The 226,779-nt window shown below is 63.7% G+C and carries 210 protein-coding genes, 1 other RNA gene and 1 pseudogene (2 of these 212 only partly in view); 102 read left to right on the top strand and 110 right to left on the bottom strand.

Translation table 11 applies throughout. From position 1 onward, the window contains the following. From H7993_RS14225 to H7993_RS14195, 7 genes are all read left to right on the top strand, one after another. Positions 1–480, top strand: partial view of a TldD/PmbA family protein gene (locus H7993_RS14225; RefSeq protein WP_185794754.1) — the 3' portion only. It extends 963 nt beyond the left edge of the window; the window shows 480 of its 1,443 coding nt (coding positions 964–1,443); its start codon lies beyond the left edge, outside the window; the stop codon is at positions 478–480. Further along, a complete protein-coding gene (locus tag H7993_RS14220) occupies positions 477–1,805 on the top strand; it encodes a TldD/PmbA family protein (protein ID WP_185794753.1) in 1,329 nt (442 codons plus the stop codon). The genes H7993_RS14225 and H7993_RS14220 overlap by 4 nt, the downstream gene beginning before the upstream one ends. Before the next feature lie 355 nt (positions 1,806–2,160). Next, on the top strand, positions 2,161–3,588 hold the full coding sequence (gene mdtD, locus H7993_RS14215; RefSeq protein ID WP_185794752.1) for a multidrug transporter subunit MdtD: 1,428 nt from the start codon (positions 2,161–2,163) through the stop codon (positions 3,586–3,588). 115 nt (positions 3,589–3,703) lie between these two features. Continuing rightward, positions 3,704–5,041, top strand: coding sequence for an ATP-dependent RNA helicase DbpA (gene dbpA / locus H7993_RS14210; protein WP_240998843.1), 1,338 nt, complete (start codon positions 3,704–3,706; stop codon positions 5,039–5,041). A 145-nt stretch (positions 5,042–5,186) separates the two neighbouring features. Further along, positions 5,187–6,365, top strand: coding sequence for an aminoacetone oxidase family FAD-binding enzyme (locus tag H7993_RS14205; RefSeq protein WP_185794751.1), 1,179 nt, complete (start codon positions 5,187–5,189; stop codon positions 6,363–6,365). A 198-nt stretch (positions 6,366–6,563) separates the two neighbouring features. Continuing rightward, positions 6,564–8,756, top strand: a complete 2,193-nt coding sequence (gene yccS / locus H7993_RS14200; RefSeq protein ID WP_185794750.1) for a YccS family putative transporter — start codon at positions 6,564–6,566, stop codon at positions 8,754–8,756. Positions 8,757–8,786: 30 nt separating this feature from the next. Beyond that, the gene (locus tag H7993_RS14195) at positions 8,787–9,254 is read left to right on the top strand and encodes a GNAT family N-acetyltransferase (protein WP_122479810.1); all 468 of its coding nucleotides are present in this window, start codon (positions 8,787–8,789) and stop codon (positions 9,252–9,254) included. Here the strand turns inward: H7993_RS14195 and H7993_RS14190 are convergent. The 10 genes from H7993_RS14190 to tkt form a co-directional block, all read right to left on the bottom strand. Then, positions 9,245–9,541 carry a winged helix-turn-helix domain-containing protein gene (locus H7993_RS14190; protein WP_049861413.1) on the bottom strand — a complete coding sequence of 99 codons (297 nt, stop codon included), beginning with the start codon at positions 9,539–9,541 and terminating at the stop codon, positions 9,245–9,247. The two genes, H7993_RS14195 and H7993_RS14190, sit on opposite strands and share 10 nt — an antisense overlap. 11 nt (positions 9,542–9,552) lie before the next feature. Further along, a complete protein-coding gene (locus H7993_RS14185; protein ID WP_185794749.1) occupies positions 9,553–10,053 on the bottom strand; it encodes a M48 metallopeptidase family protein in 501 nt (166 codons plus the stop codon). A 56-nt stretch (positions 10,054–10,109) separates the two neighbouring features. After that, positions 10,110–12,239 carry a putative bifunctional diguanylate cyclase/phosphodiesterase gene (locus H7993_RS14180; RefSeq protein WP_185794748.1) on the bottom strand — a complete coding sequence of 710 codons (2,130 nt, stop codon included), beginning with the start codon at positions 12,237–12,239 and terminating at the stop codon, positions 10,110–10,112. 226 nt (positions 12,240–12,465) lie between these two features. Then, positions 12,466–13,530 (bottom strand): class II fructose-bisphosphate aldolase, encoded by a 1,065-nt coding sequence (fba, locus tag H7993_RS14175; RefSeq protein ID WP_043192347.1) that lies wholly within the window; start codon positions 13,528–13,530, stop codon positions 12,466–12,468. Between the two features lie 106 nt (positions 13,531–13,636). After that, positions 13,637–13,963 (bottom strand): MliC family protein, encoded by a 327-nt coding sequence (locus H7993_RS14170; protein WP_185794747.1) that lies wholly within the window; start codon positions 13,961–13,963, stop codon positions 13,637–13,639. A gap of 22 nt (positions 13,964–13,985) precedes the next feature. Next, positions 13,986–14,198, bottom strand: coding sequence for a hypothetical protein (locus H7993_RS14165; protein ID WP_122479814.1), 213 nt, complete (start codon positions 14,196–14,198; stop codon positions 13,986–13,988). Positions 14,199–14,301: 103 nt separating this feature from the next. Beyond that, entirely contained in the window at positions 14,302–14,523 is a 222-nt protein-coding gene (locus H7993_RS14160; RefSeq protein WP_122479815.1) for a hypothetical protein, read from the bottom strand. A 27-nt stretch (positions 14,524–14,550) separates the two neighbouring features. Continuing rightward, a complete protein-coding gene (locus H7993_RS14155) occupies positions 14,551–15,714 on the bottom strand; it encodes a phosphoglycerate kinase (protein ID WP_122479816.1) in 1,164 nt (387 codons plus the stop codon). Positions 15,715–15,728: 14 nt separating this feature from the next. Next, complete coding sequence (gene epd / locus H7993_RS14150; RefSeq protein ID WP_185794746.1) at positions 15,729–16,784, bottom strand: erythrose-4-phosphate dehydrogenase; 1,056 nt, start codon at positions 16,782–16,784, stop codon at positions 15,729–15,731. A 247-nt stretch (positions 16,785–17,031) separates the two neighbouring features. Next, positions 17,032–19,029, bottom strand: a complete 1,998-nt coding sequence (gene tkt / locus H7993_RS14145; protein WP_185794745.1) for a transketolase — start codon at positions 19,027–19,029, stop codon at positions 17,032–17,034. A gap of 192 nt (positions 19,030–19,221) precedes the next feature. On the opposite strand from tkt, the gene H7993_RS14140 reads away from it, so the two are divergent. The 3 genes from H7993_RS14140 to H7993_RS14130 all read left to right on the top strand — a co-directional run bounded on the left by H7993_RS14140 (position 19,222) and on the right by H7993_RS14130 (position 22,093). After that, entirely contained in the window at positions 19,222–20,223 is a 1,002-nt protein-coding gene (locus tag H7993_RS14140) for a metalloregulator ArsR/SmtB family transcription factor (RefSeq protein ID WP_185794744.1), read from the top strand. Between the two features lie 12 nt (positions 20,224–20,235). Beyond that, the gene (gene metK, locus H7993_RS14135; protein ID WP_122479820.1) at positions 20,236–21,429 is read left to right on the top strand and encodes a methionine adenosyltransferase; all 1,194 of its coding nucleotides are present in this window, start codon (positions 20,236–20,238) and stop codon (positions 21,427–21,429) included. Positions 21,430–21,685: 256 nt separating this feature from the next. Next, entirely contained in the window at positions 21,686–22,093 is a 408-nt protein-coding gene (locus H7993_RS14130) for a DUF1090 domain-containing protein (RefSeq protein WP_185794743.1), read from the top strand. A gap of 55 nt (positions 22,094–22,148) precedes the next feature. On the opposite strand, the gene H7993_RS14125 is transcribed toward H7993_RS14130, so the two are convergent. Then, positions 22,149–22,535: an MAPEG family protein gene (locus tag H7993_RS14125; protein ID WP_185794742.1), complete on the bottom strand. Its 387-nt coding sequence runs from the start codon at positions 22,533–22,535 to the stop codon at positions 22,149–22,151. 270 nt (positions 22,536–22,805) lie between these two features. Here H7993_RS14125 and H7993_RS14120 point away from each other — a divergent pair, with 270 nt between their 5' ends. Both H7993_RS14120 and H7993_RS14115 read left to right on the top strand, forming a co-directional pair. Further along, the gene (locus H7993_RS14120; protein ID WP_185794741.1) at positions 22,806–23,975 is read left to right on the top strand and encodes an MFS transporter; all 1,170 of its coding nucleotides are present in this window, start codon (positions 22,806–22,808) and stop codon (positions 23,973–23,975) included. A gap of 102 nt (positions 23,976–24,077) precedes the next feature. Next, a complete protein-coding gene (locus H7993_RS14115) occupies positions 24,078–25,337 on the top strand; it encodes a cation:proton antiporter (protein ID WP_122479824.1) in 1,260 nt (419 codons plus the stop codon). A 73-nt stretch (positions 25,338–25,410) separates the two neighbouring features. On the opposite strand, the gene H7993_RS14110 is transcribed toward H7993_RS14115, so the two are convergent. The 3 genes from H7993_RS14110 to H7993_RS14100 form a co-directional block, all read right to left on the bottom strand. Further along, positions 25,411–26,700: an OprD family porin gene (locus H7993_RS14110; protein ID WP_185794740.1), complete on the bottom strand. Its 1,290-nt coding sequence runs from the start codon at positions 26,698–26,700 to the stop codon at positions 25,411–25,413. A 270-nt stretch (positions 26,701–26,970) separates the two neighbouring features. After that, positions 26,971–28,077, bottom strand: a complete 1,107-nt coding sequence (gene aguA / locus H7993_RS14105; RefSeq protein ID WP_185794739.1) for an agmatine deiminase — start codon at positions 28,075–28,077, stop codon at positions 26,971–26,973. An 88-nt stretch (positions 28,078–28,165) separates the two neighbouring features. After that, positions 28,166–31,078, bottom strand: a complete 2,913-nt coding sequence (locus H7993_RS14100) for an aminotransferase (RefSeq protein ID WP_185794738.1) — start codon at positions 31,076–31,078, stop codon at positions 28,166–28,168. A 267-nt stretch (positions 31,079–31,345) separates the two neighbouring features. On the opposite strand from H7993_RS14100, the gene rfbB reads away from it, so the two are divergent. From rfbB to H7993_RS14075, 5 genes are all read left to right on the top strand, one after another. Beyond that, positions 31,346–32,428, top strand: a complete 1,083-nt coding sequence (gene rfbB / locus H7993_RS14095) for a dTDP-glucose 4,6-dehydratase (protein ID WP_122479828.1) — start codon at positions 31,346–31,348, stop codon at positions 32,426–32,428. Continuing rightward, the gene (rfbA, locus tag H7993_RS14090; RefSeq protein WP_122479829.1) at positions 32,425–33,300 is read left to right on the top strand and encodes a glucose-1-phosphate thymidylyltransferase RfbA; all 876 of its coding nucleotides are present in this window, start codon (positions 32,425–32,427) and stop codon (positions 33,298–33,300) included. Before rfbB ends, rfbA begins: the two co-directional genes overlap by 4 nt. Continuing rightward, the gene (rfbC, locus tag H7993_RS14085; RefSeq protein WP_122479830.1) at positions 33,297–33,842 is read left to right on the top strand and encodes a dTDP-4-dehydrorhamnose 3,5-epimerase; all 546 of its coding nucleotides are present in this window, start codon (positions 33,297–33,299) and stop codon (positions 33,840–33,842) included. The genes rfbA and rfbC overlap by 4 nt, the downstream gene beginning before the upstream one ends. A 92-nt stretch (positions 33,843–33,934) precedes the next feature. Next, positions 33,935–35,749, top strand: a complete 1,815-nt coding sequence (locus tag H7993_RS14080; RefSeq protein WP_122479831.1) for a sensor histidine kinase — start codon at positions 33,935–33,937, stop codon at positions 35,747–35,749. Next, entirely contained in the window at positions 35,746–37,128 is a 1,383-nt protein-coding gene (locus tag H7993_RS14075; RefSeq protein WP_185794737.1) for a sigma-54-dependent transcriptional regulator, read from the top strand. Before H7993_RS14080 ends, H7993_RS14075 begins: the two co-directional genes overlap by 4 nt. Positions 37,129–37,151: 23 nt before the next feature. On the opposite strand, the gene cysQ is transcribed toward H7993_RS14075, so the two are convergent. Together cysQ and nudE are read right to left on the bottom strand one after the other, a co-directional pair. Further along, a complete protein-coding gene (gene cysQ / locus H7993_RS14070; RefSeq protein ID WP_185794736.1) occupies positions 37,152–37,991 on the bottom strand; it encodes a 3'(2'),5'-bisphosphate nucleotidase CysQ in 840 nt (279 codons plus the stop codon). Then, positions 37,988–38,554: an ADP compounds hydrolase NudE gene (gene nudE, locus H7993_RS14065; RefSeq protein WP_122479834.1), complete on the bottom strand. Its 567-nt coding sequence runs from the start codon at positions 38,552–38,554 to the stop codon at positions 37,988–37,990. The genes cysQ and nudE overlap by 4 nt, the downstream gene beginning before the upstream one ends. Positions 38,555–38,645: 91 nt before the next feature. Between nudE and yrfG the strand changes: the two genes are divergently transcribed. The 5 genes from yrfG to H7993_RS14040 all read left to right on the top strand — a co-directional run bounded on the left by yrfG (position 38,646) and on the right by H7993_RS14040 (position 44,308). After that, positions 38,646–39,308: a GMP/IMP nucleotidase gene (gene yrfG, locus H7993_RS14060; RefSeq protein ID WP_122479835.1), complete on the top strand. Its 663-nt coding sequence runs from the start codon at positions 38,646–38,648 to the stop codon at positions 39,306–39,308. A 72-nt stretch (positions 39,309–39,380) separates the two neighbouring features. Next, complete coding sequence (locus tag H7993_RS14055; RefSeq protein ID WP_122479836.1) at positions 39,381–40,256, top strand: LysR family transcriptional regulator; 876 nt, start codon at positions 39,381–39,383, stop codon at positions 40,254–40,256. A gap of 94 nt (positions 40,257–40,350) precedes the next feature. Continuing rightward, on the top strand, positions 40,351–41,202 hold the full coding sequence (gene fdhD, locus H7993_RS14050) for a formate dehydrogenase accessory sulfurtransferase FdhD (RefSeq protein WP_185794735.1): 852 nt from the start codon (positions 40,351–40,353) through the stop codon (positions 41,200–41,202). Then, positions 41,199–43,535 (top strand): FdhF/YdeP family oxidoreductase, encoded by a 2,337-nt coding sequence (locus tag H7993_RS14045; RefSeq protein ID WP_185794734.1) that lies wholly within the window; start codon positions 41,199–41,201, stop codon positions 43,533–43,535. The genes fdhD and H7993_RS14045 overlap by 4 nt, the downstream gene beginning before the upstream one ends. 299 nt (positions 43,536–43,834) lie before the next feature. Then, the gene (locus H7993_RS14040; protein WP_185794733.1) at positions 43,835–44,308 is read left to right on the top strand and encodes a glycine zipper 2TM domain-containing protein; all 474 of its coding nucleotides are present in this window, start codon (positions 43,835–43,837) and stop codon (positions 44,306–44,308) included. Positions 44,309–44,430: 122 nt separating this feature from the next. Here the strand turns inward: H7993_RS14040 and H7993_RS14035 are convergent, their stop codons facing one another. Next, positions 44,431–45,972, bottom strand: a complete 1,542-nt coding sequence (locus H7993_RS14035) for a phosphoenolpyruvate carboxykinase (RefSeq protein ID WP_185794732.1) — start codon at positions 45,970–45,972, stop codon at positions 44,431–44,433. Positions 45,973–46,151: 179 nt separating this feature from the next. Next, positions 46,152–47,054, bottom strand: coding sequence for an Hsp33 family molecular chaperone HslO (gene hslO, locus H7993_RS14030; RefSeq protein WP_122479841.1), 903 nt, complete (start codon positions 47,052–47,054; stop codon positions 46,152–46,154). A gap of 106 nt (positions 47,055–47,160) precedes the next feature. On the opposite strand from hslO, the gene H7993_RS14025 reads away from it, so the two are divergent. Beyond that, a complete protein-coding gene (locus H7993_RS14025; protein ID WP_185794731.1) occupies positions 47,161–47,958 on the top strand; it encodes a phosphatase PAP2 family protein in 798 nt (265 codons plus the stop codon). Positions 47,959–48,036: 78 nt separating this feature from the next. Here the strand turns inward: H7993_RS14025 and H7993_RS14020 are convergent, their stop codons facing one another. Beyond that, a complete protein-coding gene (locus H7993_RS14020) occupies positions 48,037–48,441 on the bottom strand; it encodes an RNA-binding S4 domain-containing protein (RefSeq protein ID WP_185794730.1) in 405 nt (134 codons plus the stop codon). A 187-nt stretch (positions 48,442–48,628) separates the two neighbouring features. On the opposite strand from H7993_RS14020, the gene rimB reads away from it, so the two are divergent. Together rimB and rimK are read left to right on the top strand one after the other, a co-directional pair. Beyond that, entirely contained in the window at positions 48,629–49,111 is a 483-nt protein-coding gene (gene rimB, locus H7993_RS14015) for a retropepsin-like aspartic endopeptidase RimB (RefSeq protein WP_043192313.1), read from the top strand. Further along, on the top strand, positions 49,108–50,013 hold the full coding sequence (gene rimK, locus H7993_RS14010) for a 30S ribosomal protein S6--L-glutamate ligase (RefSeq protein WP_122479844.1): 906 nt from the start codon (positions 49,108–49,110) through the stop codon (positions 50,011–50,013). Before rimB ends, rimK begins: the two co-directional genes overlap by 4 nt. Positions 50,014–50,070: 57 nt before the next feature. Here the strand turns inward: rimK and H7993_RS14005 are convergent, their stop codons facing one another. Both H7993_RS14005 and ompR read right to left on the bottom strand, forming a co-directional pair. Further along, on the bottom strand, positions 50,071–51,384 hold the full coding sequence (locus H7993_RS14005; protein ID WP_122480125.1) for an ATP-binding protein: 1,314 nt from the start codon (positions 51,382–51,384) through the stop codon (positions 50,071–50,073). 114 nt (positions 51,385–51,498) lie between these two features. Next, positions 51,499–52,239 carry an osmolarity response regulator transcription factor OmpR gene (gene ompR / locus H7993_RS14000; RefSeq protein ID WP_122479845.1) on the bottom strand — a complete coding sequence of 247 codons (741 nt, stop codon included), beginning with the start codon at positions 52,237–52,239 and terminating at the stop codon, positions 51,499–51,501. Positions 52,240–52,456: 217 nt separating this feature from the next. Between ompR and H7993_RS13995 the strand changes: the two genes are divergently transcribed. From H7993_RS13995 to gshA, 3 genes are all read left to right on the top strand, one after another. Next, entirely contained in the window at positions 52,457–54,778 is a 2,322-nt protein-coding gene (locus H7993_RS13995; RefSeq protein ID WP_185794729.1) for a Tex family protein, read from the top strand. Then, a complete protein-coding gene (locus H7993_RS13990) occupies positions 54,778–55,161 on the top strand; it encodes a PaaI family thioesterase (RefSeq protein ID WP_122479847.1) in 384 nt (127 codons plus the stop codon). Before H7993_RS13995 ends, H7993_RS13990 begins: the two co-directional genes overlap by 1 nt. A gap of 177 nt (positions 55,162–55,338) precedes the next feature. Continuing rightward, positions 55,339–56,922, top strand: a complete 1,584-nt coding sequence (gshA, locus tag H7993_RS13985; RefSeq protein WP_185794728.1) for a glutamate--cysteine ligase — start codon at positions 55,339–55,341, stop codon at positions 56,920–56,922. Positions 56,923–57,158: 236 nt separating this feature from the next. Here gshA and argA read toward each other — a convergent pair whose 3' ends face one another. Further along, the gene (argA, locus tag H7993_RS13980) at positions 57,159–58,457 is read right to left on the bottom strand and encodes an amino-acid N-acetyltransferase (protein WP_122715941.1); all 1,299 of its coding nucleotides are present in this window, start codon (positions 58,455–58,457) and stop codon (positions 57,159–57,161) included. A 134-nt stretch (positions 58,458–58,591) separates the two neighbouring features. Next, entirely contained in the window at positions 58,592–59,746 is a 1,155-nt protein-coding gene (gene argE / locus H7993_RS13975) for an acetylornithine deacetylase (RefSeq protein ID WP_185794727.1), read from the bottom strand. 139 nt (positions 59,747–59,885) lie between these two features. On the opposite strand from argE, the gene H7993_RS13970 reads away from it, so the two are divergent. Next, positions 59,886–61,253, top strand: a complete 1,368-nt coding sequence (locus tag H7993_RS13970) for a CYTH domain-containing protein (protein ID WP_185794726.1) — start codon at positions 59,886–59,888, stop codon at positions 61,251–61,253. 87 nt (positions 61,254–61,340) lie between these two features. On the opposite strand, the gene H7993_RS13965 is transcribed toward H7993_RS13970, so the two are convergent. Then, a complete protein-coding gene (locus tag H7993_RS13965; RefSeq protein WP_185794725.1) occupies positions 61,341–61,811 on the bottom strand; it encodes an Lrp/AsnC family transcriptional regulator in 471 nt (156 codons plus the stop codon). Between the two features lie 127 nt (positions 61,812–61,938). Here H7993_RS13965 and H7993_RS13960 point away from each other — a divergent pair, with 127 nt between their 5' ends. The 3 genes from H7993_RS13960 to H7993_RS13950 all read left to right on the top strand — a co-directional run bounded on the left by H7993_RS13960 (position 61,939) and on the right by H7993_RS13950 (position 64,597). Then, entirely contained in the window at positions 61,939–62,265 is a 327-nt protein-coding gene (locus tag H7993_RS13960; RefSeq protein ID WP_244657671.1) for a hypothetical protein, read from the top strand. A 101-nt stretch (positions 62,266–62,366) separates the two neighbouring features. Continuing rightward, positions 62,367–64,157, top strand: a complete 1,791-nt coding sequence (tfpB, locus tag H7993_RS13955) for a type IV pilus assembly ATPase TfpB (RefSeq protein ID WP_185794724.1) — start codon at positions 62,367–62,369, stop codon at positions 64,155–64,157. Between the two features lie 122 nt (positions 64,158–64,279). Then, positions 64,280–64,597: a DUF2388 domain-containing protein gene (locus H7993_RS13950; protein ID WP_122479854.1), complete on the top strand. Its 318-nt coding sequence runs from the start codon at positions 64,280–64,282 to the stop codon at positions 64,595–64,597. Between the two features lie 103 nt (positions 64,598–64,700). Here H7993_RS13950 and betT read toward each other — a convergent pair whose 3' ends face one another. Both betT and epsC read right to left on the bottom strand, forming a co-directional pair. Then, a complete protein-coding gene (gene betT, locus H7993_RS13945) occupies positions 64,701–66,662 on the bottom strand; it encodes a choline transporter BetT (RefSeq protein WP_185794803.1) in 1,962 nt (653 codons plus the stop codon). Positions 66,663–66,896: 234 nt separating this feature from the next. After that, the gene (gene epsC, locus H7993_RS13940) at positions 66,897–67,835 is read right to left on the bottom strand and encodes a serine O-acetyltransferase EpsC (RefSeq protein ID WP_185794723.1); all 939 of its coding nucleotides are present in this window, start codon (positions 67,833–67,835) and stop codon (positions 66,897–66,899) included. A gap of 274 nt (positions 67,836–68,109) precedes the next feature. Between epsC and tcyJ the strand changes: the two genes are divergently transcribed. Genes tcyJ through tcyN form a run of 3 tightly spaced genes read left to right on the top strand, consistent with a single transcriptional unit; the run spans position 68,110 to position 70,320 of the window. Further along, on the top strand, positions 68,110–68,901 hold the full coding sequence (gene tcyJ / locus H7993_RS13935; RefSeq protein WP_122479857.1) for a cystine ABC transporter substrate-binding protein: 792 nt from the start codon (positions 68,110–68,112) through the stop codon (positions 68,899–68,901). Further along, the gene (gene tcyL / locus H7993_RS13930; protein ID WP_122480127.1) at positions 68,901–69,566 is read left to right on the top strand and encodes a cystine ABC transporter permease; all 666 of its coding nucleotides are present in this window, start codon (positions 68,901–68,903) and stop codon (positions 69,564–69,566) included. The genes tcyJ and tcyL overlap by 1 nt, the downstream gene beginning before the upstream one ends. 4 nt (positions 69,567–69,570) lie before the next feature. After that, positions 69,571–70,320: an L-cystine ABC transporter ATP-binding protein TcyN gene (gene tcyN, locus H7993_RS13925; protein ID WP_185794722.1), complete on the top strand. Its 750-nt coding sequence runs from the start codon at positions 69,571–69,573 to the stop codon at positions 70,318–70,320. A gap of 6 nt (positions 70,321–70,326) precedes the next feature. Here the strand turns inward: tcyN and H7993_RS13920 are convergent, their stop codons facing one another. From H7993_RS13920 to H7993_RS13905, 4 genes are all read right to left on the bottom strand, one after another. Continuing rightward, positions 70,327–71,235 carry an SdiA-regulated domain-containing protein gene (locus H7993_RS13920; protein ID WP_122479859.1) on the bottom strand — a complete coding sequence of 303 codons (909 nt, stop codon included), beginning with the start codon at positions 71,233–71,235 and terminating at the stop codon, positions 70,327–70,329. A gap of 128 nt (positions 71,236–71,363) precedes the next feature. Next, positions 71,364–72,275: an SdiA-regulated domain-containing protein gene (locus tag H7993_RS13915; protein WP_185794721.1), complete on the bottom strand. Its 912-nt coding sequence runs from the start codon at positions 72,273–72,275 to the stop codon at positions 71,364–71,366. A 110-nt stretch (positions 72,276–72,385) separates the two neighbouring features. Then, entirely contained in the window at positions 72,386–73,051 is a 666-nt protein-coding gene (locus H7993_RS13910) for a fumarylacetoacetate hydrolase family protein (protein WP_122796203.1), read from the bottom strand. Between the two features lie 28 nt (positions 73,052–73,079). Next, positions 73,080–74,474, bottom strand: a complete 1,395-nt coding sequence (locus H7993_RS13905; protein WP_122479862.1) for an FAD-binding oxidoreductase — start codon at positions 74,472–74,474, stop codon at positions 73,080–73,082. Between the two features lie 214 nt (positions 74,475–74,688). Between H7993_RS13905 and serA the strand changes: the two genes are divergently transcribed. Further along, positions 74,689–75,918 carry a phosphoglycerate dehydrogenase gene (gene serA / locus H7993_RS13900; protein WP_185794720.1) on the top strand — a complete coding sequence of 410 codons (1,230 nt, stop codon included), beginning with the start codon at positions 74,689–74,691 and terminating at the stop codon, positions 75,916–75,918. Between the two features lie 126 nt (positions 75,919–76,044). On the opposite strand, the gene H7993_RS13895 is transcribed toward serA, so the two are convergent. Beyond that, the gene (locus tag H7993_RS13895) at positions 76,045–76,680 is read right to left on the bottom strand and encodes a 2OG-Fe(II) oxygenase (RefSeq protein WP_185794719.1); all 636 of its coding nucleotides are present in this window, start codon (positions 76,678–76,680) and stop codon (positions 76,045–76,047) included. Between the two features lie 141 nt (positions 76,681–76,821). Between H7993_RS13895 and H7993_RS13890 the strand changes: the two genes are divergently transcribed. Beyond that, a complete protein-coding gene (locus tag H7993_RS13890; protein WP_185794718.1) occupies positions 76,822–77,574 on the top strand; it encodes a DUF2059 domain-containing protein in 753 nt (250 codons plus the stop codon). Between the two features lie 86 nt (positions 77,575–77,660). On the opposite strand, the gene bipL is transcribed toward H7993_RS13890, so the two are convergent. From bipL to H7993_RS13850, 8 genes are all read right to left on the bottom strand, one after another. Next, positions 77,661–78,584, bottom strand: coding sequence for a phospholipase BipL (gene bipL / locus H7993_RS13885; RefSeq protein ID WP_185794717.1), 924 nt, complete (start codon positions 78,582–78,584; stop codon positions 77,661–77,663). 65 nt (positions 78,585–78,649) lie between these two features. Further along, on the bottom strand, positions 78,650–79,534 hold the full coding sequence (locus H7993_RS13880; RefSeq protein WP_122479867.1) for an ABC transporter permease subunit: 885 nt from the start codon (positions 79,532–79,534) through the stop codon (positions 78,650–78,652). Next, entirely contained in the window at positions 79,531–80,412 is an 882-nt protein-coding gene (locus tag H7993_RS13875) for an ABC transporter permease subunit (protein ID WP_185794802.1), read from the bottom strand. Before H7993_RS13875 ends, H7993_RS13880 begins: the two co-directional genes overlap by 4 nt. 35 nt (positions 80,413–80,447) lie before the next feature. Beyond that, positions 80,448–81,590, bottom strand: coding sequence for a polyamine ABC transporter ATP-binding protein (potA, locus tag H7993_RS13870; RefSeq protein ID WP_185794716.1), 1,143 nt, complete (start codon positions 81,588–81,590; stop codon positions 80,448–80,450). Positions 81,591–81,646: 56 nt separating this feature from the next. Continuing rightward, on the bottom strand, positions 81,647–82,741 hold the full coding sequence (locus H7993_RS13865) for a polyamine ABC transporter substrate-binding protein (protein WP_122479870.1): 1,095 nt from the start codon (positions 82,739–82,741) through the stop codon (positions 81,647–81,649). A 193-nt stretch (positions 82,742–82,934) separates the two neighbouring features. Continuing rightward, positions 82,935–84,032 (bottom strand): polyamine ABC transporter substrate-binding protein, encoded by a 1,098-nt coding sequence (locus H7993_RS13860; protein ID WP_122479871.1) that lies wholly within the window; start codon positions 84,030–84,032, stop codon positions 82,935–82,937. Positions 84,033–84,244: 212 nt separating this feature from the next. Further along, positions 84,245–85,609 (bottom strand): aspartate aminotransferase family protein, encoded by a 1,365-nt coding sequence (locus tag H7993_RS13855; RefSeq protein WP_185794715.1) that lies wholly within the window; start codon positions 85,607–85,609, stop codon positions 84,245–84,247. Between the two features lie 16 nt (positions 85,610–85,625). Continuing rightward, positions 85,626–86,984, bottom strand: coding sequence for a glutamine synthetase family protein (locus H7993_RS13850; RefSeq protein ID WP_122479873.1), 1,359 nt, complete (start codon positions 86,982–86,984; stop codon positions 85,626–85,628). Positions 86,985–87,539: 555 nt separating this feature from the next. On the opposite strand from H7993_RS13850, the gene H7993_RS13845 reads away from it, so the two are divergent. Beyond that, positions 87,540–88,916 carry a glutamine synthetase family protein gene (locus tag H7993_RS13845; protein WP_122479874.1) on the top strand — a complete coding sequence of 459 codons (1,377 nt, stop codon included), beginning with the start codon at positions 87,540–87,542 and terminating at the stop codon, positions 88,914–88,916. A gap of 315 nt (positions 88,917–89,231) precedes the next feature. Here H7993_RS13845 and ssuB read toward each other — a convergent pair whose 3' ends face one another. The 7 genes from ssuB to H7993_RS13810 form a co-directional block, all read right to left on the bottom strand. Next, positions 89,232–90,044 carry an aliphatic sulfonates ABC transporter ATP-binding protein gene (gene ssuB, locus H7993_RS13840; RefSeq protein ID WP_122479875.1) on the bottom strand — a complete coding sequence of 271 codons (813 nt, stop codon included), beginning with the start codon at positions 90,042–90,044 and terminating at the stop codon, positions 89,232–89,234. After that, the gene (gene ssuC, locus H7993_RS13835) at positions 90,041–90,829 is read right to left on the bottom strand and encodes an aliphatic sulfonate ABC transporter permease SsuC (RefSeq protein ID WP_185794714.1); all 789 of its coding nucleotides are present in this window, start codon (positions 90,827–90,829) and stop codon (positions 90,041–90,043) included. Before ssuC ends, ssuB begins: the two co-directional genes overlap by 4 nt. Before the next feature lie 9 nt (positions 90,830–90,838). After that, positions 90,839–91,984 carry an FMNH2-dependent alkanesulfonate monooxygenase gene (ssuD, locus tag H7993_RS13830; protein WP_185794713.1) on the bottom strand — a complete coding sequence of 382 codons (1,146 nt, stop codon included), beginning with the start codon at positions 91,982–91,984 and terminating at the stop codon, positions 90,839–90,841. Positions 91,985–92,066: 82 nt separating this feature from the next. Further along, complete coding sequence (locus H7993_RS13825) at positions 92,067–93,032, bottom strand: sulfonate ABC transporter substrate-binding protein (RefSeq protein WP_185794712.1); 966 nt, start codon at positions 93,030–93,032, stop codon at positions 92,067–92,069. 106 nt (positions 93,033–93,138) lie between these two features. Further along, positions 93,139–93,732: an NADPH-dependent FMN reductase gene (ssuE, locus tag H7993_RS13820; RefSeq protein WP_122479879.1), complete on the bottom strand. Its 594-nt coding sequence runs from the start codon at positions 93,730–93,732 to the stop codon at positions 93,139–93,141. Positions 93,733–94,026: 294 nt separating this feature from the next. Continuing rightward, the gene (locus H7993_RS13815; protein ID WP_185794711.1) at positions 94,027–94,665 is read right to left on the bottom strand and encodes a peroxiredoxin; all 639 of its coding nucleotides are present in this window, start codon (positions 94,663–94,665) and stop codon (positions 94,027–94,029) included. Positions 94,666–94,817: 152 nt separating this feature from the next. Further along, entirely contained in the window at positions 94,818–96,158 is a 1,341-nt protein-coding gene (locus H7993_RS13810; protein ID WP_122479881.1) for an OprD family porin, read from the bottom strand. Positions 96,159–96,574: 416 nt separating this feature from the next. On the opposite strand from H7993_RS13810, the gene tauA reads away from it, so the two are divergent. The 4 genes and pseudogenes from tauA to tauD all read left to right on the top strand — a co-directional run bounded on the left by tauA (position 96,575) and on the right by tauD (position 100,082). Continuing rightward, a complete protein-coding gene (gene tauA / locus H7993_RS13805) occupies positions 96,575–97,555 on the top strand; it encodes a taurine ABC transporter substrate-binding protein (RefSeq protein WP_122796192.1) in 981 nt (326 codons plus the stop codon). Positions 97,556–97,583: 28 nt separating this feature from the next. Then, positions 97,584–98,390: a taurine ABC transporter ATP-binding subunit gene (gene tauB / locus H7993_RS13800; RefSeq protein ID WP_185794710.1), complete on the top strand. Its 807-nt coding sequence runs from the start codon at positions 97,584–97,586 to the stop codon at positions 98,388–98,390. Positions 98,391–98,449: 59 nt separating this feature from the next. Further along, positions 98,450–99,217: pseudogene (gene tauC / locus H7993_RS13795) on the top strand (taurine ABC transporter permease TauC); the annotation flags it as partial. Positions 99,218–99,248: 31 nt separating this feature from the next. Then, the gene (tauD, locus tag H7993_RS13790) at positions 99,249–100,082 is read left to right on the top strand and encodes a taurine dioxygenase (protein WP_185794708.1); all 834 of its coding nucleotides are present in this window, start codon (positions 99,249–99,251) and stop codon (positions 100,080–100,082) included. A 37-nt stretch (positions 100,083–100,119) separates the two neighbouring features. Here the strand turns inward: tauD and gcvH are convergent, their stop codons facing one another. The 8 genes from gcvH to H7993_RS13750 all read right to left on the bottom strand — a co-directional run bounded on the left by gcvH (position 100,120) and on the right by H7993_RS13750 (position 109,077). Further along, positions 100,120–100,503, bottom strand: coding sequence for a glycine cleavage system protein GcvH (gene gcvH / locus H7993_RS13785; protein ID WP_185794707.1), 384 nt, complete (start codon positions 100,501–100,503; stop codon positions 100,120–100,122). Positions 100,504–100,547: 44 nt separating this feature from the next. Beyond that, complete coding sequence (gene gcvT / locus H7993_RS13780; protein WP_185794706.1) at positions 100,548–101,630, bottom strand: glycine cleavage system aminomethyltransferase GcvT; 1,083 nt, start codon at positions 101,628–101,630, stop codon at positions 100,548–100,550. Between the two features lie 154 nt (positions 101,631–101,784). Then, positions 101,785–103,410, bottom strand: coding sequence for an ABC transporter permease (locus H7993_RS13775; RefSeq protein ID WP_185794705.1), 1,626 nt, complete (start codon positions 103,408–103,410; stop codon positions 101,785–101,787). Between the two features lie 204 nt (positions 103,411–103,614). Further along, positions 103,615–104,616, bottom strand: a complete 1,002-nt coding sequence (locus H7993_RS13770; protein ID WP_185794704.1) for an extracellular solute-binding protein — start codon at positions 104,614–104,616, stop codon at positions 103,615–103,617. A 118-nt stretch (positions 104,617–104,734) separates the two neighbouring features. Continuing rightward, on the bottom strand, positions 104,735–105,952 hold the full coding sequence (locus H7993_RS13765) for a 2-octaprenyl-3-methyl-6-methoxy-1,4-benzoquinol hydroxylase (protein WP_185794801.1): 1,218 nt from the start codon (positions 105,950–105,952) through the stop codon (positions 104,735–104,737). Positions 105,953–105,975: 23 nt separating this feature from the next. After that, a complete protein-coding gene (gene ubiH / locus H7993_RS13760; protein ID WP_185794703.1) occupies positions 105,976–107,172 on the bottom strand; it encodes a 2-octaprenyl-6-methoxyphenyl hydroxylase in 1,197 nt (398 codons plus the stop codon). After that, positions 107,169–108,500: a Xaa-Pro aminopeptidase gene (gene pepP, locus H7993_RS13755; RefSeq protein WP_185794702.1), complete on the bottom strand. Its 1,332-nt coding sequence runs from the start codon at positions 108,498–108,500 to the stop codon at positions 107,169–107,171. Before pepP ends, ubiH begins: the two co-directional genes overlap by 4 nt. 19 nt (positions 108,501–108,519) lie before the next feature. Continuing rightward, on the bottom strand, positions 108,520–109,077 hold the full coding sequence (locus H7993_RS13750; RefSeq protein WP_185794701.1) for a YecA/YgfB family protein: 558 nt from the start codon (positions 109,075–109,077) through the stop codon (positions 108,520–108,522). A gap of 163 nt (positions 109,078–109,240) precedes the next feature. Between H7993_RS13750 and H7993_RS13745 the strand changes: the two genes are divergently transcribed. The 4 genes from H7993_RS13745 (at position 109,241) to H7993_RS13730 (ending at position 110,691) form a co-directional block, all read left to right on the top strand. Continuing rightward, on the top strand, positions 109,241–109,450 hold the full coding sequence (locus tag H7993_RS13745; protein ID WP_122479894.1) for a TIGR02449 family protein: 210 nt from the start codon (positions 109,241–109,243) through the stop codon (positions 109,448–109,450). Further along, complete coding sequence (locus H7993_RS13740; protein WP_185794700.1) at positions 109,447–109,764, top strand: cell division protein ZapA; 318 nt, start codon at positions 109,447–109,449, stop codon at positions 109,762–109,764. Before H7993_RS13745 ends, H7993_RS13740 begins: the two co-directional genes overlap by 4 nt. Before the next feature lie 30 nt (positions 109,765–109,794). Then, a non-coding RNA gene (ssrS, locus tag H7993_RS13735) (6S RNA) lies at positions 109,795–109,972 on the top strand. Between the two features lie 101 nt (positions 109,973–110,073). After that, the gene (locus H7993_RS13730) at positions 110,074–110,691 is read left to right on the top strand and encodes a 5-formyltetrahydrofolate cyclo-ligase (protein WP_185794699.1); all 618 of its coding nucleotides are present in this window, start codon (positions 110,074–110,076) and stop codon (positions 110,689–110,691) included. Between the two features lie 59 nt (positions 110,692–110,750). Here H7993_RS13730 and H7993_RS13725 read toward each other — a convergent pair whose 3' ends face one another. Beyond that, entirely contained in the window at positions 110,751–111,089 is a 339-nt protein-coding gene (locus H7993_RS13725) for a hypothetical protein (RefSeq protein ID WP_185794804.1), read from the bottom strand. Positions 111,090–111,114: 25 nt separating this feature from the next. On the opposite strand from H7993_RS13725, the gene H7993_RS13720 reads away from it, so the two are divergent. Then, positions 111,115–111,564 carry an EVE domain-containing protein gene (locus tag H7993_RS13720; RefSeq protein WP_185794698.1) on the top strand — a complete coding sequence of 150 codons (450 nt, stop codon included), beginning with the start codon at positions 111,115–111,117 and terminating at the stop codon, positions 111,562–111,564. Positions 111,565–111,681: 117 nt separating this feature from the next. Here H7993_RS13720 and H7993_RS13715 read toward each other — a convergent pair whose 3' ends face one another. Together H7993_RS13715 and H7993_RS13710 are read right to left on the bottom strand one after the other, a co-directional pair. Beyond that, positions 111,682–113,022, bottom strand: coding sequence for a Fic family protein (locus H7993_RS13715; protein ID WP_185794697.1), 1,341 nt, complete (start codon positions 113,020–113,022; stop codon positions 111,682–111,684). Positions 113,023–113,102: 80 nt separating this feature from the next. After that, positions 113,103–113,519 (bottom strand): flagellar basal body-associated protein FliL, encoded by a 417-nt coding sequence (locus H7993_RS13710; protein WP_185794696.1) that lies wholly within the window; start codon positions 113,517–113,519, stop codon positions 113,103–113,105. Positions 113,520–113,767: 248 nt separating this feature from the next. On the opposite strand from H7993_RS13710, the gene glpT reads away from it, so the two are divergent. Next, positions 113,768–115,114 carry a glycerol-3-phosphate transporter gene (glpT, locus tag H7993_RS13705; RefSeq protein ID WP_122479901.1) on the top strand — a complete coding sequence of 449 codons (1,347 nt, stop codon included), beginning with the start codon at positions 113,768–113,770 and terminating at the stop codon, positions 115,112–115,114. A gap of 19 nt (positions 115,115–115,133) precedes the next feature. Here glpT and H7993_RS13700 read toward each other — a convergent pair whose 3' ends face one another. The 6 genes from H7993_RS13700 to trxA all read right to left on the bottom strand — a co-directional run bounded on the left by H7993_RS13700 (position 115,134) and on the right by trxA (position 122,464). Further along, positions 115,134–115,808, bottom strand: coding sequence for a gamma-glutamylcyclotransferase (locus H7993_RS13700; protein ID WP_122479902.1), 675 nt, complete (start codon positions 115,806–115,808; stop codon positions 115,134–115,136). 260 nt (positions 115,809–116,068) lie between these two features. Continuing rightward, positions 116,069–117,040: a CDP-6-deoxy-delta-3,4-glucoseen reductase gene (locus tag H7993_RS13695; protein ID WP_185794695.1), complete on the bottom strand. Its 972-nt coding sequence runs from the start codon at positions 117,038–117,040 to the stop codon at positions 116,069–116,071. After that, positions 117,040–118,506, bottom strand: coding sequence for a 4-hydroxy-3-polyprenylbenzoate decarboxylase (ubiD, locus tag H7993_RS13690; RefSeq protein ID WP_122479904.1), 1,467 nt, complete (start codon positions 118,504–118,506; stop codon positions 117,040–117,042). Before ubiD ends, H7993_RS13695 begins: the two co-directional genes overlap by 1 nt. Before the next feature lie 72 nt (positions 118,507–118,578). After that, positions 118,579–120,543, bottom strand: a complete 1,965-nt coding sequence (locus H7993_RS13685; RefSeq protein WP_185794694.1) for an acyltransferase family protein — start codon at positions 120,541–120,543, stop codon at positions 118,579–118,581. 99 nt (positions 120,544–120,642) lie between these two features. Then, entirely contained in the window at positions 120,643–121,902 is a 1,260-nt protein-coding gene (rho, locus tag H7993_RS13680; protein ID WP_043192255.1) for a transcription termination factor Rho, read from the bottom strand. A gap of 232 nt (positions 121,903–122,134) precedes the next feature. Further along, on the bottom strand, positions 122,135–122,464 hold the full coding sequence (gene trxA, locus H7993_RS13675; protein WP_043192254.1) for a thioredoxin TrxA: 330 nt from the start codon (positions 122,462–122,464) through the stop codon (positions 122,135–122,137). 318 nt (positions 122,465–122,782) lie between these two features. Between trxA and H7993_RS13670 the strand changes: the two genes are divergently transcribed. From H7993_RS13670 to ppx, 5 genes are all read left to right on the top strand, one after another. Continuing rightward, positions 122,783–123,565, top strand: coding sequence for a transporter substrate-binding domain-containing protein (locus H7993_RS13670; RefSeq protein WP_122479906.1), 783 nt, complete (start codon positions 122,783–122,785; stop codon positions 123,563–123,565). 16 nt (positions 123,566–123,581) lie between these two features. Continuing rightward, a complete protein-coding gene (locus H7993_RS13665; protein ID WP_056844749.1) occupies positions 123,582–124,247 on the top strand; it encodes an amino acid ABC transporter permease in 666 nt (221 codons plus the stop codon). Further along, a complete protein-coding gene (locus H7993_RS13660; RefSeq protein WP_185794800.1) occupies positions 124,244–124,894 on the top strand; it encodes an amino acid ABC transporter permease in 651 nt (216 codons plus the stop codon). Before H7993_RS13665 ends, H7993_RS13660 begins: the two co-directional genes overlap by 4 nt. Next, the gene (locus tag H7993_RS13655) at positions 124,881–125,612 is read left to right on the top strand and encodes an amino acid ABC transporter ATP-binding protein (RefSeq protein ID WP_043192250.1); all 732 of its coding nucleotides are present in this window, start codon (positions 124,881–124,883) and stop codon (positions 125,610–125,612) included. Before H7993_RS13660 ends, H7993_RS13655 begins: the two co-directional genes overlap by 14 nt. Before the next feature lie 114 nt (positions 125,613–125,726). Beyond that, a complete protein-coding gene (ppx, locus tag H7993_RS13650) occupies positions 125,727–127,229 on the top strand; it encodes an exopolyphosphatase (protein ID WP_122480128.1) in 1,503 nt (500 codons plus the stop codon). Positions 127,230–127,464: 235 nt separating this feature from the next. Here the strand turns inward: ppx and ppk1 are convergent, their stop codons facing one another. Continuing rightward, the gene (ppk1, locus tag H7993_RS13645; RefSeq protein WP_122479909.1) at positions 127,465–129,690 is read right to left on the bottom strand and encodes a polyphosphate kinase 1; all 2,226 of its coding nucleotides are present in this window, start codon (positions 129,688–129,690) and stop codon (positions 127,465–127,467) included. Between the two features lie 270 nt (positions 129,691–129,960). On the opposite strand from ppk1, the gene H7993_RS13640 reads away from it, so the two are divergent. Together H7993_RS13640 and elbB are read left to right on the top strand one after the other, a co-directional pair. Continuing rightward, on the top strand, positions 129,961–130,575 hold the full coding sequence (locus tag H7993_RS13640; RefSeq protein WP_122479910.1) for a DedA family protein: 615 nt from the start codon (positions 129,961–129,963) through the stop codon (positions 130,573–130,575). A gap of 90 nt (positions 130,576–130,665) precedes the next feature. After that, entirely contained in the window at positions 130,666–131,325 is a 660-nt protein-coding gene (elbB, locus tag H7993_RS13635) for an isoprenoid biosynthesis glyoxalase ElbB (protein WP_122480129.1), read from the top strand. 9 nt (positions 131,326–131,334) lie between these two features. Here elbB and H7993_RS13630 read toward each other — a convergent pair whose 3' ends face one another. Both H7993_RS13630 and H7993_RS13625 read right to left on the bottom strand, forming a co-directional pair. Then, positions 131,335–131,967, bottom strand: a complete 633-nt coding sequence (locus H7993_RS13630) for a LysE family transporter (RefSeq protein WP_185794693.1) — start codon at positions 131,965–131,967, stop codon at positions 131,335–131,337. A 97-nt stretch (positions 131,968–132,064) separates the two neighbouring features. Then, positions 132,065–133,975, bottom strand: coding sequence for an ATP-binding cassette domain-containing protein (locus H7993_RS13625; protein WP_185794692.1), 1,911 nt, complete (start codon positions 133,973–133,975; stop codon positions 132,065–132,067). A gap of 50 nt (positions 133,976–134,025) precedes the next feature. Between H7993_RS13625 and H7993_RS13620 the strand changes: the two genes are divergently transcribed. Then, positions 134,026–134,526, top strand: a complete 501-nt coding sequence (locus tag H7993_RS13620; protein WP_185794691.1) for a TIGR02444 family protein — start codon at positions 134,026–134,028, stop codon at positions 134,524–134,526. Here the strand turns inward: H7993_RS13620 and H7993_RS13615 are convergent. Next, entirely contained in the window at positions 134,487–135,281 is a 795-nt protein-coding gene (locus tag H7993_RS13615; RefSeq protein ID WP_192103135.1) for an AlgP family protein, read from the bottom strand. The genes H7993_RS13620 and H7993_RS13615 overlap by 40 nt on opposite strands. Positions 135,282–135,429: 148 nt before the next feature. Between H7993_RS13615 and H7993_RS13610 the strand changes: the two genes are divergently transcribed. Continuing rightward, on the top strand, positions 135,430–136,119 hold the full coding sequence (locus H7993_RS13610) for an FKBP-type peptidyl-prolyl cis-trans isomerase (protein ID WP_185794690.1): 690 nt from the start codon (positions 135,430–135,432) through the stop codon (positions 136,117–136,119). Between the two features lie 18 nt (positions 136,120–136,137). On the opposite strand, the gene rsd is transcribed toward H7993_RS13610, so the two are convergent. The 7 genes from rsd to H7993_RS13575 form a co-directional block, all read right to left on the bottom strand. Continuing rightward, a complete protein-coding gene (gene rsd / locus H7993_RS13605) occupies positions 136,138–136,611 on the bottom strand; it encodes a sigma D regulator (protein ID WP_122479915.1) in 474 nt (157 codons plus the stop codon). Positions 136,612–136,896: 285 nt separating this feature from the next. Continuing rightward, entirely contained in the window at positions 136,897–138,153 is a 1,257-nt protein-coding gene (locus H7993_RS13600) for a heme biosynthesis HemY N-terminal domain-containing protein (RefSeq protein WP_185794689.1), read from the bottom strand. Then, the gene (locus H7993_RS13595; RefSeq protein WP_185794688.1) at positions 138,150–139,286 is read right to left on the bottom strand and encodes a uroporphyrinogen-III C-methyltransferase; all 1,137 of its coding nucleotides are present in this window, start codon (positions 139,284–139,286) and stop codon (positions 138,150–138,152) included. The genes H7993_RS13600 and H7993_RS13595 overlap by 4 nt, the downstream gene beginning before the upstream one ends. 49 nt (positions 139,287–139,335) lie before the next feature. Continuing rightward, complete coding sequence (locus tag H7993_RS13590) at positions 139,336–140,094, bottom strand: uroporphyrinogen-III synthase (protein WP_185794687.1); 759 nt, start codon at positions 140,092–140,094, stop codon at positions 139,336–139,338. Beyond that, positions 140,091–141,032, bottom strand: a complete 942-nt coding sequence (hemC, locus tag H7993_RS13585) for a hydroxymethylbilane synthase (protein WP_185794686.1) — start codon at positions 141,030–141,032, stop codon at positions 140,091–140,093. The genes H7993_RS13590 and hemC overlap by 4 nt, the downstream gene beginning before the upstream one ends. A gap of 90 nt (positions 141,033–141,122) precedes the next feature. Then, positions 141,123–141,869, bottom strand: coding sequence for a LytR/AlgR family response regulator transcription factor (locus H7993_RS13580; protein ID WP_122479920.1), 747 nt, complete (start codon positions 141,867–141,869; stop codon positions 141,123–141,125). Then, positions 141,866–142,933: a sensor histidine kinase gene (locus H7993_RS13575; RefSeq protein ID WP_185794685.1), complete on the bottom strand. Its 1,068-nt coding sequence runs from the start codon at positions 142,931–142,933 to the stop codon at positions 141,866–141,868. Before H7993_RS13575 ends, H7993_RS13580 begins: the two co-directional genes overlap by 4 nt. Before the next feature lie 166 nt (positions 142,934–143,099). Between H7993_RS13575 and argH the strand changes: the two genes are divergently transcribed. The 3 genes from argH to H7993_RS13560 all read left to right on the top strand — a co-directional run bounded on the left by argH (position 143,100) and on the right by H7993_RS13560 (position 145,276). Then, positions 143,100–144,494, top strand: a complete 1,395-nt coding sequence (argH, locus tag H7993_RS13570) for an argininosuccinate lyase (RefSeq protein WP_122479922.1) — start codon at positions 143,100–143,102, stop codon at positions 144,492–144,494. A gap of 129 nt (positions 144,495–144,623) precedes the next feature. Then, complete coding sequence (locus H7993_RS13565; RefSeq protein ID WP_122479923.1) at positions 144,624–144,902, top strand: hypothetical protein; 279 nt, start codon at positions 144,624–144,626, stop codon at positions 144,900–144,902. A gap of 125 nt (positions 144,903–145,027) precedes the next feature. Then, positions 145,028–145,276 carry a TIGR02647 family protein gene (locus H7993_RS13560; RefSeq protein WP_122479924.1) on the top strand — a complete coding sequence of 83 codons (249 nt, stop codon included), beginning with the start codon at positions 145,028–145,030 and terminating at the stop codon, positions 145,274–145,276. 29 nt (positions 145,277–145,305) lie between these two features. On the opposite strand, the gene H7993_RS13555 is transcribed toward H7993_RS13560, so the two are convergent. Then, positions 145,306–145,542: a DUF1289 domain-containing protein gene (locus H7993_RS13555; RefSeq protein ID WP_122479925.1), complete on the bottom strand. Its 237-nt coding sequence runs from the start codon at positions 145,540–145,542 to the stop codon at positions 145,306–145,308. Beyond that, positions 145,542–145,868, bottom strand: a complete 327-nt coding sequence (gene cyaY, locus H7993_RS13550) for an iron donor protein CyaY (protein ID WP_122479926.1) — start codon at positions 145,866–145,868, stop codon at positions 145,542–145,544. Before cyaY ends, H7993_RS13555 begins: the two co-directional genes overlap by 1 nt. 184 nt (positions 145,869–146,052) lie before the next feature. On the opposite strand from cyaY, the gene lptM reads away from it, so the two are divergent. From lptM to H7993_RS13520, 6 genes are read left to right on the top strand one after another with little or no spacing between them, the layout of a single operon-like run. Next, entirely contained in the window at positions 146,053–146,202 is a 150-nt protein-coding gene (gene lptM, locus H7993_RS13545) for an LPS translocon maturation chaperone LptM (RefSeq protein WP_043192229.1), read from the top strand. A 9-nt stretch (positions 146,203–146,211) separates the two neighbouring features. Continuing rightward, positions 146,212–147,459 (top strand): diaminopimelate decarboxylase, encoded by a 1,248-nt coding sequence (lysA, locus tag H7993_RS13540; protein WP_185794684.1) that lies wholly within the window; start codon positions 146,212–146,214, stop codon positions 147,457–147,459. A 4-nt stretch (positions 147,460–147,463) separates the two neighbouring features. Next, positions 147,464–148,294 carry a diaminopimelate epimerase gene (gene dapF / locus H7993_RS13535; protein ID WP_122479928.1) on the top strand — a complete coding sequence of 277 codons (831 nt, stop codon included), beginning with the start codon at positions 147,464–147,466 and terminating at the stop codon, positions 148,292–148,294. Positions 148,295–148,307: 13 nt separating this feature from the next. Continuing rightward, complete coding sequence (locus H7993_RS13530; RefSeq protein WP_185794683.1) at positions 148,308–149,015, top strand: DUF484 family protein; 708 nt, start codon at positions 148,308–148,310, stop codon at positions 149,013–149,015. Position 149,016: 1 nt separating this feature from the next. After that, positions 149,017–149,913, top strand: coding sequence for a tyrosine recombinase XerC (gene xerC / locus H7993_RS13525; RefSeq protein WP_185794682.1), 897 nt, complete (start codon positions 149,017–149,019; stop codon positions 149,911–149,913). Beyond that, positions 149,910–150,605 (top strand): HAD family hydrolase, encoded by a 696-nt coding sequence (locus H7993_RS13520; protein ID WP_185794681.1) that lies wholly within the window; start codon positions 149,910–149,912, stop codon positions 150,603–150,605. Before xerC ends, H7993_RS13520 begins: the two co-directional genes overlap by 4 nt. Positions 150,606–150,728: 123 nt before the next feature. Here the strand turns inward: H7993_RS13520 and sutA are convergent, their stop codons facing one another. The 4 genes from sutA to glnK form a co-directional block, all read right to left on the bottom strand. Then, positions 150,729–151,052 (bottom strand): transcriptional regulator SutA, encoded by a 324-nt coding sequence (gene sutA / locus H7993_RS13515; RefSeq protein ID WP_122479932.1) that lies wholly within the window; start codon positions 151,050–151,052, stop codon positions 150,729–150,731. A 99-nt stretch (positions 151,053–151,151) separates the two neighbouring features. After that, a complete protein-coding gene (locus tag H7993_RS13510) occupies positions 151,152–151,577 on the bottom strand; it encodes a secondary thiamine-phosphate synthase enzyme YjbQ (protein ID WP_122479933.1) in 426 nt (141 codons plus the stop codon). Positions 151,578–151,778: 201 nt separating this feature from the next. After that, entirely contained in the window at positions 151,779–153,113 is a 1,335-nt protein-coding gene (locus H7993_RS13505; protein ID WP_122479934.1) for an ammonium transporter, read from the bottom strand. A 40-nt stretch (positions 153,114–153,153) separates the two neighbouring features. Further along, positions 153,154–153,492: a P-II family nitrogen regulator gene (gene glnK, locus H7993_RS13500; protein WP_002555808.1), complete on the bottom strand. Its 339-nt coding sequence runs from the start codon at positions 153,490–153,492 to the stop codon at positions 153,154–153,156. Positions 153,493–153,905: 413 nt separating this feature from the next. Here glnK and H7993_RS13495 point away from each other — a divergent pair, with 413 nt between their 5' ends. From H7993_RS13495 to H7993_RS13485, 3 genes are all read left to right on the top strand, one after another. Then, positions 153,906–154,166: an accessory factor UbiK family protein gene (locus H7993_RS13495; RefSeq protein ID WP_122479935.1), complete on the top strand. Its 261-nt coding sequence runs from the start codon at positions 153,906–153,908 to the stop codon at positions 154,164–154,166. Between the two features lie 86 nt (positions 154,167–154,252). Next, positions 154,253–155,170, top strand: a complete 918-nt coding sequence (locus H7993_RS13490) for a LysR family transcriptional regulator (RefSeq protein WP_185794680.1) — start codon at positions 154,253–154,255, stop codon at positions 155,168–155,170. Positions 155,171–155,374: 204 nt separating this feature from the next. Continuing rightward, on the top strand, positions 155,375–156,868 hold the full coding sequence (locus tag H7993_RS13485; protein ID WP_185794679.1) for a YifB family Mg chelatase-like AAA ATPase: 1,494 nt from the start codon (positions 155,375–155,377) through the stop codon (positions 156,866–156,868). Positions 156,869–157,436: 568 nt separating this feature from the next. Here H7993_RS13485 and amaA read toward each other — a convergent pair. Both amaA and amaB read right to left on the bottom strand, forming a co-directional pair. Beyond that, entirely contained in the window at positions 157,437–158,723 is a 1,287-nt protein-coding gene (gene amaA / locus H7993_RS13480; protein ID WP_185794678.1) for an L-pipecolate oxidase, read from the bottom strand. A gap of 176 nt (positions 158,724–158,899) precedes the next feature. Continuing rightward, on the bottom strand, positions 158,900–160,390 hold the full coding sequence (gene amaB / locus H7993_RS13475) for an L-piperidine-6-carboxylate dehydrogenase (protein ID WP_185794677.1): 1,491 nt from the start codon (positions 160,388–160,390) through the stop codon (positions 158,900–158,902). Positions 160,391–160,521: 131 nt separating this feature from the next. Between amaB and H7993_RS13470 the strand changes: the two genes are divergently transcribed. Beyond that, complete coding sequence (locus H7993_RS13470; RefSeq protein WP_122479940.1) at positions 160,522–161,409, top strand: LysR substrate-binding domain-containing protein; 888 nt, start codon at positions 160,522–160,524, stop codon at positions 161,407–161,409. A 121-nt stretch (positions 161,410–161,530) separates the two neighbouring features. Next, on the top strand, positions 161,531–162,904 hold the full coding sequence (gene hglS, locus H7993_RS13465; RefSeq protein ID WP_185794676.1) for a 2-oxoadipate dioxygenase/decarboxylase HglS: 1,374 nt from the start codon (positions 161,531–161,533) through the stop codon (positions 162,902–162,904). A 24-nt stretch (positions 162,905–162,928) separates the two neighbouring features. On the opposite strand, the gene H7993_RS13460 is transcribed toward hglS, so the two are convergent. Beyond that, the gene (locus H7993_RS13460; RefSeq protein ID WP_185794675.1) at positions 162,929–164,920 is read right to left on the bottom strand and encodes a methyl-accepting chemotaxis protein; all 1,992 of its coding nucleotides are present in this window, start codon (positions 164,918–164,920) and stop codon (positions 162,929–162,931) included. 224 nt (positions 164,921–165,144) lie between these two features. Between H7993_RS13460 and H7993_RS13455 the strand changes: the two genes are divergently transcribed. After that, positions 165,145–166,524 (top strand): NorM family multidrug efflux MATE transporter, encoded by a 1,380-nt coding sequence (locus H7993_RS13455; protein WP_185794674.1) that lies wholly within the window; start codon positions 165,145–165,147, stop codon positions 166,522–166,524. Here H7993_RS13455 and H7993_RS13450 read toward each other — a convergent pair. Continuing rightward, entirely contained in the window at positions 166,505–168,175 is a 1,671-nt protein-coding gene (locus H7993_RS13450) for a putative bifunctional diguanylate cyclase/phosphodiesterase (protein WP_122479944.1), read from the bottom strand. The genes H7993_RS13455 and H7993_RS13450 overlap by 20 nt on opposite strands. Positions 168,176–168,389: 214 nt before the next feature. Here H7993_RS13450 and rep point away from each other — a divergent pair, with 214 nt between their 5' ends. Further along, positions 168,390–170,399, top strand: coding sequence for a DNA helicase Rep (rep, locus tag H7993_RS13445; protein ID WP_122479945.1), 2,010 nt, complete (start codon positions 168,390–168,392; stop codon positions 170,397–170,399). A 58-nt stretch (positions 170,400–170,457) separates the two neighbouring features. After that, positions 170,458–171,030: a xanthine phosphoribosyltransferase gene (locus H7993_RS13440; protein WP_122716026.1), complete on the top strand. Its 573-nt coding sequence runs from the start codon at positions 170,458–170,460 to the stop codon at positions 171,028–171,030. A gap of 242 nt (positions 171,031–171,272) precedes the next feature. Here the strand turns inward: H7993_RS13440 and H7993_RS13435 are convergent, their stop codons facing one another. The 4 genes from H7993_RS13435 to dadA form a co-directional block, all read right to left on the bottom strand. Continuing rightward, complete coding sequence (locus H7993_RS13435) at positions 171,273–173,204, bottom strand: acetyl-CoA hydrolase/transferase family protein (RefSeq protein ID WP_185794673.1); 1,932 nt, start codon at positions 173,202–173,204, stop codon at positions 171,273–171,275. 11 nt (positions 173,205–173,215) lie between these two features. Then, a complete protein-coding gene (locus tag H7993_RS13430) occupies positions 173,216–173,764 on the bottom strand; it encodes a cupin domain-containing protein (protein WP_122479948.1) in 549 nt (182 codons plus the stop codon). A gap of 138 nt (positions 173,765–173,902) precedes the next feature. Further along, positions 173,903–174,970: an alanine racemase gene (alr, locus tag H7993_RS13425; protein WP_185794672.1), complete on the bottom strand. Its 1,068-nt coding sequence runs from the start codon at positions 174,968–174,970 to the stop codon at positions 173,903–173,905. Positions 174,971–175,044: 74 nt separating this feature from the next. Continuing rightward, positions 175,045–176,346: a D-amino acid dehydrogenase gene (dadA, locus tag H7993_RS13420; RefSeq protein ID WP_185794671.1), complete on the bottom strand. Its 1,302-nt coding sequence runs from the start codon at positions 176,344–176,346 to the stop codon at positions 175,045–175,047. A gap of 156 nt (positions 176,347–176,502) precedes the next feature. Here dadA and H7993_RS13415 point away from each other — a divergent pair, with 156 nt between their 5' ends. Beyond that, positions 176,503–176,991, top strand: coding sequence for an Lrp/AsnC ligand binding domain-containing protein (locus H7993_RS13415; RefSeq protein ID WP_043192202.1), 489 nt, complete (start codon positions 176,503–176,505; stop codon positions 176,989–176,991). A gap of 12 nt (positions 176,992–177,003) precedes the next feature. Here the strand turns inward: H7993_RS13415 and H7993_RS13410 are convergent, their stop codons facing one another. Further along, positions 177,004–177,357, bottom strand: coding sequence for a YkgJ family cysteine cluster protein (locus tag H7993_RS13410; RefSeq protein WP_122479951.1), 354 nt, complete (start codon positions 177,355–177,357; stop codon positions 177,004–177,006). 110 nt (positions 177,358–177,467) lie between these two features. Here H7993_RS13410 and H7993_RS13405 point away from each other — a divergent pair, with 110 nt between their 5' ends. Next, on the top strand, positions 177,468–178,760 hold the full coding sequence (locus H7993_RS13405; RefSeq protein ID WP_185794670.1) for an NAD(P)/FAD-dependent oxidoreductase: 1,293 nt from the start codon (positions 177,468–177,470) through the stop codon (positions 178,758–178,760). Positions 178,761–178,796: 36 nt separating this feature from the next. On the opposite strand, the gene H7993_RS13400 is transcribed toward H7993_RS13405, so the two are convergent. Further along, the gene (locus H7993_RS13400; protein WP_122479953.1) at positions 178,797–179,033 is read right to left on the bottom strand and encodes a DUF1127 domain-containing protein; all 237 of its coding nucleotides are present in this window, start codon (positions 179,031–179,033) and stop codon (positions 178,797–178,799) included. A 165-nt stretch (positions 179,034–179,198) separates the two neighbouring features. On the opposite strand from H7993_RS13400, the gene H7993_RS13395 reads away from it, so the two are divergent. Together H7993_RS13395 and H7993_RS13390 are read left to right on the top strand one after the other, a co-directional pair. Continuing rightward, positions 179,199–180,638 (top strand): aminotransferase-like domain-containing protein, encoded by a 1,440-nt coding sequence (locus H7993_RS13395; RefSeq protein ID WP_185794669.1) that lies wholly within the window; start codon positions 179,199–179,201, stop codon positions 180,636–180,638. 43 nt (positions 180,639–180,681) lie between these two features. Then, on the top strand, positions 180,682–182,244 hold the full coding sequence (locus tag H7993_RS13390; RefSeq protein WP_185794668.1) for a phospholipase D family protein: 1,563 nt from the start codon (positions 180,682–180,684) through the stop codon (positions 182,242–182,244). Between the two features lie 24 nt (positions 182,245–182,268). Here the strand turns inward: H7993_RS13390 and H7993_RS13385 are convergent, their stop codons facing one another. Continuing rightward, the gene (locus H7993_RS13385; protein WP_122479956.1) at positions 182,269–183,762 is read right to left on the bottom strand and encodes an aldehyde dehydrogenase; all 1,494 of its coding nucleotides are present in this window, start codon (positions 183,760–183,762) and stop codon (positions 182,269–182,271) included. Between the two features lie 163 nt (positions 183,763–183,925). On the opposite strand from H7993_RS13385, the gene H7993_RS13380 reads away from it, so the two are divergent. Then, positions 183,926–184,288, top strand: coding sequence for a cupin domain-containing protein (locus tag H7993_RS13380; protein ID WP_122479957.1), 363 nt, complete (start codon positions 183,926–183,928; stop codon positions 184,286–184,288). A gap of 144 nt (positions 184,289–184,432) precedes the next feature. On the opposite strand, the gene rpmG is transcribed toward H7993_RS13380, so the two are convergent. After that, positions 184,433–184,588, bottom strand: a complete 156-nt coding sequence (gene rpmG / locus H7993_RS13375; RefSeq protein ID WP_022960960.1) for a 50S ribosomal protein L33 — start codon at positions 184,586–184,588, stop codon at positions 184,433–184,435. Between the two features lie 12 nt (positions 184,589–184,600). After that, positions 184,601–184,837, bottom strand: coding sequence for a 50S ribosomal protein L28 (rpmB, locus tag H7993_RS13370; RefSeq protein ID WP_122479958.1), 237 nt, complete (start codon positions 184,835–184,837; stop codon positions 184,601–184,603). 372 nt (positions 184,838–185,209) lie between these two features. On the opposite strand from rpmB, the gene H7993_RS13365 reads away from it, so the two are divergent. Beyond that, complete coding sequence (locus H7993_RS13365; protein WP_185794667.1) at positions 185,210–186,799, top strand: ABC transporter substrate-binding protein; 1,590 nt, start codon at positions 185,210–185,212, stop codon at positions 186,797–186,799. Between the two features lie 16 nt (positions 186,800–186,815). On the opposite strand, the gene radC is transcribed toward H7993_RS13365, so the two are convergent. Then, positions 186,816–187,490 (bottom strand): RadC family protein, encoded by a 675-nt coding sequence (gene radC, locus H7993_RS13360; RefSeq protein ID WP_122479960.1) that lies wholly within the window; start codon positions 187,488–187,490, stop codon positions 186,816–186,818. A gap of 134 nt (positions 187,491–187,624) precedes the next feature. On the opposite strand from radC, the gene coaBC reads away from it, so the two are divergent. From coaBC to argB, 4 genes are all read left to right on the top strand, one after another. Next, positions 187,625–188,833, top strand: a complete 1,209-nt coding sequence (coaBC, locus tag H7993_RS13355) for a bifunctional phosphopantothenoylcysteine decarboxylase/phosphopantothenate--cysteine ligase CoaBC (RefSeq protein WP_122479961.1) — start codon at positions 187,625–187,627, stop codon at positions 188,831–188,833. An 8-nt stretch (positions 188,834–188,841) separates the two neighbouring features. Further along, on the top strand, positions 188,842–189,297 hold the full coding sequence (gene dut / locus H7993_RS13350; protein WP_122479962.1) for a dUTP diphosphatase: 456 nt from the start codon (positions 188,842–188,844) through the stop codon (positions 189,295–189,297). 1,158 nt (positions 189,298–190,455) lie between these two features. Beyond that, positions 190,456–191,880 (top strand): phosphomannomutase/phosphoglucomutase, encoded by a 1,425-nt coding sequence (locus H7993_RS20760; protein WP_244647059.1) that lies wholly within the window; start codon positions 190,456–190,458, stop codon positions 191,878–191,880. 24 nt (positions 191,881–191,904) lie between these two features. Beyond that, positions 191,905–192,810 carry an acetylglutamate kinase gene (argB, locus tag H7993_RS13340; protein WP_043192190.1) on the top strand — a complete coding sequence of 302 codons (906 nt, stop codon included), beginning with the start codon at positions 191,905–191,907 and terminating at the stop codon, positions 192,808–192,810. A gap of 487 nt (positions 192,811–193,297) precedes the next feature. Here the strand turns inward: argB and H7993_RS13335 are convergent, their stop codons facing one another. Beyond that, positions 193,298–193,822 (bottom strand): DUF4124 domain-containing protein, encoded by a 525-nt coding sequence (locus H7993_RS13335; RefSeq protein ID WP_425312017.1) that lies wholly within the window; start codon positions 193,820–193,822, stop codon positions 193,298–193,300. Between the two features lie 79 nt (positions 193,823–193,901). After that, positions 193,902–194,543: an orotate phosphoribosyltransferase gene (pyrE, locus tag H7993_RS13330; RefSeq protein WP_122479964.1), complete on the bottom strand. Its 642-nt coding sequence runs from the start codon at positions 194,541–194,543 to the stop codon at positions 193,902–193,904. An 82-nt stretch (positions 194,544–194,625) separates the two neighbouring features. Between pyrE and H7993_RS13325 the strand changes: the two genes are divergently transcribed. Further along, a complete protein-coding gene (locus H7993_RS13325; RefSeq protein ID WP_043192186.1) occupies positions 194,626–195,405 on the top strand; it encodes an exodeoxyribonuclease III in 780 nt (259 codons plus the stop codon). A 155-nt stretch (positions 195,406–195,560) separates the two neighbouring features. On the opposite strand, the gene rph is transcribed toward H7993_RS13325, so the two are convergent. Then, the gene (rph, locus tag H7993_RS13320; protein WP_122479965.1) at positions 195,561–196,283 is read right to left on the bottom strand and encodes a ribonuclease PH; all 723 of its coding nucleotides are present in this window, start codon (positions 196,281–196,283) and stop codon (positions 195,561–195,563) included. Between the two features lie 249 nt (positions 196,284–196,532). Between rph and H7993_RS13315 the strand changes: the two genes are divergently transcribed. The 6 genes from H7993_RS13315 to H7993_RS13290 all read left to right on the top strand — a co-directional run bounded on the left by H7993_RS13315 (position 196,533) and on the right by H7993_RS13290 (position 201,771). After that, positions 196,533–197,396: a YicC/YloC family endoribonuclease gene (locus H7993_RS13315; protein WP_122479966.1), complete on the top strand. Its 864-nt coding sequence runs from the start codon at positions 196,533–196,535 to the stop codon at positions 197,394–197,396. A 12-nt stretch (positions 197,397–197,408) separates the two neighbouring features. Then, complete coding sequence (gene gmk, locus H7993_RS13310; RefSeq protein WP_122479967.1) at positions 197,409–198,029, top strand: guanylate kinase; 621 nt, start codon at positions 197,409–197,411, stop codon at positions 198,027–198,029. A gap of 97 nt (positions 198,030–198,126) precedes the next feature. After that, on the top strand, positions 198,127–198,390 hold the full coding sequence (gene rpoZ, locus H7993_RS13305) for a DNA-directed RNA polymerase subunit omega (protein WP_043192179.1): 264 nt from the start codon (positions 198,127–198,129) through the stop codon (positions 198,388–198,390). Positions 198,391–198,453: 63 nt separating this feature from the next. Further along, a complete protein-coding gene (spoT, locus tag H7993_RS13300) occupies positions 198,454–200,565 on the top strand; it encodes a bifunctional GTP diphosphokinase/guanosine-3',5'-bis pyrophosphate 3'-pyrophosphohydrolase (RefSeq protein ID WP_122479968.1) in 2,112 nt (703 codons plus the stop codon). A 31-nt stretch (positions 200,566–200,596) separates the two neighbouring features. Then, complete coding sequence (locus tag H7993_RS13295) at positions 200,597–200,977, top strand: RidA family protein (protein ID WP_122716145.1); 381 nt, start codon at positions 200,597–200,599, stop codon at positions 200,975–200,977. Positions 200,978–201,036: 59 nt separating this feature from the next. After that, positions 201,037–201,771, top strand: coding sequence for a hypothetical protein (locus tag H7993_RS13290; protein ID WP_185794665.1), 735 nt, complete (start codon positions 201,037–201,039; stop codon positions 201,769–201,771). Positions 201,772–201,789: 18 nt separating this feature from the next. On the opposite strand, the gene H7993_RS13285 is transcribed toward H7993_RS13290, so the two are convergent. Next, complete coding sequence (locus H7993_RS13285; protein ID WP_185794664.1) at positions 201,790–202,641, bottom strand: SDR family oxidoreductase; 852 nt, start codon at positions 202,639–202,641, stop codon at positions 201,790–201,792. Between the two features lie 195 nt (positions 202,642–202,836). On the opposite strand from H7993_RS13285, the gene exbB reads away from it, so the two are divergent. The 6 genes from exbB to H7993_RS13255 all read left to right on the top strand — a co-directional run bounded on the left by exbB (position 202,837) and on the right by H7993_RS13255 (position 209,564). After that, complete coding sequence (gene exbB / locus H7993_RS13280; RefSeq protein ID WP_185794663.1) at positions 202,837–203,817, top strand: tonB-system energizer ExbB; 981 nt, start codon at positions 202,837–202,839, stop codon at positions 203,815–203,817. A gap of 3 nt (positions 203,818–203,820) precedes the next feature. Continuing rightward, entirely contained in the window at positions 203,821–204,246 is a 426-nt protein-coding gene (gene exbD / locus H7993_RS13275; RefSeq protein WP_122479972.1) for a TonB system transport protein ExbD, read from the top strand. Then, the gene (locus H7993_RS13270; protein ID WP_122479973.1) at positions 204,243–204,986 is read left to right on the top strand and encodes an energy transducer TonB; all 744 of its coding nucleotides are present in this window, start codon (positions 204,243–204,245) and stop codon (positions 204,984–204,986) included. The genes exbD and H7993_RS13270 overlap by 4 nt, the downstream gene beginning before the upstream one ends. Before the next feature lie 93 nt (positions 204,987–205,079). Further along, positions 205,080–206,006, top strand: coding sequence for a hydrogen peroxide-inducible genes activator (locus H7993_RS13265; RefSeq protein ID WP_122479974.1), 927 nt, complete (start codon positions 205,080–205,082; stop codon positions 206,004–206,006). Then, positions 206,003–208,078, top strand: coding sequence for an ATP-dependent DNA helicase RecG (gene recG, locus H7993_RS13260; protein ID WP_185794662.1), 2,076 nt, complete (start codon positions 206,003–206,005; stop codon positions 208,076–208,078). Before H7993_RS13265 ends, recG begins: the two co-directional genes overlap by 4 nt. A gap of 88 nt (positions 208,079–208,166) precedes the next feature. Next, on the top strand, positions 208,167–209,564 hold the full coding sequence (locus tag H7993_RS13255; protein WP_185794661.1) for an aminoacyl-tRNA deacylase and HDOD domain-containing protein: 1,398 nt from the start codon (positions 208,167–208,169) through the stop codon (positions 209,562–209,564). A 16-nt stretch (positions 209,565–209,580) separates the two neighbouring features. On the opposite strand, the gene H7993_RS13250 is transcribed toward H7993_RS13255, so the two are convergent. The 3 genes from H7993_RS13250 to H7993_RS13240 form a co-directional block, all read right to left on the bottom strand. Beyond that, entirely contained in the window at positions 209,581–209,952 is a 372-nt protein-coding gene (locus tag H7993_RS13250) for a helicase (protein WP_185794660.1), read from the bottom strand. Between the two features lie 183 nt (positions 209,953–210,135). Then, the gene (locus tag H7993_RS13245; RefSeq protein ID WP_122479976.1) at positions 210,136–210,417 is read right to left on the bottom strand and encodes an HU family DNA-binding protein; all 282 of its coding nucleotides are present in this window, start codon (positions 210,415–210,417) and stop codon (positions 210,136–210,138) included. Between the two features lie 218 nt (positions 210,418–210,635). Continuing rightward, positions 210,636–210,803 carry a rubredoxin gene (locus tag H7993_RS13240; protein WP_122479977.1) on the bottom strand — a complete coding sequence of 56 codons (168 nt, stop codon included), beginning with the start codon at positions 210,801–210,803 and terminating at the stop codon, positions 210,636–210,638. Positions 210,804–210,983: 180 nt separating this feature from the next. On the opposite strand from H7993_RS13240, the gene H7993_RS13235 reads away from it, so the two are divergent. Continuing rightward, on the top strand, positions 210,984–211,529 hold the full coding sequence (locus H7993_RS13235; RefSeq protein ID WP_425312015.1) for a chorismate--pyruvate lyase family protein: 546 nt from the start codon (positions 210,984–210,986) through the stop codon (positions 211,527–211,529). After that, positions 211,529–212,419: a 4-hydroxybenzoate octaprenyltransferase gene (ubiA, locus tag H7993_RS13230; protein ID WP_185794658.1), complete on the top strand. Its 891-nt coding sequence runs from the start codon at positions 211,529–211,531 to the stop codon at positions 212,417–212,419. The genes H7993_RS13235 and ubiA overlap by 1 nt, the downstream gene beginning before the upstream one ends. 54 nt (positions 212,420–212,473) lie before the next feature. On the opposite strand, the gene H7993_RS13225 is transcribed toward ubiA, so the two are convergent. Then, a complete protein-coding gene (locus tag H7993_RS13225) occupies positions 212,474–212,869 on the bottom strand; it encodes a COG4315 family predicted lipoprotein (protein ID WP_122479980.1) in 396 nt (131 codons plus the stop codon). A 144-nt stretch (positions 212,870–213,013) separates the two neighbouring features. Here H7993_RS13225 and phoB point away from each other — a divergent pair, with 144 nt between their 5' ends. From phoB to H7993_RS13210, 3 genes are all read left to right on the top strand, one after another. Further along, a complete protein-coding gene (phoB, locus tag H7993_RS13220; protein ID WP_122479981.1) occupies positions 213,014–213,703 on the top strand; it encodes a phosphate regulon transcriptional regulator PhoB in 690 nt (229 codons plus the stop codon). A 71-nt stretch (positions 213,704–213,774) separates the two neighbouring features. Beyond that, positions 213,775–215,040: a phosphate regulon sensor histidine kinase PhoR gene (gene phoR, locus H7993_RS13215; RefSeq protein WP_197975906.1), complete on the top strand. Its 1,266-nt coding sequence runs from the start codon at positions 213,775–213,777 to the stop codon at positions 215,038–215,040. Positions 215,041–215,448: 408 nt separating this feature from the next. Beyond that, positions 215,449–216,789 carry a hemolysin family protein gene (locus H7993_RS13210; protein ID WP_043192150.1) on the top strand — a complete coding sequence of 447 codons (1,341 nt, stop codon included), beginning with the start codon at positions 215,449–215,451 and terminating at the stop codon, positions 216,787–216,789. Between the two features lie 141 nt (positions 216,790–216,930). Here H7993_RS13210 and H7993_RS13205 read toward each other — a convergent pair whose 3' ends face one another. From H7993_RS13205 to H7993_RS13170, 8 genes are all read right to left on the bottom strand, one after another. Next, positions 216,931–217,827 carry a peptidoglycan DD-metalloendopeptidase family protein gene (locus H7993_RS13205; protein ID WP_185794657.1) on the bottom strand — a complete coding sequence of 299 codons (897 nt, stop codon included), beginning with the start codon at positions 217,825–217,827 and terminating at the stop codon, positions 216,931–216,933. 70 nt (positions 217,828–217,897) lie between these two features. Next, positions 217,898–218,803, bottom strand: coding sequence for a response regulator (locus H7993_RS13200; RefSeq protein ID WP_122479984.1), 906 nt, complete (start codon positions 218,801–218,803; stop codon positions 217,898–217,900). A gap of 140 nt (positions 218,804–218,943) precedes the next feature. Further along, positions 218,944–219,702 carry a phosphate signaling complex protein PhoU gene (gene phoU / locus H7993_RS13195; protein WP_043192144.1) on the bottom strand — a complete coding sequence of 253 codons (759 nt, stop codon included), beginning with the start codon at positions 219,700–219,702 and terminating at the stop codon, positions 218,944–218,946. A 55-nt stretch (positions 219,703–219,757) separates the two neighbouring features. Continuing rightward, on the bottom strand, positions 219,758–220,591 hold the full coding sequence (gene pstB / locus H7993_RS13190; protein ID WP_122479985.1) for a phosphate ABC transporter ATP-binding protein PstB: 834 nt from the start codon (positions 220,589–220,591) through the stop codon (positions 219,758–219,760). A gap of 117 nt (positions 220,592–220,708) precedes the next feature. After that, entirely contained in the window at positions 220,709–222,379 is a 1,671-nt protein-coding gene (pstA, locus tag H7993_RS13185) for a phosphate ABC transporter permease PstA (RefSeq protein ID WP_185794656.1), read from the bottom strand. 16 nt (positions 222,380–222,395) lie between these two features. Further along, positions 222,396–224,681, bottom strand: a complete 2,286-nt coding sequence (locus H7993_RS13180) for an ABC transporter permease subunit (protein WP_185794655.1) — start codon at positions 224,679–224,681, stop codon at positions 222,396–222,398. A gap of 205 nt (positions 224,682–224,886) precedes the next feature. After that, on the bottom strand, positions 224,887–225,885 hold the full coding sequence (locus H7993_RS13175) for a phosphate ABC transporter substrate-binding protein PstS (RefSeq protein ID WP_185794654.1): 999 nt from the start codon (positions 225,883–225,885) through the stop codon (positions 224,887–224,889). Positions 225,886–226,046: 161 nt separating this feature from the next. Beyond that, positions 226,047–226,779, bottom strand: partial view of an MFS transporter gene (locus H7993_RS13170; protein WP_122479989.1) — the 3' portion only. The gene runs 557 nt beyond the window's last position; the window shows 733 of its 1,290 coding nt (coding positions 558–1,290); its start codon lies off the right edge, out of view; its stop codon occupies positions 226,047–226,049.

Raw genomic sequence — 226,779 nt, 5'->3', positions numbered from 1 at the left:
GGCGTACTGGTCCGGCCACTGGGCGGCGCGCTGTCGCAATACCGCAGCGGCATGGCCGGAGTGGCCAACAGCCGCGCCAGTAGCTGGAACCGGGCGCCGATCGACCGCATGGCCAACCTCAACATCGAACCAGGCGAGCACAGCCAGGCGCAACTGATCGCCGGCATCGAGCACGGCATCCTGATGTCCACCAACCGTTCCTGGTCGATCGACGATGCGCGCAACAAATTCCAGTTCGGCTGCGAATGGGGCCAGTTGATCGAGAACGGCGAACTCAAGGGCGTGGTCAAGAACCCCAACTATCGCGGTATTTCCGCCAGCTTCTGGAAAAAACTCAGCGCCGTGGGCGAAGCCAGCACGCTGCAGGTGCTGGGCACGCCCAACTGCGGCAAGGGCGAGCCCAACCAGGTCATCCGTGTGGGGCACGCTTCGCCCAGTTGCGTGTTCAGCCAGATCGACGTTTTCGGAGGTGACGCATGAGCCATCACGCCGAGCATTTCCAGGCACTGGTGCAGTGGCTGCGCCAGACTGTGGCCCCGACCCAGCGCTTCACCCTGAGCTACAACGCCGAGGCCTCGGATTTCATCCGTTTCAACCACGCCCGGGTACGCCAGGCGGGGCAAGTGGCCCAGGCCACGGTGTCGCTGAAGCTGATCGAAGACGGTCGTCAGGCCGAGCTGCAACTGACCTTGGCCGAGGACCTGGAGGTGGACCGGCAGCGTCTGACCCAGGCCCTGCACCAGTTGAGCCAGACGCTGCCGCTGCTGCAACCGGACCCCTACCTGCAACTCGACACCTCGCCGTGGCAGACCCGTCATGTCGACGACACGCCCTTGCCCGATGCGGGTCAGGTGGTCGAACAGATAGGTTCGGCGGCCAGCGGCCTGGACCTGGTCGGCATCTATGCCGCGGGCACGATCTGCCGCGGTTTCGCCAACAGCGACGGGGCCTGCGGTTGGCATCAGGCCAACAGTTTCAATTTCGATTTCAGCCTCTTCCATGCCAACGGCGAGGCAGTCAAGGCGAACTATGCCGGCCAGCAGTGGCAGGCACACGCCTTCGCCGAACGCCTGGCCCAGGCCCGCGAGCAGCTGGATTACCTGAGCCGACCGCCCAAGGTGCTGTTGCCGGGCGCGTATCGCGCCTACCTGGCGCCGGCGGCCCTGGATGAAATCATCGGCATGCTCGGCTGGGGCGGTTTCTCTGCACAAGCCATCGCCAGCAAGAACAGCCCCCTGCAACGGCTGTACGCCGGCGAGGCACGCTTGAGTGCGCAGGTGAGCTTCGAGGAGCGCATCAGCGGTTCGTTGACCCCGGCGTTTTCCCAGGAAGGCTATCCGCGCAAGGACCTCTCGCTGGTCAGCCACGGCTTGGCCGTCGAACGCCTGGTGGACTCGCGCAGCGCGGCCGAATACGGCCTGCAAGGCAACGGCGCGGACAACTCGGAAATGCCCGGCGCGCTGCAGATGGCCGCCGGTGACCTGCCTTTGGCCCAGGTGCTGCAACGCCTCGGCACCGGGCTGTACATCAGTAACCTGTGGTACCTGAACTACTCCGACATGCCAGCGGCGCGCATGACCGGGCTGACTCGGTTCGCCACTTTCTGGGTGGAGGACGGTCAGATCGTTGCACCGGTCCAGACCATGCGTTTCGACGACAGCGTCTACAGTGTCCTGGGTGACCAGCTGGAAGCGCTGACGGCCGAGCGCGAGCTGATCCTCTCGACCAGCACCTACGGTGAGCGCCAGACCAGCTCCAGTTTGCTGCCCGGCGCGTTGGTGAAGCGGTTGCTGTTGACGCTGTAGGAGCGGTCCGTGGCCGCGAAAAGGGCACCGCCATCGGCCTGACACACCGCGGCGACCCCTTCGCGGCCGATGACCGCTCCTACAATAGGTCGCGGCGCTGCGGTCACTGTAGGAGCGGCCCGTGGCCGCGAAAAGGGCGCCGCAGAGCGTCAGGTACACCGCGGCAACCCTTCGCGGCCGGTGACCGCTCCTACGACAGGTCGCGGCGACGCGGTAACCGTAGGAGCGGTCCGTGGCCGCGAAAGGTACACCGTAGAGTGTCAGGTACACCGCGGCGCATTTGTCGCGGCCGGTGACCGCTGCTACGGGGTTTGCCATGAACATTCGTCATTCACCTCAAACAACAAGAGGCCCCATGTCCACGCGCCCAACACTGGATCCCGCTACCGCTCGCTGGCTGCCCTGGGTCATCGCCATTGCCTTCTTCATGCAGGCCCTGGACGGCACCATCCTCAACACCGCGCTGCCGGCCATGGCCAGCGACCTGGCGGAAAACCCGTTGCGCATGCAATCGGTGATCATCGCCTACATGCTGACGGTCGCGCTGCTGATCCCCGCCTCAGGCTGGATTTCCGACCGCTTCGGCACGCGCAAGGTGTTCTTCAGCGCCATCATGCTGTTCAGCATCGGCTCGCTGCTGTGTGCACTGTCCCAGAGCCTGGCGATGCTGGTCGCGGCTCGGGTCATTCAAGGCCTGGGCGGTGCCCTGATGCTGCCGGTGGGCCGGCTGGTGGTGCTGCGCGCCTACCCGCGCTCGGAACTGGTGCGCATCCTCAGCTTCATCACCGTGCCTGCCTTGCTCGGCCCGCTGCTGGGGCCGACCCTGGGTGGCTGGATGGTCGAATGGCTGAGCTGGCACTGGATCTTTCTCATCAACCTGCCGGTGGGCGCACTGGGCTGCTGGGCGGTGTGGCACTTCGTGCCCGACCTGCGCGGCGCCGAACGCACGCGCTTCGATGGCATCGGCTTCGTGCTGTTCGGGGCGGCGATGGTACTCATCACCATCGCCATGGAGGGCCTGGGCGAGCTGCACTTGCCGCACCTGCGAGTGATGCTGCTGCTGTTCGTCGGCATGGCCTGCCTGGCCGCCTACTGGCTGCGGGCGGGGCAGATCGACAACCCGCTGTTCTCGCCGAACCTGTTTCGCACGCGCACCTTTGCCATCGGCATTCTCGGCAATCTGTTCGCCCGCCTGGGCAGCGGCGCCCTGCCGTTCATGGTGCCGTTGCTGCTGCAAGTGGCCCTGGGGCATTCGCCTTCGGAAGCCGGCATGAGCATGATTCCACTGGCGGCAGCCGCCATGGTTTCCAAGTCGTTTTCCCGGCCGATCATCGAACGCTTCGGCTATCGCATCGTGCTCACCGGCAACACCTTGCTGCTGGGCGTGTTGCTGGCCAGCCTCGGCCTGGTCTCGGAAACCACCCCCTACTGGTTGCTGTTGACCCAGCTGGGCTTGCTCGGCGCAGTCAACTCGCTGCAGTTCGCGGCGATGAACACCGTGACCCTGATCGATCTGGACGACGAAAGCGCCAGCAGTGGCAACGGTCTGCTCTCGGTGGTGGCGCAGCTCTCCCTCGGCCTGGGCGTGGCCTGCGCCGGTGCACTGCTGGGCGGATTCACCGCGTCCCTGGGCAACGAGGGTGTGGACACGGTGCTGGGTGCGTTCCAGGCCACGTTCCTGACCATCGGGTTGATGGCGATGCTGGCTGCCGGGATCTTCGTGCAACTGTCCGACAGCGATGGACGGCGCGCACCTCGTCAGGAACCTCCGGTGGAGCACTAAGCAGGCTTAGGGCGAAAGGCCACGGGGCTGATACACTGCGCGACATTTTGTTTTGCAGGCCCGTCCCGTGACCACCATTGCCACTGCTTTCAACACGCTGCCCCTGTCCGCCGCCATGCTGGCCAACCTGGAATCCCTCGGGTATGCCCAGATGACGCCGATCCAGGCGCAGAGCCTGCCGGTGATTCTCAAGGGCATGGACCTGATCGCCCAGGCCAAGACCGGCAGCGGCAAGACGGCCGCGTTCGGCATCGGCCTGCTGAACCCGATCAACCCGCGCTATTTCGGCTGCCAGGCGCTGATCATGTGCCCCACGCGCGAGCTGGCCGACCAGGTGGCCAAGGAAATCCGTCGCCTGGCCCGCGCCGAAGACAACATCAAGGTGCTGACCCTGTGCGGCGGCGTGTCGTTCGGCCCGCAGATCGCCTCGCTGGAACACGGCGCGCACATCATCGTCGGCACGCCGGGACGCATCCAGCAACACCTGCGCAAAGGTTCGCTGGTGCTCGACGGGCTCAACACGCTGGTGCTCGACGAAGCCGACCGCATGCTCGACATGGGCTTCTACGACTCTATCGCCGACATCATCGAGCAGACCCCGGAACGCCGGCAGACCTTGCTGTTCTCGGCCACCTACCCGGTCGGCATCAAGCAGCTGTCGTCCAAGTTCATGCGCGACCCCCAGCAGGTCAAGGCCGAGGCACTGCATGCCGACAGCCAGATCGAACAGCGTTTCTACGAAATCTCGCCGGATGACCGCATGGCCGCCGTGGTGCGCGCCCTGGGCCACTTCCGCCCACAGTCGTGCGTTGCCTTCTGCTACACCAAGCAGCAATGCCAGGAAGTGGTCGATCACCTGACCAGCAAGGGGATCAGCGCCGTGGCGCTGCATGGCGACCTGGAACAGCGCGACCGCGACCAGGTTCTGGCAATGTTCGCCAACCGCAGTACGTCCGTGCTGGTGGCCACCGACGTGGCCGCCCGTGGCCTGGACATCGATGCCCTGGACATGGTGATCAACGTCGAGCTGGCGCGTGACTCGGAAATTCATATCCACCGCGTGGGCCGTACCGGTCGCGCCGGCGAGAAAGGCCTGGCCATCAGCTTCGTCGCTCCCGCCGAGGCGCACCGCGCCCAGGCCATCGAGCAACTGCAGAAGTCGCCGCTGGCCTGGGCCGAACTCGACAGCCTGACTTCCAAGGGCGGCGAGCCGCTGCTGCCGCCAATGAGCACCCTGTGCATCGGCGCCGGGCGCAAGGACAAGGTACGGCCGGGCGATATCCTCGGCGCGCTGACTGGCGATGCGGGCATTCCCGGGACCCAGGTCGGCAAGATCGCTATTTTCGATTTCCAGGCGTTCGTGGCCGTGGAGCGCGGAATCGCCAAGCAGGCGCTGCAGCGTCTGAACAGCGGCAAGATCAAAGGCCGTTCGCTGCGCGTACGGATTCTCTGACCGCAGGCCAGGCCTCTTCGCGGGCAGAGGGCTCGCCGCCCGCCCCGCTCCCACAGGGCGATGTCCGAACGCCTAACCTTGTGGGAGCGGAGCTCTGCCCGCGAAGAGGCCTCCCCTGACACCCCCGATTCGAGAGGACCCAGCAGTGCGCTCTACCCCCGTCATCATCATCGGCGCCGGTGCCGCCGGCCTCATGTGCGCCTTGAGCGCTGCACAGCGAGGCCGCGAGGTACTGCTGATCGACCACGCCAACAAGCCGGGCAAGAAGATCCTCATGTCCGGCGGCGGTCGCTGCAACTTCACCAACATGTACACCGAACCGGCCAACTTCCTCTCGCAGAACCCGCACTTCTGCAAGTCGGCCCTGGCGCGCTATACCCAGTGGGATTTCATCGCCCTGGTGGCCAAGCACGGCGTGCCCTACCACGAGAAGAAACTCGGCCAGCTGTTCTGCGACAACAAGTCCAGTGACATCCTCGGCCTGCTGCTGGCCGATTGCGAAAGCGCCGGCGTCGAGTTGCGCATGGACACCTCGGTGCAGTCCATCGAGAAAACCGCCGACGGCTATCGTTTGCAGACTTCACTGGGCCTGCTGGCGTGCCAGTCGTTGGTGGTGGCCACTGGCGGGCTGTCGATTCCGACCCTGGGCGCGACCGGCTTCGGCTACCAGATCGCCCGCCAGTTCGGTCACAGTGTGCTGCCCACGCGCGCAGGGCTGGTGCCGTTCACCATCACCGACCAGCTCAAGGACATCTGCACCGAGTTGTCCGGCACCTCGGTGGATTGTGTGGCCAGCTGCAACGACCAGGCGTTTCGCGAGAACCTGCTGTTCACCCATCGCGGCCTGAGCGGGCCGGCGATCCTGCAGATTTCCTCGTTCTGGCAGCCCGGCGACACCGTCGAGATCAACCTGCTGCCCGATCACGATGCGTTGGCGTGGCTGCAGCAACAGCAGGCCGAGCGGCCCAATTCGGAGCTCAAGACCCTGCTGGGTGAAGTCTTCACCAAGAAAATGGCCAACCTGTTGGCCGAGCACTGGTTCGTGTCCAAGCCGATGAAGCAGTACACCCCGGCCGAGCTGCAGACGGTAGCGAACGCACTGGGCGCCTGGCAGTTGGTGCCGGCCGGCACCGAAGGCTATCGCACCGCCGAGGTGACCCTAGGCGGCGTCGATACCCGCGAGGTGTCGTCCAAGACCCTGGAATCGCTGAAGAGCCCAGGGTTGTATTTCATCGGCGAGGTGCTCGATGTCAGCGGGCATCTGGGCGGCTTCAATTTCCAGTGGGCGTGGGCCTCCGGATACGCAGCCGCGCAGTACGTGTAGCACGCCGGGGATCTGCGACGCTGCCGGACGCGGCTCGCGCCGCTGCTACAGAGTCCCCACACTCTCTCGATCCGCCACCGCCCCTGTAGCAGCGGCGCAAGCCGCGTCAGAGGCCGCCGCGCAGTATCGGGCGTGCGCCGACAATGGTAGATTGACGCCGTTCATCAGTTCCCTCGCCTACAGGTCGACTCCTTCTTCATGGCATCCAGGTCGTTCCGCCAATCGATGCGCCGCTTGTGGGCGCTGGACAAATTCAGCTACAGCGTACGGGTGTTCATCGCGCTGTCCGGCAGCATGGCGCTGTGCTGGTATGAAAACGAGATGCGTCTGCTGGTGCCACTGTTCCTGGGCATCATCGCCTGCGCCCTGGCCGAAACCGACGACAACTGGCAAGGCCGCATCCGCGCCCTGGCAGCCACCCTGTCGTGCTTCACCGTCGCCGCTTTCGCCGTTGAACTGTTGTTCCCCTACCCCTACATCTTCGTCACGGCCCTGGCCGTGGCCAGCTTCGCCCTGACCATGCTCGGCGCGCTCGGCGAGCGCTACGGTGCCATCGCCTACGCCACCCTGATCCTCTCGGTCTACACCATGATCGGCGTCGACCAGCGTGGCGGCGAAGTCAGCAACCTGTGGCGCGAGCCGGTGCTGCTGGTGGCCGGCGCCGCCTGGTATGGCCTGCTGTCGGTGCTGTGGCAGGTGCTGTTTTCCAACCAGCCGGTGCAACAGGCCCTGGCGCGGCTGTTCAGCGAGCTGGGGCAGTACCTCAAGCTCAAGTCGAGCCTGTTCGAACCGATCCGCCAGCTGGACGTGGAAGCCCGCCGCCTGGAGCTCGCCAAGCAGAACGGTCGGGTCGTGGCCGCGCTCAACGCGGCCAAGGAAATCATCCTGCACCGAGTCGGCAACGGCCGTCCCGGCTCCAAGGTCAGCCGCTACCTGAAGCTGTACTTCCTGGCCCAGGACATCCACGAGCGCGCCAGTTCCTCGCACTACCCCTACAACGCATTGGCCGACGCCTTCTTCCACAGTGACGTGCTGTTTCGCTGTCAGCGTCTGCTGCGCCAGCAGGGCGTGGCCTGCCAGCGGCTGGGCGAGTCGATCCAGTTGCGCCAGCCGTTCATCTACGACGACAGCTTCGCCGAGGCCTTGAGCGACCTGCACGCTTCGCTCGAACACCTGCGGATCCAGAGCAACCCGGCCTGGCGCGGCCTGTTGCGGTCGCTGCGCGCGCTGGCGGCCAACCTCGGCACCCTCGACCGCCTGCTCAGCGATGCCGGCAATCCCGACCGCCTGGCCGATGCCCGCGACAGCAGCCTGCTGGACCGCTCGCCGCACACTCTGAAAGACTTCTGGGGCCGCATCCGGCAGAACCTCACACCCACCTCGCTGCTGTTTCGCCATGCCCTGCGCTTGCCCCTGGCACTGGTGATCTGCTACGCCATGGTGCACCTGATCCACCCCAGCCAGGGCTACTGGATCATGCTGACGACCTTGTTCGTGTGCCAGCCCAGCTACGGCGCTACCCGGCGCAAGCTGGGCCAGCGGATCATCGGCACCGCCATCGGCCTGACCGTGGGCTGGGCGCTGTTCGACCTGTTCCCCAGCCCCATCGTGCAGTCGCTGTTCGCCATCGGCGCCGGCCTGGTGTTCTTCGTCAACCGCACCACGCGCTACACCCTGGCAACCGCCGCCATCACCTTGATGGTGCTGTTCTGCTTCAACCAGACGGGCGACGGCTACGGGCTGTTCCTGCCACGGCTGTTCGACACCCTGCTCGGCAGCCTGATCGCCGGCCTGGCGGTGTTCCTGTTCCTGCCCGACTGGCAGGGTCGCAAGCTGAACAAGGTGCTGGCCAACACCTTGACCTGCAACAGCATCTATCTGCGCCAGATCATGCAGCAATACGCCAACGGCAAGAGCGACGACCTCGCCTATCGCCTGGCACGGCGCAACGCCCACAATGCCGACGCTGCGCTTTCCACCACCTTGGCCAACATGCTCATGGAGCCCGGCCACTTCCGCAAGGAAGCCGACGTCGGCTTCCGCTTCCTGGTGCTGTCGCACACCCTGCTCAGCTACCTGTCCGGGCTGGGTGCCCACCGTGGCACCGAGTTGCCGGCCGAAGCGCGCGAACAATTGATCGGGGGGGCCGGCGAAAGCCTGGCGCGCAGCATCGACGAAATTGCCACGGGCCTCGCCACGCGTGTGCCGGTGCAGGTGCAGAGCGACAGCGAGGAAGCGCTGGCCGACGAACTGGAACAGATGCCCGAGGAGATCGACGAAGGCCAGCGTCTGATGCAGACCCAACTGGCGCTGATCTGTCGGCAGCTGGGGCCACTGCGCACCCTGGCCGCGCACTTGATCAAAGGCCCGACCGCAGCTGCCGCCAGCTAGCGGGCAACCGAAACCTTGAACGAGGTAACCATGGCCATCGAATGGATGTGCATGCACCACAGCGAGCTGGATGTGCACCAGCTGTACGAAATCCTGCGTCTGCGCAGCGAAGTCTTCGTGGTCGAGCAGCAATGCCCCTATCAGGACGTTGATGGGCAGGACCTGCAGGCGGACACCTGTCACCTGCTGGCTTGGAGCGAGGGCCGCCTGGTGGCCTACCTGCGCCTGCTCGACCCTTCCACACAGAGCGGTGACGTGGTGATTGGCCGAGTGATCACTGCCCCATCTGCGCGCGGTACCGGCCTGGGCCACGCGCTGCTGGCCAACGCTCTGGAGCACGCCGCGCGGCGCTGGCCGCAAATGCCGATAAAGCTATCGGCCCAGGCTCATCTGCAAGGCTATTACGGCCGCTACGGCTTCATTGCCCACGGCCAGGAATACCTGGAGGACAACATTGCGCACATCGCCATGTACCGGCGTGTCGAGGCTCAGGGGTAACCGAGTACCTGACGGATCTGCCCCAGGTTCTGGCCGATCCATTCACGGTCGATCGCCCCCCACTGCCTGATCACGTAGCGACCGATGTGGTTGCGCTCGCCATCCTGCTGCTCGAATTCGCAGGCGATGTCCAGGTCGGCCAGCGCCGCAATGGTGTCCTGGGCCGTGCGCCGGGGCATCCCGGTAGCCTCGATGAGGGCCGGCACAGTGGCCGCCTGGCCACTGTCGATCAGCCAGGCCACGTAGAGCCGGCGATAGAAACTGCTGCGGGTCTTGCTGACTTGCATGGGAATATCCTTCACGGCGGCGGGGGCAGATCACGGTAGGTCAGGTAGACACGCAGGTCGAATTCCAACTGTTGATAACCGGGCAGCATGTGTTCGCACAGCTGGTAGAACGCCTTGTTGTGGTCGCTCTCGCGGAAATGCGCCAGCTCATGCACCACGATCATCTGCAGAAACTGCGGCGCCGCGTCCTTGAACAGCGAAGCGATGCGGATTTCCTTCTTGGCCTTGAGCTTGCCGCCCTGAACCCGCGAAACCGCGGTGTGCAGGCCCAGTGCGCGATGCGTCAGGTCCAGGCGGTTGTCGAACAGCACCTTGTCGATGGCCGGCGCGTTGCGCAGGTACTCCTGCTTCAGGGCCATGGCATAGTTGTACAGCGCCTTGTCGCTCTGCACGGCGTGGCGATCCGGATAGCGCTGGCTCAGGTAGTCCGCCAGCTGTCCGCGCGCGATCAGTTGCCGGACCTGCTCCTGCAGTGCGGGTGGGTAGGCTTGCAGGTACTTCAGCGCGGTCATGGTGCCTGTTTCGACTTGAGAAAGGTGTCCAGTGTAACGCCTGCGCGGCGCTGGCGTCACACCGCTGCCGGCTGCACGCCCGCGCTGACCAGCGGAAAGTCGCTGGCGGCCTGCGCCGTCAATGGCCGGGCGATCACGAAGCCCTGGATCCACTCGCAACCGGCGGCGCGCAGCCACTGACATTGCTCGGCGGTTTCCACCCCCTCGGCGATCACCGTGATGTCGAACGCGTTGCAGGCCTGGATAACACTGCGCGCGAACACGCCATCGGGCTTGGAGTCGGGCAGTCGAGCGATCAGGTGACGGTCCAGCTTGAGCGTGTCGATGGGCAAGTCGCGCAGCAGTTTCAGCGAGCACGGGCCGGTACCGAAATCATCCAGGGCGATACGCACACCGAGGTTGCGCAGCTGCTGCAACTGCGCTGTTGCCTGGGGCAGGTTGTGCATCAGCGAGCACTCCACTACCTCCACCTCGAGCTGACGCGGGCGCAACCCATGCAAGGCAATCGCGCGTTGCAGTTCGGCCACCAGGTTGGGCATGGCGAACTGGGCATTGCTCAGGCTGATGCTGAGCACCAGTTCGGCGGGAAAACGGCTGGACCAGGCGCGGCGCTGGGCGGCGCCTTCGGTGTAGATCCAGCTCGCCAGGCGACTGATCAGTCGCGCCTGTTCGAGCAAGGGAATGAACAGCCCCGGCTGTACGTCGCCGACGCTGGGATGACACCAGCGCAACAGCGCCTCGAAACCGCGCAGACGCCCATCGAGCAGGGACACCTGGGGCTGGTAGACCAAACTGAAATCACGGTTCTCGATGGCTTCACCGACACTGGTTTCCAGCAGCAGACGCGAGCGCGCGCGACCGTTCAAATCCTGATCGTAATAGCGGTATTGCTGGCGACCGGCCTGCTTGGCGGCATACATGGCGATATCGGCAGCGCGCAGCAGGCTGTCCAGATTGGTGCCACATTCGGGGTAGGTGGCAATGCCGATGCTGACGCCCAGGCTGATGTCCACGCCATCCACGGTCTGCTCGATGGCGATGCGTTCCATGAGCTTTTCGGCCACCTTGGCGGCCTGCTCGGGGTAGTCGAGGTTGTCCAGCAGCGCAGTGAATTCGTCGCCACCCATGCGCGCCACCACGTCGAAGGGCCGCAGCACCGCTTTGAGCTGTTCGGCCACCCAGCGCAGGGCCCTGTCCCCAGCGTCGTGACCATGGCTGTCGTTGATACGCTTGAAGCCGTCCAGATCCAGATACAGCAGCGCCTGAGCCTTTTCCGCACGCTCGTTGCGCACCAGCGCGCTCTCCACGGCCTGATAGAAACCGCGGCGGTTGAGCAGCCCGGTCAGCGGGTCGGTCACCGCCTGGTATTCCAACTGCTGGTGCAGGCTGCGCACCACCGACATGTCGAGGATCGTCACCACCATGGCGCGCTGCTCGCCGGGCAACGGCGCGCACGACAGAGCCACCGGCAACTGCTGGCCGTTGGCCGTGCGCAGCAGCGCATCATGCACCCGGTAGGTATTGCGCGTGCTGTAGGCGCGGTAGAAGTCGGACTCGGACCATTCGGGAATCTGCGGCTTGTGCAGGTAATCCGCCAGCACGCCGCGCTGCAGTTGCTCGATCGTGGCGCCCAGCAGGCGCGAGATGGCCGGATTGGCGAAGGTGATCAGACCGTGCTCGTTGACCACCAGAATGCCCTCACCGGCATTTTCCAGCACCGAGGCATTGAAGGCGCGGGCCGCTTCCAGGTCACGGCTCAAACGCTGCAGGTCACGCCGGTTGCGCTGCTGTTCGAGCAGCGCCTGGACCTTGGGCCGCAGGATCTGCGGATCGAACGGTTTGAACAGATAGTCCACCGCCCCTGTGGCGTAGCCCTTGAGCACGGAAGCCTGCGACTGCTCGTTGGCAGTCAGGAAGATGATCGGGGTCAAGCGCGTGCGCTGGCTGCCGCGCATCAGACGAGCCACTTCGAAACCGTCCATACCCGGCATCTGCACGTCGAGCAGCACCAGATCGACCTCATGCTCGAGCAGTTTGCCCAGCGCTTCGACACCGGAAGCTGCGGTCACCACCTGCCAGTCCTGGCGCTCGAGCAGGGCTCTCATGCTCAGCAGGTTTTCCGGATAATCGTCGACCACCAACAACGTGGAACCACCGTCAACGGACGGATCAGGGGCGCATTCCATGCTAATACTCGTTCAGACGTGCTGAATCCGGATTCGCCCGGAAACTTCTTGCGTTACTTTAGACGGGCTCGGCACAAAGCTGTAGGACAATTTCCCACGGTTTGCGTCACGAATGAGCACTCGCCGATGGACGGCGCGCCCTGCTCAAAAGGCAGTACCCTGCCCAGAACACCCCGCCAGAACGAAAAAACCCGCCAACAGGCGGGTTTTTCGACAGCGGTAAGGCTTAGTTGACCTTGGCGTTCAACTCGCCGCTGGCGTAGCGCTGGAACATGCCTTCCAGGGAGATCGGCTTGATCTTCGAGGCGTTGCCGGCGGTGCCGAACGCTTCGTAGCGGGCGATGCACACGTCACGCATGGCTTTCACGGTTTCGGCGAAATACTTGCGCGGGTCGAACTCGGCCGGGTTCTGCGCCATGAAGCGGCGGATCGCACCGGTGGAGGCCAGGCGCAGGTCAGTGTCGATGTTGACCTTGCGCACGCCGTACTTGATACCTTCGACGATTTCCTCGACCGGCACGCCGTAGGTTTCCTTGATAGCGCCGCCGTACTCGTTGATGATCGCCAGCCACTCCTGCGGCACCGACGAGGAGCCGTGCATCACCAGGTGAGTATTGGGAATGCGCGCATGGATCGCCTTGATGCGGTCGATCGCCAGGATGTCGCCGGTAGGCGGCTTGGTGAACTTGTAGGCGCCGTGGCTGGTGCCGATGGCGATGGCCAGGGCGTCGACCTGGGTCTTGGCGACGAAATCGGCCGCCTCTTCCGGGTCGGTGAGCATCTGGCTGTGATCCAGGATGCCTTCGGCGCCCACGCCGTCTTCTTCACCGGCCTGACCGGTTTCCAGCGAACCCAGGCAGCCCAGCTCGCCCTCTACCGACACACCGCAGGCGTGGGCGAAGGAAACGGTCTGCGAAGTCACGCGCACGTTGTAGTCGTAGTCGGTAGGGGTCTTGCCGTCGACGCCCAGCGAGCCGTCCATCATCACCGAGCTGAAGCCCAGCTGGATCGAACGCTGGCAGATGTCGGGGCTGGTGCCGTGGTCCTGGTGCATGCACACCGGGATGTGCGGGAATTCTTCGATCGCCGCCAGGATCAAGTGGCGCAGGAACGGCGCACCGGCGTATTTGCGGGCGCCGGCCGAAGCCTGGACGATGACCGGGGAGTCGGTCTTGTCGGCCGCTTCCATGATGGCGCGCATCTGCTCGAGGTTGTTGACGTTGAAAGCTGGAACGCCGTAGCCGAATTCGGCGGCGTGGTCCAGCATCTGACGCATGCTGATAAGTGCCATTGTTTTGTGTCTCCCGGTTCAGGGTCGTTGATCGTTGCAGCTCGCCGCATCGGCGGCCGCTCTTGAAGTAATGCCTATCATCGGGCTGGCGCAATGGGCCCAGCCGTCACGGAGCCTTGCAGCCCCGGCCAATCAAATCGTCGGTGGCGACCCAGTACACCAGGCCTTCGTCACCTTTCTTGTGGAACGCCAGCACACCATCGCTGAACAGCTCGCCCTCGGCCCCGGCCTGGGGCGTCAAGTCGTACTGCTTGTCGCTGCCGGCCAGGCGCACCTGCATCGCGCTCTTGTCGGCGACACTGTACCGCCATTGCACCTCGACCTGGCTGTCGCACTGCCAACGTGTCCAGTCGGGGGACACCGGCATCGGCCTATCCAGGTAGGCGCAGCCAGAAAGCAGCGCCATTGCCATTATCGCCAAACCGCCTTTCATTCATATACCTCTGAGCACTGGCTCACGCGCCGCAATCCTGTGCCGTGTTCCGGGCACCGGCCGGCGCACCAGTGGCGTTGGTCTGCACCCGTTGATCGTCCTGAGTCGTGGGCGTCACCACAGACACCGGGCTGAACACTTCACAGGCGCTGCCGGCGCCTGAACTCATGCAACCGCTGGACAGCGCCGCTGCCAGCAGGGTGGCCAAACCGAATGTCGCGGAACCGATCTTCATGGTGAACTCCTTGTGCCGGAGGCACAGATAATCTTGGTGCCAAAGGCAGTGATAATCGTGAGACTCACCACAGAAGACCCCTGGCAAGCGCCATTGGTTGCCCTCACGGACAACCCGGTGCCTGCGCCTGCTGTTCCGGCTCGTAGCGCTCCAGAGCCTCAGGCCCCATGCGCTTGCCGACCACCGGGATGCTTTCGGCCTGCCACTGCGACTGCGAACAGCCGCCACGGATCGCCGCCGGACCGTCGTCGACCGATGTTGCCGGCGCACCGGAACAGCCGGCCAGCAGGCCGATCAGCAACGCCAGGGTGGGTGCCTTGAGCATCCGTTTCTCCTCGAGCCTCAAAGGACGTCAGGCCTTGGCCCGCTGTTCCAGCATTTCCACGGCCGGCAGCACCTTGCCCTCGACGAACTCGAGGAACGCACCGCCGCCAGTCGAGATGTAGGAGATGTCGCCAGCGACGCCGTACTTGTCGATGGCCGCCAGGGTATCGCCGCCACCGGCGATGGAAAAGGCCGGGCTCTGCGCGATCGCTTTGGCCAATACCTGGGTGCCGTTGCTGAACTGATCGAACTCGAACACACCGACCGGGCCGTTCCACAGAATGGTCTTGGACGACTTGAGCAGCTCGGCGAAGTGCTCGGCGGTCTGTGGACCGATGTCGAGGATCATGTCGTCATCGGCTACGTCGGCAATGAGCTTGACCGTGGCTTCGGCGCTTTCGGCGAACTCCTTGGCCACCACCACGTCGACCGGCAACGGCACGCTGACTTTGGCCGCGATGGCGCGCGCCGTGTCGAGCAGGTCAGGCTCGTACAGCGACTTGCCAACCTTGTGCCCGGCTGCGGCCAGGAAGGTGTTGGCAATGCCACCGCCCACGATCAGCTGGTCGCAGATGCCGCTGAGGCTATTGAGCACGTCCAGCTTGGTCGAGACCTTGGAGCCGGCAACGATGGCGGCCATCGGCTTGGCCGGGGCGCCCAGCGCCTTGCCCAGCGCTTCAAGCTCCGCGGACAGCAGCGGGCCGGCAGCGGCCACCTTGGCGAACTTGGCCACGCCGTGGGTGGAGCCTTCGGCGCGGTGCGCAGTGCCGAATGCGTCCATCACGAACACGTCGCACAGTGCCGCGTAGCGTTGTGCCAGCTCGTCGGCGTTCTTTTTCTCGCCCTTGTTGAAGCGCACGTTCTCGAACAGCACCACATCACCCGCCTCGACCTGGACGCCGTCCAGGTAGTCGGCGACCAGCGGCACGTCGCGGCCCAAGGCCTTGCTCAGGTACTCGGCCACCGGCTTGAGGCTGTTCTCGGCAGAGAATTCGCCTTCGGTGGGCCGGCCCAGGTGCGAGCAGACCATCACCGCCGCGCCCTTCTCCAGGGCCAGCTTGATGGTGGGCAACGAGGCGAGGATGCGCGCGTCGCTGGTTACCTTGCCATCCTTGACGGGTACGTTGAGGTCTTCGCGAATCAGTACGCGCTTACCTTGCAGGTCGAGGTCGGTCATCTTCAACACGGTCATTGCGTTCAGTCCTTTCAAGCTCGTTTGGAATTGTTCATGACGCGCAGGTAATGCCCCGCAACGTCGAGCATTCGATTGGCAAAACCCCATTCGTTGTCGAACCAGGCCAGCAGGTTCACCAGGCGCGGGCCGGAAACGCGGGTCTGGCTGGCATCGACGATGGCCGAATGAGGGTCGTGGTTGAAATCACAACTGGCGTGCGGCAACTCAGTGTAGGCCAGCAGCCCCTGCAACGGGCCACTGCGCGCTGCTTCGTAGAGGATCCGGTTGACCTCCACGGCACAGGTGTCGCGCGCCATCTGCAGGGTAATGTCCAGGCATGACACGTTGACGGTCGGCACGCGCACTGCTTTGGCCTGGATTCGACCGGCAAGTTCCGGCAGCAGCCGTTCGATGCCACGGGCCAGGCCGGTGGAAACCGGAATGACCGACTGGAATGCCGAGCGCGTACGGCGCAGGTCTTCGTGGTGGTAGGCGTCGATCACCGGCTGGTCGTTCATGGCCGAGTGAATGGTGGTGATGGACACGTATTCCAGGCCGATGGCCTGATCCAGCAGGCGCAACAGTGGCACGCCGCAATTGGTGGTGCAGGACGCGTTGGAAACCAGCCGTTCGCGTCCGCTGAGGCAATCCTGATTGATACCGAACACGATGGTGGCATCGACGTCGGCTTCGCTGGCCATGGGCTGGGAAAACAGCACGGCCGGTGCGCCGGCGGCCAGGAAACGCTGGCCGTCGCCGCGGGTGTTGTAGGCCCCGGAGCATTCGAGCACCAGGTCGATGTCGAGCGCGGCCCAGTCGATCGCTTCGGGCGTGGCACTGCGGGTGACGCGTATGCGTTGACCGTTGATCAACAGGTGGTCGGCATCCACCGTGACTTCACCGGGAAAGCGGCCGTGGGTCGAATCGAAGCGCGTGAGGTACTCGATGCTGGCCATGTCGGCCAGGTCGTTGATCGCCACCACCTCGAACTCGGCCTGCGCACCGCGCTCGCACAACGCACGCAGCACGCAGCGACCGATGCGGCCGTAACCGTTGAGAGCGACTCTGTAGGGGCGTGGAGAAGACATGAGCAAGTACGCCTGGAATTATTATGAGCATCCGAGGACCACCCGTAGGAGCGGTCCGTGGCCGCGAAAGCCTCGCCGCGGTACACCTGACACACCGCAGCACGCCCTTCGCGGCCCATGACCGCTCCTACAGGAGGTCCGCAATCCCCGTAGGAGCGGTCCGTGGCCGCGAAAGCCTCGCCGCGGTACACCTGACACACCGCAGCACGCCCTTCGCGGCCGATGACCGCTCCTACGCGGGTGTGGATCAGTCTTCGAGCAATTCTTCGGCGGTGGCCAGGATATTCTCCAGGGTGAAACCGAACTCTTCGAACAAGGCCGGCGCCGGTGCCGACTCGCCAAAGCTGGTCATGCCGATCACGCGGCCTTCCAGGCCCACGTACTTGTACCAGTAGTCGGCATGCGCCGCCTCGATGGCGATGCGCGCGCTGACCTGCAGCGGCAACACCGACTGCTTGTAACCCGCGTCCTGCGCGTCGAACACGCTGGTGCACGGCATCGACACGACGCGCACGTTGCGGCCCTGCTCGGTCAGTTTGTCGAATGCCTTCACCGCCAGACCGACTTCGGAACCGGTGGCAATCAGGATCAACTCAGGCTCGCCAGCACAATCCTTGAGCACATAGCCGCCACGGGTGATATCGGCCAGTTGGGCCTGGTCGCGAGTCTGGCGATCGAGGTTCTGACGCGAGAAGATCAGCGCCGATGGACCATCGTTGCGCTCCAGGGCGAATTTCCATGCTACCGCCGACTCGACCGCATCGGCAGGACGCCAGGTGTCGAGGTTCGGGGTGCAGCGCAGGCTGGCCAGCTGTTCGATCGGCTGGTGGGTCGGGCCATCTTCACCCAGACCGATGGAGTCGTGGGTGAATACGTAGATCACGCGCTTCTTCATCAGCGCCGACATGCGTACCGCGTTGCGTGCGTATTCCATGAAGATCAGGAAGGTCGCGCCGTACGGCACGAAGCCGCCATGCAGGGCGATGCCGTTCATGATCGCGCTCATGCCGAATTCGCGTACGCCATAATAGATGTAGTTGCCGGCGGCGTCATCTGCTTCGACACCCTTGCAGCCTTTCCACAGGGTCAGGTTGGAACCGGCCAGGTCGGCCGAGCCACCGAGAATTTCCGGCAGCAATGGGCCAAAGGCGTTCAAGGCGTTCTGGCTGGCCTTGCGGCTGGCGATGGTCTCGCCCTTGGCGGCCACTTCGGCGATGTAGGCGCTGGCCTTTTCGGAGAAATCGGCTGGCAGCTCACCGCTCATGCGCCGCACGAATTCATTGGCCAGTTCGGGGTAGGCGGCGGAATAGGCAGCGAAGCGCTGGTTCCACTCGGCTTCCACGGCAACGCCGGCTTCCTTGGCGTCCCACTCCTTGTAGATGTCGGCCGGGATTTCGAACGGGCCGTGGTTCCACTTCAGCGCAGCGCGGGTCAGAGCGATCTCTTCGGCACCCAGTGGCGCGCCGTGGCAGTCTTCCTTGCCCTGCTTGTTCGGCGAGCCAAAGCCGATGGTGGTCTTGCAGCAGATCAGGGTGGGCTGCTCGCTCTTGCGCGCGGTCTCGATGGCGGTCTTGATTTCGTCCGCATCGTGGCCGTCGACGTTGCGAATCACTTGCCAGCCGTAGGCTTCGAAGCGTTTCGGCGTGTCGTCGGTGAACCAGCCCTCGACTTCGCCGTCGATGGAGATGCCGTTGTCATCGTAGAAAGCGATCAGCTTGCCCAGGCCCAGGGTGCCGGCCAGCGCGCTCACTTCGTGGGAGATGCCTTCCATCATGCAGCCGTCGCCGAGGAACACATAGGTGTTGTGATCGACGATCTTGTGGCTGTCGCGGTTGAACTGCGCCGCCAGCACTTTTTCTGCAATGGCGAAACCGACGGCGTTGGCCAGGCCCTGACCCAGTGGGCCGGTGGTGGTTTCCACGCCTGGGGTGTAGCCGTACTCGGGGTGGCCCGGGGTGCGGCTGTGCAGCTGGCGGAAATTCTTCAGGTCCTCGATGCCCAGGTCGTAGCCGGTGAGGTGCAGCAGCGAATAGACCAGCATCGAGCCGTGGCCGTTGGACATGACGAAACGGTCGCGGTTGGCGAACGCCGGGTTGGCCGGGTTGTGCTTGAGGAAGTCACGCCACAGCACTTCGGCGATATCCGCCATGCCCATGGGGGCACCCGGGTGGCCGCTGTTGGCTTTTTGCACGGCATCCATGCTCAGTGCACGAATGGCATTGGCGCGCTCACGACGGCTGGGCATCGCATGTCTCCTGGGGTCTGTGTAGGCAGGGATACAACAAAGAACGACATTTTCCCCCACCGGCAGGGGGTTGGGCAATCGGACATTTGCCCCAGCGGGCAAATGCACGGCCGCACCAGCTGCGAACCAATATCAAAACTTTTTGATATTGGTCTTGCGAGGCTGCGCATCGCTCACTAGACTGCCGAACCTATGAACCTGCGCGCCCCTGCTTTCGACCATCAGGCAAGTGACGATCTGGCGGCCCTGTGCAAGGCCGGCGGCGATCCACTGCGCCTCAACGTGCTGCGCGCGCTGGCCAGCGATTCGTTCGGCGTGCTGGAGCTGGCGCAGATCTTCGCAGTGGGCCAGTCGGGCATGAGCCATCACCTCAAGGTGCTCGCCCAGGCCGACCTGGTGGCTACCCGCCGCGAGGGCAACGCGATTTTCTACCGCCGCGCCCTGCCCAACGCTCGCGCGCTGGGCGGGCGCCTGCACAGCGCCTTGCTCGAAGAGGTCGACGCGTTGAGCCTGCCGGCCGAGGCCCAGGTGCGCATGGCCGTGGTGCAGCGCCAGCGCGCGGCGGCCAGCGAAGATTTCTTCTCGCGCATGGAAGAAAAATTCCGCGCCCAGCAGGACCTCATCGCCGGCTTGCCGCAGTACCGCGAAAGCCTGCTGGCCCTGCTCGACAAACTCAGCTTCGCCAGCCAGGCCAGCGCCTTGGAAGTGGGCCCTGGCGACGGCGGCTTCTTGCCCGAGCTGGCGCGGCGCTTTGCTCAGGTCACGGCGCAGGACAACAGCCCGGCCATGCTCGAACTGGCGCGTCAGGTCTGCCTGCGCGAGCGGTTGGGCAACGTGCGCCTGGAGCTGGTCGATGCCTTGGCACCCACCAGCCTGCGCGCCGACTGCGTGGTGCTGAACATGGTCCTGCACCACTTCAGCGACCCGCAGCAGGCCCTCGGTCATCTGGCCCAGCGCGTGCAACCGGGTGGCAGTCTTTTGGTCACAGAATTGTGCAGCCACAACCAGAGTTGGGCCAAGGAGGCCTGCGGTGATCTCTGGTTGGGTTTCGAACAGGAAGATCTGGCCCGTTGGGCCACCGCTGCGGGGCTTGTACCCGGAGAGAGCCTCTACGTGGGCTTACGTAATGGTTTCCAGATTCAGGTCCGACATTTCTCGCGGCCGGCTGGCGACACTCACCATCGGTCAATTTAGGAAACCGTCGAGATGAGCGAATACTCCCTTTTCACCTCCGAGTCCGTCTCTGAAGGACACCCGGACAAGATCGCCGACCAGATTTCCGACGCGGTGCTGGACGCCATCATCACCCAGGACAAGTTCGCCCGCGTGGCTTGCGAAACCCTGGTCAAGACCGGCGTGGCGATCATCGCCGGCGAAGTCAGCACGTCGGCCTGGGTCGACCTGGAAGACATCGTGCGCAAGGTCATCGTCGACATCGGCTACAACAGCTCCGATGTCGGCTTCGACGGCGCCACCTGTGCGGTCATGAACATCATCGGCAAGCAGTCGGTGGACATCGCCCAGGGCGTGGACCGCAGCAGGCCGGAAGATCAGGGCGCAGGCGACCAGGGCCTGATGTTCGGCTACGCCAGCAACGAAACCGACGTGTTGATGCCCGCGCCGATCTGCTTCTCGCATCGCCTGGTCGAGCGCCAGGCCGAAGCGCGCAAGTCCGGCCTGCTGCCGTGGCTGCGCCCCGATGCCAAGTCGCAGGTCACCTGCCAGTACGAAGGCGGCAAGGTCGTGGGCATCGATGCAGTGGTGCTGTCGACCCAGCACAACCCGGACGTGTCCTACAAGGACCTGCGCGAAGGCGTGATGGAGTTGATCGTCAAGCACGTGTTGCCGGCCGAACTGCTGCACAAGGACACCCAGTTTCACATCAACCCGACCGGCAACTTCATCATCGGTGGCCCGGTGGGTGACTGTGGCCTGACCGGACGCAAGATCATCGTCGACAGCTACGGCGGCATGGCCCGCCACGGTGGCGGTGCGTTCTCCGGCAAGGATCCGTCCAAGGTCGACCGCTCTGCGGCCTACGCCGGTCGCTACGTGGCCAAGAATATCGTCGCCGCCGGCCTGGCCGAGCGCTGCGAGATCCAGGTGTCCTACGCCATCGGCGTGGCCCAGCCCACGTCGATCTCGATCAACACCTTCGGCACCGGCAAGATCAGCGACGACCAGATCGTCAAGCTGGTGCGTGCGCACTTCGACCTGCGTCCGTATGCCATCACCACCATGCTCGACCTGCTGCACCCGATGTACCAGGCCACCGCGGCCTACGGCCACTTCGGCCGGGCGCCGGTGGAAATGACCGTAGGCGACGACACCTTCACCGCGTTCACCTGGGAGCGCACCGACCGTGCCGCGGCCCTGCGCGACGCCGCCGGCCTCAAGTAAGCCAGGCGCCTGACAGCAGTACACGAAAAGCCCCGGCCGGGTGACTGGCCGGGGCTTTTTTGTGTCGTCGCAAACGGCGCAGGCCTGCTTCGAGGCGAGACGGCTTTGACCTGGCCGGCAAAAGGTCCTTCAATGGAAGGATCATGTCGTGGGCCACTGCAGCAACTCGATACGTGGTGCCACGAATAGGACGCGTCCTACAGAAATTTACTTCAATTCATCGTCAACTATTCAGAATCATATTCACGGAGTCACCATGAACAAGCTTTCCTCCCTGTGCGCTTTGCTGGTCACCGGTGTGCTCGTCGCCCCGGCGATGGCTGCCCCTCCTGCCCCCGCCGTGGCGGCAGTGGCCACCGGTTGCGCCGCCAAGCAGCAGAACGTGCAGGCACAGATCGCCGTTGCCAAGGCCAACGGCAACCAGAATCAGGTCGATGGCCTGAACACCGCACTGCGCGAGATCCAGACCAACTGCACCGACAATTCGCTGCGCAAGGAACGTGAAGGCAAAGTGCTCGATGCCAAGCGCGAAGTCAGCAAGCGTCAAAGCGACCTGGACAAAGCCATGAAGAAAGGCGATTCGGAGAAGATCAACAAGCGCAAGGACAAGCTCGCCGAGTCACGCAAGGAATTGCAAGAAGCAATGGATGAGCTGGACAAGTAACGAGCATTGCGCGGCGAGTCATCTCGATGATCCGCCGCCTGTACGCAAAGTGCCGCTACATCGAGACGAAGAAGTAACTGACGATGATCGCGAACCCGGTGAACCATACCAACGACCGCAAGGCAGCCCAGTCGGCCAGGTAACAGATGATGTACAGCAGGCGTGTAGTGATGAACACCACTGCCAGCACGTCGAGCGTCACCTGTTGCGCATTGCCGACGATATCGGAAATGACCACTGCGGCGATGAAGCCGGGAAGAATTTCGAAACTGTTCAACTGCGCGGCGTGGGCCCGCTTGGGCAAGCCCTCCAGCGCGTCGAGGTAGGCTCGCGGATCATGGTTGTGGCGCAAGCCGAAGTTGCCGCCCGTGAACTTGGCGATATAGGCGCATGCGTAGGGCAATACCAAAGCGATCAAGACACACCAGAAGGCGACGGTCATACAGAGTTCCTTGTTCGAGTCTTCCATACCGATGTGCCCATGCACGCTCGATAGACATTAAGAGGACACACGCCGCGAAAGGTTCGCCCGCGCAGAGTTCCATTGCAATTATCAATTTGGCCGCCTTTGCGGCACTCCCTATAATACGCGCCGCTGTATTGCTGCATCCTTTTGCGCTCCTATTCCAATAAATCGTGTTCTCTGCAGTTCATGCGGAGGCTGGCGCATGCCTTTGTCGGGCAACTCACCCTCCTACTCGAGAACATCCGCATGCCACTTGCATTGTTTGCATTGGCCGTCGCCGCATTCGGCATCGGCACCACCGAATTCGTCATCATGGGCCTGCTCACCGATGTGGCGCAGGACCTGTCCGTCAGCATCCCGGATGCGGGCTTGCTGATCACCGGCTACGCCCTGGGCGTGGTCTTCGGCGCGCCGGTGCTGGCGGTGCTCACCGCCAACCTGCCGCGCAAGGCTACCTTGCTGGGCATGACCTTGATGTTCATCCTCGGCAACGTGCTGTGCGCGCTGGCGCCCAATTACGCCACGCTGATGGGCGCCCGAATCATCACGGCCCTGTGCCATGGAGCGTTCTTCGGAATCGGCTCGGTAGTGGCCGCAGGCCTGGTGGCGCCGAACAAGCGCGCCCAGGCCATCGCCCTGATGTTCACCGGACTGACCCTGGCCAACGTGCTGGGGGTACCGCTGGGCACGGCGTTGGGCCAGTTCGCCGGCTGGCGCTCCACGTTCTGGGCCGTCTCGGTGATCGGCATCATTGCCCTGCTGGCGCAGATCGTCTGGCTGCCCAAGGCCATTCCCATGGAACGCGGCAACCTGGCCCGCGAGTTCCGCGTGCTGCGCAAGCCCAACGTGTTGCTGCCCCTGGCCATGAGCGCGATGGCCTCCTGCAGCCTGTTCAGTGTGTTCACCTACATTGCACCGATCCTGCAGGACGTTACCGGCGTCAGCGCCCACGGCATCACCGTGATGCTGCTGCTGTTCGGCGTCGGCCTGACCATCGGCAGCATGCTCGGTGGCCGTCTGGCCGACTCGCGCCTGCTGCCCTCGCTGGTGGGCATGGCCATTGCGGTGGTGTTGATCCTGGCCCTGTTCACCCAGACCAGCGGCTCATTGATCCCGGCCGCGCTGACATTGCTGGCGTGGGGCGTGTTCGCCTTCGCGCTGTGCCCGATCCTGCAATTGCTGATCATCGACCAGGCACACGAGGCGCCGAACCTGGGCTCGACCCTCAACCAGAGCGCCTTCAACCTGGGCAACGCCGCCGGCGCCTGGGTCGGCGGCCTGGTTGTCGCCAGTGGTGCACCATTGGTGGATTTGCCATGGACCGGCGCCATAACCGGCATCGGCACCCTGATACTCGCCGTGGTGTTCATCTATTGGCAGCGCAGGCCAACCGCGGCACTCAACGCGGCGGGATGAACGGGTGTGCCGTTCGGGCGCACGGCAACATCAAACAACACTGCAGCGTTTGATAGGCCTCATCTATCGATAAATCTTCATCATTTGACCAAAGGAGCCCGGATGCTCGAGCTAGTTGCCACATTCATCTGCCTCACCACACTGCTGACCTATGTGAATTTCCGCTTCATCGGCCTGCCCCCTACCATCGGCGTGATGGTGACCGCTCTGCTGTTCTCGCTGATCCTGCAAGGCTTGAGTTTCATCGGCTACCCGGGCCTGGAAGAACGCGTCGAAGCATTGATGAACCAGATCGACTTCGGCGATCTGCTGATGAACTGGATGCTGTCCTTCCTGCTGTTCGCCGGCGCCCTGCACGTGAACCTCGCCGACTTGCGCAACTACCGCTGGCCGATCGGTCTGCTGGCCACTTTCGGCGTGCTGATCGCCACCTTCGTCATCGGCGCCCTGGCCTTCTGGATATTCGGCCTGTTCGGCTGGCACGTCAGCTTCCTGTACTGCTTGCTGTTCGGCGCCCTGATTTCACCTACCGATCCGATCGCGGTGCTGGGCGTGCTGCGCACGGCCAACGCCTCCAAGCCGTTGAAAACCACCATTGTCGGCGAATCGCTGTTCAACGATGGCACGGCGGTGGTGGTGTTCACCGTGCTGCTAGGTATCGCTCAACTGGGCGAAACACCGACGGCGGGCGCAACGGCCATGCTGTTCCTGCATGAAGCCGTGGGGGGCGCACTGTTCGGCGGCCTGATCGGCTACATCGTCTACCGCATGATCAAGAGCATCGAGCAGTACCAGGTCGAGGTCATGCTGACCCTGGCGCTGGTGATCGGTGGCTCGGCCATGGCCTACGAGCTGCATGTGTCGGCGCCGATCGCAATGGTGGTGGCCGGGCTGATCATCGGCAACCTGGGGCGCAACCTGGCAATGAACGACATGACCCGGCGCTATATGGACGGCTTCTGGGAGTTGCTCGACGACATCCTCAATGCGCTGCTGTTCGCCTTGATCGGCCTGGAGCTGTTGCTGCTGCCGTTCTCCTGGCTGCACCTGTTCGCAGCCTCCCTGCTGGCCGTGGCGATCCTGCTCTCGCGGTTGCTCACGGTGGCCCCGGCGATTCTGCTGCTGCGACGCTTTCGCAGCGTCCCGCGTGGCACCATTCGCGTGCTTACCTGGGGTGGCCTGCGCGGCGGCGTCTCGGTCGCCCTGGCCCTGGCCCTGCCGATCGGACCGGAACGCGACCTGCTGTTGAGCATCACCTACATCGTCGTGCTGTCCTCGATCCTGTTGCAGGGCCTGAGCATCGGCAAACTGGTCAAGGCCGTGACCCGCGAGCCGGATACGCAGGCCGTGCGCGAGCATTGATCGGCACCGTTCGCATACGAAAAACCCCGCTCTCGCGGGGTTTTTCATTTACACCATCACAACCGGGTCGCCATCAGAAGATGTTGATCGGGTACTCGACGAAAGCGCGTACTTCGTTGCCGTCGTCGTTATAGCCCGAAGCACGGACGTTGTCCGAGGTGCGCAACCACGAGCCGCGCAGACGCAGGGTCAGGTCCTTGGCCGGGCCATTCTGCACCACGTACTGGACCTGGTTGAATATCTCGCGTTCCTGGCCATCGCCCGTCGGGGTGCGGATGTTGTCACCACGCACGTAGGCCACCTTGTAGGTCAGGCCGGGCACGCCGAACGTGCGGAAGTCGATGCCGTAGCCCAACTGCCAGGAGACTTCGTCTTCGGCGTTGAAGTCCGACCAGTACGAGTTGGCCAGGAAAATGGTCGAGCCACCGTCGCCCACACCACCGGCGTTCTGATAGAAACCGTAGTTGTAGCCGGTATCGCCCGTGCTGCGCTGGTGTGCCAGGGTCAGCGAGTGCGGACCGAAGGCCCAGGTCGCGGCCAGGCTCCAGATCTTGTTGTCCTGGCCAGTGCCCAGCGTGCTGGCGTAGTCCTTGTCCAGGTGCGAGCGGTAGCCGTTGAAATCAAACGTCAGCGACTGTTCGCTCGGCAGGGCCAGCACGTAGTTGAGGTTGACGTACTGCTTCTTCAGCCGGTCTTCGACATCCGAGGCATACAAGGCGCCGGTCAGGCTGTCGCTGAACTGATAGCTGCCGCCGTACACGTCGATTTTCTTCAGGCCACCGCTGTCGCGGGCTTCGGCGCTCTTGCGCGCTTCCTGGGTGAAGCGGCCGGCGTTGAGCACCAGGCCATCGATTTCCTTGGAGGTGATCAGGGTGCCGGTGAAGCTTTCCGGCAACAGGCGCGAATCGTCGAAATTGAGCACCGGCAGCGCCGGCATCTGGTCGCCGTACTTGATCACAGTATTGGAGATGCGCACTTTCACCGCTGCGCCGGCGCGGGCCAGATCGTGGGGCGCACTGCTCGGATCGTCCGAAGTACCGCCACGCTTGAAAAAGTCGATACCGCCGGCACCGGCGCGACCGGTGCCGCCGTCCAGGCGCAGCGCATACAGGCCGAATGCATCGACGCCGACGCCGACCGTGCCCTGGGTGAAACCGGAATTGAACTTGGCGATCACACCCTGGCCCCACTCGGCCTTGTCCTGCCCGCCATGCTTGTAGTCACGACTGATGTAGGCATTGCGCAGCAGTACGTCGAGGTGGCTGTCTTCGACGAAGCCCTTGCTATCGGCCTGTTCGCTGGCCATGGCCTGGGTCGCCGCCATCACGCCCAGCGCGAGGGCAGCCAGTTTCTTGTTCAACATCTTGTTTTCCCTAATCACCAGTGAGGACGCGACACGGCCACCCGCTCGTTTCCCGCCGTCCGCATTGCCAGCGCAACGCTCTGCAACAGGCATTCGGAGGGGCGGGGCAGGGTCTATGCGGGCCAGTGCGCGGGGTCGGATCCTAGCGATGGGAGGATGCGAAAGTCAAAATTTCGTGAAACTTTATCGCTATAAGCGGGTCGCTTTGCGGCATAACGCCCACAAAAAAGCCCGACATCAGGTCGGGCTTCAAAGGCTGGTCAGCCCGCCTCAGCCGCGCACGGGCGCCGGCTGCTGCTGGGTCAGGCAATGGATGTTGCCGCCACCGAGCAGCAACTCACGGCCCGGCACCATCACCACTTCGTGCTCCGGAAACAGCTGCTGCAACAGGACCTGCGCCTGGCTGTCGAGCGGGTCGTCGAAGCTGGGCGCGATGATGCCGCCGTTGACGATCAGGAAGTTAACGTAGGATCCGGCCAGGCGCACGGACGGGTGACGCTCCTGGCTGCCGGCAACCAGATCGACGCCATCGCACTCCTGCTGGGTGGCATACAGGGGCCCCGGGATCGGCATCTTGTGTACCACCAGCGCCCGGCCCTTGGCATCGACGCTGCTTTCCAGCACCTGCAGGGCAGCCTGGCAGCGGGCATAGTTCGGGTCACTGGCGTCGTCGGTCCAGGCCAGGAGCACTTCACCTGGACGCACGTAGCAGCAGAAGTTGTCGACGTGTCCGTCGGTCTCGTCGTTGAACAGGCCGTCGGGCAGCCAGATGACCTTGTCCACTGCCAGATGATCGGACAGGATTCGCTCGATCTGCTCGCGGTTCAGGTGCGGGTTGCGATTGCGGTTGAGCAGGCATTCCTCGGTGGTGATCAGCGTGCCTTCGCCGTCCACGTGAATCGAGCCGCCTTCGAGCACGAAACCTTGCGTGTGGTAACCCTGGCAGCGCTCCATGCCCAGCACCTTGCTTGCCACCTGCTCGTCGCGGTTCCAGGGGGCATAGAGGCCACCGTCAAAGCCGCCCCACGCATTGAACGCCCAGTCCACACCGCGCACCTGGCCGCTTTCGTCGATCACGAAGGTCGGCCCGGTATCACGCATCCAGGCATCGTCGCTGCTCATTTCGACCACGCGAATGTTCGGCACGTCCAGGCGCGCGCGCGCGTTGTCGTACTGCCCGGCAGACACCCCGACCGTGACCGGCTCGAAACGCGCGATGGCCTTGGCCAGGGCGACATGCGCCGCCTGCACCGGCTTGCCGCCCAGGCGCCAGTTGTCCGGGCGCTCGGGCCACAGCATCCAGGTCTGGGTATGGGGCGCCCATTCGGCCGGCATGTGGAAACCGTCGGCGCGAGGGGTACTGTCGAGCGTGGTCATGGGTCAGGGCTCCGGTGGTCCATGAAAAAGGTATGGGCGCACTCTACAGGTTGTCGAGCGGATCGTGAAACGCGCCCAGGCCTGTCTTTCAGCCCTGGATTTCGTCAAGCACCTGCACCACGCAATCGACGAAGAAATCCACGCTCTGTCGGGTGGTCACCATCGGCGGCTTGATCTTGAGGATGTTCAGGTGGTCACCGGTAGGCTGCATGAAGATGCCCAGCTCGCGCAGCCGCTCGCACAGCAGCGCCGTCTCCTGCGTCGCCGGCGCCAGGCTATGGCGATCGCGCACCAGTTCCAGGCCCAGATAGAACCCGGACCCGTGCACGGCGCCCACCAGCGGATGCTGGTCGAGCAACCCTTGCAAGCGTGCCTTGAAATGCCTGCCAACCACCTTCGCGTTCTCCCACAGCCCCTCTTCGGCCATCACATCGAGCACCGCCAGGCCAATGCGGCAACTGACCGGGCTGCCACCGGACGATGAGAAGAAATACCCCTCGGCTTCCAGTGCCTCGGCTACCTCGCGGCGGGTAATCACCGCGCCCAGCGGGTGACCATTGCCCATGCCCTTGGCCATGGTGATGATGTCCGGCACCACGCCTTGCTGTTCGAACCCCCAGAAATACTCGCCCAGGCGCCCATAGCCAACTTGCACTTCGTCGGCGATGCACAGCCCGCCCCGCGCGCGAACGCGGTCATAGACCTGCTGCAGATAGCCCTCGGGCAAGGCTATGCCGCCGGCGTTGCCGTACACCGGCTCGCAGATGAAACCGGCCAGCTGGCGGCCCTGCTCATCCAGCTGACGCAAGGTGTCGTCGACACTGCGGACGTAGCCTGCGGTGCAGTCGGGACCACGGAAAGTGCCACGGTAGCTGTTGGCCGCCATGACCGGATGGACCCAGTCCGGTCGCGTGCTCAACGCCTGCGGGTTGTCGGCGATGGAGGTGGAAATGGCATCGGTGGCCACCGACCAGCCATGGTAGGCCTCGAGCATGCTGAGCATGTCGCGCCCGCCGCTGGCTGCCCAGGCCAGGCGGATCGCCAGATCGTTGGCCTCGGTGCCGCTGTTGACCAGAAACACCCGATCGAAACCTGGCGGCGCGAGTGCCAGCAGGCGCTCGGAAAACTCGGCGATCGCTGCATAGTGAAAGCGTGAGTTGGTATTGAGCAGTGACCATTGCCGCGCCGCCACCTGGGCCATGCGCGGGTGTCCATGGCCGAGCACCGCGACGTTGTTGAGCATGTCCAGGTACGACTGGCCGTGCATGTCGATCAGATGGTTGCGCCAGCCGCGCTCGATCTGCGGCGGCGCCTGGTAATAATGCTTCTGCGAGCGAGCGAAACTGGCGTCGCGCCGCTGCAGCAGCAGACCTGCGTCGGGCGGTAGCGGCGCGTCGCAATCCATGCCGAGCACCCTTGCCGGCGACGGGCACAGGGACTGCCAGGCCGCCGCCCGCGCCGGCGTGCAGAACAGTGGCGGGCTCACATCAGGGCTGCGGCACAACTGCACCAGCAGCGAACCGTCGACCTTGCCCAACGGTGCGCCCGCAGCCAGCACGGTCCCCGCCGGGCTTGGGCAGTCGAGCCCCCACAGGTGCAGGCTCAAGGAAGCACCTTCGAGCACCACGCTGGCATCGGCCAACCGCTTCAGCGTGCCAGCCCAGGGCGCCTGCAGATCGGTGCCCGGCGGCGCCTGAACCTGCACGTGCAGCGCGCAGGTCGCCGACGCCGCGCAGGTATCGATGCGAGTACGCGAGAGGCGATACTCACCATAACCCGTACAGGCCCAGCCGCTGCCCGCTGCGGCACCGCTCAGCAGCCGTTCGTCGATATTCGCTTGCTCCCAGTTGCCGTCCGCGAAATGCTCGCTGAGTACGCTCAAGTCCACTCGACAAACTGTCGAATGCGTCACGTGAGCAAACAAAGGCAATATGCCATCTCCGGCTGATTCAGGTATGCTCTGCCCCACACTGCTGAAAATTGCCGCTTCCATCAATTCGAATGGTTCTGCGGTAGCTATGTCGAAGATTTCCCACTCATGCTCGACATTGGCCCGGATATAGTCGTTGTCCGGCGCCACGCTCAGCTGCCGGGCGCTGCTCGACACCAGCACCGCTGCCCGCAGCACCACCAATGGCCATAAGGCACGCAGCTCCGCTTGCTCGAGCGGATTGACCCGATGATAGGCTGCCACTGTCGGCAACACCGCGAACGGATCGCCATGGCCATGATGCAGCAGCGCAGCGCAGGTCGCCGCCAGGTCCGCCACCCGCCAGGTGTGCACCAGATCACCGAAGTCGATCAGGCCCGTGAGCTGCCAGCGCAGGTCGGCATCGCGCTGCCAGACACTGTTGTCATCGGTGATGTCCAGATGCACCGCCTGCAGCGGCAGATCGGCACTGACCGCACCCAGTCGACGCTGCGCCTGGAACGCCATTTCGACCACACGGCCGCGCTGCCCGGGATCGTCGAGCGCCGGCAACAGATGATCAAGCAACTTATGCGCATGTCGCGGGTCCCATTGCAGCGTGCGCGCAAGGCCAGGGTGTTGAAAGTCGAGCAAGGCACGGTCTACCTCGCCGCACAACTGACCAATGCGCGCGATGGCAACCGGCCCCAGATGCTTGAGGCGAGTCAGCGGCTGACCGTCCAGATAGCTCAACACGCGCATCTGCAGGCGCTGCTGGCCCAGGTGTACGGCAAGGGTATCGCGACCGTCGAGGGCAGCCAGTGCCTGTGGTACTGCAAGGCCGTGGCCAGCCAGATGCCGCATCGCCTCATGCTGGGCCGCGAGCGCCTGAGGGGCCGCGTCGTCGTGACAGAACTTCAGCACCCAGCGATGCTGGGCGCTTTCCACGCGAAAGTTGAGGTCTTGCTGGCTGCCCAGGCTGTGCAGTTGACCTTGCAGGCCGTAATGCTCGAACAACAATGCCTGCGCCTGTTCGATACTCACCACGGGGTTGGGACGACTGGCGCGATGCACGAGCGTGTCGAGCGGCATGAATGAAACCTCGATGGGCTGATTTGCAAGTACTGTAGCGGTTCGCCGCGCAGGATTTCCACCGTCGGCAACGCTACCGCTCGCGACACGATCGCGCAGCCAGGCTGCCGTTGAACCACGTCGCGCCAGGCCTGTATCGTCCATGAACAGGCCTGGCGCGGAACACCGTTGCACATTCGTTTGACAAACCGGGCTTGCACCGCCGCGCCCATCCACACAAGCTAGGCTGCAACGAATCATTGTCAGCTCAGGAAGAAGGCTTTCGACATGCGCATTCTCATCACCGGCGGCGCCGGTTTCATTGGCTCGGCACTGGTGCGTCACCTGATCGCCAACACCGAGCACGAAGTACTCAACCTCGACAAGCTGACCTACGCCGGCAACCTCGAATCACTGGCTGAAATCGCCAGCGACAGCCGTTACGAATTCGTCCAGGCCGACATTGCCGACCAGGCCGCGGTCAGCGCCGTGCTGGCGCGCTTCCAGCCCCACGCGATCATGCACCTGGCGGCCGAATCCCACGTCGACCGCTCCATCGACGGGCCGGGCGAGTTCATCCAGACCAACGTGGTCGGTACCTACGCCTTGCTCGAAGCCACCCGTGGCTACTGGCAGCACCTGCCGGCGGCCGAACGCGAAGCCTTCCGCTTCCACCATATTTCCACCGACGAGGTCTACGGCGACCTGCACGGCGTGGACGACCTGTTCACCGAAACCACACCGTACGCGCCAAGCTCGCCGTACTCGGCCAGCAAGGCAGCCTCCGACCACCTGGTGCGTGCCTGGCAGCGTACCTACGGGCTGCCGGTGCTGATCACCAACTGCTCGAACAACTACGGCCCGTATCACTTCCCGGAAAAACTCATTCCGCTGGTGATTCTCAATGCCCTGGCCGGCAAGCCACTGCCCGTGTACGGCAATGGCATGCAAGTTCGTGACTGGCTGTACGTCGAAGACCATGCCCGCGCCCTGTTCAAGGTCGTCACCGAAGGCGTGGTCGGCGAGACCTACAACATCGGCGGCCACAACGAGCAGAAGAACATCGACGTGGTGCGCAGCATCTGCGGCCTGCTCGACGAACTGGCGCCACAGCGTCCGGACGGCGTGGCGCACTATGCCGACCTGATCACCTTCGTCAAGGACCGCCCGGGCCACGATGTGCGCTATGCCATCGACGCCAGCAAGATCGAGCGCGAACTGGGCTGGGTGCCGCAGGAAACCTTCCAGACCGGCTTGCGCAAGACCGTGCAGTGGTATCTGGACAATCTTCAATGGTGCCGTCGCGTACAGGACGGCAGTTATCAAGGTGAACGCCTGGGCTTCACCGAACCTAAGGATTTGATCGCATGATGAAAGGTATCGTTCTGGCCGGGGGCTCCGGCACCCGCCTGCACCCCATTACCCTGGGTGTTTCCAAGCAACTGCTGCCCATCTACGACAAGCCGATGATCTACTACCCGATCTCGGTACTGATGCTGGCCGGCATCCGCGAGATCCTGCTGATCTCCACCCCTCAGGACCTGCCGCAATACCGCCAGTTGCTCGGCGACGGCAGCCAGTTCGGGATCAACATCCAGTTCGCCGAACAGCCAGCACCGGACGGCCTGGCCCAGGCGTTCCTGATCGGTGAGGAATTCATCGGCGAAGACCCGGTGTGCCTGATCCTGGGCGACAACATCTTCCACGGCCAGCACTTCAGCGACCAGCTCAAGCGTGCCTCGGCGCACCCGACCGGCGCCACCGTGTTCGGTTACTGGGTCAAGGATCCGGAGCGTTTCGGCGTGGTCGAGTTCGACCAGGACGGGCGTGCACTGTCCATCGAAGAGAAGCCGACCGAGCCCAAGTCCAGCTATGCGGTCACCGGCCTGTATTTCTACGACAACGACGTGGTGCGCATTGCCAAGGATGTCCAGCCTTCGCCCCGTGGCGAGCTGGAAATCACCGACGTCAACAATGCCTACCTGGAACGCGGCGACCTGCGCGTGGAACGCTTCGGCCGCGGCTTTGCCTGGCTCGACACCGGTACCCACGACAGCCTGCTCGATGCCTCGCAATACGTGCAGACCATCGAACACCGTCAGGGCCTGAAAGTGGCTTGCCTGGAAGAGATCGCCTACCAGAACCACTGGATCGACCGCGAACAGCTGCTGGTACGCGCCAAGTACTTCGGCAAGACCGGCTATGGTCAGTACCTGTACTCGCTGGCCGGAGAAACCCGATGAAAGTGATCGCTACCGACCTGCCCGATGTGTTGATCATCGAGCCGAAGGTTTTCGGTGACGAGCGCGGCTTCTTCTACGAAAGCTTCAATGCCAAGGCCTTCCAGGAGGCCACCGGCGTGACGCTGCCGTTCGTCCAGGACAACCATTCACGCTCCGCCCGCGGCGTGCTGCGCGGGCTGCACTATCAGGTGCAGCATGCCCAGGGCAAGCTGGTTCGCGTGGTCACCGGGCAAGTGCTCGACGTGGCGGTGGACATCCGCCGCAGCTCGCCGAACTTCGGCAAGTGGGTGGCGGTCGAGCTGTCCGCGCAGAACAGCCGTCAGTTGTGGATTCCGCCGGGCTTCGCCCACGGTTTCGTGGTGCAGAGCGAGTACGCCGAGTTCCTCTACAAGACCACCGATTACTACGACCCGTCGTCCGAGCGCAGCATTGCCTGGGATGACGAGCAGTTGGCAATCGACTGGCAGCTGGACGCAGCCCCGTCGCTGTCGGCCAAGGACCTGGCCGGCAAGCGCCTGGAAGAGGCCGACGTGTTCCCGTGATCGGCCTGCGGTAACGTCGCGATGCATGTCGACCGTGCTTCGCGGCGTTTACGTGGCGCATAATACGCCGGTCAATTCCGGCGTGTTGTCCTATGACCTCCAGACCTTTCATCACTCGCAGACCCCGCTGGCGCAGCCTGGCAATCCTGGCCCTGTGCCTGGCGCCACTGTTGTGGCCACTGGAGCATCTGGCCGAGCGCTATTACAAAAGCGAGCTGGTCAGCCAGAATCGGCAGACGCTGGACCTCTACGTCGCCAACCTGCTGGGCACCCTGCACCGCTACGAAACCCTGCCGCAGATCCTCGGTGACCTGCCGGCGCTGCGCGCCTTGCTGGCCGCTCCCCGCGATGCCCAGGCGATCCTCGACGCCAACCACCTGCTCAAGGACATCCGCGAACAGACCGGCGCCGAAGTCATGTACCTGCTGGACGCCGACGGCAATACCCTGGCCGCCTCCAACTGGGAACAGCGCGACAGTTTCGTCGGCCGCAATTTCGCCTTCCGCCCCTATTACAGCGATGCCGTGGCCGGGCGCCTGGGGCGCTTCTTCGGGCTCGGCACGACCTCGGCCAAGCGCGGCTACTTCTTTGCCGCCGCCGTGCATGACCAGGACAAGGTCATTGGCGTTCTGGTGGTGAAGGTCGACCTCGACCACACCGAAACCCTGTGGGGCAAGACGCCTGAACAGCTGCTGCTCACCGACCACAACGGCGTGGTCATCCTGACCTCGCGCCCTGAATGGCGCTTCCGTGCCACGCGCCCGCTCAGCGACAGCGAGCGCCAGGCCATCGTCTCGATCCTGCCCTACCCCACCCGCGATCCACAGCCGCTGAACCTGGACCCCGACGCCTGGCTCACGCAAACGCGCACCATCGCCGAAACCGGCTGGAACGTCAGCATCCTCGCCCCCAAAACCTTGCTCGATCGACCGGTGCGCACCGTCGTCGCCGTGGGCGGAGCCTTGCTCCTGGCATTGATGCTGCTGCTCGGCCTGATGATGCAGCGCCGCCGCCACTACCTCGAGCGCATCGAGTTCGAAGGGCGTACCCGGCACGAACTGGAAACCCGGGTGGTGGAACGCACCAGTGCGCTCGAAGGGCTCAACAGCAAGCTGCGCCAGGAAGTGCTCGAACGCGAGCAGGCCCAGCAGGAACTGGTGCGTGCCCAGGACGAACTGGTGCAGGCGGGCAAGCTGTCGGCGCTGGGCACCATGTCGGCCAGCATCAGCCACGAGCTCAATCAGCCCCTGGCGGCCATTCGCAGCTACGCCGAGAACACCGAAGTGCTGCTCGACCACGAGCGCATCGAGGATGCACGAGGCAACCTCAAGCTGATCAGCGAACTGACCGGGCGCATGGCCTCGATCATCGCCCACCTGCGCGCCTTCGCCCGACGCGACCGTCACGCCCTGGAAAGTGTCGCCCTGCAACCAGCCCTCGACGATGCCCTGGCCCTGCTCGCCAAACGCCGCCGCGCCATGGCCGTCGAGCTTATCCGCGACCTGCCCGATGCGCCGCTCTGGGTGCAGGCCGGTGAAACCCGACTGCGCCAGGTGCTGGGCAACCTGCTGGCCAATGCCCTGGATGCCTTGACCGAAAAGGCCAACCCGCGGTGCCTGTGGCTGAGCGCCGAACAAACGGCCGACGGCGTCGAACTGCGCATCCGCGACAACGGCCCAGGCTTCACCAGCGAGGCCATGGCCCGCGCCCGCGAACCCTTTTTCACCACCAAGACACGCACGCAGGGACTTGGCCTGGGCCTGGCGATCTGCGATACGCTGATGCGCGCGCTGGGCGGCGAACTGCTGCTGTCCAATCATCCCCAAGGCGGTGCCCTGCTGATCCTGCGCTTGCGCGCCGGAGAGCCCGGGGTCAGCCTGCAAGCTCCAGAGGACCCATCGGCATGACCAGCGACAGCGCCATCGACAGCAAGATCCAGGTCGTGCTGATCGACGACGATCCCCACCTGCGCCAGGCCTTGAGCCAGACCCTGGACCTGGCCGGGCTGAAAGTGCTGGCCCTGGCCGACGCCCAGGGCCTGTCCGCGCGCATCGAGCGCGACTGGCCGGGTGTCGTGGTCAGCGACATCCGCATGCCGGGCATCGACGGCCTGCAGTTGCTCGAACAACTGCATGCGCGGGACACCGAACTGCCGGTTCTGCTGATCACCGGGCACGGCGACGTCCCATTGGCCGTGCAGGCCATGCGCGCCGGTGCCTACGATTTCCTCGAAAAACCATTCGCCAGCGATGCGCTGCTCGACAGCGTGCGTCGCGGCCTGGCCGTGCGCCGGCTGGTACTGGACAACCGCAGCCTGCGCATGGCCCTGAGCGATCGCCAGCAGCTGAGCACACGCCTGGTGGGCCAGTCGGCGCCGATGGCGCGTTTGCGCGAACAGATCGGCGCCCTGGCCGGAACCAAGGCCGACGTGCTGATTCTGGGCGAAACCGGCGCCGGCAAGGAAGTGGTGGCGCGCGCTCTGCACGACCTGTCCAGCCGTCGCGGCGGTCCCTTCGTGGCGATCAACGCCGGTGCCCTCGCCGAATCGGTGGTGGAAAGCGAGCTGTTCGGCCATGAACCCGGTGCCTTCACCGGCGCGCAGAAACGCCGCATCGGCAAGTTCGAGTTCGCCAACGGCGGCACCTTGTTTCTCGACGAAATCGAAAGCATGAGCCTGGACGTACAGGTCAAGCTGCTGCGCCTGCTGCAGGAGCGCGTGGTCGAGCGCCTGGGTGGCAACCAGCAGATCCGCCTGGACATCCGGGTGATTGCCGCCACCAAGGAAGACCTGCGTCAGGCCGCCGACCAGGGACGCTTCCGCGCCGACCTGTATTACCGCCTCAATGTCGCCTCGCTACGCATTCCGCCGTTGCGCGAGCGTGGCGAAGACGTGCTGTCGTTGTTCCAGTACTACGCCGACGCTGCCGCCGAGCGCCACGGGGTACTGGCCAACGAGCTGTCGGCGGCCCAGCGTGCATTGTTGTTGCGGCACAGCTGGCCGGGCAATGTGCGCGAGCTGCAGAACGCTGCCGAGCGCTTCGCCCTGGGCCTCGAACTGGCCCTGGACAACGGCGAGCCCGGCCCCGTGGACATGGCGCGGACGGTCGCCGGCGGGCTCAGCGAACAGGTCGAGCATTTCGAACGCGCCTTGATCGCGGCCGAGATGAGCCGCTCGCACACCTCCGTGCGCAGCCTGGCCGAGGCCTTGGGCATTCCACGCAAGACCTTGCACGACAAGCTGCGCAAGCATGGCCTGAGCTTTGGCGGGGGCGACGAACACGAGTGAATCCAAGGCTCTGCAGCGACTGCCTAGTGCTCGCTCGCGGCCTGCGCCAGCGTCACCAGTGACTGACGCCATGGCACATCCCTGGGCAGCGCCAGGAACGACGGGTTGAGCAACGACTGGCGGGCAGGATAGACGAACGGCTGCCCGTCGATCTGCAGCACTTCGCCGCCAGCACCTTCGAGCACACCCTGGGCGGCAGCGGTGTCCCATTGCGAGGTTGGCGCCAGGCGCGGATAGCAATCGGCGGCGCCTTCGGCCAACAGGCAGAACTTCAGCGAGCTGCCGACACTGACCAGATCCAGGGGGCCCACCACGGCGCTCAACCCGGCGAGCAGGTGCTCCTGCCCGGGGCTGGAATGGCGGCGGCTGGCAACCACCTTGAACGCGCTGCCTGGCGCAGGCGTGCGGCGCACGCTGATCGGTTGCGCCGGCTGCTGGCCCACGGCGTGCCAGGCGCCGAGCCCCGCCCCGCCATAGTAGGCGCTGCCCGTGGTTGGTACGGTGACCACACCAAACAGCACCTGACCCTGCTCGATCAAGGCGATGTTGACGGTGAATTCCTCGCTGCCGTTGATGAACTCCTTGGTGCCGTCCAGTGGATCGACCAGCCACCAGCGGGTCCATCGTTCGCGCACGTGCAGCGCGATGTCCGCATCTTCTTCGGACAGGATCGGGATATCCGGTGCCAACGCCTTCAATCCATCGACGATGACATGATGCGCGGCGAGGTCGGCTGCAGTGACCGGCGACTGGTCGGCCTTGGCCATGACCTGCACATCGGCCCGCCAGAACGGCAGGATCGCCGCGCCAGCCCGATGGGCCAGCGCCACCACTTCTGGCAACAGACGTTCGAGATCGCTCACAGGCTGAACACTCCACGCTGGATCAGCAGGTCGCGCGCCAGGTACAGGGCGGCCAGTGCGCGGCCTTCGGAGAACTGCGGGTGCTGGGCCAGGCTGGCCAGCTCGCGCAGGTTCACCCGCTCGACCCGCATCGGCTCCGGCTCGTCGCCCTCGAGCTGCTCCTCGTACAGCCCTTGCGCCAGAACCACCTGGATTTTCTGGCTCATGTAGCCGGGCGACAACGACAGCTCGGTCAGGTGCTCGAGCTGCCGGGCGCCGAATCCGGCTTCTTCCTTGAGCTCGCGATCGGCTGCAGCCAGCACGTCTTCGCCCGGCTCGATCAAACCCTTGGGCAGCGACAGCTCATAGGCGTCGGTGCCCCCGCAATACTCTTCGACCAGCAGCGCATGCTCGGCATCGGCCATCGCCACGATCATCACCGCGCCATAGCCATTGCCGCGCCCCACCAGACGCTCGTAGGTACGCTCGACACCATTGGAGAAGCGCAATTGCACTTCTTCGACACGGAACAGGCGACTACTGGCGACGATTTCGCGGGCAAGGACTTCGGGTTTCTGGCGCATCGGGCAGCTCCTGGACGTGAACGGGTTACTATACCGTGGCTTGGCCTGCGGCAGGCCACCCTTGATCCACCACTGCCCGAGAATCTTCGCTATGCCACGCCTCGCCTGGAGCACCATCGATACCGTCTTGCTGGACATGGATGGCACCTTGCTCGACCTGCATTACGACAACCATTTCTGGCTCGAACATCTGCCGCAGCGCTATGCCCAACTGCACGGGGTGAGCCTGGCCATGGCACAGCTGGAGCTGCAACCGCTGTTCACCGACAACGCCGGCAAGCTGAACTGGTACTGCCTGGATTTCTGGACCCGCGAACTGAACATCCCGGTACGCGAGCTGAAACTGGAGACGGCCGATCTGATCGCCCTGCGCCCCGACGCCGACACGTTTCTGGCAGCGATTCAGCGCGCCGGCAAGCGGGTGATCATGATCACCAACGCCCACCGCGACTCGCTGTCGCTGAAGCTGGAGCGCATCGAGCTGGCGCCGTATTTCGAACGGCTGATCAGTTCCCACGACTACGGCTACCCCAAGGAAAACGCGCAGTTCTGGGACGCCCTGCAGGCCGACATCGGCTTCGACCCGGCGCGCAGCCTGTTCATCGACGATACCCTGCCGGTGCTGCGCAGCGCCCAGGCCTACGGGGTCAAGCATCTGCTCGCGGTGTGCGAGCCGGACAGCCGCAAGGGCGCCAAGGACACCGAAGAATTCGAGGCGGTGGGTGATTACCGCGAGCTCATCGCAGGTCTGTGACCCACCCTGCTGCCCACCGCCCCACCGCCAGCGCGTGCCGCTATACTGCGCATCGCCTACCCAGGAGCGAGCATGGACATCAAGCAACTCAAATTCCTTATCGCGTTGGATGAAACCCGTCATTTCGGCCAGGCCGCAGCGCGTTGCCACATCACCCAGCCGACCCTGTCGATGCGCCTGCGCAACCTTGAAGAAGAGCTCGAGTTGCCCCTGGTGAAGCGCGGCCAGCGCTTCGAAGGCTTCACTGCCCCAGGCGAGCGCGTGCTGGCCTGGGCGCGTACCGTGCTGGCCGCCTACGACGGCCTGCAGGCGGAAGCCGCGGCCTGTCGCGGGCATCTGGTAGGCACTTTGCGCTTGGGGGTGGTGCCGCTGTCCAGCTTCGACCCAGTGCCACTGCTGCACACCCTGCACGGTGAGCATCCCAACCTTCGCTTCGAGCTCAGCTCGCTGAGTTCCGAACAGATCCTCGAGCAACTGGCAAGTAACCGCATCGACCTGGGGGTATCGTTTCTGGAGCGGCTCGATCAGGAGCGCTTCGAATCGAGGGCGCTGGGAGAAACCCGCATGGGCCTGTTGTTCGATCAACGCCACTATGATTTCGGCGAGCAGGCCCTGAGTTGGGAGGCGCTCATCGAGTTGCCGCTGGGCATGCTCACCACCGGCATGCATTTTCGTCAATCCATCGACCACAATTTCCACTCCCGCGGGCTGGCGCCGCAGCCCTTGCTGCAGACCGACGCGGTTCACCAGTTGATCCAGGCCGTACATGGCGGCCTGTGCTGCGCCATCATGCCCCTGGCCGGCGGGCTGGAAGGGCTGACCGAGCACTTGCGCCTGCAACCCATCGCCGACGCCCACACGCTGGCGCCGCTGGGGCTGATCATGCGCCGCGCGGCGCCGCGTTCGGCACTGGCCGAAGCCTGCTTTAAGCTGTATGACGCGCCATGATCAATGCGGTCTATCGTCGCATCGGCAATAGCAATTAGACGCTGGCTCGTCCTGCGCCTAGGCTAAAGGCTGAATTCACTGCCGGTCCATTCCCATGAACGCCAAGCACCCGGCCAGCGCGGTGCCCGTTTCTTCCTCGGTTGCACCCCTCGCCAACCCCATCGCCAGCCAGACCTACAGTTATTGCAGCTTGAGCCTGGACGAGCCCGGCAGTACGCCGCTGGCCGAAGAAGTGGCGCTGGCGATCGCCTACAACGGCATCAGCCAGGCGGTGATGCTGGTCACGCCCACCGATCTCGAAGACTTCGTCACCGGCTTCAGCATCGGCAGCGGCATCGTGGCCGATGCCAATGAAATCTACGACATCAAGCTCAGCGGCACTGGGTCGGCACGCCACGCCGAGGTACAGATCGCCAACCGCGCCTTCTGGAACCTCAAGACCCAGCGCCGGCAACTGGCCGGCAGCAGTGGCTGCGGATTGTGCGGCGTCGAAGCCGTAGAGCAGGCGCTGCCCGAACTGGCCGTGCTGGCCGGCGCCGACTTGCCGCCGGTGCAGTGGCTCGAGGGCCTGCGCCAGCGCATCGGCGCCTTCCAGCCCCTGGGGCAACGCAGCGGCGCGGTGCATGCGGCGCTGTTCATGGACGCCCAAGGCACCCTGCTGCTGGGCCGTGAAGACATAGGCCGGCACAACGCGCTCGACAAAGTGATCGGCGCCCTGGTGCGGCAGAACATCGACAGCACCGGCGGCCTGGCCATCGTCACCAGCCGGTGCAGCCTCGAACTCATCCAGAAAGTACTGCGCGCCGGCATCCAGACCCTGGTCAGCCTGTCGTCGCCCACCGGCCTGGCCCTGCAATGGGCACGCCGGCACAACCTGAACCTCATTCACCTGCCGCAGCACAGCGCGCCGCGGGTCTATAGCCCTGCGTTGGAGAATCAAACGTGAGTATTCACAATCAAGCCGACAAGACCCCCGTTCCCCGCTACAAGCCCTACAAAGGTGCAGCGGGTGGCTGGGGCGCACTGATCAGCGTGACGCAGTTCTGGCTGAGCAGCGACAACGCGCTGAAGAACATCCGCACCCTGCTCAAGACCAACCAGAATGGCGGCTTCGACTGCCCCGGTTGTGCCTGGGGCGATTCGCCGGAAAGCGGCATGGTGAAGTTCTGCGAAAACGGCGCCAAGGCGGTGAACTGGGAGGCGACCAAGCGGCGTGTCGACCCGGCCTTCTTCGCCAAGCACAGCGTCACTTCCCTGCTCGAGCAGAGTGACTACTGGCTCGAGTACCAGGGCCGTCTCACCGAGCCGATGGTCTACGACCCTGCCAGCGACCGCTACGTGCCGATTGCCTGGGACGATGCGTACGCGCTGGTCGCCAAGCATCTGCTCAACCTCGAAAGCCCCGACCAGGCCGAGTTCTACACCTCGGGCCGGGCCAGCAACGAAGCGGCCTACCTGTATCAGCTGTTCGTGCGGGCGTTCGGCACCAACAACTTCCCCGATTGCTCGAACATGTGCCACGAAGCCAGCGGCGTTGCATTGTCGCAGAGCATCGGGGTGGGCAAGGGCACAGTGACGTTCGACGACTTCGAACACGCCGATGCCATCTTCGTCTGGGGGCAGAACCCTGGCACCAACCATCCGCGCATGCTCGAACCCCTGCGCGAAGCGGTCCAGCGTGGCGCCCAGGTGGTCTGCATCAACCCGCTCAAGGAGCGCGGCCTGGAGCGCTTCCAGCACCCCCAGCATCCGATCGAGATGCTTACCAACGGTGACCGTCCGACCAACACCGCCTACTTCCGTCCGGCACTGGGCGGCGACATGGCGATGATGCGCGGCATGGCCAAGTTCCTGCTGCAATGGGAACGCGAGGCCCAGGCCAACAATGCGCCGTCGGTGTTCGACCACGACTTCCTCAACGAACACACCGCCACCGTGCTGGAATACCTGGCCGCGATCGATGACACGCCATGGGCGCACATCGTCGAGCAATCCGGCCTGCCGCTGGAGGACATCGAACTTGCCGCGCGCATGTACCTCAAGGGCAAGAACGTGATCATGTGCTGGGCCATGGGCATCACCCAGCATCGCCACTCGGTACCGACCATTCAGGAAATCTCCAACCTGATGCTGCTGCGCGGCAACATCGGTCGTCCCGGTGCCGGCCTGTGTCCGGTGCGGGGTCACAGCAACGTGCAGGGCGACCGCACCATGGGCATCAACGAGCGCCCACCGGCGTTCCTTCTCGACGCCCTGGAAAAACGCTTCGGCTTCAATGTGCCGCGCACCAACGGCCATAACGTGGTGGAAGCCATCCATGCGATGGCCGAAGGCAGGGCCAAGGTCTTCATCGCCCTGGGCGGCAACTTCGCCCAGGCCACGCCGGACAGCCCGCGCACGGCGCAGGCGCTGCGCAACTGCGAGCTCACGGTGCAGATCAGCACCAAGCTCAACCGCAGCCACCTGATGCACGGCAAGCAGGCACTGATTCTGCCCTGCCTGGGTCGCACCGACATCGATCAACAAAGCGAGGGCCCACAAGCGGTCACTGTGGAAGATTCGTTCAGCATGGTGCACGCCTCCAATGGCCAACTGCAGCCGCTGTCGAAGCACATGCGCTCGGAGCCGGCCATCGTCGCCGGCATCGCCGCCGCCACGCTCGGTACGCAGCCGGTGGACTGGAACTGGCTGATCGGCGATTACGATCGCATTCGTGACCTGATCGCCGATACCCTGCCCGGCTTCAAGGACTTCAACCAACGGCTGAAGCATCCGGGCGGCTTCTACCTGGGCAACAGCGCCGGTGCACGCCGCTGGAACACCCCCAGCGGACGGGCCAATTTCAAGCCCAACCGCCTGCCGCTGGACCTGATCGATGAACGCGTACGCGCCACCGGCCAGATACCGGACCTGATCATGCAGTCGATGCGTTCCCACGACCAGTACAACACCACCATCTACGGCCTGGACGACCGCTATCGCGGCGTGCGTGGCCAGCGTGACGTCCTGTTCGCCAATGAAGCCGACATCATTCGCCTGGGCTTCCGTCCAGGGCAGAAAGCCGATCTGGTGTCGATCTGGGAGGACGGCCGCGAACGGCGCGTGAAGGGCTTCACACTGCTGGCGTTCGACATTCCGGCCGGTCAGGCCGCAGCGTACTACCCGGAGGTCAATCCGCTGGTGCCGCTGGAAAGCGTGGGCGAAGGCAGCAGCACGCCTACTTCGAAGTTCGTTGCCATCCGCCTGGAGCAGCCCGCCCCGAGCGCCCGCATCGCCTGATGTCGAGCGCAGCCCCGTGTCGCGGCGCATGGGCCGCCAACGCGGCTGGCGCCGCTGCTACAGGTAGATCGTACGCCCTGTAGCAGCGTCGCCAGCCGCGTCGCTTTTGATCGTGATCTCAATCTCGACAAAAAGACGCCACTCCGGAAGTACGTGCGACCACCCTCCCTGCTCAAAGTTTCCCCATGAAACTTCCGAATCTCGGAACTGCGTACCCATCGTGCTTTCCATCACATCGTGCTTGTCGGCTGACCCATCGCATTGCAAAGTCGCGCCGTCATCCCTCTGAGATCTGATCGATGAAATTTCCCTCGATACTTTTGTTGACCCTTGGCCTGGTGACAGGCGCTGCTTCTGCAGGCAGCAACACCGAAGCCGGTGTAGGGGGCGCATTGGGTGGGGTTCTGGGCGCGGTGGTTGGCCAGCAACTGGGCGGCAGCACCGGCTCGACCATTGGCGCGGGCCTGGGTGGTGCCGCCGGCAGTGCAGTGGGCGCAGACAAGCGCAATCGCGGCCAGGCCGCCATAGGTGGCGCGCTGGGCGCTGCAGGTGGCAACGTGGTAGGCCGCACCGTGGGCGGCAGCACCGGCGGGCTGGTGGGCGCGGCGACGGGTGGCGGCGCAGGCGGCGCATTGGGCAACTACATGGGCACCTCGGCCGACCGCGACGACCGTGACGATCGTCGCTATCGCGGCCATGACAATCGCGGCAAATCGAAACATCGCGACCGCGGTCGCCACGTCGGCCACAACAAGCACTGGCGCGATCGCTGAGCCAGGCTTTCTGCAAACGCGGCAGGCGGCAAGGCTTCCAGCTGCAGGCCTTTAACCGTCCGCCTGTGCCAGAGCCATAAAAAAACCGCCCTCAAGGGGCGGTTTTTTATTTCAGCAGACGCTTACAACTGCGGACCGGCAGCCTTGATCGAGTCGCTCACTTCGAACTTCTTGAAGTTCTCGATGAACAGCGAAGCCAGGCCTTTGGCCGCTTCGTCGTAGGCAGCTGGGTCTGCCCAGGTGTTGCGCGGGTTGAGCAGGTTGGTATCGACGCCCGGTACGACCTTTGGCACGTCCAGGTTGACGATGTCCAGGTGCTCGGTCTCGGTGCCGATCAGGGCGCCGCTCTGGATCGCTGCAATCACGCCACGGGTGGTGGGGATGTTGAAGCGCTTGCCAACGCCGTAGCCACCACCGGTCCAGCCGGTATTGACCAGGTAGACCTTGGAACCGAAGCCACGGATACGCTTGATCAGCAGCTCGGCGTACTCGCCCGCCGGACGCGGGAAGAACGGTGCGCCGAAGCAGGTCGAGAAGGTCGACTTGATGCCGCTGCCCGAGCCCATTTCGGTCGAACCTACCAGTGCGGTGTAGCCCGACAGGAAGTGATAGGCAGCCTGCTCTTCGCTGAGGATGGACACAGGCGGCAGCACGCCGGTCAGGTCGCAGGTCAGGAAGATCACGGCATTGGGCTCACCGCCCAGGTTCTTCGGCGCGCGCTTCTCGATCAGCTCGCGAGGGTACGCGGCACGGCTGTTCTGGGTCAGGCTGTCATCGGCGTAGTCGGCCTTCTTGTCGGCATCGAGCACGACGTTTTCCAGCACGGCGCCGTGTTGAATGGCTTTCCAGATGACCGGCTCGTTCTTCTCGGACAGGTCGATGCACTTGGCATAGCAACCGCCTTCGATGTTGAACACCACGCCCACGCCCCAGCCATGTTCGTCGTCACCGATCAGGTAACGGCTTTCGTCGGCCGAAAGCGTGGTCTTGCCAGTGCCCGACAGGCCGAAGAACAGAGTGACGTCGCCGTCTTCGCCCATGTTGGCGGCACAGTGCATCGGCAGCACGTCGGCAGCCGGCAGCAGGAAGTTCTGCACCGAGAACATGGCCTTCTTCATTTCGCCGGCATAGCGCATGCCTGCGATCAGCACCTTGCGAGCCGCGAAATTGATGATCACGGTACCGTCGGAATTGGTGCCGTCGCGCTCTGGGACGCACTCGAACTCAGGCGCATTGAGCACCTGCCATTCGTCCTTGCCACCGCCGTTGTACTGCTCGGGGTTGATGAAAAGGCAACGTCCGAACAGGTTGTGCCAGGCGGTCTGGGTGGTCATCTTGACCGGCAGGTAGTGCGCCGGATCGGACCCTACATGAACATGGGAAACGAACCGCTCGCGCTCGCCCAGGTAGGCTTCGACACGATTCCACAAGGCATCGAACTTGTCGGCCGGGAATTTGCGGTTGATCGGGCCCCAGGCGATGGCGTCCTGGGTGGTGGGCTCTTCGACAATGAAGCGGTCGACTGGCGAACGACCGGTGCGATGACCGGTACGCACTACCAGAGCACCGGTATCGGCAAGCTCGCCTTCACCACGGTTCAGGGCTTCTTTAACCAGATCGTCTACAGTCAGATCGGCGTACACGGCGTTCTTGGCTTGCGTCATGAGGTTCCCCGTCGGCTCTGGGCCGAGTGCTCCAAACATTTTGTAGTAAGTTTACAACAACCACTACAGCTAAAAAGTGGGCCGGATTATGCCAGAAACGCTCGAAAAGAATAGCGTCCTCCGGTCGGTAACGGCGTTATTCCGGCGTGTTTTTCTTCATTTAGCGAGACTAAATCGCTTCAGTGACGGGTATCTGACGGAGCGTCGACACCAGCACCACTGAAGAGTTGATCGACGTCGGTGGCGTCAAACAAGTAGCGCTGGTTGCAGAACTGGCAGTCGATTTCCACCGTACCGCCATGCTCCTTGAGCAACTCGCGTGCATCGTCGTGCCCCAGGCTGACGAGCGCTCGTGCCGAACGCTCTCTGGAACAGCTGCAGCGAAACCGTATCGGCTGGGTATCGAAAAGCCGCAGTGCCTGCTCGTGATACAGGCGGTACAGCACGGTTTCGTTATCCAGGCCCAACAGTTCTTCGGCCTTGAGGGTGTCCGCCAGGGTGGTGGCGGCCGTCCAGCTCTCGGCGCGCTCGTCCTCGTCCTTGATCACGGCGGCAGGCAATTGCTGCAGCAGCAAGCCACGGGCACGGGTGCCGTCGGCCTTGAGCCAGAAGCGCGTGCCGAGCTGTTCGGAGAGGGCGAAATAATTCGAGAAACTTGCCGACAGGTCGGCACCTTCCAACTCCACGATGCCTTGGTAGCGCTGGCCTTCGGTAGGGTCGATGGTCATCGCCAGGGTTCCGGCAGGCATTAATTCGGGCAGGCCATCGGTGTCGTTGATCTGCTCGGCGTGGAAACGCGCCAGGCCGCGGATCTCGCGTTCGCTGGAGCACTCGATCATCAACAGTGGCACGGGGCCTTCGGAACGGGCCTGCAGGATCAGCAAACCGTCGAACTTGAGCGTACCTACCAGCAGCGCCGCGGCAGCCATGAACTCGCCCAGCAGCAACTGCACCGGCAACGGATAGTCGTGCTTGGCCAGAACCTCGGCATAGCTGCGCTCCAATGCTACCGCCTCACCGCGTACATCGGCGTCATCGAAAATAAAGCGTTGGGTGAAATCGGCTTCAGGAAGATCGTGCATAATTCCAGTATCTGAGAATGGTGACAAAATGTGTAGCGGCTTTTATAAAGCCCGCTTCAGAGCGTTCGCTTGATCGCTCACTGCCCTGTAGATGTAGAGGTATCTTATGAACAAAGCCCCGCTGTTCCAAGCCAGGTGGAACGTTAGCGGCTTGCTGCTGTGCAATACAATCCCGATCGTGCTGTTGTGCTTCTGGTTATGGCCTATTGGCCATCATTTGTGTACAGCATTCGACGAATGGCTGTTTCGGCTGCTCAACGCGCCCTTGGCCAGCAACGCCGCCTGGCGTTACGCCTGGACCCTGGGCAGTCTGCGCCCCTTCGATATCGTGGTCGGCGTGATCATGCTGGCGCTGCTGATCCGCGGCAACTGGGTGTTCAAGGCCCATCAGGTTCGCCAGGCTTTCTTCGGCTTCATGGCCGTGCTGTTGCTCTTAGTGGTGGTGCGCGCGCTGTTTTCCAAGTGGATACACGCAATGGGCTGGGACCATGACAGCCCGAGCATGGTATTGGCCGACCCGGTACTGCTCAGCGACTGGTACCCGAACCTGGAACGTCACTGGGAGCTCAAGGACCGCTCCAGCCAGAGTTTTCCCGGCGATCACGCTTCGGTGCTGTTGATCTGGGCGCTGTTCATGAGTGTCTGTACCCGCAGGCTCGGGCAGTGGCTGTGCATCTGGGCCCTGGCCGTGGTGTTCATGCTGCCGCGCCTGGTGGCTGGCGCCCACTGGGGGCAGGACGACTACATTGGTGGCGTGTTGATGGCCGTCTGGGCGCTGGGGTGGGGGTATTACACACCTTTCGCGGCCCACACTTCACAGTGGCTCGTACGTGCCACCGAGCCACTGTTCAGGCTGCTGGCGAAGCTGCCGGTGCTGGGCCGGTTGAGTATCGCCGCAAGGTGATGCGGTGTCTGTGCTGGCCTCTTCGCGGGCAGAGAGCTCGCCGCCCGCCCCGCTCCCACAGGCCAGCACTGCGCTGCATCAATCCACTGAGCGAAAACTGAACAACTGCCGGCGCTGCTTCTTCGAAGGCTTGCCATCGGTGGTAACACCCAGGGCACCTGCCTTGCGCATGGCCGCCGCGGCCTCGCGCCTGGCCTGGCTCTGTTCGGTCTCGCGGTAGAGCGTCTGCGCTTCCGGCGCCCCACGCCGCACGATTGAAAGCGCCTCGATGATCACGCTGCGCTCTTCGAAACCGGTGCGTATCTGCAACTCGTCGCCCACGTGTGGCTCCTTGCCAGGCTTGCAGCGCTCGCCGCGGTAATGCACCTTGCCGCTCTCGATGGCTTCCTTGGCCAGCGCACGCGTCTTGTAGAAGCGCGCCGCCCACAGCCATTTGTCCAGACGGACCTTTTCCTCTTCTTCCTGCTTGTGCTTCTGTGCCACAGGCTCACCTCGCGAAATGCCGTCATCAAACTGTACTACCGTGCCTGTCGGATGCAAGCGGCGGTCTTTGCGATTACAGTGCACGCATGCTTGCCAAGCGGCGTCGGGCTGGGTTGAATTGATCCGGTCCGCGCCGGTCTGAAGCTTGCGTATACGGGTCCATCCCTACCTCTTGCGGTTTGCCGATTTGAAGACATTTGACCATCTGACCGTTATCGGTCTGCGCGAGTGGGTGGCGCTGCCCGATCTGGGTGTCGCCGGCCTGCGCGCCAAGATCGATACCGGCGCCAGCACCTCCAGCCTGCACGCCACGGACATCGAGCCGTTCACCCGTGCCGGTGAAAAATGGGTGCGTTTCACCGCTCATCTGGGCACCGTGGTGCAGCTGCGCCACCGGCGTTGCGAAGCGCCGCTGGTGGCGATGAAGACCATCAAGAGCTCCAATGGCCATGCGCAGACGCGCTACGTGATCAAGACCACCCTGGCCCTGGGCGACCGGGTCTGGACAGTGGAATTCACCCTGGCCTGCCGCAAGTCCATGCGTTACCGCCTGTTGCTCGGCTCCAAGGCGCTGGTCCATGGCCAACTGGTCGTGAACCCGGGCGTCACCTACGTTCAAGACAAGCCGGTGTTCCCGGCCTCTACTACCTCTGCCACAGGTGTTGCATGAAGATCGCTGTGCTGTCGCGCAATCCGCGTCTGTATTCCACTCGTCGTCTGGTCGAAGCCGGTACTGCCCGTGGCCATGAAATGGTGGTGATCGACACGCTGCGCGCGTATATGAACATCGCCAGTCACAAACCGCAGATCCACTACCGCGGCAAACCGCTGCAGGGCTTCGATGCGGTCATTCCGCGCATCGGCGCGTCGGTGACGTTCTATGGCTGCGCGGTGCTGCGCCAGTTCGAAATGATGGACGTCTTTCCGCTGAACGAATCGGTGGCCATCGCCCGCTCGCGGGACAAGCTGCGCTCGCTGCAGCTGCTGTCGCGACGCGGTATCGGCCTGCCGGTCACCGGCTTCGCCCACTCGCCGGACGACATTCCCGACCTGATCAGCATGGTCAACGGCGCCCCCCTGGTGATCAAGGTGCTCGAGGGTACCCAAGGCATCGGTGTGGTCCTGTGTGAAACCACCAACGCGGCCGAATCGGTGATCGAAGCGTTCATGGGCCTCAAGCAGAACATCATGGTTCAGGAGTACATCAAGGAGGCCGGCGGTGCCGACATCCGCTGTTTCGTGGTGGGTGACAAGGTGATCGCGGCGATGAAGCGCCAGGCCAGGCCCGGTGAGTTTCGCTCCAACCTGCACCGCGGCGGCTGTGCCAGCCTGATCAAGATCACACCCGAAGAGCGCATGACCGCGATCCGCGCCGCCAAGGTGATGGGGCTCAGCGTCGCCGGCGTGGATATCCTGCGCTCCAACCACGGCCCGCTGGTGATGGAGGTGAATTCATCACCCGGCCTGGAAGGGATCGAGGTGACCACCGGCAAAGACGTGGCCGGGATGATCATCGAACACATCGAAAAGAACAGCGGCCCGAACATGACCCGCACCAAGGGCAAGGGCTAAACACCGCAACATGCCGTTCGGCCAGCGTTGGCGAACGGCATCCTCGTGGCGGCAGGTCTACACGGCGTCCCTGGGCAGCATCAGGCCCAGCGGCAGCCTGACACGCGCCTCCAGCCCACCCGTCGAACGATTGCGCAACTCCACGTTGCCGCCATGCATGGCAGCGATGCGCTTGACGATCGCCAGGCCCAACCCGGTGCCCTTGCCACTGCGGGCGCGGTCCCCGCGAATGAACGGGTCGAAGATGCCGGCCAGTTCGCCCGGATCGATGCCTGCCCCCCGGTCCACCACACTGAGCACCACATAGGGCGCATTGTCGTCGCCCGAAACATGGACGGCCACTTCCACGCCGCTGCCGGCATGGTAGAGGGCGTTGCCGATCAGGTTGTTCAGCAGGCGCTTCATCGACACCCGGCGCAGCGGGAACGGCGGGATCGGTTCCAGGCGAAGCAGTACCTGTTCTTCTGCCTGGTTATAGGGCGCGACCACTTCCTGCACCAGGTGGCCCAGATCGACGACCTCGACGCTTTCGTCACGGCCGTCGCGAATGAAGGCCAGGAACTGATCGAGGATCGCGTCCATGTCCTCGATGTCGCGGACCATGTCGGGGGTGAATTCGTTGTCCGAGGTCATCAGTTCCAGTGACAGCCGCAAGCGGGTCAATGGCGTGCGCAGATCGTGGGACACCCCGGCCAGCATCAGCTCGCGCTCGCGGCCGGCCTGTTCGACGTCCTCGGCCATCTGGTTGAACGCTCGGTACACCTCGGTCATTTCGCTGGGCGTGTCGCTCACCGGCAGGCGCACGCTGCGGCCCTGCCCCAATTGCCGGGCGGCGAACACCAGACGCTTGAGCGGCTGGTTGAGCTGACGCACGAATATCCAGGCCGAAGCGGTCGACAGCAAGCCGATCGCAAGGAACCAGCCCAGCACGCTCCAGATCTTCTGCCCACGCAACGGGTGCGGGTACAGAGGCACTTTCAACCAGCCCGCGCCCAGGCTCGGCGCACGCACCCACAGCGCGGGCGGGGCGTGGACGCGCAGGCGCACTTCGGTGTCTTCGCCCAGCTCGGCCTGCATCTGGCGTTGGTAGATTTCACTGTACGGCCAGTGCTGCTCGCCTTCCGGCACGCCGCCGCCGACCACCCGGATCAGGCCCGCCGCATCGGCGATCTGGTCACGGTTGTTCTCGTCCGCCGCCCAGTAGGCACGCAGCGTCAGCGCCACGCCGTGACTGTACTGGCGGTCGACCAGCACGTCTTCGTTCATCAACAGGTAGACCAGGGTCAAGGCCTTCGAGAACAGGACGACGACCAACACCAGCCAGAGGGTTCGGGCGAAAAAACTTTGGGGAAACCAGACAGGGGTTTTCATTGCGTGGCGATCACATACGTTGCAGGAGCGAGCAGGCTCGCAGACATTGTGGATGACGAACATCCCGAATCAACGAGTGATTCAGGATATCGCTCCTACAAAAACCCCGGCAGTCTATCGGGCAGCGTTGCCATCGGGTACGAACACGTAACCCACACCCCAGACCGTTTGAATGTAGCGAGGCTTGGAGGGGTCGGGCTCGATCATGCGGCGCAGCCGCGAGATCTGCACGTCGATGGAACGCTCCAGGGCATCCCATTCACGTCCGCGAGCCAGGTTCATCAGCTTGTCGCGGGTCAGTGGCTGGCGCGCGTTCATCACCAGGGCCTTGAGCACGGCGAACTCACCGGTGGTCAGCATGTGCACTTCGTCGCCGCGCTTGAGTTCGCGGGTGGCCAGGGAAAGCTCGTAGTCGCCGAAGGAAACCGATTCGTCCTCGCTGCCCGGAGCGCCGGGAACCGGCGCCGACTGGCGACGCAGCACGGCCTTGACGCGCGCCATCAGTTCATCCGGGTTGAAGGGCTTGGCCAGGTAGTCGTCCGCGCCCAGTTCCAGACCCTTGATCCGGCTGAGTTCGTCACCCTTGGCGGTCAACATGATGATCGGGACCTGGTTGTTGCTGGCACGCAGGCGGCGGCAGGCAGACAGGCCGTCTTCACCGGGCAGCATCAAGTCCAGGACAACCAGATGGAACACTTCACGGGCGAGCAGGCGATCCATTTGCTCGACATTGGGCACGGCGCGCGCACGGTAGCCTTTGCTGGTGAAGAATCGCTCCAGCAGGCTGCTCAGTCCCGGATCGTCGTCAACGATGAGGATCTTTTCACCTTCGGCTGCTTGTGCGGTACTGCTCATGGGTTGCTCCTCTGATCTCGGCGCGCATTATGGCGTAGCTGCCAACGCTCGTGCCGTGTGCATTGTTAGCAGATTTTTCCTGGCCCGCCAGTCACAATCCTCGATCGTCCGGGCGTCGGGTTCGCGCCGCGACGATGTCGCTGGGTATACTGCACGGCTCGTCAGCCGGGCTCGGCGGGGATTGCACCTTGTACCCAACATTTTTCAGGTGGTTATCATGATCAGCATAAACAGCCGCATCGCCGAGGAACTCGGCGTCCGCCCTCAACAGGTCGAAGCGGCCGTCGCACTGCTGGATGAAGGTTCGACCGTGCCTTTCATCGCTCGTTACCGCAAGGAAGTGACCGGCAGCCTGGACGACACCCAGCTGCGTCACCTCGAAGAGCGCCTGCGCTATCTGCGCGAACTCGACGAGCGCCGGGCAAGCATCCTCGCCAGCATCGAGGAGCAGGGCAAGCTGACCCCCGAGCTGGCCCGCGAGATCAACCAGGCCGACACCAAGACCCGCTTGGAAGACCTTTACCTGCCGTACAAGCAGAAGCGCCGCACCAAGGGCCAGATCGCCCTGGAAGCCGGCCTCGGCGAGCTGGCCGACCGCCTGTTCGGCGACCCTGCGCTGACCCCGGAAGCGGAGGCGGCACGGTTCGTCGACAGCGACAAGGGCGTCCTCGATACCAAGGCCGCGCTTGAAGGCGCCAAGTACATCCTGATGGAACGTTTCGCCGAAGACGCCACGCTGCTGGCCAAGCTGCGCGGTTTCCTCAAGCAGGAAGCCGTGCTCAGCGCCCGGGTGCTGGCCGGCAAGGAAGAGGAAGGCGCCAAGTTCCGCGACTACTTCGAGCATGACGAACCGCTCAAGAGCATGCCTTCGCACCGCGCCCTGGCGATCTTCCGCGGACGCAACGAGGGCATCCTCGGTTCTTCGCTGAAGGTCGGCGAGGAACTGCCGGGTACCCTGCACCCGTGCGAGATGATGATCGCCGAGCGTTTCGGCGTGAAAAACCAGCAGCGGGCCGCCGACAAGTGGCTCGGCGAAGTGGTGCGCTGGACCTGGAAGGTCAAGCTCTACACGCACCTGGAAACCGACCTGCTGAGCGAGCTGCGCGAGAACGCCGAAAGCGAGGCCATCAACGTCTTCGCACACAACCTGCATGACCTGCTGCTGGCCGCCCCGGCCGGCCCACGCGCCACCCTGGGCCTGGACCCGGGCCTGCGCACCGGCTGCAAGGTGGCGGTGGTGGATGCCACCGGCAAGCTGCTCGATCACGCCACGGTGTATCCGCACGTTCCGCACAACAAGTGGGACCAGACCCTCGCCACGCTGGCCGCGCTGTGTGCCAAGCATGCCGTGGACCTGATTGCCATCGGCAATGGCACTGCCAGTCGCGAGACCGACAAGCTGGCGGCCGAGCTGATCAAGAAATACCCAGGCCTGAAAATGACCAAGGTCATGGTGTCCGAAGCCGGTGCGTCGGTGTATTCGGCCTCGGAGCTGGCTGCTCGCGAGTTTCCCGATCTGGACGTGTCTATCCGCGGTGCGGTCTCCATCGCCCGCCGCCTGCAGGATCCGCTGGCCGAACTGGTCAAGATTGATCCGAAATCCATCGGCGTGGGCCAGTACCAGCACGATGTCTCGCAGCTCAAGCTGGCGCGGGGCCTGGATGCCGTGGTCGAGGACTGCGTGAACGCCGTGGGCGTGGACGTCAACACCGCTTCCGTGGCGCTGCTGGCGCGCATCTCCGGGCTCAACGCCACACTGGCGCAGAACATCGTTGCCCACCGCGACGAGCACGGTGCTTTCAGAACCCGTGCGGCGCTGAAGAAAGTCTCGCGCCTGGGCGAAAAAACCTTCGAACAGGCAGCCGGCTTCCTGCGTGTGATGAACGGCGACAATCCGCTGGACGCCTCGGCCGTGCACCCCGAGGCATACCTGCTGGTGCAGCGCATTGCCGCGGGCACCGATCGCGATATTCGCTCACTGATCGGTGACAGCGGCTTCCTCAAGCGCCTCGATCCGAAAAAATTCACCGACGAAACCTTTGGCCTGCCCACCGTCACCGACATCCTGCAGGAATTGGACAAACCGGGCCGCGACCCTCGTCCCGGATTCAAGACTGCAGAATTCCAGGACGGTGTCGAAGACCTCAAGGACCTGCAACTGGGCATGGTGCTCGAAGGCGTGGTCACCAACGTGACCAACTTCGGCGCGTTCGTCGATATCGGCGTCCACCAGGACGGCCTGGTGCATATCTCGGCACTGTCGGAAAAATTCATCAAGGACCCGCGTGAAGCGGTGAAGGCTGGCGACGTGGTCAAGGTCAAGGTGATGGAAGTGGACATTCCACGCAAACGCGTAGGGTTGTCGATGCGCATGGGCGACACGCCCGGCGAGAAGATCGACGGCGCACGTGGCAGCCGTCCTGGTGCCGCCGGGCGCCAGCAGGCCGCCCCGGCGCGCGTCAAGGAACCTGCCGCCACACCGGCCAGTGGTGCCATGGCGTCGTTGTTCGCCAATGCCAAACAGCTGAAGAAGCGCTGATGCAGGTCGACGACGAGTTGACCCAGAGCGCCTACTTTCGCAACCTTGGCTGCGAGGTGCGGCGCCTGGACGCCGGCGTGGCCGAGGTAGCACTGCCGCTGGCCGCGCACCTGCGCAATCGTGGGCAGGTGATGCACGGTGGCGCCATCTTCAGCCTGGTCGACATTGCCATGGGCCTGGCATGTTCCACCGCGCACGGTTTCGATAATCGAAGTGTCACGCTCGAATGCAAGATCAATTACCTTCGCGCGGTGTCAGAAGGTGAGGTGATCTGCAAGGCCCAGGTATTGCACGCCGGTCGGCGCACGATGGTGGTCGAGGCCGAAGTGCTCCAGGGCGAAAAACTGATGGCAAAAGCACAAGGTACCTTCGTGGTTCTCTAGCCCGAAGGGGCCGTTATGCGGTAATTTCGGCACGGCGCAGGCGGTGCCGGACGCCGCACGGCCTGCACCCTGCCCGATCGAAACCAGGCGACAACGCCGGTTCCTTTTTGTCTTCACCCTTGCAGACCGTCCGCTCCACCCCCATATCGGGGCGACTGACGCGTGAAGGAATCCAACTTGAGCGAATTTCTCAACCGCCGCCTGACTTTGCTCGGCGAGCCTGCCACCCTTTCCCTGCTCGCGCAGTGCCTGCATGGCATAGAGCGCGAGTGCCTGCGCGTCAACCACGAGGGTCGCCTGGCACAGACGCCACACCCCGAGGCGTTGGGCGCGGCGCTGACCAATGAACAGGTCACTACGGACTATTCCGAATCGCTGCTGGAATTCATCACGCCCGCGCTCCAGGATCCTGCACAGACCCTGCACAGCCTCGAGCAGATCCACCGCTTCGTGTACAGCAAGCTGGGCAGCGAGTATCTGTGGAGCCCCTCCATGCCCTGCCCGCTGCCAGCCGAGGAAGATATCCCGCTGGCCTACTACGGCACCTCGAACATCGGGCGCCTCAAGTATGTCTATCGCCAGGGTCTGTCCCTGCGCTATGGCCGCACCATGCAGTGCATCGCCGGCATTCACTATAATTTCTCCCTGCCCGAGCAGCTGTGGCCAGTGCTCAAGCAGGCCGAGGGTTACGTCGGCACCGATCGCGATTATCAGTCGGCAGCCTATATCGCGCTGATCCGCAATTTTCGCCGCTACAGCTGGTTGCTGATGTACCTGTTCGGCGCCTCGCCGGCGCTGGATGCAGGCTTCCTGCGCGGACGTGCCCATCAACTCGAGCAACTGGATGCGCAGACCCTGTACCTGCCCTATGCCACCAGCCTGCGCATGAGCGACCTGGGCTACCAGAGCAATGCCCAGGCGGGCTTGACGCCGTGCTACAAGGATCTGGCCAGCTACACCGACAGCCTGCGCAAGGCGGTTGCCACGCCCTACGCACCTTACGTCCAGGTCGGTACGCACAAGGATGGCGAATGGGTGCAGTTGAACACCAACATTCTGCAGATCGAAAACGAGTACTACTCCAACATTCGTCCGAAACGAGTGACCTACAGCGGCGAACGGCCGATCCAGGCCTTGATGGCGCGCGGCGTGCAGTACATCGAAGTGCGCTGCCTGGACATCAACCCGTTCCTGCCCACCGGCGTCGACCTGCCCGAGTCGCGTTTTCTCGATGCGTTCCTGCTGTTCTGCGCGCTGGAAAGCAGCCCGCAGATCGACAGTGCCGAGTGCTCGGCGTGCACCGACAATTTCCTCAATGTGGTCAAGGAGGGTCGCCGCCCTGGCCTGCAGCTGCAGCGCAATGGGGAAGCGGTCGAGCTCAAGGACTGGGCCAATGATCTGCTGGAGCGTATCGACGCCGTCGCCGCCCTGCTCGATCGCAGTACCGCTACCGATGAGCATGTGCAGGCGATGGCGGCGCAGCGTGCCAAGGTTGGCGATGCGTCGCTGACGCCGTCGGCGCAGGTACTGGCGAAGATGGCCGAGCAGAAGCAGAGTTTTGCCGAGTTCTCCTTCAGCCAGAGCCAGGCTCATGCCGACTACTTCCGCGAGCAGCCATTGAGCCCTCAGGACCAGGCGCGCTTCGAACAGCAAGCCCGCGATTCGCTGGTAGCCCAGGCGACGCTGGAAGCCGAAGAAGTTGGCGATTTCGATCTGTTCGTCGGCTCCTATCAGGCAAGCATCCTCGCCATCAGCAACTGACCAAGCGGTCGATCCTCGAAAGACCGCGGCGCCTGCTTCGCGGCCACGGACCGCTCCTACGGATGGCCTCGACCTCACGTAGGAGCGGTCATCGGCCGCGAAAAGGCACTGGGTTGCATCAGACAAGCCGCGGCGCGCCCTTCGCGGCCACGGACCGCTCCTACGGATGGCCTCGACCTTACGTAGGAGCGGTCATCGGCCGCGAAAGGGGCACCGCCGATCCAGCGGGTGCTCCGCTACAGCGCTTTTTCGAAGATCTTCGAATTGCGCTGGTAGTTGTACAGCGAGGCGCGCGCCGAGGGCAGGCGTTCGACACCGCTGGGCACGAAGCCACGCTCGCGAAACCAGTGCGCCGTACGGGTAGTCAGCACGAACAGGGTGTTGAGTCCGAGCGCGCGCGCCCGTTCCTCGATGCGCTCGAGCAGCTCGTCGCCACGCCCGCCGTGGCGGTATTCCGGATTCACCGCCAGGCAGGCCAGCTCGCCGGTCTGCGAATCGGCGATCGGGTACAACGCCGCGCAGGCGATGATCATGCCTTCACGCTCGACCACGCTGAACTGGGTGATCTCACGCTCCAATACTTCCCGCGAGCGGCGCACCAGAATGCCCTGCTCTTCCAGCGGACTGATCAAGTCCAGCAACCCACCGACGTCTTCGATGTTGGCTTCGCGCACCTGTTCGAACTGCTCTTGCGCCACCAGGGTGCCGCCGCCGTTGCGAGTGAACAGCTCGGTCAGCAGTGCACCGTCTTCGGCGTAGCTGACGATATGCGCGCGGCTGACGCCACCCTTGCACGCCTGAGCGGCGGCATCGAGCAACTCGCCCTGGTAGTCGTTGCCCAGACGCAGCAAGTGCGCCGGTACCTGCTGCGGACGCAGCTCGCGCACCAGATGACCGGTTTCGTCGAGCAAGCCCGGCTCGGCGCCGAACAGCAGCAACTTGTCGGCTTCCAGGTCGATGGCTGCCCGCGTGGCCACGTCTTCGCAGGCAATGTTGAAGATCTCGCCGGTGGGCGAATAGCCCAGTGGCGACAGCAGCACGATCGAGCGTTCGTCGAGCAGGCGATTGATGCCCTTGCGATCGACCCGGCGCACTTCGCCGGTATGGTGGTAATCGACACCCTCGACCACGCCGATCGGCCGCGCCGTGACCAAGTTGCCGCCCGCCACGCGCAACCGCGAGCCCTGCATCGGTGAGGACGCCATGTCCATGGACAGGCGTGCCTCGATGGCGATCCGCAGTTGACCTACCGCATCGATCACGCATTCGAGCGTGGCCGCATCGGTGACCCGCAGGTTGCGATGGTAATGCGGGCTCAGACCGCGCGCGGCCAGGCGGCTCTCGATCTGCGGGCGCGACCCGTGGACCAGCACCAGGCGCACGCCCATGCTGTGCAGCAGCACCAGGTCGTGGACGATATTGCCGAAGTTGGGGTGGGCAACGCCTTCGCCGGGAAGCATCACCACGAAGGTGCAGTCACGGTGGGCATTGATGTAGGGAGAAGCGTGGCGAAGCCAATTCACGTAGTCGGGCATGACAGCAAAAGCCTGTAGAAAAGTGGGACGAAAAGCATCACTCGGCGCACAGCGGTATGAGGGTTATCGTCGTGACAGGCTAGGCAACACGCGTGCACTCCTTGCATGGATGGCGGCCTCGGGGGCGGCCAGATTCAGGTGATCACCGATTCGAGGCAGTAATGCCCGATCAGTTCACGCAATAGACGCACGGTAGGCTGCAAACGTGACATTTCGAGGTATTCGCCGGGCTGGTGGGCACAGGCGATGTTGCCCGGACCCAGCACCAGGGTTTCACACCCCATGCTCTGCAGGTATGGCGCCTCGGTGCCGAAGCCCACGGCGGCTGCAGTGTGCCCGGTCAGGCGCTCGGCGACCCGAACCAGCTCGGCGTCGGCACGCTGCTCGAAGGGCGGTACCTCGGCGAACAACGGGGCGTAGTCGATCTTCACCTGGTGCAGCTCGGCCAACGGTGCCAGCTTGCCGAGAATCGCGGCACGCAGGACCTGCGGGTCCATGCCCGGCAACGGCCGCAGGTCGAACTCCAGCGAGCATTGCCCGCAGATACGGTTGGGGTTGTCGCCGCCGTGGATACAACCCAGGTTCAAGGTCGGCTGGGGCACACTGAACTGGGCATTGTTGTACTCGCGCTGCCATTGTTGGCGCAGGCTCAGCAACTCGCCGATCGCCCCGTGCATCGCTTCCAGGGCGCTGTGGCCCAGGCTTGGGTCCGAGGAATGGCCACTGCGACCGAGGATGTCGATGCGCTCCATCATCACCCCCTTGTGCAGGCGGATCGGCCTGAGCCCGGTCGGCTCGCCGATGACCGCGGCACGGCCCAACGGGCGACCGGCCGCGGCCAGCGCCTTGGCGCCGGACATCGAACTTTCCTCGTCACAGGTGGCGAGGATGATCAGCGGCTGCTTGAACGGCTGGTCGATCAGGCCGCGCACCGCCTCGATCGCCAGCGCGAAGAAGCCCTTCATGTCGCAACTGCCCAGCCCGACCCAGCGTCCGTCGACTTCGGTGAGCTTGAGCGGATCGGTGCTCCACAGCGCCTCGTCGTAGGGCACCGTGTCGCTGTGCCCGGCCAGCACCAGGCCGCCGGGGCCGCTGCCGAACGTGGCGATCAGGTTGAACTTGCCGGGCTCGACCTGCTGGATATCGCAGGCAAAACCCAGGTCGGACAGCCAGCCGGCCAGCAGATCGATCACCTGGCGGTTGGACTGGTCCAGGCTGGGCTGGGTGCAACTCACCGAAGGCGCCGCGATGAGGGCGGCGAACTGTTCCTGCATGGACGGCAATGGCATGGCGAACCTCCCGGGGCGAGCCCCATCATAGAGCCATCGGGCGCCAAGAATAAACCGCCGTGGCGCGACTGCTGTACACTGCACGGCCTTATCTAGTCATCAGCGCGTTGTTGTCCGCCAGCGCTTGGATTGCCCCCTCATGCACAAAGAAACCGAAATCAAACTGCGCGTCAGCCGCGAAACGCTCGCTGCCTTGCGTGAGCACCCTTTGCTGAAGAAGCGCAACAAAAGTGGCTGGGAGCGCCGAGAGCTGTTCAACCAGTACTTCGACACGCCTGCGCGCGAACTGGCGGCGGCCAAGGTTGCCCTGCGCCTGCGTCGCGATGGCGAAGAAGTCATCCAGACCCTCAAGACCCGTGGCAGCAGCGTGGCCGGGCTGTCGCAGCGCAACGAGTACGACTGGACCCTGCCCAAGGCCAAGCTCGACCTGAAGAAACTCGACGGCGAATGCTGGCCCGAGCAACTGGCCGAACTCGACAAGAAAACCATCAAGCCGGTGTTCACCACCGATTTCGTGCGCGAGCGGGCAGAAATCGCCTGGGGCCGCGGCAAGGCCCGGGTGGTGATCGAGGCGGCCCTGGACCTGGGCAAGGTCATTGTCGGCAAGCAGTCCGAAGAGATCTGCGAACTGGAGCTGGAGCTGCGTGAAGGTGAGCCATCGGCATTGCTCGAGCTGGCCGCCGAACTGGCCGAGAAACTGGCGCTGATGCCCTGTGACATCAGCAAGGCCGAGCGCGGCTATCGCCTCAGCGATCCGGACAGCTACGCCCTGAGCCTGCCGGCGCCGGAACTGAACGCTGAAACCTCGCTCGACGACGCCTTCACCGCCTTGGCCTGGCACTTGTTGGCGAACAGCCAGCGCCTGGCCGAGCAGTACCGTTTCAACGGCCACTGGCGCCTGCTGCAGGACTGGGTACAACAACTCGTCGAACTGCGCGGACTGGTTGGCAGCCTCGGCCAGGCCGCTCCACGCACCAGCAGCAACGAGCTGCGCACCTCCCTCGATGCGCTGCTCGAAGACTGGCGCCCGCTGGTGCAGGCCGGGCAGGAGGACGAGGACGTGCGCAAGGCCGCGCCCGAGCAGTTCGCCGAAGAGCTGCTGGACGTGCGCTGGGGCCAGTTCTCGCTGAACACTTCGCGCTGGCTGCTGGGCCGCCTGTGGACGGTCGAGCGCAACAACCGCGGCAACCGCCAGGGCGCCGCCCAGCTGCAAAGCTGGCTGGGCCACCTGCTGGCCGAAGAAGGCGCAGCGCTGCAACTGCCGCGCTACCAGCAGCAACCCGAGGACCTGGCCGAGCAGTTGCCACGCATCGAACGCATCCAGAGCTGGCTGCACCTGGCCCGCGGTGTGCTGGACGTGCCGGAAGTCGACCGCCTGTTCGGCGAACTGAACAAGCTGCATGCATTGGCCAGCCTGGATATCAGCGATGAAGTGCTGGACGCGCGGATGCAGCAGGCCATTGCCGTAAGCCAGAACCGCGCCTGGAAACTGCTGCTGCGCAAGTAAGCTTTGCGGGGTTTTTCCGACCTCTTCGCGGCTGCCAGCCGCTCCTACAGGGTGTTGTGAACCTGTAGGAGCGGCTGACATCGCGCCTCACCGATTCACCGGCAAACTGGTGGTGGACTTGATTTCGGACAGCGCCACCGTCGAATTCACCTCTTGAATGCCCGGCACCATCGACAGTTTCTCGAAGAAGAAACGCTCGTACGCTTCGATGTCAGGCGTGACGATGCGCAGCAGGAAATCGACATTGCCCATCAACACATAGCACTCCAGCACTTCCGGAAAGCCGCGTATCGCTTCGGCGAACTCGGTGAAGTTCGAGCGACCGTGGGCGTTGAGTTTCACTTCGGCGAATATCTGCGTGTTGAGGCCGATCTTCTTGCGGTCCAGCAGCGTCACCTGCGCCCTGATCACCCCCTCTTCCTTGAGCCGCTGGATGCGCCGCCAGCAGGGTGACTGCGACAAGCCCACCTGCTCGGCGATCTGCGCGCTGGAAAGCGTGGCGTCCTCTTGCAGCAATGCCAGGATGCGCCGGTCATAAGCATCCAAAGAACTTTGCATAGAAATGCCTCTGCCTTGCTGTTTATGGAATTGCACAATTCAAGATAGCTCAATAACTCGCCAAGTCAGGCAAGAAATACCCGTTCCAGCGTGGGAGACTTTCTCCCATCGACCACGGAGATCGCCCATGTCCGCCTTTGAACTGCTGACCTCGCCGCGCCCCGATGTCTGGGCCGCAGGCAACCTGACCACCACTGTGCAGTTCAGCCTGAGTGCCGAGATCGAGGCCGACGTGCTGTGCCGAGTGCTCAATCTGTTTGCCATGCAGTACCTGATCCCCCGGCAGCTCGCTGCATCCCAGGTAGCGGACAGCCTGCAGATCCAGGTGCAGGTGGGCGAGTTGACCTGGCACCGCGCACAGGTGATCGCGGAAAAGATGCGCAACCTGATCAGCGTGTTCGATGTGCAACTGGTCGATGCCCAGCACCCGGCCCAGGTACAGTCGTACGCTTGAGCGGCCGACAAATGCGGCAACGGTTGCCATGACGGCGACTTCCGGCACGGGCGCTAGGCTGGGTAGCACGACAGATCGCGCACCGCCAAGGAGGCCCCCGCATGACGCTCGTCGCCACTCCCCGCCGACATTGCCCCGACGGCAGCCTGAACCTCGATGATCTGATCGACGCCCTGCTCGTCGAAGGCCTCATCGCAGCGGACGTCGCCCAGGCACTGTGCGACGACTTGAAACAGGAATGCGCGCACCCAGCCCACCCCCTGCAACGGCTCGCCGACTGCCGATTGCCCGACCCGCGCCAACCCGGGCACCTGCTGACGCTCGAGGTCCTGAGCCGGTGGCTGGCGGACCACGCCGGGCAACCCTACCTGCGCATCGACCCGCTGTGCATCGACGTTGCCACCGTGGTCGCCTTGATGCCCCAGGCCTTCGCCATGCGCCACAACATTCTCGCCGTGGCCGTGGACGAACACAGCGTTACCATCGCCAGCGCGCAGCCCTGGCAGCGCCAGTGGGAAGCCGACCTGGCCCACGCACTCAAACGCTCGATCAAGCGCGTGGTCGCCAACCCCGCGGACATCCAGCGTTTCACCGAACAATTCTTTCAGCTGGCGCGCTCGGTCAGCGGCGCCAGGGTCCAGGGCCAGCCCGGCGCCGCGGGCAATCTGGAGCAGCTGCTGCAACTGGGCGACATGGCCACGGTGCCCGCTGCCAGCGACCAGCACGTCATCAATATCGTCGACTGGCTGTTCCAATACGCGTTCGAGCAGCGCGCCAGTGACATTCATATCGAGCCTCGGCGCGACTTCGGTGCGCTGCGCTTTCGTATCGATGGCTTGCTGCATTGCGTGTACCGGTTCCCCGAGCAGGTCACCCTGGCTATCGTCAGCCGCCTGAAAAGCCTGGGGCGCATGAACGTCGCCGAGAAGCGCAAGCCTCAGGATGGCCGGATCAAGACCCGCCTGCCGCAGGGCCAGGAAATCGAGCTGCGCCTGTCCACCCTGCCCACGGCCTTCGGCGAAAAGCTGGTGATGCGCATCTTCGACCCTCAGGTGTTGCTCAAGGATTTTGCCCAGCTGGGCCTGGTGGCCGAAGACCTGCGGCGCTGGCAGCAGATGACCTCCCAGGCTCACGGCATCGTGCTGGTGACCGGACCCACGGGTTCGGGCAAGACCACCACGCTGTACACCACCCTCAAGCAGTTGGCGACCCCGCAGATCAACCTGTGCACCATCGAAGATCCGATCGAGATGGTCGAACCGGCCTTCAACCAGCTGCAGGTGCAGCACAACATCGACCTGGACTTTGCCAGTGGCCTGCGTGCACTGATGCGGCAGGATCCGGACATCATCATGATCGGTGAGATCCGCGACCTGGAGACGGCCGAGATGGCGATCCAGGCGGCCCTCACCGGCCACCTGGTGGTATCGACCCTGCACACCAACGATGCCGTGGGCGCGATCACTCGCCTGCTGGAACTGGGTGTCGCGCACTACCTGATCAAAGCGACGGTGCTGGGCGTCATGGCGCAGCGCCTGGTACGTACGCTGTGCGAAGACTGCAAGGCGCCGGTGCGCATCGACCCGAAGAGCTGGCAGGCGCTCATCGAGCCTTGGCGCATGGCCGTGCCCGAGGGCGCGCGGCGGGCCGTCGGCTGTCCGCGCTGCCGCGACACCGGTTACTGCGGACGTGCCGGGGTCTATGAAGTGCTGCTGATAAGCGACGGCGTGAAGGCCTGCATCGACGCCCACACCGACCTCGCCGAGCTGCGGCGCCAGGCCTGCCGGGAGGGCATGCGCAGCCTGCGCCTGAGTGGCGCACGGCAGATCGCCGCCGGCCTGACCACGCTCGAGGAGGTGCTGCGCGTCACCCCGCGCATCGAGTCGCTGTAACGCCACCGCGGCAGGCAAGCCGTTGGCCTTGGGGAACTTGGACGTGGTTGGCCGTATCCAACGTGCGAACGACAACTGCCCCGGATTACATTCGTACCGGATCACACTGTGGAGTCTCGATCATGCGCCTCAAAACCGCCGTTGCTACCCTCGCGTTGCTGTCCCTGCCCGTAAGCTCGGCCATGGCCGACCCCTTCTGGCGCAACGTGCTATCTTCCGGCGCCACGACCGGCTCCTCCTACCTGACCTTCAAGGATCACAAGTTGATCATCGCCGCCCAGGACGATGCCGGCAGCTTCGTGGCCAGCGAAGGCGGTATCCGTGGCCCGTACCTGGAAGCCGCGATCCACAAGGTACGCGCCGAGAACCCTGGCCTGCAGGCTTCCGACATGGACCTGGCCAACGCCATCCTGGCCCGGAACGCCGTCGCCGACAACTGATAGCGCAGCCATGAAAAAACCCTCGCACCCAGGTGCGAGGGTTTTTTTGTGTGCAGGTTATTTGCACGGGCGCGAGCGAGGGGCCGTGGGCCCCTTGCCCCTGTCAGCGCACCAGATGCAGGAACTGCATGTGCCGTTCGTACTGGTCGAGGATGTCGTTGATGATCTGCTCCTTGCTGTAGCCGACCAGGTCGTAGTCCTGGCTACCTTCGGCCAGATGCACCTCGGCACGGTAGTAGCGCCGGTTCTTCAGTTCCTGATTGCCCATGCCGCCACGGGCGAAGGATGGCGTGAAGTAACCGCGCATCTGCACCTGATAGATGAACGGCCGCTCTTCACCATGACCGATCTCGAAGATCACGTTGTCGTGAGGCGTGTCCTCTTGCGCAACGGCATCCAGGCCCTTCTCGGCGAACGATGCGGTCACTTCGGCCACGGCAGGCCGTACGTGGGTGTCCATGAACCGGTACACCTCGTCACGCGAGGGGAAGCTCACGGCCTGACTCAACCGCTGCCGCCAGCCGCCACGCCCTGGGCGCGAGCTGGCAACCGGGGCCAGCGAATACAACTGGGCGATCTTGCGCTGGCTTTCCATGTGGAACGCCTTGTGCAGTCCCCACATCATCGCCAGCAGAATGATCGAGAACGGCAGCGAGGTCAGCACCACCGCCGATTTCAGCGAGTCGATGCTGCCGGCGAACAGCAGGCCGCTGGTGACCAGCGCGGTCATCGCACCCCAGAATACCCGCAGCCATTTCGGCCCGTCTTCGTCGGGGTTGCCGCCACGTGCCGACAAGGTGGAGAGCACGACGGTGCCCGAGTCGGCCGAGGTGACGAAGAACACGAAACTGATGAACACCGTAACGGCAATCACCGTCCTCGCCCATGGGTAGGTTTCGAGCAGCAGGTAGAGGGTCATCGACGGGTCGTCGATGGCCGACTGGCCGATGGCAGCCATGCCGTGGTTGATCACCTGGTCGATGGCGCTGTTGCCGAAGATCGACATCCAGGCCAGGGTGAAGCCCAGTGGAATCAGCAGCACACCGAAGACGAACTCGCGAATGGTGCGTCCGCGCGAGATGCGCGCAATGAACAGCCCCACGAAAGGCGACCAGGCAATCCACCAGGCCCAGTAGAACACCGTCCAGTTACCCAGCCAGTCGCTGGGTTTGTCGTAGGCGTAGACGTCGAAGCTCTTGCTGGGCAGTGCACCCAGATAATCGCCAACGTTCTGCACCAGGGTGCTGAGCAAGTGCTGGGTCGGTCCGGCGAACAGCACGAAGAGCAACAGCGCACAGGCCAGCAGCATATTGATGTCGGACATCACCCGCACGCCCTTGTCGACGCCGGAGACCGCCACCAGAATCGCTGCACCCATCATCAGGGTGATCAGGATCACCTGCACCCACTGGGTGTGGGCCACCCCGAACAGGTAGTCCAGGCCGGAATTGAGGTGCAGCACGCCGAACCCCATATCGGCCCCCAGGCCGAAGATGGTGGCGATGATGCCGAAGCCGTCCACGGCGTAGCCGATCGGCCCGTTGATGCGTTTGCCGATCAGGGGGTAGAGCGCCGAACGCAGCGCCAGCGGCAGGTTGTGGCGATAGGCGAAATAGGCCAGAGCCATGCCGACGAAGGCGAACACGCCCCAACCGTGCAGGCCCCAGTGCAGGAACAGCAACTGCATGGCCTGGCGCGCGGCTTCCTGGGTGCCCGCCTCGCCCTGCGGCGGTTGCAGCATATGGGTCAGCGGTTCGGAAACGCAGAAGAAGAACAGCGTGATGCTGATGCCGGCGGCAAACAACATGCCGGCCCAGGACAGGTAGCTGAACTCGGGCTCGTCATGATCGGCCCCCAGCTTGATCTTGCCGTAACCCGACAGCGCCGTGACCACGACGAACACCAGGTACAGGGTCATGGCCAGCATGTAGTACCAACCGACCGTGTTGGCGGCCCAGCTTTGCGCCGCCATCAGCCACTGGCCAGCTGCCTGCGGAAAGGAGATGACGACGATGCCGAAAATCAGGATGAAACTGGCGGCGAAGTAGAACACCGGAGGGTTCATGCGCACGTTGCCGCTTGGCGCTGATGAAGATGCACTCATGCGCGGTGCACTCCACACGTTCGTAAATGGAAGAAACTGGGCGTTTTCAGCAAGGGATGGCCTCCTGTTGAACGCGAATCGCGATCCATGGTTTTATTGAACGAGCGTTCAATTAAAACACGACTGATGGTAGATGGCCAATTGATGGGCCGAACGGTCCTGCCTGGCAGGCCGTTCGCGGCGTCCTGCCAAGCCCTATTTCTGACTGCCGTCGTCGTGCACCAGGTTGGCTTGGGTGAGGTTGCTGCCGGCCGGCACGGTGCGCGTGAGCCAGACGTTGCCGCCGATGGTCGAGCCCTGGCCGATGGTGATGCGACCCAGGATGGTCGCGCCGGCGTAGATGACCACATCGTCCTCGACGATCGGGTGGCGCGGATGCCCCTTCTGCAGCTGCCCGGACTCGTCCGCCGGGAAGCGCTTGGCGCCCAGGGTGACCTGCTGGTAGATACGCACCCGCTCGCCAATGACGGCGGTTTCGCCGATCACCACGCCCGTGCCGTGGTCGATGAAAAAGCTTGGGCCGATGCGCGCGCCGGGGTGGATATCGATGCCAGTCGCCGAATGCGCCAGTTCCGAGCTGATGCGCGCCAGCAACGGCAGGCCGGCGAGATACAGATGGTGAGCGAGGCGATGATGGATCACCGCGAGCACGCCGGGATAGCACAGCAATACCTCATCGACACTGCGCGCCGCGGGATCGCCGTGATAGGCGGCCAGCACGTCGGTGTCGAGCAAGCGCCGCAGGCCGGGCAGCGCCGCAGCGAAATCCTGGATCAGTTCCAGGGCCCTGGCGTCGACGGCGGGCAAGTCGCAGTCGCCATTGCGCGCGGCGTAGCGCAGTTCCAGGCGGGCCTGGGTCAAGAGTTCGTTGAGCGCAGCGTCCAGGGTATGGCCTACATAGAAGTCTTCGCTTTCTTCGCGCAGGTCCACCGGCCCCAGGCGCATCGGGAACAACGCGCCGCACAACTGCTCCAGCACTTTGGCCATGGCCTCGCGCGACGGCAGCTCGCGGCCGCCCTGCATGCCGCAACTGCGTCCGTTCTGCCGGCGCCAATCGGAGCGCGCCTCATGCAACTGGCCGACGATGGACTGCAACTGCCAATGGCCTCTGCGTGCCTGAGGAATGTCGTTCACGGTTATACCCTGCCTTGTGTGGAAACAGCGATGGCCGCCGGTTGGCGCCCACCATACGGGAAAAATCCAGGCGGTAAAAAGAACGCTTTGGACGTGTCGTGGAGCATCTGAACATAAGCCGCGGTCATACGTTCCGTGGGCGCCGAGGGGGCTTGTGGGCCAGCGTGGCGGTGCCTATAGTCCTGTTTTCCCATTGCGCCTTCGCCTCGACGACCGGTAACCGCACAGGTGGCCGCCAACGCTGCGAAACCCTCCCTCATTTCAAGGATCCGCCATGAAGTTTCCCGCATTGCGCAAACACCTGCTGATCGCCGGCCTGGTTCTGGGCAGTTCGCTGCTGGGCCAGGCAATGGCTGGCGAACAGTTGCAGAAAATCAAGGACGCCGGTGTCATCAACATCGGCCTGGAGGGTACCTACCCGCCGTTCAGCTTCGTGGACGAAAACGGCAAGCTGACCGGCTTCGAAGTGCAACTCTCCGAGGCCCTGGCCAAGGAACTGGGCGTCAAGGTCAAGCTGCAGCCCACCCCATGGGCCGGTATTCTCGCAGCGCTGGAGTCCAAGCGGCTCGACGTCGTGGTCAATCAGGTGACCATCTCCGATGAGCGCAAGAAGAAGTACGACTTCTCCAAGCCTTACACCGTGTCCGGTATCCAGGCCGTGGTCGCGAAGAAGAATGCCGACAGCATCAAGCAGGCCTCCGACCTGGCCGGCAAGAAAGTCGGCATGGGCCTGGGCACCAACTACGAGCAGTGGCTCAAGGACAACGTGCCGAGCGCCGTGGTGAAAACCTACGACGATGATCCGACCAAGTACCAGGACCTGCGCGTCGGCCGTATCGATGCGATTCTGGTGGACCGCCTGGCCGCATTCGACCTGATCAACAAGACCAACGAAACCCTCGCCCTGGCAGGCGACGCGTTCTCGCGTCAGGAAGCCGGGATCGCCGTGCGCAAGGGCGAGCCGGAACTGCTCAAGGCACTCGACGACGCTCTCGACAAACTGCGCGCCGACGGCACCCTGGCCAAGCTGTCCAAGCAATGGTTCAGCGCTGACGTCACGCAATGATCGAGAGCAGCCTGCAGCTGATGCTCGATTCGGCACCCTTTCTGCTCAAGGGTGCCTACTACACGGTCTTCCTCAGCCTGGGCGGAATGTTCTTCGGCCTGCTGCTGGGGTTCGGCCTGGCGTTGATGCGGCTGTCCCGAAGCCGCCTGCTGAGCTGGCCGGCCAGGGTCTACGTGTCGTTCTTCCGCGGCACGCCGTTGCTGGTCCAGCTGTTCGTCATCTACTACGGCCTGCCGCAGATCGGTATCGAACTGGATCCGTTGCCCGCTGCACTCATCGGCTTTTCGCTGAACATGGCCGCCTATGCCTGTGAAATCCTGCGGGCGGCGATCGCGTCCATCGAGCGTGGCCAGTGGGAGGCAGCTGCCAGCATCGGCATGACCCGCGCGCAGACCTTGCGCCGGGCCATCCTGCCGCAGGCCATGCGCACCGCCCTGCCGCCACTGGGCAACAGTTTCATTTCACTGGTCAAGGACACGGCGCTGGCAGCGACCATTCAGGTACCGGAGCTGTTCCGCCAGGCGCAGTTGATCACCGCCCGTACGTTCGAGATCTTCACCATGTACCTGGCGGCCGCATTGATCTACTGGCTGTTGGCAAGCGTTCTGGCGCACCTGCAGAATCATCTGGAACGGCGGGTCAACCGCCACGACCAAGAGGCATGAAGCAATGATCGCGGTAAAGGGCCTGACCAAACAGTTCAATGGCCACAGCGTGCTCAAGGGCATCGACCTGGAGATCGCCGCCGGTGAGGTGGTGGCGATCATCGGTCCCAGCGGCTCGGGCAAGACGACCTTCCTGCGCTGCCTGAACCTGCTGGAAACACCTACCAGTGGCCAGATCCGTGTGGGCGACATCGAAATCGACGGAGCCCGCGTGGCGCAGCAGCAGGGCCTGATTCGCGAGTTGCGCCAGCAGGTGGGTTTCGTCTTCCAGAACTTCAACCTGTTTCCCCATCGCACGGCGTTGGCGAACGTCATCGAAGGGCCGCTGGTGGTAAAGAAGATGGCCATGGCCGAAGCGACCGAACTGGGCCGCGAGCTGTTGGCCAAGGTTGGCCTGGCCGGCAAGGAAGAGGCCTACCCCAGGCGGCTCTCGGGCGGTCAGCAGCAGCGCGTGGCGATTGCCCGGGCGCTGGCCATGCAGCCGCAGGTCATCCTCTTCGACGAGCCGACTTCAGCGCTGGACCCGGAGCTGGTCGGCGAAGTGCTGGCAACGATTCGGGGCCTGGCGCAGGAAAAGCGCACCATGGTCATCGTCACCCACGAGATGCAGTTCGCCCGCGACGTGGCCAATCGCGTGGTGTTCTTCGACCAGGGGGTGATCGTGGAACAGGGACCGGCCCGCGAGTTGTTCGCCAACCCGCAGCAGGCACGGACCCGGCAGTTTCTCGACAAGTTCCTGCACCCCGAGGGCTAGCGCCGTTCAGCGCTTGCGGAACACGTAGAACAGGTTGGGTTCGCTGACCATGTACAGGTTGCCATCGTCGTCCATGGCGATGCCTTCGGGTTGCGGCACGCTCTTGCTCAAGCCCTGGCGGCCCTTGCGCAGCGACATGGTGCTCAGGGGCCGGCCCTGCACGTCCAGTTCCAGCACCAGCAGCGATTCGTCCGACAGGGCCAGCAGGTGGCCGCTGCGCTCGTCGTATTGCAGGCTGGAAAGGTCGCGCACGAACAGGCCGGCATCGCGCCGGCGGTCCTGGGTCACCTGCACGTCCAGCGGCTTGTCGCTGACCCCGCGCGGAAAGCCCTGCACTTCGTAGATCAGCATGGGATCGCGCTCGCGCGCCACGAACAGGCGCTTGCCGGTCGAGTCGTAGGCCAACCCCTCGAAACCCTTGTTGCTGCGGCCACCGAAGTTGAGGCTCAACTGCTCGGCCTGCTGGGCGTCGATGATCTGCGTATCGTCGGTGACGTTGACCTTGATCAGGCGCTGCTGGCGCTCGTCGGTGATCACGTAGACGCCAGGGCTGATGTACTCGACCGCCTCCGGGTCGCCGAACCCGACCAGCGCGATACGTCGCAGGATGGTGCCCTGCAGCGACAGCTCGATCAGCTCGGAACGCTGGTTGGTAACGGTGAACAGGGTCTTGCGCGATGGATCGAAGGTCAGTGCCGAGATGTCGTCGTCCAGGCCTTCGACCACCTGCGCCTCGATATCCACCTGATAGCTGTCCAGGTTGATCGCGCCTGGCAGCGGGCCTCCGAGCCAGCGCTCGACGTTGAAACTGGCCCGCTCGATCCAGCGAAAGTGATGCAGTGCGGCGAAGGCGCAGATCAGTGCAAGCAGTGCCGCGATCAGCAGCAGGTGAATGGGTCGAACGAAGAAACGCATCGCGTCGGGCTCTGAAGTGAAGTGTGCGCATCAAACCATTAAATGATGAAGCCAGGCTTAAGTTTCTACGGATTGATTTGTAGGAAACGTCGAAGAAATTGCAGCGCCAGAAGACGCTGCTATCCGGCTCAACGCTTGCGCAATACGTAGAACAGATTCGGCTCGCTGACCAGGTAGATCGTGCCTTCGTCGTCCATGGTCACGCCTTCGGCGCGGGGAATGGTGTCCTTGAGGCCGTTCATGCCGCCCAGCAGGGTCATGAAGCTCCACTGCTTGCCGGTTTCATCGTATTCCATGAGCAGGTGCGAGTCGGCCGAGAGCAGCAGGCGGTGACCGGTGCGCGGATCCACTGCCAGCGCCGAAAGGTTCCGCATGTCCAGGTCGGGCGCATCGAGGCGTTGCTTCTCGCCGGTGGGCAGGCCATCGCTGCCCAGCTTCAGCGAGAACAGCGCCGGTGGTCTTTCTTCGCCAAGCAACAGGCGCTGGTTGCGCGGATCCCAGGCCAGGGCTTCGAAGGCCTTGTTCTGGTCCGCCGAAGGGCCGAGGTCGAACGGCGCGAAGTCGGCGATGTTCAGCTCGCGGGTGTCGGCCTCGACCTTGACCACGGTCAGTTGGTGCTGGCGCTCGTCGATGATCCCCAGGCGCCCATCGGCGAGTGTGGTGATGGCCTCCGGATTGCTCCAGCCGGTCAGCGGCATCTTGCGCAGCACGTCGCCCTGCAGGCTCAGCTCGACCAGATAGGGGTTCTTGCCCATCACCGCGAACAAGGTACGGGTGCCGGGGTGATAGGTGATGTCCGAGGCTTCGTCGCCTTCCATGCCGGGCAGGGCCTTGGCGTCGATCACGGCTTCATAGTCAGGCAGCCAGACACTGGCCTTGCGCTCGGTGCTGTTGTGCGTCCACTCCTGCACCCACAGCTCGGCGCGGTCGTCCCAGTGCAAGACCACCGCGACGATGTAGCCGATCAGCAGCACCAGCAAGGTCCACAGGTACCAACGTTTGTGCAGGGGGCGGGATGAATGCAGCGCGGCGCGGACCATGAAGTACCCTTGCTGGAGACGGATTCATACGGGCACATCCGAACAATGCACCCACTTGGGTGGGGGCATTATCCAGATCGAATGTAAAAAAAAGGTGAGGCGTGGGGCGACTACTGGACGCGGCTGGTGAAGCGGCTGACACCGGGCAGTTCCAGCACGATTTCGGCGCCGATTTCGAGCGGGCCTACCCCGGCCGGGGTGCCAGTGAGGATCACGTCGCCAGCCTGCAGCGAGAAGCACCCGGCCATGTACTGGATCATCGGCACGATGGGGTTGAGCATCAGATTGCTGTTGCCGTCCTGGCGCACGTCGCCGTCGATGGTCAGGCGTATCGGGATGTCGGTGAGGTCAGGGAAGCTGTCGGCCGATACGAACGGTGCGATCACTGCCGCGCCGTCGAACGACTTGGCGATTTCCCACGGCAGGCCCTTCTCGCGCAGGCGCGCCTGGACGTCGCGCAGGGTCAGGTCCAGCGCCGGGGCGAAGCCGGAGATGGCATCGATGACTTCTTCGGCACTGGGCCGGGTGCTCAGTGACTTGCCCAGCAGCACCGCGATTTCCGCCTCGTAGTGCACCGCGCCGCGATCGGTCGGAATGGTGAAGGTTTCCTGCAACGGCACCACGCAGCTGCTTGGCTTGATGAACAGCAGCGGCTCGGTCGGAATCGGGTTGTCCAGCTCCTTGGCATGCTCGGCGTAGTTGCGGCCGATGCACACCACCTTGCCCAGCGGAAAGTGGATGCGGGTACCGTCGATGTACTGGTGCTGGTAGCTCATTGCTCGAACCTCTGCTCAGATGAACGTATCAAATGGAAAAGATCTTGCCAGGGTTCATGATCCCATTGGGGTCGAACACTGCCTTCATGGCTTTCATGTACTGGATTTCGACCGGCGAGCGGCTGTACTGCAGGTAGTCGCGCTTGACCATGCCCACGCCGTGCTCGGCGGAGATGGAGCCGTTGTACCTGCGCACGGTTTCGAAGACCTCGGTATTGACCAGCGCACATTCGGCAAAGAATGCGTCCTTGTCCATGTGCTCGGGCTTGAGGATGTTCAGGTGCAGGTTGCCGTCGCCGATGTGGCCGTACCAGAGCACGTCGAATGCCGGATAGCGCTCGCTGACGATGGCGTCGATCTCGCGCAGGAAAGCCGGCACCTTGGAAATGGTCACCGAGATGTCGTTCTTGTACGGCACCCAGTGGGAAATGGTTTCGGAGATGTACTCGCGCAGCTTCCACAGGTTGCGCAACTGCTGCTCGCTCTGGCTCATGACGCCATCGAGCACCCAGCCCTGCTCCACGCAGTGTTCGAAGGTGGCCAGCGCGGTGTCGGCGATGTCGTCGGTGGTGGCTTCGAACTCCAGCAGGGCATAGAACGGGCAGGCCGTTTCGAACGGCGCCGGCACGTCGCCGCGGCCCAGCACCTTGGCCAGCGCCTTGTCGGAAAAGAACTCGAACGCCGTGAGGTCGAGCTTGCCCTGAAACGCATGCAGCACCGGCATGATCGCATCGAAGTCGGTGGTGCCGAGCACCATCGCGGTGAGGTTCTTCGGCGCACGGTCCAGGCGCATGGTGGCCTCGACGATGAACCCCAGGGTGCCTTCGGCGCCGATGAACAACTGACGCAGGTCGTAGCCGGTGGCGTTCTTGACCAGGTCCTTGTTCAGCTCCAGTACATCGCCCTGGCCGGTGACCACTTTGAGGCCCGCCACCCAGTTGCGCGTCATGCCGTAGCGGATGACCTTGATGCCGCCGGCGTTGGTGCCGATGTTGCCGCCGATCTGGCTGGAACCCGAAGAGGCGAAATCCACCGGGTAGTACAGGCCGTTTTCCTCGGCCAGGTTCTGCAGCTGCTTGGTGATGACGCCTGGCTGGCAGACCACGGTGCGGTCGGTGGCGTTGAAGTCGAGCACCTTGTTCATGTAGTCGAACGACACCACCACCTCGCCGTTGGCCGCCACCGCCGCAGCCGACAGACCGGTACGCCCACCCGAAGGGACCAGCGCCACCTTGCGCTCGTTGGCCCAGCGCACGATGGCCTGGACCTGCTCGGTGGTCTTGGGAAAGGCGATGGCGCTGGGTGCCGGGGCGTACTGTTTGGTCCAGTCCCGGCCGTAGGTGTCGAGCGAAGCGGCATCGGTGAGGACCTTGCCAGGCTCGAGCAGGGTCTTGAGTTCATCGATCAGGGCATGACGGTTCATGGACGCGACTCTGCAAGTGAAGGATTCACGAATCGGGCGATTCGCGGCCCGCTAAACCCCGGACCATTCATAGTCACCCTGAGAACGGCTCATGACCCAGGATGGGCGTACGACAGGGAGGCTATGCTAGCATACGCCCCCCGCCAATCGAGCCCTGGCCCGGTGTGCGCCGCTTCACTTCCTGCCATTTTTTTCGGGACACAGGTTTACGCAGATGAGCAAGACTTCCCTCGACAAGAGCAAGATCAAGTTCCTTCTTCTCGAAGGCGTCCACCAATCCGCCGTGGACGTCCTCAAGGCTGCCGGCTACACCAGCATCGAGTACCACACCAAGTCGCTGCCCGAAGCCGAACTCAAGGAAAAGATCGCCGATGCGCACTTCATCGGCATTCGCTCGCGCACCCAGCTGACCGAAGAGCTGTTCGACTGTGCGAAGAAACTGGTCGCCGTGGGCTGCTTCTGCATCGGCACCAACCAGGTTGATCTGGCCGCCGCTCGCGAACGCGGTATCGCGGTGTTCAACGCACCGTATTCCAACACCCGTTCCGTGGCCGAACTGGTGCTGGCCGAAGCCATTCTGCTGTTGCGTGGCATCCCCGAGAAGAACGCTTCCTGCCACCGTGGCGGCTGGATCAAGAGCGCGGCGAACTCCTTCGAGATCCGCGGCAAGAAACTGGGCATCGTCGGCTATGGCTCGATCGGCACCCAGCTGTCGGTCCTGGCCGAAGGCCTGGGCATGCAGGTGTACTTCTACGACACCGTGACCAAGCTGCCGCTGGGCAACGCCACCCAGGTCGGCAGCCTGACCGAGCTGCTGGGCATGAGCGACATCGTCACCCTGCATGTGCCCGAAACCGCCGCCACCCAGTGGATGATCGGCGAGAAGGAAATCCGTGCCATCAAGAAGGGCGGTATCCTCATCAACGCCGCGCGCGGCACCGTGGTCGAGCTCGACGCACTGGCCGAGGCGATCAAGGACAAGCACCTGATCGGCGCTGCCATCGACGTATTCCCGGTCGAGCCACGCTCCAACGACGACATCTTCGAAAGCCCGCTGCGTGGCCTGGACAACGTCATCCTGACCCCGCACATCGGTGGTTCCACCGCCGAGGCGCAGGCCAACATCGGCCTGGAAGTGGCCGAGAAACTGGTCAAGTACAGCGACAACGGTACCTCGGTGTCGTCGGTCAACTTCCCGGAAGTGGCTTTGCCCGCGCACCCTGGCAAGCACCGTCTGCTGCACATCCACGAGAACGTGCCGGGCGTGATGATGGAGATCAACAAGGTCTTCGCCGAGAACGCCATCAACATCTCCGGCCAGTTCCTGCAGACCAACGAAAAGGTCGGCTATGTGGTGATCGACGTCGACGCCGATTACTCGGACCTGGCGCAGGAAAAGCTGCAACAGGTCACCGGAACCATTCGCTGCCGCGTATTGTTCTGATAGCGGCCGGATTGCGGTGTGCCTGGCACACCGCGTCCTCTGGTTCGCGGCTGCTAGCCGCTCCTACAATCAACCCAGATCCCCTGTAGGAGCGGCTAGTAGCCGCGAACCAGGCGACGCGGTGTATCAGAACGGCTCGTTGCCCCGACGGCGGAACCAGCCGGTCAGCGACAGCCGATTGCGCTGCGCCGGCATCACTTCGTGCGGTACCTCTCCAGAAAGAAACACCACCAGCGTGCCACCGATCGGCTGCACGTCGTACGCCGTGTCGCCTTGCAGGTACATACGCAACTGACCGCCATCCTCCTCGCCCCAATCCGCATCGTTCAGGTACAGCACCGCTGACACCATGCGCCGGTCATCATCGCGAAAGCGATCCAGGTGACGCAGGTAGACGCTGCCCGGTGGGTACAGGGCGAAATGGCATTCGAAGTCTTCCAGGCCCAGAAACAGACCACGATTGAGCGCCTCGCGCAGGCTGTCCATGATCTGCATGTAAACGTCGCACGGCACGGATTCGCCCGGTTCGATCCACTGGATGCGGTCACCGCGAATGCCTTCGCGGATCTCCTGGGATGGACCGCGCCCGACGGCCGCCGGCGCCAGTTCGCCTTGGGCATGGCGGGTACGGCACTCGGCCGCCAGCGCCAGGGTCAAAGCCTGGGGCACGAAGAGCTCCTGCTGCGACCAGCCGTGCTCGGCCAGGTCGTCGACGATGCGCAGCAGCAGTGGATGATCAGAAGGTATTTGCATGCCCGGCATAGTATCCATACGCCTGCAAAACCGACAGGGGCTTGCACGAGGTCGCTGCGCAGTCGATGCATCGAGGCGCAGCGTGCATGTCACTTCTCGACAAAGCCAGGCAATGCCACGGACAATGGCCCCTTGCCGACAGGAGTCCCTATGCGCCGCGTCCTTGTGTTCTTGATGATGTTCAGTACGACGCCCGCCTGGGCCGACGACCACGACCTGCTGTACAAGGCCGCTGGCTGGCCTGAACAAAGGGCGCATTTCAGCGACGCCCTCAAGGCGGCCCAGCAGCGCTACCAGAGCAGCTTGCCACCGGCGGTTTTCCAGGCACTGGTGAGCAACAGCGACCAACGCTTCGCGGCGCAGGCCATGGACCAGCGCGCCGAAGCGCGACTGCGCCAGGGCCTGGCCGATCCCAAACCGGCCCTCGCCTTCTTCGAGTCTGCCCTGGGCCGCAAGATCGTCGCCGCCGAGCTGCTGGCCACCCGCAGTGATCAACTGGCCAAGAACGCCCAGGGCCTGCCGAAACTGCAGGTCGAGTCGACCCGCGCGCTGTTGATCGGCCATCTGGCGCAGGCACTGCCGGCGCGCCAGGCGGGCGCAGAGGTCAGCCTGGCGATCGCCGGGGTGGCCGCCGACAGCCTCAGCTCGATGATTCCAGGTCTGTTGGGGGGCGGCCAGGCTGCAGGTCTGCTCGATGGCCAGCGCGAGCGGCTGCAACAGCAGATCGCCATCGACCTGAACAATACGCTGCTGTACGTGTACCGCGAATTGTCCGATCCGGAACTGGAGGAGTTCGTCGGCTTCGCCGAGTCTGCCGCTGGCCAGGCTTATTATCAGGCGGCCCTGGATGCGGTACGGGCTGGGCTGGCGGTTGGACAGACACCGGGCAAGGCGGGAAACTGAGGGGCGCCGTTCGCGGCCGCTGACCCACCCGCAGCAATGGCCCACCCCCGTAGGAGCGGTCAGCGGCCGCGAAGCAGACGACTCGGTTATAGATTCTGTTCGAAGAAATCGAAACACTTCGCCCGAATCGCAGGCAGCTCATTGACCAGATGATGCCGGGCCCCCGCCACCTGCAACACCCGCACCTCGGCGAACTTTGCGCGCAGCACCTTGAGGTTGTGCCGCCAATCCACGGTGTCGTCATCCTCCCCCTGCACGACCACCACAGTGCGCGGGCTGCGCGGCGCGGCTTCGATGTGCTGCACCCACTGCACCAACGCCCCCACCCACGCCGTCGGCAGGCGCACGGGCTGCAGCGGGTCCGCCTGCAGGAACGGCATGAAATCCGGGTCGTTGGTATTGGCGCTGAAACGCCTGGCAATGCCGTTGACGAACGGCTTCAGCACGCGATAGCTGAGTTTGGACAAACCCCATGCGCTGGGCCGCACCAGCGGCGCCATCAGCAGCACCTGCCCCTGCGCCGCGGACTGCGCGCCCTGGTGCAGCAGATGGTCGACGATGATCGCGCCACCGGTGCTCTGCCCCAGCAGATGCCAAGGCTGCGGCAGCTGCAGGGTGCGTGCTTCGGCGAACAGGCCATCGAGCGTGGCCTGGTAATCGGCAAAGCTGTGAATGCTGGCTCGCTCGCCGCTGGACAGACCATGGCCCGGCAGGTCGCAGGAAATGACCGCGAAGCCACGCGCCAAGGCCCACTGCACGGCGTGCCGGTACAACCCCATGTGATCGTAGAAACCGTGCATGACGAAGAGCGTGGCGACAGGCCGCTCCGGCAGCCACACTTGGGCCACCAAGTCGAAGCCGGCAGCACTGAAGCGCCCCAGCCAGCTTTGTACGGGCAGGTCTAGCTGATAGAAGCGCTGGTAGGCCTGAGCCTCAGCGGACAACGGCTGTCGGGTGCCCAAGGGTGGCAGGGAATTTCGCAGGGTGTCGGGATGAAATGCAATGGGCATGGACGATTGTTCCAAGGCAATACGTGTGCTGGCAAGGGCGCTGGAGACCCAGCGCCCTGCCCTCATCACACCGACGCTGCCGGCCGCTGAGTCTTCGGCTGTTGCCAGGAGTTGGCGGCGCTTTCCTCGATGGCTTGCTGGATCGCCTTGCGACGACGCTCTTCGGCCCGACGCCCGAAATACCATACCAAGAACGTCACCAACGAAACGGCCAGCAGAATCAGGCTGGCCACCGCATTGATCTCAGGCTTCACGCCCAGGCGGACCGCCGAAAACACTTCCATCGGCAGGGTCGTGGAACCCGGCCCGGAGACGAAGCTGGCCAGCACCAGATCATCCAGCGACAGCGCGAAGGACATCATCCCGCCGGCCGCCAGCGATGGCGCGATCATGGGAATGGTGATCAGAAAGAACACCTTCCAGGGCCGCGCACCCAAGTCCATGGCCGCCTCTTCGATCGACAGGTCCAGCTCGCGCAGCCGCGATGACACCACCACCGCCACGTAGGAGGCACAAAAGGTGGTATGAGCGATCCAGATCGTGGCGATGCCACGCTCCTGCGGCCAGCCGATCACCTGGGCCATGGCCACGAACAGCAACAGCAGCGACAGACCGGTAATCACCTCGGGCATCACCAGCGGCGCCGTCACCAGGCCGCCGAACATCGTGCGCCCCTTGAAGCGACTGATGCGCGTCAGCACGAACGCCGCCATGGTCCCCAGAGCCACGGCCGTCACTGCCGTGTAGCAGGCGATTTCCAGCGAGCGCATCACCGCGCCCATCAGCTGGGAGTTGTCCAGCAGGCCGACGTACCACTGCACCGACCAGCCACCCCACACCGTCACCAGCCGCGAAGCATTGAAGGAGTAGATGACCAGGATCAGCATCGGCGCATAGATGAACACCAGACCCAGCACCAGGATCAGTTTGGAGAACCCGAAACGCTTCATGCCTTGCCCTCCAGTTCTTTGGCCTGGCTGCGATTGAACAGCACGATGGGCACGATCAGAATCGCCAGCATCAACACGGCCAATGCCGAGGCAACGGGCCAGTCACGGTTGTTGAAGAATTCCTGCCACAACACGCGGCCGATCATCAGGGTTTCCGGGCCACCCAGCAGCTCGGGAATCACGAACTCGCCGACCACCGGAATGAATACCAGCATGCAGCCGGCGATGATGCCGTTCTTCGACAGCGGCACGGTGATCTTCCAGAAACTGTTGAAGGTGCTCGAGCCCAGGTCGGAAGCAGCCTCCAGCAAGCTGTTGTCATGCTTCACCAGATTGGCGAACAGCGGCAGGATCATGAATGGCAGGTACGCATAGACCACGCCGATGTACACCGCCAGGTTGGTGTTGAGAATCTGCAGCGGCTGGTCGATCAGCCCCAGCCACATCAGGAAGGCATTGAGCAGGCCGTTGTTGCTCAGGATGCCCATCCAGGCATACACGCGGATCAGGATCGCCGTCCAGGTCGGCATCATGATCAGCAGCAGGAGCACGGTCTGCAGGTCCTTGCGTGCCTTGCTGATGGCATAGGCCATGGGATAGCCGAGCAGCAGGCAGATCAGGGTGCTGAAGAAGGCCATCTTCAACGAGCCCAGATAGGCCGAGATGTACAGATCGTCTTCGGTGAGCAGCGCGTAGTTGGCGAAATTGAGGATCAACTCGAACTTCTGTTCGGCGTAGCTCCAGATTTCGGTGTACGGCGGGATCGCCACGTCGGCTTCGGCGAAGCTGATCTTGAGCACGATGAAGAACGGCAGCATGAAGAACAGGAACAGCCACAGGAACGGTACGCCGATGACCATCTGGCGACCGTTGGGGATGATCCTCTTGAGCTTGCGTTTGATCTTGCGCAGCTTCATGAGCGCAGTACCACGCCGCTGTCGTCTTCCCACCAGACGAACACTGCGTCGTCCCAGGTCGGCCGGGCGCCACGGCGCTCGGCGTTGGCCACGAACGACTGCACCAGCTTGCCGCACGGCAACTGCACGTGGAACACCGAATGGCCGCCCAGGTAGGCGATGTCATGGACCTTGCCGCGCGACCAGTTGTGTTCGCTGTCGGGCTGCTGGGTGGTCACCAGCATCTTTTCCGGGCGAATGGCATAGGTCACGTTCTTGTCTTCGGCAGCGGTACTTACACCGTGACCGACATAGATGCTGCGCTCCAGCTCCGGGCTGCTGATCAGTGCGTAGCCTTCCATGTCCTCGACCACCTGGCCTTCGAACAGGTTGACGTTGCCGATGAACTCGCACACCAGGCGGCTGGTGGGGGTTTCGTAGATGTCGATCGGGCTGCCGATCTGCGCGATCCAGCCCAGGTGCATGATGGCGATGCGCTGGGCCATGGTCATGGCCTCTTCCTGGTCGTGGGTCACCATCACGCAGGTCACGCCGACCCGCTCGATGATTTCCACCAGTTCCAGTTGCATCTGCGAGCGCAGCTTCTTGTCCAGCGCGCCCATCGGCTCGTCGAGCAGCAACAGCTTGGGCTTTTTCGCCAGCGAGCGTGCCAGCGCAACGCGCTGACGCTGGCCACCGGACAACTGGTGCGGCTTGCGCTTGCCGTACTGGGTCATCTGCACCAGCTTGAGCATTTCCGCCACGCGTGCGTCGATTTCGGCCGCCGGCAGTTTGTCCTGCTTGAGCCCGAAGGCGATGTTCTGCGCCACGGTCATGTGCGGAAACAATGCATAGGACTGGAACATCATATTGATCGGCCGCTCGTAGGGCGGCATATCGGTGATGTCCACACCGTCGAGGAAAATACGCCCCTCGGTCGGCCGTTCGAAGCCAGCCAGCATGCGCAGCAGGGTGGACTTGCCGGAACCGGACCCGCCCAGCAAGGCGAAGATCTCACCCTGGTTGATTTCCAGCGACACGTCGTCCACGGCCACCGTTTCGTCGAATTTCTTCGTTACCTTTTCGATCCGGACCAGCACCTTTTTCGGTTGCTGGCTGCCTTCGAGGGCTTTTTTGTAGGCGCTGGAGGCAACAGCCATTCACGAAACTCCCAAACTTGAGTGGGGGCGGCTCTGGATCGGGCCGCCCCGAGTATTTATTTGCCCGACTTGACCTTGGTCCAGCTGCGGGTCATCAAACGCTGCACCTTGGGCGGCAGCTCGACGTTGACGTAGAGCTTGTCCTGGATGGCCTGCGGCGGGTAGACCGCCTCGTCGTTGCGCACATCCTGATCCATCAGCTCGCCGGACTTGAGATTGGGGTTGGCATAGCCGACATAGTCGCTCACCTTGGCAATCACTTCAGGCTTCAACAGGTAGTCGATGAACGCCAGGCCCTGCTTGGCATCCGGCGCATCGGCGGGGATGGCGAGCATGTCGAACCACAGGTTGCCGCCTTCCTTGGGAATCGAGTAGGCCAGCTTGATGCCCTTGCCGGCTTCCTCAGCCCGTGCCTTGGCCTGGAATATGTCGCCGGAATAACCCACGGCCACACAGATGTTGCCATTGGCCAGGTCGCTGATGTACTTGGAGGAATGGAAGTAGGTCACGTACGGACGGACCTTGAGCAGCTTGGCCTCGGCTTGCTTGTAGAGCTTCTCGTCGGTGGTGTTGGGGTCCAGGCCCATGTAGTTGAGCACGGCCGGGAACATCTCGTCGGGCGAGTCGAGGAAGGCGACGCCGCACTTGGACAGTTTCTTGATGTTTTCGGGCTCGAACACCATGGCCCAGGAGTCGATCTTGTCGACGCCCAGCACAGCCTTGATCTTTTCCACGTTGTAACCGATGCCGTTGGTACCCCACAGATAGGGGACGGCGTACTGGTTACCCGGATCGTTCTTTTCCAGGCGCTTGAGCAGCACCGGATCGAGGTTGGAATAGTTGGTCAGCTGGGCCTTGTCCAGTTTCTGGAACGCCCCGGCCTTGATCTGTTTGCCCAGGAAGTGGTTGGACGGCACCACCACGTCGTAGCCGGTATGGCCGGCCAGCAACTTGCCCTCCAGGGTTTCATTGGAGTCGAAGACGTCATAGATCGGCTTGATCCCGGTGGCGGCTTCGAAATCCGCCAGGGTGCTCTCGCCGATGTAGTCGGACCAGTTGTAGATGTGTACGGTGCCTGCCGCTTGAGCATTGAGCGCCAGGGTCAGACCCGCACCGATCAGCATGGCCTTGCGAAACAAAGAGTGTGACAAGTGGAGGTCCTCTCAAGCGTTTGTTCTATAAGACAAACCGGCGCGCAACTTACAGCCCATGCGCGCGCGCCGCAATTGCTGATTCACCTGGCCCGAGCTCGCGGTGCGCCATTCGCGGCCACGGGCCGCTCCTACGGGGTATGTGTGGGAGCGGTCATCGGCCGCGAAAGGCGCATCGCAATACCAGCCCGGCTTACTTGCCCGACTTAATCTTGGTCCAGCTGCGCGTCATGATGCGCTGCGTCGCCGCCGGCAGGTCGGCAATGGCATACAGCTTGGCCTGCACATCGGCCGGCGGGTAGATGCCCGGATCGCCGCTGATGGCTTTATCCACCAATGCTGTTGCAGCCTGGTTACCGTTGGGGAACTGCACGCTGTTGGTGATCTCGGCCATGACTTCCGGTTTCATCAGGAAGGTCATGAACTTGTAGGCGCCTTCGACGTTCTCGGCATCCTTGGGGATGGCGACCATGTCGAAGAAGCTGCCAGCGCCTTCCTTGGGAATGTTGTAGCTGACCTTGACCTTGCCACCCGCTTCTTCGGCGCGCGACTTGGCCTGGTAGATGTCACCCGAATACCCCACGGCCACGCAGATATTGCCGTTGGCCAGGTCGGAGATGTACTTGGAGGAATGGAAGTAACCGATCGATGGACGCACCTTGAGGAACAGCGCCTCGGCCTCGGCAAGCTGCTTCTTGTCCTGCGAGTCCGTCGGGTAGCCCAGGTAATGCAGGGCGATCGGCAGCATCTCGGTGGGCGAATCAAGGAAGCTGATGCCGCACGACTTCAGCTTGGCCGCGTTTTCCGGCTTGAACAGCAGGTCCCAGCTGTTGGTCGGTGCATCGGCGCCCAGCGCAGCCTTGACCTTGTCGGCGTTGAAGCCGATGCCGATCGAGCCCCACATGTACGGGAAGGCATGCTTGTTGTCCGGGTCGCTCACCGACACCGCCTTGAGCAGCGATTCGTTGAGGTTTTTCCAGTTCGGCAGTTTCGAGCGGTCCAGTTCCTGGTACACACCAGCCTTGATCTGCTTGGCCAGGAAGTTGTTGGAAGGCACGACGATATCGTAGCCGGACTTGCCGGCCAGCAGTTTGGCTTCCAGGGTTTCGTTGCTGTCGAATACGTCGTAGACGACCTTGATCCCCGACTCCGCCTCGAATTGCTTGATCGTGTCCGGCGCGATGTAGTCCGACCAGTTGTACACGTGCAGAACCTTGTCGTCTGCCTGCGCAGCACTGGCCATCGCCCCCATCAGGGCCACGGCGAGGAGGGTCTTGCCAAATATCTTCATGCGTTGTGCTCCTAAATGTTCTTGGTCTTAACCTGATGCCAATATTGATCGAGTGCCGTGTTTTGATGATCCGTAGGAGCGGTCATTGGCCGCGAAGAAACCACTGCGGTATCAGTCGAGACCGCGTCGCAGCTTTCGCGGCCGGTGACCGCTCCTACGGAACGCCGTCGCATTTTGCGTACCGATGCTCCCGACGGGAGCAAGCCTAGCATCTAGCCCCCGAGTGCTTCGAGTGTCAGGTCCAGGCAAAGCCGTGCCTTGCTCACCAGCTCGTCGATCTCGGCGTGGCTGATGACCAGCGGCGGTGCAATGATCATGGTGTCACCGACGGCCCGCATGATCAGCCCGTTGTCGAAGCAGAACTGCCGACAGATCATACCGGCGCCCCGCCCTTCGTGACGGCTGCGAGTCGCCTTGTCCTTGACCAGCTCGATGGCGCCGAGCATGCCCAGGCCACGGACCTCACCCACCAGCGGATGGTCCTGCAGTTCGCGCAGACGCTTTTGCAAATACGGTGCCGCATCGGTTCGGACCGTGTCGACGATGTGCTCGTCGCGCAGGATACGCAGGTTTTCCAGCGCCACTGCCGCCGCGACCGGATGCCCGGAATAGGTGAAGCCGTGGTTGAAGTCGCCACCCTGGTTGATCACCTGCACCACCTCATCGCGCACGATGACGCCGCCCATGGGGATGTAGCCGCTGGTGAGGCCCTTGGCGATGGTCATCAGGTCGGGCGCCAGATCATAGTAGTCGCTGCCGAACCAGTGGCCGGTACGGCCGAAGCCACAGATGACTTCATCGGCCACGAACAGGATGTCGTAGCGCGCCAGCACTTCCTTGACCTTCGGCCAGTAAGTCTCGGGCGGAATGATCACACCGCCGGCGCCCTGGATCGGCTCGGCGATGAACGCCGCGACGTTGTCTTCGCCCACTTCCAGGATCTTCTGTTCCAACTGCTCGGCGGCCCAGATGCCGAACTCGTCCGGGGTCATGTCACCACCCTCGCCGAACCAGTACGGCTGGGCGATGTGCACGATGCCCGGGATCGGCAGATCGCCCTGCTCGTGCATGCCCGCCATGCCGCCCAGGCTGGCGCCGGCCACGGTGGAGCCGTGGTAGCCATTGATGCGGCTGATGATCACCTTTTTCTCGGGCTTGCCCTTGAGCGCCCAGTAATGGCGCACCAGGCGCAGCACGGTGTCGTTGCCCTCGGAACCGGAGCCGGTGAAGAACACATGGTTCATGCCCTCGGGCGCCAGGTCGGCGATGGCCTTGGCCAGCTCGAGAGCGGGCGGGTGGGCGGTCTGGAAGAACAGGTTGTAGTACGGCAGTTCGCGCATCTGCTTGCTGGCTGCCTGCACCAGCTCCTCGCGACCGTAGCCGATCGCCACGCACCACAGGCCGGCCATGCCGTCGAGGATCTTGTGCCCTTCGCTGTCCCACAGGTACACGCCGTCGGCCTTGGTGATGATCCGCGGACCCTTCTGCGCCAGCTGCGTGTAGTCGCTGAACGGCGCCAGGTGGTGGGCGCTGCTCAAGTCTTGCCAATGCTGGGTCTGGGGGTTGTTGTTGCTCATCTGTCGCTCCTTTTTCTCACACCGCGAACAGCAGGAACTCACGTTCCCACGAGCTGATCACGCGTTTGAAGTTTTCGTGTTCGGCGCGCTTGACCGCAACATAGCCAACGACGAATTTCTTGCCCAGGTACTTCTCCACCGTCTTGCAGTTTTCCATGCGCTCCAGCGCATCCTCGATGGTCAACGGCAGCCGCAGGTTGCGCCGCTCGTAGCCGCGTCCCTGCACCGGCGCACTCGGGTTCAGGCCCTCGACCATGCCGATATAGCCGCACAACAGGCTGGCGGCGATGGCCAGGTACGGGTTGGCATCGGCGCCCGGCAAGCGGTTCTCGACCCGCCGGTTCTGCGGCGTGGCGTCGGGCACGCGCAGGCCAACGGTGCGGTTTTCCTCGCCCCACTCGACGTTGACCGGCGCCGAAGTGTCGGGCAGGAAACGACGGAACGAATTGACGTTGGGCGCGAACAGCGGCAGCAGTTCGGGAATGAATTTCTGCAGGCCGCCGACGTGGTGCAGGAACAGCTGGCTCATCGAGCCGTCTTCGTTGGCGAAGATGTTCTTGCCGGTGGCCGAATCGACGATGCTCTGGTGCAGGTGCATGGCACTGCCCGGCTCGCCCGTCATCGGCTTGGCCATGAAGGTGGCGGCGACGTTGTGCTTGAGCGCGGCCTCGCGCATGGTGCGTTTGAACACCAGGATCTGGTCGGCCAGGTGCAGGGCATTGCCGTGCCGGAAGTTGATTTCCATCTGCGCCGTGCCGTCTTCGTGGATCAGGGTGTCGAGGTCCAGGTTCTGCGCCTCGCACCAGTCGTAGACGTCTTCGAACAACGGATCGAACTCGTTCGCCGCTTCGATGGAAAACGATTGCCGACCGGTTTCCGGGCGTCCCGAGCGGCCGATCGGCGGCTGCAGCGGGAAGTCCGGGTCTTCGCAGCGCTTGGTCAGGTAGAACTCCATCTCCGGCGCCACGATCGGCTGCCAGCCTCGGTCCGCATACAGCTTCAAGACCTTCTTGAGCACGTTGCGCGGCGACAGCTCGATAGGGTTGCCCTGCTTGTCGTACGTGTCGTGGATGACCTGCGCCGTGGGCTCTATGGCCCAGGGAACGAGAAACACCGCGTTCTCATCGGGGCGGCAGATCATGTCGATGTCGGCAGGGTCGAGCAACTCGTAGTAGATGTCGTCTTCTACATAGTCGCCAGTCACGGTTTGCAATAGAACACTTTCCGGCAAGCGCATGCCTTTTTCGGCGATGAACTTGTTGGTCGGGGAAATCTTGCCGCGGGTGATCCCGGTGAGGTCGGCGATAAGGCATTCGACTTCGGTGATCTTGTGATCTTTCAACCAATCGGTGAGCTGGTCGAGGTTGGGACTCATAAATACCTCAGGAGGCCATTGACCTGGCTCGCGGCGAGCCGGGCACGAGTTGACGCGTGGGCGTCGTTGGGAAAGCGGTCAAGCGAGGGCTGCACACTGCCCACCCGGCCTCTCGATACCCGGCCGGAACGTGAAGCTCAGGGTAGCGGTTTCGGGGCTCAGGCAGTACAGGAGGGACAAAAAAACAGAGACGCAACGCCGTGGGCTGTCAATTATTCTGGTCGCCGGCAACCGGTGGCTGCAGCGAGCTCCATCAGATAATGGCAGGCGTGCCATGACTCACCCTCGGTATTATTGAAATGGCGGGTTGAAAACGAGCTTAGCCTTGTTCATTTTTTTCCACAACTATCAGGCGGCAAACTTCCGCAGACACTTTTCAGCCAGTTGCAAGGCACCGTAATTGCCAGGCGCATGCGCCCCGATATGCAGCAAAAGAGGCTCAACAGCGCTCTTTCAGGGCAAAACCCGGCTCGCTTGACTTAGTGTTGGCTTTCGGATTGACTGAAACCTGTTCGACCCAATGATTGATATTTTTAACAACAAAGGTGTTGCATCATGTCGGTACCCCCGCGTGCCGTTCAGCTTAACGAAGCGAACGCATTCCTTAAGGAACATCCTGAGGTTCTGTACGTCGACCTTCTGATTGCAGATATGAATGGTGTGGTGCGTGGCAAGCGCATCGAGCGCACCAGCCTCCACAAGGTTTACGAGAAAGGCATCAACCTGCCCGCCTCGCTGTTTGCCCTGGACATCAACGGCTCTACCGTGGAAAGCACCGGTCTTGGCCTGGACATCGGCGATGCCGATCGTATCTGCTACCCCATTCCCGACACCCTGTGCAACGAGCCTTGGCAGAAGCGCCCTACCGCGCAATTGCTGATGACCATGCACGAACTCGAAGGCGAGCCGTTCTTCGCCGACCCGCGTGAAGTGCTGCGCCAGGTCGTCGAGAAGTTCGACGCCATGGGCCTGACCATCTGCGCCGCCTTCGAGCTGGAGTTCTACCTGATCGACCAGGAAAACGTGAACGGTCGACCGCAGCCGCCGCGCTCGCCGATCTCCGGCAAGCGTCCGCATTCGACCCAGGTGTATCTGATCGACGACCTGGACGAGTACGTGGACTGCCTGCAGGACATCCTCGAAGGGGCGAAGGAACAGGGCATCCCGGCCGACGCCATCGTCAAGGAAAGTGCGCCGGCGCAGTTCGAGGTCAATCTGCACCACGTTCCGGATGCCATGAAGGCCTGCGACTATGCAGTGCTGCTCAAGCGCCTGATCAAGAACATCGCCTACGACCACGAGATGGACACCACGTTCATGGCCAAGCCCTATCCGGGCCAGGCGGGCAACGGGCTGCACGTGCACATCTCGATCCTGGACAAGGACGGCAAGAACATCTTCACCAGTGAGGATCCCGAGCAGAACGCCGCATTGCGTCACGCGATCGGCGGTGTGCTCGAGACCCTGCCCGCGTCGATGGCGTTCCTGTGCCCGAACGTCAATTCGTACCGCCGCTTCGGTGCTCAGTTCTATGTGCCCAACTCGCCCTGCTGGGGCCTGGACAACCGTACCGTTGCCTTGCGCGTGCCTACCGGAACCCCGGATGCCGTGCGCCTGGAACACCGCGTTGCCGGCGCCGATGCCAACCCTTACCTGTTGATGGCCGCAGTATTGGCCGGCGTGCACCACGGCCTGACCAATCAGGTCGAGCCCAACGAGCCGGTGACGGGCAACTCCTACGAGCAGAACGAGCAGAGCCTGCCGACCAACCTGCGCGATGCCCTGCGCCTGCTGGACGACAGCGAGGTGTTGGCCAAGTACATCGATCCGAAATACATCGATATCTTCGTGGCCTGCAAGGAAAGCGAGCTGGAAGAGTTCGAACACTCCATCTCGGACCTGGAATACAACTGGTACCTGCACACGGTGTAACGGCCGGGTGCCGCGGTATGCCTGCCATGCCGCGATGTTCACGAACGCATTTGCTGGGCGGCGGTGCAGCAGGTATACCGCGTCGTCCCCGGACGCGGCTCGCGCCGCTGCTACAGGGGTTCCACGTGTCTTCTGGGCTGCGGTGCGGCAGGTGCACCGTATCGCGCCTGGACGCGGCTTGCGCCGCTGCTACGGGGGGATGTGTCGCATCTGGCCTGCGGTGCGAACGACATGGCGCGGCTGGCACAATCCCTGTAGCAGCGGCGCGAGCCGCGTCGGCGGTACGTGCGGATTACCTGACGTACCGCGTCCGGATCAGCGTGCCCAGCGCAACTGGGTCGGCAATGGCGACGGCGGCTCGGGCTCCGGTGGATTGCCCGGCAGCGCCAATACTCGATTGAGCACTTCGCTTTCCAGCGCCGCCAGGCGATGGGAACCGCGAGCGCGCGGACGTGGCAACTCGACGGCCAGGTCCAGACCAATGCGCCCCTCCTCGATCAGAATCACCCGGTCGGCAATCGCCACCGCCTCGGCCACATCGTGGGTTACCAGCAACACGGTAAAACCGTGCTTGCGCCACAGGCTCTCGATCAACTGCTGCATCTCGATGCGCGTGAGCGCATCCAGCGCCCCCAAGGGCTCGTCCAGCAGCAACAGCCGCGGCTTGTGAATCAGGGCCCGCGCCAGCGCCACGCGCTGCTTCTGCCCCCCGGACAACCCCGCCGGCCACTCATCGGCGCGCTCGGCCAGGCCCACCGCTTCGAGCGCCTGCAAGGCCTGCTCGCGCCAATTGCCGGACAGCCCCAGGCCCACGTTGTCGATCACTCGTTTCCATGGCAGCAGACGGGCTTCCTGGAACATCAGCCGGGTGTCGTTGCGCGCATCGCTGAGCGGACCGGAACCTGCCAGCAGTTGTCCGCTGGTGGGTTGGTCGAGTGCTGCCAGCAGCCGCAGCAAGGTGCTCTTGCCGCACCCGCTGCGGCCGACGATGGCCACGAACTGCCCGGCCGGAATGTTCAGGTCGATCTCGCGCAGAACCTCGCGCTCGCCAAAGGTCTTGCGTAGCTGGCGAACCGCCAGTGGAATCCCGCGCCGCAGGTTCTGCGGCTGTTCCTTGAAAACGGTCATGCTGCACCTCCCTTGGTTTGATAGGCCGGATGCCAGCGCAGCCACACTCGCTCCAGCCCACGCGCCGCCAAGTCGGCCAGCTTGCCGAGAATCGCATAGAGCACGATGGCCAGCACCACCACGTCGGTCTGCAGGAATTCGCGCGCGTTCATGGCCAGGTAACCGATGCCGGAGCTGGCGGAAATGGTTTCCGCAACGATCAGCGTCAGCCACATCAGGCCGAGGGCGAAACGTACGCCGACCAGAATGGAAGGCAACGCCCCGGGCAGAATCACCTGCCAGAACAAACGAAATCCGGACAGGCCATAGCTGCGTGCCATTTCCACCAACGCGGGGTCGGCGTTCTTGATGCCGTGGTAGGTGTTCAGGTAGATCGGGAACAATGTGCCCAGCGCGACCAGAAAGATCTTCGCCGACTCATCGATACCGAACCACAGAATCACCAGCGGAATCAGCGCCAGGTGCGGGACGTTGCGGATCATCTGCACCGAGGTGTCGAGCAGGCGCTCGCCCCAGCGCGACAGGCCGCTGATCAGCCCCAGTAGCAGACCGATGCCGCCACCGATGGCGAAGCCGATGCACGCGCGCCAGCCGCTGATGGCCAGGTGCGTCCAGATCTCCCCGGACTTGAACAGCGCGACGCCTGCCGCGAGCACCGCGCTGGGCGCTGGCAGGATCCGCGTCGACAGCCAGCCGACGCTGACCGCCAGCTGCCAGATCAACAGCAGGCCCACCGGCAGCGCCCAGGGCGCCAGCCGGTGGATGATTTTGCTCGTTGTACTCATGGCAGTTTCTCAGCGCTGGGCGGCCTTGGGCAAAATGTCGTTGGCCACCATCTCACCGAACGGGCTGACGTAGTTGGCGCCGGTCGGCGCTTCCGGGCGCTGTACGTCCAGGTGCGGGAACAACAGCTCGGCCACGCGGTACGACTCTTCCAGGTGCGGGTAGCCGGAGAAGATGAACGTGTCGATGCCCAGTGCGGCGTACTCCTTGACTCGCTCGGCCACCGTCGGGCCGTCACCGACCAGCGCGGTTCCGGCGCCGCCGCGGACCAGGCCGACGCCGGCCCACAGGTTGGGGCTCACCTCCAGCTTGTCCTTGCTGCCGCCATGCAATGCGGCCATGCGCTGCTGACCCACCGAATCGAAGCGCGCCAGCGAAGCCTGGGCGCGGGCAATGGTATCGTCGTCGACATGGGCGATCAGCCGCTCGGCGGCCTGCCAGGCTTCTGCATTGGTTTCACGCACGATCACGTGCAGGCGGATTCCGAAGCGTACGGTCCGGCCGAGCTTGGCGGCCTTCTCGCGCACCTGGGCGATCTTCTCGGCCACCGCTGCCGGTGGCTCGCCCCAGGTCAGGTACATCTCCACCTGTTCGGCGGCAAGGTCTTGAGCCGCATCGGAAGACCCGCCGAAGTACAGCGGCGGACGCGGCTGCTGCACCGGCGGATAGAGCAGCTTGGCGCCTTTGACGGTGAGGTGCTTGCCATCGTAGTCGACCGTTTCGCCTTCCAGCACGCGGCGCCAGATACGGGTGAATTCCACCGACGCCTCGTAGCGCTCCTCGTGAGTAAGGAACAGACCGTCGCCCGACAGCTCGTCAGGGTCGCCGCCAGTGACCAGGTTGAACAGCGCGCGGCCGTTGGACAAGCGGTCCAGGGTCGCTGCCTGACGCGCGGCCACGGTGGGCGAGATGATTCCAGGGCGCAGGGCAACCAGGAATTTCAGGCGCTGGGTGACCGGAATCAACGAGGCCGCCACCAGCCAGGAGTCTTCGCAGGAGCGCCCGGTAGGGATCAGTACGCCGCCGTAGCCGAGGCGATCGGCCGCCTGCGCGATCTGTTGCAGGTAACCGTGGTCGACCGCCCGTGCACCTTCGGAGGTGCCCAGGTAATGACCGTCGCCGTGGGTGGGAAGAAACCAGAAAATATTGAGGCTCATGGAGTTGTCTCCTGACGTGGCTCGGAACCGATGCGCGGGCACCGGTGCAGTTGTGCCGGGGCGGGGGCGGGGGCGCAGCGGATCACGGTGCCTTGGCAACGTTGGCTGGCGGTGTCCAGATCACATCCTGAATGCGCAGCGGCTTGGGGATCAGCTTGAGCTGGTGAAAGCTGTCGGCGATCTTCTGCTGCGCGGCGACGGTCTGCGGGTTGAGAAATTGCGCGCCGTAGCCTTGGCGTTTCACCGAGGTCAGGGTGATGTCCGCTGGCAGGCCCAGCAACGGTGCGACCTGGGCGGTCACTTCTTCGGGATGCGCCTTGGACCACTCGCCCACGGCGCGCACCTCCTCGACCAGCGCGGTGATCACCTCGGGGTGCTGCTCGGCATAGGGTTTGGTGGCCAGGTAGAACTGCAGGTTGTCGACGATGCCCTGGCCGTTGCGCAGGGTGCGCGCCTGCAACTGCTGCTCGGCCGCTGCCTGGTAGGGATCCCAGATCACCCACGCATCGACGCTGCCGCGCTCGAACGCCGCGCGGGCATCGGAAGGCGGCAGGTAGACGGTCTGGATGTCGGAGTACTTGAGCCCGGCTTCTTCCAGCGCGCGCACCAGCAGGTAATGCACGTTGGAACCCTTGTTCAGCGCAACCTTCTTGCCCTTGAGTTCAGCGACCGAGCGGATCGTCGAATCCTTGGGTACCAGGATCGCTTCGCTGGTCGGGGCTGGCGGCTCGTAGGCCACATACAGCAGATCGGCCCCGGCGGCCTGGGCGAATACCGGCGGGGTTTCACCGGTCACGCCGAAATCGATCGAACCGACGTTCAGCCCTTCGAGCAACTGCGGGCCGCCGGGAAACTCGGTCCATTTGACGTCGACGCCCTGGGCCGCCAGGCGTTTCTCCAGCGTGCCCTTGGCCTTGAGCAGCACCAGCGTGCCGTATTTCTGGTAACCGATGCGCAGGGTTTCAGCCTGGGCCTGGGTGATGGCGCCGAACGACACAGCCGCAGCAAACAGTGCGACCACGCCACGACGCAAGAACAGGGTGCGCATGGCACTCTCCTTCTGCAGGGGGAATTGGGTTGCACCTGCTTGCCCGTTGGCGGGCCAGTAAGGTGGGTACAGCGAAAAGTGTCGCGGCCGCGAGCGGCGGTTGGAATCAGATGCTCCAGCGGGCACTGCGCAGGCTTTGCATGAGCAAGGCCGGGTCATGGGTCTGTGGTTTGCGCAGCAGGAAGGCATGAAACTCCTGCAGCGCATTTTCCAGGCGCTGCTCGAGCGCCGGCGCCAACTGGGCTGCATGACTGCCTTCGCCATAGGCGATCTGGCTGTCGTCGGCGAAGATGCCCTGGAGCATTTCCTGGGCCTTGAGCGAAGCCAGCACTGGTTTCAGCGCGTAGTCCACCGCCAGCATGTGGGCGATGCTGCCACCGGTGGCAATGGGCAGCACCACCTTGTTGCTAAGGGCACGCTCGGGAAGCAGGTCGAGCAGGGTCTTCAGTGCACCGGAGAACGACGCCTTGTATACCGGCGTGGCAACCACCAGGCCATCGGCCTTGCCGACCAGTTCGTTGAAATGCAGTACGTGCGGGCTGTCGAAGCGGGCATGCAGCAGGTCTTCGGCCGGGAAGTCCCGTACCTGAAACGTCACCACTTCGACGCCTTGTCGTTGCAGCCACTGCTTGCTGCGCTCCAGCAGTACACCAGAGCGCGAGCGCAGGCTGGGGCTGCCGCCCAGGGATACGACCAGCATGGGGTAAATCCTTGAATAGCGAAATCGGAGCGCTTCTGGAGAAGTCGCCGGAATGGAAGGAACAGTAGCAGGCAGGATTTATATCTTTAAATCATATTTATTCATTTGGTTATTCGATAAAAACATATACCTACATTTCCTATCCCTGCTGCGCACACCGCATGGATATCACCGCGATACCTGTAGCAGCGGCGCAAGCCGCGTCAGCGGGCCATGCGGTGCATTCGATACACCGCGACGTCCCGGACGCGGCTTGCGCCGCTGCTACAGAGGGCAAGTTGTATCAGGTTCAGATCAGCGGTTGGGCTGGGGGGTCAGGCGCAGGTAGGGTTTCACTGCCGTGTAGCCCTTGGGGAAGCGCTGCCTGATTTCCTCTTCGTCCTTGAGCGAAGGCACGATCACCACGTCATCGCCATCCTGCCAGTTGGCCGGGGTGGCGACCTTGTGGCTGTCGGTCAATTGCAGCGAATCGATCACCCGCAGGATCTCGTGGAAATTGCGCCCGGTACTGGCCGGGTACGTGATGGTCAGCCGCACCTTCTTGTTGGGGTCGATGACGAACAGCGAACGCACCGTAAGGGTGTCACTGGCGTTCGGGTGAATCAGATCGTAGAGCTGGGACACCTTGCGGTCGGCATCGGCCAGGATCGGAAAATTCACTGTGGTGCCCTGGGTCTCGTCGATGTCACCGATCCAGCGGTGATGGGATTCGACCGGATCCACCGACAGCGCGATGGCCTTGACGTTGCGCCCGGCGAACTCGTCGGCGAGCTTGGCGGTAAAACCCAGTTCGGTGGTGCACACCGGCGTGAAGTCGGCCGGGTGCGAGAACAGCACCCCCCATTGGTCGCCCAGCCACTGATGGAAGCTGATGGTGCCCTGGCTCGAGTCCTGCTGGAAATCGGGGGCGATGTCGCCGAGTCGAATGGTCATGGTGATGCTCCTGGGCTGTTGTGCGCATGACTGTGCACTGAGCGGCCAGGAAATAAAAAGAATGGATCGTGCTGGGGCTAGGCGAAACGGGAATAACGCCAGGGCAGAAAACAAAAAGCCCGCACAAGGCGGGCTTTTTCCAACGGCACGTATTACTTGAAAGCGTACGTGTAGTTGAAGATCAGACGGGTCTGATCGGTGTTGGTGCCGACGTCGCTGCGGTAGGTACCGTTACGCAGGGTGGCGCCGAAGTTCTTCAGCAGACCGCTCTGGATCACGTAGTCGACGCGCATGTCGCGTTCCCACTCGGAGTTGTTCGAGTCACCGGTACCGGCCGCGCGAATGTCGTCGCCATGCAGGTAGGCAACCGAGGCTTTCAGGCCAGGGACGCCGATGCGGCTGAAGTCATAGGAGTACTGGGCGAATGTGGTGTTTTCGCCAGCGCGGGTGAACGAGTTGACCATGCTGTCGGTGAACAGATAGACGCTGGAACCGCCGTTGCCTTCGTTGCGGTTGTTGCCATCGACAACGCTGCCGTTGTTGATGAACGGCATGCCGCCGTCGTCGCCCACTTGCTGGTAACCGGCCAGGAATGCGTGGCCAGCGATGCTGTAGGTGAAGATGGCACTCCAGGTCTTGTTGTCGACTTCGCCAGGGTTCTTGGCGTAGCCGCTGTTGTTGTTGAAGCGGTAGCCAGCATCACCGTTCTTGCCGTCGGAGCTGCTGTCGAAGTAGCGCAGGTCGGTCTTGAACGACTGGTCTTCACCCAATGGCAGTACGTGCACGGCGCCGAGGAAAGTCTGCTTGTAATAGTCTTCCAGCTGCGCGTGGTAGACCTGCAGGGTCAGGTCCTTGGTGGCCTTCCAGTCGACACCGGCGAACTGGAAGTTGTTCGAGTCCTGAGTACCGCCGTTCAGGCCCAGGCCCGAGTAGTTGCTGGTCGCACGGCCCGCAGACTTGTTCAGGCGGCCGGCGGTGAAGGTGAAGTTGTCCAGGTCCTTGGAGGTCAGGATACCGCCCTGGTAAACCGCAGGCAGCAAGCGACCATCGTTGGATACCAGGATCGGCAGGTTGGGCTGCAGTGCGCTACCCACCTTGAGTTCGGTCTTGGCGAACTTGACCTTGCCGTTGGCGCCTACACGCGACCACGACTTCTCGGCCGAACCGTCGGTGTCGCTGGGGAAGAAGCTGTTGTTGTTCGGGTGGTGACCGCGGCCGCCGTCCAGGTGGATGCCGGTCATGCCCTGCACGTCCAGACCGAAGCCGACGGTGCCGGGGGTGTAGCCAGAAATGAAGTTGAAGAGGAAGCCTTGAGCCGATTCTTCCTGGTCGTTCGCCGTGCCTTCACGGGTATCGTTGCGGAAATACATGGTCCGCGAGCTCAGCGTTGCTTTGCTGGCTTCGAGGAAACCCGAGGGTGCCGGATCGGCGGCGTAGACACTGGTGGAGATGCTGGCGAGCGCGATGGCTGCGGCGAGCGACTGCTTGTACATGTGATGCTCCTCTGGTTTCTAATTTTTGTGGTGTCTTTGGTCGGGGGTCTGGCGCCCCTTGTCCGCAGATGCGCGATTAGCGCCAAAGCGTGACCGGTTAGTCAATGTTTACAAGCCGATTCGAGACCTTGGTCTAAGCCAAACTCTGGTTGCCGAGGTTAACGAAATTTTCACAAAACCAAAAAGAATTGTTTCAAGTTTTTTTAGAATTTAAATGCATAACAACCTTGAGCGTCCAAACAAAAAAGTTCAATCCAGTTGCAAAACATAAGCTAATTCCCAAACGGTATTTCAAAGCCGTTTCTTATATCGTTTAGATTCGCCCTCATTCGCCCTTCCGACACTTGCCGTTTCGCGCTTTGGCAGCGCGGGTTCGAAGGTCCTCAGCCACCCGACTCTCGCAAAAGGCAGCCACCATGGCCAAACAGCATTTCGCACGAAAACTGGTCAGCACCCTGGCCCTGGCCAGCCTGGCCATGGGCATCCAGGCCGCCACGTTGACCGTCGGCTACCAGACCGGCATCGACCCCAGCAAGGTCGCCCAGGCCGATGGCACCTATGAAAAGGCCATTGGCGAGAAGATCGACTGGCGTCGCTTCAACAGTGGCCCGGAAGTGGTCACGGCGATTGCCTCGGGCGATGTACAGATCGGCAACCTGGGATCGAGTCCGCTGGCAGCCGCCACCTCACGCAAGCTGCCCATCGTCGCCTTCATCGTTTCGGCGCAGATCAATTCCGCCGAAGCCCTGGTGGTGCGCAACGGCAGCGGTATCGACAATCCGCAGCAGTTGGTCGGCAAGACCATTGCAACGCCTTTCGTGTCCACTTCCCACTACAGCCTGCTCGGCGCGTTGAAGCATTGGGGTCTGGAAGGCAAGGTCAAGGTGGTCAACCTGCAGCCGGCCGAAATTGCCGCTGCGTGGAAACGTGGCGACATCGACGGCGCCTTCGTCTGGTCGCCGGCGCTGGGCGAGATCCGCAAGAGCGGCAAGACCCTCACCGATGCCGCACAGGTCGGCCAGTGGGGCGCACCGACTTTCGAGGTCTGGGTGGCGCGCAAGGATTACGCCGAGAAGCACCCCGAGGTGATCGCCCGGTTCGCCAAGGTCACGCTGGATTCGTTCGCCGACTATGCGAAGAACCAGGCGCAGTGGACCGCCGATTCCGAGCCGGTACGCAAGATCGCCAAATTGACGGGAGCCAACGCCGCAGACGTCCCCGACCTGCTCGCCGGCTCCACCTACCCCGATGCCCAGGCCCAGGCCTCCGCCGCGCTGCTGGGTGGCGGCACCGCGCAGGCGGTGGCCAAGACGGCCGAGTTCCTCAAGGAGCAGGGCAAGCTGGAAGCGCTCCTGCCTGACTACACGCCGTACGTCAGCGCCCAGTTCGTTCAGTGATCGCGCGCACGCCAACCGGAGTTCGACCGTGGCCCAATTGATTCTCGACCGTATCGGCGCCCACTACCCGGGCGCCGCGCAGCCGGTGCTGCAAGACATCTCGCTGAGCCTGGGGCCACAGCAGCTGTGCGTCGCACTGGGCCCGTCGGGCAGCGGCAAGACTTCGCTGCTCAACCTGATCGCCGGTTTCGTGGCTCCCAGCAGTGGCCGCATCACGCTGGACGGCGTTGCGGTGAAGGGGCCGGGGGCCGACCGTGGCGTGGTCTTTCAGGATGACGCCTTGTTGCCCTGGCAGGACGTCCTGACCAATGTCGCCTTCGGTTTGCAACTGGCAGGCACCGGCCGGGCGCAGCGTGAGGCGCGGGCGCGGGACATGCTTGCGCTGGTCGACCTGGCAGGTTTCGGCGAGCGACAGATATGGCAACTCTCCGGTGGCCAGCGTCAACGCGTGGGCCTGGCTCGAGCACTGGCGGCCGACCCGCAGGTGCTGTTGATGGACGAGCCGTTCGGCGCACTGGATGCGTTCACCCGGGAGCAGATGCAGGAGTTGCTGCTGCAGGTCTGGCAACGTACCGCCAAGCCGGTGTTCCTGATTACCCACGACATCGAAGAAGCGGTATTCCTGGCCACCGACCTGATTCTGCTGGCGCCCAACCCCGGCCATGTCGAGGAGCGCCTGAGCCTGGACTTCGGCCAGCGCTATGCCGCTGGCGAGAGCGCCCGGGCGATCAAGTCCGACCGCCGATTCATCGAGACCCGCGAGCACGTCCTTGCCCAGGTTTTCGCCCAGCGCGTTGTCACCCAAGGCGCCACTGCGCGCAAGGAGCCGGCATGAGCCTCTACCCGACGCACGCTCTCGACAGCGCCCGCGCACCTACCGCGCGCCGGCCCTGGCGCTTGAGTACGCGCGCCATCAGCACGCTGACCCTGGCAGGCGTGCTGGCACTGTGGTGGGCGGTGACCGCCTCCGAGCTGATAGAGCCCCTGTTCCTGCCCTCGCCCGGCGCGGTGCTGGACAAAGCCTGGCTGCTGGCAACCCAGGGCTATATGGACGCCACGTTGTGGCAACATTTGGGTGCCAGCCTGGGGCGCATCGGCCTGGCCTTGGCATTCGCCGTGCTGTTCGCCATTCCGGTGGGCATCGCCATCGGCCACAACCGCATAGCGCAAGGCATTCTCGACCCGCTGATCGAATTCTACCGGCCCATCCCGCCGCTGGCCTACCTGCCGCTCATCGTGATCTGGTGCGGCATCGGTGAAACCTCCAAGGTGTTGCTGATCTACCTGGCCATCTTCGCGCCGATTGCCATCGCCACGGCCACCGGCGTGCGCAATGTCGATCCCGCCCGTTTGCGCGCCGCGCAATCGCTGGGCGCCACCCGGGCGCAACTGATCCGCCACGTGATCATACCCAGTGCGCTGCCGGACATCCTCACCGGTATCCGCATCGGCCTGGGCGTCGGCTGGTCGACCCTGGTCGCCGCTGAGTTGATCGCAGCCACCAGCGGCCTGGGCTTCATGGTGCAGTCGGCCGCGCAATTTCTGGTCACCGATGTGGTGGTGCTGGGCATCCTGGTCATCGCGCTGATCGCCTTCGCTCTGGAAATGGGCCTGCGCGCCCTGCAGCGGCGCCTGGTGCCCTGGCACGGCCAGAGCCACTGAACCAGCCACTTTGCCAACAGAGCTGACCAACATGACTCTGCACATCACACCCTTGAACCCGACCATCGGCGCGGTCATCGAAGGCGTCGACCCCAGTCGGGAACTGACCCCGGCCCAGCAGCGCGAGATCGACGCCGCGCTGCTCGCCCATCAGGTGCTGTTCTGGCGCGACCAGCAGCTGACGCCTTTTCAGCAGGCACGGCTGGCGCAGCAGTTCGGTGACCTGCACGTTCATCCGATCTATCCCAGTGTGCCGGGGCAACCCGACGTGCTGGTGCTCGACACCGCCGTGACCGACGTACGCGACAACGCCATCTGGCACACCGACGTGACCTTTCTGGCGGAACCGGCGATGGGCGCCATACTGACCGCCCAGCAGGTACCGCCCTTTGGCGGGGACACTTGCTGGGCCAGCGGAATCGCGGCGTTCGAGGTGTTGTCCAGGCCGTTGCAGACCCTGCTCGACGGTTTGACCGCCACCCACGATTTTGCCAAGTCTTTTCCGCTGGAGCGCTTTGGCAGCGATGCCCAGGCACTGGCGCGCTGGGAGCAGACCCGCCGGCAACATCCCCCGCTGTCACACCCGGTGGTACGGACCCATCCGGTCAGCGGGCGCAAGGCATTGTTCGTCAACGATGGTTTCACCACCCACATCAACGAACTCTCGACAGCTGAAAGTCGGGCGCTGCTCGACCTGCTGTTCGCCCACAGCACGCGTCCGGAGTTCTGCGTACGCTGGCAATGGCGCCAAGGGGACGTGGCCTTCTGGGACAACCGCGTGACCCAGCATTACGCGATAGACGACTACCGCCCGCAGCGACGCGTGATGCATCGAGCGACGATAATGGGGGATCGACCGTATTGAACGCACGGGGGGCGGCGATGGCCGCCCCCGCTGGCCGTCATTCGCCGATGGCGGCCTTGTAGCCGGCAGCGTCGAGCAGCGTGTCCAGCTCACTGGCAGCGCTTGGCTTGAGCTTGAAGAACCAGGCGCCATAGGGTTCGCCGTTGACGCTTTCCGGGCCATCGGCCAACGCTTCGTTGATCGCGACCACCTCGCCCCCCACTGGGGAGTAGATGTCCGAAGCGGCCTTGACCGACTCGACCACGCCCGCCTGATCACCGGCGGCGAAGACCTTGCCGACTTCCGGCAGCTCGATGAACACCACGTCACCCAAGGCTTCCTGGGCGTGATCGCTGATGCCCACGGTCACCGTGCCATCTGCTTCCAGGCGTGCCCATTCGTGGCTTTCGGCAAAACGGAGTTCAGCAGGGATATCGCTCATAACATTGTCCTCAACAAGGGTCAGCGGCCAGCCCGCCATACGATTCAGATCAGGGTTCTACCATGCCGGACGAAGGTCGGCTTGACCACCCGTACCGGGTACCATTTGCCACGTATCTCGACTTCCGCACGGTCCGCGGTCGCCATCGGTACACGCGCCAATGCAATCGACTTGCTCAGCGTAGGGGAGAAACTACCACTGGTGATCTCTCCTTCGCCAACTCCGGCGATGCGGACCACCTGATGCGCGCGCAGCACCCCGCGTTCTTCGAGCACCAGGCCGACCAGTTTCATCGCCGGCCCGGCGGCCCGTTCACGCTCCAGCGCCTCGCGCCCGATGAAGGCGCGCGCGCTCGGTTGCCACGCCACACTGCCGGCCATGTTGGACGCCAGCGGCGAATGCGCCTCGTCCATGTCCTGGCCATACAAGTTCATCCCGGCTTCCAGACGCAGCGTATCGCGCGCGCCCAGGCCGATGGGCGAAATGCCCGCACCGATCAATTCGTTGAAGAAATCGACCGCCTGCGCGGCGGGCAAGACGATCTCGATACCGTCCTCGCCGGTATAGCCGGTGCGGGCAATGAACCAGTCGCGATGGTGACGGCCTTCGAAAGGGTTCAGTTGCAAAAGCAGCTCGCGGCGTTGGCTGCCCAGCAGGTCGGCGACCTTGCGCCGTGCCTGCGGCCCTTGCACGGCCAGCAACGCCAGCTCGGGGCGCTCGCGCCATTGCACATCGAACGTGCCTGCCTGGGCGCTGAGCCAGGCCAGGTCCTTGTCACGGGTGGCGGCATTGACCACCAGGCGATAGCCTTCCTCGGTGCAGTAGGCGATCAGATCGTCCACGATCCCGCCCTCGGCGTTGAGCATGGCGCTGTACAAGGCCTGGCCAGGGCCGGTCAGGGTGGCGACATCGTTGGCCAACAGGTATTGCAGGAACGCCCGGGCGTCCGGCCCTTGGACATCGATCACGGTCACATGCGACACGTCGAAGACGCCGCAATCGCGACGTACCTGATGATGCTCTTCGACTTGCGAGCCGTAATGCAGGGGCATGTCCCAACCGCCAAAATCGACCAGCTTTGCGCCGAGGGCAAGATGCAGGTCATACAGAGGCGTGCGCTGTCCCATGGGTTTCTCCTTCCGGGCGTGGCGAAAGCGCAGGCGAATTGTCCTTGGTGCCTGCGCCGGATGCGGCGCATTGTAGCGACAAGGTCGCGGGCGTGATATCTGTAGCGACAAGGTCGCGGTGGTGATATCTGCAGCGACAAGGTCGCGTAGCCGGTCAGTGGTTTCGACCGACCTGGCGCGCCGAACGTCGAATCAACCCGATGACCGGCAGCAGGCCGACCAGCACCAGGGTCAGGGCCGGCAGCGACGCCCGCGCCCATTCGCCTTCACTGGTCATTTCGAATACCCGCACCGCCAGCGTGTCCCAGCCGAACGGGCGCATCAGCAAGGTCGCCGGCATCTCCTTGAGCGTGTCGACGAACACCAGCAGCGCGGCGCTGAGCGTGCCGGGCAGCAACAGGGGCAGATATACCTTGAAGAACAGCCGCGGACCACCCACGCCCAGGCTTCGTGACGCCTCGGGCAGCGAGGGGCGAATCCGCGCCAGGCTGCTTTCCAGCGGCCCATAGGCCACTGCGATGAACCGTACCAGATAGGCCACCAGCAGCGCCGCCACGCTGCCCAGCAGCAATGGCCGCCCGGCCCCGCCCAGCCAGCCGGACAACGGCACGACCAGCTCGCGGTCGAGAAAACTGAAAGCCAGCATCAGCGACACCGCCAGCACCGACCCCGGCAAGGCATAGCCCAGGTTCGCCACCGCCACACCGGCGCGAATGCCTCGCGTGGGCGCCTGCCGCCGCGCAAACGCCAGCAGCAGCGCTACCGTGACCGTGATCAGCGCGGCCATGGCGCCCAGGTACAGGGTATGCACGATCAGCTCACGGTAACGTTCGTCGAGGTCGAAGCGCCCGCGCTGCCAGCACCACACGACCAACTGCAGCATGGGCACGACGAAGGCGCAGGCGAACACCAGCGCACACCAGCCGCTGGCCACCCATGCCTTGAGCCCGCGCAGCCGATACAGCGCCTGCCCACGCGGGCGTTCGTTGGCCGCATGATCCTGACCGCGCGCACGCCGCTCGCCGTAAAGCACCAGCATCACGGCCAGCAACAGCAGGCTGGCCAGCTGCGCCGCGCTGGAGAGGCTGAAGAAGCCGTACCAGGTCTTGTAGATGGCCGTGGTGAAGGTGTCGAAATTGAACACCGCCACAGCGCCGAAATCCGCCAGGGTTTCCATCAATGCCAGTGCCACGCCCGCACCGATGGCCGGCCGGGCTACCGGCAAGGCCACTCGCCAGAAGGCTTGCCAGGGGGATTGGCCGAGCATGCGCGCCGCCTCCATCAAGCCCTTGCCCTGGGCCAGGAACGCGGTCCGCGCCAGCAGGTAGACGTACGGGTAGAACACCAGCACCAGAACGATGATGACCCCTCCCGTGGAGCGCACCCGCGGCAGGCGCAGGCCGCTGCCGAACCACTCGCGCAGCAGGCTCTGCACCGGCCCGGCAAAATCCAGCAGGCCGACGAAGACGAACGCCAGTACGTAGGCCGGAATGGCAAACGGCAGCATCAGGGCCCAGTCGAGCCAGCGCCGGCCGGGGAATTCACACAGGCTGGTAAGCCAGGCGAGGCTGACGCCAAGCACCGTCACGCCCGTACCTACGCCCAGCACCAGGGTAAGCGTATTGCCCAGCAGGCGCGGCATCTGCGTATCCCACAGGTGGGACCATATCTGCATGTCGATGCTTTGCCAGGAAAGCACAAGCACGCTCAACGGCAGCAGCACCAGCCCGACCACGGCCAGGACCAGCGGGTACCAACGGCGTTGGGCGGAAGAAGACAATGGATTCACTCGTGGTTTTCAGGTTGCAGGCTTCTCGACGCCGTCCACTGCCGTGTGGAGCTTACTGCGCAGTGTCAGCATCTACGGTGGCGCGCCGTTCGCGGGCAGAGACCCGCTCCCACAGCGGAAGCAAAAAGGCACCAATAGCACCTGTTCTTCTGTGGGAGCGGGTCTCTGCCCGAAGGCCGCACCACCGATATCAGCTCAGTTCCAGCCGGCACGGTCCATCAACCGGATCGCCTCGGCCTGACGCTTGCCGGCCACTTCCACGGGCAAGGTGTCGGCCTTGAACTCACCCCAACTGGCGACTTCGGCAGATGGAGCCACCGTCGGGTTGGCCGGAAACTCCTGGTTCACCCCGGCAAAGATCGCCTGCGCCTGCGGCCCGGTCATCCACTCGACCAGCGCAATGGCCGCCTGCGGATGCGGTGCATACTTGTTCAGGCCAATGCCCGACAGGTTCACATGAACGCCGCGATCGCCCTGGTTCGGCCAGAACAGCTTCACGCCCAGATTCGGCTGCTGCTTGTGCAGGCGCCCATAGTAGTAGCTGTTGACGATACCCACGTCGCACTGCCCGGCGTCGATGGCCTGCAGCACCGCAATGTCATCGGAGAACACGTCGGTGGACAGGTTGTTCACCCAGCCCTTGAGAATCTGCTCGGTCTTCTCTGCGCCATGGGTCTCGATCAACGTGGCGGTCAGCGACTGGTTGTAGACCTTCTTCGCCGTACGCAGGCACAACCGCCCTTCCCACTGCTTGTCGGCCAAGGCCTCGTAGGTGCTCAGCTCCTGCGGCTTGACCCGTTCGCTGGCGTAGGCGATGGTCCGCGCGCGCAGGCTCAGGCCGGTCCATTGATGGGACGCGGCACGGTATTGCGCGGGAATGTTGCCGTCAATGACGGCTGACGTGATGGGTTGCAGGATACCCATCTGCTCGGCCTGCCACAGGTTGCCGGCGTCGACGGTGAGCAGCAGGTCGGCCGTGGCGTTCTGCCCTTCGGCCTTGATGCGCTGCATCAACGGCGCTTCCTTGTCGGTGATGAACTTGACCTTGACCCCGGTTTTCGCGGTGTAGGCGTCGAACACCGGCTTGATCAGCTCGTCGATGCGCGAAGAATAGACGACCACTTCATCGGCAGCGTGGGCGTTGCCACCCAACAGACAGAGCGCCAGTGCAGCGAGAAGACGTTTGCGCGCCATCATGAGGGAACCCTTGCCATTCGAGTGAGGGCGAAATGGTAGTGAATCACATTTAGCTTCTCAACCGAACTTGGGGTCCAGCCGTTACCAAATGTTACCGGCCATCGATCACACCTCATGCCTACAGGCGTGCCAGCGCAGGCAGATCCCCCGTGAGGCCAAGCGCCTGGCGGACGAACAGCGCCTTGGCTTCAGGTAGTCGTTCCACCCATTTCAAGCCCGTGTTGCGCAGCCAGCGCAACGGCAGCTGATCGGCCTGGAACAGGCGCTCGAAGCCTTCCATGGCCCCCATCAAGGCCAGGTTGTGCGGCATACGCCGACGCTCATAGCGGCTCAGCACGGGCAGGCCGGCGAGCCGTTCGCCTCGCTGTCGGGCATGTATCAGCTCTTCGGCCAGCACGGCGGCGTCGAGCAAACCCAGGTTGACCCCCTGCCCGGCCAACGGATGGATGGTGTGCGCGGCATCGCCGATCAGCGCCAGGCCGGTCTCCACGTAGCGCTTGGCATGCCGCTGGCGCAATGGTACGCACAGGCGGGCATCGGCAGCGACCACCTCGCCCAGACGGCCCTCGAAGGCCTGCCCCAGGGCTTTGCAGAACGCGGCGTCATCCAGCGCCATCAAGCGCTCGGCCTGCTCCGGCGTGGCCGACCAGACGATCGAGCACCAATGCTTGCCATCTCCGCGCTGCAGAGGCAGAAACGCCAGCGGGCCGTCATCGGTAAAACGTTGCCAGGCCGTATCGCGATGCCCCTCGCTGCACTGCACGCTGGTCACGATGGCGTGGTGCAGGTAATCCCACTCGCGCGTCTCGCAACCCGCCAGACCACGGACCGCCGAATGCGCGCCGTCGGCGGCGATCACCAGCGGGGTACGCACGGTCTGGCCACCGGCCAGGGTCAACAGTCGGTCATCGCCCGAATAGCGCAGCTGCTCCAGCCGGGCATTGGCCAGCAGACGGATTCCGCTGTCCTGCAACTGCTCGAGCAGCGCGTCCTGAACCACGCGATTCTCGACGATGTGCCCCAGGGTGTCGGCATGCACGCTGGCCGCGGAAAAATTGATCTGCCCGATACCGCTGCCGTCCCATACGCACATGTGGCCGTAGGGGTTGGCACGCCGCGCCTGGATACCGTCCCAGGCGCCCAGGCGCTGAAGAATGCGCTGGCTGGCCACGGACAGCGCACTGACCCTAGCCTCGAACGGCGCCAGTGCGTCGAACGGCTTGCCGGTCAACGGCCCGCCGTCGATCAGCAGGATGTCCAGGCCGCTGTCACGCAGGGCAAGTGCCAGCGCGCTGCCGACCATGCCCGCGCCGACGATGACCAGGTCGGCGCGCAGTTCATTCGTATGGGTCACTGTGTTCATTGCCCTTCGATCTCCGACCGAGTGCCCAGGCCCATGGCCTGGCGTGCGAACCAGCGCTTGGCCGGCGGTAGCAGATCGAGCCCCAGCAGGCCCAGGTTACGGCCTACTGCAAGCCAGGGATCGGGCGTTGCGAACAGCCGCGTCAACTGGTCCGAAAAGCCCACGGTCAGCCGCTGGTCCAGGCGCTGGCGTTGCGCATAGCCACGCAGCAGGGATAGCTGGCCCAAATGACCGGTGCTGGCGAGCAAGGCCTCGGCCAACGCCTGCACGTCGCGCATCGACAGGTTGAAGCCCTGCCCGGCGATGGGGTGCAAGGCATGCGCCGCGTTGCCGAGCACGACCAGATTGGAGCGAACCTGCTCCTCGGCCTGCACCAGCGACAGCGGGTAGACGTGCCGAGCGCCGACGCGCTGCAGCGTGCCCAGGCGATAGCCGAACACCGCCTGCAGCTCTTGCAGAAATGCCTGGTCGGGCAAGCCCTGCAAGCGTCGAATGTCGGCGGGAGTACGGGTCCAGATGAGTGCGCAGCGGTTGTCGGGCAACGGCAACAGGGCCATCGGTCCGTCATCGGTGAAGCGCTCGAACGCCTGGCCCTGGTGCGCATTGCCTGGGGTGACGTTGGCAATCAGGGCGTCCTGATCGTAGCGCGTCTGTTGCACGGCGATGCCCAGCTGCTCGCGCAACTCGGAACGACCGCCGTCGGCCAGCACGGCCAGGTCGCACTGCAGCTGAGTGCCGTCGTCCAGGCTCAATTCATGGCCGTCAGCCAGCGCCTGCATCCGAGTCACTTCCGCTGGGCACCGCCAGCTCACGACCTCTTGGTCCAGCGCCTGCCACAGGCACTGCCCCAGCCAGGCGTTCTCCACCACATAGCCCAAGGCCGGCACGCCTTCGTCATCGGCACGAAGCCGCGCGGTGCCGAAGCGACCGCGGTCGGACACGTGGATCTGGCGGATCGCTTCGGCGCGCTGGCTGATCGCCGGCCACAAGCCCAGGCGTTCGTAGATCTGCCGGGTGCCGAAGGACAGCGCCGAGGAGCGCGCATCATAGCTGGGCTGGTAGGCATCGCCCGGCGCGAAACGCTCGATCAGCACGATCTTCCAGCCGCGCGCCCTGGCCCCGGCCTGCAACGCCAGGGCCAGGCTCGCGCCGACCAGCCCGCCACCAATGATGGCCAGGTTGAAGCGGCTCATGCGTCCGCCCGTGCGGCGGCCATCAGCGCCTCGATCTCGGCGACCGACTTGGGCACTGCCTCGGTAAGAATCTCGCAGCCTTTCTTGGTCACCACAACATCGTCCTCGATTCGTACGCCAATGCCGCGCCACTTCTTCGCAACGCTGAGGTTGTCGGGCGCTATGTAGATGCCAGGTTCGACGGTCAAGGTCATGCCGGGTTCGAGCACCCGCCACTCGCCGCCGACCTTGTACTCGCCGACATCGTGCACATCCAGCCCCAGCCAGTGCCCGGCGCGGTGCATGTAGAACGCGCGGTGCGCATCGCGGGCGATCAGCTCGTCGACCTCACCCTTGAGCAGGCCCAGCCGCACCAGCCCCCGGGTAATGACCTGGACCGTCGCTTCATGGGCCTGGTTCCAGTGCTTGTCGGGCCCGATGGCGGCGAAGGCCGCCTGCTGCGCCTCGAGCACCAGCTCATAGATGGCTTTCTGTTCGGGTGAAAAGCGGCCGCTCACGGGGAAGGTCCGGGTGATGTCGCTGGCATAGCAGTCGATTTCGCAGCCGGCGTCGATCAACACCAGGTCGCCGTCGCGCAGCACCGCATCGTTCTGCTGGTAATGCAGGATGCAGGCATTGCGACCGGCCGCGACGATCGAGCCATAGGCCGGCATCTTCGCCCCGCCCTTGCGGAACTCGTAGTCCAGCTCGGCCTCCAGGCTGTACTCGTGCAGCCCGGCACGACAGGCCTGCATGGCGCGCACATGGGCGCGTGCGGAAATATCGGCGGCCCGGCGCATGACCTTGACCTCGGCGGCCGACTTGTACAGGCGCATGTCGTGCAGCAGGTGGTCGAGCGCCTCGAATTCATTGGGTGGCTGGGCGCCCAGGCGCGCCTTGGAACGGATGCTGTTGATCCAGTCCATCAGGTGCCGGTCGAACTCGGGGTGGCTGCCGATCGACGAATAGACGCGGTCGCGCCCCTCGATCAGGCCGGGCAGGATGTCGTCGATATCGCTGATGGGAAAAGCGTCATCAGCACCGAAATCGCGGATTGCCCCCTCCTGCCCGGCCCGCAGGCCGTCCCACAGCTCGCGCTCGGGATTGCGCTCGCGGCAGAACAGCACATACTCGCCATGCTCGCGCCCCGGAATCAGGGCAATCACCGCCTCGGGCTCGGCAAAGCCGCTCAGGTACTGGAAGTCGCTGTCCTGGCGGTAGACGTGCTCCACGTCGCGATTGCGGATGGCCACGGCGGCGGCGGGCAGGATGGCGATGCTGTTGGGCACCATCTGCGCCATCAGTGCCTTGCGGCGGCGGGCATATTCCGATTTCGGGATGTGGCTCATGGGCAGGCAAAGGCTCCGGTCAATGCAGCGACGGCTTGGCGCTGGCTGCGGTCGGTTGCTTGGCCGATTCGGTGTAGAGCAGCAGCGGTGCTACCCGCAGGTATTCCATGACTTCCATGTAGTCGGTCTCGCCGTCTTCGGACTCCTCCAGCGCATCCTGCACCTGGGCGATGGCGGCCAGGTCCTGCAGCACTTCCATGGCTTCGGTGCTCAGCGCCGTGTCGCGCGCGGTCAGGCCGAAACCGGCGAGGAAGCCCTGGCACCACTCGCCCAGCGCGGCGGCGCGCTCGGGCAACGGCGATTCGTCGCTGGGGACCAGCAGCACCACGGTCATGTCGTCGCTGGTGAGTTCGCCCTTGACCATTTCCTGCAGGCCGATGAGCGCCTGGCGAACGTTGTCTGCGGCCGGTGTACCCAGCAGATCGGCGGCATCCAGCAGCCATGGCTCGATCTCGAAGCCGGCACCGGCGCAACTGCGACCCAGCAACAGCCCGTGCAGTTCGGCGGGCGAAACGGTGTGGCCGCTGCTGGTGAGCAGGGCGGCGAAGGCGTGATAGGGAGAATTCTGAATAGGCATGGGCAACTAGGCGCCAGACGGCGCAATGACTAGAATGAAGGCCTTGTATCCTAGCACCGGCAACCGCGCCAGACTATCGACGCGGACAACTACGTGTTCATCTTCACCGGGCCCGCCAGTTCATCGGCGGGCAACATTTCCCAACCGTACCCACCGGGACTCCATGGAACACAACGACCTGCAAGCGCTGATGAGCCGACTCGAATCATTGATCGGACGAGTCGAGCAACTAAAACGACAAAACGGACTCCTATTAGCGCAGGAAAAAACCTGGCGCGAGGAACGCGCAAATCTCATCGAAAAGAATGAAATCGCCCGGCGTAAGGTCGAGTCCATGATTTCGCGCCTCAAGGCCCTGGAGCAAGACTCATGAGTTCAAGCAATAGCGTCACCGTTCAGATCCTGGACAAGGAATACTCGATCATCTGCCCGCCGCAGGAGCGCAGCAATCTGGTCAACGCCGCACGCTACCTGGACGGCAAGATGCGCGAGATCCGCAGCAGCGGCAAAGTGATCGGTGCCGACCGCATTGCCGTCATGGCCGCACTGAACATCACTCACGATCTGCTGCATCGCCAGGACACACCGGATCTGTCGGTCAACGGCACCACTCGCGAGCAGGTTCGCGACCTGCTCGAACGCGTGGACCTGGTGCTTGCCACCGATCCGGAAACGCCCAAGGGCTGAAATCCGCAAAGCTTTTCTGTATACTGGCATCACTCCCTGGAGTGCTTGCCAGTCGGTCATGTCCCTGAGCCGATACGCACAACCACGGGGGTTGCACGTGGGGTTGGTGTGCATGTCCGCTCGACGGAAAGCCTTAAAACCTCCTGTGATCTCCACCTTGAACTTTCGGGTTCAAGGGCTACACCGACAGCGGTTCGTCGGGGAGTACCTGAATTTCCAGCCCATGCCGGCAACACTTGGCGTGGGCTTTTTCATTCGTCGCCGGGCAGCACTGTCCCACGGCGCCCTTGATCAGGATCGACCGCGCCCATGACCGTATCCGCGCCGCTGCCTCGTCAAACACAGCCTCGTCAATCCCTGCGCCGCCAGCTACGTGCGGCGCGTCGCGCCCTTACCCCTGCACAGCAGCGCCTGGCCGCTCGCGATCTCTACCGACAACTGGCCCAGCATCCGCTGTTTCGCCGTGCCCGACACATTGCCCTGTACCTGCCCAACGACGGCGAGATAGACCCGCAACCTCTGTTGCGCGAAGCTCAACGGCGCGGCAAGCGCACCTACCTGCCGGTGCTCAGCGATTGGCCGCGCACCAGGATGGTGTTTCAGCAGGTACGCCGAGGCGAAAAGCTTCGTCCCAACCGCTTTGGCATTCCAGAACCCCGTATCCAGCGCGCACGCCAGCGCACCATCTGGGCACTGGACCTGATCCTGCTGCCGCTGGTGGGGTTCGACGACGAAGGTGGGCGCCTGGGCATGGGCGGCGGCTTCTACGACCGCAGCCTGGCCTACCGCAATCGCCGCACGGCCTGGCAAGCTCCGGTGCTGCTGGGGCTGGCCCATGAGTGTCAGAAGGTGGAGCGCCTGGCGCAGGCCAGTTGGGATATACCGCTGCAGGGAACGGTGACGGACAAGGGTTGGTATCTGAGGTGAGCCTTGCGCCGCGGGGCCAACCTGCGGGAGCGGTCAGTGGCCGCGAACAGGCGCCATCGTTACCGCGGACTTGCCATCGAACCTTGCACCATCGAAGCCTGCACCACGATCAGCTCTGCAGCGGTATCCGCCTTGCTCGCCCACAGACTCTGCGCGTATCCAGTGGTGACGATACCCAAGCCCAACAAAATCACCAATGTCCACAACAAGTCCGGCTTACGGCGCATCGACGTTGCCCCCCTACAGGCAATTAAAGAATCGACAGAACGATATTCTGGCGTGCCGAGCAGCAGCGTCGGGCTTAAATTTGCGCGCATTCTGGGGCAAGCTTGGTAGACAAGCAAACGTTGTTCACGACCAATTGTCGGGTGCGCTTGAATCCCACAAAAGCTGGCCATTTCACATTATTGAGGAACACTCGCCATGGCCTATTGGCTGATGAAATCCGAGCCTGACGAATTGTCCATCCAGGGCCTAGCCACGCTTGACCAGACGCGCTGGGACGGCGTACGCAACTATCAGGCACGCAACTTCATGCGCACCATGGCCGTTGGCGACCATTTCTTCTTCTATCATTCCAGCTGCCCCGAGCCAGGCATCGCCGGCATTGGTCGCATCGTCGCGAGCGACTATCCCGACCCCACTGCCCTGGATCCGGACAGTCATTACTTCGATCCCAAGGCCAGCACCGAGAAGAACCCCTGGACTTCGGTGGATGTAGCCCACGTCGAAACCTTCGACCCCGTGCTCGGGTTGGCCTTGTTGAAGCAGCAGAGCGGGCTTGCCGAACTTGCGCTGGTACAAAAAGGCAGCCGGCTTTCGGTGATGCCGGTAACGACACAGCAGTGGGAAATTGTGCTGGGATTGCGATAGAAGGCTATGTCGAACTGGCCATGACGTTACGCTTCTGGCCCTCGCTCCACATAGCCGCAGTGCGCCATGCGTACCTGCATCGCGCGTTGTGTGCACAAGACTTAACCTTTTCAGCGTCTAACGATGCAGCCCCGTCTGCGCCAAAGAAAACACCCACTCACGTCCATCCTTGCGTTTCTGAAACAAACCTAAATCCACAAGACCGTTGAGTACCGAAGCTGCCGTGTTGTACGAGCAGCCCAAGCTCTCTTTCAGGTTCACAGCCGTGAACTTCATCCCCTTCTCGTTGCTAGCCACCTGCAGTACGGTTTTCTGCTTGTCGCTCAGCTGTGCATACAAACCACTGTCGAACAGGAAGCGATTGAATGAGTTCATATCGGCCAGCGTTTTTTCGTAGGCTTCTTTGAAATCCGCGATGCCGCGAATGATCGTGCGACTTTGGTAGTCGACGAAATACGTCAGGTCCATATCGTCGGTTTCGGTATAGAGATAACTCTTGCCGTACTGCACAGGGGCGGCCTTGAGCAATTTGCTGATAGCTATGTAACGAAAGGCAGCGAAGTCATGCTTGAACATGAACCAGTAGAACAATGACCGGGCCACCCGGCCATTGCCGTCGTGAAAAGGGTGCTCATAGCCAATGGCAAAGTGCAGGACGATCGCCTTGATCAGCGGATGCAGGTAACGATTGGTCCTGAACTCACCATGGTTGCTGTTGGCCCATTCGGCCAAGGCTTCCAGCCGCGACTCCAGACCGCGTGCTGGCGGTGGTGTATGCACCACATTGCCATCGCCGTCCTGGACCACTACCTCATCGTTAACGCGGAACACACCTGGGTGATAATGCTCGTCGTCGATGTTCTCCACACCCACTTGGTGGATCTCCGCGATCAAGTCAGCACTCAGCGGTCGTGTGCGATGCTCCCACACGAACTGCATCATCCGATAATTGCCCAGAATCATCTTTTCATCTGGAGTGCGCGGACCTCGCTGACGCTTGAGCAAGTCCTTGGCCACTTGGGTCGTGGTCGATGCACCCTCCAACTGGCTACTGCTGATGGCCTCGTCTTCTATGAGGTCGTTGAGCAGGTATGTCACGTGTTTCTGCTCACCGATCTTGTTGCTCATCCACTCCAATGCAGCACCCGTAGTGTGCCGGTCAGTCTCGGAGGTCGCGGCATGGATCGCTGGCGTCAGTAGCAGTTGGCATTGATGTGCAGGCTGCCCCAGTACAACGACGTCGCTCAGTTGCCGTTCACGCGCCAACTTCACCAGCGACCACACCAGTTCATGGTTCAGTCCTTCAGGAATGCGGAAACGAAGCTTGTCGAAATGCTGATACCGGCCCTTGCCATCCAAGGGCGCGTTGAGAGCCAGGTACTCAGCTATGCGCTCCGGACAATCCCGAGCAATGCGTTGAAGCGGATCGCGGATAACGGCGGGAGGGATCTTGAACATCGCTGTCTCAAAACTCGGTAATTTTGAGACAGCCTACGCCAATGGCAATCTTCTGTCCGCCTTGCTGCAAAACAATCAGTTCACTGCACGATCAGGTTATTGAACAGCAGGTCTTCGACGATAGGCTTGCCCTCTTCGTCGTTCATCACCTGCTGCAATTGCTTGAGGGCTTCCTGACGCAGTTTCTCCTTGGCTTCGACGTTGCCCATCGATTCGGAGGTCTGCTGTGCGAACAGTGCTACCAATTGATTGCGCAGCAGCGGGTCCTGGCGCTTCACGGCAGCTTCCGCTTCCGCGCCGGTGACCTTCAAGGCGATGTCCGCCTTGTACACGTGCAGCTTGGGGCCGCCGTCCAAGGCGTAGTTGCCCACGAACGGTGGGGTCATGCCGATATAGGCAACCTTGGGCGCTGCGTTCTCGCCCTCTTTGGCTGTCTCGTTGGCCATCACGGCGGTCGGCAGGGCCAACGCCAGGCCTATGAATACCCAGGCTTTCATCACATATGTCTCCGCAAGATCGTGTGCTGACTGTATCGGCCAGCACGGGCGATTCAATAGCTCGTTCGAATCCACTGGGCTGAAACGATTATGCAGAAGCGTCAAGCGAGTGGGTGAACAGAACTGAACCGCTTAAGTTCGCATTGCAACATTTTCGCAAACTCCGCTGGGCGGTAATTCGTTTTATTTTCGGTAACGAAACTGTAACATTCGAAACCGCAGCAAATAACAATAAATGGAGCTTGTGAATGTTCGCCTTCTTCCGCCCCGCCCCGCATCGTGCAGCCCTGCCCGATGAAAAGATAGACAGCACCTACCGTCGCCTTCGCTGGCAGATCTTCGCCGGGATATTCATCGGTTACGCCGGTTACTACCTGCTGCGCAAGAACTTCTCGCTGGCCATGCCCTACCTGATCGAAGAACAGGGCTATACCCGAGGCCAACTGGGCTTGGCGATGTCGGCCATCGCCATCTCCTATGGCCTGTCCAAATTCCTCATGGGGATCGTGTCCGACCGCTCCAACCCGCGCTACTTCCTGCCATTCGGGTTGCTGGTTTCCGCCGGCGTGATGTTCGTCTTCGGCTTTGCGCCGTGGGCAACGTCAAGCGTCACCATGATGTTCATCCTGCTGTTCATCAACGGCTGGGCGCAAGGCATGGGCTGGCCGCCGAGCGGCCGGACCATGGTGCACTGGTGGTCGCAGAAGGAACGCGGCGGCGTGGTGTCGGTGTGGAACGTGGCGCACAACGTCGGCGGTGGCTTGATCGGCCCGCTGTTCCTGCTCGGCATGGGCTTGTTCAACGATTGGCACGCAGCGTTTTACGTACCGGCCGCAGTTGCCCTGCTGGTGGCCCTGTTCGCCTTTGCGACCATGCGCGACACACCGCAATCGGTCGGCCTGCCGCCCATCGAGCAATACAAGAACGATTACCCGGAAGGCTACGATTCAAGCCACGAAGAAGAATTCAGCGCCAAGGAAATCTTCGTCAAGTATGTGCTGCGCAACAAGATGCTCTGGTACATCGCCTTGGCCAACGTGTTCGTCTATCTGCTGCGCTATGGCGTACTGGACTGGGCGCCGACCTACCTCAAGGAAGCCAAGCACTTCACCGTCGACACCACCTCATGGGCCTATTTCTTCTATGAGTGGGCCGGTATTCCCGGCACGTTGCTGTGCGGCTGGATGTCGGACAAGATTTTCCGTGGCAACCGTGGGCTGACCGGCGTGGTGTTCATGGCGCTGGTGACCGTGGCAACCCTGGTGTACTGGCTCAACCCGCCCGGCAACCCGACCGTGGACATGATCGCGCTGGTCTCGATCGGCTTCCTGATCTACGGCCCGGTCATGCTGATCGGCCTGCAGGCCCTGGAACTGGCGCCAAAGAAAGCGGCCGGTACTGCCGCTGGCTTCACTGGTCTGTTCGGCTACCTGGGCGGCTCGGTCGCCGCCAGCGCGGCGATGGGTTACACCGTGGACCACTTCGGCTGGGACGGTGGTTTCGTCCTGCTGATCGGCGCCTGCCTGTTGGCGATCGTCTTCCTGATCCCCACGCTCTGGCACAAACAGGTGGCCAGCACCCAGCGTAACGCCTGACGCAAGGCGTGAAGCGCCGTCAGGGCAGGAATTGCTGCGAGGCTTGAGTGCAGCTGCCCTGGTGGCAACGCTTTAGCCTGGCTTCCAGGTTCTTGTCCGGCATTGCGTGATTGCGCAGGGCACTGATGGTTTGCTCGACGTAGTCGCGGGTGCTGCCAAATCGCCCGCTGGCACTGTCGAGAATCTGCGTCAGCAGGTTATCCGGCAGGTTGCCTGCATAGCTGGGCAAATGCCGCTCCAATACGAACCCCAACGCCTGCACCTTGGTGCCGTCTTCAAGACGGCAGTTGAGCCAATGCGGGCGATACGAGGGATAGGGCATCTCGCGCTTCCACAGCGCCAGCAGCGAATTCTCCAGATCTTCCTGAGGCAAGCGATAGGCGAACCCGGCGCACGAGCCGCCTCGGTCCAGACCGAACACCAGGCCGGGCCGCTCGGGTGTGCCACGGTGTTCGTGGGACCACAGGTACAGGCCACGGTGATAGCCATGCACACGCGCTCGGCGCCGCTCCGCAGCGCTGCATTCGGGCCGCCAGATGAGCGAGCCGTAGGCGAACAGCCAGACCGGCCCGCCACGATGGCGCCGCATCGTGGTGTCCAATGAGTGAAGAAGTTGCTCGTGGGTCAATTGCGGCCCGAGATCGAGCGACGGCGGATAGACCACATTCAAGTGCGCAGTTTCGAGTACCGACATAAGCAGTCGCCTGTTATCCCCGTAAGATGGCAATGAAGCCTAACTCTAACGCATTGCAACTCCCGCGTTCCTACCGTATGGCAGATAGATCAATAAATACAAGCGCTTATAATCAACTTCAAATAAATAAGTTATAAGCACCAAACAGGCTCACGGACACATCGACGTGCACGATTTCACGGCAATGCCACTGCGTCGGGTTCGACGCAGGCATCACGACAGCAGAAGCAGGCAACGAAATGACGCAGGGCCAGTGGCAATCAGGCGGGCCGCGGCGCGTAGGCAAAGACGTCGGCACGCATCTGGTGCGCATCCATCCCGGCATTCACCAGGGCATCGAGCGTGGCGTAGATCATCGCCGGTGAACCGCTGCCATAGACATGCACGGCGGTCAGGTCGGCTATGTCTTCGCAGACCGCTTCATGCAGCATGCCGCAGCGCCCTTCCCAGCCGCACAGGTCGCTCACCACCTTGTTCAGGAACAGGTTGGGCAACTGCTTCCATTGCTCCCAATGCTCCAGCGCATAGAAATCCTCGGGGCGACGTACACCCCAGTACAGATGCACCGGATGCTTGAACCCTGCGCGACGGCAGTGCTCGATGAGGCTGTTCATCTGCGCCATGCCGGTACCTGCAGCAATCAGCACCAGCGGCCCATCCGGCAACTCGGCCAGGTGGGTATCGCCATAGGGCATGTGCACACGGGCCATGCCATTGCGCTGCAACTGCTCGATCAAGCTCTGCGCACTGGCTTCGCGGACCAGTACGTGCAGCTCCAGGTCGCGCCCGCTGTGGGGTGCAGAGGCCAGGGAGAAGGCCGACTTTTCGCCGTTGTCGCGCTCGATCATCAGGTATTGCCCGGCATGGTAGCGCGGCGGCTTGCCGGCCGGCGCACGCAGGCGCACGCGCCAGACATCGCCGCCGATATCGACGCAGTCGATCAGCTGGCAGGCCAGGCTGCGCACCGGCAGCTCGCCCTTGGCCAGTACGCCGTCCCAGAGGATCACGCAGTCTTCCAGCGGCTCGGCGATGCAGGTATGAAACTCGCCGCGGTCGATCACCGCGCCCTCCTCGCGAACACTGCCTTCCACCAGCATCGCGCTGCACACATGGCAGTTGCCATTGCGGCAGCTCTGCGGGCAGTCATAGCCCAGGCGCTGCGCGGCCGCCAGAATCCGCTCGGCGGGCAGGGTTTCAAGCACCACGCCCGAAGGTTGCAAGGTCACACGCATCAATCTATTCCCAACTGATTCCAGAGTTCATCGATGCGGCGGGTCACGGCCTCGTCCTTGACGATGACCCGACCCCATTCGCGCGTAGTCTCGCCCGGCCACTTGTGCGTGGCGTCCAGGCCCATCTTGGAGCCCAGGCCGGACACCGGCGAGGCGAAATCCAGGTAGTCGATCGGCGTGTTGTCGATCAGCACGGTATCGCGCTTGGGGTCCATGCGCGTGGTGATGGCCCAGATCACGTCGTTCCAGTCGCGGGCATTGATGTCGTCGTCGGTGACGATGACGAACTTGGTGTACATGAACTGGCGCAGGAACGACCACACCCCGAGCATCACCCGCTTGGCGTGCCCCGGGTACTGCTTCTTCATGGTCACCACCGCCATGCGGTACGAGCAGCCTTCGGGCGGCAGGTAGAAGTCGGTGATTTCCGGGAATTGCTTCTGCAGGATGGGCACGAACACTTCGTTCAGCGCCACGCCCAGGATCGCCGGCTCATCGGGTGGCCGGCCGGTGTAGGTGCTGTGGTAGATCGGCTTGATCCGGTGAGTGATGCGCTGCACCGTGAACACTGGAAACTTGTCGACTTCGTTGTAGTAGCCGGTATGGTCGCCATACGGCCCTTCGTCGGCCATCTCGCCCGGATGAATCACCCCTTCGAGGATGATCTCGGCAGTGGCCGGCACCTGCAGGTCGTTGCCGCGGCATTTCACCAGCTCGGTGCGGTTGCCGCGCAGCAGCCCGGCGAAGGCGTACTCGGAAAGGCTGTCGGGTACCGGCGTCACCGCGCCGAGAATGGTCGCAGGGTCGGCACCCAGGGCCACGGCCACGGGAAACGGCTGGCCAGGGTGCTTGTCGCACCACTCGCGGTAATCCAGGGCGCCACCGCGATGGCTCAGCCAGCGCATGATGACCTTGTTGCGGCCGATCACCTGCTGGCGGTAGATACCCAGGTTCTGGCGTTCCTTGTTCGGCCCCTTGGTGACGGTCAGGCCCCAGGTGATCAGGGGTGCCACGTCGCCCGGCCAGCAGTGCTGCACGGGCAGCATGCCAAGGTCGACGTCGTCGCCTTCCAGGACGATTTCCTGGCAAGGCGCGTCCTTCACCACCTTGGGGGCCATGGCGATGATCTTCTTGAAGATCGGCAGTTTCGACCAGGCATCGCGCAGGCCCTTGGGCGGCTCGGGCTCCTTGAGGAACGCCAGCAGCTTGCCGATCTCGCGCAGCTCGCTCACCGATTCGGCCCCCATCCCCATGGCCACCCGCTCGGGCGTGCCGAACAGGTTGCCGAGCACCGGGATATCGAAGCCGGTGGGCTTTTCGAAAAGCAGGGCCGGGCCCTTGGCACGCAGGGTGCGGTCGCACACCTCGGTCATTTCGAGCACCGGCGAGATGGGCACCTGAATGCGTTTCAACTCTCCGCGCTGCTCAAGCTGCTGCACGAAATCCCGAAGATCCTTGAATTTCATCGACCATGCCAGTTAGAAAATAAGCGTACATCCTACCTGCTCTGGCGGCCGCTGGCAGCCGCCGGCTGGGCTTTAATGGGAATTGCCAGGCGCTGGCGCGTCTACGGGCGCAAGCAGCGGGGCGAACAAGGGCGCCACGAACCCGGCCGCGTCGTCACCCAGGTGGTTGTCGTCCATGTACAGCGAACGCCCGGCAGACTCGGCCACGCAGGTCATGCCATCGGCGCAGAACAGCTGGGTCGTATCGAGGATGCGCACCTGGGGATCACTGGCCGCCAGCTCGGCGAACAGCCCCTGCATGAACGCCTGACGCTGTCGGTGTTCGCGCAGCGGGCGCCCGATGCCGTCGGTCGATCGCTGGAGCATGGCCAGGCGGCTCAGCCGGTAAGGTGCGTTGGCGTTCTGCAAAGGGACTTCATCGAGCAGCCAGACCCGGCTGCCCGCCTGGCGCAAGGCTCGGACTTCGCGCTTGAGCGCCTCGGCCATCTGCACCGGCGCATCGGTACCGGGCAAGCGATAGGTCAGGTCGCCATGCTCGTCGCCATACAGGTACAACGTCCAGCGCGCGACCAGCACCACGTCGCGCTGCGGCGCCTGTGCGATCACGCTACGGACCTGCGCATTGAACTGCCGACACAGGTCGTTGCGCTCCAGTCCCGCGACCGGCACGCAGCCGGCCGAGCTGGCCAGATCGAGTGCCTGCCCGGTGCGCTCGCTGTGTACGCGCAGTGCCGGCATCAGCGCGGCTGCATGGCTGTCGCCCCAGATCAGCGGTGGCAGCACGTCTTTGTTTTGGCGTCCGAGGTGACAGATGAGGCGTTCGGGCGCAGTGGTTTTCTCGAACATGCAGTCACGCTGCCCAGCATGCCATTCGCCGGCCTCGGCGTAGGCCAATGCCTGCGCCGACAGCCGCGACGGTACGCCATCGCTCCAGCGCAGGGATTGCCCCGCCAGGCCCACCACCACCATGGCCAGCAATGCGGCCAACAGCGCCTGACGCGGCTGGGCCAGCCAGCGCCGACCGCGCAGGGGCGTTTCGACCCAGCGCCAGGACAGGTAGCCAAGCAGCAGACTGCCCAGGATCAGCGCAAGGTTTTCGTGCCCAGCGATACCGTCCACGGCGGCATAGTCGGCGAATACGTGCACCGGCCAGTGCCACAGGTACCAGGAATAGGAGATCAAGCCCACCGCCACCATCGGCCGCGTGCCCAGCAGCCGTGACAGCCAGGTCGGCTGGCCGGCGCCGGACCAGATGATCGCCAGCGTGCCCAACACCGGCAGCAGTGCCGCCATGCCGGGGAACGCGGTACGCCAGTCATAGCAGGCAATGGCCACGCCCACGGCAGCGATCCCGGCGGTGGCCACGCCCTGACGCACGGCCACTGTCAGTGGGCGCTGAAACACCGGCGCCACCGCCAGCAGGCTGCCGGCCAACAGTTCCCACGCGCGCGCCGGCAATAGAAAGAATGCCTGCGCCGGGGCTTGCTGAACCTGCCAGACGCTCACCGCAAACGATGCCAGGGCAATGCCGAACAAGCCTCTGCGCCACGCCTTCACATACCGGCCGAGCACGGCCAGCAACAGCGGCAAGAGAATATAGAACTGCTCTTCCACCGCCAGCGACCAGGTGTGCAGCAGTGGTTTAAGCTCCGAATCGGTATCGAAATAGCCGTCCTGCCGGGCGAACAGCACATTGGACATGAACATGGCCTGGTAGCGCGCCGAGCGCCCCAGCTCTTCATAGTCACGCGGCACCAGCAGGAACCAGCCAACGATCAGACAGGCCACCACCATCACCACCAGGGCGGGCAGGATCCGCCGCGCACGGCGCACCCAGAACTCCACAAAACTGAAGTGGCCCGAGGCACGCTCGCGGCAGATGATCGAGGTGATCAGATAACCCGAGATCACGAAGAACACGTCAACGCCGACGAACCCGCCGGCAAAACCCGGAATACCAAAGTGGAACAACACCACGGCAATGACCGCCACGGCGCGCAAGCCGTCGATGTCACGTCGATAGGCTAGGTGAGTCATAACAATCCTTGTCGGCCGAACGGGTCTGGCATGGCTATGCAACGTTGAAAATGCGAATGGCGCCGCAAGGGCGCCATTCGGATCAAGCAGCGGGTGGGCTTACTTGCGTTTCATCGACAGGAAGAACTCGTCGTTGGTCTTGGTCTGCTTGAGCTTGTCGATCAGGAACTCGATGGCCGCTACTTCGTCCATCGGGTGCAGCAGCTTGCGCAGGATCCACATGCGCTGCAGTTCGTCGTCGGCGGTCAGCAGCTCTTCGCGACGGGTACCGGAACGGTTGATGTTGATGGCCGGGAAGACGCGCTTCTCGGCGATCTTGCGGTCCAGGGGCAGTTCCATGTTGCCGGTACCCTTGAACTCTTCGTAGATCACTTCGTCCATCTTCGAGCCGGTTTCGACCAGCGCGGTGGCGATGATGGTCAGCGAACCGCCTTCCTCGATGTTTCGCGCAGCACCGAAGAAACGCTTGGGCTTCTCCAGGGCATGGGCGTCGACACCACCGGTCAGGACCTTGCCGGAGCTCGGGATCACGGTGTTGTAGGCACGCGCCAGGCGAGTGATGGAGTCGAGCAGGATGACCACATCCTTCTTGTGCTCGACCAGGCGCTTGGCCTTCTCGATCACCATCTCGGCCACTTGCACGTGGCGGGTTGGCGGCTCGTCGAAGGTCGAGGCGACCACTTCGCCGCGCACGGTGCGCTGCATCTCGGTGACTTCTTCCGGACGCTCGTCGATCAGCAGGACGATCAGGTGGCATTCAGGGTTGTTGCGCGTGATGTTCGACGCGATGTTCTGCAGCATGATGGTCTTGCCCGCTTTCGGCGGAGCGACGATCAGGCCACGCTGGCCCTTGCCGATCGGTGCGCACAGGTCGATGACACGACCGGTGAGGTCTTCGGTGGAACCGTTGCCGGCTTCCATCTTCATGCGCACCGTAGGGAACAGCGGCGTGAGGTTTTCGAAGAGAATCTTGTTTTTCGCGTTTTCCGGACGGTCGAAGTTGATGGTATCGACTTTCAACAGGGCGAAATAACGCTCGCCTTCCTTGGGCGGTCGGATCTTGCCGACGATAGTGTCGCCGGTACGCAGGTTGAAGCGGCGGATCTGGCTGGGCGAGACGTAGATGTCGTCTGGGCCGGCCAGGTACGAGGCGTCAGCCGAACGCAGGAAGCCGAAGCCGTCCTGGAGAATCTCCAGCACGCCATCACCGGAGATTTCCTCACCGCTTTTGGCGTGCTTCTTCAACAGGGAGAAAATCACATCCTGCTTGCGCGAACGGGCCATATTTTCTATGCCCATCTGTTCGGCCATTTCGAGCAGATCGGTGATCGGCTTTTGCTTGAGTTCAGTCAGGTTCATAAGGGAATGACGTAATCATGTATGGAGGGGAGAAATTAAGCTTTGGGCTTAATGAGGCCGCGCCGCAGAGAAGGCGACAGGATCGCGTACTGATTCGAGTAGGAGTGCGTCGGCGACGGCTTGCAGGGGGCAGAGGAGAAACCAATGCGAGGCCGAATGTAACACCTCGATTTGTAGGCGTCCAGTATCGCGCCCAGAAAAAAGCCCCGACGAATGCGGGGCCTTTCAGGTATCAGATATTGGCGTCCAGGAAGGCTGCCAACTGCGACTTGGACAGCGCGCCGACCTTGGTCGCCTCGACGTTGCCGTTCTTGAACAGCATCAGCGTCGGGATACCGCGCACGCCATGCTTGGCCGGGGTTTCCTGATTCTCGTCGATATTGAGCTTGGCGACGGTCAGCTTGCCCTTGTACGTTTCGGCGATTTCGTCGAGCACCGGGGCGATCATCTTGCACGGGCCACACCATTCGGCCCAGTAGTCGACGAGTACAGCACCGTCAGCCTTGAGTACATCTGCTTCGAAGCTGGCGTCGCTGACGTGCTTGATAAGGTCGCTGCTCATGGAGTGTCTCCGTGGTCATATTCGGAAAGAAAAACGTGGCCCATCATAGCGGCACAGCGCTGCTACAGGAAGCCGATGATCATTGATCATCACTATGAACATCGGTGATACAGGCAATGGAACCCCACTCGGCGCACCAGGAATGACCGCAGTCACCGGCCAGTGCGCTCCGCAACGGTGCGCGGCCAGTCCGGCACAGAGCACTCGTGGCAGCTCGAACCCCGATCCCACGCCGCGGCGCCCGCCCCCTGCCCCATTCTGGCACGCGCTGTGCTACCTCCCTGGCAACCTCGACTCGATCGCAATCGGAGTATCGCCATGATTTCGCGCTGCAGCCTGCTGTTCACCGCCCTGGTCGCCAGTTTCATGCTGGGCCAGGCAGCCCACGCCGATGGCCTGAGCGACATCACCGAGCGCGGCACCTTGCGCGTTGCCGTGCCGCAGGATTTCCCGCCGTTCGGCTCGGTCGGCCCCGACATGCAACCGCGCGGACTGGACATCGACACGGCCAAGCTGATCGCCGACCAACTCAAAGTGAAGCTGCAGCTCACTCCGGTGAACTCCACCAACCGCATTCCCTACCTCACCACCGGCAAGGTCGACCTGGTGATCTCCAGCCTGGGCAAGAATGCCGAGCGTGAACAGGTCATCGATTTCTCCAGTGCCTACGCGCCGTTCTACCTGGCCGTGTTCGGCCCGCCGGAAGCGCCGATCGCCACGCTGGACGACCTCAAGGGCAAGACCATCAGCGTGACCCGTGGCGCCATCGAAGACATCGAGCTGAGCAAGGTCGCGCCCGAAGGCCTCACCATCAAGCGCTTCGAAGACAACAACTCGACCATCGCCGCCTACCTCGCCGGCCAGACCGACCTGATCGCCAGCGGCAACGTGGTGATGGTGGCCATCTCGGAAAAGAACCCTAAACGCATTCCAGCCTTGAAGATCAAGCTCAAGGACTCGCCGGTGTACGTGGGCATCAACAAGCAACAGCCCGAGCTGCTGGCCAAGGTCAATCAGATCATCGCCGCGGGCAAGAGTGACGGCAGCCTGGAAAAGAATGCGCAGACCTGGCTGAAGCAGCCGCTGCCCGCCGACCTCTGATTGTCGAGCGCACGCAATGGCCTATCAGTTCGCTTTCGCCCCGGTACTCGCACAGGCCGACCTGCTGCTCAAGGGTGCGCTGTTCACCCTTGAGCTCACCGCCATCGGCGCGCTGCTCGGGGTCGCCGTGGGCATCGTCGGCGGCGCCGTGCGGGCCTGGCAGATCAAGCCGTTCGCCGGCCTCTTCGGGGTCTACGTGGAGCTCATCCGCAACACGCCCTTCCTGGTCCAGCTGTTCTTCATCTTCTTCGGCCTGCCCAGCCTGGGCGTGCAGATCAGCGAGTGGCAGGCCGCGGTGCTGGCCATGGTGGTCAACCTGGGAGCCTATTCCACCGAGATCATCCGCGCCGGCATCCAGGCCGTGCCAAAGGGGCAGCTCGAAGCATCTGCGGCCCTGGCCATGAGCCGCTTCGAGGCGTTTCGCTACGTGGTCCTGCAGCCGGCCCTGGCCAAGGTCTGGCCGGCGCTGAGCAGCCAGATCATCATCGTCATGCTGGGTTCGGCGGTCTGCTCGCAGATCGCCACGCAGGAGCTGAGCTTCTACGCCAACTTCATCCAGTCGCGAAATTTCCGCGCCTTCGAGACGTATCTGCTGACCACGCTGGTGTACCTGGTCATGTCGATCCTGATCCGCATGCTGTTGAACTGGCTGGGTCGGCGTTTCATCATGAGGAACAGCTGATGGATTTCACCCTGTGGGACATCGTGCGCAACCTGCTCATCGGCCTGCAATGGACCCTGGCCTTGAGCCTGGTGGCGTTCATTGGCGGTGGTTTGATCGGCTTGCTGGTGATGACCCTGCGCATCTCGCCCACGCATCCGCTGCGCACGCTGGCACGCTGCTATATCGAAGTGTTCCAGGGCACGCCTCTGTTGATGCAGCTGTTTCTGGTGTTCTTCGGCGTGGCGCTGATGGGCGTGGACATCTCGCCCTGGGTGGCCGCCGCCCTGGCCCTGACGCTGTTCACCAGCGCCTATCTGGCCGAGATCTGGCGCGGCTGCGTGGAGTCCATCGGCAACGGCCAGTGGGAAGCCTCCGCCAGCCTGGCGCTTACCCGCAACGAGCAGCTGCGCCACGTGATCCTGCCCCAGGCCTTGCGCATTGCCGTGGCGCCGACCGTGGGCTTCTCGGTGCAAGTGGTCAAGGGTACCGCGGTAACCTCGATCATCGGCTTCACCGAGCTGACCAAGACCGGCAGCATGCTGGCCAACGCCACCTTCGAACCCTTCATGGTCTACGGCTTCGTCGCCTTGGGCTACTTCGCCCTGTGCTACCCGCTGTCGCTCAGTGCCCGCTATCTGGAAAGGAGGCTGCATGCCGCTGCTTAGGATTTCCGCCCTGCACAAGTACTACGGCGATCATCATGTGCTCAAGGGCATCGACCTGAGTGTGGACGAAGGTCAGGTGGTCGCGATCATCGGTCGCAGCGGCTCGGGCAAGAGCACCTTGCTGCGTACCCTGAACGGCCTGGAATCGATCAACGACGGCGTCATCGAAGTCGACGGTGAATACCTGGATGCGGCGCGCGCCGACTTGCGCAGCCTGCGCCAGAAGGTCGGCATGGTGTTCCAGCAGTTCAACCTGTTCCCGCACCTGAGCGTGGGCGAAAACGTGATGCTGGCCCCTCAGGTGGTGCAGAAAGTGCCCAAGGCTCGCGCCCGCGAACTGGCCCGCGAGATGCTCGAACGCGTCGGTTTGGGCGAGAAGTTCGATGCGTTCCCTGATCGGCTGTCGGGTGGCCAGCAACAGCGCGTGGCGATCGCCCGCGCACTGGCCATGTCGCCCAAGGTGCTGCTGTGCGACGAGATCACCTCGGCGCTGGACCCGGAGCTGGTCAACGAGGTGCTCAGCGTGGTGCGCAAGCTGGCCGAAGACGGCATGACCCTGATCATGGTCACCCACGAAATGCGCTTCGCCCGCGAGGTCGGCGACAAGCTGGTGTTCATGCACCATGGCAAGGTGCACGAGGTGGGCGATCCCAAGGAATTGTTCGTCAATCCGCGCACGCCCGAGCTGGCGCAGTTCATCGGCATGCAGCCGGCATGAATGCCGTTCGGGCTCGCCAGAGCTCGGACCTTGGGGCAAAGATCAGGATGGCGCGTTGGCGCCGTCGCCTGATCGTGGCACGATGCGGGGGTTAACGACCGAGATCCTTTGACCATGCCGCAGACCAAAGCCAAGAACCTGTCCCTGATCGCCGCCATCGACCTGGGCTCGAACAGCTTTCATATGGTGGTGGCCAAGGCCCACGTCAATGAAATCCGCATCCTCGAACGCCTGGGCGAAAAGGTCCAGCTGGCCGCCGGCATCGACGAAGAGCGCAAGCTCAGCGAAGAGTCGATGCAGCGCGGTCTGGACTGCCTCAAGCGCTTCGCCCAACTGATCAACGGCCTGCCCTTGGGCGCGGTGCGCATCGTGGGCACCAACGCCCTGCGCGAAGCCCGCAACCGCAACGAATTCATCGTCCGCGCCGAGCAGATCCTCGGCCATCCGGTAGAGGTCATCTCGGGCCGCGAAGAGGCCCGCCTCATCTATCTGGGCGTCTCCCACACCCTGGCCGACACGCCGGGCAAGCGCCTGGTCGCCGACATCGGCGGCGGCAGCACCGAGTTCATCATCGGCCAGCGCTTCGAACCCCTGCTGCGCGAGAGCCTGCAGATGGGCTGCGTGAGCTACACCCAGCGTTACTTCCGCGATGGCAAGATCACCCCGGCCCGCTACGCCCAGGCCTACACGGCAGCGCGCCTGGAGATCATGAGCATCGAGAATGCCCTGCACCGGCTCAGCTGGGACGAGGCCATCGGCTCCTCCGGCACCATCCGCGCCATCGGCCTGGCCCTCAAGGCCGGCGGCCAGGGCAGCGGCGAGGTCAATGCCGAGGGGCTGGCCTGGCTCAAGCGCAAGCTGTTCAAGCTGGGCGATGTCGACAAGATCGATTTCGACGGCATCAAGCCGGACCGCCGGACCATTTTTCCCGCCGGGCTGGCGATTCTCGAAGCGATCTTCGATGCCCTCGCCCTGCAGCGCATGGACCATTGCGATGGCGCCCTGCGCGAAGGCGTGCTGTACGACCTGCTGGGCCGTCATCACCACGAAGATGTGCGCGAACGTACTTTGGGTTCGTTGATGACCCGCTACCACGTCGATGTCGAGCAGGCCGAGCGCGTCGAGCGCAAGGCGCTGCATGCCTTCGACCAGGTGGCGGCGGACTGGGAGCTGGAAGACGGGGTCTGGCGCGAGCTGCTGGGCTGGGCGGCGAAGGTTCACGAGATAGGCCTGGACATTGCCCATTACCATTACCACAAGCACGGCGCCTACCTGATCGAACACTCCGACCTGGCCGGGTTCTCGCGCGAAGACCAGCAGATGCTGGCGCTGCTGGTGCGCGGCCACCGCCGCAACATTCCCAAGGACAAGTTCGCCGAGTTCGGCGACGACGGTGTGCAGTTGATCCGTCTGTGCGTGCTGCTGCGCTTCGCCATCCTGTTCCACCACATCCGTGGTACCCAGGAGATGCCGGCGGTGTCCCTGCATGCCAAGGCCAAGAGCCTGGATGTGGTGTTCCCCGATGGCTGGCTGGAGAACAACCAGCTGACCCAGGCCGACTTCGCCCAGGAAGCCGAATGGCTGACCCGCGTAGGCTTTACCCTCACCGTGCGCTGAAGACCGCACCGCCATCTGCCTGATAGGCCGCAGCGCCTGTTCCGCGGCCGATGACCGCTCCTACGGTGCAACGCGATTCCCGTAGGAGCGGCCAGTGGCCGCGAAAGCCGCACCGCCACCTGCCTGATAAACCGCATCGGGTGTTTCGCGGCCGATGACCGCTCCTACGGTGCAACGCGATTCCCGTAGGAGCGGCCAGTGGCCGCGAAAGCCGCACCTCCGATCTTGCTGGCTGCTAGCGCACCGGCAGGATCGGGTTGCTCAGCCGTTCGAGCAGCGTGTCCTGCGCGCTGCGGGCGTTCTGGTTGCCGGTCGGGGTGTTGCGCACGTAGCGCCCGTCGGCCTGCAGGATCCAGGAATGGGTATTGTCGGTCAGGTAGCTTTCCAGCTCCTTCTTGACCCGCACGATCAGCTTCTTGCCTTCCACCGGGAAACAGGTTTCGACGCGCTTGTCGAGGTTGCGCTCCATCCAGTCGGCACTGGACAGGAACATCTGCTCCTCGCCTCCGTTGAGGAAGTAGAACACCCGCGTGTGCTCCAGGAACCGCCCGATGATCGAGCGCACATGGATGTTGTGCGACACCCCGGGAATGCCCGGACGCAGGCAGCACATGCCGCGCACCACCAGATCGATGCGCACGCCTGACTGGCTGGCCTTGTACAGCGCGCGAATGACCTTCGGGTCGGTCAGCGAGTTGAACTTGGCAATGATGTGCGCCGGCTTGCCTTCGATGGCGTACTGGGTCTCGCGAGCGATCATGTCGAGCATGCCCTTCTTCAACGTGAAGGGTGCATGCAACAGCTTCTTCATGCGCAAGGTCTTGCCCATGCCGATCAACTGGCTGAACAACTTGCCGACGTCTTCGCACAGTGCATCGTCCGAGGTCAGCAGACTGTAGTCGGTGTACAGCTTGGCATTGCCGGCGTGGTAGTTACCGGTGCCAAGGTGTGCATAGCGTACGATCTCGCCCGCCTCGCGGCGCAGAATGAGCATCATCTTGGCGTGGGTCTTGAAGCCCACCACGCCGTAGATCACCACCGCGCCCGCGGCTTGCAGACGGCTGGCCAGCTGCAGGTTGGATTCCTCGTCGAAGCGCGCGCGCAGCTCGATGACGACGGTGACTTCCTTGCCATTGCGGGCGGCATCCACCAACGCATCGACGATCTCGGAATTGGCACCGCTGCGGTACAGCGTCTGCCGCACGGCCAGCACATGAGGGTCCTTGGCCGCCTGGCGCAACAGATCGACCACGGGCGTGAACGATTCGAAGGGGTGCAGCAGCAGGATGTCCTGCTTGCTGACCACGCTGAAAATGTTCTCGCTGTTCTGCAACAGCTTCGGAATCTGTGGCGTGAACGGCAGGTACTGCAGCTCGGGATGGCTGTCCAGACCGGTGATGCTGAACAGACGCGTCAGGTTGACCGGGCCGTTGACCTGATACAGCTCGGTGTCCGACAGGTTGAACTGCTTGAGCAGATAGTCGGACAGAAGCTTGGGACAGGTGTCGGCCACTTCCAGACGTACCGCATCGCCGTAGCGACGCGAGAACAGCTCGCCGCGCAGCGCACGCGCCAGGTCTTCGACGTCCTCGGTATCGACCGACAGGTCGGCGTTGCGGGTCAGGCGAAATTGATAGCAGCCCTTCACTTTCATGCCTTGGAACAGGTCATCGGCATGGGCATGGATCATCGAGGACAGGAACACGAAATTGTCGCCCGGCCCGCCTACGTCCTCGGGCACCTTGATCACCCGCGGCAGCAACCGCGGTGCCGGAATGATCGCCAGGCCAGAGTCGCGACCGAAGGCATCGACGCCTTCGAGCTCGACGATGAAGTTCAGGCTCTTGTTCACCAGCAGCGGGAACGGGTGCGTAGGGTCCAGGCCGATGGGCGTGATGATCGGCGCGATTTCGTCGCGGAAATAGCGACGCACCCAGGTCTTGAGCTTGGTTGTCCAATGCCGACGACGAATGAAGCGAACCTGGTGTTTCTCCAGCTCCGGCAACAGGATGTCGTTGAGGATGGCGTACTGGCGATCGACATGGCCATGCACCAGCTCGCTGATCCGCGCCAGCGCCTGATGCGGCTGCAGACCGTCGGCGCCGGCCTGTTCGCGGGCAAAGGTGATCTGCTTCTTGAGCCCTGCGACGCGGATCTCGAAGAATTCGTCGAGGTTGCTGGAAAAGATCAGCAGGAACTTGAGCCGCTCGAGCAGCGGATAGGATTCATCCAACGCCTGCTCCAGCACGCGGATGTTGAACTGCAACTGCGACAGCTCGCGATGGATGTACAGGCTGCTGTCGTCCAGCCCCGGCACGACGATGTGCGGCGCCGGCGCGAGGGCCTCGCTCGGGTGCGCGGGTTCGACGATGGCTTCTATGACCAACGGCGCTTCTACCGGGGTTTCGACCACCGGCTGATCTTGGGTGAGAGCGACTTGAGTCTGGGCTTCGTTGTTCATCTGGCGTTCCCGAGGGCGTAACTGCCCTTTGCAATTGAGCGGCACGGATCGCGTAATGCGTCAGGATGCCATTGACGCCTGCACGCTTGGAAGGGGGGCGCGACAGTTATAAGCATGGATTATGACGGTTGCATGACATGACCGGCCGCATCCACAAGGTGTCTGCGTTCTCAGGTTGACAAGCATTGTTCACGACAAGACACATTTGGACACTTTCATGTATGCCCATGACGGGTTAGGCTGCGCATTCACTTCGCCAGCATCGATAAAATGCTCCAACAATTCCTGAACGATTTTGGCTATTTCGCCCTGTTCCTCGGCACGTTCTTCGAAGGCGAGACCATTCTGGTCCTGGCCGGGTTTCTGGCGTTCCGTGGCTACATGGATATCAACATGGTTGTGGTGGTGGCCTTCTTCGGCAGCTACGCAGGCGACCAGCTATGGTATTTCATGGGCCGCAAGCATGGACGCAAGCTACTGGCGCGCAAACCTCGTTGGCAGCTGTTGGGCGACCGTGCGTTGGAGCACATCCGCCGGCATCCGGACATCTGGGTCCTGAGCTTTCGTTTCGTCTATGGCCTGCGCACCGTCATGCCGGTGGCGATCGGTCTGTCCGGCTACCCACCACGGCGTTACCTGCTGCTCAACGGCATCGGGGCTGCGGTCTGGGCCACGGCACTGGGCCTGGCGGCCTACCACTTCGGCTCGTTCCTCGAACACATGCTGGGCAACGTCAAGAAATACGAGCTGTGGGTCCTTGGCGCGCTGGTGCTGATCGGCGTCCTGCTGTGGGTACGGCGCCGCATCAAGGCTGCGCGCATCGCCCGCCAGGCGCGCCTGGAAGCCCCTGCGGCGACGCCTGCGCCCGGTGACGAGCAGCCCTGAGGGCCCGCTCGAACTGAACACACGCCGCCGAGCGTGATCCATGCTACTGAACACATGCCAATGAAGCAGTGGCCACAATCGGAGTTCGACATGACCAAGAAAATCGCGGTGATCCTTTCCGGCTGTGGCGTCTATGACGGCAGCGAAATTCAGGAAAGCGTGATCACCTTGCTGCGCCTGGACCAGCGCGGCTGCCAAGTGCAGTGCTTCGCGCCCGACGTTGCCCAGAAGCATGTGATCAACCACTTGAACGGCGAGGAAATGCCCGAGTCGCGCAACGTGCTGGTGGAATCGGCGCGGATCGCCCGTGGCGAGGTCAAGGACATCGCCCTGGCCAACGCTGATGATTTCGATGCCTTGATCGTTCCAGGTGGGTTCGGCGCGGCAAAGAATCTGTCTTCCTTCGCCAGCGACGGCGCTGCCTGCTCGGTCAACCTGCAAGTGCAGGCACTGGCCGAGGCCTTCGCCGAAGCGCGCAAGCCGGTTGGCTTGATCTGCATCTCACCGGCGCTGGCGGCAAAAATCTACGGTCCCGGCGTGACCTGCACCATCGGCACCGATGCCGAAACCGCGCAGGCCATCGAGAAGATGGGTGGCACCCACCAGGAATGCGAAGTGACCGAGATCGTCGAGGACACCGCCCGCAAGCTGGTCAGCACCCCCGCCTACATGAGCGCCAAGACCATCAGCGAAGCCGCCGCCGGCATCAACAAGCTGGTGGACCGGGTGATCGAACTCACCCAGGCCTGACCGCCGAATTCAGGCAGGCACCCGCCGCAGCGTAGCGAGCAGGGTCGCCGCCGCCACGAACAAGCCGGCGAAGGTGCGGTTCATGCGTCGCTGCTGACGCGGCGTGCGCAGCAGCCGCAGCACCTTCGCCGCCAACCCGGTATAGCCGGCCATGACGATCAGGTCCACGGTCACCATGGTGGCTGCAATGGTCAGGTATTGAACCAGCAGGGGCGCGTGCGGATTGATGAATTGCGGCAATACCGCCAGCATGAATACCAGCGCCTTGGGGTTGCCGACGTTCACCAGAAAACCACGCAGCACCAGGCTCGAGGCCTTGCCAGCCGGCTTTTGCCCCGCTTCCTCACCGAGGTCGGCAGGCAGTGCACGCCATTGCTTGAACGCAAGATAGAGCAGATAGAGCACGCCAAACCACTTGATCGCCTGGAACGCCGTGGCCGACGCCGCGAGCACGGCCCCGACGCCAGCCGCAATGATCGCAATTTGCAGAAGCAGCCCCAACTGCAGGCCGATCGCATTCCAATAGCCGCGCAGGAAACCGTGCTGCAAGCCACTGGACATGGACGCGATAGCCCCGGCCCCAGGCGAAAGACTGATGATCCAGCACGCCACCAAAAAGGCCAACCAGGTTTCCAGCAGCATACGAACCTCGACGCTCGAATAGGTACAGACTAAGGTAAAACGGCGCAGCGAATTTGGCTATGGGCCCGTGCAGGCAGCTCGGCATCAAGCCCCAGTATCAGGTCAATGCCTCGAGCTGCGCCTGCATGTCTTCGAGCAGTTCCAGCGCTTCCATCCACTGCTCTTCCAGCTCACCCTCGCGCACCTTGAGCCTGGCCTGTTGGGCAAGCTGGTCGCGCAGTTCATCCTTGCGCGCGGCCTCGTAGAGGGCGCTGTCGGACAAGGCGGCTTCTATCTTCGCCAGTTTCTCGTGCACTTCACCCAGATCGCGCTCCAGCTTGTCGGCCTGGCGCTTGTGCGGTGCCAGTTGCTGACGCAGCGCGGCGGCGGCCTGCCGTTGGGCTTTCTTGTCGGTCTTGTCGAGGTTGACCGGGGTATTGCTGACCGGGGCATGGCGCTGGCGATAATCCACCAGCCAGCGCGCGTAGTCGTCCAGATCGCCATCGAACGGCTCGACCTTGCCATCGGCCACCAACAGGAAATCGTCGGTGGTGCTCTTGAGCAGATGCCGGTCGTGGGACACCACCAGCACCGCACCACTGAACTCCTGCAGGGCCATGGTCAGGGCCAGGCGCATCTCCAGGTCGAGGTGATTGGTCGGTTCGTCGAGCAGCAACAGGTTGGGCCGTTCCCAGGCAATCAACGCCAGCGCCAGGCGGGCCTTTTCGCCACCGGAGAAATTCAGCACCGGTTCATCGATGCGCGCGCCACGGAAATCGAAGCCACCGAGGAAGTCGCGCAGTACCTGCTCACGCTCGCCCGGCGCCAGCCGCTGCAGATGCAGCAACGGGCTGGCCTTGCTGTCCAGGGAGTCCAGCTGGTGCTGGGCGAAATAGCCCACCACCAGGTTCTCGCCACGTACCAGGCGTCCGCCGATGGGCGTGAGCTCGCCGGCGAGGTTCTTGATCAGGGTCGACTTGCCCGCGCCATTGGGGCCCAACAGGCCAATGCGCGCACCGGGCGCGAGCTGCAGCTTGACCTTCTCCAGCACGGCCGTTTCGCCGTAGCCCAGCCGACCTTCGGACAGGTCGAGCAAGGGGCTGGAGATCTTCACCGATTCGCGGAACACGAAGTCGAAGGGCGAGTCGACGTGTGCCGCCGACAGCTCTTCCATGCGCTCCAGGGCCTTAATCCGGCTCTGCGCCTGACGCGCCTTGGTGGCCTGGGCCTTGAAGCGCGCAATGTACTTCTCCATGTGCGCGCGCTGCACCTGCTGCTTCTCGTACGCTTGCTGCTGCTGCGCCAGGCGTTCGGCACGGGCGCGTTCGAAGGCGCTGTAGCCACCACGGTACAGGGTCAGCTTCTGCTGTTCGACGTGGGCCACGTGATCGACGACTTCGTCGAGGAAGTCGCGGTCGTGGGAGATCAACAGCAGGGTGCCGGGATAGCCCTTGAGCCAGTCCTCGAGCCACAGAATGGCGTCGAGATCCAGGTGGTTGGTCGGTTCGTCGAGCAGCAGCAGGTCGGAAGGGCACATCAAAGCCTGAGCCAGGCTCAGGCGCATCCGCCAGCCCCCGGAAAAATCACCGACCTGACGGTCCATCTGCTCGTTGCTGAAACCAAGCCCTGCGAGCAGCTTGCGTGCACGTGCGTCCGCGGTATAGCCGTCGGCACTGTCGAGCTCGGCATGCAGGCGCGCCTGGGCCGCACCGTCCTGCGTGGCCTCGGCGTCCGCCAGTGCCTGCTGCACTTCGCGCAGACGCACATCGCCATCGAGTACGTAGTCGACCGCAATGCGTTCGAGGGTATCGACTTCCTGGCGCATGTGGGCGATACGCCAATCGGCGGGCAGGTAGCAATTGCCGGAGTCGGGCACAAGCTCGCCACGCAGCAAGGCGAACAGGCTGGATTTGCCAGCACCGTTGGCGCCGATGAGGCCGGCTTTCTGACCGGCGTGCAGGGTCAGCTCGGCGTCTTCTAGCAGACGCTGCGGGCCACGCTGTAAAGTGAGGTTCTGAAGTCGGATCATAATGGCGGCGAAGTCTACCAGCTTCCTTGCCCACTGGCGCGAGTAGCACGATGCATGATGAGTTGTGGAAGTTTGTCCTGGACCTCTATGCCCGACCAGGCATCGAAACCACCTGCCTGCAGCTGCAAGCAGATGGCGCCAACGTGTGCCTGCTGCTGTGCGGTGCCTGGCTGGATGCCAGAGGCGTGGCCTGCACATGCGAACGAGTGAGGCTGCTGGAGGCGATCGCCACGCCTTGGCATGAGGACGTGGTGCGACCCTTGCGCGAATTGCGCCAGCAGTGGCGAGCCCAGGCCGTGCAAGACCCTGAGCTGATGCACCTGCGCGAATCGGTCAAGGCACTGGAACTGAACGCCGAACGCCAGTTGCTGCAGCGCCTGCACGATCAGGCCGCACCTTGGCCCCTCGCTACGCAGGGCTTGAGCATGACCTGGCTGCCTGCTTTGCTACCCGCAACGGCCGCGCACTCGAGCGCGGCGTTACACGTGCTGGGCGTGGCAGCCAGGGAGACTCAGGCTTGGCTCGAAGATGCGTCGCCCTTGTCGTCCTGAGCGCCAGTGGCGGGAGCACCGGACTCGGTCGCACTCGAATGCACGGCTGCGGCAAGCGACTTGGCGGCCGCAGGCTTTCTGGCCGGCCGCGCAGCCGGCTTGGCGGGTGCCTTGGCGTCAGGCTTGACCGCCGCGCCCGGGGCCGCCAGGGCCTTGCGGGTAGTGCTGCGGGAAACCGCCGGCTTGCTCGCAGTAGCTGCGGCAGCTACACGGGTGGTTTTGCTGGCTGCAGGCTTCGCGGCCGCACGTGCAGTCGACCCGGCTGGGGTGCTCTTGGCGGGCGTGCGAGCGGCAGGCTTGGCTGCCGGGCTGGCCGACTTGGCCGCGACCGCAGGGGTTGCCTTGGGCTTGGCTGAACGGGTTTCGATTGCCTTGCTCGCCGCTTCCTGGACGCGCCCTACCCCGGCTGCCAGTTTCAGGCTTTCCTGGGCGTCGCGCTTGAGCTCGACGATGTAGGCGCGGGTTTCGGCCTGGCGGTCCTTGAGCTCGTCGAGCAGTTGTTCGAGTTCGCTCACCGAGTCGTGCGCCTTGGCTTGCTTCTTTTTCTTGCCGGCAGTAGCAGCGTCCTGCACTTTGGTGCGCGACTTGTGCAGTTTTTCCTGAGCCTTGCCGCGCTGCTTCTCGAGCTTGGCGAGCAGTTTTTCAGCATCGGCCAAGGCCTGGGAACATGCACTTTCGAGGTGCTCGAGCAAACTGCCGGAAAGCTGTTGAAGCAAATGCAACGGGGTGTTTACGGGCTTCTTGTTAGCCGACATGGGTTACCTCCTGGCCGATGGGTAGAGGCTCATACTAGACCTGTGGCTGTAGAGCCGCCAGAACATGTTGACTGTGTCCGCGAGGCCCCGTTTCCCGGTCGGTGGCATAATCGGTCCATGCTCGCCGTGTCTTGTCCTGGAGAATGTGATGTTGCCTCGCCTGCTGTTGTCGTTGTCCCTGGTGCCATTGTCCCTGGCCCTGCCACAAGCGCACGCGCACGCGCAAGCTGCGCCGGACGGTGCCCGCGACCTGGCCTACAGTGTGGGCGCCAGCCTGGGGGAACGCCTGCGCCAGGACGCCCCCGGGCTTCAACTCGACGCCCTGCTCAAGGGCTTGCAGGAGGCGTATCGACAAGAGCCGCTGGCATTGAGCGACGAGCGCATCGGCCAATTGCTGGCTCAGTATCAGGCACAGGCGGACAAGACGGACAAGCCTGACGAAGCAGCCGATACGGAACAGGCGCTGGCCGCCGAGCGCCGCTTCATGGCCGCCGAACGAGCCAAGGCCGGGGTGCGGGAGATCGCTGAGGGCATTCTGGTAACCGTACTGGAACCTGGCGCAGGGGCACCTGCCACCGCCGATGGGCGTATGCAGGTTCAATACGTGGGGAAGCTGCCCGACGGCAGCGTGTTCGACCAAAGCACCCAGGCGCAGTGGTTTCGCTTGAACAGCGTCATCGAGGGCTGGCGTACGGTGTTGCCGCAGATGCCGGTCGGCGCGAAGTGGCGTGTGGTCATTGCATCGGCGCACGCCTATGGAACAGACGGCGCCGGTGCCTTGATACCACCCAATACACCGCTGACGTTCGACATTCATCTGCTGGCCACGGCCCCTTAGGGCCGCGTCGAAAGAGAGTCACGCCTGGGCGACGGACTCTTCCTTGTGAGCGTTGTGCAAGACCTCGATCAGGCAGTCCTCGAGCTCGAAGCGCTCGTGCAACAACCGACCCAGCTCCTTGAGCTTGTCCAGAATGACGGCGGCATCGGAGCAGTCGCCCTTGTCGCAGTAATCGTTGAAGTCGAGCGCTTTCTGGGTGATTTCGTCGATGCGTGGCCAGATCGTGTCGGCCAGTTCCAGACCACGCTTGTCATTGAACGCCTTGGCTTCGTCGGTCAACTGTTCGTAGATTTCAAAATGGCCGGCCGATGTGTAGTCGACCAGCAAACCGCAGAAATCCTGCAGCCTCTTGCGATCTTCGACCAGGGCCTGAGGCGTGTCGCCCAACGCATCGAACGCCTTGATCAGCTCATTGCGCTCCTGCAGCCAGCGATCGATCAGCAGGTGAACTCCGCCCCAACGTTCCTGGGCATTCTGGCAACTTTCCAACATGATGAGTGCTTCCCTTGTGGGTCATGCCCGGCTTCGCGCTCCTGTACGACAGGAAGCAGGGCTCGGACCGATTCGCGGTCTGTGACGGCGAATGTCGATGTACATGCAGGGGGAGATTATGCCCGTGCGCCAATGGCATCAAGGTACGCATCGGATAAAGTTCATACAAGCGTTTAATCAGGGGGATATTGCGCCAAATGCCGGTTTTACTGGCGCCTGCCCCTGCCTCCGGGTGCGCACGGAAGCAGAGCAGTGGCGCGGCCTCGTTCTACGCGCGAAAGCGATTCAGAGCGTGCGCACCGAAGTGGGCAGGGGTGCAGCCAGCAAACGTTCGTCAAGCAGCCCGAGGCCTTCCTGGAACAACTGGTTGCTGCGTTCGGTATCGCCCAACTGGGCGAGCAGGCGTGCAAGTTCTGCGCAGGTTTCCGGGCTGCGCTGCAGGCGCAGGCTGCTTTCCAGGTAGTCGCGGGCCTTGCCCCACAAGCGGTTCTGCAGGCACAGACGACCCAGGGTCAACAACAACCCGGCATCGTGGGGGTGCTGTTTGAGCCAGCCTTCGGCAGTCTGCAGTTGGCGCGCAGGGTCGGTGCCGATCACCAGGCCATAGAGGCGAGCCAGGTGCGTGTCGTACTGACGCTTCTGCGCAGTCCGTAGCACGTCTTCAGCCTGGGCTTGCGCACCCACCTGACGCAGTTGCTCGGCATAGGCGAGCACCAATGCGGGTTCCTGGCGCTGTGCCGAGCTGAGTGCCTGCCAGGCGCGCTCCAGTGCAGCCAGGCCGGCCTCTCCCTGCCCTTGTTCCTGCACGGGCGCGTGCGCCGCCACGCTCAGGTTCTCGCCCCAGGCACGTCGCTCGAGCTCGGCGAGTTCGGCCGCCGGCAGGGCCTTGTCCTTGCGCAGTTGTGGCAGCAGCTTGACCACTGCTGGCCAGTCACCACGCTGCTGATGCACACGCTGCAGTTGCCGCAGCACCTGCACGTTACGCGGATGACGCTCGTGCATGGCTTGCAGGGTCTGCAGGGAACCGTCACTGTCGCCGCGATCGCTCTGCAACTGAGCATGGCTCAAGGCAATTGCCAATTCCGCTTGTGGCTGACGTGCCAGGGCCCGTTCGAGCAGGTTGTCGCTGTCTTCGTAGCGGCCCTGTTCATTGGCGGCGCGTGCTGCGCCGAGGTAATAGAGCAATGGCTGGCGTTCATTTTCGGCTGCGTGCTGCAAGTGCTTCTGGGCACTGGCCCAGCGCCCTTCGGCGAGGTCCAGCTGGCCCTTCTCGATGGATGTCTGCACCCGGCGATTGCGATTGCGGCCCGACCATGGATTGACCACGCGGCCGGAGCTGACCAGCACGCTGATCAGCAGGTAGACGACGAACGCCACCAAGACCAGCACCAGCAACGCCAGCAGCGTGCTCCACAGGCCCGACTCGTAGCGCATCACATGGGGGTAGTCGATCAGTACGTAGCCGGGGTGTTTGGCCACGGCCAGGCCGAGGCCGACCATGGCGGCAATCACCAGAAACAGGATCACGTAGAACCGTTTCATGGTTGGCTCTCCACAGCGGCCGGCGCTGCTTCGGTCGACTTCTGCAGGCCTTCGACCGGTGTGTGACGATGTTGCAGGTAGGCCTGGATGGCGTTGAGGCTTGCATCCAGATCAGGTGTGGTGACCGAAACCGGCTGATTCTTCAGGGCGGTCAACTGTTCGATCATGGCCTGGGTCGTGCCATTCTCGCGATTGAAGCCCGCCACCAGAATACTGCGGGCGTCGTCCAGCGCTTGCGTATACACCTTGCCCTGACCATTGAGCGCGGCCCACTGGGCCTGCTCCAGCGCCAGGCTCAAGGCCAGGCGAACCTGACTCAGGCTCTGCCCGGCCAGCAACGGCCGGATGCTGTCGTCGGGGCTGAAATCGACCCGGAAGAAACCGGAAATCTTGTTCCACCACTGGCGCAAGCGGGTCTCGCCTTCGGGTGAGTTGCCCTGCGCAGCTGCCGCGGCCGCCTGGAATTCGGGCGCCAGCGCCGTCAGCTGCGTGGCCTGCTCGCGCAAGGCGCTCAGCTGCAGGAACAACCCGGTGCGATCCGGCTGGGTGGTGCCTTGCAGCGACGCCAGGCTGCGGGTCAGTTGCTCGCGTGCGGCGAAGGCCTGCGGGTCGTCCTGCTCGCGCAGGATTTCGTCGGCGCCCTGCACCAGCGCCTTGGCGCTGGTGACGTCCTGCAGAGCAGACAGGCGCAGGCTGGCCAGGCGCAGCAGGTGCTCCGCTTCGGCCAGACGCCAGTCCTTGCGGCTGGCGCCCAGCACGGTTTCCAGGCGCTGGCTCAAGCGCTGCTGATCGCCCTGCAACTGGGCGAGCAGGCGGTGGCGGTCTTCGAGTTCGTTGGAGTCGGGCAACTGCGCGAGATCGGCACTGAGTTGCCGTTCGTTGTGTTCCAGCGTCAGCGTTTGCGTGGCGAGCCCTTCGATCACCCGCGACTGCTGCTGGTGGCCGGCGGTCAGCGTGCGCACCTGCCACACGCCCCAGCCTGCTGCGGCCAGACCGGCAGCGGCAAGCAGCAGCGCAATGATCGCCAAGCCGTTGCCATTGGCCGAGCGCTGCGGGGGCAAGGCGGCTGGCTGTTCGAAAGGCACCTGTGGGGCGCTCTTGGGTTCGTCTTTGGGCAAGGCTGTTTCGCTCACGTGTCCATCCTTTGCATAGGGGCGCGGTCGCCTCGCTGGCGGTCGCGCCTTACGATCTGGGTGCGGCCTGCGTGCGCAGCGCCGCCAGCAACGCCGAGGTACTGGCACCTCGGCAATCCACAACATTCACCGCACCGGCTTCACGCGCCAGCGCAGCTACCCGCGGGCTGGGCACGAACAGCGGCAGGGTACGGATCACCGACCACTGCTCGCCTGCCAATTGGTGCAAGTGTTGAAAACCCTGCCCACTGCTGACCACCAAGGCGTTCAAGCGTTCCGATGCGATACGGGACGCCAGCGCACCCGGTGGGTAGACCGGAATGCTGCGTCGGTACAGTTGCAGATACTCTACCGTCGCGCCCTGCTCACGCAAGTGCTCGGCCAGAGCCTCGCGTCCGCCTTCGCCACGGATGATCAGCACCCGTGGATGGGGGCTCGCCAATGCGACGCGCAATTGGGCCAGATTCAGCAAGGCTTCGCTATCGTCTCCTGTTTCAGGATACGTCACGGTCAGCCCACGCTCTTCGAGAATGGCCGCCGTGCCGGCACCGACGCTGAACCACGAGGTCTGCCCGAGGTTGGCAGGCGCGCGGTCCAGGGCCAGGCGCGCGGCGGGCTTGCTGACCACGATCACGGCATTGTATCGATTCAGTTCGGCCAACACCTGCCGCTGAGTGTCGCTGTCCGCTAGCGGCTCGATCGCCAGCAATGGCAGGCTCGCCGCGAACACGCCCTGTTCCAGCAGCGCCTGGGCTTGCAGCGCGCACTCGTCGCAGGGTCGGGTCAGCAACACTCGCCAGGGGTTCAAGGATGACCGGCCTCGCCGTACACCGCGCGCAGAATGTCGTCGGCGCCCTGCTCCAGCAGGGCTTCGGCCACCTGTACGCCCAACTGTTGCGCATCGGCCAGCGGCGCGCGTGCCTGAGCGTGCAGCAGGCGCTGACCAGCCGGGTCGCCCACCAGGCCGCGCAGCCAGATCTGCTCCCCTTCGAGCACGGCGTAACAGGCGATGGGCACCTGGCAGCCACCGTTGAGGTGTTTGTTCAGGGCGCGCTCGGCGGCTACGCGGAACTCGGTGTCGCGATGGTGCAACGGCCCGAGCAAGGCATGGATTTCGCTGTCGCCGGTCCTGCACTCGATGCCAACCGCGCCTTGGCCGCCGGCGGGCAGGCTGTCCTCGACGCTGATGTTGGTAGTGATGCGCTCTTCGAAGCCCAGGCGGATCAGGCCGGCAGCGGCCAGAATGATCGCATCGTATTCACCGGCATCGAGCTTGGCCAGGCGGGTGTTGACGTTGCCGCGCAGGAAGCGGATCTGCAGGTCGGGGCGACGCGCCAGCAGCTGGGTCTGGCGGCGCAGGCTGGAAGTGCCGACGATGCTGCCGGGCGGCAGCGCCTCCAGGCTGTCCCAGGCGTTGGAAACGAAAGCGTCGCGAGGGTCTTCGCGCTCGCAGATGCAATACAGCCCCAGCCCTTCGGGGAAGTCCATCGGCACGTCTTTCATCGAGTGCACGGCGATGTCCGCTGTGCCTTCGAGCAGGGCGTTTTCCAGTTCCTTGACGAACAACCCCTTGCCGCCGATCTTCGACAAGGGTGAGTCGAGCAGCTTGTCGCCACGACTGACCATCGGCACCAGGGTGACCTGCAGATCGGCATGCGCCTGCTCCAGGCGGGCCTTGACGTATTCGGCCTGCCACAGAGCGAGCGCGCTTTTACGGGTGGCGATGCGGATTTCGCGAATGGGCATGAATCGATCCGTATGAAGATTAGCGGACGATGATACCAGCTGTGCGCCAGGCCGCGCCCAACCCGGCGGGCTGGGCAGGCCTGATGAAGGCTAGAGGTGCTGCATCATCTTGCGCACGCCGGCCACATGGCGTCGGCTGACGATCAGCGCGTCGCCGTTGAGCCCCTTCAGATAGAGCTGAAAGTGACCCAGGGGCGTGCGCTGCAAGCGCTCGATGCGCTCGCGGGCCACCAGGGCGTTGCGATGGATACGCACGAAGCGGTCACCAAACTCGTCTTCCAACGCCTTGAGCGGTTCATCGAGCAAGACCTCTCCACCCTCATGGCGCAAGGTCACGTACTTGTGGTCGGCAATGAAATAGATCACCTGATCGAGCGGGATCAACTCGATGCCTTTGCGGGTTCGCGCGCTGATATGGCTGCGCGGACCGGTCCCGGCTTCGGCCGCCGGACGTGTCAAGGCGGCCAGTTGCACTCGGTTGGGTTTTTCCGCTTTCTTCAACGCTTCGAGCAGATGCTCGGAGCGCACCGGCTTGACCAGATAACCCACGGCACTGACCTGAAAGGCATCCAGGGCAAACTCGTCATGAGCGGTGCAGAACACCACCGCCGGCGGCGTGTCGCGCTCGCACAGCCTGGCGGCGACCTGCAGGCCATCCAGGCCGGGCATGCGAATGTCGAGCAGGACTACGTCCGGCTTCTGTGCCTCGATCATGCTCAAGGCTTCTTCGCCGTTGCTGGCGCCGGGTTCGAGCACATGGTAGCCCTCGAGCTCGCCAACCAGTCGGCTCAAACGTTCGCGGGCAAGGGGTTCGTCATCAACGATCAGGACATTCATAGAGCGCTGGATTCCTGCGTGAGTCTCGCACATGGATAACGTAGACAAGTGAAGTGACGACCGTCACGGCGATTCACGCTAAGACTTGCGCGCGGACCGAAAAGTGCCGCAAGTCGAGCGCCAATGTTTGCCAGCGCCTGCTGGGTTCCGCCCGACGCCTGCGCTGTGGCGGCCTCTTGGTAGGGATTGCTGATGGTCAATATGAACTCTCCCCCTTTGTAGTCGGCCTCCACGCTGACCACCCCGCCCAAAATCAAAGGGGCGATGCCATGTACCAGCGCATTCTCCAACAACGGTTGCAAAGTAAGTTGGGGGATCGGCAGATCATCCGGGATTGTTTCGATCCTCCAGTGCAACTGTAGACGCTCGCCGAGACGATATTGCTCAATCGATAAATAACGTTTGGCCAACTCCACCTCATCACGCCACATCACCAGGCTGTTGGGCTGGGCCAGGCTGGCACGAAACAGGTCGGACAGATTGAGCACCGCCTGCTCGGCCTTGACCGGATCGCTGACCACCAGGCTGGCGATGCTGTTCAAGCTGTTGAACAGGAAGTGCGGGCGAATGCGCGCCTGCAAGGCCTGGATACGCGACTGCAATTCGGCCTGTTGCTGGCGCCGCCACTGGCTCTGCAGGTAGAAGTAGCGCAGCAGCAGGGCCGACATGATCAGCCCGATCAGGGCGTGGCGCAGGTACCGATTGACCTCCACGGTCGGCGTGTCGAGCCCGCCCAACTGGAAGTAGTCAATCACCGCCGTGCCCGCGAGGGTCAGGCCCACCACCAGGGCGCAGCACAACCCACCCGCCATACCGGGGCGCAGGCGCGCCAGCCAGGGGCGCAGGGCACAGAGCAAGGCCGCCGAGAGCAGCACGATCCATTGCACGAACAGCGAAGTCAGGGCCAGGCGCACCCAGTTGAAGCCTGGGTTCATGGGTTCGGCCAGCACCAGCACGAACACCAGCAACTGCGCCAGCACGATCAGCATCAACAGTGCCTGGGGCAGGCAAAGCTCGGGCAGGAAAAAGTCCGGCTCGGGAGGGTTCGACGGCTTGCTGAACATGTACGGTTCCTGGCTGCTGTGGTGTGTTGCGGGCCCCGTGGCGGGCAGAGGGCTCGCGACGGGGTGAATGCAGACAATAGACACCTGCACTATGCCGCCAACAGACCCGGGCCGCATTTGTTATTATTGCGGCAATTTCCCGTTCACGCCTTGCACGAGCCAATTCATGAGCACTGACAAGACCAACCAGTCCTGGGGCGGCCGCTTCAGTGAACCCGTCGACGCCTTCGTCGCCCGCTTCACCGCCTCGGTCGATTTCGACCAGCGCCTGTACCGCCATGACATCATGGGCTCGATCGCCCACGCCACCATGCTGGCCAAGGTCGGTGTGCTGACCGATGCGGAGCGCGACACCATCGTCGATGGCCTGCGCACCATCGAGCAGGAAATCCAGGCGGGCCAGTTCGACTGGCGCACGGATCTGGAAGACGTGCACATGAACATCGAAGCGCGCCTGACCGATCGCATCGGTGTCACCGGCAAGAAGCTGCACACCGGACGCAGCCGCAACGACCAGGTGGCCACCGACATTCGCCTGTGGCTGCGTGACGAGATCGACCTCATCCTCAGCGAAATCACCCGCCTGCAGCAGGGCTTGCTGGAACAGGCCGAGCGCGAGGCCGACACCATCATGCCGGGCTTCACCCACCTGCAGACCGCGCAGCCGGTGACCTTCGGGCATCACCTGCTGGCGTGGTTCGAAATGCTCAGCCGCGACCATGAACGCCTGGTCGATTGCCGCAAGCGCACCAACCGCATGCCGCTGGGCAGCGCCGCGCTGGCCGGCACCACCTACCCCATCGACCGCGAGCTGACCTGCACGCTGCTGGGCTTCGAAGCCGTCGGCGGCAACTCGCTGGATGGCGTTTCGGACCGTGACTTCGCCATCGAGTTCTGCGCTGCGGCCAGCATCGCGATGATGCACCTGTCGCGCTTCTCCGAAGAGCTGGTGCTGTGGACCAGCGCGCAATTCCAGTTCATCGACCTGCCCGACCGATTCTGCACCGGCAGCTCGATCATGCCGCAGAAGAAGAACCCCGACGTACCGGAACTGGTGCGCGGCAAGAGCGGCCGGGTGTTCGGTGCGCTGATGGGCCTGCTGACCCTGATGAAGGGCCAGCCGCTGGCCTACAACAAGGACAACCAGGAAGACAAGGAACCGCTGTTCGACGCCGCCGACACGTTGCGCGACTCGCTGCGGGCCTTTGCCGACATGATCCCGGCCATCAAGCCCAGGCACGCCATGATGCGCGAAGCCGCGCTACGTGGTTTCTCCACCGCCACCGACCTCGCCGATTACCTGGTGCGCCGTGGCCTGCCGTTCCGCGATTGCCACGAGATCGTCGGGCATGCGGTCAAGCATGGCGTGGACACCGGCAAGGACCTGGCGGAAATGAGCCTGGAAGAGCTGCGCCGGTTCAGCGACCAGATCGATGCGGACGTGTTCGAGGTATTGACCCTGGAAGGCTCGGTCAATGCCCGCGACCACATCGGCGGCACGGCGCCGGCTCAGGTACGTGCGGCAGTCGCTCGCGGCCGCGATTTGCTGGCGGCTCGCTAGGCGCTTGGCAGGTCCGGCCTCTTCGCGCCCCGTTCCCACAGTAGATGTTAGATATCCTGTGGGAGCGGGTCTCTGCCCGCGAAGGGCTCCCCCCAGAACCCGACATTGACCCCGATCGAGAACATCCCCATGAGCGACAACCTGCCAGACGAAGACGAAGCATTTGCCGAAGCCACCCTCACCCAGGCCATCGAGAATCAGATCGAAAGCGACAACCCGCCCGCGGCCAAGGCCACCTTCAACAAGCTGACGCTGGTGGGCTATGAGCGCGAGGACATCCTCAACATGATGGCCCATGTACTGGCGATCGAGATCGATGCCATTCTGGAGCAGGATCGCGCGTTCGACACGGCCTGGTACGAAGCCGCTCTGCGTGCCTTGCCCGAGCTGCCAGCGGAAAAAGTCTGACGCTGAACAGGCGCGTTCGCCTGCGGCTGACTACACTGGAAAAACCCCGCTGCCACGGTGTCGGGGTACAGCGTTCAGCGCCCCTCGGTGCTGTCGTTCATTCCATAAGAAAGTCGGGAGCGCCTATGTCGTCCTACACCCCGGAACTGGTTGCCGAGCTGGAAATCCTTGCCCTGTTCAACCTCGGCAACACCATGGAAGGTCTGAAAATCCACCACACTGCATCACCTGCGGCCATTGCCGCCGCGACTCGCCTGCATGAAAAGGAATTGATCACCAAGCCCGATGGCGGCTACCTGACCAGCCTGGGCCATGAGGCTGCCGGGCACGCGCAGTCATTGCTCACCATCCTGACGGTGGCCGAGCCTGCCTGAGCATCGGGGCTTGATGGAAGCAGGTGCTGTCAGTCGCCAGCAGGCGCCGACAGCGCCTGCGAGCGGCGCTGCTCGGCCACAGCGATGATCTGGCGCCGCGTATCGTCATCGGCCGAGCGCCAGGCGCGGATATCCTCGACATGGCGGAAACACCCTTGGCAAACGCGTTCTTCGTCCAGCCGGCACAGGCTCACGCAAGGTGACTGTACCGACGGGCTGACGTTGCTGTAGAGCGGCTTGGGGGCGCGTGCGGGCTGGCTCACCATCAGATCTCTTCGAAATCCAGCTCGACGCCGGCCTGTTCCTCGGTCGCCCGGGCCAGTACCTCGCCCAGCAATTCCTCGGATTTCTCGCAGCGCCACTTGCCCGACTCTTCGTCGTAATCGAAGTGATAGCCACCGGAGCGCGCGGCCAGCCACAGCTGGCGCAGCGGCTCCTGGCGGCTGATGATCAGCTGGCTGCCGTTGTCGAACTTGATGGTCATCATGCCGGCGGAAATTTCGATGTCGTCGGCGTGGTCTTCGAGCAACTCCTCCAGCGCCTGCTGGGTGGCATCGACCAGGTCGTGGAAACGGGCTTCGGTCAAACTCATTGCAGGAACCTCGGAAAGTGTCTGTTCGCGCTACGGGCGGCAAGATACGAGCAGCCAGCCGTTTATGCAAAGCATAATGCACCCGTCTGGATCGGTGGCACCGCTGGCGGCCCACCTGCATAGCCACCATGCCGGGCGCTGGGTATACTCGGGCGCAATTACTGCTTATACAAAGGATTTCGCCATGAAGCGCCTGATCTCTTCCCTGGCCGCGCTCGTCGCCGTTGCCTGCCTGGTGTCCGCCTGTGGTCAAAAGGGCCCGCTGTACCTGCCCGATGACAGCAAATCTCCCGAGGACCAAGCCAAGTCGTCGCAACCGCACAAGCACTACTAAGGGAACACCATGGACGCTTTTCAACGCCGCGACGGTGAACTGTTTGCCGAAGGCGTAGCCCTGTCGGCCGTGGCCCAGCGCTTCGGCACGCCGACGTACGTCTACTCGCGCGCCCACATCGAGGCGCAGTACAACGCCTACGCCGATGCCCTGCAGGGCACCCCGTCGCTGGTCTGCTTTGCCGTGAAGGCCAACTCCAACCTGGCCGTGCTCAATGTCCTGGCGCGTTTGGGCGCCGGTTTCGACATCGTCTCGGGCGGCGAACTGGAGCGCGTGCTGGCTGCGGGCGGGCGCGCCGAGCGCGTGGTGTTTTCCGGCGTCGGCAAGACCCGCGCCGACATGCGCCGCGCCCTCGAAGTAGGCGTGCACTGCTTCAACGTCGAATCCACCGACGAGCTGGAACGCCTGCAGGAAGTCGCTGCCGAGCTGGGCGTGCGGGCTCCGGTGTCGCTGCGCGTCAACCCGGACGTCGACGCGGGCACCCACCCGTACATTTCCACGGGCTTGAAAGAGAACAAGTTCGGCATCGACATCGCTGCAGCCGAAGACGTCTATGTACGTGCCGCGCAGTTGCCCAACCTCGACGTGATCGGCGTGGATTGCCACATCGGCTCGCAGCTGACCACCCTGGCACCGTTCCTCGATGCCCTGGATCGCTTGCTCGATCTGGTCGATCGCCTTGGCGACTGCGGCATCTACCTGCGCCACATCGACCTGGGCGGTGGCCTGGGCGTGCGCTACAGCGAAGAGCAGCCGCCATTGGCTGCCGACTACATCCAGGCCGTGCGCGAGCGCCTGGACGGTCGCGAGCTGACCCTGGTGTTCGAGCCGGGGCGGTTCATCGTGGCCAATGCCGGGGTCTTGCTGACTCAGGTGGAATACCTCAAGCATACCGAGCACAAGGATTTCGCCATCGTCGACGCGGCGATGAACGACCTGATCCGCCCGGCCCTGTACCAGGCATGGATGAACGTCAGCCCGGTCAAGCCGCGGGAAGGTCAGGCGCGTGCCTACGACATCGTCGGGCCGATCTGCGAAACCGGTGACTTCCTCGCCAAGGAGCGTGAACTGGTACTGGCCGAAGGCGACTTGCTGGCCGTGCATTCGGCCGGCGCCTACGGTTTCGTCATGAGCTCGAACTACAACACGCGCGGCCGCTGTGCCGAGGTGCTGGTCGATGGTGACCAGGCATTCGAAGTACGCCGCCGCGAAACCGTGGCCGAGCTTTTCGCCGGCGAAAGCCTGTTGCCGGAGTAATCCCATGCTACTGCGTTTTACCAAGATGCATGGCCTGGGCAACGACTTCATGGTGCTGGACCTGGTCAGCCAACATGCCCATATCCTGCCCAAGCATGCCAAGCAGTGGGGCGATCGCCACACCGGCATCGGCTTCGATCAATTGCTGCTGGTCGAAGCGCCGAACAATCCAGATGTCGACTTCCGCTATCGCATCTTCAATTCCGACGGTTCGGAGGTGGAGCAATGCGGCAACGGCGCGCGCTGCTTCGCCCGCTTCGTGCTGGACAAGCGTCTCACGGCCAAGAAGACCATTCGCGTCGAAACCAAGGGCGGCATCATCACCCTGGACGTGCGCAGCGATGGTCAGATCAGCGTCGACATGGGCCCGCCGCGCCTGGTGCCGGCCGACATCCCGTTCCAGGCCGACTCCCAGGCGCGCAGCTACGAGCTGTCCGTCGATGGCCAGAGCGTCGAGATCGCCGCCCTGTCCATGGGCAACCCCCACGCAGTGCTGCGTGTCGACGACATCAACAATGCGCCGGTGCACGCACTGGGGCCGAAGATCGAACACCATCCGCGCTTTCCGGCACGGGTGAACGTGGGCTTTCTGCACGTAGTCGATCGCACCCGCGCGCAGTTGCGTGTCTGGGAGCGTGGCGCCGGCGAGACCCAGGCCTGTGGCACCGGCGCCTGTGCTGCCGCAGTCGCAGCCATCAGCCAGGGCTGGATGGATTCGCCACTGCTGCTCGACCTGCCGGGCGGCCGCCTGTCCATCGAATGGGCCGGGCCAGGCCATTCGGTGATCATGACCGGCCCTGCGGTTCGGGTCTTCGAAGGACAAGTGCGTTTATGACCGAGTACAGCCAATGACCGACCAGCCTCAAGTACCCGCGCCTGCGGAGGTCCTGGAGGCTTCGGCCGTGGCCGACTTTCTTGCCGCCAACCCGGCGTTCTTCGAGCAGCATGAGGAATTGCTGACTCAGCTGCGCCTGCCCCACCAGCGCGGCGACACGGTGTCGCTGGTGGAACGGCAGATGACTCTGCTGCGTGACCGCAACGGCGAGATGCGCCAGCGCCTTTCGCACCTGATGGAGGTCGCGCGCGACAACGATCGCCTGTTCGAGAAGACTCGCCGCCTGATTCTGGCCATGCTCGATGCCGCGTCCCTGGACGAGCTGGTGATCAGCGTCGAAGACAGCCTGCGCGAAGACTTCCAGGTGCCCTTCGTCAGCCTGATCCTGTTCAACGACATTCCCGCCCCGGTAGGCCGCAGCGTGACGAGTGGTGAAGCGCAGCAGGCCATCGGTGGGCTGTTGTCGGAGGGCAAGTCGCTCAGTGGTGCCTTGCGCGAACACGAACTGGCGTTCCTGTTCGGCAGCGACCAGGCCCCGCAGGTCGGCTCGACCGCGCTGGTGCCATTGCTGCATCAAGGCCTGCACGGCGTACTGGCCATCGGCAGCCGCGACCCTGCGCACTACAAGAGTTCGGTGGGCACGCTGTTCCTCAGCCATATCGGCGAAGTGCTCAGCCGGGTATTGCCACGCTACACCGGCGCGCTGCGCTCGGTACGTTGAGGTGCGCGAACAACTGGATGCCTACTGCACGCACCTGCGCAGTGAGCGCCAGGTGTCGGTGCATACCCTGGATGCCTACCGGCGCGACCTGACCAAGGTCGTCGAATTCTGCGAGAAGGAAGGCCTGGCGACCTGGCAGGCACTGGACATCCAGCTGCTGCGGCGTCTGATCGCTCGCCAGCATCAGCAAGGGCAGTCGTCGCGCAGTCTGGCGCGCCTGCTTTCGGCCGTGCGTGGCCTGTATCGCTACCTCAATCGCGAAGGCCTCTGCAGCCACGACCCGGCCAATGGCCTGGCGCCGCCCAAGGGCGAGCGTCGCCTGCCCAAGACGCTGGACACCGATCGCGCCCTGCAGCTGCTCGAAGGTGCGGTGGAAGACGACTTCCTGGCCCATCGCGACCAGGCCATTCTCGAGCTGTTCTATTCTTCGGGTCTGCGCTTGTCGGAGCTGACCAGCCTCGACCTCGGGCAGCTCGACCTCGCCGACGGCCTGGTGCAGGTGCATGGCAAGGGCAGCAAGACCCGTGTGCTGCCCGTGGGTCGCAAGGCGCGCGCGGCGCTGGAGCAGTGGCTGGCGCTGCGCTCGATGAGCAACCCCGTCGACGATGCCGTGTTCGTCAGCCAGCAGGGCCGCAGGCTCGGGCCGCGTGCCATCCAGGTACGGGTCAAGGCCGCCGGCGAGCGTGAGCTGGGGCAGAACCTGCATCCGCACATGCTGCGTCATTCGTTTGCCAGCCACCTGCTCGAGTCGTCCCACGACCTGCGTGCCGTGCAGGAGATGCTTGGCCACGCCGACATCGCTACCACGCAGATCTATACCCACCTGGACTTCCAGCACCTGGCCAGTGTCTACGACAGTGCCCACCCACGGGCAAAACGCAAAGGCGGCGACTCATGAGCATCAAGCTGATCACTTTCGACCTCGACGACACCCTGTGGGATACCGCCCCGGTCATCGTCAGCGCCGAAGCCATCCTGCGCGACTGGCTGGCCGACCAGGCGCCGGCACTGGGCCCAGTGCCGGTCGAGCACCTGTTCCAGATCCGCCAGCGCCTGGTCGACGCCGACCCTTCGCTCAAGCACCGCATCAGCGCGCTGCGCCGTCGTGTGCTGCGGCACGCCATGCAAGACGCTGGCTATGCCGAGGATGAAGCGGCCTCGCTGGCCGACAAGGCCTTCGAGGTATTCCTGCACGCTCGGCATCAGGTGGACATCTTTCCCGAGGCCCAGCCAGCCCTGGAGATCCTTTGCCAGCGTTATACCCTGGGCGTGGTTACCAACGGCAACGCCGATGTGCGTCGACTGGGCATCGCTGATTTCTTCACCTTTGCGCTATGCGCCGAAGACCTGGGCGTGGGCAAGCCGGATTCGCGGCCCTTTCTGGAAGCCATGCGCCTGGGCGATGCGGGCGCCCACGAATCGGTGCACATCGGCGATCACCCGGGCGATGACATCGCCGGCGCGCAGAAGGCGGGCATGAAGGCCATCTGGTACAACCCGCAAGGCAAGCCATGGGCCGCCGAAGGCAAACCCGACGCCGAGGTCGCCAGCCTGGCACAGTTGCCTGCACTGCTGCTGCAACTGGGCTAGCTGTGGGAGCGGGCGAGCGGCGAGTTCTCTGCCCGCGAAGAGGCCGTCAGTGTCTACCCCGCACCCACAAAAAAGCCCGCAGCGACCGCGGGCTTTTTCTATGTTGCTTCGAGCGACGAGCCTTCAGATAGGGCGGCTGCCGTACTTGTTGTCGGGCTTCTTGGGTGGATCGGCCACCACGTTGGGCTCGACTTCCTGCACCTTGCCGCCGCGCGACAGGAACTCTTCCATCGCCCGAGCCAGCGCATCGCGCTCTTTGTTCTTGGCTTCGATACTCGGCAGTTCATCCACCGACACCGCCGCCTTGGCCTTGCCCTTGGCAGCGGGCACGGGTGTGTCGCCACCGTCGTCCTCCGCAACGTCTTCGGCAGCCGCCTCGAGGGTTTCTTCGGCCTCGTCTTCTTCGCCTACTTCGAGGTCGTCGTTTTCCAGATCATCGTCGCTCATGTTCTACCTCATGACTTGCGAAAGCAGATTATTTATAGCCCAGCTTTACCTTATGTCGACGGTTGCCGGAAAAAATTCACATCCACTGGTAACCAGCGGTCAAGCGTCCTCGCCATACAGCGTGGCAAGGACCCGACGCGCGCCGCCATGATCGCGATGCTCGCCCAAATAAATACCTTGCCAGGTACCTGTCGCCAGCCTTCCCGAGGTCACCGGAACGGTCACCTGGCAGCCCAGCAAGCTGGCCTTGAAGTGCGCTGGCAGGTCGTCGGGCCCTTCGTCGTTGTGCTCGAAACCGTCTGCACCCTGTGGCACGAGGCGGTTGAAGAAACGCTCGAAGTCCCGGCGAACGGCCGGATCGGCGTTTTCGTTGACGGTCAACGACGCCGAAGTGTGTTGCAGCCACAAATGCAGCAGGCCCACGCGGCATTCGCGCAGGCGCGGCAGTTGTGCGAGCAACTCGTCAGTCACCAGGTGAAACCCGCGAGGCCTGGCTCGCAAGGTGATGAGGGTTTGCTGCCACATACCGTTCTCGTCCGTTCGGGGCGCATTCTAGCGCGCTCTGGGAAAAAGCAAAGAGCCTGTTCGCGACTGTTTTGCACTGAGCCGCCGCGCGCGATCGCTACGGCAGCCGACAGCCCCGGCGGCAAACCCGCCGGACCTGAAGCAGATGACAAATCGCAGGCAAAAAAATGCCCGGCAAGCCGGGCATTTTTTTCCGAACGGTTACAAGTTGTAGCCGCGCTCGTTGTGCTGCGCGAGGTCAAGGCCCACGGCCTCTTCTTCTTCGTTGACTCGCAGACCCATCACCGCATCCAGCACCTTGAGAATGACGTAGGTCACGATACCGGTGTAGACCACGGTGAAGCCGACGCCCTTGAGCTGGATCCAGACCTGCGCGCCGATGTCTTCGACGGTGCCGAAACCACCCAGCGCGGGCGCTGCGAACACGCCGGTCAGAATCGCGCCGACGATGCCGCCGATGCCGTGTACGCCAAAGGCGTCCAGGGAGTCGTCGTAGCCCATCTTGCGCTTGAGCGTAGTGGCGCAGAGGAAGCAGATGACACCGGCCACCAGGCCGATTGCCAGTGCGCCCATCGGACCGACAGTACCGGCCGCCGGGGTGATGGCCACCAGGCCAGCGACCACGCCCGAAGCGATGCCCAGTGCGCTTGGCTTGCCGTGGGTCAGCCACTCGGCGAACATCCAGCCCAGCGCCGCAGCGGCGGTGGCGATCTGGGTGACCAGCATTGCCATGCCGGCAGTGCCGTTCGCCGCTGCAGCCGAACCGGCGTTGAAGCCGAACCAGCCGATCCACAGCATGGCCGCGCCGATCAGGGTGTAGCCCAGGTTGTGCGGCGCCATCGGGGTGGTCGGGTAGCCCTTGCGCTTGCCCAGCACGATGCACGCAACCAGACCGGCAACACCGGCGTTGATATGCACCACGGTGCCGCCCGCGAAGTCCAGCACGCCCCAGTCCCACATCAGGCCGCCGTTGCCGGACCAGACCATGTGCGCGATGGGTGCATAGACCAGGGTGAACCAGATGGCCATGAAGATCAGCATCGCGGAGAACTTCATGCGCTCGGCGAAGGCGCCGACGATCAGCGCCGGGGTGATGATGGCGAAGGTCATCTGGAAGGTGATGAACACTGCCTCAGGGAACAGTGCCGCCGGGCCGGTGACGCTGCTCGGCGTCACGCCGCTGAGGAAAGCCTTGGACAGCCCGCCGACGAAGGAATTGAAGTTGACGACGCCCTGCTCCATGCCGGTGGTGTCGAAGGCCAGGCTATAGCCGTAGACCATCCACAGGATGCTGATCAGGCCAGTAATGGCGAAACACTGCATCATCACCGAGAGCACGTTCTTGGAGCGCACCATGCCGCCGTAGAACAACGCCAGGCCAGGAATGGTCATGAACAGCACGAGGGCGGTCGCGGTCAGCATCCAGGCGGTATCGCCGGAGTTGAGAACGGGGGCTGCCGCCTCGTCCGCCAGGGCAAGGCCTGGCATTGCGAGGGACAACAGGGCTCCTAGCCCTGCGAATTGACGCAGAGTCATATTGTTTACTCCTGGGGCGTTGGGTTGTGTCGGCTTTTTTTTAGATTGCGTCGGTATCGGTTTCGCCGGTACGAATGCGAATCGCCTGTTCCAGATTGACCACGAAAATCTTGCCGTCGCCGATCTTGCCGGTGTTGGCGGCCTTGGTGATGGCTTCGATGACGCGATCCAGATCCTTGTCATCGATAGCGACGTCGATCTTGACCTTGGGCAGGAAGTCGACCACGTACTCCGCGCCGCGATACAGCTCGGTATGGCCTTTCTGCCGACCGAAACCCTTGACTTCGGTAACGGTGATGCCTTGCACGCCGATTTCCGACAACGACTCGCGCACGTCGTCCAGCTTGAATGGCTTGATGATGGCAGTGACTAGCTTCATGAAACTCTCTCCCGAATTGGTGGACTTGCCCCAGGAAAACAAACCCGGATCAAGTCTAAGCGCAGTGCCTGGCTTTGTAACGCGTCGTCGACCCCGCAGCCCGGACCGACAACCGATAAACAACTGCTGACGAAACACTTCCCTTGAAGCTGCGCACCGTTCTCGTCACGACGAGTCCATCAGTGCCTGGGTCTCTTGGCTCTAAGCAGAAAGCTTGCCATGTCGTGCAAACCGCGAGATTTGGCCACCCTGCGCGGCTTTTGTGCAGTGGTTTGAGCAGGCAGCGCGGGCAAGCGCACAACAAGGGTGCAGCGCTGGGCACACCTGTGCGCGAAAACCGTGCGCCGCGGCTCGGCTTTTCACCGCATGGCTGCGTGATACACTGCGCATCACTTTGTCTCAGGAAATTTCCCATGCTCCCGCCCAAAGCGTTCCTCGACACTCTGAGCGACCACGCCTCGCGCTTGTTCAGCGGTGACACCGCACAGCCGCGCGCGGAGCTCGAAGGTCAGTTCAAGGCACTGCTGCAGTCCGGCTTCAGCAAGCTCGACCTGGTCAGCCGCGAGGAATTCGACAGCCAGATGGTCGTGCTGGCGCGTACCCGCGCGCGCTTGGAGAGCTTGGAAGCCAAAGTCGCCGAGATGGAAGCCAAGGCAGCACCCAAGGCCGAGTAATATCTGAGACGCAGCTCGGTTGCCGATCGGCTGCACCGCTTTGTGCCACGCTCGGCATTGCCATTGAACAGCAGGGACGTGCTTCGATGAACCGCAACGAGCTGCGCAAAGCCGATATCAACCTGATGGTGGTGTTCGAAGCCCTCATGCTCGAGCGCAACGTCACCCGCGTCGCGGAAAAGCTGTTCCTCGGCCAGCCCACGGTCAGTTCAGCGCTGAACCGACTGCGCGCCCTGTTCAACGACCCGCTGTTCATCCGCATCGGCCATCGCATGGAACCCACCGCGCGCGCCGAGGAAATCATTCGGCACCTCTCCCCCGCGCTCGACGCGATGTCGGTGGCGCTGAGCCTGACCCATGATTTCGATCCGGCCGTAAGTACCATGACCTTCCGCATCGGCCTGTCCGACGACGTCGAGTTCGGCCTGCTGCCGCAAGTGCTGCGCGCACTGCGCACCAAGGCGCCGAAAGTGGTGATCGTGGTGCAGCACGTGGATTACTGGCGCATTCCCGACCTGCTCGCCTCCGGCGACATCACCGTGGGCATCAGCCAGACCCGCGGCCTGCCGGCCAATGCCAAGCGTAAACTACTGCGCCGCATGCGCCCGCGCGTGCTGCGCGCCGACAAGTCGGCTACCCCACTGACCCTGGACGAATACTGCGCCCGCCCCCACGTACTGGTGTCGCCGACTGCGCACACCAGCGGTATCGCCGATGAGTGGCTGCAGGAAATCGGCCGCACCCGCCAAGTGGTGCTGTCGGTGCCCCAATTCAGCTCGCTGCCCGCCCTGCTCGCCGGCACCGACATGCTCGCCGGCCTGCCCGACTACGCCGCCACCGCGATGGCCGCTCACGGCAACCTGTTCGACGAACCGCTGCCGTTCGATGCGCCGACGCTGGATTTGTCGATGGTGTGGTTGAGCATCACCGATACGGATCCGGCGGAGCGGTGGTTGCGGTCGCGGCTGGAGGCGTTCATGGGGGATCGCGGCGGGGTGGTGTAGGGTCGCAACAACGTGTCATCCATCTCACACACTCGCCTTGGTGGCGGGTTTGTTGCTGAAAAGCAATCTCTGGAAACCATGACCTGCGTGCTGCTTCCGTCCGTAGCACCGTGAATCACTTCCCCACTGGCATACCCGCCCTCATCCACTACCCTCGCACCACCACCGCAGGAAGCGGTTCATCTTTCAACGCATGGAGCATGCATGTCTCTCGCTATCGTTCACAGCCGGGCCCAGGTGGGCGTGGGTGCGCCTGCGGTCACGGTCGAGGCGCATCTGGCCAATGGGCTGCCGGCCCTGACGCTTGTGGGGCTGCCGGAAGCCTCGGTCAAGGAGAGCAAGGATCGCGTGCGCAGCGCGATTCTCAATTCGGGGCTGGAGTTTCCGGCGCGGCGGATCACCCTGAACCTGGCACCGGCGGATCTGCCGAAGGACGGCGGCCGGTTCGACCTGGCCATTGCGCTGGGTATCCTGGCGGGCAGCGGGCAGATCCCGGCCATTACCCTGGATAACGTGGAATGCCTGGGCGAGCTGGCGCTGTCGGGCGCCGTGCGGCCGGTGCAGGGTGTCTTGCCCGCTGCCCTCGCTGCTCGCGATGCAGGGCGAACGCTGATCGTGCCCAGGGATAACGCCGAAGAGGCAGCGCTGGCCTCGAACCTGACGGTGATTGCCGCGGATGATCTGATGCAGTTGGTCAGTCACTTCAATGGGCGCAACCCGATCAGTCCTTTCAATGCCAATGGCCTGTTGCTGTTGAGCAAGCCTTATCCGGACCTGAGCGAAGTGCAGGGCCAGGTTGCGGCCAAGCGTGCGCTGCTGGTGGCCGCCGCTGGCGCGCACAACCTGTTGTTCAGCGGCCCACCGGGAACGGGCAAGACCTTGCTCGCCAGTCGATTGCCCGGATTGCTGCCGCCGCTGGACGAGCGCGAAGCGCTGGAGGTGGCGGCCATCCAGTCGGTGGCCAGCCATGTGCCGCTGAAGAACTGGCCGCAGCGGCCCTTTCGGCATCCTCATCATTCGGCCTCGGGCGCTGCCTTGGTAGGTGGTGGCAGTCGGCCGCAGCCAGGAGAAATCACCCTGGCGCATCATGGCGTGCTGTTTCTCGATGAATTGCCGGAGTTCGACAGGAAGGTACTGGAAGTCTTGCGCGAACCCTTGGAAAGCGGAGAGATCGTGATTGCGCGGGCGCGGGACAAGATCCGTTTTCCGGCGCGGTTCCAGTTGGTGGCGGCGATGAACCCGTGCCCGTGTGGGTATCTGGGTGACCCCAGCGGCAAATGCCAATGCGGCAGCGACCAGATTCAGCGGTACCGCAACAAGCTGTCCGGGCCGTTGCTCGACCGGATCGATCTGCATCTGACGGTGGCGCGCGAGGCGACGGCGCTGAGCCATGTGCCACAAGCGGGTGAGAATACGGCCAGTGCTGCCAGCAAGGTGGCCGAGGCGCGCGAGTTGCAGAGTCGGCGTCAGGGGTGTGCTAATGCCTTTCTCGATCTGCCGGGGTTGCGCGAGCATTGCAGGTTGTCGGCCGAAGATGAGCGCTGGCTGGAAACCGCCTGTGAACGGCTGACGCTGTCGCTGCGGGCGGCGCACCGGTTGTTGAAGGTGGCTCGTACGCTGGCGGATCTTGAGCAGGCGAAAGACATCGAGCGGACGCATGTGGCGGAGGCGTTGCAGTATCGGCCGTCGGCGCAGTGAGCGATAAGGCGCCAGGCGTCATTGCGTTTCAGCAGGCCCATCGGGGATACCGCCGACGCGGCTTGCGCCGCTGCTACAGGGGATTGAGTATTCATACATGACCGCGTCGGCCATGGATGCGGTGGTCGTGCAGCACCACGTCGGTCATGAATGCGGTGTTCGGGCATCACCACGTCGGCCACGGATGAGGTGGTCGTTCATCACCACGCCGGCCAAGGATGCGGTGGCCGCGCATCACCGCGTCGGCCATGGATGCGGTGGTCGTGCATCACCGCGTCGGCCATGGATGCGGTGGTCGTGCAGCACCACGTCGGTCATGAATGCGGTGTTCGGGCATCACCACGTCGGCCACGGATGCGGTGGTCGGGCATCACCACGTCGGTCGTGAATGCGGTGGTCGGGCATCACCACGTCGGTCGTGAATGCGGTGTTCGGGGCTCACCACGCCGGCGGGGGATTGCGATACCTCTGTAGCAGCGGCGCGAGCCGCGTCGGCGGTGGGTGCGGGTGGCTGTCGGAACGCGATCGGGGCCAAAGCGGCTTGCGCCGCTGCCACAGGGCTTGGAGGCTACAAAACCACGCGCAGGACTTGGCCGGCGTGGTAGAGCGAGAAGCCGGTTTCATAGACGCCGGTGCGCAGGCTCGGTACCGAAACGGGTTTATCCGTGCAGAACGGCAGGGGCAGCCTGTCGGCCTGGCCATGCAGCAGAAACTGCGCCAAGGCCTTGCCCACGACGGTGCCGGTGGTGTTGCCGCGGCCGTTGTAGCCGGTGACCGAGACCAGCCCCGGGGCGGGTTCGAACAGGCGCATGAGGTGGTCGGGGGTGAAGTCGATGCAGCCGGTCCAGTGCATTTCCCATTCGACCGTGCCCAGTTGGGGAAAGTAATGGGTCTGGATGCGGTCGGCCCAGCGGCGGATGAACCAGGCCGGCTTGTTGTCCACGCGGCCCATGCTGCCGAGCAACAAACGGCCATCGTAGTCACGGCGAATGCTGCTCAGTACCAGGCGGGTGTCCCAGGAACCCTGGCCGTGTTTGAGCACAGCGTCTGCCGCGGCCGAGTGCAGAGGTTTGGAAGCCACCTGGTAGTAGTAACCACGGAAGAACTGGCCTTGCAGATTGCACCAGTCGCCCTCGGTGTAGGCACCGGTAGAGATCAGTACCTTGTCGGCGTTGACTTCGCCTTTGGCAGTCTTGACCAGCCAGCCACCACCCTGCTGTTCCAGGCCCAACACCGGCGAGTGCTGGAACACCTGCCCGCCCAGGCGCTCGACGGCCGCGCCCAGGCCACGGGTATAGGCCATGGGGTTGATGGTACCGGCGCGCCGGTCGAGCAAGGCGGCCTCGATCTTTTCGGTGCCGCAGTAGTCAACGCATTGCGCCCCGGTGAGCAGCTCGACGTCGGCGCCGCGCCGTTGCCATTGCTCGCAGCGCGATTTCAGGTCGGCCACGCCATTGGCGTTGTGGGCCATGTGCAGGGTGCCGTCGTTGTGCGCCTGGCAGTCGATGCCATAGCGCTTGATCAGCGCGAACACTTCAGCCGGCGCGCCGCCGAGCACGCTGTTGAGGCGACCGCCCACCGCACTGCCCAGGGTCTGCTCGACTTCGTCGGGTGGAATCCAGGTGCCAGCGTTGACCAGTCCGACGTTGCGGCCCGAGCCGCCGGTGCCGATTTCACTGGCATCGAGCAGCACCACACGCTTGCCCTGCTCCAGCAACTCGATGGCAGCGCACAACCCGGTGATGCCGCCGCCGATCACGCAGACGTCCGCCTTTACCGCACTGGCCAGGGCCGCCGTGTGAGGGGGCCTGGCGGTGATGTGTTCCCAAAGACATTGTTGCCGTAGTTCGCTCATGACTCATTCCAAGCCAGGGAAATCGGGTTCGGACCGCGCCGTCGTCATCGCGGGCAGAGCCCGCTCCCACAGGGATATCCATTGCAGCAAAGATCCCTGTGGGAGCGGGTTCCACCCGCGATAGCGCCAGCCCCGCCACCACATCACTCAACCATCAATCAACCATCAATCAACCATCAATCAAACACGATGCCTTGGGCCAGCGGCAGTTCGCGCGAGTAGTTGACGGTGTTGGTCTGGCGGCGCATGTAGGCTTTCCAGGCATCGGAGCCGGATTCGCGTCCGCCACCGGTTTCCTTTTCGCCGCCGAAGGCACCGCCGATTTCCGCGCCGCTGGTGCCGATGTTGACGTTGGCGATGCCGCAGTCGCTGCCCGCTGCGCTCTGGAATCGCTCGGCTTCACGCAGGTCGGTGGTGAAGATGCACGAGGACAGGCCCTGTGGCACTTCGTTGTTCAGGCGCAGGGCCTCGTCGAAGTCTTCGTAGCTCAATACATACAGGATCGGCGCGAAGGTTTCGTGGCGCACGACATCCGACTGACCAGGCATTTCGACGATGGCGGGTGCGACGTAATAGGCGTTCGGGTATTGATCGGCCAACTGACGCTCACCGCCGAACACTTCGCCCCCCTCGTCACGCGCCTTGGCCAGGGCACCCTGCATGGCATCGAAGGATTGCTTGTCGATCAGCGGGCCGACCAGGTTGTCCTTGCGCGGATCGCCGATGCGTACTTTGGCGTAGGCGGCTTTGACCCGAGCAACCACTTCGTCCTTGATCGAGCTGTGCACGATCACCCGGCGCAAGGTGGTGCAGCGCTGGCCAGCGGTGCCCACGGCACTGAAGAGAATGCCGCGCACGGCCAGGTCGAGGTCGGCGCTGGGGGCCAGGATCATGGCGTTGTTGCCGCCCAGTTCGAGGATTGTGCGGCCGAACCGCGCAGCGACCCGCGGACCGACTTCGCGCCCCATGCGAGTGCTGCCGGTAGCGCTGACCAGGGCGACGCGCGGGTCATCGACCAACGCCTCGCCCGCTTCGCGGTCACCGATGATCAATTGCGCCAGGCCTTCTGGCGCATCGCCGAACTGCTGCAGGGCCTTGTCGAACAGTGCCTGGCAGGCCAGCGCGGTCAACGGGGTCTTTTCCGATGGTTTCCAGATCACCGAATCGCCGGCGACCAGGGCCAGGGCGGTGTTCCATGCCCACACTGCCACCGGAAAGTTGAAGGCGCTGATCACACCGACCACGCCCAGCGGCTGCCAGGTTTCACGCATATGGTGGCCTGGGCGCTCGGAAGCGATGGTCAGGCCGTACAGCTGGCGAGACAGGCCGACGGCGAAATCGCAGATGTCGATCATTTCCTGCACTTCACCCAGACCTTCCTGGGTGATCTTGCCGGCTTCGACCGAGACCAGCTCACCGAGCTGGGCCTTGTGTGCGCGCAGGACTTCGCCGAACAGGCGCACCAGCTCGCCACGACGGGGGGCCGGCACGGTGCGCCAAGCCAGGAACGCCTCGTGCCCGAGGGCGATCTTGGCCACGACCTGCGCCTTGGATTCCAGGCTCACCGAGGCGATCTGGCTGCCGTCGATTGGGGTGTGAACAGGATGGTTGCCATCCTTGAATGCACTCGCCGCAACACCCAGGCTTTCGAGCAGGCCATCGACCATTGTTTTCTCCTCACAAGGCTTTAACGATAAGAACGGATTGAGATCAGTATTAATCCGCAGGCCAGACCACCACAACGGAGCAATATTCCATATATCATTCCCTCACCTCATGACCTTGCGGCGATGCCTCCATGTCAAAACGCCTTGTTCCTTCGATGACGGCCTTGCAGTGCTTCGAAGCGGCCGCCCGCCACCTGAGCTTCACCCGCGCAGCGGAAGAACTGCACCTGACCCAGAGCGCGGTCAGCAAGCAGGTTGCGCAGCTCGAAGACATGCTGCGTCACCACCTGTTCCTGCGCATCCGCCGACGCCTGCAACTGACACCGGCCGGCTCGCTGTACCTGGCCGAAGTGAACAAGATCCTCACTCAGGTGGACATTTCCAGCCGCTACATCCTGTCCTACGGCGACGAAACCGAAGTGCTCACCGTCGCCACCCAGCCCAGCTTCGGCGTGGGCTGGCTGATCCCCAAGCTCAAGGGTTTCGGCAAGGCGCACCCCAATATCCATCTGGACATCCGCAACGAACTCGAGCCGTTCGCCTTGCTGCAGGCCAAGGCCGACGTGGGGTTTTTCTTCGGCCAGGGCACCTGGCCCGGAGCGACCTGCATCGAGCTGTTCGACGATCAGGTGGTGCCGGTGTGCGCGCCCGACCTGCTCGATCAGCCGCTGACCCACGCCGAACAGTTGGCCGAGCTGGTATTGATGCAATGTACGTCGCGCCCCGAGGCGTGGCACGAGTGGTTTCTGGAGCAGGGCCTGAGCGCCCAGAACAGCTACCACGGCCCGCGCTTCGATACTTTCTACATGTGCCTCAGCGCTGCCCTGTCCGGCTGTGGCGTGGCCCTGGTGCCGCGCTACCTGGCAGAGAACCACCTGGCCAACGGCAACCTGGTCATGCCCTGGCCGCACACCATGAGCAGCCAGGGCGCGCATTTCGTCGCCTTTGCCGAACACGCCGCGGAAGTGCCGAAGGTGCGCGCGCTGGTCGACTGGATTCTGGGGCAGATCGCCCACTAGCGGCGCAGCATGAACGACAGCGAAGCCGACCTGCGGGAATGACCCCCGCACTTTTTTTCGCTTGATCGCACAGGTCATTCCCCGCTTTCATACTCCCAGCCCTTTGCGCCAGGAGTTCGCCATGCCTTTCGTCAGCCCCGACCAGACCCGTACCGCGTTTTCCCGCGCCATGTCCGAGATGTACAAGAACGAAGTGCCGTTGTATGGCGACTTGATGAGCCTGGTCGGCGAAGTCAATCGCCAGGGGCTGGAACAACAGCCGGATTTGGCCGCGTCCCTGGCGCGCACCGGCGAGATCGAGCGTCTGGATGCCGAGCGCCATGGCGCGATTCGGGTCGGCACCGCCGCAGAGCTGGCGACCATCGCTCGGCTGTTCGCGGTGATGGGCATGCAACCGGTGGGCTACTACGATCTCACCTCGGCGGGTGTGCCGGTGCACTCCACGGCATTTCGCGCGGTGCACGAACAGTCTTTGCAGGTAAGCCCGTTTCGCGTGTTCACGTCCCTGCTGCGTCTGGAACTGATCGAGGATGCCGCATTGCGCGAACAGGCCACCCACCTGCTGGCGCAGCGGCAGATATTCACCTCGCCGTGCCTGGCCCTGATCGAGCGATTCGAGCGCGACGGCGGCCTCGACCAAGCCGACGCCGATGCGTTCGTCGAGCAGGCCCTGGAAACCTTCCGCTGGCACCACGATGCCACGGTGACAGCGGACCAGTATCAACGCCTGCACGACGCCCATCGACTGATCGCCGATGTGGTGGCGTTCAAGGGGCCGCACATCAATCACCTGACCCCGCGCACGCTGGACATCGACAAGGTGCAGGCGCTGATGCCCGCGCGCGGGATCACACCCAAGGCCGTCATCGAAGGGCCGCCGCCGCGTCGCCATGCCATCCTGTTGCGGCAGACCAGCTTCAAGGCGCTGCAGGAAAAGGTCGCCTTCACCGATCAGGCCGCTGTCGCCGAAGGCAGCCACACCGCGCGCTTCGGCGAGATCGAGCAACGCGGCGCGGCGCTGACGCCCAAGGGGCGTGCGCTGTACGATCGCTTGTTGAACGCCTCGCGCAGCGCGCTTGCCGGGTTCCCCAGCGAGACCAATGCCGACGAGTACATGCGTCTGCTGGGCGAGCAGTTCAGTGAGTTTCCGGATGATCTGGCGCAGATGCGCGAGCAGGACCTGGCGTTCTTTCGCTATTTCGCCAGCGGCCAGCCCAGCGCGGGCCAGACGACGCTGAAAGGTCTGCTGGACAATGGCGCGATTCGCTGCGAGCCCTTGGTCTACGAAGATTTTCTGCCGGTCAGCGCCGCAGGCATCTTCCAGTCCAACCTGGGCGACGATGCCCAGGCCGACTATGGTTTGGGGTCGAGCCAGGAGGCGTTCCACCAGGCCCTGGGCCGAACGGTGCTCGACGAACTGGCGCTGTACGCCCAGACCCAGCAGCGCTCGCTGGACGACTGCGCCCGCGCACTGGGCCTTGCCGCGCTGAACTGAGGCCGGTCGCGCCGAAGCCTGCCGCTAGCGGGCACCGCCTACACGGAAACGGTTCACTTCCTGGCGCAGCTCTGCGGCCAGGCCTTCCAGCTCGCGGGCGGTCTGGGCCAGGTTGGACACCACCTCGCGCTGCTCGCCGTTGGTCATGGCAATGCTCTGCAGGTTGCTGCTGAGCATGGTGGCCGTGCTGCTCTGCTCCTGGGTGGCGGTGCTGATGGCATCGAACTGATTCCCGGCCGAACGGCTCTGCTCGTCGATCTGCGCCAACGCCTGGGCGACCTTGGCGTTGCGCGTCAGGCCTTCGCGCATCAACACGTTGCCTTGGTCCATGGTGCTGATGGCGTTGGCGGTTTCCTTCTGAATGCTGCTGATCATGCCGGAGATTTCATCGGTGGCCTGACGGGTGCGCGAGGCCAGGCTGCGCACTTCGTCGGCGACCACGGCAAAGCCCCGGCCCTGCTCGCCGGCACGGGCCGCTTCGATGGCGGCGTTGAGGGCCAGCAGGTTGGTCTGCTCGGCAATCGAGGTGATCACACCGACGATGCCGCCGATTTCCTGCGAGCGCTGGCCCAACGTGTTGATCACCCCAGCGGTGCTGTTCAGCGCGCCGGCGATCTGCTCGAGAGAATTGGACGCCTCGTCCATGGAGGTTCGACCGATGCGGGTCTGCTGGGCGTTGTCCTGGGCCATCCGCTGGGTGTGGCCCATGTTGTCGGCGATATCCAGGGACGTCGCACTGAATTCCTCGACCGCGCCGGCCATGCTGGAAATCTCGCCGGACTGGTGCTCCATGCCCTCGTAGGCGCCCGCCGACAGGCTCGACAACGTTTGCGCGCGGCCACTGACTTCATGGGCGGCATTGCGGATGTGCACGACCATGTTCGACAAGGCTTCGCCCATGTGGTTGAAACTGCTGGCCAGCTGGCCTATTTCGTCATGGCTGGACACCTTCAGGCGTGCATCGAGGTCACCCGCGCCCAGGGCTTCGGCCTGGCGCACCAGTTCGCTCAGAGGCCGCAGCTTGCTGCGCAACAGCCAGATGGCTGCGCCCACGGCGATCAGCATGGCCAGCAGGCTGCCGATCGCCAGTTGCGTCCCCACGCTCCAGGTCACGGCATTGATTTCTGCCTTGGGCATGCTCGCCACGACGCTCCAGGGCCCGCCCGGGAATGTCACCGCTTCGGAGAAGATGTCCTGCTTGCCGTCGTTCCACAACCGGCCCTTGCCATCCAGCAGTGCCAGGTCGGCCAATGCCTTGGCGGCAGCGTCCGGGTCGTTGACGTTGGCTGGCGCTACCAGCCAGCGATTCTGCTCGTCGAGCAAGGCCAGCGAGCCGGTCTGGCCGATGCGGAAGCGCTGCAGGTTGGCGAACTGGGTGTTCTGCGCGTCGGTGTAGTCGAAGCCGACGAACAATACCGCGATCACTTGGCCCGAGCCGTCGCGCACCGGTGTGTACTGGGTCATGTAGGAACGTTCGAACAACACCGCACGGCCGATGTAATTCTGGCCGTCGAGCAAACGCTGGTAGGCGGGATGGGCATGGTCGAGCGCGGTACCGATCGCGCGGCTGCCATCCTGCTTGGTCAGGGAAGTACTGATGCGCACGAACTCGGCGCCGCTGCGCACGAACACCGTAGCGACACCCGCTGTCAGCTGCTTGAAATCGTCGACTTCCTTGAAGTCGTTGTTCAGGGTCTGGCTGCCCAGGCGCAGGCTCGGTGTCTGCTGGTTGGCCACGGTGACCGGGCTGCTGGCGTCCACGCTCAGGCCGCCGGCGAAGCGCTTCTCGAACAGCCCGCTCAGACGCTGGGTGCTGTCGCGCAGGGTGCTGTGGAACGTGCTGAGCTGGTCGGCCAGCAGCCGCGCCTCGCTGGCCATGTGCTGTTCGCGGATGGCCAGGTTGGCGATGTCCAGCGAACGCAGGGCGAAGGCGGTGCTGCCGGTGATGACGATCGCGAGGATCACGGCCAGGGCAATGCCCAGTTGCGTGGCGATACGAGCGCGAGGTTGAGACATGTGAAGCTCCTGGGAAACGTGTACGTGGCAGGCAGTGCCAGGGATGGTCCAGACCTTTCGAGCACCTGCCATCCTTGATTTTATTGGTACTGCTACATCGGCGATCCAAACGAATACTTGAGCGCCGCACTGCGACATGGACGTTACACATCACATTTGCGTTGCGCTGCCACAAGGCTGAGAATCCTGCGTCCCACCCCTGAGCCGACCGAGCCGGATTCATCATGCAGCCCACCGTACGTATCGAACTTCAGGCCCTGCTTCGGCTGGCGGGGCCGCTGATCGCCTCGCAGCTGGCACACATGCTGATGGTCCTGACCGACACCCTGATGATGGCCCGCCTGAGCCCCGAGGCGCTGGCTGGCGGCGGCCTGGGGGCGGCCAGCTATTCCTTCGTCTCGATTTTCTGCATCGGCGTGATCGCTGCAGTCGGCACCCTGGTGTCGATCCGCAAGGGTGCCAACGACCAGCAAGGCGTGGCGCGCCTGACCCAGGCCGGGTTGTGGCTGGCTTGGGGCATGGCGGCGGTGGCGGCGGTTCTGCTGTGGAACCTGGGGCCGGTCCTGGCCATGCTCGGGCAGACTCCGGCCAACGTCGCTTTCGCCACCCAGTTCCTCTTGCTGCTGCCCTTCGCGCTGCCAGGCTTCCTGAGCTTCATGGCGCTGCGCGGCTTCACCGCCGCGCTGGGTCGGGCGACGCCGGTGATGGTCATCAGCATCATTGCCACAGTAGCCAACTACCTGCTCAACCATGCGTTCATCGAGGGCCTGTTCGGCTTGCCCAAACTGGGCCTGGTGGGCATCGGCATGGTCACCGCGATCGTCAGCAACCTGATGGCCATCGCGCTGGCGCTGTACATCCGCTATCACCGTGCCTACACGCCCTACCCGCTGCTCAAGGGTCTGGCCCGGCCGAAACTGCCGGCCTTGCGCGAGTTGTGGCGATTGGGGCTGCCGATCGGTGGCACCTACGCCGTGGAAGTCGGCCTGTTCGCCTTCGCCGCGCTGTGCATCGGCACCATGGGCAGCACGCCCCTGGCGGCGCACCAGATTGCCCTGCAGATCATCTCGGTGGCTTTCATGGTGCCTGCCGGCATGTCCTACGCGGTGACCATGCGCATCGGCCAGCACTACGGCGCCGGGCACTTGCTGGCTGCGCGCCTGGCCGGGCGGGTCGGCATCGGCTTCGGTGCGGTGGTGATGCTCGGCTTCGCCCTGCTGTTCTGGCTCGCACCGGGCCCTTTGGTGGGCGTCTTTCTGGACCGCGCCGATCCGGCCTTCCACGGTGTCATCGAACTGGCCATCAGCCTGTTGGCGGTGGCGGCCTGGTTCGAGATGTTCGACGGCATCCAGACCATTGCCATGGGCGCCATTCGCGGCCTCAAGGACGCCAAGACCACGTTTCTGGTGGGGCTTTTCTGCTATTGGGCAATCGGTGCGCCAGCGGCCTGGAGCCTGGCGTTCCACTTCCAGCTGGGTGCGGTGGGCGTGTGGTGGGGGTTGGCGCTGGGCCTGCTGTGCTCGGCCTGTACCTTGACCTGGGCGTTCGAGTGGCGCATGCGCCGACTGCGCCGTCTGGCCGGGCCTACGGCGCTGGCGACCTGATGGCCTGGGCCTGGCCGAAACGCAGGAATGCCTGCAGCTGCTCCAATGGCAGGGGCCGGCTGATCAGGTAACCCTGCACCTGATCGCAGCCGAAATCGCGCAGCAACGCAAGCTGCTCGGGGGTTTCGACGCCCTCGGCGACGACCTTGAGGTCAAGGTTGTGCGCCAGGTTGATCATGGCGTGGACCAACTTGCTGTTTTCCGGACGCTGTTCCATGCCACTGACGAAGCTCTTGTCGATCTTGAGCAAGGCGATCGGCAGGCTGCTCAGGTGGACGAACGAGGAGAAGCCGGTGCCGAAATCGTCGAGGGAGAAACGCACGCCCAGGCAGCCCAAGGCGTCCATGGTCCGCTTCACCAGGTCGTTGCGGCGCATCACGGCGGTTTCGGTGAGTTCGAATTCCAGCCAGCCGGCGTCGATGCCGCGCTCGGCGATCAAGCGCCCCAGAGTGCTGAGCAGCTGGCTGTCCTGGAACTGCCGGAACGACAGGTTGATTGCCATGTGCAATGGTTCGAAGCCACCATCGCGCAAGGTCTGCATGTCGCGCAGGGCGCGGGCGATCACCCAGTAACCCATCGGTACGATCAGCCCACTCTGCTCGGCCAGGGGCACGAATTCGCCGGGGGCAAGCACGCCACGCTCGCGGTGGCGCCAGCGCACCAGGGCCTCGAGACCGACGATGGTATTGCCGCTCAGGTCCAGCCGCGGCTGGTAGTGCAGCTCCAGCTCGTCACGCCGCAGGGCGCGGCGCAGCTCGCTTTCCAGGTCCGCCAGGCTGCGTGCATGACGGTTGATGCGTTCGTTGAACAAATGATAGCTGCAGCCCTGGGTGCTCTTGGCCTGCTGCATGGCGATGTGCGCATGCCACATCAGCGGATCGGCGCCAGCACCGGCACGGGCATGGGCGATGCCCAGGCTGCAGCCGATCAGCAGGCTCTCGCCGTCCACGTAATACGGCTCGGCCATGGCCTCGATGATGTTGGCGGCCAGGCGTTCGGCGCGCGATGGATCGCGCCGGGTGTCGAGCAACAAGGCGAACTCGTCGCTGCCCAGGCGAGCGACCTGATCGCCCGCCTCGAGCTGCTTCTTCAGGCGCGCCACCACCTGCAGGATCAGCCGGTCGCCGGCCTGGTGCCCGAGCGCATCGTTGGCATGGCGGAAGTTATCCATGTCCAGGTGGCCCAGGGCTACGCCACGGCCCTCCTGCTCGGCCAGGCGCGCGGCCAGTAGTGTCTGGAAACCGGGGCGGTTGGCGATGCCGGTCAGCGGGTCCTGCTCGGCCAGGCGCTGCAGGGTGTCCTGCAGCACGCCACGCTCGCGCACATGGCGCAGGCAGCGGCGCAGCGTGTCGCTGGTGAGTTCGCCCAGCACCAGCCAGTCGCTGGCACCCGGCGGCGGCTCGTCCGGCTCCTGGGTCAGCAGCAGCACGATCGGCAGCGCGCAACGGCCGGGCGCCGGCAGCAGGGCGGTGGTGGTCAGCAGCAAGGTGCCGGGCTGGTTGTCGAAGTGCGCAGCCACAGGATCCCAGGCGGACGCCTCGATCAATGTGGCCACATTGCCAAGGGTCGCCAGACACTCACGCAGCGACGTGGCCCAGGTGCGATCCTGGGCCAGCAGCAACAGCCGCGCGGGTTCGACAGGCGTAGACAAACGAGCTCCTTGGGACAGTTTCACAGTCATTCGATAGCGCTTAAAAACGGCCTCGCCAGCAGCTCGGGGCAGACCCAATCCACAGTACGTGTCAACGTGTAACCACATCCTGCTGCAAAGTCGGCAAACCGGCAAATTTTAATGGATCTGCGGTCGCGGCACAGTTGAACCAGCGGTGCTAAAATGCGCGGCCATTTCGTCAGTGACTCCCGTCATGTCCCGACTCAACCCCCGGCAGCAAGAAGCCGTGAACTACGTCGGCGGCCCTCTTTTGGTGCTCGCCGGTGCAGGCTCCGGCAAGACCAGCGTGATCACCCGCAAGATCGCCCATCTGATCCAGAACTGCGGCATTCGTGCCCAGTACATCGTCGCCATGACCTTCACCAACAAGGCGGCGCGCGAGATGAAAGAGCGCGTCGGCAGCCTGCTGCGCGGCGGCGAGGGCCGCGGCCTGACCGTGTCGACCTTTCACAACCTGGGCCTCAATGTCATCCGCAAGGAACACGCGCGGCTGGGCTTCAAGCCAGGCTTCTCGATCTTCGACGAAGCCGACGTGAAAGCGCTGATGACCGACATCATGCAGAAGGAGTACTCGGGCGAAGACGGCGTCGACGAGATCAAGAACATGATCGGCGCCTGGAAGAACGACCTGGTCCTGCCGCCCCAGGCGCTGGAGCAGGCTCGCAACCCCAAGGAGCAGACCGCCGCCATCGTCTACAGCCACTACCAGCGTACGCTGCGCGCGTTCAACGCGGTGGACTTCGACGACCTGATCCTGCTGCCGGTCAAGCTGTTCCAGGACCACCCCGACGTTCTCGAAAAGTGGCAGAACAAGGTCCGCTACCTGCTGGTGGACGAATATCAGGACACCAACGCCAGCCAGTACCTGCTGGTGAAGCTGTTGATCGGCACGCGCAACCAGTTCACCGTGGTCGGCGACGACGATCAGTCGATCTACGCCTGGCGTGGCGCGCGTCCGGAAAACCTGATGCTGCTCAAGGACGACTACCCGTCGCTGAAGGTGGTCATGCTGGAGCAGAACTATCGCTCCACCAGCCGCATCCTGCGCTGCGCCAACGTGCTCATCTCGAACAACCCCCACGCGTTCGAGAAACAGTTGTGGAGCGAAATGGGTCACGGCGATGAAATCCGCGTGATCCGCTGCCGCAACGAAGATGCCGAGGCCGAGCGGGTGGCCGTCGAGATTCTCAGCCTGCACCTGCGCACCGACCGGCCCTACAGTGACTTCGCCATCCTCTACCGGGGCAACTACCAGGCCAAGCTCATCGAGCTGAAGTTGCAGCACCACCAGATTCCGTATCGCCTGAGCGGCGGCAACAGCTTCTTCGGGCGTCAGGAAGTGAAGGATCTGATGGCCTACTTCCGCCTCATCGTGAACCCGGACGACGACAATGCCTTTCTTCGCGTGATCAACGTGCCGCGCCGGGAAATCGGCTCGACGACCCTGGAGAAACTCGGCAACTATGCCACCGAGCGCAAGATCTCGATGTACGCGGCCACCGATGAGATCGGCCTGGGCGAACATCTGGACGCCCGCTTCACCGATCGCCTGGGCCGCTTCAAGCGCTACATGGACAAGGTCCGCGAGCAGTGCGCCGGTGAAGACCCGATCGGCACGCTGCGCAGCATGATCATGGACATCGACTACGAGCAGTGGCTGCGCACCAACAGCTCCAGCGAGAAGGCCGCCGACTACCGCATGAGCAACGTGTGGTTTCTGGTCGAGGCCTTGAAGAACACCCTGGAGAAAGACGAAGACGGCGCCATGACGGTTGAGGAAGCGATCGGCAAGCTGGTGCTGCGCGACATGCTCGAACGTCAGCAGGAAGAAGAGGACGGCGCCGAGGGCGTACAGATGATGACCCTGCACGCCTCCAAGGGGCTGGAATTTCCCTACGTGTTCATCATGGGCATGGAAGAGGAAATCCTGCCGCACCGTTCCAGTATCGAAGCCGACACCATCGAGGAGGAACGCCGTCTGGCCTACGTGGGCATTACCCGCGCGCGGCAGACCCTGGCGTTCACCTTTGCCGCCAAGCGCAAGCAGTACGGTGAGATCATCGATTGCGCGCCCAGCCGCTTCCTCGACGAGCTGCCGCCCGACGATCTGGCCTGGGAAGGCAACGACGATACGCCCACGGAAGTCAAAGCCGTGCGCGGCAATACTGCATTGGCCGATATCCGCGCCATGCTCAAACGCTGAATTCAACTCTGCCCGGGCCACAGCCGGCCCGCGCACATTGGTACATTGAGGAACCACCGTGGAAGCTCTGCACAAAAAGATTCGCGAAGAAGGCATCGTGCTTTCCGATCAGGTATTGAAGGTCGATGCCTTTCTCAATCACCAGATCGATCCGCTCTTGATGCAGCAGATCGGCGACGAGTTCGCTCGCCGCTTTGCCGATGCCGGGATCACCAAGATCGTCACCATCGAGGCCTCGGGTATCGCGCCGGCGGTGATGGCCGGGCTGCGCCTGGGCGTGCCGGTGATCTTCGCGCGCAAGCATCAGTCGCTGACGTTGACGGAAAACCTGCTGGTGGCTTCGGTGTATTCGTTCACCAAGCAGACCGAAAGCACCGTGGCCATTTCGCCGCGTCACTTGAACAGCAGCGATACCGTGCTGGTGATCGATGATTTCCTGGCCAACGGCAAGGCGTCGCAGGCATTGATTTCGATCATCAACCAGGCCGGTGCCAAGCTGGCCGGGCTGGGTATCGTCATCGAAAAATCCTTCCAGGGCGGCCGCGCCGAGCTCGATGCACAGGGCTATCGCGTAGAGTCCCTGGCGCGCGTGCAGTCGCTGGCCAACGGCGTCGTGACCTTCCTGGAGTGACCTGATACACCGCATCCAGCCCTTCGCGGCCGATGACCGCTCCTGCGGCGAGCATCATCGGCCTGCGTAGGAGCGACCCATGACCGCTACGACGAGCATCATTGGCCTGCGTGGGAGCGACCCATGACCGCTATGGCTGGCATCACTGGCCTGCGTGGGAGCGACCCATGACCGCTATGGCTGGCATCACTGGCCTGCGTAGGAGCGGTCATCGGCCGCGAAGGGAGCACGCGGTGTAACGCCTAGAACGCCGGGGTTTCGGTCTCCTGCAGGGCGGCCAGTACCAAACGCTGGTAAAGCTCTTCGCGCAAACCCTGCGGCTGGTCCAGCGCCATGCGCTGCAGGTGCAGCGGGTAGCGGTTGGCCGGGGGCGCTTCGAGCGCCGCCTTGCCCAGCTCGAGCATTTCGCTGAGCTTGAACTTGCTCTTGAGCCAGTTCAGCGCCCGCAGCAGGTCCTTTTCCTCATCGGTGAAGTCACACCCCAGCGGATACTCCGGAAACAGCGGAGCATGCCGCTCGCGAATCGCCTGCAGACGCTCGCTGGTGTTGTTCGCGAAGCGCGGATCGAGCACGAAATCCAGGCTCAACTTGCCGGCACGCTGGGCCTCGTCGATCAGGCTGGGCTGAAAGCGCGAATCGCTGATGTTGATCATCGCCTCGATCACCTCGGCGTCGGTACGCCCACGCAAGTCGGCGATGCCGTACTCGGTCACGACGATGTCGCGCAGGTGCCGTGGAATCGTGCAATGGCCGTAGTCCCACAGCACATTGGAACTGATCACCCCCGCCGACTCGCGCCAACTGCGCAGGATCAGCACCGAACGCGCGCCTTCCAGGGCATGCCCCTGCACGACGAAGTTGTATTGCCCGCCGACCCCACTGATGACCCGACCGTCTTCGAGCTGGTCCGACACCGCCGCACCCATGACCGTGGCCGTGAACACGGTGTTGATGAAGCGCGCATCGCGCCGTTGCAGACGCTTGAGTTGCTCGTCGCCGTACAACTCGTTGATGTAGCTGATCGCGGTCATGTCGAACTGCGCAAGGCTGGCCGGGGGCAGCTCGCGCAAGCGCTCATAGAAACTGTTCGGCCCGAGGAAGAAACCGCCGTGCACCACCACCCCGTCCCGGTCCTCGTCGGCGTGCAGCACACCGGCGTTGGCCGCCGCCTGGCGAGCCACGTCGGGATACACCTTGCGGCGTATCACGCCTGCTTCGGCCAGGGCCAGCAGGCCGTTGACGAACATCTCGCTGCAGCCGTACAGGCCGGTAGCAAAAGGCTCCACCCCACCTTCGGCCTGGATCAGCGCCTGCCAGGGCGACAGATCGAGTTCAGCGAGCAGCGCCCGGTAGCCGCCGTTGTCCGCCTGGCGCGCGAGCAAGGCAGCGCTCAGCGCGTCGCCCATTGCACCGATGCCGATCTGCAGGGTGCCGCCGTCGCGCACCAGGGTGCTGGCATGCAGACCGATGAAGTGATCCTGCAGTCCGACCGGCATGTTCGGCGTCGAGAACAGCGTCGAGCGCTCTGCGGTATCGACCAGCAGGTCAAAGGCCGCGCTGTCGATTTCGGCACTGCCCGGCATGAACGGCAATGCCTCGTGGACCTGGCCCAGCACCAGGATGGTCTCGCCGGCAGCGCGACGCTTTTCGATCATCGGCAGCAGGTCCAGAGTGATGTCCGGATTGCAGCTCAGGCTCAGGCGACCGGCCTGCTCGGGATGCTGGCTGACCAGTTGCGCTACCAGGTTCAGCCCCTTGGCATTGATGTCGCGAGCGGCGTGGCTGTAGTTGCTGCTGATATAGCTCTGCTGCGCCGTCGTGCTGCTCAACAAACTGCCCGGCTGCATGAAGAATTGCTGCACGCTGACGTTTGCGGGCAGCTCGTCACGGCGCAGGTCGGCGAGAAACTCGAACTCGGGATAATCACCGAAAACGCGCTCCACGAAGGGTTCGAGCAAGCGCTTCTGCAAACCGTCGCCCAAGGGTGGCCGGCCCAGCACCAGTGCGGTGTAGATCGTCAGACGTCGCTGGGGAAGGCTCTTGATCCGGGCATACAGCGCGTTGACGAAGCGGTTGGGTTTGCCCAGGCCCAACGGCATGCCCATGTGAATGTGGGCAGGCAGTCGTTCGAGCACCTGGTCCACGGCTGCCTCGATGGAACATCGCTGGACCATGCACAGGCTCCCTAGAAATTGGCCGGTGTGGCGGCGCTGATAAGGCGTGCCGGCGTATCGAACGGATTGCGGAAGCGATGCGGCTTGCTGCTTTCGAAGTAGTAGCTGTCGCCCTCTTCCAGCACGTAGGTGTCTTGGCCAACCACCAATTCCAGGCGCCCCTCCACCAGGATGCCGGTCTCTTCGCCTTCATGCATGAGCATTTCCATGCCCGTGTCGGCGCCGGGTGGATAGACCTCGCTGAGAAAGGCAATGGCCCGGCTTGGATGGGCCTTGCCCACCAGCTTCATGGTGACCGCGCCGTCGGAGATATCGATCAGCTCACTGGCCTTGTAGACCACCTGGGTCGGCCGTTCGGCTTGCAGCTCTTCGGAAAAGAACTCGACCATGGACATCGGGATCCCGCCCAGCACCTTGCGCAGCGAGCTGATCGAGGGGCTCACGCTGTTCTTCTCGATCATGGAAATGGTGCTGTTGGTGACGCCCGCCCGTTTGGCGAGTTCACGCTGGGACAAACCCTTGAGTTTGCGAATGGCTTGCAGTCGTTCGCCGACGTCCAATGCGTAAGCCTCCTGGAATGCTGTGCAGTTCATGATGGCCGGTATCATGGCAACAGCGTTCGGGATTTACAACACATTGGCAGGCGCCGCCGCGGCACATGGGCGCAACGCGCCCCGACCGTGGCGCCAGCGGTTGCGCTAGAGGTACTGCAGAGGCACCCGGCGCAGGTTGCAGAAGATCTGGTAGGCGATGGTCCCGGCAGCATGGGCCACGTCGCTGGCCAGCACCTGCTTGCCCCACAGTTCGACCGTGCTGCCGACGCCGGCATGGGGCACATCGGTCAGGTCGACATTGAGCATGTCCATCGACACCCGCCCTGCCAACCCGGTGCGTACGCCGTCGACCAGCACCGGCGTCCCGTTGGGTGCCAGGCGCGGGTAGCCATCGGCATAACCCATGGCCACCACGCCGATTCGGCTCGGCCGCTGGGTGACGAAGCGCGCACCGTAGCCCACGGCCTCCCCGGCAGGCAGCTCACGCACGCTGATGACCTTGGATTGCAGGGTCATCACCGGCTGCAGAGCGGCGCTGGCAGGCGTGGCGGTTTCGAACGGTGTGGCACCGTAAAGCATGATGCCCGGACGCACCCAGTCGCTGGGGATCTGCGGCCAGCCAAGCACGGCCGGGGAATTGCGCAGGCTGATTTCGGCTGACAGGCCTCGGCGCGCCGTGTCGAATACCGCCAATTGCTCGGTACTGCTGGGGCAGTCCAGTTCATCGGCGCGGGCGAAATGGCTCATCAGTACGATCTTGGCCACCTTGCCGCTGGCCAGCAGGCGCTGATAGGCGCTCTGGTAATCCTTGGGGTGCAGGCCCACGCGGTGCATGCCCGAGTCGAGCTTGAGCCAGACCTGCAGCGGCTGGCTCAACCGCGCCTGCTCGATGGCTTCGAGCTGCCACAACGAGTGCACCACGCACCACAGCCCATGCTCGGTGATGAGGGGCAATTCGCTGGCTTCGAAAAAACCTTCGAGCAGCAACACCGGTGCCTCGATGCCAGCCGCGCGCAGTTGCAGGGCTTCCTCGATGCAGGCCACGGCGAACCCGTCCGCTTCGCCCTCCAACGCCTGCGCGCAGCGCACTGCACCGTGACCGTAGGCGTCGGCCTTGACCACTGCCAGCGCCTTGGCCCCGCTCATTTCACGCGCCAGGCGATAGTTGTGGCGCAGGGCCGAAAGGTCGATAGAGGCGCGAGCTGGACGCATGGCGGGCTTCTTGTGCAAAAGTTGACGAAGTCGCCCGGTTGTATACCGAACCGGGCGAGGAGCAGGTGTGAAACTTACGAGTGCGCCGGCGCTGACTGGCCTCGGCGAACCGTGTCGTACGGCTGGCCGTAGCGCGATATGTCGAGACCGGCAGCGCTGATCTGCGGCGTTTTACGCGCGATCAGGTCGGCAAGCAAGCGCCCCGAGCCGCACGCCATGGTCCAGCCCAGGGTGCCGTGACCGGTGTTGAGAAACAGGTTCTTGAACGGTGTGGCACCGACGATCGGCGTACCGTCGGGGGTGGTAGGCCGCAGCCCGGTCCAGAAACTGGCCTGGGCCAGATCGCCGCCCTGCGGGTACAGGTCATTGACGATCATTTCCAGGGTCTCGCGGCGACGTGGGTTCAGGCTCAGGTCGAAGCCGGCGATTTCGGCCATCCCGCCCACGCGGATACGGTTGTCGAAACGGGTGATCGCGACCTTGTAGCTCTCGTCGAGAATGGTCGAGGTCGGCGCCATCGCCGGGTTGATGATCGGCACGGTCAGCGAATAGCCCTTGAGCGGGTAGACCGGCGCCTTGATGCCCAATGGCTTGAGCAACTGCGGCGAATAGCTGCCCAGTGCCAGCACGTAGCGGTCGGCGGTTTCCAGCTTGCCGTCGATCCAGACACCGTTTATGCGGTCGCCGGCGAAATCCAGGCGCTCGATGGCCTGGCCGAAGCGGAACTGCACACCCAGATCCTTGGCCATCTGCGCCAGGCGGGTGGTGAACATCTGGCAATCGCCGGTCTGGTCGTTGGGCAGGCGCAGGGCGCCGGCCAGAATGCCGGTCACCGATGCCAGGGCCGGCTCGACGCGGGCAATGCCCTCGCGGTCGAGCAATTCGTAGGGCACGCCGGACTGTTCCAGAACGGCGATGTCCTTGGCCGCGTTGTCCAGTTGCGCCTGGGTACGGAACAGCTGAGTGGTGCCCAAGGTGCGGCCTTCGTAGGCGATGCCGGTTTCCGCGCGCAGCTCGTCGAGGCAGTCGCGGCTGTACTCGGACAGGCGCACCATGCGCTCCTTGTTCACCGCATAGCGGCTGGCGGTGCAGTTGCGCAGCATCTGCGCCATCCACAGGTACTGGTCGACATCGCCGGTCAACTTGATCGCCAGCGGTGAATGACGTTCCAGCAGCCATTTGATCGCCTTGAGCGGCACACCCGGCGCCGCCCAGGGCGAGGCATAGCCCGGCGATACCTGCCCGGCATTGGCGAAGCTGGTTTCCATGGCGACGGCCGGCTGGCGATCGACCACGGTCACATCCATGCCCTGCCGAGCCAGATAATAGGCACTGACGGTGCCGATCACACCACTACCGAGTACCAGAACGCGCATGTGTGTCGCCCTCATCGCGGAAATCCGCTGACGTAAGATGTTAGGTCCGAAGATGTGGGCAGTATAAAAAGGTCCAGCCAGTGCTTTTCACTGTATGCAAGGCTATATTTGGCGACAATTCTCGGCCATCAGCGCTTTAACGGAGGGGCATCGCCTGTGCGTACCCAGCACCAGAGCAAACGCGAACTCGACAAGATCGACCGCAACATCCTGCGCATCCTGCAGGCCGACGGGCGCATGTCGTTCACCGAACTGGGCGAGAAGGTCGGCCTGTCGACCACACCGTGTACCGAGCGAGTCCGCCGCCTGGAGCGCGAAGGCATCATCATGGGCTATTACGCCCGGCTCAATCCGCAGCATCTGCGCGGCAGCCTGCTGGTGTTCGTCGAGATCAGCCTGGACTACAAGTCGGGCGACACCTTCGAAGAGTTTCGCCGCGCCGTGCTCAAGCTGCCCCATGTGCTGGAATGCCATCTGGTGTCGGGTGACTTCGACTACCTGGTCAAGGCACGTATCTCGGAGATGGCGTCCTACCGCAAGCTACTGGGCGATATCCTGCTGAAACTGCCCCACGTGCGCGAATCCAAGAGCTACATCGTCATGGAAGAAGTGAAGGAGAGCCTGAACCTGCCGGTGCCGGACTGATCCACAGACGCTTCAGACCAGCACCTGACGCGTACTGGCGATCAGCTTGTGCACCTGATGTTCCACGGCAGGGTCGATCAGCTCGGTGGGGCGCCGTCCGTTGGGGCACGGCAATGTCGGCGTGGTCCCGAACAGCCGGCAGATCAGCGGGCGCTCCTCGTACACCGTGCATCCCTGCGGCCCCAGGTGCACACAGTCGAGGCGGGCCATCGCGGCCTCCTGCTCGGCGGCCGTCTTGCGCGGCAGCCGGGCCATTTCCTCGGACGATGTGGTCACCGGACCGCAGCAGTCGTGGCAGCCCGGCACGCATTCGAACGAGGGAATCTGCTCGCGAAGAAAGCGGAGCTTGTGGCTGTTGCAGCTCATGACGGGTCACCTGGTGGGCAAGGCGCCATTGTGCCGCGCGGTTGCCGCCATGGGAAACCCCGGCTTATGCTGCGTCAGGTTTTCCACACACTGCCATCAGGACCCTATCCATGAATGCTCACACCGAGCACGCCGCTTCGTACTACGCCGCCAGCCTGCACCGGCAGCCGGTATACCCGCCCCTGCTGGGTGAGGTCAGCGTCGACGTCTGCGTGGTGGGTGGCGGTTTCTCCGGGCTCAATACCGCGATCGAGCTGGCTCAGCGCGGGCTCAGCGTCGCGCTGCTCGAAGCCCACCAGATCGGCTGGGGCGCCAGTGGGCGCAACGGCGGGCAATTGATTCGTGGGGTCGGCCACGGCCTGGAGCAGTTCCGCAAGGTCATCGGCGACGACGGTGTGCGCGACCTGACCCTGATGGGGCTGGAAGCGGTCGAAATCGTGCGCCGGCGCATCGACCAGCATCGTATCGAGTGCGACCTGACCTGGGGCTACTGTGACCTGGCCAACAAACCGGCCCAGTTGCAGGGCTTCATGGAAGAAGCCGAGGCGCTGCGCAGCCTGGGCTACGCGCATGAGTTGCAGATCGTCGAAGCGCAGGACATGCGCAGCGTGGTCGGGTCGGATCGCTACCACGGCGGCCTGGTCGACATGGGCTCCGGCCACCTGCATCCGCTGAACCTGGCCTTGGGCGAAGCCGAGGTGGCGCGGCAGCTCGGCGTGCAGCTTTTCGAGCACTCGCGGGTGACCCGCATCGAGTATGGCCCGCAGGTGCGCGTGCACAGCGCTCAGGGCCAGGTACGGGCACGCTACCTGGTGCTGGGCTGCAATGCCTACCTGAACGATCTCAACCCACAGCTGAGCGGCAAGGTGCTGCCTGCAGGCAGCTATATCATCGCCACCGAGCCGCTGGATGCCGAGCAGGCGCGGCAGTTGCTGCCGCGCAACACGGCGGTGTGCGACCAGCGCGTGACGGTCGACTACTACCGATTGTCTGCCGATCGGCGCTTGCTGTTCGGCGGTGCCTGTCACTATTCAGGGCGTGACCCGAAGGATATCGCCCAGTACATGCGGCCCAAAATGCTCGAGGTGTTCCCGCAACTGGCGGATGTGCGCATCGACTATCAGTGGGGCGGCATGATCGGCATCGGCGCCAACCGTTTGCCGCAGATCGGCCGGCTCAAGGAACAGCCCAACGTGTTCTATGCCCAGGCTTACTCCGGGCACGGCCTGAACGTTACCCACCTGGCCGGCAAGCTGCTTGGCGAGGCCATCAGCGGCCAGGCCAGCCGTGGCTTCGACCTGTTCGCCAAGGTGCCGCACATGACCTTTCCCGGCGGTCGCTACCTGCGCTCGCCGCTGCTGGCGCTGGGCATGCTCTGGCACCGGTTCAAGGAACTGGGCTAGCGCTGCGAACGCTGCAGCCGCCAGGAACTCGCACGACTACAGGCGCCAGAACGGCTTCAAGCCTTCGCTACGCGCCTGCTGCGCATCCAGGCCGATATCGCGCAACTGGTCCTTGTCCAGTTCCAGCAAGGCTGGCCGTGTGCGCAGGCGATGCAGCATCAGCGCCCAACGTCCCAGGTCTGCCGGTGCGCGCTCGGCGCAGGGGCGCAGCCTCGGCTCTTCCAGCAATTCTTCGGTGCGCAGCAGCAGACGTACATCGGTCAAGCCATTCATGGCCGTTCTCCTTGAAGTGTTTGGACAGCAAGGCCATGGTGCCGCAGCCGAGGGCATCTCATACAGATTCAAAAAGGGCTTATGTTTTCCATACAGTCAGCTGACCTACCGGTCTGAATGCTGTATTTTGGGCGCATCTGTATGGTTACCCGCGCGAGCGACCCTATGACCCTGTACATGAACCTCGCCCAGCTGCTCACTCAGCGCATCGAACAGGGCCTCTATCGCCCCGGCGATCGACTGCCCTCGGTGCGCGCCCTGAGCATCGAGCACGGCGTCAGCCTGAGCACCGTGCAGCAAGCCTATCGCCAGCTCGAAGACCACGGCTTGGCGGCACCGCGGCCCAAATCCGGCTATTTCGTGCCCACCGCCCGTGAGCTGCCGGCGCTGCCAGCGGTAGGCCGGCCCATGCAACGTCCGGTGGAAATCTCGCAGTGGGACCAGGTGGTCGAACTGATGCGCGCCGCGCCGCGTGATGACGTGGTGCAACTGGGCCGTGGCATGCCCGATGTCAGCAGCCCGACCCTGCGCCCCCTGCTGCGCGAGCTGGCCCGTCTGAGCCGGCACCAGGCCATGCCGGGCCTGTACTATGATTCGCTGTATGGCACCCAGGCCTTGCGCGAGCAGATCGCCCGGTTGCTGGTGGACGCCGGTTGCCAGTTGAGCATTGGCGAACTGGTAGTCACCACTGGCTGCCACGAGGCGCTGTCGGCCAGCGTGCGCGCCATCTGCGAACCCGGCGATATCGTCGCCGTGGACTCGCCGAGCTTCTTCGGCGCCATGCAGACGCTCAAGGGCCTGGGCATGAAGGCCCTGGAAATCCCCACCGACCCGCTGACCGGCATCAGCCTGCAGGCACTTGAGCTGGCATTGGAACAGTGGCCGATCAAGGCCATACAGCTGACGCCCAACTGCAACAACCCATTGGGCTACGTCATGCCCGAAGCCCGCAAGCGCGCGCTGCTGACGCTCGCCCAGCGCTTCGACGTGGCGATCATCGAGGACGATGTGTATGGCGACCTGGCCTTCAGCTACCCACGTCCGCGCACGATCAAGTCGTTCGACGAAGACGGCCGGGTGCTGTTGTGCAGTTCGTTCTCCAAGACCCTGGCGCCGGGTCTGCGGATCGGTTTCGTCGCCCCGGGCCGCTACCTGGAACGGGTGCTGCACATGAAGTACATCGGCACCGGGTCGACATCGACACAGCCGCAGCTGGCCATCGCCGAGTTCATCAAGGGCGGCCACTACGAACCGCATCTGCGGCGCATGCGCACCCAGTATCAGCGCAGCCGCGACCTGATGATCGACTGGGTCACTCGTTACTTTCCCGCCGGCACCCGCTGCAGCCGCCCGCAAGGCGGGTTCATGCTGTGGGTCGAATTGCCCGACGGCTTCGATACCCTCAAGCTCAACCGCCTGCTGCTCGACCAGGGGGTGCAGATCGCCGTGGGCAGCATTTTTTCGGCGTCGGGCAAATACCGTAATTGCCTGCGCATGAACTTCGCCAGCAAGCCCACGCCGCAGATAGAGGCCGCGGTGCGCGCGGTGGGCAGCTGCGCACGGCAACTGCTGGTGGAAAATCCACACCCCGATGCCGACCTTTGACGGCCTGCCAGGGTCGAACTGCACGCCTCCCCCTCTGCCAAGGATGATCGCTTTGCCCTGCCCCAGGCTGTTACCGCTGCTGTTGACCTTGATCCTGGCCCTGCAAGGCTGCGCCAGCGTGAACGCGCCGCGGGACTACAGCGAAATGTTACCGGCCGAACAATCGGCCTTCGGCAGGTCGGTGCAGGCTCAGGTACAGGCCCACCACGGACAGTCGGGGTTCCGCCTGTTGTCGAGCAGCGATGAGGCGTTTCGCGCACGCGCCGAATTGATCCGCAACGCGCAGGGCAGCCTCGACCTGCAGTACTACATCGTCCACGACGGTTTCAGTACCCGGGCGCTGGTCAACGAGCTGCTCAAGGCCGCCGACCGCGGCGTGCGCGTGCGCATCCTGCTGGACGACACCACCAGCGATGGCCTGGACAAGACCATCGCCACCCTGGCCGCGCATCAGAACATCCAGATCCGCCTGTTCAACCCGACGCACCTGGGCCGATCCACCGGCGCCACGCGTGCAGTGGGCCGCCTGCTGCAACTGTCCCGGCAACACCGGCGCATGCACAACAAACTGTGGCTGGCCGACAACAGCGTGGCCATCGTCGGCGGGCGCAACCTGGGCGACGAATACTTCGACGCCGAGCCGGACATGAACTTCACCGACATCGACCTGCTCAGCTTCGGGCCGGTGGCCCAGCAACTGGGCTACAGCTTCGATCAGTACTGGAACAGTGCGCTGAGCCAGCCGATCGCCAACTTTCTGTTCACCGTTCCCACGGCCAGGCACCTGGCATCCACGCGCGTGCGCCTGGAGCAGTCGCTGCTTGAATCCAGACGCCAGCACCATGTCCTCTACGAACGCCTGATGACCTATCAGAGCGCGCCACAGATGGACATCTGGCGGCAGCAACTGATCTGGGCCTGGGGCCAGGCGCTGTGGGATGCACCAACCAAGGTGCTGGCCCGCGGCGAGCCCGATCCGCACCTGCTGCTGACCACCCAGCTCGCGCCTGAGCTGACCCGGGTCAAGCATGAACTGATGTTGATCTCTGCCTATTTCGTACCGGGCGAGGCTGGCCGCGACTACCTCACCGGGCGCGCCGACGCCGGGGTCGACGTCAGCCTGTTGACCAATTCACTGGAAGCCACCGATGTGCCCGCAGTACACGGCGGGTACGTGCCCTACCGCAAGGCGTTGCTCGAACATGGCGTGAAGCTGTTCGAACTGCGTCGCCAGCCAGGTGACGATGGCGACGTGTCCCTGAGTTTCACCGGCAGTTCCGATTCCAGCCTGCACAGCAAGGCGATGATCTTCGATGCGCGCAAATCCTTCATCGGCTCGTTCAATTTCGATCCGCGTTCGGTGCTGTGGAATACCGAGGTCGGAGTGCTGGTCGACAGCCCGGAACTGGCAGCGCAGATGCGCCACCTGGCCCATGAGGGCATGTCGCCTGCGCGCAGCTACCAGGTGCGCCTGGAAAATGGCCAGGTGGTATGGGATACCGAGGACCACCAGCAGATGCATACCCTGCATCGCGAACCGGGTGACTGGTGGCGAAGGCTGAACGCATGGTTCAGCGAGGCAGTGGGGCTGGAAAAGATGCTTTGATTCCCCAGCCCCACTGTGGATGGATCAGAGCTTGATCCAAGTGGCCTTCAGTTCGGTGTATTTGTCGAACGCGTGCAGCGACTTGTCACGGCCGTTGCCCGACTGCTTGAAACCACCGAACGGCGCGGTCATGTCGCCACCATCGTACTGATTGACCCACACGCTGCCGGCACGCAACGCCTTGGCCGTCAGGTGCGCCTTGGAGATGTCCGCCGTCCATACCGCGGCGGCCAGGCCATAGGCGCTGTCGTTGGCGATGCGCACGGCCTCCTCGGCAGTATCGAAGGTAAGCACCGACAATACCGGCCCGAAAATCTCTTCCTGGGCGATCTTCATGGCATTGGTCACGCCATCGAAAATGGTCGGTTCTACGTAAGTGCCGCCGGTTTCCTCGAGGATGCGCTTGCCGCCCACCAGCAGCGTTGCGCCGCCTTCCTGACCGGCCGCAATGTACGACAGCACGGTGTTCATCTGCTGGGTGTCCACCAGCGCACCGACGTTGGTCGCCGGGTCCAGCGGGTTGCCGGGTTTCCAACCCTTGAGCGCCTCGACCACCATCGGCAGAAAGCGCTCCTTGACCGAACGTTCCACCAGCAGGCGTGAACCGGCCGTACAGACTTCGCCTTGGTTGAAGGCAATGGCACTGGCTGCCGAATCGGCCGCGGCCTGCAGGTCCGGCGCATCGGCGAACACGATGTTGGGGCTCTTGCCACCTGCTTCCAGCCAGACGCGCTTCATGTTCGACTCGCCAGCGTAGATCATCAGTTGCTTGGCGATCCTGGTCGAGCCGGTGAACACCACGGTGTCCACGTCCATGTGCAGGGCCAGCGCCTTGCCCACCGTGTGGCCGTGGCCCGGGAGCACGTTGAGCACACCTTTGGGAATGCCTGCCTCGATCGCCAGCTGGGCGATGCGAATGGCCGTCAGCGGAGATTTTTCCGAAGGCTTGAGAATCACCGAGTTGCCCGTGGCCAGGGCCGGCCCCAGCTTCCAGCAGGCCATCATCAGCGGGAAGTTCCACGGTACCACTGCGGCGACCACGCCCACGGCTTCGCGGGTGACCAGGCCGAGCTGATCGTGCGGGGTCGGGGCGACTTCGTCGTAGACCTTGTCGATGGCCTCGCCGCTCCAGGCCAGGGCATTGGCCGAACCAGGCACGTCGATGTTCAGCGAATCGCTGATCGGCTTGCCCATGTCCAATGTTTCCAGAAGCGCGAGCTCTTCGGCATTTTCCCGCAGCAGGCTGGCGAAACGAATCAGGGTGGCTTTGCGCTTGGCCGGTGCCGCCTTGGCCCAGACGCCGGAGTCGAACGTGGCGCGGGCATTCTCGACCGCTCGCTGGGCATCGGCAGCGTCGCAGCTGGCTACCTGGGCCAACAGCCGGCCATCGACGGGGCTTACGCATTCGAAGGTCTGGCCCGACACGGCGTCGGTGTATTCGCCGTCGATGAACGCGCGCCCTTCGATCTTCAGCTGCTGGGCACGTTGTTCCCAGTCAGCGCGAGTCAGAGTGGTCATACGGATCTCCTGTGATTGAATGCAAAGCCCGGCCGTGCAAGGCTGGACGGGGTGACATCGAACCACCCTAAACCACCGGTGTGACGCTTTTCAATATATTTGACACTTGGCGCACAGAGGCCCACGGATGTGCGTTTTATCCAACAAGCGAGGGGTTTCCTGCATGAACATCACCAGCATCGTCGATTTTGCTCAACACAGCGTCGCCCCGGAACGCTACCGGCCTGCGCCCGAGAAGATCCTTGGCGGCGACCCCGAACAGACACTGTTCAACCACTACCAGAGCCCCTGCGGGCAGATGAACGCGGGAGTATGGGAAGGCCAGGTAGGGCAATGGACAGTCAACTATACCGAGCATGAATACTGCGAAATCGTGCAGGGCGTCTCCGTGTTGCGCGACAGCCAGGGCAACGGCAAGACGCTGCGCGCCGGCGACCGCTTCGTGATCCCCGCCGGTTTCAGTGGCACTTGGGAAGTACTGGAAGCCTGCCGCAAGATCTACGTGGTGTTCGAAGCCAAGGATTGAGGCTGCTCCACACACCCCCTGTAAGAGCGAGTGCACCTGTGGGAGCGGGTTCTACCCGCGAAAGCACCCCCGCGATCCAGAATTCACACCAAAAAAAAGGCCCGCATCTTTCGATACGGGCCTTTTTCTGGTCGCCAAAATCAATTACTTGATTTTGCCTTCCTTGTACATCACGTGCTTGCGAACAACCGGATCAAATTTCTTGATCTCGATCTTGTCCGGAGTAGTACGCTTGTTCTTGTCGGTAGTGTAGAAGTGACCAGTACCGGCGCTCGAGATCAAACGAATCAATTCACGCATGATAAAGCTCCCTTAAACCTTGCCGCCATCGCGACGGATTTCGGCCAGCACGACAGTGATGCCACGCTTGTCGATGATACGCATGCCCTTGGCGGATACGCGCAGACGCACAAAACGTTTCTCTTCTTCAACCCAGAAGCGGTGATGCTGCAGGTTCGGCAGGAAACGACGACGGGTTTTGTTGTTTGCGTGGGAAATGTTATTCCCAGTCACCGGACCCTTACCGGTAACTTGACAGACTCTCGACATGCCTCAGCCCTCTAAAACCACATGCCCAACCCGGCATGGGTTGGCCGCTTATCTTTCAGTCATTTGGCGCACGGCGCCGCGTTTCTTCAGGGTCTTACCCACCTCACCGTAAAGGCAGAGGAACAGGGCCCTAGAAAAGAGCGCTGCTTTATACCAGAAAGCCTTGGGCGCAACAACTGCAGATGCACAATCAATGTGTCGCGCAACACAGCTACTGGCTCACGCGCAGCAGTGGCGGGCGTGCTGCGGCACGACCACTCGTCGCGCAAAAAAACGATTTAGGGATAGTCAACGCTGCCGGACATCTCTAGGGTAGGACTTTTCTCCAGACTGCATAGGCAGATGGGCCCTCGACACGCCAAGGAACACACCATGCGTCTTGCGACTTTGCCGTTCTTGCTTGCTCCCCTGTTTGCCTCTGCGCTGGTTCATGCCGCGCCGCTGACAGTCTGTACCGAGGCCAGCCCCGAAGGCTTCGACGTGGTCCAGTACAATTCACTGACCACCACCAACGCGTCGGCCGACGTGCTGATGAACCGCCTGGTGGAGTTCGATGCCAAAGCCGGCAAGGTGGTTCCCAGCCTGGCGGACAGCTGGGCCGTATCGGCCGATGGCCTGAGCTATACGTTCAAGCTGCACCCCGGCGTCAAGTTCCACGGCACCTCGTACTTCAAGCCCGACCGCGAGCTGAATGCGCAGGACGTGCTGTTCAGCTTCCAGCGCATGCTCGACCCGGCCAACCCCTGGCACAAGGTCGCGCAGAGCGGCTTTCCGCACGCCCAGTCGATGCAGCTGCCGAGTCTGATCAAGAAGATCGAGGCGCCTGATCCGCTGACCGTCCGGTTTACCCTGGATCATCCCGATGCGACGTTCCTGGCGACCTTGAGCATGGGCTTCGCCTCGATCTATTCGGCGCAATACGCCGAGCAACTGATGCAGGCCGGTACTCCGGAAAAACTCAACAGCCAGCCGATCGGCAGCGGTCCGTTCATCTTCGTACGCTTCGAGAAGGACGCCGTGGTGCGCTACAAGGCCAACCCGGACTACTTCGCCGGCAAACCTGCGGTCGACCCGCTGCTGTTCGCCATCACCCCGGACGCCAACGTGCGCCTGCAGAAGCTGCGGCGCAACGAGTGCCAACTGACCCTCTCGCCCAAGCCGCTGGACATTGCCGCAGCCGCCGACGACAAGAGCCTTCAGGTGATCAAGACCGAGGCCTTCATGACCGCGTTCTTGGCCATCAACAGCCAGCACCCGCCGCTGGACAAGCCTGAAGTGCGCCAGGCGATCAACCTGGCGTTCGACAAGGACAGCTACCTCAAGGCCGTGTTCGAGGGCACTGCGGAGGCGGCCAATGGGCCCTACCCGCCCAATACCTGGAGCTATGCGCGGGACCTGCCGGGTTACCGGCAGGACACCGCCAAGGCGCGTGAATTGCTGGCCAAGGCCGGCCTGAAGGACGGCTTCAGCACCACCATCTGGACCCGCCCATCGGGCAGCCTGCTCAACCCCAACCCCAGCCTGGGGGCGCAGCTGCTGCAGGCGGACCTGGCCAAGGTCGGCATCAAGGCCGAGATCCGCGTGATCGAATGGGGCGAGCTGATCCGCCGTGCCAAGGCCGGTGAGCATGACCTGTTGTTCATGGGCTGGGCTGGCGACAACGGTGATCCGGACAACTTCCTGACGCCGCAGTTTTCCTGCGCGGCGGTACAGTCCGGGACCAACTTCGCGCGCTATTGCGACAAGACCCTGGACAAGCTGATCAGTGATGGCAAGGCGGTGACCGACCAGGCCCAACGCAGCAAGCTGTACCACCAGGCCCAGATGCAGATCCAGCAGCAGGCGCTGTGGCTGCCACTGGCACACCCGACGGCGGCCGTGCTGGCCCGCAAGGGCGTCGAGGGCTACACCGTCAGCCCGTTCGGCCGGCAGGACTTTTCCAAGGTGTCTGTGGGTAAATAGGACCCAGCGAGGCCACTCACATCCAGCCATGCTCGACCATCGACAGCGGCTCGCCTTCGCCGATGATGATGTGATCGAGCACGCGCACGTCGACCAGCGCCAGCGATTCCTTGAGGCGCTGGGTCAGCGCGCGGTCGGCCTGGCTCGGGGTCGGGTTTCCTGAAGGGTGATTGTGCGTCAGGATCAGCGCCGCGGCGTTCATGGCTATGGCCCGCTTGACCACTTCGCGCGGATACACCGCCGCGCTGTCGATGGTGCCGCGAAACAACACCTCGAAACCCAACGGCTGGTGCTTGGTGTCCAGGAACAGGCAACCGAACACTTCCTGGCGCTCATGGCGCAGCTTGGCCTTGAGGTAGCGGCGCACCGACTCGGGATCTTCCATGGCCGGTCCGCGGTTCAGCCGCTCGGCCATGTAGCGGCGGTTCATCTCGATGGAGGCCTGCAGCTGGGCGTATTTGGCAGGTCCCATGCCGAAGTGCTGGCTGAAGGTTTTCTGGTCGGCCTCGAGCAGGGCCCGCAGGCCGCCGAAGCGGATCAGCAGGTTGCGCGCCACGTCCACGGCGCTGTGCCCGGCCACGCCGGTACGCAGGAATATCGCCAGCAGCTCGCCATCGGAAAGACTGCCCGGACCATGCGCCAGCAGGCGCTCACGTGGCCGCTCGGCCTCGGGCCAATCGCGAATACTCATCCCCACTCCCTGTCTGTGAGCCTCGCTGTTCCATAGCGAGCGCTGTGCTATCTTAGCGCAACTTTTTGCACGGCGACCCGGCCCCGGGAGGCGGTTTCACCGTGGTGTTATTACCAGATGATAAAGGCAGGCCTATGCAGCGGCTGTATCGAAAACGCATCATTCTGGGCGTCGGCGGCGGCATTGCCGCCTACAAGAGCGCCGAGCTGGTACGTAGGCTTCTGGAGCAGGGTGCCGAAGTACGCGTGGTAATGACCAAGGGCGGCAGCGAGTTCATCACGCCGCTGACGCTGCAGGCGCTTTCCGGCCACCCGGTACACATGGACCTGCTGGACCCTGCGGCCGAAGCCGCCATGGGCCATATCGAGCTGGCCAAATGGGCCGACCTGGTGCTCATCGCCCCCGCCACTGCCGACCTGATGGCGCGCCTGGCGCAGGGCATGGCCAACGACCTGCTGACCACGCTGGTACTGGCTACCGATGCCACCGTGGCCATCGCGCCGGCCATGAACCAGGCCATGTGGCGCGATCCGGCCACCCAGGACAACCTGCACCTGCTGCGCAGCCGTGGCCTGAAAGTCTTCGGCCCGGCTGCGGGCAGCCAGGCCTGTGGCGACATCGGCCTGGGCCGCATGCTCGAAGCCACCGAGCTTGCGCTGTGCGCGGCCGACTGCTTCGAGCACCTGGCCTTGACCGGCAAGCACGTGCTGATCACCGCCGGCCCGACCCAGGAAAACATCGATCCGGTGCGCTACATCACCAACCACAGCTCCGGCAAGATGGGCTTTGCCCTGGCCGAAGCGGCCGTCGAGGCCGGCGCTCGCGTCACCTTGATCTGTGGCCCGGTGCACCTGCCCACGCCCGACCGCGTGACGCGCATCGATGTGGTCAGCGCACGCGACATGCTCGCTGCCTGCGAAGCCGGCATGCCCTGCGACGTGTTCATCGCCTCCGCCGCCGTGGCCGACTACCGCCCCGAAGTGGTGGCCGCGCAGAAGCTCAAGAAAGACCCGGCCAGCGGTGACGGCCTGTTGCTGCAGATGGTGCGCAACCCAGACATCCTGGCGACCATCGCCGGCCGCGCCGACCGCCCATTCAGCGTCGGCTTCGCCGCCGAAACCGAACACCTGCTCGACTATGCCGCGCGCAAGCTCCAGGACAAGAACCTGGATTTGATCGTGGCCAACGACGTCGCCAACCCCAGCATCGGTTTCAACAGCGAAGAAAACGCCTGCAGCGTGATCGACCGCCAGCTGCAGACCACTGCTTTCGCCCAGACCAGCAAGGGCAAGATCGCCCGCCAGCTGGTTTCCTTCATCGCCAAGCGCCTCGATCAGGTTTAACGACATTCATGCACGCCCTTCAAGCCAAAATCCTCGACCCACGCCTGGGCCGGGACTTCCCGCTGCCGCACTACGCCACACCCGGCTCCGCCGGCCTGGACCTGCGCGCCATGTTGCAGCAAGACACACTGCTGGCACCTGGGCAGACCTTGCTGATTCCTACCGGCCTGTCGATCTACATCGGTGATCCGGCCCTGGCGGCGCTGATCCTGCCGCGCTCGGGCCTGGGCCACAAGCATGGCATCGTGCTGGGTAATCTGGTCGGCCTGATCGACTCCGATTACCAGGGCGAACTGATGGTTTCGTGCTGGAACCGTGGCCACACCGAGTTCACCCTGACAGTGGGCGAGCGCATCGCCCAGCTGGTATTGGTGCCGGTGGTGCAAGCCCATTTCGAGCTGGTCGAAAGCTTCGACGAAAGCCAGCGCGGGACCGGCGGTTTCGGTCACTCCGGCACCCAGTAAACGGCCATGCAGAGCAGGCGGCCGTGGCGAGACCATGCCGTTCCAACGCGTTCAATGCGGAGATGACAGGTGAAAGGATTTCCTCGCAATGCCAAGACGGCCGAGCACGGCCAGGCCTCGAACGCACGGCCCAACGCCGGCAACCAGGCGTTGCTGCTCGCCATTGCCGGGGTGCTTGCCGCCCTGCTGCTGATCTGGTTTCTGGTGGTTGCACCGCTGGCCGGCCGCGCTTTCCAGAACGCCGAGGCGAGTGCCGCCGCGCCTTTCACCGCGGGTCTGGACGCTGCGATCGCGCGTCAGGCCGGCCAGGCGGCCGCCCTGGCCCATTCACCTGCACTCATGGCCGCGCTGGCCAGCCAGGACCCCGCAGGTATCGCCCAGGCCGCCAGTGCAGTGCCGTTGATCGACGGCCTGCAAGGCGTGCGCCTGAACCTGCCGGGACAGGCCAGGGTCGACCAGCAGGGCGCGGCCCCGATCAATTTTGCCGTACTGGACATGCTCAGCCGCGCCGAACGCGGTGTTGCCACCCCGCCTGAAGCCTACAAGGTCAACGGACGCTGGTGGATCTACACCGTCGCGGCCGTCCAGCAAGGCCCGCAGTCACCCGTGCTGGGCACACTGCTGCTGGGGTTCGACATGCAGCCACTGGTCAAGGCGCTGGCATTACCCGACGCCGAGTTCGGCCAGTTGCGCCTGCAGCAAAGCGTACTGGGCAGCCCATCGCAACTGCTGGTCGAGCAAGGCAGCAACCCGTCTGCCACACGCTATCCGTATGCGACCTCCAACCCCAACTGGCGCCTGGAATTCAGCCCGGGGCCGTTGTTCCAGCCGCCCTTCGCCTGGAGTTCGCTGGGCCTGATGATGCTGGCGGCGGCAATTGCCATTGGCTGCGCGGCGCTGGCGGTGCGTCTCGCCCAGCGCCAGCTGTATGCGCGCATCGAGGCCGATGCGCGGCAACTCGAGCAGTTGCTCGACGAGTTGTCCGGCGGCAAGGCGGTCAAGGCGTTCGGCCTCAGCCTGGCGCCACTCAACGGCCTGGCACAGGGCCTGGCGCGGCTGTCGCTGCGTGAAGGCAGCGCGCAACCCACCGACGGCACTGCCGCTGCGCCAGCGCCTGCTGCGGACAATTGGACCAATCCGATCTTTCAGGACACCGACATGCTCGAAGTCGACGCGGCGGAACCTGACCCCGACCCGGGCACCCTGCCACCGGCACTGCCCCACGGGATCTTTCGCGCCTATGACATCCGCGGCATCGTCGGCAGTACCCTGAATGCCGACACGGCCTACTGGGTCGGCCGCGCCGTCGGTGCGCAAAGCCTGGCCATGGGCGAGGCCAACGTCAATGTCGGCCGGGACGGACGCCTGTCCGGGCCCGAATTGGTGCAGCCGCTGATCCAGGGGCTGGTAGACGCCGGCTGCCACGTCAGCGACGTGGGCCTGGTGCCGACCCCGGCGCTGTACTATGCCAACCACGTGCTGACCGGACGTTCCGGGGTGATGCTCACCGGCAGCCACAACCCGCCTGACTACAACGGCTTCAAGGTGGTGATCGCCGGCGACACGCTGGCCAACGAACAGATCCTGGCATTGCACCAGCGCCTGCTGCACAACGACCTCAGCCAGGGCCAGGGCAGTGTCGAACAGGTGGACATCCTGCCGCGCTATGTCGCGCAGATCCGCGATGACATCGTGCTCACCCGTCGACTCAAGGTGGTGGTCGACTGCGGCAACGGCGCCGGCGCGGTGGTAGCCCCGGAACTGATCCAGGCCCTGGGGTGCGAGGTCATCCCGCTGTTCTGCGAGGTCGACGGGCATTTCCCCAACCACCACCCGGACCCGAGCAAGGCCGCCAACCTGCAGGCACTGATCGCCAAGGTGGACGAAAGCGGCGCCGACCTGGGCCTGGCCTTCGATGGCGACGCCGACCGTGTGGGCGTTGTGACCAACACCGGTCGCATCATCCATCCCGACCGCCTGCTGATGCTGTTCGCGCGCGATGTGCTGTCGCGCAATCCCGGTGCCGACGTGATCTACGACGTCAAGTGCACGCGCCGCCTGGGCCCTCTGATCAAGGAGCACGGCGGGCGTCCGGTGATGTGGAAGACGGGGCATTCCCTGATCAAGAAAGAGATGAAGCGCACTGGCGCGCTGGTAGCCGGGGAAATGAGCGGGCACATCTTCTTCAAGGAGCGCTGGTTCGGCTTCGACGACGGCATCTACAGCGCCGCGCGACTGCTGGAAATCCTCAGCCGGGAAAACCTCAGCGCCGAAGAGGTGTTCGCTGCATTCGCCGACGACGTGTCCACGCCCGAACTGAATATCCCGGTGACCGAAGACAGCAAATTCAGCCTCATCGACGCCTTGCACCAAAGCGCCCAGTGGGGCGACGCGCAGCTCACCACCATCGATGGCGTGCGCGTGGACTACCCTAGAGGCTGGGGCCTGGTCCGTGCCTCCAACACCACGCCGGTGCTGGTGACACGCTTCGAAGCCGAAGACGCCGAGGAACTCGAACGAATCCAGGGCGTCTTCCGTACCCAGCTGTTGAAAGTCGCACCTGACCTGCACCTACCGTTCTGACCACTTGTTTCACTGGAGCCCCGCATGACCCTCGAACGTGATGCCGCCACCAACGTCGCCAAGGTATTGTCCGAAGCGCTGCCCTATATCCGCCGCTTCGTCGGCAAGACCCTGGTGATCAAGTACGGCGGCAACGCGATGGAGAGCGAAGAGCTCAAGACCGGTTTCGCCCGTGACATCGTGCTGATGAAGGCTGTCGGCATCAACCCGGTGGTGGTGCACGGTGGCGGGCCGCAGATCGGCGACCTGCTCAAGCGCCTGTCCATCGAGAGCCATTTCGTCGACGGCATGCGGGTTACCGATGCGCAGACCATGGACGTGGTGGAGATGGTGCTGGGTGGCCAGGTCAACAAGGACATCGTCAACCTGATCAACCGCCACGGCGGCAGCGCCATCGGCCTGACCGGCAAGGACGCCGAGCTGATCCGCGCGCGCAAGCTCACGGTGACTCGCCAGACGCCTGAAATGACCAAGCCGGAAATCATCGACATCGGCCACGTCGGGGAAGTGACCGGGGTGAACACCGATCTGCTGAACATGCTGGTCAACGGCGATTTCATTCCGGTGATCGCGCCCATCGGCGTCGGCCCGGACGGTGAGTCCTACAACATCAACGCCGATCTGGTGGCGGGCAAGGTGGCCGAGGCGCTCAAGGCCGAGAAGCTGATGCTGCTGACCAACATCGCCGGCTTGATGGACAAGGAAGGCAATGTACTGACCGGCCTGACCACCGAGCAGGTCGCCGGTCTGATCGCTGACGGCACCATCTATGGCGGCATGCTGCCCAAGATCCGCTGCGCACTGGAAGCGGTCCAGGGCGGCGTGACCACCTCGCACATCATCGACGGCCGCGTTCCCAACGCCGTGTTGCTGGAAATCTTCACCGACAGCGGTGTCGGTACCCTGATCAGCAACAAGAAAATCGGTTGATCCGACAGCGGTGCGCCAGACGCACCGCAGCGATCGCCGACGCGGCTCGCGCCGCTGCTACAGAATTCCCGACCCCCTGTAACAGCAGCACAAGCCGCGTCGCCCGCAAACGATCCCTGTAGCAGCGGCGCAAGCCGCGTCGGCGGTAAATGCCCCCCGTAGCAGCGGCGCAAGCCGCGTCGGCGATGAATGCTCCCCTGTAGCAGCGGCGCGAGCCGCGTCGGCGATGAATGCTCCCCTGTAGCAGCGGCGCGAGCCGCGTCGGCGGTAAATGCCCCCCCGTAGCAGCGGCGCAAGCCGCGTCGGCGGTGAATGCTCCCCTGTAGCAGCGGCGCGAGCCGCGTCGGCGATGAATGCTCCCCTGTAGCAGCGGCGCGAGCCGCGTCGGCGATGAATGCTCCCCTGTAGCAGCGGCGCGAGCCGCGTCGGCGGTGAATGCGGTGCATCAGGCAGAACGCGGTAAGGCCCGACGCGGCTTGCGCCGCTGCTACAGGGGATTTTCGAGAAGTTTGACCAGTTGGGTTCGCTGCTGCGCAAAGCCGGCGTCGGCTTCGCTGCGCGATTGCTGCAGCCTGGCGATGCGGGTTTGCAGCTCGGCGACTTGAGCGTGCACATCACGCAGCTGGTCGAGCATCGACGTCGACACCTCCTGACCTGCACGTTCCTGGGCGGCAGCCTGCCCCTGCAATGTCGCCTGCTGACCCTGCAAAGTCTTCACGTTCGCCGTGGCCACGGCAATCAGCGCATCGATTTCCGCCCGGCGACGGGCACAGGCCTTGTCCAGCTCTTCTACCGATGGATAGCGCTCGAGCAGCTGCGCATCGGCCTGCGCCTGCACATCGGCCTGCTGCTTGAGACGCAGTTCCTCGGCCGTGGGTGCAGGCGGCACCGTCTGCACCACCCGACCGGTCTGGTTGAGCACCTGGTAACCCTTGCCCACGTACTCCGGGGGCACGCCCTGGCGATCCAGCACGGTCACGCCGCGGCTATCGACGTAGCGATAGAGCAGCATGCCCGGCGCCTCGGCCGCCGTTGCCGCCAGCACCGGCAGCAGGCTGATCGCCGCCACCGCCAGGTGCAGACGCACGTGCTCAGATACCGTATTGCGCACGGTAGGCTTCGACCGCCGGCAGATGCTGCTTGAGCTGCGCATCGTCGGCGAGAAATTCCAGCACCTGGTTCAGCGAAACGATGCTGACCACCGGTACGGCGAAGTCACGCTCCACCTCCTGGATGGCCGACAGCTCGCCGTTGCCACGCTCCTGGCGATTCAAGGCGATCATGACCCCAGCGGCAGTGGCACCCTGCTGCTGGATGATCTGCATCACTTCACGGATGGCCGTACCGGCGGTGATCACGTCGTCGATGATCAGCACGTTGCCGGCCAACGGCGAGCCGACCAGGCTGCCACCTTCACCGTGCGCCTTGGCTTCCTTGCGATTGAAGCACCAGGGCACGTCCAGCTGGTGCCTTTCGGCCAGTTGCACGGAAGTGGCGGCCGCCAGGGGAATACCCTTGTAGGCAGGGCCGAACAACACGTCGAAGGCAATGCCGCTGTCAACGATGGCTGCGGCATAATAGCGCGCCAGTTCGGCCAGTGCGGCGCCGGTATTGAACAGGCCGGCATTGAAGAAATAAGGGCTGGTACGCCCTGATTTCAGGGTGAATTCGCCGAAACGCAGAACGCCTCGATCAATGGCAAAACGAATGAAGTCGCGCTGATAGGCCTGCATCGAAAAAGTCCCGGATACCACGGATTTAGCTAATTAGGTAGAGCTCGGGTATCATACACGCACAAGATTTTTGGGGCCATGTATGCGGATCATCAGTGTGAACGTCAATGGTATTCAGGCGGCAGTCGAGCGCGGGTTGCTCAGTTGGCTGCAGGCCCAGAATGCCGACGTCATCTGCTTGCAGGACACCCGTGCTTCCGCCTTTGAACTGGACGACGCCGCCTTCCAACTGGACGGCTACTTCCTTTATGCATGCGATGCCGAAGTGCCCGCCCAAGGCGGCGTGGCGCTGTACTCGCGGTTGCAACCCAAGGCGGTCATCAGTGGGCTGGGTTTCGAGACAGCCGACCGCTACGGGCGTTATCTGCAGGCAGATTTCGACAAGCTCAGTATTGCCACCCTGCTGTTGCCTTCGGGCATGAACGGCGATGAAGACTTGAACCAGAAGTTCAAGCTCATGGACGACTTCGGCAAGTACCTGGACAAGCAACGGCGCAAGCGTCGCGAATACATCTACTGTGGCTCGCTGTATGTAGCGCAACAGAAACTCGACATCAAGAACTGGCGCGACAGCCAGCAGTCGCCGGGCTTCCTGGCACCCGAGCGCGCTTGGATGGACGAAATCGTCGGCAACATGGGTTACGTCGACGCACTGCGCGAAGTCAGCCGCGAAGGCGACCAGTACAGCTGGTGGCCCGACAACGAACAGGCCGAGATGCTCAACCTGGGCTGGCGCTTCGACTACCAGCTGCTCACACCTGGCCTGCGCCGTTTCGTGCGCAGCGCGCGCCTGCCGCGCCAGCCGCGTTTTTCCCAGCATGCGCCACTGATCGTGGACTACGACTGGACCCTGACGATCTGATCGCCAGGCACAAAAAAGCCGACCCTTCGAGGTCGGCTTTTTTGTTTGCTTCTTGCAGAGCTTGAAACACCACAAAAGGCCCTCTTCCACAAAAGGCCCGTTGCTATGAAAAGCTCGCCCCTGGAGAGAGCCTGCCCCCCCCACAGAGGTTTGCATCACTCGCCCAGGGCGACTTTCTGCAAGGCGAAGATTTCTTCCATGCCGTGCTGAGCCAGCGCCAGCATGGCGTTCAGCTCGGCGGGCTGGAACGGCGCGCCTTCGGCGGTGCCCTGCACTTCGATGAAACCACCGGTGCTGGTCATCACCACGTTGAGGTCGGTCTCGGCGGCGGAGTCTTCCAGGTAGTCCAGGTCCAGGACCGGCTCGCCCTGATACATGCCCACCGATACTGCAGCGATCATCTGCTTGAGCGGATCGCCGCCTTTCAGGCCGCCGCGCTTCTTGACCATTTTCAAGGCATCGACCAACGCCACCATGGCACCGGTAATGGACGCGGTACGGGTACCGCCATCAGCCTGGATCACATCGCAATCGACGTAGAGGGTGATGTCGCCCAGCTTGCTCATGTCGAGCGCTGCGCGCAGCGAACGGCCGATCAGGCGCTGGATTTCCAGGGTGCGACCGCCTTGCTTGCCACGGCTCGCCTCACGCTGGTTACGGTCGCCGGTGGCGCGTGGCAGCATGCCGTATTCGGCGGTCAGCCAGCCTTGGCCCTGGCCTTTGAGGAAGCGCGGAACGCCGTTTTCGACGCTGACGGTGCAGATCACCTTGGTGTCGCCGAACTCTACCAGCACCGACCCTTCGGCGTGCTTGGTGTAGTTGCGAGTGATGCGGATCGAGCGGAGCTGATCGGCGGCGCGACCACTTGGACGTTTCATCGGGATACCTGTACTGGACTCAAATCTGGCGGGCATTATAGGGCGTCCGACCACGAATTGCCCGCGCGGGGTCTGAGCGGGACATTGCAGATGGCCTCTGCGCCGGCACAGGGCTCACCGCCCGCCCCGCGGCCACAGTGTGTGCAATGCCATGCGGGGATGGACAAGGCAGCATTGGGAGCCAGCGCCAGGTTGCGCTACAATCCTGCGCCTCGATTCATCCTCCACCGCCTGCGAGGTTTCCCCCCCATGGTGCACAGCATGACCGCCTTCGCCCGCTGCGAACGCGCCGCGGCCCAGGGCACCCTGAGCTGGGAGCTGCGCTCGGTCAATCACCGCTACCTGGAACCGCACCTGCGCCTGCCCGAGGCCCTGCGCGACCTCGAAGGCTCGGTGCGCGAAGCTCTGCGCCAGGGCCTCTCGCGCGGCAAGGTCGAATGCACCCTGCGCTACACCGAGGAAACCGGCGGCCAGCCCCTGCAGGTCGATCGTGAACGCGCCACCCAACTGATAGCCGCCGCCGAGACCATCGCCGGCTTGATCAAGCAGCCTGCGCCACTCAACCCGCTGGAAGTGCTGGCCTGGCCTGGCGTGCTGGTGGCCGATGCCAGCGATCCGCAGGCCTTGAGCACGGCGGCCAACGAATTGTTCGCTCAGGCGCTGGCCGAGCTGAAGCATGGCCGCGTGCGCGAAGGCGCCGAACTGGCCCGACTGATCAACGACCGGCTCGATGCCATGAGCAGCGAGGTCGCCACCCTGCGCAGCCTGGTACCGCAGATGCTCAGCACGCAACGGCAGAAGATCCTCGATCGCTGCGCCGACCTGCAGGTCGAACTCGATCCGCAGCGCCTGGAGCAGGAAATGGTCCTGTTGGCGCAGAAAAGCGACGTGGCCGAAGAGCTCGATCGCCTCGCCACCCACGTTACCGAAGTGCGTCGCGTGCTCAAGGCCGGCGGCGCCGCCGGCCGACGCCTGGATTTCCTCATGCAGGAACTCAACCGCGAAGCCAACACCCTGGGCTCCAAAGCCTTCGACCCACGTAGTACGCAGGCTGCCGTCAACCTCAAGGTGTTGATCGAGCAGATGCGTGAACAAGTGCAGAACATTGAGTAAGGCCAACCCGTCATGAACCACAGCACCGGCACCCTGTACATCGTTTCGGCCCCTTCGGGCGCTGGCAAGACCAGCCTGGTCAAGGCCCTGATCGACGCCCAGCCGTCCATTCGCGTCTCGGTCTCGCACACCACCCGCGCCATGCGGCCAGGCGAAGCCTGCGGCGTGAACTACCACTTCGTCGACCGCGAAACCTTCATAGACATGATCGGCCATGGCGATTTCCTGGAGCAGGCCGAAGTGTTCGGCAACCTCTACGGTACGTCCCAGAGCCACCTGCAGCAGACGCTCGACGAAGGCCACGACCTGATCCTGGAAATCGACTGGCAAGGCGCCGAGCAGGTGCGTCGGCTGATGCCAGGGGCGCGCTCGATCTTCATTCTGCCGCCTTCGCAACTGGCGCTGCGCCAGCGCCTGACCAACCGCGGCACCGACAGCGACGAGATCATCGAGACGCGCATGCGCGAAGCGGTCAGCGAGATGAGCCACTATGTGGAATACGATTACCTGATCATCAACGACGACTTCGCCTCGGCCCTGGAAGACCTGAAAGCGGTGTTTCGCGCCAACCGCCTCCAGCAGCAGGCGCAGCAGCAAAGGCACGGCAATTTGCTGGCCGAGCTGCTTGCCTGAAAACAAAGCTTCCCTAAACGCTGGTGATTTTTTAAACTGTCTAGTCCGCTCGCCCATCCGGGCTGCGCGCATAATCGCATTTGCTACGAGGAAGACCATGGCCCGCGTAACCGTTGAAGACTGCCTAGAACACGTGGATAACCGTTTCGAGCTGGTCATGCTCTCCACCAAACGCGCTCGCCAACTGGCGACCGGCGGCAAAGAGCCGAAAGTGGCGTGGGAAAATGACAAGCCTACCGTGGTAGCCCTGCGTGAAATCGCCGAAGGCCTGATCGACTATGCTGCTATCGCTGAAGCTGAAATCGTTGAAGACGAGCCCCTCTTCGCAGCGTTCGAAGACGAGGCCAACGAGGCCGTCTGAGTCCATGCCCGGTCGACGCTGTACGGCGCGAGGTTCTATCCCACATCGGCAGGAGGTTTTCCCTTGCCGAGCATAGACGCCCTCGCCGATCGCCTGTCGACCTACCTCGGCAAGGAACAGGTCAACCTGGTCCGCCGAGCGTACTTCTACGCCGAACAAGCCCACGACGGCCAACGCCGTCGCAGCGGTGAAGCCTACGTCACGCATCCGCTGGCGGTGGCAGGCATTCTCGCCGACATGCACATGGACCATCAGAGCCTGATGGCGGCCATGCTGCACGATGTGATCGAAGACACCGGTATCGCCAAGGAAGCACTCAGTGCCCAGTTCGGCGAAACCGTGGCCGATCTGGTCGACGGGGTCAGCAAGCTGACCCAGATGAACTTCGAGACCAAGGCCGAGGCCCAGGCGGAAAACTTCCAGAAAATGGCCATGGCCATGGCCCGGGATATCCGCGTCATCCTGGTCAAGTTGGCCGACCGCCTGCACAACATGCGCACCCTCGAGGTGCTGTCCGGCGAAAAGCGCCGGCGCATCGCCAAGGAAACCCTGGAGATCTACGCGCCCATCGCCAACCGCCTGGGCATGCACAACGTGCGCGTCGAATTCGAGGACCTGGGCTTCAAGGCCATGTACCCGATGCGCTCGGCGCGTATCTACCAGGCCGTCAAGCGCGCCCGGGGCAATCGCAAGGAACTGGTCAACAAGATCGAGCAGTCCCTGGCCCATTGCCTGTCGGTGGATGGCATCGAGGGCGATGTCAGCGGGCGGCAGAAACACATCTATGGCATCTACAAGAAGATGCGCGGCAAGCGTCGTGCCTTCAACGAGATCATGGATGTGTATGCGTTCCGCATCGTGGTCGACAAGGTCGACACCTGCTACCGCGTGCTGGGCGCCGTGCACAACCTGTACAAGCCGCTGCCGGGTCGCTTCAAGGACTACATCGCGATCCCCAAGGCCAATGGCTACCAGTCGCTGCACACCACCCTGTTCGGCATGCACGGCGTGCCCATCGAGATCCAGATCCGCACCCGTGAAATGGAAGAGATGGCCAACAACGGCATCGCTGCCCATTGGCTGTACAAGTCCAGCGACGACGAACAGCCCAAGGGCACCCATGCCCGTGCCCGCCAGTGGGTCAAAGGCGTGCTGGAAATGCAGCAACGTGCCGGCAACTCGCTGGAATTCATCGAGAGCGTGAAGATCGACCTGTTTCCGGACGAGGTCTACGTGTTCACCCCCAAGGGTCGCATCATGGAGCTGCCCAAAGGCTCCACCGCGGTGGACTTCGCCTATGCGGTGCACACCGACGTGGGCAACAGCTGCATTGCCTGCCGCATCAACCGACGCCTGGCTCCGCTCTCCGAGCCGCTGCAGAGCGGCTCGACGGTGGAAATCGTCAGCGCGCCCGGCGCCAGGCCCAACCCGGCCTGGCTCAACTTCGTGGTCACCGGCAAGGCCCGCACGCACATTCGCCACGCCCTGAAGCTGCAGCGCCGCTCCGAGTCGGTGAACCTGGGCGAACGCCTGCTCAACAAGGTGCTCAATGGTTTCGACAGCGCTCTGGACACGATCCCTGCCGAGCGCATTCAGGCGATGCTGGCCGAATACCGCCTGGAACTCATCGAAGACCTGCTCGAAGACATCGGCCTGGGCAACCGCATGGCCTATGTGGTGGCTCGACGCCTGCTGGCGACCGATGGCGGCGAGCAGCTGCCCAGCCCCGAGGGGCCGCTGGCCATCCGCGGCACCGAAGGCCTGGTGCTCAGCTATGCCAAGTGCTGCACGCCGATTCCCGGCGACCCGATCGTCGGTCACCTGTCGGCGGGCAAGGGCATGGTGGTCCACCTGGAAAACTGCCGCAACATCAGCGAAATCCGCCACAACCCGGAAAAGTGCATCCAGCTGGGCTGGGCCAAGGACGTCACGGGCGAGTTCAATGTCGAACTGCGCGTGGAGCTCGAACACCAGCGCGGCCTGATCGCGCTGCTGGCCAGCAGCGTCAACGCGGCCGATGGCAACATCGAGAAAATCAGCATGGACGAACGCGATGGCCGCATCAGCGTGGTCCAGCTGGTGGTCAGCGTGCACGACCGCGTGCACCTGGCTCGCGTGATCAAGAAACTGCGCGCCCTGGCAGGCGTCACCCGTCTCACGCGCGTGCGTGCGTGAGACGCAGAACCTTCATTTCAAGGAGCTGTTCATGACCAAGACCGTAATCACCAGCGACAAGGCCCCGGCTGCCATCGGCCCCTATTCCCAAGCCATCAAGGCTGGCAATACCGTCTACATGTCCGGCCAGATCCCACTGGATCCCACTACCATGGAGCTGGTCGAAGGGTTCGAAGCCCAGACCGTGCAGGTCTTCGAGAACCTCAAGTCGGTGGCCGAGGCGGCCGGTGGCTCGTTCAAGGACATCGTCAAGCTCAACATCTTCCTGACCGACCTGGGCCATTTCGCCACGGTCAACGAAGTGATGAGCCGCTATTTCCAGCAGCCCTACCCGGCCCGTGCCGCCATTGGTGTTGCCGCCCTGCCCAAAGGTGCGCAGGTTGAAATGGACGCTATCCTGGTCATCGAATAAGCCGCTTCGCGCGCTGCGGCCACTGGCTGCAGCGCCGTTCGCCAGCAAGGACTTCCTTCATGCGTCACGCGCTCGCCCTATCTCTGGCCGCCCTGTTCCTGGGCGGCTGCGCCAGCCACGAAAACGTGGACCCCAACGGCGTCTGGATCAATCAGAAAGCCATCGATGCCGCGGCCAAGGGCGCAAGCCTGCGCCAGGCGCTGCTGGCCAACGGCCCGACCCTGGAGTGGTCGATCGACACCGCGGCCGGCCAGGCCCGGTTCAGCAATGGCTTCGAAGAGGGCGAAGGCAAGCTGCTGCCCCAGGCCGACGGCCAGCTCAAGGTGGACTTCTACGGTAACGGCGAAGACACCCTGAAGGTCGACGGCGATACCCTGCAGCAGGCAGCGAGCGATAACAGCCCGGTGCAGACGTTCAGCAAGTCGGCGACGCCCGTGCGTGCGGACACGCCAGCGGGCGCCACGTTCGAACAGGCGCTGTATACCGCCTACATGGGCGGCGACTGGAAAGTGGTCGAAGGCCCGGGCAAGGGCGGCGTGGCGCATTTCCTTCCCGACGGCCGCATCGACGGGCTGGCCGGCCTGGATCGCTATGCGCTGTGCCTGGCGGGCGACTGCGCCGCCATGAGTGGCGAGTTCGACAGCATGTGGCTGGAACAGCAACAGCGCGGCAATGCGTTCATCTTTCGTCGCAACGGCAACCAACTGGAAATCCTGCAGGCGCTCAACCAGGCCCAGGATGACGAAATGCCCAACCTGGTGCCCGGCACCCGGCGCTGGTTGCTCAGCAAGTAACACCAGGCGAATGCACGATTATCGTTCCAGCAAGGCTGCGTAGCCCTCACGGTAGGTGGGGTACTGCGGCAGCCAGCCGAGCGCCTTGGCGCGCGCATTGCTGCAGCGCTTGGAACCGGTGCGGCGAATGCTCTGGGTCTGCGACCGATGGGTGACGCCAAGGTACGCCCGCAGCCAGTCCACGACCTCGTGCAGTGCTGCCGGGGCGTCGTCGACACCTATATAGCAATCGTCCAGCACCTCACCCCGAGCATCCGCTTGCAGCACGAACGCCAGCAGGCCGGCGGCATCGTCCGCGTGAATGCGGTTGCCATACAGCGGTGGCTGCGACGCGACCTGATACCCCTCGCGCACCTGAGCCGCCAACCGCTCACGGCCAGGACCATAGATGCCGGTCAAGCGCACAACGGTCGCCGGCACCGGGGCGTTCAGCGCCAGTTGCTCGGCCTTGCGCATCAGCTGCCCGGAAAATCCGCCTGGCGCTACCGGCGAGGTCTCATCGACCCACTCCCCTTCGCTCTGTCCGTACACGCTGCTGCTGGACACGAAGACTATTCGACTGGGTGTCTGCCGGTTCTCTGCCAACCAGGCCAGCACATGGCGCAGACCGTCGACATAGGCCGCCTGATAACCCGCCTCGTCATGCTGGGTGGCGGCCACGCAATACAGCAGGTAATCCAGGGGCTCCCGTGGCCAGGCGTCGGGGCATTGAGCCTGGTGCAGGTCGGCGGCGACGCCGAGCACACCGGTGGGCAGTTGCTCGACCTGTCGCCGCAGGCCGTACACGCGCCAGTCCAGCGCCAACAGACGGCGGGCGACGCGACTGCCGATATCGCCGCAACCGGCTATCAATACAGTGGGTGAGGTCATGCGCAGGGCTCCTGAAAGTCAGGCGTCGAGCCTACCTGCGCCGGGGCTTTGGCGGCCAGCGGAATTAAATAAGTTACATTATTACTTTTGCTAACAAGAATTACTTGCAATAATACTTCCCCAATCTGTTCTCGGCCTTTCGCGAGGCCTTGAAGAACGTTGACCCCTTTTTCTCTCTTCTCAGGTCCGGCCAGCATGATTCGCAAACACCCTTCCGCTTCGCCAAACCAGCCACGCGCTTGGAGCGCCATTGCAGCGTTGCTGCTGGGCCTGGCTATCGCCCCGCTATCATTCGCCGACGCCACCGCTCCGAACAATGCACCCAATACGGCGCCCGCCAGCACCGCAGCCGCGGCACCAGTACCCGCCGCACCGGCCAATGCCGTGCCTGCTGCGGCTCCTGCGCAGGGATCCGAGCAACTGGCCCCGGCGCCGGCCGAGCAGGCGCTGGTCGAGGACACCACCCTGGGCATGGGCCACGACCTGTCGCCCTGGGGCATGTACCAGAACGCCGACATCGTGGTGAAGGCCGTTATGATCGGCCTGGCCATCGCCTCGATCATCACCTGGACCATCTGGATCGCCAAGGGCTTCGAGCTGTTGGGCGCCAAGCGTCGCCTCAAGGGTGAAATTGCCGCGCTGAAGAAGGCCGCCAACCTGAAGCAGGCAAGCGAGACTGCCACGCGCAAGGGCACGCTGGCCAACCTGCTGGTACACGACGCGCTCGAAGAAATGCACCTGTCGGCGAATGCGCGCGAGCGTGAAGGCATAAAGGAGCGCGTCAGCTTCCGCCTCGAGCGCCTGGTAGCTGCCTGCGGCCGCAACATGAGCATGGGCACCGGCGTGCTGGCCACCATCGGTTCCACCGCACCCTTCGTCGGCCTGTTCGGCACCGTGTGGGGCATCATGAACAGCTTCATCGGCATCGCCAAGACCCAGACCACCAACCTGGCGGTGGTCGCACCCGGCATCGCCGAGGCCCTGCTGGCCACGGCACTGGGCCTGGTGGCGGCCATTCCCGCGGTGGTCATCTACAACGTTTTCGCCCGCTCCATCGCCGGCTACAAGGCGCAGGTATCGGACGCTTCGGCGCAGGTGCTGCTGCTGGTCAGCCGCGACCTGGACCACCAGCCAGGCGAGCGTGCAGCTCAGCCGCAGATGGTCAAGGTGGGCTGACCTATGGGCCTGCACCTGAACGAAGGCGGCGATGATCTCGCCGAGAACCATGAAATCAACGTGACGCCGTTCATCGACGTCATGCTGGTGCTGCTGATCATCTTCATGGTCGCGGCCCCCCTGGCGACCGTGGACATCAAGGTCGACCTGCCCGCGTCCACCGCCAAGCCCGCGCCGCGGCCCGAAAAACCAGTATTCCTGAGCGTCAAGGCCGATCAGAACCTGTACGTGGGCGATGACCGGATCGAGCGTGCGCAACTGGGCCAGATCCTCGACGCCAAGACCCACGGTAACAAGGACACGACCATCTTCTTCCGGGCCGACAAGGGCGTGGATTACGGCGACCTGATGGAAGTGATGAACACCCTGCGCGGCGCGGGCTACCTGAAGGTAGGCCTGGTCGGACTCGAGACGGCAGCCAAGCAATGATCACGACGCGCCAGAAAACGACGCGTTATGGTGCCAGCCTGGCGGTAGTCCTCGGCGTGCATGCAGTGGCCGTGGTGATTGCCTTGAACTGGCCCGCGCCGCAGCCTATCGAGCTGCCGCCGCAGGCCATGATGGTGGAGATGGCGCCGCTGCCCGAGCCTGCGCCACCGCCGCCACCCCAGGTCGTCACACCCCCTCCGCCGCCTGAACCGGTGGTCGAGGATCCGTTGCCGAAGCTGGCCGAAGCGCCCAAGCCGACCATCTCCGTGCCCAAGCCGACGCCGCCCAAGCCCAAGCCCAAACCGCAGCCGCCCAAGGTCGAGAAGAAACCCGAACCGCCCAAGGAGCAACCGCCGGCCGAACAGACCGTCGACAGCCGCCCTGCCCCACCGCAACCGGCCAAGCCGGCAGCGCCCGCGCCAAGTGTGCCATCCAACAGCAACGCGCTGCCCAGCTGGCAGAGCGACCTGCTGCGTCATCTGGCCAAGTACAAGAAATACCCCGAAGACGCGCGTCGTCGCGGCATGACCGGGGTCAACCGCTTGCGCTTCGTGGTGGACGCCGACGGCAAGGTGTTGTCTTACTCACTGGCCGGCGGTTCAGGCAGTGCCGCACTGGATCGCGCGACCATGGAGATGATCCGTCGAGCGCAACCCTTGCCCAAGCCGCCGGCCGAGATTCTGGTCAACGGCAGCCTGGAAGTGGTCGCACCTTTCGTCTACTCGCTGGACAAGCGCTGAATCGCGGATATTGATGCGTTTCAGCACGGTTGATAACGTGCGTCTATCGGTTGCAGCCGCTATGCTGGGCTCGCAACTTCATGGACGCACGTTATGACCCTCACAGAATTGCGCTACATCGTTACCCTGGCCCAGGAACAACACTTCGGCCACGCTGCCGAACGCTGCCACGTCAGCCAGCCTACCCTGTCGGTAGGCGTCAAGAAGCTCGAGGACGAGCTCGGCGTGCTGATCTTCGAACGCAGCAAGAGCGCCGTGCGCCTGACCCCGGTGGGTGAAGGCATCGTCGCCCAGGCACAGAAGGTGCTCGAGCAGGCCCAAGGTATTCGCGAACTGGCCCAGGCTGGCAAGAACCAGCTGACGGCCCCGCTCAAGGTCGGCGCCATCTACACCGTCGGCCCGTACCTGTTCCCGCACCTGATTCCGCAGCTGCACCGCGTTGCGCCGCAGATGCCGCTGTACATCGAGGAAAACTTCACTCACATCCTGCGCGACAAGCTGCGCAACGGTGAGCTGGACGCGGTGATCATCGCGCTGCCGTTCAACGAAGCCGATGTACTGACCCTGCCGCTCTATGACGAGCCGTTCTACGTGCTGATGCCTGCCGACCACCCGTGGACGCGCAAGGAAACCATCGACTCGGGCCTGCTCAACGACAAGAGCCTGTTGCTGCTGGGTGAAGGCCACTGCTTCCGCGACCAGGTACTGGAAGCCTGCCCCACCCTGACCAAGGGTTCGGAGGGTGCCAAGCACACCACCGTCGAGTCCAGTTCGCTGGAAACCATTCGGCACATGGTCGCGTCGGGCCTGGGTGTTTCGATCCTGCCGCTGTCGGCAGTCGACAGCCATCACTACGCCCCCGGCATCATCGAAGTCCGCCCACTGACCCCGCCGACGCCGTTCCGCACCGTGGCCATCGCCTGGCGCGCCAGCTTCCCGCGGCCCAAGGCGATCGAGATCCTCGCCGACTCGATCCGTCTGTGTTCGGTGGCCAAACCGGTGGGCCGCGACGCGCCATGACCGAGCTGGCTCAGGTAGCGGTTACCGCGCTCAAGGGCGTGGGCGAGGCCATGGCGGAAAAACTCGCCAAGGTCGGTCTTGAAAACCTGCAGGACGTGTTGTTCCACTTGCCCCTGCGCTATCAGGACCGTACCCGCGTGGTGCCGATCGGCGCCCTGCATCCCGGCCAGGATGCGGTCATCGAGGGGGTGGTCAGTGGCGCCGACGTGTCCATGGGCAAGCGACGCAGCCTGCTGGTACGCCTGGGCGATGGCAGCGGTTCGTTGAGCCTGCGCTTCTATCACTTCAGCAATGCCCAGAAGGAAGCGCTCAAGCGCGGCACGCACCTGCGTTGCTACGGCGAAGCGCGGCCCGGCGCTTCGGGGCTGGAGATCTACCACCCCGAATACCGCGTCCTGACCGGTGAAGAAGACATTCCGGTCGAACAGAACCTGACGCCAATCTACCCGACCACCGAAGGCCTGACCCAGCAGCGTCTGCGTCAGTTGTCCCAGCAGGCCCTCGACCTGCTGGGGCCGCGCAGCCTGCCCGACTGGTTGCCCCTGGAGTTGGCGCGCGAGCATCGACTGGCGCCGCTGGACGAGGCGATCCGCTACCTGCATCGCCCACCACCGGACGCCGATCTCGAGGAGCTTGCGGTCGGTCATCACTGGGCTCAGCACCGCCTGGCCTTCGAAGAGCTGCTGACCCATCAGCTTTCGCAGCAACGCCTGCGCGAAAGCCTGCGTGCCCAGCGTGCACCCGCCCTGCCCCTGGCCAAAGACCTGCCGGGGCGCTACCTGCACAACCTGGGTTTTGCACCGACCGGGGCGCAGCGTCGGGTCGGCGCGGAAATAGCCTACGACCTGAGTCAGCCGGAGCCGATGCTGCGCCTGGTGCAGGGCGACGTCGGCGCCGGCAAGACGGTGGTGGCTGCGCTGGCTGCGCTGCAGGCGCTGGAGGCGGGCTATCAGGTTGCCCTGATGGCGCCGACCGAGATTCTCGCCGAACAGCATTTCATCACCTTCCAGCGCTGGCTCGAACCGCTGGGCATCGAAGTCGCGTGGCTGGCCGGCAAGCTCAAGGGCAAGGCGCGGGTCAGTGCACTGGAGCGTATCGTCGGCGGCGCGCCCATGGTGGTGGGTACCCATGCGCTGTTTCAAGCCGAAGTGCAGTTCGCCCGCCTGGCCCTGGTGATCATCGATGAGCAGCATCGTTTCGGCGTGCAGCAACGTCTGGCGCTGCGGCAGAAAGGCGTGGGCGGCACCCTGTGCCCGCACCAGTTGATCATGACCGCCACGCCCATCCCGCGGACCTTGGCCATGAGCGCCTACGCCGACCTCGACACCTCGGTGCTCGACGAGCTGCCACCCGGGCGCACGCCGGTCAACACGGTGCTGGTGGCCGACAGCCGTCGCCCGGAAGTGGTGGAGCGGGTGCGCGCCGCCTGTGCCGAGGGCCGCCAGGCCTATTGGGTCTGCACCCTGATCGAGGAATCCGAAGAGCTGACCTGTCAGGCCGCGCAGAGTACCTTCGAAGAGCTGACCCTGGCCCTTGGCGAGCTGCGCGTCGGACTGATCCACGGGCGCATGAAGCCGGTCGAGAAGGCCGCGGTGATGGCGCTGTTCAAGGCCGGCGAACTGCAGCTGCTGATCGCTACCACGGTGATCGAAGTCGGGGTCGATGTACCCAACTCCAGCCTGATGATCATCGAGAACCCGGAACGTCTCGGGCTTGCCCAGCTTCACCAGTTGCGCGGTCGAGTCGGTCGCGGCAGTGCCGCCAGCCACTGCGTGCTGCTCTACCACCCGCCACTGTCGCAGATCGGTCGGGAACGGCTGGGCATCATGCGCGAGACCAATGACGGCTTCGTGATCGCCGAAAAGGACCTGCAGCTGCGGGGCCCTGGCGAGATGCTCGGCACCCGGCAGACCGGACTGCTGCAGTTCAAGGTCGCCGACCTGATGCGCGACGCCGACCTGCTGCCGGCCGTGCGCTACGCTGCCCAAGTGCTGATCGAACGCTGGCCCGGGCACGTCACGCCGCTGCTGGAACGCTGGCTGCGCCACGGGCAGCAATACGGTCAAGTCTGACGCGCGCCGGAAACTTGCGCGATAGAGGTCTCGGTTTCCCAGACAAGCTGAGTATACTGAGACGAATGTAGGACAATGGATGCAGACCATGAATGAATATGCGCTGGAAGCCGTCACTCCGCACGCCGCCTCGGTGATCCAGAAGATGCTCGACGATTTCGGCATCGCCTGGAGCCAGGTGGACGCACAGCACGTGACCGCTGCCGATGCCAGTCGTACGATCCAGGCCGTGCTGCTGGCCGATGCGATCGGCGCGCTCATGGTGCTGTTTCCGCAGAGCAAGCTGCTGGACCTCAGCCGCCTGGCCGAATTGACTGGGCGCAAGCTCACCGCGGTGCCCGAAGAGCGCCTGATGAAGATGCTGGGCAAGCACCAGCTGACCGTGCTCCCGGCCCTGCCGATCCTCACCAGTTCGCCGTGCCTGTACGATGAGCGCCTGATGCTCGAACCCACGCTGCTGATCAGTTCCGGGGAACCGGGTACATGGCTGGAGATCAGCGGCGACGATTTCCGCAAGATGCTCACCAAGGCCAGCTCGGGCGTGTTTGGCGAACCACTGGCCAATGTTCGCCCCAACCTTGATCGTCCCGACGACGACAGCCAGGAAATCGACCGCGCCGTGCAGAATTTCACTGCACGGCGAATCCAGCAGCGCCTGGAGTCGACCATCGAGATTCCACCGCTGGCGGCCACTGCGCAGAAAATCATCAAGCTGCGTGTCGACCCCAACGCGACCATCGACGACATCACCGGCGTGGTCGAAACCGACCCGGCGCTGGCCGCGCAAGTGGTCAGCTGGGCCGCTTCACCCTACTACGCGTCACCGGGCAAGATCCGTTCGGTGGAAGATGCCATCGTCCGCGTGCTGGGTTTCGACCTGGTCATCAACCTGGCGCTGGGCCTCGCCCTGGGCAAGACCATGAGCCTGCCCAAGGATCATCCTCAGCACGCCACGCCCTACTGGCACCAGTCCATCTACGTCGCAGCGGTGATCGAAGGCCTGACGCGTGCCATGCCTCGGGCCAGTCGTCCGGAGGCAGGCCTCACTTATCTGGCCGGTTTGCTGCACAACTTTGGCTACCTGCTGCTCGCCCACGTCTTTCCGCCGCATTTTTCCTTGATCTGTCGCCACCTGGAGGTCAATCCGCATCTGCAACATGACTTCGTCGAGCAGCACCTGCTGGGTGTCACCCGCGAGCAGATGGGTGCCTGGCTGATGCGCTATTGGGAAATGCCGGAAGAGCTGAGCACGGCGCTGCGCTTTCAGCATGACCCTGGCTACACCGGCGAGCACGCCGCCTACGCCAACCTGGTCTGCCTGGCCATCCGCTTGCTGCGCAGCCGCGGTATCGGCAGTGGCGAGCAACACATTCCGGACGCCCTGCTCGAACGCCTGGAGCTGAGCCGAGACAAGGCCGAAGATGTCGTGAGCAAGGTGCTGGAAGCCGAAGCGCTGTTGCGCGAGCTGGCCCACCAGTTCGACTGACCGGTGCGCGGGTGCCTCAGCGCTTTTTCGGCCTGAGGTACTTCATCGCGCCCTGGAACCACACGACCAGTGCCGGATTGCCCTTGATCTGAATGTGCTTGTCCTGGATGCCTTGCATGAAGGCCAGCTGTTTATTGCTGGCCTGCAAGGTGTCGTAGCCGTATCCGGCATCCCTGAAGGCAATCGCGAAGGCCGGCTGCGCCACGCTGCCGCTGCGGCTGGTCACGCGTTGATCACGCACGGTGAAGTGCCGGGCGATCTTGCCGTCCTGTGTCTGCAGCTGGAACACCAGGTCCTTGTCCTTGAGTTGCTGGGCGAATGCCGGATTGTTGCGGCAGGCGCGGGCCATCATCAGGCCCATGGCCCAGAGCAGAAGGCGGAATTTCATGGCGAAGTCTCGGCACGGGAAAGTGCCGGAGAGTGTACCGGCAATGCCTTGGCCAAGGCAGCCCGGCTACGCCTGGGCACGATGTTTGGCAGGTATGCCGGCAGTGGCGGCGGCGCGTACGTCGCAGGCACCCGGCGAACCGGGTGCCATGGGACTGCGCTCAGCGGCGCGGCAGCAGACACCTCACTTGGTGGTGTTCACGCTGTCCTTGAGAGATTTCCCAGGCTTGAAGGCAACGGTATTGCTGGCCTTGATCTTCACCGGCTCGCCGGTCTGCGGATTCTTGCCGGTGCGGGCGCCGCGGTGACGCTGGATGAAGGTGCCGAAGCCCACCAGGGTGACACTGTCCTTGCGATGCAGTGCGCCGGTGATTTCTTCGAGTACGGCATTCAAGACGCGGTTGGCCTGTTCCTTGGTCAGGTCCGCTTTTTCAGCAATGGCATCTACGAGCTCTGGTTTACGCATGGTGAAGCCTCTCATTGACGGTTTTTGTTTTTATTGGCGGCTGCCTGGAGGACGGCGACGCCCAACTCGCCGCAGGCTCTACGCTGCGGCAGACGGAGTGAGAATGGCACGCTGCACGAGGGCGCGCCAGTGTCTGCCACGGGTTTGTTGCGGCCAGGCGCCGGTTATTCCGACAGAACGGCGCCGATCTGCACGCCGGGCCTGCCTGTGGGTAGCAATCAGCCGATCTCGATCATTTCGAAATCCATCTTGCCCACGCCACAATCGGGGCAAAGCCAGTCCTCGGGCACGTCTTCCCAGCGGGTTCCGGGGATGATCCCGTCCTCGGGCCAGCCATCGGCTTCGTTGTAGATCAGGCCACAGACGATACATTGCCACTTCTTCATCATTTCCCCTTGGTATTCAGGCGGTCTGGCGGGCGCTCGATGGTGTGACGTTGTCGCCCGGCTCTCGCGGTTTGTACTGATCAACGCCGTGCGATGCAAGCTTCATCAGGCGCGGGCAGCCAATCGGCGTTGGCAAACATGATAAGCTCGGCGTCTTTCCGGCCGACCCGATCCACTACCGTGCCCCACTCAGGATACCCCTCCCCCGATTGGCAATGCCTGGCCGATGCCGAACCGCTGGTACGCGACTGGCTGTTCGACCCAGGCTCCCTGACCCGCCGCTTGGTCCAGCTCAGCGATGATCATTTCGGCGTCACCGTGCTGCTGCAGGACTGGCAGCCGCTGCGCGATGAAGAATGCCTGGCGCTGGGGGTGCCGCCGGCCAGCCAGGGCTGGGTGCGCGAGGTCTGCCTGCTCGGTCACGGCCAGCCATGGGTGTTTGCCCGCAGCGTGGCGGCGCGCAGCGGCCTGCAGGCCAGCGACCTGGACCTGCAGGCGCTGGGCAACCGTTCGCTGGGCGAGCTGTTGTTCTGCGACCCGGCGTTCGTCCGCGGCCCCATCCAGACCTGCCGCTACCCGGCCCGGTGGCTGCCCGCGCAGCAGGCTGGCGAGGGCCTGTGGGCGCGGCGCTCGCGTTTCGACCGCGGCCCGTTGGCGGTGCTGGTTGCCGAAGTATTCCTGCCGCCGCTGTGGCAAGCCGTTCGTACCCAAGTGGAGAGCCGTTGATGTACCAGAGCCTGCTCAAGTCGCTGAACCGGCTGAACCCGCGCGCCTGGGATTTCGTCCAGCTCACGCGCATGGACAAGCCCATCGGCGTCTACCTGCTGCTCTGGCCGACGCTGTGGGCCTTGTGGATCGCCGGCGAAGGTCGGCCTTCGCTGGCCAACCTGGCGATTTTCGTTGCCGGCGTGGTGTTGATGCGTGCGGCCGGCTGCGTGATCAACGATTTCGCCGACCGCAAGGTCGACGGACACGTCAAGCGTACCGAAGCGCGGCCACTGGTCAGCGGCAAGATCAGCAGCAAGGAAGCACTGGTGTTCTTTGCCGTACTGGTCAGCATCAGTTTCATTCTGGTGCTGTGCACCAACGCCCAGACCATCGGCCTGTCGGTCGGCGGTCTGGTATTGGCGGCGAGCTACCCGTTCATGAAGCGCTACACCTACTACCCACAGGTGGTGCTGGGCATGGCGTTCTCGTGGGGCATGCCGATGGCGTTCACCGCCGAAACCGGCGAGCTGCCAGCCGCCGCCTGGCTGCTGTGGATCGCCAACCTGCTGTGGACGGTGGCCTACGATACCTATTACGCCATGACCGACCGCGACGACGACCTGCGCATCGGGGTGAAGTCGACCGCCATCCTGTTCGGCGCTGCCGATCGGTTGATCATCGTCATGCTGCAGGGGCTGGCGCTGGCCTGCCTGCTGCTGGCCGGCGCGCGGTTCGGCCTCGGCGGCTGGTTTCATGCAGGCCTGGCGGTAGCCGCCGTGTGCTTCGGCTGGCAGTGGTGGCACAGCCGCGAGCGCGAGCGGATGGCCTGCTTCAGGGCGTTTCTGCACAACCACTGGGTGGGCCTGGCGATTTTCGTCGGTATCGTGCTCGACTATGCCTTGCGTTGAGGCGCGTTGCGTCGATGCCGTCCCTGGCAGCTGCAGCGTAGCGCGCGAAGCGGATCAGTCTTCTACAGGGCGCGCCACCTGCCAGGCATTCTCCTTCTTGCCATCGCCACTGGTTTCGCCAGGCTTCTTGTCGCCCTTGTAGGTGTACAGCGGGCTGCCCATGTAGGCCCACTGCAGGCTGCCGTCGTCACGGCTGAGCACGGTCCAGTCGCCATCGTCGCTGGCGCCCTTGTCGGCCATCAGCGGCGGCCAGTTCTTGGCGCAGTCGGCGTTGCACGTCGATTTGCCGTCTTCGTCCTCGGCGTAGGTATAGAGCGTCATGCCGCGACCATCGACGAATGCCTTGCCCGGTTCCAGGCGCGGATGATCGGCGGCCATCGCCATGCCGGACAGCGTCAGCGCCAAGGCGCCACACAGGGCCGTCCAGGCCGAAGTCGTGCGAGTCTTCATGAGTGCTTCTCGTCTTCAATGAACAGGGATTTACAGCTTAGTACAGTCTGACTAATTTGATACGCTCGAACACCTGTCACACGACTGCAATAATTGCGTTATCTAATGCGGCGCATGACAGGGTAATGACAAGAGGTTCGCACAATGGCTGGCAGGAGCATTCTCATCGTCGACGATGAGGCACCGATCCGCGAAATGATCGCCGTGGCCCTGGAAATGGCAGGCTACGACAGCCTCGAGGCGGAGAACGCGCAGCAGGCCCACGCGATCATCGTCGACCGCAAACCCGATCTCATCCTGCTCGACTGGATGCTGCCCGGCACCTCGGGCATCGAATTGGCCCGGCGCCTCAAGCGCGACGAGCTGACCGGCGATATCCCGATCATCATGCTCACCGCCAAGGGCGAGGAAGACAACAAGATCCAGGGCCTGGAAGTCGGTGCCGACGACTACATCACCAAGCCGTTCTCGCCGCGCGAACTGGTGGCCCGGCTCAAGGCCGTGCTGCGCCGCGCCGGCCCCAGCGATGGCGAATCGCCGATCGAAGTCGGCGGCCTGCTGCTCGACCCGATCAGCCATCGCGTCACCATCGACGGCAAGCCTGCCGAAATGGGCCCCACCGAATACCGCCTGCTGCAGTTCTTCATGACCCATCAGGAGCGTGCCTACACCCGCGGGCAGTTGCTCGACCAGGTCTGGGGTGGCAACGTCTATGTCGAAGAGCGCACCGTGGACGTGCATATCCGGCGCCTGCGCAAAGCCCTGGGTGACGCCTACGAAAATCTGGTACAAACCGTGCGCGGCACCGGTTACCGCTTCTCCACCAAGAGCTGAACCGGCAGGCTTTCACAGCAAAGGATGCGCGATACGTGAAACAAGACTGGTATGCCACCCTGGTGCGTCACATGCTGCTGCTGGTGGCGGGGTGCCTGTTGGTCGGGATGCTCACTGGCCACTACGGCTGGTGCCTGGCAGCGGGGCTGGCGGTGTACCTGGCCTGGACCCTCAAGCAACTGTTGCGCCTGCACCGCTGGCTGCGCGAGCACCAGCCCGACCAACCGCCGCCCGACGGTTATGGCCTGTGGGGTGAAGTGTTCGACAGCATCTATCACATGCAGCGCCGCGATCAGCGCGCGCGCGGGCGGCTGCAGGCCGTGATCGACCGCGTGCAGGAGTCCACTGCGGCGCTGCGCGATGCGGTGATCATGCTCGACGCCGACGGCAACCTGGAATGGTGGAACCGCGCCGCCGAAACCCTGCTGGGGCTCAAGACCCCACAGGACAGCGGCCAACCGGTGACCAACCTGATACGCCATCCACGCTTCAAGGAATACTTTGCGCACGAGCAGTACGCCGAGCCTCTGGAAATCCCCTCGCCGGTCAACGACCGCCTGCGCGTGCAGTTTCTGATCACCCGCTACGGCAACAACGAACACCTGATGCTGGTGCGCGATGTGACCCGCATTCATCAGCTGGAGCAGATGCGCAAGGATTTCGTGGCCAACGTGTCCCACGAGCTGCGCACGCCGCTGACGGTGATCACCGGCTACCTGGAAACCCTCCTGGACAACGTCGAAAACGTCAATCCACGCTGGACCCGGGCCCTGCAGCAGATGGAGCAGCAAGGCGTGCGCATGCAGACCCTGCTCAACGATCTGCTGTTGCTGGCCAAACTGGAAGCCACCGACTACCCCTCGGACAACCTGCCGGTGGCGGTCACGCCTCTGCTGCAGAGCATCGTCAGCGACGCGCGGGCCTTGTCCGGGCCGCGTAACCAGACGATCAGCCTGGACATCGAAAACGATGTACTGCTCAAGGGCAGCGAGGCCGAGTTGCGCAGTGCGTTCTCCAACCTGGTGTTCAACGCGGTGAAATACACGCCGGAACAGGGGACCATCCGCGTGCGCTGCTGGGCCGATGCCCAGGGCGCCCATCTGCGGGTCCAGGACTCGGGAATCGGCATCGACGCCAAGCACCTGCCGCGCCTCACCGAACGCTTCTACCGAGTGGACTCGAGCCGGGCTTCCAACACCGGCGGTACCGGGCTGGGCCTGGCCATCGTCAAGCACGTGCTGCTGCGCCATCGGGCCACGCTGGAGATCAGCAGCGTGCCGGGCCGTGGCAGCCTCTTCACCTGCCACTTCTCGGCGGTGCAGGTGGTGATTCGGTAACCGCGCAGGGCGCGATCCTGTCGCAGGCGCGGCCATTGGCCGCGAAGCAGGCGCTACGGTGCAGGGGGGAGCGGCGCGCCCTTCGCGGCCACGGACCGCTCCTACGGGAATCGTGGTGTTCCTGTAGGAGCGGTCATTGGCCGCGAAGCAGGCGCTACGGTGCAGGGGGGAGCGGCGCGCCCTTCGCGGCCACGGACCGATCCTACGGGAATCGTGGTGTTCCTGCAGGAGAGGCCATTGGCCGCGAAGCAGGCGCTGCAGTCTGTTGGGAGAACGCTGCATATGGCAGCCTTATCGGCGCACCCCACTAGGCAAGTGCCCGCCCAGCCGTTACATTGCCAAACACATTACCCGCGCCGGGTATCGCCTCACTTCCCTTCCAGCACACGGACACCGTAAAACGCCACCATGGACCCTTCCACAGGCATCTCCCTTTCGTCATTGTTCGCCGACTTCGGCATGATTCTTTTCGCTCTGTTCCTGGTATTGCTCAACGGCTTCTTCGTTGCCGCCGAGTTCGCCATGGTCAAACTGCGCTCGACCCGCGTGGAAGCCATCGCCAAGAAGCATGGATGGCGCGGCAGCATCCTGCGTACCGTGCACAGCCAGCTGGACGCCTACCTGTCCGCCTGCCAGTTGGGCATCACCCTGGCCTCGCTGGGCCTGGGCTGGGTCGGTGAACCGGCGTTCGCGCACATACTCGAACCCCTGCTGGGCGCAGTCGGCGTGCAGTCGCCGGAAGTGATCAAGGGCGTGTCGTTCTTCAGTGCCTTCTTCGTCATCTCCTACCTGCACATCGTGGTCGGCGAGCTGGCGCCCAAGTCCTGGGCAATCCGCAAGCCCGAGCTGCTGTCGATGTGGACGGCCGTGCCGCTGTATCTGTTCTACTGGGCGATGTACCCGGCCATCTACCTGCTCAACGCCAGCGCCAACGGCATTCTGCGCATCGCCGGCCAGGGCGAGCCCGGCCCGCACCACGAACATCACTACAGCCGCGACGAGCTCAAGCTGATCCTGCATTCGAGCCGTGGCCAGGACCCCAGTGACCAAGGCATGCGCGTGCTGGCGTCGGCAGTGGAGATGGGCGAGCTGGAAGTGGTCGACTGGGCCAACTCCCGCGAAGACCTGGTGAGCCTGGAATTCAACGCGCCGCTCAAGGAAATCCTGGCGATGTTTCGCCGGCATAAATTCAGCCGCTATCCGGTGTACGACACCGAGCGCGAGGAATTCGTCGGCCTGTTGCACATCAAGGACCTGCTGCTGGAGCTGGCCGCACTCGACCACCTGCCGGAGTCGTTCAACCTGGCCGAGCTGACCCGCCCGTTGGAGCGCGTATCGCGGCACATGCCGCTGTCGCGCCTGCTGGAGCAGTTCCGCAAAGGCGGCGCACACTTCGCCCTGGTGGAGGAAGCAGACGGCAAGATCATCGGTTATCTGACCATGGAAGACGTGCTGGAAGTCTTGGTCGGCGATATTCAGGACGAACACCGCAAGGCCGAGCGCGGCATCCTCGCCTATCAGCCCGGCAAGCTGCTGGTGCGTGGCGACACGCCGCTGTTCAAGGTCGAGCGGCTGTTGGGCGTGGACCTGGATCACATCGAGGCGGAAACCCTGGCAGGCTTGATCTACGAGACCCTCAAGCGAGTGCCCGAGGAAGAAGAGCTGCTGGAAGTCGAAGGGCTGCGCATCATCATCAAGAAGATGAAGGGGCCCAAGATCATCCTGGCCAAGGTGCTCAAGATCGAGTGATGTGTGGCAGGTCGGTGCCAGCTGCGAGCAGGCCGGGCACTGTGCAGTGACCTTGCTGGCCTCTTCGCGGGTAGAACCCGCTCCCACATGGGTCAGTAGCACAAAGGTCTGCTCACGCAGGGGGTGGTTCCTGCGACGAGGCTACTGGCCGCCGACGGCAAAGTTGGGGAGCACGCCCAGTGGCCGGTCGAACTGGTAGGGGATCGATTCCAGCGCCAGGCCGACGTTGCGCTGCACCACGAAATGCAGGTGCGGGCCGGTGCTGTTGCCGGTGTTGCCCGAGCGCGCCAGCGCCGAACCGACACTGACCTGCTGACCCTCCCTGACGCTGACCGAACCGCGCATCAGGTGCAGATAGACGCCCATGGTGCCGTCCTCGTGGAGGATGCGCACGAAGTTGCCCGACGGGTTGTCACCGCGATTGTCCTGCTCGTTTTCCACCTTGATCACCGTGCCGCCGCGCGCCGCTATGATCGGCGTGCCTTCGGGCATGGCGATGTCCATGGCATAGCGCCCCTTGGCGCCGAAATGGCTGTATTTGCCATTCGGGCCCTGGGTCAGGCGGAAAGGTCCGCCGCGCCATGGGAACGGATAGCGATAACCATGCGCCTCGCCCTGCGGGTCACCGATCGAGGACACCAGCGTTTGCGCATAGCCCAACGGCTTGCCGGCCTGCTGGGCCGTGAGCACCACCAGGCTGACGCTGCTGCGCGCGGGCACCACCCGGCGGATGCTGCTGGGCGGCAGGCCTTGCACGTTGCGCAACTTGCTCAGCTTGAGCTCGACCTCGACGGGCGCGTAGAGATCGTTGCGCACCATGAAATTGGCGCTGCCCTTGCCTTTCTTCACCTCCAGACGAACCTGCCGGTCGATGCGCTCGACGATGCGCTCGCGCAGCACGAAGACCCGCGCGCCGGGCACGGGCCGGTCGGTATAGGAGGTGACGCCATCGGCATTGGTGAACTTGTAGACGGTCGCCGCCTGAGCCATGGGGGCGGCCGCGAGCAGGCCGCAGATCAGCAGGAGGCGATAGACCATGGGGGCGATGTCTGAAGGGGAACGAGCGCCAAGATTAGCAGGTATCGGCGCAGCGGCAATGTGCCATCTGTCAGGCGCCTGGCACGAAATGTTTCTGCACCGATCCACGGGCGATCAAGCGCGAAACGTAGTCGAGCTTCTGCGCATCCTGATCGAGAAAACGGAACGTCAGCTGCAGCCAGTCGCTGTCGGGCTTGGGCTCGAAGGCGGCGACGGCGTGCAGGTAGCCGTTGAGGCGAGCCACCTCGGCATTCTCGCCCTGCTCAAGGTCCAGCACAGCCAACTCCAGCACCTGGGGCAACACGGCTGCGCGGCGTACCACCAGCAACGCTTCCTTGAGGCTCAGGGCCTTGATCACGCACTGCTGGCTGCCACCCGGCAAGCGCAGTTGGCCCTGCCCGCGGCCCATGGGCGCTGAAGCTCGCGGGGGCGGCGGCGCTGCACCTGCCAACAGTGGGCTGGCAGGACGAGACGCCGGTGCTGCAGCCCGTGCAGGCTCGGCACGGCCCGAGGTCAACGCACTGAGTGAATCGTTGGCAAAGGCCGAAGCGGCCTGCTGGCGAGTCGGCGCCCCGGCGGCCAATGCCTGCAGCTTGCCGACCTTGGCCAGGGCCTTCTTGACCTTGGTCATCAGCTGTTCGTTGGTGAACGGCTTGCCGATGTAATCGGAAACGCCGGCCTGGATCGCCTGCACGACGTTTTCCTTGTCGCCTCGACTGGTCACCATGATGAAGGGCAAGGTCTTGCTGTTTTCCTGCTCGCGGGTCCAGGTCAGCAGTTCAAGGCCTGACATTTCCGGCATTTCCCAGTCGCACAGCACCATGTCGTAACTGTTGTGCATCATCAAGGACTGCGCCTTGCGTCCGTTGACTGCATCTTCGACGACGATGCCGGGAAAGGCATTGCGCAGGCATTTCTTCACCAGATCGCGGATGAACGGCGCGTCATCCACTACCAGTACACTGATCTTGCTCATCGACCGCTCCTGAAAACCGCGCAGGCATTACCGCTCGCCAAGGGCCACGTGCCACGTGGCGTGGCTGGCCACACGGCTGCCTCGCTTCGACCCACAATGAAAAACGCCCGGCAAAGGCCGGGCGTTCGTGTCGGGCCACCTTACTTATCGTCAGGTTGGTCCAGAACATTAGCGCTGTCGAGGGTGCCTTCGACTTCCTGCTTCATGCGCTTGAGGCCCATGTGCCGCACATCGGTACCGCGCACCAGGTAAATCACCAGTTCGGAGATGTTGCGCGCATGGTCGCCGATGCGCTCCAGCGAGCGCAGCACCCAGATCACGTTGAGCACTCGGGAGATGGAGCGCGGGTCTTCCATCATGTAGGTCACCAGCTCGCGCAGCGCCGTCTTGTACTCGCGGTCGATGGTCTTGTCGTACTGCGCCACCGACAGGGCCAGGTCGGCGTCGAAGCGGGCGAAGGCGTCGAGCGCGTCGCGCACCATGATGCGTACCTGGTCGCCGATGTGCCGCACCTCGACGTAGCCACGCGGCGACTCGCCCTCCTCGCACAGCTGGATGGCGCGACGGGCGATCTTGGTCGATTCGTCGCCGATGCGCTCCAGGTCGATCACCGACTTGGAAATGCTGATGATCAGCCGCAGGTCGGAGGCCGCGGGCTGTCGACGTGCGAGGATGCGCAGGCATTCCTCGTCGATGTTGCGCTCCATCTGGTTGATCTGCTCGTCGACCTCGCGCACCTGCTGGGCCAGGCCGGAGTCGGCCTCGATCAGCGCGGTGACCGCGTCGTTGACCTGCTTCTCGACCAGCCCGCCCATGGCCAGCAGGTGGCTGCGCACCTCCTCGAGTTCGGCGTTGAACTGCTGCGAGATGTGATGGGTGAGGCCTTCTTTACTGATCATGGGTCGAATCCTTGGTGCGTCCACTCGGGATGATGCCAGCAACCGCTGCGAAGCCCTAGCCGTAGCGACCGGTAATGTAGTCTTCGGTCTGCTTCTTGGCGGGATTGGTGAACAGCGTGTCGGTATCGCCGAACTCCACCAGCTTGCCCATGTACATGAACGCCGTGTAGTCCGACACCCGCGCGGCCTGCTGCATGTTGTGGGTCACGATGACGATGGTGTACTTGGACTTGAGCTCGTAGATCAGCTCTTCGACCTTGAGCGTGGAAATCGGGTCGAGCGCCGAGCACGGTTCGTCGAGCAACAGTACCTCGGGCTCGACGGCGATGGTGCGGGCGATCACCAGACGCTGCTGCTGGCCGCCGGACAGGCCCAGCGCCGACTCGTGCAGGCGGTCCTTGACCTCGTCCCACAAGGCTGCGCCCCTGAGCGCCCACTCGACCGCTTCATCGAGGATGCGCTTCTTGTTGATGCCCTGGATGCGCAGGCCGTAGACCACGTTCTCGTAGATGGTCTTGGGGAACGGGTTGGGCTTCTGGAACACCATGCCGACGCGGCGACGCAGCTCGGCGACGTCCTCGCCCTTGCTATAGATATCGTGGCCATAGAGGTTGATGGCACCCTGTACGCGGCAGCCATCGACCAGGTCGTTCATGCGGTTGAAGGTGCGCAGCAGGGTCGACTTGCCGCAGCCCGACGGGCCGATGAAGGCGGTCACGCGCTGCTTGGGAATGTTCATGCCGATGTCGAACAACGCTTGCTTGTCGCCGTAGAACAGGCTCAGGCCGGGCACTTCGATGGCCACGGTCTCTTTCGCCAGGTTCAGGCTCTGCTTGTCGCGCCCCAGGGCCGACAGGTTGATGCCATGGGATGGGTTTTCATGCTGCATGGCAGACTCCAGAGGCTGTCAAATTCGGTTCAACGTTGGAATATTCCGGGGGCTGTGATGAGCTGTTCGCGGGCGGAGCGGGCTCTGCCCGCGAAGGGGCCATCACTGACACACCCCTCAACTGTCCAGCGCCTTGTACTTCTCGCGCAAGTGGTTGCGGATCCACACCGCCGACAGGTTCAGCGTAGCGATCACCAGCACCAGCAGCAATGCGGTGGCATACACCAGCGGTCGCGCGGCCTCCACGTTGGGGCTCTGGAAACCGACGTCATAGATATGAAAGCCCAGGTGCATGATCTTCTGGTCCAGGTGCAGGTACGGGTAGTTGCCGTCCAGCGGCAGCGACGGCGCCAGCTTGACCACACCCACCAGCATCAGCGGCGCCACCTCGCCAGCAGCGCGGGCCACGGCCAGGATCATGCCGGTCATCATTGCCGGGCTGGCCATGGGCAGGACGATCTTCCACAGGGTTTCCGCCTTGGTCGCGCCGAGGGCGAGCGAGCCCTCGCGCACGGTCCGCGGAATCCGCGCCAGGCCCTCCTCGGTGGCCACGATCACTACCGGCACCGCTAGCAGGGCCAGGGTCAGCGACGCCCACAACAGCCCCGGCGTGCCGAAGGTCGGCGCCGGCAGGGCCTCGGGAAAGAACAGCCGATCGAGCGAGCCACCGAGCACATAGACGAAGAACCCCAGGCCGAACACGCCATAGACGATGGCCGGTACACCCGCCAGGTTGTTCACCGCAATGCGGATCAGCCGCGTGAAGGTATTCTGCTTGGCGTACTCACGCAGGTAGACCGCCGCCAGTACGCCGAACGGCGTGACGATGACGGCCATGATCAGGGTCATCATCACCGTGCCGAAGATGGCCGGAAAGATCCCACCCTCGGTGTTGGCTTCGCGCGGGTCATCGCTGAGGAATTCCCACATCTTGCTGAAATAGAAACCCAGCTTGGTCAGCGTATTCATGGCATTGGGCTGATAGGCGTGGACGATCTGGCCCAGCTGAACCTCGATTTCCTTGCCGTTGGCGTCACGCACCGTGACGCTGTCGCGATTGACCTGGGCATGCAGCGCGCCCAGGCGGGTTTCGATGTCTTTGTAACTCGCGTCGAGCTCGGCGCGCTCGGCGTCCATGTCGGCCTGCGCCACGGGCGTGAGCCGGCCTTCGAGTTCCAGGCGACGGGTCTGCAGACGCAGCCTTTCCAGGCCGGCATTGACCTTGCCGATATCGGACTTCTCCAACCGCCTCAGCGCATCCGCCAGGTCGCTGACCCGGGTGATGCGGCTCTGCAGTTCCGGCCAGGCTGTTTCACCCTCGGCGACGACCTTGCCTTGTTCCTTGATATTGACCAGGTAGCCATAGAAATTGCCCCACTCGCGCCGCTCCAGCGCCATGAGCTCGGGCGGGGTGCTCTGCTCGGCCAACCAGTCGCCGACGATCCAGGTGAAATCGGCACCATTGATGTCGCGGTTGCCGACCTTGACCAGCTCGCGGGTCATGAATTCGGGGCCGCTGTCCGGCACCGGCAGGCCGGCACTTTTCAGACGTTCGCGCGGCACCTCTTCCTTCTGCACGATTTCGCCGATGACCAGGTGGTTAGCCATCCCCGGCACGTTGTAGCTGGCTTGTATCAGGTCGGCCGGCCAGAAATGTGCCAGGCCACGCACGGCGATCACCGCCAGCAGGCCCAGGGTCATGATCACCGCGATGGACACGGCCCCGCCGCTCAGCCATACGCCGGGCGAGCCGCTCTTGAACCAGCCTTTCAGGGAGTTCTGCTTCACAGCTGGCTACCTTTTCTCAAAGCGATGAATACTTTTTGCGCAGGCGCTGACGAATCAGCTCGGCCGCGGTGTTCATGACGAAGGTGAACAACAGCAGCACCAGGGCCGAGAGGAACAGCACGCGGTAGTGACTGCCGCCTACTTCCGACTCGGGCATTTCCACCGCGACGTTGGCCGCCAGGGTGCGCAGGCCTTCGAACAGGTTCATTTCCATGACCGGTGTGTTGCCGGTGGCCATCAGTACGATCATGGTCTCGCCCACGGCCCGGCCCATGCCGATCATCAGCGCCGAGAAGATGCCTGGGCTGGCGGTCAGGATCACCACGCGGGTCAGGGTCTGCCAGGGTGTGGCGCCCAGCGCCAGCGAACCCAGGGTCAGGCCGCGCGGCACGCTGAACACGGCGTCCTCGGCAATCGAATAGATGTTCGGAATGACCGCGAAGCCCATGGCCAGACCGACCACCAAGGCGTTGCGCTGATCGTAGGTGATGCCCAGGTCGTTGCTGATCCACAGGCGCATGTCGCCGCCGAACCACCAGGTTTCCAGGAACGGGCTCATGTACAGCGCAAACCAGCCTACCAGCAGGATCACCGGGATCAGGATCGCGCTTTCCCAACCGTCCGGAATGCGCAGGCGGATCGACTCCGGCAGGCGACTGACCACGAAACCTGCGCTCAGGATGCCCAGCGGGGTAAGCAGGAGCAGGCTGAAGATACCGGGCAGGTGACCTTCGACATAAGGTGCCAGGAACAGGCCGGCGAAGAAGCCGAGGATCACCGTAGGCATGGCTTCCATCAGCTCGATGACCGGCTTGACCTTGCGGCGCATGCCGGGGGCCATGAAGTAGGCGGTGTAGATCGCCGCGGCAATGGCCAGCGGTGCGGCCAGCAGCATTGCGTAGAACGCGGCCTTCAAGGTGCCGAACGTCAGCGGCGCCAGGCTCATCTTGGGTTCGAAATCGGTGTTGGCTGCGGTCGACTGCCAGACATAGGCTGGTTTGTCGTAGTTTTCGTACCAGACCTTGCTCCACATCGAGCTCCACGAAACTTCCGGATGCGGGTTGTGCAGGGTCAAGGGCTGCAACGCGCCGTTGGCTTCGACCATGAGCTTGTTGGCCCGCGGCGCCATGGCGTAGATACCCGCGCCGTCGACCACGGGCTCGACCAGCAGGGTGCGGTGCGCCGTGCTGTGGAAAACCCCCAGCTGGCCGGATGCATCCAGGGCGGTGAAGCCCTTGCGCCGCTGTTCGGAGCTGATCTGGATGATCGGCGTGTGTCCCATCTGGAAGGTACGAATCTGCTTGAGGCGCGGTTCGCCGTCTTCGTCGCGGGCCATGAACCATTGCGCCAGGCCGCCCCTGGAGTCGCCGATGATCAGCGAGATGCCGCCGACCAACTGGGCGCTGGCGGTGATCTGGGTGTCGGCGTTTTCGCTGAGCTTGTAGCGGCCGTTCATGCTGCGGTCGCGCAGGCTGAAAACATCGACCTGGGCACGGCCGTTGATCACATAAAGCCACTGCTGGCGCGGGTCGATGAAGATCGCCTTCACCGCCTGGTTCATCTGCGGCAGCTCGATGCGCTTCTGCTCGTTGACGACCTCGCCGGTCATCATGTTTTCTTCGCGGGTGAGCTGCAGCACGTTGAGCTGATCGCCGGTGGAACCGGCCAGGATCAGGCTGGAGTCGCTGGCATTGATGCTCACCCGCTCCAGCGCGCGGCCTTGAGGATCAAGTTCGATGGGGGCGTTGCCGTAGGGGTATTCGATCGCCGGGGTCACCGTCTTGTTGCCACCCGGGTAAGTCACCCGGTAGGTGTGGCGAAACACCAGAGCCTGGCCGTTGGACAGGCCCAGTACCACCAGTGGCGCACCTGGCTGGTCCTTGGCGCTGGCGGTCACGGTCACGCCGGCGGGAATCGGCAACGCCGTGCGCGACAGCTCTTCCCCGGTATGAGCATTGAAGAACAGTGCCGTGCCCTGCTCCGAGACGCGCATGCCCGCCTCGTTCTGCTCTTCGAGCGCATAAACCAGAGGCTTGCCGGCATCCTGCAGCCAAGCGGGATGCAGCGGCGGCTCGACCGTCAGGTCTGCGCCTTTGAACAGCGGCACCACCACGTAGGCGAGAAAGAAGAAGATCAAGGTGATCGCGGCCAGCACGGCCAGGCCACCGACCAACACATACCAGCGCGTGAAGCGATCCTTGAGCGCGCGAATACGCCGCTTGCGCTGCATCTCGGGCGTGTTGAAATCGATGCGCTTGGGTGGAGAAGTCGGGGTCATCGGGGAATTGGCCAGATCGTTCATGCGCACACCCTAGCGATCCTGTATGACAGAAACATGACAATGAGGTGACGCGACAAAAACGCCGGCCGGCTCAAGGCCGTCGGCGAATGGATGTAGGTTAATCCCGTAGGAGCGGTCTGTGGCCGCGAACCTGTCACTGCGGTGCATCAGGTGTGCCGCGGCGCTCGTTTCGCGGCCACTGGCCGCTCCTACGGGGTGGCGATGTTTATTGCTTGGCGACGTCTGCGCCTTCCTTCAGACCCAGGTCGGCCAGGGCCTTGGCGGCGACTTTGGCCGGCAGGGGAATGTAGCCATCCTTGACCACGACTTCCTGGCCCTGCTTGGACAGCATCAGCTTGACGAACTCGGCCTCCAGCGGCGCCAGCGGCTTGTTCGGTGCCTTGTTGACGTACACATAGAGGAAGCGCGACAACGGATACTTGCCGTTCAGGGCGTTTTCCTCGGTGTCTTCGATGAACTCGCTGGTGCCTTTCTTGGCCAGCGGGACGGTCTTCACACTGGCGGTCTTGTAACCGATACCCGAGTAGCCAATGCCATTGAGCGAGCTGCTGATCGACTGTACCACCGAGGCCGAGCCTGGCTGCTCGTTGACGTTGGGCTTGTAGTCACCCTTGCACAGGGCCTCTTCCTTGAAATAGCCATAGGTACCGGACACCGAGTTGCGCCCGAACAGCTGCACCGGTTTGTTGGCCAGGTCGCCGGTCACGCCCAGTTCGCCCCAGGTCTTCACATCGGCCTTGGCGCCACATAGGCGAGTGGACGAGAACACCGCGTCGACCTGTTCCATGGTCAGGTGCTGGATCGGGTTGTCCTTGTGCACGAACACGGCCAGGGCGTCGACGGCCACCGGAATGGCCGTGGGCTTGTAGCCGTATTTCTGCTCGAAGGCCGCCATCTCGGTGTCCTTCATCTTGCGGCTCATGGGCCCCAGGTTGGCGGTGCCTTCGATCAGCGCCGTGGGCGCCGTGGCCGAACCTGCTGCCTGGATCTGGATATTGACGTTCGGGTATTCCTTCTTGTAGTTCTCGGCCCACAAGGTCATCAGGTTGGCCAGGGTATCGGAGCCCACACTGGACAAGTTGCCCGACACGCCGGTGGTCTTGACGTACGCAGGGATGGAAGGGTCGACGGCGGCTACCGCATTGGCAGTGGCAATGCCTGCGGCGACGAAGGTCATGGCGGCCATCAAACGCGTGAGTTTCATGCCTTGCTCCTAGCAAATCCAGAAAAGGGTGTTGACTCGGCGCTCGGTATTGGCGGGCCGTGGGGACACTCTATGAAAGGATTGTGACAGTAGGATGAATGGCCATCATCCTCCGTGCGGGCCTCGTTCGCTGGCTCTGCCAGCGAACGAGGCCAACGGATTCAGCGCTTCTTGGCCATCAGGTACAACCCGCACAAGAAGCCGATCACACAGATCGCCGCCACATAATAGGCCGGCCCCATGGGATTGGACTTCATCAGCAGGGTCACTGCCATCGGCGTCAGGCCGCCGAAGATGGCATAGGCCACGTTGTAGGAGAACGACAGGCCGGAGAAACGCACCACTGCCGGGAACGCCTTGACCATCACGTAGGGCACCGCGCCGATCACGCCCACGCACAGGCCAGTCACCGCATACAGCGGAAACAGCCAGTCGGGATGCGCGTGCAGGCTGTGGAACAGGGTCCAGGAGGTGGCCAGCAGCGCCAGGCTGCCGACCACGAACACCTTGCCGGCGCCGAAGCGGTCAGCCAGCGCGCCCGAACCGATGCAGCCCAGGCTCAGGAACACGATAGCCAGGCTGTTGGCCTGCAGCGACTGCTTGGGGGTAAAGCCGTAGAGGGTCTGCAGAATGGTCGGGGTCATCAGGATGACCACAATGATCCCCGCCGAGAGCAACCAGGTCAGCAGCATGGAAATGGCCACGGCCCCACGATGGTCGCGCAGCACCGTGCGCAGCGGCACTTCGGCGGCCAGCGCCTTGCGCTGCTGCAGTTCGGCGAAGACCGGGGTTTCATGCAGCCAGCGACGCAGGTACACCGACGCCAGGCCGAACACACCGCCGATCAGGAAAGGGATACGCCAGGCGTAGTCCGAAACCTCGGCCGGGGTGTAG

Origin of the sequence: Pseudomonas baltica (assembly GCF_014235765.1) — a bacterium.
GTDB classification, from domain to species: domain Bacteria; phylum Pseudomonadota; class Gammaproteobacteria; order Pseudomonadales; family Pseudomonadaceae; genus Aquipseudomonas; species Aquipseudomonas baltica.
Note: the sequence above shows the minus strand (reverse complement) of the source record. Positions and strands in the feature narration are given on the sequence as shown.

Excerpts from the sequence above, each read along its gene's own strand:
- H7993_RS14110 (WP_185794740.1), bottom strand. The coding sequence starts at position 26,700 with ATGTTGAACAAGAAACTGGCTGCCCTCGCGCTGGGCGTGATGGCGGCG.
- yccS (WP_185794750.1), top strand. The coding sequence starts at position 6,564 with ATGGCATCCAGGTCGTTCCGCCAATCGATGCGCCGCTTGTGGGCGCTG.
- ubiD (WP_122479904.1), bottom strand. The coding sequence starts at position 118,506 with ATGAAATTCAAGGATCTTCGGGATTTCGTGCAGCAGCTTGAGCAGCGC.
- H7993_RS13990 (WP_122479847.1), top strand. The coding sequence starts at position 54,778 with ATGCAGGTCGACGACGAGTTGACCCAGAGCGCCTACTTTCGCAACCTT.
- H7993_RS13580 (WP_122479920.1), bottom strand. The coding sequence starts at position 141,869 with ATGAATGTCCTGATCGTTGATGACGAACCCCTTGCCCGCGAACGTTTG.
- H7993_RS13530 (WP_185794683.1), top strand. The coding sequence starts at position 148,308 with ATGACCGACCAGCCTCAAGTACCCGCGCCTGCGGAGGTCCTGGAGGCT.
- H7993_RS13895 (WP_185794719.1), bottom strand. The coding sequence starts at position 76,680 with ATGCCGGGCATGCAAATACCTTCTGATCATCCACTGCTGCTGCGCATC.
- glnK (WP_002555808.1), bottom strand. The coding sequence starts at position 153,492 with ATGAAGCTAGTCACTGCCATCATCAAGCCATTCAAGCTGGACGACGTG.
- ubiH (WP_185794703.1), bottom strand. The coding sequence starts at position 107,172 with ATGAGCCGCTTCAACCTGGCCATCATTGGTGGCGGGCTGGTCGGCGCG.
- aguA (WP_185794739.1), bottom strand. The coding sequence starts at position 28,077 with ATGACCACGCTCGACAGTACCCCTCGCGCCGACGGTTTCCACATGCCG.
- H7993_RS13240 (WP_122479977.1), bottom strand. The coding sequence starts at position 210,803 with ATGAAGAAGTGGCAATGTATCGTCTGTGGCCTGATCTACAACGAAGCC.
- H7993_RS13970 (WP_185794726.1), top strand. The coding sequence starts at position 59,886 with ATGCACAAAGAAACCGAAATCAAACTGCGCGTCAGCCGCGAAACGCTC.
- H7993_RS14140 (WP_185794744.1), top strand. The coding sequence starts at position 19,222 with ATGAACCTGCGCGCCCCTGCTTTCGACCATCAGGCAAGTGACGATCTG.
- hglS (WP_185794676.1), top strand. The coding sequence starts at position 161,531 with ATGCCTTTCGTCAGCCCCGACCAGACCCGTACCGCGTTTTCCCGCGCC.
- hemC (WP_185794686.1), bottom strand. The coding sequence starts at position 141,032 with ATGCCCATTCGCGAAATCCGCATCGCCACCCGTAAAAGCGCGCTCGCT.
- H7993_RS13770 (WP_185794704.1), bottom strand. The coding sequence starts at position 104,616 with ATGATGGCGCGCAAACGTCTTCTCGCTGCACTGGCGCTCTGTCTGTTG.
- H7993_RS14125 (WP_185794742.1), bottom strand. The coding sequence starts at position 22,535 with ATGACCGTCGCCTTCTGGTGTGTCTTGATCGCTTTGGTATTGCCCTAC.
- H7993_RS13745 (WP_122479894.1), top strand. The coding sequence starts at position 109,241 with ATGGAACACAACGACCTGCAAGCGCTGATGAGCCGACTCGAATCATTG.
- H7993_RS14195 (WP_122479810.1), top strand. The coding sequence starts at position 8,787 with ATGGCCATCGAATGGATGTGCATGCACCACAGCGAGCTGGATGTGCAC.
- H7993_RS13225 (WP_122479980.1), bottom strand. The coding sequence starts at position 212,869 with ATGAAGACTCGCACGACTTCGGCCTGGACGGCCCTGTGTGGCGCCTTG.
- H7993_RS13385 (WP_122479956.1), bottom strand. The coding sequence starts at position 183,762 with ATGACCACTCTGACTCGCGCTGACTGGGAACAACGTGCCCAGCAGCTG.
- H7993_RS13665 (WP_056844749.1), top strand. The coding sequence starts at position 123,582 with ATGGCCTATCAGTTCGCTTTCGCCCCGGTACTCGCACAGGCCGACCTG.
- H7993_RS13815 (WP_185794711.1), bottom strand. The coding sequence starts at position 94,665 with ATGACCATTCGACTCGGCGACATCGCCCCCGATTTCCAGCAGGACTCG.
- H7993_RS14190 (WP_049861413.1), bottom strand. The coding sequence starts at position 9,541 with ATGCAAGTCAGCAAGACCCGCAGCAGTTTCTATCGCCGGCTCTACGTG.
- gmk (WP_122479967.1), top strand. The coding sequence starts at position 197,409 with ATGAACCACAGCACCGGCACCCTGTACATCGTTTCGGCCCCTTCGGGC.
- H7993_RS14005 (WP_122480125.1), bottom strand. The coding sequence starts at position 51,384 with ATGAAAACCCCTGTCTGGTTTCCCCAAAGTTTTTTCGCCCGAACCCTC.
- H7993_RS13880 (WP_122479867.1), bottom strand. The coding sequence starts at position 79,534 with ATGAAGCGTTTCGGGTTCTCCAAACTGATCCTGGTGCTGGGTCTGGTG.
- H7993_RS13295 (WP_122716145.1), top strand. The coding sequence starts at position 200,597 with ATGACCAAGACCGTAATCACCAGCGACAAGGCCCCGGCTGCCATCGGC.
- H7993_RS13200 (WP_122479984.1), bottom strand. The coding sequence starts at position 218,803 with ATGAGCAAGATCAGTGTACTGGTAGTGGATGACGCGCCGTTCATCCGC.
- H7993_RS13995 (WP_185794729.1), top strand. The coding sequence starts at position 52,457 with ATGATCAGCATAAACAGCCGCATCGCCGAGGAACTCGGCGTCCGCCCT.
- H7993_RS13555 (WP_122479925.1), bottom strand. The coding sequence starts at position 145,542 with ATGGTGAGCCAGCCCGCACGCGCCCCCAAGCCGCTCTACAGCAACGTC.
- pstB (WP_122479985.1), bottom strand. The coding sequence starts at position 220,591 with ATGCAGCATGAAAACCCATCCCATGGCATCAACCTGTCGGCCCTGGGG.
- H7993_RS13640 (WP_122479910.1), top strand. The coding sequence starts at position 129,961 with ATGCTCCAACAATTCCTGAACGATTTTGGCTATTTCGCCCTGTTCCTC.
- rpmB (WP_122479958.1), bottom strand. The coding sequence starts at position 184,837 with ATGTCGAGAGTCTGTCAAGTTACCGGTAAGGGTCCGGTGACTGGGAAT.
- exbD (WP_122479972.1), top strand. The coding sequence starts at position 203,821 with ATGGGCCTGCACCTGAACGAAGGCGGCGATGATCTCGCCGAGAACCAT.
- H7993_RS13490 (WP_185794680.1), top strand. The coding sequence starts at position 154,253 with ATGAACCGCAACGAGCTGCGCAAAGCCGATATCAACCTGATGGTGGTG.
- coaBC (WP_122479961.1), top strand. The coding sequence starts at position 187,625 with ATGCAGCGGCTGTATCGAAAACGCATCATTCTGGGCGTCGGCGGCGGC.
- H7993_RS13670 (WP_122479906.1), top strand. The coding sequence starts at position 122,783 with ATGATTTCGCGCTGCAGCCTGCTGTTCACCGCCCTGGTCGCCAGTTTC.
- H7993_RS13180 (WP_185794655.1), bottom strand. The coding sequence starts at position 224,681 with ATGAACGATCTGGCCAATTCCCCGATGACCCCGACTTCTCCACCCAAG.
- H7993_RS13400 (WP_122479953.1), bottom strand. The coding sequence starts at position 179,033 with ATGAATGGCTTGACCGATGTACGTCTGCTGCTGCGCACCGAAGAATTG.
- H7993_RS13740 (WP_185794700.1), top strand. The coding sequence starts at position 109,447 with ATGAGTTCAAGCAATAGCGTCACCGTTCAGATCCTGGACAAGGAATAC.
- H7993_RS13910 (WP_122796203.1), bottom strand. The coding sequence starts at position 73,051 with ATGAGCTACCAGCACCAGTACATCGACGGTACCCGCATCCACTTTCCG.
- fdhD (WP_185794735.1), top strand. The coding sequence starts at position 40,351 with ATGAACGCCAAGCACCCGGCCAGCGCGGTGCCCGTTTCTTCCTCGGTT.
- lptM (WP_043192229.1), top strand. The coding sequence starts at position 146,053 with ATGAAGCGCCTGATCTCTTCCCTGGCCGCGCTCGTCGCCGTTGCCTGC.
- rep (WP_122479945.1), top strand. The coding sequence starts at position 168,390 with ATGTCCCGACTCAACCCCCGGCAGCAAGAAGCCGTGAACTACGTCGGC.
- alr (WP_185794672.1), bottom strand. The coding sequence starts at position 174,970 with ATGCGTCCAGCTCGCGCCTCTATCGACCTTTCGGCCCTGCGCCACAAC.
- nudE (WP_122479834.1), bottom strand. The coding sequence starts at position 38,554 with ATGCGCCAGAAACCCGAAGTCCTTGCCCGCGAAATCGTCGCCAGTAGT.
- argE (WP_185794727.1), bottom strand. The coding sequence starts at position 59,746 with ATGCCATTGCCGTCCATGCAGGAACAGTTCGCCGCCCTCATCGCGGCG.
- H7993_RS13410 (WP_122479951.1), bottom strand. The coding sequence starts at position 177,357 with ATGAGCTGCAACAGCCACAAGCTCCGCTTTCTTCGCGAGCAGATTCCC.
- H7993_RS14165 (WP_122479814.1), bottom strand. The coding sequence starts at position 14,198 with ATGAAGATCGGTTCCGCGACATTCGGTTTGGCCACCCTGCTGGCAGCG.
- H7993_RS13395 (WP_185794669.1), top strand. The coding sequence starts at position 179,199 with ATGACCCTGTACATGAACCTCGCCCAGCTGCTCACTCAGCGCATCGAA.
- amaA (WP_185794678.1), bottom strand. The coding sequence starts at position 158,723 with ATGAGCGAACTACGGCAACAATGTCTTTGGGAACACATCACCGCCAGG.
- H7993_RS13715 (WP_185794697.1), bottom strand. The coding sequence starts at position 113,022 with ATGTTCAAGATCCCTCCCGCCGTTATCCGCGATCCGCTTCAACGCATT.
- H7993_RS14185 (WP_185794749.1), bottom strand. The coding sequence starts at position 10,053 with ATGACCGCGCTGAAGTACCTGCAAGCCTACCCACCCGCACTGCAGGAG.
- pyrE (WP_122479964.1), bottom strand. The coding sequence starts at position 194,543 with ATGCAGGCCTATCAGCGCGACTTCATTCGTTTTGCCATTGATCGAGGC.
- H7993_RS13655 (WP_043192250.1), top strand. The coding sequence starts at position 124,881 with ATGCCGCTGCTTAGGATTTCCGCCCTGCACAAGTACTACGGCGATCAT.
- ompR (WP_122479845.1), bottom strand. The coding sequence starts at position 52,239 with ATGAGCAGTACCGCACAAGCAGCCGAAGGTGAAAAGATCCTCATCGTT.
- H7993_RS13850 (WP_122479873.1), bottom strand. The coding sequence starts at position 86,984 with ATGAGTCCCAACCTCGACCAGCTCACCGATTGGTTGAAAGATCACAAG.
- H7993_RS13435 (WP_185794673.1), bottom strand. The coding sequence starts at position 173,204 with ATGGTCCAGCGATGTTCCATCGAGGCAGCCGTGGACCAGGTGCTCGAA.
- H7993_RS13915 (WP_185794721.1), bottom strand. The coding sequence starts at position 72,275 with ATGGTCCGCGCCGCGCTGCATTCATCCCGCCCCCTGCACAAACGTTGG.
- dadA (WP_185794671.1), bottom strand. The coding sequence starts at position 176,346 with ATGCGCGTTCTGGTACTCGGTAGTGGTGTGATCGGCACCGTCAGTGCC.
- H7993_RS13455 (WP_185794674.1), top strand. The coding sequence starts at position 165,145 with ATGCAGCCCACCGTACGTATCGAACTTCAGGCCCTGCTTCGGCTGGCG.
- H7993_RS13810 (WP_122479881.1), bottom strand. The coding sequence starts at position 96,158 with ATGTACAAGCAGTCGCTCGCCGCAGCCATCGCGCTCGCCAGCATCTCC.
- bipL (WP_185794717.1), bottom strand. The coding sequence starts at position 78,584 with ATGCCCATTGCATTTCATCCCGACACCCTGCGAAATTCCCTGCCACCC.
- H7993_RS13950 (WP_122479854.1), top strand. The coding sequence starts at position 64,280 with ATGCGCCTCAAAACCGCCGTTGCTACCCTCGCGTTGCTGTCCCTGCCC.
- rho (WP_043192255.1), bottom strand. The coding sequence starts at position 121,902 with ATGAACCTGACTGAACTCAAGCAAAAGCCGATCACCGATCTGCTCGAA.
- argA (WP_122715941.1), bottom strand. The coding sequence starts at position 58,457 with ATGCCCGACTACGTGAATTGGCTTCGCCACGCTTCTCCCTACATCAAT.
- H7993_RS13710 (WP_185794696.1), bottom strand. The coding sequence starts at position 113,519 with ATGAAAGCCTGGGTATTCATAGGCCTGGCGTTGGCCCTGCCGACCGCC.
- H7993_RS20760 (WP_244647059.1), top strand. The coding sequence starts at position 190,456 with ATGCTCGAAGTCGACGCGGCGGAACCTGACCCCGACCCGGGCACCCTG.
- H7993_RS14130 (WP_185794743.1), top strand. The coding sequence starts at position 21,686 with ATGAACAAGCTTTCCTCCCTGTGCGCTTTGCTGGTCACCGGTGTGCTC.
- H7993_RS14025 (WP_185794731.1), top strand. The coding sequence starts at position 47,161 with ATGAACAAAGCCCCGCTGTTCCAAGCCAGGTGGAACGTTAGCGGCTTG.
- glpT (WP_122479901.1), top strand. The coding sequence starts at position 113,768 with ATGTTCGCCTTCTTCCGCCCCGCCCCGCATCGTGCAGCCCTGCCCGAT.
- sutA (WP_122479932.1), bottom strand. The coding sequence starts at position 151,052 with ATGAGCGACGATGATCTGGAAAACGACGACCTCGAAGTAGGCGAAGAA.
- rph (WP_122479965.1), bottom strand. The coding sequence starts at position 196,283 with ATGAAACGTCCAAGTGGTCGCGCCGCCGATCAGCTCCGCTCGATCCGC.
- phoR (WP_197975906.1), top strand. The coding sequence starts at position 213,775 with ATGCTGCTGCTGGTGGCGGGGTGCCTGTTGGTCGGGATGCTCACTGGC.
- H7993_RS13845 (WP_122479874.1), top strand. The coding sequence starts at position 87,540 with ATGTCGGTACCCCCGCGTGCCGTTCAGCTTAACGAAGCGAACGCATTC.
- H7993_RS13510 (WP_122479933.1), bottom strand. The coding sequence starts at position 151,577 with ATGTGGCAGCAAACCCTCATCACCTTGCGAGCCAGGCCTCGCGGGTTT.
- ppx (WP_122480128.1), top strand. The coding sequence starts at position 125,727 with ATGCCGCAGACCAAAGCCAAGAACCTGTCCCTGATCGCCGCCATCGAC.
- rpoZ (WP_043192179.1), top strand. The coding sequence starts at position 198,127 with ATGGCCCGCGTAACCGTTGAAGACTGCCTAGAACACGTGGATAACCGT.
- H7993_RS13720 (WP_185794698.1), top strand. The coding sequence starts at position 111,115 with ATGGCCTATTGGCTGATGAAATCCGAGCCTGACGAATTGTCCATCCAG.
- H7993_RS13470 (WP_122479940.1), top strand. The coding sequence starts at position 160,522 with ATGTCAAAACGCCTTGTTCCTTCGATGACGGCCTTGCAGTGCTTCGAA.
- lysA (WP_185794684.1), top strand. The coding sequence starts at position 146,212 with ATGGACGCTTTTCAACGCCGCGACGGTGAACTGTTTGCCGAAGGCGTA.
- ssuB (WP_122479875.1), bottom strand. The coding sequence starts at position 90,044 with ATGACCGTTTTCAAGGAACAGCCGCAGAACCTGCGGCGCGGGATTCCA.
- tcyJ (WP_122479857.1), top strand. The coding sequence starts at position 68,110 with ATGAAGTTTCCCGCATTGCGCAAACACCTGCTGATCGCCGGCCTGGTT.
- H7993_RS13695 (WP_185794695.1), bottom strand. The coding sequence starts at position 117,040 with ATGCGTGTGACCTTGCAACCTTCGGGCGTGGTGCTTGAAACCCTGCCC.
- H7993_RS13630 (WP_185794693.1), bottom strand. The coding sequence starts at position 131,967 with ATGCTGCTGGAAACCTGGTTGGCCTTTTTGGTGGCGTGCTGGATCATC.
- tauA (WP_122796192.1), top strand. The coding sequence starts at position 96,575 with ATGGCCAAACAGCATTTCGCACGAAAACTGGTCAGCACCCTGGCCCTG.
- H7993_RS13495 (WP_122479935.1), top strand. The coding sequence starts at position 153,906 with ATGCTCCCGCCCAAAGCGTTCCTCGACACTCTGAGCGACCACGCCTCG.
- H7993_RS13265 (WP_122479974.1), top strand. The coding sequence starts at position 205,080 with ATGACCCTCACAGAATTGCGCTACATCGTTACCCTGGCCCAGGAACAA.
- tfpB (WP_185794724.1), top strand. The coding sequence starts at position 62,367 with ATGACGCTCGTCGCCACTCCCCGCCGACATTGCCCCGACGGCAGCCTG.
- H7993_RS13460 (WP_185794675.1), bottom strand. The coding sequence starts at position 164,920 with ATGTCTCAACCTCGCGCTCGTATCGCCACGCAACTGGGCATTGCCCTG.
- hslO (WP_122479841.1), bottom strand. The coding sequence starts at position 47,054 with ATGCACGATCTTCCTGAAGCCGATTTCACCCAACGCTTTATTTTCGAT.
- H7993_RS13905 (WP_122479862.1), bottom strand. The coding sequence starts at position 74,474 with ATGAACCGTCATGCCCTGATCGATGAACTCAAGACCCTGCTCGAGCCT.
- argH (WP_122479922.1), top strand. The coding sequence starts at position 143,100 with ATGAGCACTGACAAGACCAACCAGTCCTGGGGCGGCCGCTTCAGTGAA.
- H7993_RS13380 (WP_122479957.1), top strand. The coding sequence starts at position 183,926 with ATGAACATCACCAGCATCGTCGATTTTGCTCAACACAGCGTCGCCCCG.
- H7993_RS13685 (WP_185794694.1), bottom strand. The coding sequence starts at position 120,543 with ATGACTCACCTAGCCTATCGACGTGACATCGACGGCTTGCGCGCCGTG.
- H7993_RS13390 (WP_185794668.1), top strand. The coding sequence starts at position 180,682 with ATGATCGCTTTGCCCTGCCCCAGGCTGTTACCGCTGCTGTTGACCTTG.
- rsd (WP_122479915.1), bottom strand. The coding sequence starts at position 136,611 with ATGTTGGAAAGTTGCCAGAATGCCCAGGAACGTTGGGGCGGAGTTCAC.
- gcvT (WP_185794706.1), bottom strand. The coding sequence starts at position 101,630 with ATGGGACAGCGCACGCCTCTGTATGACCTGCATCTTGCCCTCGGCGCA.
- H7993_RS14160 (WP_122479815.1), bottom strand. The coding sequence starts at position 14,523 with ATGCTCAAGGCACCCACCCTGGCGTTGCTGATCGGCCTGCTGGCCGGC.
- H7993_RS13565 (WP_122479923.1), top strand. The coding sequence starts at position 144,624 with ATGAGCGACAACCTGCCAGACGAAGACGAAGCATTTGCCGAAGCCACC.
- rfbC (WP_122479830.1), top strand. The coding sequence starts at position 33,297 with ATGAAAGTGATCGCTACCGACCTGCCCGATGTGTTGATCATCGAGCCG.
- elbB (WP_122480129.1), top strand. The coding sequence starts at position 130,666 with ATGACCAAGAAAATCGCGGTGATCCTTTCCGGCTGTGGCGTCTATGAC.
- rfbA (WP_122479829.1), top strand. The coding sequence starts at position 32,425 with ATGATGAAAGGTATCGTTCTGGCCGGGGGCTCCGGCACCCGCCTGCAC.
- H7993_RS14040 (WP_185794733.1), top strand. The coding sequence starts at position 43,835 with ATGAAATTTCCCTCGATACTTTTGTTGACCCTTGGCCTGGTGACAGGC.
- H7993_RS13920 (WP_122479859.1), bottom strand. The coding sequence starts at position 71,235 with ATGCGTTTCTTCGTTCGACCCATTCACCTGCTGCTGATCGCGGCACTG.
- H7993_RS13725 (WP_185794804.1), bottom strand. The coding sequence starts at position 111,089 with ATGGCCAGCTTTTGTGGGATTCAAGCGCACCCGACAATTGGTCGTGAA.
- yrfG (WP_122479835.1), top strand. The coding sequence starts at position 38,646 with ATGCCACGCCTCGCCTGGAGCACCATCGATACCGTCTTGCTGGACATG.
- tauD (WP_185794708.1), top strand. The coding sequence starts at position 99,249 with ATGACTCTGCACATCACACCCTTGAACCCGACCATCGGCGCGGTCATC.
- H7993_RS13860 (WP_122479871.1), bottom strand. The coding sequence starts at position 84,032 with ATGAAGATATTTGGCAAGACCCTCCTCGCCGTGGCCCTGATGGGGGCG.
- H7993_RS13175 (WP_185794654.1), bottom strand. The coding sequence starts at position 225,885 with ATGAAACTCACGCGTTTGATGGCCGCCATGACCTTCGTCGCCGCAGGC.
- H7993_RS13325 (WP_043192186.1), top strand. The coding sequence starts at position 194,626 with ATGCGGATCATCAGTGTGAACGTCAATGGTATTCAGGCGGCAGTCGAG.
- H7993_RS13365 (WP_185794667.1), top strand. The coding sequence starts at position 185,210 with ATGCGTCTTGCGACTTTGCCGTTCTTGCTTGCTCCCCTGTTTGCCTCT.
- fba (WP_043192347.1), bottom strand. The coding sequence starts at position 13,530 with ATGGCACTTATCAGCATGCGTCAGATGCTGGACCACGCCGCCGAATTC.
- H7993_RS14170 (WP_185794747.1), bottom strand. The coding sequence starts at position 13,963 with ATGAAAGGCGGTTTGGCGATAATGGCAATGGCGCTGCTTTCTGGCTGC.
- ppk1 (WP_122479909.1), bottom strand. The coding sequence starts at position 129,690 with ATGAACAACGAAGCCCAGACTCAAGTCGCTCTCACCCAAGATCAGCCG.
- ssuC (WP_185794714.1), bottom strand. The coding sequence starts at position 90,829 with ATGAGTACAACGAGCAAAATCATCCACCGGCTGGCGCCCTGGGCGCTG.
- trxA (WP_043192254.1), bottom strand. The coding sequence starts at position 122,464 with ATGAGCAGCGACCTTATCAAGCACGTCAGCGACGCCAGCTTCGAAGCA.
- serA (WP_185794720.1), top strand. The coding sequence starts at position 74,689 with ATGAGCAAGACTTCCCTCGACAAGAGCAAGATCAAGTTCCTTCTTCTC.
- H7993_RS14035 (WP_185794732.1), bottom strand. The coding sequence starts at position 45,972 with ATGACGCAAGCCAAGAACGCCGTGTACGCCGATCTGACTGTAGACGAT.
- H7993_RS14055 (WP_122479836.1), top strand. The coding sequence starts at position 39,381 with ATGGACATCAAGCAACTCAAATTCCTTATCGCGTTGGATGAAACCCGT.
- H7993_RS13700 (WP_122479902.1), bottom strand. The coding sequence starts at position 115,808 with ATGTCGGTACTCGAAACTGCGCACTTGAATGTGGTCTATCCGCCGTCG.
- H7993_RS13960 (WP_244657671.1), top strand. The coding sequence starts at position 61,939 with ATGTCCGCCTTTGAACTGCTGACCTCGCCGCGCCCCGATGTCTGGGCC.
- H7993_RS13290 (WP_185794665.1), top strand. The coding sequence starts at position 201,037 with ATGCGTCACGCGCTCGCCCTATCTCTGGCCGCCCTGTTCCTGGGCGGC.
- pepP (WP_185794702.1), bottom strand. The coding sequence starts at position 108,500 with ATGAGCCACATCCCGAAATCGGAATATGCCCGCCGCCGCAAGGCACTG.
- dbpA (WP_240998843.1), top strand. The coding sequence starts at position 3,704 with ATGCTGGCCAACCTGGAATCCCTCGGGTATGCCCAGATGACGCCGATC.
- metK (WP_122479820.1), top strand. The coding sequence starts at position 20,236 with ATGAGCGAATACTCCCTTTTCACCTCCGAGTCCGTCTCTGAAGGACAC.
- epd (WP_185794746.1), bottom strand. The coding sequence starts at position 16,784 with ATGTCTTCTCCACGCCCCTACAGAGTCGCTCTCAACGGTTACGGCCGC.
- rfbB (WP_122479828.1), top strand. The coding sequence starts at position 31,346 with ATGCGCATTCTCATCACCGGCGGCGCCGGTTTCATTGGCTCGGCACTG.
- gcvH (WP_185794707.1), bottom strand. The coding sequence starts at position 100,503 with ATGAGCGATATCCCTGCTGAACTCCGTTTTGCCGAAAGCCACGAATGG.
- H7993_RS13270 (WP_122479973.1), top strand. The coding sequence starts at position 204,243 with ATGATCACGACGCGCCAGAAAACGACGCGTTATGGTGCCAGCCTGGCG.
- ssuE (WP_122479879.1), bottom strand. The coding sequence starts at position 93,732 with ATGCTGGTCGTATCCCTGGGCGGCAGCCCCAGCCTGCGCTCGCGCTCT.
- tkt (WP_185794745.1), bottom strand. The coding sequence starts at position 19,029 with ATGCCCAGCCGTCGTGAGCGCGCCAATGCCATTCGTGCACTGAGCATG.
- H7993_RS14100 (WP_185794738.1), bottom strand. The coding sequence starts at position 31,078 with ATGCCGCTCGACACGCTCGTGCATCGCGCCAGTCGTCCCAACCCCGTG.
- H7993_RS14180 (WP_185794748.1), bottom strand. The coding sequence starts at position 12,239 with ATGGAATGCGCCCCTGATCCGTCCGTTGACGGTGGTTCCACGTTGTTG.
- H7993_RS13335 (WP_425312017.1), bottom strand. The coding sequence starts at position 193,822 with ATGCTGCTCTATCGCTACGTCGATAGCCGCGGCGTGACCGTGCTGGAT.
- H7993_RS13405 (WP_185794670.1), top strand. The coding sequence starts at position 177,468 with ATGAATGCTCACACCGAGCACGCCGCTTCGTACTACGCCGCCAGCCTG.
- H7993_RS13620 (WP_185794691.1), top strand. The coding sequence starts at position 134,026 with ATGCATGATGAGTTGTGGAAGTTTGTCCTGGACCTCTATGCCCGACCA.
- H7993_RS14115 (WP_122479824.1), top strand. The coding sequence starts at position 24,078 with ATGCTCGAGCTAGTTGCCACATTCATCTGCCTCACCACACTGCTGACC.
- H7993_RS13615 (WP_192103135.1), bottom strand. The coding sequence starts at position 135,281 with ATGTCGGCTAACAAGAAGCCCGTAAACACCCCGTTGCATTTGCTTCAA.
- ubiA (WP_185794658.1), top strand. The coding sequence starts at position 211,529 with ATGTACCAGAGCCTGCTCAAGTCGCTGAACCGGCTGAACCCGCGCGCC.
- H7993_RS14080 (WP_122479831.1), top strand. The coding sequence starts at position 33,935 with ATGACCTCCAGACCTTTCATCACTCGCAGACCCCGCTGGCGCAGCCTG.
- H7993_RS13210 (WP_043192150.1), top strand. The coding sequence starts at position 215,449 with ATGGACCCTTCCACAGGCATCTCCCTTTCGTCATTGTTCGCCGACTTC.
- H7993_RS13730 (WP_185794699.1), top strand. The coding sequence starts at position 110,074 with ATGACCGTATCCGCGCCGCTGCCTCGTCAAACACAGCCTCGTCAATCC.
- H7993_RS13485 (WP_185794679.1), top strand. The coding sequence starts at position 155,375 with ATGTCTCTCGCTATCGTTCACAGCCGGGCCCAGGTGGGCGTGGGTGCG.
- H7993_RS13250 (WP_185794660.1), bottom strand. The coding sequence starts at position 209,952 with ATGAAATTCCGCCTTCTGCTCTGGGCCATGGGCCTGATGATGGCCCGC.
- phoU (WP_043192144.1), bottom strand. The coding sequence starts at position 219,702 with ATGATCAGTAAAGAAGGCCTCACCCATCACATCTCGCAGCAGTTCAAC.
- dapF (WP_122479928.1), top strand. The coding sequence starts at position 147,464 with ATGCTACTGCGTTTTACCAAGATGCATGGCCTGGGCAACGACTTCATG.
- phoB (WP_122479981.1), top strand. The coding sequence starts at position 213,014 with ATGGCTGGCAGGAGCATTCTCATCGTCGACGATGAGGCACCGATCCGC.
- amaB (WP_185794677.1), bottom strand. The coding sequence starts at position 160,390 with ATGGTCGATGGCCTGCTCGAAAGCCTGGGTGTTGCGGCGAGTGCATTC.
- H7993_RS13965 (WP_185794725.1), bottom strand. The coding sequence starts at position 61,811 with ATGCAAAGTTCTTTGGATGCTTATGACCGGCGCATCCTGGCATTGCTG.
- H7993_RS13245 (WP_122479976.1), bottom strand. The coding sequence starts at position 210,417 with ATGCGTAAACCAGAGCTCGTAGATGCCATTGCTGAAAAAGCGGACCTG.
- H7993_RS14155 (WP_122479816.1), bottom strand. The coding sequence starts at position 15,714 with ATGACCGTGTTGAAGATGACCGACCTCGACCTGCAAGGTAAGCGCGTA.
- tcyN (WP_185794722.1), top strand. The coding sequence starts at position 69,571 with ATGATCGCGGTAAAGGGCCTGACCAAACAGTTCAATGGCCACAGCGTG.
- rimK (WP_122479844.1), top strand. The coding sequence starts at position 49,108 with ATGAAGATCGCTGTGCTGTCGCGCAATCCGCGTCTGTATTCCACTCGT.
- H7993_RS13560 (WP_122479924.1), top strand. The coding sequence starts at position 145,028 with ATGTCGTCCTACACCCCGGAACTGGTTGCCGAGCTGGAAATCCTTGCC.
- mdtD (WP_185794752.1), top strand. The coding sequence starts at position 2,161 with ATGTCCACGCGCCCAACACTGGATCCCGCTACCGCTCGCTGGCTGCCC.
- H7993_RS13575 (WP_185794685.1), bottom strand. The coding sequence starts at position 142,933 with ATGTTCAGCAAGCCGTCGAACCCTCCCGAGCCGGACTTTTTCCTGCCC.
- exbB (WP_185794663.1), top strand. The coding sequence starts at position 202,837 with ATGATTCGCAAACACCCTTCCGCTTCGCCAAACCAGCCACGCGCTTGG.
- H7993_RS13610 (WP_185794690.1), top strand. The coding sequence starts at position 135,430 with ATGTTGCCTCGCCTGCTGTTGTCGTTGTCCCTGGTGCCATTGTCCCTG.
- H7993_RS13255 (WP_185794661.1), top strand. The coding sequence starts at position 208,167 with ATGAATGAATATGCGCTGGAAGCCGTCACTCCGCACGCCGCCTCGGTG.
- radC (WP_122479960.1), bottom strand. The coding sequence starts at position 187,490 with ATGAGTATTCGCGATTGGCCCGAGGCCGAGCGGCCACGTGAGCGCCTG.
- H7993_RS13205 (WP_185794657.1), bottom strand. The coding sequence starts at position 217,827 with ATGGTCTATCGCCTCCTGCTGATCTGCGGCCTGCTCGCGGCCGCCCCC.
- betT (WP_185794803.1), bottom strand. The coding sequence starts at position 66,662 with ATGAACCCTCCGGTGTTCTACTTCGCCGCCAGTTTCATCCTGATTTTC.
- H7993_RS13600 (WP_185794689.1), bottom strand. The coding sequence starts at position 138,153 with ATGAAACGGTTCTACGTGATCCTGTTTCTGGTGATTGCCGCCATGGTC.
- ssuD (WP_185794713.1), bottom strand. The coding sequence starts at position 91,984 with ATGAGCCTCAATATTTTCTGGTTTCTTCCCACCCACGGCGACGGTCAT.
- H7993_RS13825 (WP_185794712.1), bottom strand. The coding sequence starts at position 93,032 with ATGCGCACCCTGTTCTTGCGTCGTGGCGTGGTCGCACTGTTTGCTGCG.
- dut (WP_122479962.1), top strand. The coding sequence starts at position 188,842 with ATGCACGCCCTTCAAGCCAAAATCCTCGACCCACGCCTGGGCCGGGAC.
- H7993_RS13285 (WP_185794664.1), bottom strand. The coding sequence starts at position 202,641 with ATGACCTCACCCACTGTATTGATAGCCGGTTGCGGCGATATCGGCAGT.
- H7993_RS13505 (WP_122479934.1), bottom strand. The coding sequence starts at position 153,113 with ATGACTCTGCGTCAATTCGCAGGGCTAGGAGCCCTGTTGTCCCTCGCA.
- H7993_RS13750 (WP_185794701.1), bottom strand. The coding sequence starts at position 109,077 with ATGCCTATTCAGAATTCTCCCTATCACGCCTTCGCCGCCCTGCTCACC.
- cyaY (WP_122479926.1), bottom strand. The coding sequence starts at position 145,868 with ATGAGTTTGACCGAAGCCCGTTTCCACGACCTGGTCGATGCCACCCAG.
- H7993_RS14120 (WP_185794741.1), top strand. The coding sequence starts at position 22,806 with ATGCCACTTGCATTGTTTGCATTGGCCGTCGCCGCATTCGGCATCGGC.
- recG (WP_185794662.1), top strand. The coding sequence starts at position 206,003 with ATGACCGAGCTGGCTCAGGTAGCGGTTACCGCGCTCAAGGGCGTGGGC.
- H7993_RS13625 (WP_185794692.1), bottom strand. The coding sequence starts at position 133,975 with ATGATCCGACTTCAGAACCTCACTTTACAGCGTGGCCCGCAGCGTCTG.
- argB (WP_043192190.1), top strand. The coding sequence starts at position 191,905 with ATGACCCTCGAACGTGATGCCGCCACCAACGTCGCCAAGGTATTGTCC.
- H7993_RS13890 (WP_185794718.1), top strand. The coding sequence starts at position 76,822 with ATGCGCCGCGTCCTTGTGTTCTTGATGATGTTCAGTACGACGCCCGCC.
- H7993_RS13855 (WP_185794715.1), bottom strand. The coding sequence starts at position 85,609 with ATGAGCAACAACAACCCCCAGACCCAGCATTGGCAAGACTTGAGCAGC.
- H7993_RS13315 (WP_122479966.1), top strand. The coding sequence starts at position 196,533 with ATGGTGCACAGCATGACCGCCTTCGCCCGCTGCGAACGCGCCGCGGCC.
- H7993_RS14075 (WP_185794737.1), top strand. The coding sequence starts at position 35,746 with ATGACCAGCGACAGCGCCATCGACAGCAAGATCCAGGTCGTGCTGATC.
- potA (WP_185794716.1), bottom strand. The coding sequence starts at position 81,590 with ATGGCTGTTGCCTCCAGCGCCTACAAAAAAGCCCTCGAAGGCAGCCAG.
- rpmG (WP_022960960.1), bottom strand. The coding sequence starts at position 184,588 with ATGCGTGAATTGATTCGTTTGATCTCGAGCGCCGGTACTGGTCACTTC.
- H7993_RS13520 (WP_185794681.1), top strand. The coding sequence starts at position 149,910 with ATGAGCATCAAGCTGATCACTTTCGACCTCGACGACACCCTGTGGGAT.
- H7993_RS14220 (WP_185794753.1), top strand. The coding sequence starts at position 477 with ATGAGCCATCACGCCGAGCATTTCCAGGCACTGGTGCAGTGGCTGCGC.